219 protein-coding genes, 3 pseudogenes and 2 riboswitches (1 of these 224 only partly in view) are annotated in these 222,048 nt (G+C 69.9%); of the genes and pseudogenes, 137 read left to right on the forward strand and 85 right to left on the reverse strand.

Annotation, left to right across the window (positions count from 1 at the left end; translation table 11 throughout):
• The 3 genes from AC5Y4Z_RS18395 to AC5Y4Z_RS18405 form a co-directional block, all read right to left on the reverse strand.
• The coding region (locus AC5Y4Z_RS18395) for a PPE family protein (RefSeq protein ID WP_499965983.1) at positions 1-1,694 on the reverse strand (1,694 nt) is incomplete at its 3' end.
• A 181-nt stretch (positions 1,695-1,875) separates the two neighbouring features.
• The gene (locus tag AC5Y4Z_RS18400) at positions 1,876-2,778 is read right to left on the reverse strand and encodes an aldose 1-epimerase (protein WP_499965984.1); all 903 of its coding nucleotides are present in this window, start codon (positions 2,776-2,778) and stop codon (positions 1,876-1,878) included.
• Between the two features lie 12 nt (positions 2,779-2,790).
• Positions 2,791-3,957, reverse strand: coding sequence for an FAD-binding oxidoreductase (locus AC5Y4Z_RS18405; protein ID WP_499965985.1), 1,167 nt, complete (start codon positions 3,955-3,957; stop codon positions 2,791-2,793).
• Between the two features lie 166 nt (positions 3,958-4,123).
• On the opposite strand from AC5Y4Z_RS18405, the gene AC5Y4Z_RS18410 reads away from it, so the two are divergent.
• The 6 genes from AC5Y4Z_RS18410 (at position 4,124) to AC5Y4Z_RS18435 (ending at position 12,267) form a co-directional block, all read left to right on the forward strand.
• The gene (locus tag AC5Y4Z_RS18410) at positions 4,124-6,505 is read left to right on the forward strand and encodes a PE family protein (RefSeq protein WP_499965986.1); all 2,382 of its coding nucleotides are present in this window, start codon (positions 4,124-4,126) and stop codon (positions 6,503-6,505) included.
• Between the two features lie 109 nt (positions 6,506-6,614).
• Positions 6,615-9,161 (forward strand): ATP-dependent chaperone ClpB, encoded by a 2,547-nt coding sequence (gene clpB, locus AC5Y4Z_RS18415; RefSeq protein ID WP_499965987.1) that lies wholly within the window; start codon positions 6,615-6,617, stop codon positions 9,159-9,161.
• A 149-nt stretch (positions 9,162-9,310) separates the two neighbouring features.
• Positions 9,311-10,165: a trehalose monomycolate transport factor TtfA gene (gene ttfA, locus AC5Y4Z_RS18420; RefSeq protein WP_499965988.1), complete on the forward strand. Its 855-nt coding sequence runs from the start codon at positions 9,311-9,313 to the stop codon at positions 10,163-10,165.
• The gene (gene pyrE, locus AC5Y4Z_RS18425; protein WP_499965989.1) at positions 10,165-10,713 is read left to right on the forward strand and encodes an orotate phosphoribosyltransferase; all 549 of its coding nucleotides are present in this window, start codon (positions 10,165-10,167) and stop codon (positions 10,711-10,713) included. Before ttfA ends, pyrE begins: the two co-directional genes overlap by 1 nt.
• A 19-nt stretch (positions 10,714-10,732) precedes the next feature.
• Entirely contained in the window at positions 10,733-11,626 is an 894-nt protein-coding gene (locus tag AC5Y4Z_RS18430; protein ID WP_499965991.1) for a hypothetical protein, read from the forward strand.
• Positions 11,623-12,267 carry a TrmH family RNA methyltransferase gene (locus AC5Y4Z_RS18435; protein WP_499965992.1) on the forward strand — a complete coding sequence of 215 codons (645 nt, stop codon included), beginning with the start codon at positions 11,623-11,625 and terminating at the stop codon, positions 12,265-12,267. The genes AC5Y4Z_RS18430 and AC5Y4Z_RS18435 overlap by 4 nt, the downstream gene beginning before the upstream one ends.
• A 121-nt stretch (positions 12,268-12,388) precedes the next feature.
• On the opposite strand, the gene AC5Y4Z_RS18440 is transcribed toward AC5Y4Z_RS18435, so the two are convergent.
• On the reverse strand, positions 12,389-13,354 hold the full coding sequence (locus tag AC5Y4Z_RS18440; protein ID WP_499965993.1) for a LysR family transcriptional regulator: 966 nt from the start codon (positions 13,352-13,354) through the stop codon (positions 12,389-12,391).
• A gap of 22 nt (positions 13,355-13,376) precedes the next feature.
• Here AC5Y4Z_RS18440 and AC5Y4Z_RS18445 point away from each other — a divergent pair, with 22 nt between their 5' ends.
• From AC5Y4Z_RS18445 to AC5Y4Z_RS18480, 8 genes are read left to right on the forward strand one after another with little or no spacing between them, the layout of a single operon-like run.
• On the forward strand, positions 13,377-14,537 hold the full coding sequence (locus tag AC5Y4Z_RS18445) for an XdhC family protein (RefSeq protein WP_499965994.1): 1,161 nt from the start codon (positions 13,377-13,379) through the stop codon (positions 14,535-14,537).
• Between the two features lie 31 nt (positions 14,538-14,568).
• A complete protein-coding gene (locus AC5Y4Z_RS18450) occupies positions 14,569-15,447 on the forward strand; it encodes an FAD binding domain-containing protein (RefSeq protein WP_499965995.1) in 879 nt (292 codons plus the stop codon).
• Between the two features lie 4 nt (positions 15,448-15,451).
• A complete protein-coding gene (locus tag AC5Y4Z_RS18455; protein WP_499965996.1) occupies positions 15,452-15,928 on the forward strand; it encodes a (2Fe-2S)-binding protein in 477 nt (158 codons plus the stop codon).
• Positions 15,925-18,324, forward strand: a complete 2,400-nt coding sequence (locus AC5Y4Z_RS18460) for an aerobic carbon-monoxide dehydrogenase large subunit (protein WP_499965997.1) — start codon at positions 15,925-15,927, stop codon at positions 18,322-18,324. Before AC5Y4Z_RS18455 ends, AC5Y4Z_RS18460 begins: the two co-directional genes overlap by 4 nt.
• Positions 18,325-19,203 carry an XdhC family protein gene (locus AC5Y4Z_RS18465; RefSeq protein ID WP_499965998.1) on the forward strand — a complete coding sequence of 293 codons (879 nt, stop codon included), beginning with the start codon at positions 18,325-18,327 and terminating at the stop codon, positions 19,201-19,203.
• Positions 19,200-20,075 carry an AAA family ATPase gene (locus AC5Y4Z_RS18470; RefSeq protein WP_499966000.1) on the forward strand — a complete coding sequence of 292 codons (876 nt, stop codon included), beginning with the start codon at positions 19,200-19,202 and terminating at the stop codon, positions 20,073-20,075. The genes AC5Y4Z_RS18465 and AC5Y4Z_RS18470 overlap by 4 nt, the downstream gene beginning before the upstream one ends.
• Before the next feature lie 12 nt (positions 20,076-20,087).
• Positions 20,088-20,717 (forward strand): SRPBCC family protein, encoded by a 630-nt coding sequence (locus tag AC5Y4Z_RS18475; RefSeq protein WP_499966001.1) that lies wholly within the window; start codon positions 20,088-20,090, stop codon positions 20,715-20,717.
• 7 nt (positions 20,718-20,724) lie between these two features.
• Positions 20,725-21,912 carry a vWA domain-containing protein gene (locus AC5Y4Z_RS18480; RefSeq protein ID WP_499966002.1) on the forward strand — a complete coding sequence of 396 codons (1,188 nt, stop codon included), beginning with the start codon at positions 20,725-20,727 and terminating at the stop codon, positions 21,910-21,912.
• On the opposite strand, the pseudogene eutC reads toward AC5Y4Z_RS18480, so the two are convergent.
• Positions 21,881-22,606: pseudogene (eutC, locus tag AC5Y4Z_RS18485) on the reverse strand (ethanolamine ammonia-lyase subunit EutC); the annotation flags it as partial. The gene AC5Y4Z_RS18480 and the pseudogene eutC overlap by 32 nt on opposite strands.
• On the reverse strand, positions 22,606-24,012 hold the full coding sequence (locus AC5Y4Z_RS18490) for an ethanolamine ammonia-lyase subunit EutB (protein WP_499966003.1): 1,407 nt from the start codon (positions 24,010-24,012) through the stop codon (positions 22,606-22,608). The pseudogene eutC and the gene AC5Y4Z_RS18490, both read right to left, overlap by 1 nt.
• Before the next feature lie 27 nt (positions 24,013-24,039).
• Here AC5Y4Z_RS18490 and AC5Y4Z_RS18495 point away from each other — a divergent pair, with 27 nt between their 5' ends.
• Together AC5Y4Z_RS18495 and AC5Y4Z_RS18500 are read left to right on the forward strand one after the other, a co-directional pair.
• Entirely contained in the window at positions 24,040-25,170 is a 1,131-nt protein-coding gene (locus AC5Y4Z_RS18495; protein WP_499966004.1) for a glycoside hydrolase family 76 protein, read from the forward strand.
• A complete protein-coding gene (locus tag AC5Y4Z_RS18500; protein ID WP_499966005.1) occupies positions 25,167-26,528 on the forward strand; it encodes a 3-oxoacid CoA-transferase in 1,362 nt (453 codons plus the stop codon). The genes AC5Y4Z_RS18495 and AC5Y4Z_RS18500 overlap by 4 nt, the downstream gene beginning before the upstream one ends.
• A gap of 138 nt (positions 26,529-26,666) precedes the next feature.
• Here the strand turns inward: AC5Y4Z_RS18500 and AC5Y4Z_RS18505 are convergent, their stop codons facing one another.
• Positions 26,667-27,344, reverse strand: a complete 678-nt coding sequence (locus AC5Y4Z_RS18505; protein ID WP_499966006.1) for a DedA family protein — start codon at positions 27,342-27,344, stop codon at positions 26,667-26,669.
• Between the two features lie 31 nt (positions 27,345-27,375).
• Complete coding sequence (locus tag AC5Y4Z_RS18510) at positions 27,376-28,233, reverse strand: Rv0361 family membrane protein (RefSeq protein WP_499966007.1); 858 nt, start codon at positions 28,231-28,233, stop codon at positions 27,376-27,378.
• A gap of 47 nt (positions 28,234-28,280) precedes the next feature.
• On the opposite strand from AC5Y4Z_RS18510, the gene AC5Y4Z_RS18515 reads away from it, so the two are divergent.
• Entirely contained in the window at positions 28,281-28,694 is a 414-nt protein-coding gene (locus AC5Y4Z_RS18515) for a DUF3151 domain-containing protein (protein WP_499966008.1), read from the forward strand.
• Here AC5Y4Z_RS18515 and AC5Y4Z_RS18520 read toward each other — a convergent pair.
• The 3 genes from AC5Y4Z_RS18520 to AC5Y4Z_RS18530 are packed head-to-tail and all read right to left on the reverse strand — an operon-like array spanning position 28,691 to position 31,038.
• The gene (locus tag AC5Y4Z_RS18520; RefSeq protein WP_499966009.1) at positions 28,691-29,584 is read right to left on the reverse strand and encodes a cation diffusion facilitator family transporter; all 894 of its coding nucleotides are present in this window, start codon (positions 29,582-29,584) and stop codon (positions 28,691-28,693) included. The two genes, AC5Y4Z_RS18515 and AC5Y4Z_RS18520, sit on opposite strands and share 4 nt — an antisense overlap.
• A gap of 41 nt (positions 29,585-29,625) precedes the next feature.
• Positions 29,626-30,408 carry a site-2 protease family protein gene (locus tag AC5Y4Z_RS18525; RefSeq protein ID WP_499966010.1) on the reverse strand — a complete coding sequence of 261 codons (783 nt, stop codon included), beginning with the start codon at positions 30,406-30,408 and terminating at the stop codon, positions 29,626-29,628.
• 9 nt (positions 30,409-30,417) lie between these two features.
• The gene (locus AC5Y4Z_RS18530; protein ID WP_499966012.1) at positions 30,418-31,038 is read right to left on the reverse strand and encodes a peptidase M50; all 621 of its coding nucleotides are present in this window, start codon (positions 31,036-31,038) and stop codon (positions 30,418-30,420) included.
• Between the two features lie 81 nt (positions 31,039-31,119).
• Between AC5Y4Z_RS18530 and AC5Y4Z_RS18535 the strand changes: the two genes are divergently transcribed.
• The 5 genes from AC5Y4Z_RS18535 to AC5Y4Z_RS18555 are packed head-to-tail and all read left to right on the forward strand — an operon-like array spanning position 31,120 to position 35,858.
• Complete coding sequence (locus tag AC5Y4Z_RS18535; RefSeq protein WP_499966013.1) at positions 31,120-32,418, forward strand: adenylosuccinate synthase; 1,299 nt, start codon at positions 31,120-31,122, stop codon at positions 32,416-32,418.
• On the forward strand, positions 32,415-33,053 hold the full coding sequence (locus AC5Y4Z_RS18540; protein WP_499966014.1) for a PaaI family thioesterase: 639 nt from the start codon (positions 32,415-32,417) through the stop codon (positions 33,051-33,053). Before AC5Y4Z_RS18535 ends, AC5Y4Z_RS18540 begins: the two co-directional genes overlap by 4 nt.
• A 29-nt stretch (positions 33,054-33,082) precedes the next feature.
• Entirely contained in the window at positions 33,083-34,228 is a 1,146-nt protein-coding gene (gene purT, locus AC5Y4Z_RS18545; protein WP_499966016.1) for a formate-dependent phosphoribosylglycinamide formyltransferase, read from the forward strand.
• Positions 34,225-34,647, forward strand: a complete 423-nt coding sequence (locus AC5Y4Z_RS18550) for a rhodanese-like domain-containing protein (protein ID WP_499966017.1) — start codon at positions 34,225-34,227, stop codon at positions 34,645-34,647. The genes purT and AC5Y4Z_RS18550 overlap by 4 nt, the downstream gene beginning before the upstream one ends.
• Entirely contained in the window at positions 34,644-35,858 is a 1,215-nt protein-coding gene (locus tag AC5Y4Z_RS18555; RefSeq protein ID WP_499966018.1) for an O-succinylhomoserine sulfhydrylase, read from the forward strand. Before AC5Y4Z_RS18550 ends, AC5Y4Z_RS18555 begins: the two co-directional genes overlap by 4 nt.
• Here AC5Y4Z_RS18555 and AC5Y4Z_RS18560 read toward each other — a convergent pair.
• Positions 35,855-37,234 (reverse strand): NAD(P)/FAD-dependent oxidoreductase, encoded by a 1,380-nt coding sequence (locus AC5Y4Z_RS18560; RefSeq protein ID WP_499966019.1) that lies wholly within the window; start codon positions 37,232-37,234, stop codon positions 35,855-35,857. The two genes, AC5Y4Z_RS18555 and AC5Y4Z_RS18560, sit on opposite strands and share 4 nt — an antisense overlap.
• 103 nt (positions 37,235-37,337) lie before the next feature.
• Positions 37,338-37,670: a zinc ribbon domain-containing protein gene (locus tag AC5Y4Z_RS18565; RefSeq protein WP_499966020.1), complete on the reverse strand. Its 333-nt coding sequence runs from the start codon at positions 37,668-37,670 to the stop codon at positions 37,338-37,340.
• Between the two features lie 616 nt (positions 37,671-38,286).
• Between AC5Y4Z_RS18565 and AC5Y4Z_RS18570 the strand changes: the two genes are divergently transcribed.
• The 12 genes from AC5Y4Z_RS18570 to AC5Y4Z_RS18625 all read left to right on the forward strand — a co-directional run bounded on the left by AC5Y4Z_RS18570 (position 38,287) and on the right by AC5Y4Z_RS18625 (position 47,278).
• On the forward strand, positions 38,287-39,498 hold the full coding sequence (locus AC5Y4Z_RS18570; RefSeq protein ID WP_499966021.1) for an HNH endonuclease signature motif containing protein: 1,212 nt from the start codon (positions 38,287-38,289) through the stop codon (positions 39,496-39,498).
• Entirely contained in the window at positions 39,395-40,843 is a 1,449-nt protein-coding gene (locus tag AC5Y4Z_RS18575; protein ID WP_499966022.1) for a recombinase family protein, read from the forward strand. The genes AC5Y4Z_RS18570 and AC5Y4Z_RS18575 overlap by 104 nt, the downstream gene beginning before the upstream one ends.
• Complete coding sequence (locus AC5Y4Z_RS18580; RefSeq protein WP_499966023.1) at positions 40,840-41,172, forward strand: hypothetical protein; 333 nt, start codon at positions 40,840-40,842, stop codon at positions 41,170-41,172. The genes AC5Y4Z_RS18575 and AC5Y4Z_RS18580 overlap by 4 nt, the downstream gene beginning before the upstream one ends.
• Before the next feature lie 148 nt (positions 41,173-41,320).
• On the forward strand, positions 41,321-41,548 hold the full coding sequence (locus AC5Y4Z_RS18585) for a hypothetical protein (protein WP_499966024.1): 228 nt from the start codon (positions 41,321-41,323) through the stop codon (positions 41,546-41,548).
• A 119-nt stretch (positions 41,549-41,667) separates the two neighbouring features.
• Positions 41,668-43,683 (forward strand): AAA family ATPase, encoded by a 2,016-nt coding sequence (locus tag AC5Y4Z_RS18590; protein WP_499966025.1) that lies wholly within the window; start codon positions 41,668-41,670, stop codon positions 43,681-43,683.
• 373 nt (positions 43,684-44,056) lie between these two features.
• The gene (locus AC5Y4Z_RS18595; protein ID WP_499966026.1) at positions 44,057-44,296 is read left to right on the forward strand and encodes a hypothetical protein; all 240 of its coding nucleotides are present in this window, start codon (positions 44,057-44,059) and stop codon (positions 44,294-44,296) included.
• Positions 44,293-44,544, forward strand: coding sequence for an NUMOD4 domain-containing protein (locus AC5Y4Z_RS18600; RefSeq protein ID WP_499966028.1), 252 nt, complete (start codon positions 44,293-44,295; stop codon positions 44,542-44,544). Before AC5Y4Z_RS18595 ends, AC5Y4Z_RS18600 begins: the two co-directional genes overlap by 4 nt.
• Positions 44,541-44,915, forward strand: coding sequence for a hypothetical protein (locus AC5Y4Z_RS18605; protein ID WP_499966030.1), 375 nt, complete (start codon positions 44,541-44,543; stop codon positions 44,913-44,915). The genes AC5Y4Z_RS18600 and AC5Y4Z_RS18605 overlap by 4 nt, the downstream gene beginning before the upstream one ends.
• Positions 44,908-45,129, forward strand: a complete 222-nt coding sequence (locus AC5Y4Z_RS18610) for a hypothetical protein (protein WP_499966031.1) — start codon at positions 44,908-44,910, stop codon at positions 45,127-45,129. Before AC5Y4Z_RS18605 ends, AC5Y4Z_RS18610 begins: the two co-directional genes overlap by 8 nt.
• A 21-nt stretch (positions 45,130-45,150) precedes the next feature.
• Positions 45,151-45,921, forward strand: coding sequence for a hypothetical protein (locus AC5Y4Z_RS18615; RefSeq protein WP_499966032.1), 771 nt, complete (start codon positions 45,151-45,153; stop codon positions 45,919-45,921).
• A 295-nt stretch (positions 45,922-46,216) separates the two neighbouring features.
• A complete protein-coding gene (locus AC5Y4Z_RS18620; protein WP_499966034.1) occupies positions 46,217-46,465 on the forward strand; it encodes a hypothetical protein in 249 nt (82 codons plus the stop codon).
• Between the two features lie 75 nt (positions 46,466-46,540).
• A complete protein-coding gene (locus AC5Y4Z_RS18625) occupies positions 46,541-47,278 on the forward strand; it encodes an HNH endonuclease (protein WP_499966035.1) in 738 nt (245 codons plus the stop codon).
• A 204-nt stretch (positions 47,279-47,482) separates the two neighbouring features.
• Here the strand turns inward: AC5Y4Z_RS18625 and AC5Y4Z_RS18630 are convergent, their stop codons facing one another.
• From AC5Y4Z_RS18630 to AC5Y4Z_RS18640, 3 genes are all read right to left on the reverse strand, one after another.
• Entirely contained in the window at positions 47,483-48,244 is a 762-nt protein-coding gene (locus AC5Y4Z_RS18630; protein ID WP_499966036.1) for a GIY-YIG nuclease family protein, read from the reverse strand.
• A gap of 194 nt (positions 48,245-48,438) precedes the next feature.
• Complete coding sequence (locus AC5Y4Z_RS18635; RefSeq protein WP_499966038.1) at positions 48,439-48,774, reverse strand: DUF2510 domain-containing protein; 336 nt, start codon at positions 48,772-48,774, stop codon at positions 48,439-48,441.
• A gap of 118 nt (positions 48,775-48,892) precedes the next feature.
• On the reverse strand, positions 48,893-49,099 hold the full coding sequence (locus AC5Y4Z_RS18640) for a hypothetical protein (protein WP_499966039.1): 207 nt from the start codon (positions 49,097-49,099) through the stop codon (positions 48,893-48,895).
• Positions 49,100-49,500: 401 nt separating this feature from the next.
• Here AC5Y4Z_RS18640 and AC5Y4Z_RS18645 point away from each other — a divergent pair, with 401 nt between their 5' ends.
• The 7 genes and pseudogenes from AC5Y4Z_RS18645 (at position 49,501) to AC5Y4Z_RS18675 (ending at position 55,485) form a co-directional block, all read left to right on the forward strand.
• Entirely contained in the window at positions 49,501-49,824 is a 324-nt protein-coding gene (locus AC5Y4Z_RS18645; protein ID WP_499966041.1) for a hypothetical protein, read from the forward strand.
• A gap of 37 nt (positions 49,825-49,861) precedes the next feature.
• Positions 49,862-51,376, forward strand: a complete 1,515-nt coding sequence (locus tag AC5Y4Z_RS18650) for a PucR family transcriptional regulator (protein ID WP_499966042.1) — start codon at positions 49,862-49,864, stop codon at positions 51,374-51,376.
• A gap of 114 nt (positions 51,377-51,490) precedes the next feature.
• Positions 51,491-52,039: an Rv1733c family protein gene (locus AC5Y4Z_RS18655; RefSeq protein WP_499966043.1), complete on the forward strand. Its 549-nt coding sequence runs from the start codon at positions 51,491-51,493 to the stop codon at positions 52,037-52,039.
• A gap of 127 nt (positions 52,040-52,166) precedes the next feature.
• Entirely contained in the window at positions 52,167-53,306 is a 1,140-nt protein-coding gene (locus tag AC5Y4Z_RS18660) for an NAD(P)/FAD-dependent oxidoreductase (protein ID WP_499966044.1), read from the forward strand.
• Positions 53,307-53,323: 17 nt separating this feature from the next.
• A pseudogene (locus AC5Y4Z_RS18665) lies at positions 53,324-53,578 on the forward strand (GreA/GreB family elongation factor); the annotation flags it as partial.
• A gap of 29 nt (positions 53,579-53,607) precedes the next feature.
• On the forward strand, positions 53,608-54,099 hold the full coding sequence (locus AC5Y4Z_RS18670) for a GreA/GreB family elongation factor (protein WP_499966046.1): 492 nt from the start codon (positions 53,608-53,610) through the stop codon (positions 54,097-54,099).
• Positions 54,100-54,273: 174 nt separating this feature from the next.
• Positions 54,274-55,485 carry a TIR domain-containing protein gene (locus tag AC5Y4Z_RS18675; RefSeq protein ID WP_499966047.1) on the forward strand — a complete coding sequence of 404 codons (1,212 nt, stop codon included), beginning with the start codon at positions 54,274-54,276 and terminating at the stop codon, positions 55,483-55,485.
• A gap of 4 nt (positions 55,486-55,489) precedes the next feature.
• Here the strand turns inward: AC5Y4Z_RS18675 and AC5Y4Z_RS18680 are convergent, their stop codons facing one another.
• Genes AC5Y4Z_RS18680 through AC5Y4Z_RS18690 form a run of 3 tightly spaced genes read right to left on the reverse strand, consistent with a single transcriptional unit; the run spans position 55,490 to position 58,461 of the window.
• On the reverse strand, positions 55,490-56,113 hold the full coding sequence (locus AC5Y4Z_RS18680; protein ID WP_499966049.1) for a hypothetical protein: 624 nt from the start codon (positions 56,111-56,113) through the stop codon (positions 55,490-55,492).
• A gap of 18 nt (positions 56,114-56,131) precedes the next feature.
• The gene (locus AC5Y4Z_RS18685; RefSeq protein WP_499966050.1) at positions 56,132-57,277 is read right to left on the reverse strand and encodes an acyl-CoA dehydrogenase family protein; all 1,146 of its coding nucleotides are present in this window, start codon (positions 57,275-57,277) and stop codon (positions 56,132-56,134) included.
• Positions 57,277-58,461 carry an acyl-CoA dehydrogenase gene (locus AC5Y4Z_RS18690; RefSeq protein WP_499966051.1) on the reverse strand — a complete coding sequence of 395 codons (1,185 nt, stop codon included), beginning with the start codon at positions 58,459-58,461 and terminating at the stop codon, positions 57,277-57,279. The genes AC5Y4Z_RS18685 and AC5Y4Z_RS18690 overlap by 1 nt, the downstream gene beginning before the upstream one ends.
• 38 nt (positions 58,462-58,499) lie before the next feature.
• On the opposite strand from AC5Y4Z_RS18690, the gene AC5Y4Z_RS18695 reads away from it, so the two are divergent.
• Genes AC5Y4Z_RS18695 through AC5Y4Z_RS18720 form a run of 6 tightly spaced genes read left to right on the forward strand, consistent with a single transcriptional unit; the run spans position 58,500 to position 63,842 of the window.
• Complete coding sequence (locus tag AC5Y4Z_RS18695; protein ID WP_499966053.1) at positions 58,500-58,871, forward strand: DUF3054 domain-containing protein; 372 nt, start codon at positions 58,500-58,502, stop codon at positions 58,869-58,871.
• A gap of 6 nt (positions 58,872-58,877) precedes the next feature.
• Positions 58,878-59,774, forward strand: coding sequence for a class I SAM-dependent methyltransferase (locus AC5Y4Z_RS18700; protein ID WP_499966056.1), 897 nt, complete (start codon positions 58,878-58,880; stop codon positions 59,772-59,774).
• Between the two features lie 36 nt (positions 59,775-59,810).
• Entirely contained in the window at positions 59,811-60,299 is a 489-nt protein-coding gene (locus tag AC5Y4Z_RS18705; protein ID WP_499966058.1) for a GNAT family N-acetyltransferase, read from the forward strand.
• A complete protein-coding gene (locus AC5Y4Z_RS18710) occupies positions 60,296-61,384 on the forward strand; it encodes an LLM class flavin-dependent oxidoreductase (protein WP_499966059.1) in 1,089 nt (362 codons plus the stop codon). Before AC5Y4Z_RS18705 ends, AC5Y4Z_RS18710 begins: the two co-directional genes overlap by 4 nt.
• Positions 61,381-62,499 carry an LLM class flavin-dependent oxidoreductase gene (locus AC5Y4Z_RS18715; RefSeq protein ID WP_499966061.1) on the forward strand — a complete coding sequence of 373 codons (1,119 nt, stop codon included), beginning with the start codon at positions 61,381-61,383 and terminating at the stop codon, positions 62,497-62,499. The genes AC5Y4Z_RS18710 and AC5Y4Z_RS18715 overlap by 4 nt, the downstream gene beginning before the upstream one ends.
• Complete coding sequence (locus AC5Y4Z_RS18720) at positions 62,496-63,842, forward strand: NtaA/DmoA family FMN-dependent monooxygenase (protein ID WP_499966062.1); 1,347 nt, start codon at positions 62,496-62,498, stop codon at positions 63,840-63,842. The genes AC5Y4Z_RS18715 and AC5Y4Z_RS18720 overlap by 4 nt, the downstream gene beginning before the upstream one ends.
• Here AC5Y4Z_RS18720 and AC5Y4Z_RS18725 read toward each other — a convergent pair.
• Complete coding sequence (locus AC5Y4Z_RS18725) at positions 63,823-64,563, reverse strand: MBL fold metallo-hydrolase (protein WP_499966063.1); 741 nt, start codon at positions 64,561-64,563, stop codon at positions 63,823-63,825. The two genes, AC5Y4Z_RS18720 and AC5Y4Z_RS18725, sit on opposite strands and share 20 nt — an antisense overlap.
• Positions 64,564-64,607: 44 nt before the next feature.
• Between AC5Y4Z_RS18725 and fgd the strand changes: the two genes are divergently transcribed.
• The 3 genes from fgd to AC5Y4Z_RS18740 are packed head-to-tail and all read left to right on the forward strand — an operon-like array spanning position 64,608 to position 68,834.
• On the forward strand, positions 64,608-65,618 hold the full coding sequence (fgd, locus tag AC5Y4Z_RS18730) for a glucose-6-phosphate dehydrogenase (coenzyme-F420) (protein WP_499966064.1): 1,011 nt from the start codon (positions 64,608-64,610) through the stop codon (positions 65,616-65,618).
• Positions 65,611-67,686, forward strand: coding sequence for a phosphate acetyltransferase (gene pta, locus AC5Y4Z_RS18735; RefSeq protein ID WP_499966065.1), 2,076 nt, complete (start codon positions 65,611-65,613; stop codon positions 67,684-67,686). Before fgd ends, pta begins: the two co-directional genes overlap by 8 nt.
• Positions 67,683-68,834 (forward strand): acetate kinase, encoded by a 1,152-nt coding sequence (locus tag AC5Y4Z_RS18740; RefSeq protein ID WP_499966066.1) that lies wholly within the window; start codon positions 67,683-67,685, stop codon positions 68,832-68,834. The genes pta and AC5Y4Z_RS18740 overlap by 4 nt, the downstream gene beginning before the upstream one ends.
• Before the next feature lie 269 nt (positions 68,835-69,103).
• On the opposite strand, the gene AC5Y4Z_RS18745 is transcribed toward AC5Y4Z_RS18740, so the two are convergent.
• The 3 genes from AC5Y4Z_RS18745 to AC5Y4Z_RS18755 all read right to left on the reverse strand — a co-directional run bounded on the left by AC5Y4Z_RS18745 (position 69,104) and on the right by AC5Y4Z_RS18755 (position 72,199).
• Positions 69,104-69,637, reverse strand: coding sequence for a DUF6777 domain-containing protein (locus tag AC5Y4Z_RS18745; protein WP_499966068.1), 534 nt, complete (start codon positions 69,635-69,637; stop codon positions 69,104-69,106).
• Between the two features lie 67 nt (positions 69,638-69,704).
• Positions 69,705-70,898: a DUF1501 domain-containing protein gene (locus AC5Y4Z_RS18750; protein ID WP_499966069.1), complete on the reverse strand. Its 1,194-nt coding sequence runs from the start codon at positions 70,896-70,898 to the stop codon at positions 69,705-69,707.
• Positions 70,895-72,199: a DUF1800 domain-containing protein gene (locus AC5Y4Z_RS18755; protein WP_499966070.1), complete on the reverse strand. Its 1,305-nt coding sequence runs from the start codon at positions 72,197-72,199 to the stop codon at positions 70,895-70,897. The genes AC5Y4Z_RS18750 and AC5Y4Z_RS18755 overlap by 4 nt, the downstream gene beginning before the upstream one ends.
• Positions 72,200-72,295: 96 nt before the next feature.
• Between AC5Y4Z_RS18755 and AC5Y4Z_RS18760 the strand changes: the two genes are divergently transcribed.
• Complete coding sequence (locus AC5Y4Z_RS18760; RefSeq protein WP_499966071.1) at positions 72,296-73,147, forward strand: type IV toxin-antitoxin system AbiEi family antitoxin; 852 nt, start codon at positions 72,296-72,298, stop codon at positions 73,145-73,147.
• Between the two features lie 238 nt (positions 73,148-73,385).
• Here the strand turns inward: AC5Y4Z_RS18760 and AC5Y4Z_RS18765 are convergent, their stop codons facing one another.
• Genes AC5Y4Z_RS18765 through glnX form a run of 3 tightly spaced genes read right to left on the reverse strand, consistent with a single transcriptional unit; the run spans position 73,386 to position 77,937 of the window.
• Positions 73,386-75,650, reverse strand: a complete 2,265-nt coding sequence (locus AC5Y4Z_RS18765; RefSeq protein ID WP_499966073.1) for a serine/threonine-protein kinase PknG — start codon at positions 75,648-75,650, stop codon at positions 73,386-73,388.
• The gene (locus AC5Y4Z_RS18770) at positions 75,650-76,618 is read right to left on the reverse strand and encodes a glutamate ABC transporter substrate-binding protein (protein WP_499966074.1); all 969 of its coding nucleotides are present in this window, start codon (positions 76,616-76,618) and stop codon (positions 75,650-75,652) included. Before AC5Y4Z_RS18770 ends, AC5Y4Z_RS18765 begins: the two co-directional genes overlap by 1 nt.
• Positions 76,618-77,937 (reverse strand): protein kinase G-activating protein GlnX, encoded by a 1,320-nt coding sequence (gene glnX / locus AC5Y4Z_RS18775; RefSeq protein WP_499966076.1) that lies wholly within the window; start codon positions 77,935-77,937, stop codon positions 76,618-76,620. The genes AC5Y4Z_RS18770 and glnX overlap by 1 nt, the downstream gene beginning before the upstream one ends.
• 108 nt (positions 77,938-78,045) lie before the next feature.
• Here glnX and AC5Y4Z_RS18780 point away from each other — a divergent pair, with 108 nt between their 5' ends.
• Positions 78,046-78,681, forward strand: coding sequence for an NUDIX hydrolase (locus tag AC5Y4Z_RS18780; protein WP_499966078.1), 636 nt, complete (start codon positions 78,046-78,048; stop codon positions 78,679-78,681).
• Here the strand turns inward: AC5Y4Z_RS18780 and thiE are convergent.
• The gene (gene thiE, locus AC5Y4Z_RS18785; protein ID WP_499966080.1) at positions 78,653-79,324 is read right to left on the reverse strand and encodes a thiamine phosphate synthase; all 672 of its coding nucleotides are present in this window, start codon (positions 79,322-79,324) and stop codon (positions 78,653-78,655) included. The genes AC5Y4Z_RS18780 and thiE overlap by 29 nt on opposite strands.
• Before the next feature lie 32 nt (positions 79,325-79,356).
• Positions 79,357-79,467, forward strand: a riboswitch (TPP riboswitch).
• On the opposite strand from thiE, the gene thiO reads away from it, so the two are divergent.
• The 4 genes from thiO to AC5Y4Z_RS18805 all read left to right on the forward strand — a co-directional run bounded on the left by thiO (position 79,458) and on the right by AC5Y4Z_RS18805 (position 82,171).
• Positions 79,458-80,462 carry a glycine oxidase ThiO gene (gene thiO, locus AC5Y4Z_RS18790; protein ID WP_499966082.1) on the forward strand — a complete coding sequence of 335 codons (1,005 nt, stop codon included), beginning with the start codon at positions 79,458-79,460 and terminating at the stop codon, positions 80,460-80,462. It overlaps the preceding riboswitch by 10 nt.
• Positions 80,459-80,656 carry a sulfur carrier protein ThiS gene (thiS, locus tag AC5Y4Z_RS18795; protein ID WP_499966084.1) on the forward strand — a complete coding sequence of 66 codons (198 nt, stop codon included), beginning with the start codon at positions 80,459-80,461 and terminating at the stop codon, positions 80,654-80,656. The genes thiO and thiS overlap by 4 nt, the downstream gene beginning before the upstream one ends.
• Positions 80,649-81,407 (forward strand): thiazole synthase, encoded by a 759-nt coding sequence (locus AC5Y4Z_RS18800; protein ID WP_499966085.1) that lies wholly within the window; start codon positions 80,649-80,651, stop codon positions 81,405-81,407. The genes thiS and AC5Y4Z_RS18800 overlap by 8 nt, the downstream gene beginning before the upstream one ends.
• Positions 81,404-82,171: an SGNH/GDSL hydrolase family protein gene (locus tag AC5Y4Z_RS18805; RefSeq protein WP_499966086.1), complete on the forward strand. Its 768-nt coding sequence runs from the start codon at positions 81,404-81,406 to the stop codon at positions 82,169-82,171. The genes AC5Y4Z_RS18800 and AC5Y4Z_RS18805 overlap by 4 nt, the downstream gene beginning before the upstream one ends.
• Positions 82,172-82,175: 4 nt before the next feature.
• Here the strand turns inward: AC5Y4Z_RS18805 and AC5Y4Z_RS18810 are convergent, their stop codons facing one another.
• Complete coding sequence (locus tag AC5Y4Z_RS18810) at positions 82,176-82,700, reverse strand: serine/threonine protein kinase (protein WP_499966087.1); 525 nt, start codon at positions 82,698-82,700, stop codon at positions 82,176-82,178.
• Positions 82,701-82,791: 91 nt separating this feature from the next.
• On the reverse strand, positions 82,792-83,313 hold the full coding sequence (locus AC5Y4Z_RS18815) for a serine/threonine protein kinase (protein WP_499966090.1): 522 nt from the start codon (positions 83,311-83,313) through the stop codon (positions 82,792-82,794).
• Between the two features lie 315 nt (positions 83,314-83,628).
• Between AC5Y4Z_RS18815 and AC5Y4Z_RS18820 the strand changes: the two genes are divergently transcribed.
• Genes AC5Y4Z_RS18820 through AC5Y4Z_RS18835 form a run of 4 tightly spaced genes read left to right on the forward strand, consistent with a single transcriptional unit; the run spans position 83,629 to position 87,344 of the window.
• On the forward strand, positions 83,629-83,964 hold the full coding sequence (locus AC5Y4Z_RS18820; protein ID WP_499966092.1) for a CD225/dispanin family protein: 336 nt from the start codon (positions 83,629-83,631) through the stop codon (positions 83,962-83,964).
• Between the two features lie 25 nt (positions 83,965-83,989).
• Positions 83,990-84,367, forward strand: coding sequence for a DUF2752 domain-containing protein (locus AC5Y4Z_RS18825; protein ID WP_499966093.1), 378 nt, complete (start codon positions 83,990-83,992; stop codon positions 84,365-84,367).
• Positions 84,368-84,378: 11 nt separating this feature from the next.
• Positions 84,379-85,878 (forward strand): M28 family metallopeptidase, encoded by a 1,500-nt coding sequence (locus AC5Y4Z_RS18830; protein WP_499966095.1) that lies wholly within the window; start codon positions 84,379-84,381, stop codon positions 85,876-85,878.
• Positions 85,875-87,344 (forward strand): M28 family peptidase, encoded by a 1,470-nt coding sequence (locus AC5Y4Z_RS18835; RefSeq protein WP_499966096.1) that lies wholly within the window; start codon positions 85,875-85,877, stop codon positions 87,342-87,344. The genes AC5Y4Z_RS18830 and AC5Y4Z_RS18835 overlap by 4 nt, the downstream gene beginning before the upstream one ends.
• Before the next feature lie 9 nt (positions 87,345-87,353).
• Here the strand turns inward: AC5Y4Z_RS18835 and AC5Y4Z_RS18840 are convergent, their stop codons facing one another.
• Complete coding sequence (locus tag AC5Y4Z_RS18840; RefSeq protein ID WP_499966098.1) at positions 87,354-87,782, reverse strand: type II toxin-antitoxin system VapC family toxin; 429 nt, start codon at positions 87,780-87,782, stop codon at positions 87,354-87,356.
• A 3-nt stretch (positions 87,783-87,785) separates the two neighbouring features.
• Positions 87,786-88,034, reverse strand: a complete 249-nt coding sequence (locus AC5Y4Z_RS18845) for a CopG family transcriptional regulator (RefSeq protein WP_499966100.1) — start codon at positions 88,032-88,034, stop codon at positions 87,786-87,788.
• 83 nt (positions 88,035-88,117) lie between these two features.
• On the opposite strand from AC5Y4Z_RS18845, the gene AC5Y4Z_RS18850 reads away from it, so the two are divergent.
• Together AC5Y4Z_RS18850 and AC5Y4Z_RS18855 are read left to right on the forward strand one after the other, a co-directional pair.
• On the forward strand, positions 88,118-89,644 hold the full coding sequence (locus tag AC5Y4Z_RS18850; protein WP_499966102.1) for an HNH endonuclease signature motif containing protein: 1,527 nt from the start codon (positions 88,118-88,120) through the stop codon (positions 89,642-89,644).
• 219 nt (positions 89,645-89,863) lie between these two features.
• Positions 89,864-91,318 (forward strand): neutral zinc metallopeptidase, encoded by a 1,455-nt coding sequence (locus AC5Y4Z_RS18855; protein ID WP_499966104.1) that lies wholly within the window; start codon positions 89,864-89,866, stop codon positions 91,316-91,318.
• 1 nt (position 91,319) lies between these two features.
• Here AC5Y4Z_RS18855 and AC5Y4Z_RS18860 read toward each other — a convergent pair whose 3' ends face one another.
• The 5 genes from AC5Y4Z_RS18860 to thiC form a co-directional block, all read right to left on the reverse strand.
• Positions 91,320-91,625: a hypothetical protein gene (locus AC5Y4Z_RS18860; protein ID WP_499966106.1), complete on the reverse strand. Its 306-nt coding sequence runs from the start codon at positions 91,623-91,625 to the stop codon at positions 91,320-91,322.
• A gap of 42 nt (positions 91,626-91,667) precedes the next feature.
• Positions 91,668-91,892: a hypothetical protein gene (locus tag AC5Y4Z_RS18865; protein ID WP_499966107.1), complete on the reverse strand. Its 225-nt coding sequence runs from the start codon at positions 91,890-91,892 to the stop codon at positions 91,668-91,670.
• Positions 91,893-91,943: 51 nt separating this feature from the next.
• A complete protein-coding gene (locus AC5Y4Z_RS18870; RefSeq protein ID WP_499966109.1) occupies positions 91,944-92,570 on the reverse strand; it encodes an alpha/beta hydrolase family protein in 627 nt (208 codons plus the stop codon).
• Positions 92,567-93,394, reverse strand: coding sequence for a bifunctional hydroxymethylpyrimidine kinase/phosphomethylpyrimidine kinase (gene thiD, locus AC5Y4Z_RS18875; RefSeq protein ID WP_499966111.1), 828 nt, complete (start codon positions 93,392-93,394; stop codon positions 92,567-92,569). The genes AC5Y4Z_RS18870 and thiD overlap by 4 nt, the downstream gene beginning before the upstream one ends.
• A complete protein-coding gene (gene thiC, locus AC5Y4Z_RS18880; RefSeq protein WP_499966112.1) occupies positions 93,391-95,007 on the reverse strand; it encodes a phosphomethylpyrimidine synthase ThiC in 1,617 nt (538 codons plus the stop codon). The genes thiD and thiC overlap by 4 nt, the downstream gene beginning before the upstream one ends.
• A riboswitch (TPP riboswitch) is annotated at positions 95,001-95,111 on the reverse strand. It overlaps the preceding gene by 7 nt.
• 103 nt (positions 95,112-95,214) lie before the next feature.
• On the opposite strand from thiC, the gene AC5Y4Z_RS18885 reads away from it, so the two are divergent.
• From AC5Y4Z_RS18885 to AC5Y4Z_RS18895, 3 genes are read left to right on the forward strand one after another with little or no spacing between them, the layout of a single operon-like run.
• Positions 95,215-95,874 carry a PAS and ANTAR domain-containing protein gene (locus AC5Y4Z_RS18885; protein WP_499966371.1) on the forward strand — a complete coding sequence of 220 codons (660 nt, stop codon included), beginning with the start codon at positions 95,215-95,217 and terminating at the stop codon, positions 95,872-95,874.
• Between the two features lie 57 nt (positions 95,875-95,931).
• The gene (locus AC5Y4Z_RS18890; protein WP_499966372.1) at positions 95,932-96,294 is read left to right on the forward strand and encodes an STAS domain-containing protein; all 363 of its coding nucleotides are present in this window, start codon (positions 95,932-95,934) and stop codon (positions 96,292-96,294) included.
• Positions 96,291-100,118: a SpoIIE family protein phosphatase gene (locus AC5Y4Z_RS18895; protein WP_499966114.1), complete on the forward strand. Its 3,828-nt coding sequence runs from the start codon at positions 96,291-96,293 to the stop codon at positions 100,116-100,118. The genes AC5Y4Z_RS18890 and AC5Y4Z_RS18895 overlap by 4 nt, the downstream gene beginning before the upstream one ends.
• Here AC5Y4Z_RS18895 and AC5Y4Z_RS18900 read toward each other — a convergent pair.
• The gene (locus AC5Y4Z_RS18900; protein WP_499966116.1) at positions 100,115-100,390 is read right to left on the reverse strand and encodes a hypothetical protein; all 276 of its coding nucleotides are present in this window, start codon (positions 100,388-100,390) and stop codon (positions 100,115-100,117) included. The two genes, AC5Y4Z_RS18895 and AC5Y4Z_RS18900, sit on opposite strands and share 4 nt — an antisense overlap.
• Between AC5Y4Z_RS18900 and AC5Y4Z_RS18905 the strand changes: the two are divergent.
• Positions 100,289-100,528 (forward strand): annotated as a pseudogene (locus AC5Y4Z_RS18905) (hypothetical protein); the annotation flags it as partial. The gene AC5Y4Z_RS18900 and the pseudogene AC5Y4Z_RS18905 overlap by 102 nt on opposite strands.
• On the opposite strand, the gene AC5Y4Z_RS18910 reads toward AC5Y4Z_RS18905, so the two are convergent.
• The 5 genes from AC5Y4Z_RS18910 to AC5Y4Z_RS18930 all read right to left on the reverse strand — a co-directional run bounded on the left by AC5Y4Z_RS18910 (position 100,440) and on the right by AC5Y4Z_RS18930 (position 107,627).
• A complete protein-coding gene (locus AC5Y4Z_RS18910) occupies positions 100,440-104,903 on the reverse strand; it encodes a cation-translocating P-type ATPase (protein ID WP_499966118.1) in 4,464 nt (1,487 codons plus the stop codon). The pseudogene AC5Y4Z_RS18905 and the gene AC5Y4Z_RS18910 overlap by 89 nt on opposite strands.
• 21 nt (positions 104,904-104,924) lie before the next feature.
• A complete protein-coding gene (locus AC5Y4Z_RS18915) occupies positions 104,925-105,374 on the reverse strand; it encodes a hypothetical protein (protein ID WP_499966120.1) in 450 nt (149 codons plus the stop codon).
• 94 nt (positions 105,375-105,468) lie between these two features.
• The gene (locus AC5Y4Z_RS18920; protein ID WP_499966121.1) at positions 105,469-106,275 is read right to left on the reverse strand and encodes an exodeoxyribonuclease III; all 807 of its coding nucleotides are present in this window, start codon (positions 106,273-106,275) and stop codon (positions 105,469-105,471) included.
• Between the two features lie 9 nt (positions 106,276-106,284).
• Positions 106,285-107,034: a GNAT family N-acetyltransferase, cg3035/Rv0428c family gene (locus tag AC5Y4Z_RS18925; protein WP_499966122.1), complete on the reverse strand. Its 750-nt coding sequence runs from the start codon at positions 107,032-107,034 to the stop codon at positions 106,285-106,287.
• A complete protein-coding gene (locus AC5Y4Z_RS18930) occupies positions 107,034-107,627 on the reverse strand; it encodes a peptide deformylase (protein ID WP_499966123.1) in 594 nt (197 codons plus the stop codon). The genes AC5Y4Z_RS18925 and AC5Y4Z_RS18930 overlap by 1 nt, the downstream gene beginning before the upstream one ends.
• A 147-nt stretch (positions 107,628-107,774) precedes the next feature.
• Between AC5Y4Z_RS18930 and napA the strand changes: the two genes are divergently transcribed.
• From napA to AC5Y4Z_RS18960, 6 genes are read left to right on the forward strand one after another with little or no spacing between them, the layout of a single operon-like run.
• Positions 107,775-108,083: a nucleoid-associated protein NapA gene (gene napA, locus AC5Y4Z_RS18935; RefSeq protein WP_066917645.1), complete on the forward strand. Its 309-nt coding sequence runs from the start codon at positions 107,775-107,777 to the stop codon at positions 108,081-108,083.
• Between the two features lie 51 nt (positions 108,084-108,134).
• Positions 108,135-108,608, forward strand: coding sequence for a LytR C-terminal domain-containing protein (locus AC5Y4Z_RS18940; protein WP_499966124.1), 474 nt, complete (start codon positions 108,135-108,137; stop codon positions 108,606-108,608).
• Between the two features lie 15 nt (positions 108,609-108,623).
• Entirely contained in the window at positions 108,624-109,325 is a 702-nt protein-coding gene (gene sodC, locus AC5Y4Z_RS18945) for a superoxide dismutase[Cu-Zn] (RefSeq protein ID WP_499966126.1), read from the forward strand.
• Positions 109,306-110,457, forward strand: a complete 1,152-nt coding sequence (locus AC5Y4Z_RS18950; protein ID WP_499966373.1) for a glutamate--cysteine ligase — start codon at positions 109,306-109,308, stop codon at positions 110,455-110,457. The genes sodC and AC5Y4Z_RS18950 overlap by 20 nt, the downstream gene beginning before the upstream one ends.
• The gene (locus AC5Y4Z_RS18955; protein ID WP_499966127.1) at positions 110,457-111,101 is read left to right on the forward strand and encodes an LON peptidase substrate-binding domain-containing protein; all 645 of its coding nucleotides are present in this window, start codon (positions 110,457-110,459) and stop codon (positions 111,099-111,101) included. The genes AC5Y4Z_RS18950 and AC5Y4Z_RS18955 overlap by 1 nt, the downstream gene beginning before the upstream one ends.
• Before the next feature lie 11 nt (positions 111,102-111,112).
• Complete coding sequence (locus AC5Y4Z_RS18960; protein ID WP_499966128.1) at positions 111,113-111,931, forward strand: enoyl-CoA hydratase-related protein; 819 nt, start codon at positions 111,113-111,115, stop codon at positions 111,929-111,931.
• Between the two features lie 130 nt (positions 111,932-112,061).
• On the opposite strand, the gene AC5Y4Z_RS18965 is transcribed toward AC5Y4Z_RS18960, so the two are convergent.
• The 3 genes from AC5Y4Z_RS18965 to AC5Y4Z_RS18975 are packed head-to-tail and all read right to left on the reverse strand — an operon-like array spanning position 112,062 to position 115,800.
• Positions 112,062-114,224, reverse strand: coding sequence for an AAA family ATPase (locus AC5Y4Z_RS18965; protein WP_499966129.1), 2,163 nt, complete (start codon positions 114,222-114,224; stop codon positions 112,062-112,064).
• Positions 114,221-115,081: a CDP-diacylglycerol--serine O-phosphatidyltransferase gene (pssA, locus tag AC5Y4Z_RS18970; protein ID WP_499966130.1), complete on the reverse strand. Its 861-nt coding sequence runs from the start codon at positions 115,079-115,081 to the stop codon at positions 114,221-114,223. The genes AC5Y4Z_RS18965 and pssA overlap by 4 nt, the downstream gene beginning before the upstream one ends.
• Positions 115,078-115,800, reverse strand: coding sequence for a phosphatidylserine decarboxylase (locus AC5Y4Z_RS18975; protein ID WP_499966131.1), 723 nt, complete (start codon positions 115,798-115,800; stop codon positions 115,078-115,080). Before AC5Y4Z_RS18975 ends, pssA begins: the two co-directional genes overlap by 4 nt.
• Positions 115,801-115,862: 62 nt before the next feature.
• On the opposite strand from AC5Y4Z_RS18975, the gene AC5Y4Z_RS18980 reads away from it, so the two are divergent.
• Positions 115,863-117,068 carry an MFS transporter gene (locus tag AC5Y4Z_RS18980; protein ID WP_499966132.1) on the forward strand — a complete coding sequence of 402 codons (1,206 nt, stop codon included), beginning with the start codon at positions 115,863-115,865 and terminating at the stop codon, positions 117,066-117,068.
• Positions 117,069-117,119: 51 nt separating this feature from the next.
• Here the strand turns inward: AC5Y4Z_RS18980 and moeA are convergent, their stop codons facing one another.
• Positions 117,120-118,325 (reverse strand): molybdopterin molybdotransferase MoeA, encoded by a 1,206-nt coding sequence (moeA, locus tag AC5Y4Z_RS18985; protein WP_499966133.1) that lies wholly within the window; start codon positions 118,323-118,325, stop codon positions 117,120-117,122.
• Positions 118,326-118,378: 53 nt separating this feature from the next.
• On the opposite strand from moeA, the gene AC5Y4Z_RS18990 reads away from it, so the two are divergent.
• Entirely contained in the window at positions 118,379-118,852 is a 474-nt protein-coding gene (locus tag AC5Y4Z_RS18990) for a VOC family protein (protein ID WP_499966135.1), read from the forward strand.
• Positions 118,843-120,276, forward strand: a complete 1,434-nt coding sequence (locus tag AC5Y4Z_RS18995; RefSeq protein ID WP_499966136.1) for a flavin-containing monooxygenase — start codon at positions 118,843-118,845, stop codon at positions 120,274-120,276. The genes AC5Y4Z_RS18990 and AC5Y4Z_RS18995 overlap by 10 nt, the downstream gene beginning before the upstream one ends.
• Here AC5Y4Z_RS18995 and AC5Y4Z_RS19000 read toward each other — a convergent pair.
• A complete protein-coding gene (locus AC5Y4Z_RS19000) occupies positions 120,261-120,755 on the reverse strand; it encodes a cupin domain-containing protein (protein ID WP_499966137.1) in 495 nt (164 codons plus the stop codon). The two genes, AC5Y4Z_RS18995 and AC5Y4Z_RS19000, sit on opposite strands and share 16 nt — an antisense overlap.
• Positions 120,756-120,965: 210 nt before the next feature.
• On the opposite strand from AC5Y4Z_RS19000, the gene groL reads away from it, so the two are divergent.
• From groL to AC5Y4Z_RS19015, 3 genes are all read left to right on the forward strand, one after another.
• Positions 120,966-122,591, forward strand: coding sequence for a chaperonin GroEL (groL, locus tag AC5Y4Z_RS19005; RefSeq protein WP_499966138.1), 1,626 nt, complete (start codon positions 120,966-120,968; stop codon positions 122,589-122,591).
• A 156-nt stretch (positions 122,592-122,747) separates the two neighbouring features.
• Positions 122,748-123,635: an endonuclease domain-containing protein gene (locus AC5Y4Z_RS19010; protein WP_499966140.1), complete on the forward strand. Its 888-nt coding sequence runs from the start codon at positions 122,748-122,750 to the stop codon at positions 123,633-123,635.
• Between the two features lie 9 nt (positions 123,636-123,644).
• A complete protein-coding gene (locus AC5Y4Z_RS19015) occupies positions 123,645-124,469 on the forward strand; it encodes an SDR family NAD(P)-dependent oxidoreductase (protein WP_499966142.1) in 825 nt (274 codons plus the stop codon).
• Here AC5Y4Z_RS19015 and AC5Y4Z_RS19020 read toward each other — a convergent pair.
• The 4 genes from AC5Y4Z_RS19020 to AC5Y4Z_RS19035 form a co-directional block, all read right to left on the reverse strand.
• Complete coding sequence (locus AC5Y4Z_RS19020) at positions 124,458-125,021, reverse strand: carboxymuconolactone decarboxylase family protein (RefSeq protein WP_499966144.1); 564 nt, start codon at positions 125,019-125,021, stop codon at positions 124,458-124,460. The genes AC5Y4Z_RS19015 and AC5Y4Z_RS19020 overlap by 12 nt on opposite strands.
• 73 nt (positions 125,022-125,094) lie before the next feature.
• Positions 125,095-125,493: a pyridoxamine 5'-phosphate oxidase family protein gene (locus AC5Y4Z_RS19025; RefSeq protein WP_499966145.1), complete on the reverse strand. Its 399-nt coding sequence runs from the start codon at positions 125,491-125,493 to the stop codon at positions 125,095-125,097.
• A gap of 21 nt (positions 125,494-125,514) precedes the next feature.
• On the reverse strand, positions 125,515-126,942 hold the full coding sequence (locus AC5Y4Z_RS19030) for a PPE family protein (RefSeq protein ID WP_499966147.1): 1,428 nt from the start codon (positions 126,940-126,942) through the stop codon (positions 125,515-125,517).
• A gap of 38 nt (positions 126,943-126,980) precedes the next feature.
• Complete coding sequence (locus AC5Y4Z_RS19035; protein ID WP_499966148.1) at positions 126,981-128,711, reverse strand: N-acyl-D-amino-acid deacylase family protein; 1,731 nt, start codon at positions 128,709-128,711, stop codon at positions 126,981-126,983.
• Positions 128,712-128,757: 46 nt separating this feature from the next.
• Between AC5Y4Z_RS19035 and AC5Y4Z_RS19040 the strand changes: the two genes are divergently transcribed.
• From AC5Y4Z_RS19040 to AC5Y4Z_RS19050, 3 genes are read left to right on the forward strand one after another with little or no spacing between them, the layout of a single operon-like run.
• Positions 128,758-129,129 carry a VOC family protein gene (locus AC5Y4Z_RS19040; protein WP_499966149.1) on the forward strand — a complete coding sequence of 124 codons (372 nt, stop codon included), beginning with the start codon at positions 128,758-128,760 and terminating at the stop codon, positions 129,127-129,129.
• A 10-nt stretch (positions 129,130-129,139) separates the two neighbouring features.
• Positions 129,140-129,667 (forward strand): mycothiol transferase, encoded by a 528-nt coding sequence (locus AC5Y4Z_RS19045; RefSeq protein ID WP_499966151.1) that lies wholly within the window; start codon positions 129,140-129,142, stop codon positions 129,665-129,667.
• A gap of 2 nt (positions 129,668-129,669) precedes the next feature.
• Positions 129,670-130,527, forward strand: a complete 858-nt coding sequence (locus AC5Y4Z_RS19050) for a hypothetical protein (protein WP_499966152.1) — start codon at positions 129,670-129,672, stop codon at positions 130,525-130,527.
• On the opposite strand, the gene AC5Y4Z_RS19055 is transcribed toward AC5Y4Z_RS19050, so the two are convergent.
• Both AC5Y4Z_RS19055 and AC5Y4Z_RS19060 read right to left on the reverse strand, forming a co-directional pair.
• Positions 130,515-133,400 carry an MMPL/RND family transporter gene (locus AC5Y4Z_RS19055; protein ID WP_499966154.1) on the reverse strand — a complete coding sequence of 962 codons (2,886 nt, stop codon included), beginning with the start codon at positions 133,398-133,400 and terminating at the stop codon, positions 130,515-130,517. The two genes, AC5Y4Z_RS19050 and AC5Y4Z_RS19055, sit on opposite strands and share 13 nt — an antisense overlap.
• Entirely contained in the window at positions 133,397-133,819 is a 423-nt protein-coding gene (locus tag AC5Y4Z_RS19060; protein ID WP_499966156.1) for an MmpS family transport accessory protein, read from the reverse strand. The genes AC5Y4Z_RS19055 and AC5Y4Z_RS19060 overlap by 4 nt, the downstream gene beginning before the upstream one ends.
• Positions 133,820-134,053: 234 nt before the next feature.
• On the opposite strand from AC5Y4Z_RS19060, the gene AC5Y4Z_RS19065 reads away from it, so the two are divergent.
• The 3 genes from AC5Y4Z_RS19065 to AC5Y4Z_RS19075 all read left to right on the forward strand — a co-directional run bounded on the left by AC5Y4Z_RS19065 (position 134,054) and on the right by AC5Y4Z_RS19075 (position 138,388).
• A complete protein-coding gene (locus AC5Y4Z_RS19065; RefSeq protein ID WP_499966157.1) occupies positions 134,054-134,749 on the forward strand; it encodes a TetR/AcrR family transcriptional regulator in 696 nt (231 codons plus the stop codon).
• A 157-nt stretch (positions 134,750-134,906) separates the two neighbouring features.
• On the forward strand, positions 134,907-135,461 hold the full coding sequence (locus tag AC5Y4Z_RS19070) for an MmpS family transport accessory protein (RefSeq protein WP_499966158.1): 555 nt from the start codon (positions 134,907-134,909) through the stop codon (positions 135,459-135,461).
• Positions 135,458-138,388, forward strand: a complete 2,931-nt coding sequence (locus tag AC5Y4Z_RS19075; protein WP_499966159.1) for an MMPL/RND family transporter — start codon at positions 135,458-135,460, stop codon at positions 138,386-138,388. The genes AC5Y4Z_RS19070 and AC5Y4Z_RS19075 overlap by 4 nt, the downstream gene beginning before the upstream one ends.
• A gap of 21 nt (positions 138,389-138,409) precedes the next feature.
• Here the strand turns inward: AC5Y4Z_RS19075 and AC5Y4Z_RS19080 are convergent, their stop codons facing one another.
• From AC5Y4Z_RS19080 to AC5Y4Z_RS19095, 4 genes are all read right to left on the reverse strand, one after another.
• Positions 138,410-138,763, reverse strand: a complete 354-nt coding sequence (locus tag AC5Y4Z_RS19080; RefSeq protein ID WP_499966161.1) for a hypothetical protein — start codon at positions 138,761-138,763, stop codon at positions 138,410-138,412.
• Positions 138,764-138,934: 171 nt separating this feature from the next.
• Positions 138,935-139,381 (reverse strand): DUF5078 domain-containing protein, encoded by a 447-nt coding sequence (locus AC5Y4Z_RS19085; RefSeq protein WP_499966163.1) that lies wholly within the window; start codon positions 139,379-139,381, stop codon positions 138,935-138,937.
• Positions 139,382-139,447: 66 nt separating this feature from the next.
• Entirely contained in the window at positions 139,448-140,374 is a 927-nt protein-coding gene (locus tag AC5Y4Z_RS19090) for a crotonase/enoyl-CoA hydratase family protein (protein WP_499966165.1), read from the reverse strand.
• Positions 140,375-140,384: 10 nt separating this feature from the next.
• A complete protein-coding gene (locus AC5Y4Z_RS19095; RefSeq protein ID WP_499966167.1) occupies positions 140,385-140,696 on the reverse strand; it encodes a hypothetical protein in 312 nt (103 codons plus the stop codon).
• Between the two features lie 70 nt (positions 140,697-140,766).
• Between AC5Y4Z_RS19095 and AC5Y4Z_RS19100 the strand changes: the two genes are divergently transcribed.
• On the forward strand, positions 140,767-142,026 hold the full coding sequence (locus AC5Y4Z_RS19100) for a hypothetical protein (RefSeq protein WP_499966169.1): 1,260 nt from the start codon (positions 140,767-140,769) through the stop codon (positions 142,024-142,026).
• Here AC5Y4Z_RS19100 and AC5Y4Z_RS19105 read toward each other — a convergent pair.
• The gene (locus AC5Y4Z_RS19105; protein WP_499966171.1) at positions 142,013-142,255 is read right to left on the reverse strand and encodes a hypothetical protein; all 243 of its coding nucleotides are present in this window, start codon (positions 142,253-142,255) and stop codon (positions 142,013-142,015) included. The genes AC5Y4Z_RS19100 and AC5Y4Z_RS19105 overlap by 14 nt on opposite strands.
• A 65-nt stretch (positions 142,256-142,320) precedes the next feature.
• Positions 142,321-144,324, reverse strand: a complete 2,004-nt coding sequence (locus tag AC5Y4Z_RS19110; RefSeq protein ID WP_499966173.1) for a prolyl oligopeptidase family serine peptidase — start codon at positions 144,322-144,324, stop codon at positions 142,321-142,323.
• Positions 144,325-144,382: 58 nt separating this feature from the next.
• Here AC5Y4Z_RS19110 and exaC point away from each other — a divergent pair, with 58 nt between their 5' ends.
• The 6 genes from exaC to AC5Y4Z_RS19140 are packed head-to-tail and all read left to right on the forward strand — an operon-like array spanning position 144,383 to position 148,912.
• Positions 144,383-145,906, forward strand: coding sequence for an acetaldehyde dehydrogenase ExaC (gene exaC, locus AC5Y4Z_RS19115; RefSeq protein ID WP_499966174.1), 1,524 nt, complete (start codon positions 144,383-144,385; stop codon positions 145,904-145,906).
• Entirely contained in the window at positions 145,906-146,370 is a 465-nt protein-coding gene (locus AC5Y4Z_RS19120) for a DUF779 domain-containing protein (RefSeq protein WP_499966175.1), read from the forward strand. Before exaC ends, AC5Y4Z_RS19120 begins: the two co-directional genes overlap by 1 nt.
• A complete protein-coding gene (locus AC5Y4Z_RS19125; protein WP_499966177.1) occupies positions 146,367-146,645 on the forward strand; it encodes a putative holin in 279 nt (92 codons plus the stop codon). Before AC5Y4Z_RS19120 ends, AC5Y4Z_RS19125 begins: the two co-directional genes overlap by 4 nt.
• A complete protein-coding gene (locus tag AC5Y4Z_RS19130; protein WP_499966179.1) occupies positions 146,638-147,192 on the forward strand; it encodes a hypothetical protein in 555 nt (184 codons plus the stop codon). Before AC5Y4Z_RS19125 ends, AC5Y4Z_RS19130 begins: the two co-directional genes overlap by 8 nt.
• A 38-nt stretch (positions 147,193-147,230) precedes the next feature.
• On the forward strand, positions 147,231-148,625 hold the full coding sequence (gene lpdA, locus AC5Y4Z_RS19135; RefSeq protein ID WP_499966180.1) for a dihydrolipoyl dehydrogenase: 1,395 nt from the start codon (positions 147,231-147,233) through the stop codon (positions 148,623-148,625).
• Positions 148,626-148,633: 8 nt separating this feature from the next.
• Complete coding sequence (locus AC5Y4Z_RS19140; RefSeq protein WP_499966181.1) at positions 148,634-148,912, forward strand: hypothetical protein; 279 nt, start codon at positions 148,634-148,636, stop codon at positions 148,910-148,912.
• 6 nt (positions 148,913-148,918) lie between these two features.
• On the opposite strand, the gene AC5Y4Z_RS19145 is transcribed toward AC5Y4Z_RS19140, so the two are convergent.
• Positions 148,919-149,485: a carboxymuconolactone decarboxylase family protein gene (locus tag AC5Y4Z_RS19145; protein WP_499966182.1), complete on the reverse strand. Its 567-nt coding sequence runs from the start codon at positions 149,483-149,485 to the stop codon at positions 148,919-148,921.
• The gene (ramB, locus tag AC5Y4Z_RS19150; RefSeq protein ID WP_499966183.1) at positions 149,482-150,897 is read right to left on the reverse strand and encodes an acetate metabolism transcriptional regulator RamB; all 1,416 of its coding nucleotides are present in this window, start codon (positions 150,895-150,897) and stop codon (positions 149,482-149,484) included. Before ramB ends, AC5Y4Z_RS19145 begins: the two co-directional genes overlap by 4 nt.
• Before the next feature lie 159 nt (positions 150,898-151,056).
• Here ramB and AC5Y4Z_RS19155 point away from each other — a divergent pair, with 159 nt between their 5' ends.
• From AC5Y4Z_RS19155 to AC5Y4Z_RS19165, 3 genes are all read left to right on the forward strand, one after another.
• Positions 151,057-151,851 (forward strand): acyl-ACP thioesterase domain-containing protein, encoded by a 795-nt coding sequence (locus AC5Y4Z_RS19155; RefSeq protein WP_499966184.1) that lies wholly within the window; start codon positions 151,057-151,059, stop codon positions 151,849-151,851.
• Positions 151,852-152,113: 262 nt separating this feature from the next.
• Positions 152,114-153,400, forward strand: a complete 1,287-nt coding sequence (gene aceA / locus AC5Y4Z_RS19160) for an isocitrate lyase (protein WP_499966186.1) — start codon at positions 152,114-152,116, stop codon at positions 153,398-153,400.
• A gap of 86 nt (positions 153,401-153,486) precedes the next feature.
• Positions 153,487-154,344, forward strand: a complete 858-nt coding sequence (locus tag AC5Y4Z_RS19165; RefSeq protein ID WP_499966188.1) for a 3-hydroxybutyryl-CoA dehydrogenase — start codon at positions 153,487-153,489, stop codon at positions 154,342-154,344.
• A 19-nt stretch (positions 154,345-154,363) separates the two neighbouring features.
• On the opposite strand, the gene pcaA is transcribed toward AC5Y4Z_RS19165, so the two are convergent.
• From pcaA to AC5Y4Z_RS19180, 3 genes are all read right to left on the reverse strand, one after another.
• A complete protein-coding gene (pcaA, locus tag AC5Y4Z_RS19170) occupies positions 154,364-155,227 on the reverse strand; it encodes a cyclopropane mycolic acid synthase PcaA (protein ID WP_499966189.1) in 864 nt (287 codons plus the stop codon).
• Positions 155,228-155,373: 146 nt separating this feature from the next.
• Positions 155,374-156,384, reverse strand: coding sequence for a prenyltransferase (locus tag AC5Y4Z_RS19175; protein ID WP_499966191.1), 1,011 nt, complete (start codon positions 156,382-156,384; stop codon positions 155,374-155,376).
• Complete coding sequence (locus AC5Y4Z_RS19180; protein WP_499966193.1) at positions 156,377-157,084, reverse strand: TetR/AcrR family transcriptional regulator; 708 nt, start codon at positions 157,082-157,084, stop codon at positions 156,377-156,379. Before AC5Y4Z_RS19180 ends, AC5Y4Z_RS19175 begins: the two co-directional genes overlap by 8 nt.
• 132 nt (positions 157,085-157,216) lie before the next feature.
• Here AC5Y4Z_RS19180 and AC5Y4Z_RS19185 point away from each other — a divergent pair, with 132 nt between their 5' ends.
• The 6 genes from AC5Y4Z_RS19185 to deoC all read left to right on the forward strand — a co-directional run bounded on the left by AC5Y4Z_RS19185 (position 157,217) and on the right by deoC (position 161,314).
• On the forward strand, positions 157,217-158,566 hold the full coding sequence (locus AC5Y4Z_RS19185; RefSeq protein ID WP_499966194.1) for a DUF445 domain-containing protein: 1,350 nt from the start codon (positions 157,217-157,219) through the stop codon (positions 158,564-158,566).
• 88 nt (positions 158,567-158,654) lie between these two features.
• Positions 158,655-159,074, forward strand: a complete 420-nt coding sequence (locus tag AC5Y4Z_RS19190; protein WP_499966196.1) for a helix-turn-helix domain-containing protein — start codon at positions 158,655-158,657, stop codon at positions 159,072-159,074.
• Positions 159,075-159,263: 189 nt separating this feature from the next.
• Positions 159,264-159,854 (forward strand): heparin-binding hemagglutinin HbhA, encoded by a 591-nt coding sequence (gene hbhA, locus AC5Y4Z_RS19195; protein ID WP_499966197.1) that lies wholly within the window; start codon positions 159,264-159,266, stop codon positions 159,852-159,854.
• A gap of 95 nt (positions 159,855-159,949) precedes the next feature.
• Positions 159,950-160,213 (forward strand): DUF2516 family protein, encoded by a 264-nt coding sequence (locus tag AC5Y4Z_RS19200; RefSeq protein WP_499966375.1) that lies wholly within the window; start codon positions 159,950-159,952, stop codon positions 160,211-160,213.
• A 4-nt stretch (positions 160,214-160,217) separates the two neighbouring features.
• Positions 160,218-160,628: a DUF2599 domain-containing protein gene (locus AC5Y4Z_RS19205; protein ID WP_499966198.1), complete on the forward strand. Its 411-nt coding sequence runs from the start codon at positions 160,218-160,220 to the stop codon at positions 160,626-160,628.
• The gene (gene deoC / locus AC5Y4Z_RS19210) at positions 160,628-161,314 is read left to right on the forward strand and encodes a deoxyribose-phosphate aldolase (RefSeq protein ID WP_499966199.1); all 687 of its coding nucleotides are present in this window, start codon (positions 160,628-160,630) and stop codon (positions 161,312-161,314) included. Before AC5Y4Z_RS19205 ends, deoC begins: the two co-directional genes overlap by 1 nt.
• A gap of 134 nt (positions 161,315-161,448) precedes the next feature.
• Here the strand turns inward: deoC and AC5Y4Z_RS19215 are convergent, their stop codons facing one another.
• The 3 genes from AC5Y4Z_RS19215 to AC5Y4Z_RS19225 are packed head-to-tail and all read right to left on the reverse strand — an operon-like array spanning position 161,449 to position 163,872.
• Positions 161,449-162,522, reverse strand: coding sequence for an LmeA family phospholipid-binding protein (locus AC5Y4Z_RS19215; RefSeq protein WP_499966200.1), 1,074 nt, complete (start codon positions 162,520-162,522; stop codon positions 161,449-161,451).
• Positions 162,519-163,355 carry a carbon-nitrogen hydrolase family protein gene (locus AC5Y4Z_RS19220; protein ID WP_499966202.1) on the reverse strand — a complete coding sequence of 279 codons (837 nt, stop codon included), beginning with the start codon at positions 163,353-163,355 and terminating at the stop codon, positions 162,519-162,521. The genes AC5Y4Z_RS19215 and AC5Y4Z_RS19220 overlap by 4 nt, the downstream gene beginning before the upstream one ends.
• A 10-nt stretch (positions 163,356-163,365) precedes the next feature.
• The gene (locus AC5Y4Z_RS19225; protein WP_499966203.1) at positions 163,366-163,872 is read right to left on the reverse strand and encodes a DUF2505 domain-containing protein; all 507 of its coding nucleotides are present in this window, start codon (positions 163,870-163,872) and stop codon (positions 163,366-163,368) included.
• Between the two features lie 26 nt (positions 163,873-163,898).
• Here AC5Y4Z_RS19225 and AC5Y4Z_RS19230 point away from each other — a divergent pair, with 26 nt between their 5' ends.
• Together AC5Y4Z_RS19230 and AC5Y4Z_RS19235 are read left to right on the forward strand one after the other, a co-directional pair.
• A complete protein-coding gene (locus AC5Y4Z_RS19230; RefSeq protein ID WP_499966204.1) occupies positions 163,899-164,990 on the forward strand; it encodes a UDP-N-acetylmuramate dehydrogenase in 1,092 nt (363 codons plus the stop codon).
• Between the two features lie 38 nt (positions 164,991-165,028).
• Positions 165,029-166,390 (forward strand): L,D-transpeptidase, encoded by a 1,362-nt coding sequence (locus tag AC5Y4Z_RS19235; protein WP_499966205.1) that lies wholly within the window; start codon positions 165,029-165,031, stop codon positions 166,388-166,390.
• Here AC5Y4Z_RS19235 and AC5Y4Z_RS19240 read toward each other — a convergent pair.
• Positions 166,374-167,123, reverse strand: a complete 750-nt coding sequence (locus AC5Y4Z_RS19240) for an SDR family NAD(P)-dependent oxidoreductase (protein WP_499966207.1) — start codon at positions 167,121-167,123, stop codon at positions 166,374-166,376. The two genes, AC5Y4Z_RS19235 and AC5Y4Z_RS19240, sit on opposite strands and share 17 nt — an antisense overlap.
• Positions 167,124-167,355: 232 nt before the next feature.
• On the opposite strand from AC5Y4Z_RS19240, the gene AC5Y4Z_RS19245 reads away from it, so the two are divergent.
• The 6 genes from AC5Y4Z_RS19245 (at position 167,356) to regX (ending at position 173,441) form a co-directional block, all read left to right on the forward strand.
• On the forward strand, positions 167,356-168,618 hold the full coding sequence (locus AC5Y4Z_RS19245; protein ID WP_499966209.1) for an ROK family protein: 1,263 nt from the start codon (positions 167,356-167,358) through the stop codon (positions 168,616-168,618).
• Positions 168,619-168,670: 52 nt separating this feature from the next.
• Positions 168,671-170,002: a D-inositol-3-phosphate glycosyltransferase gene (mshA, locus tag AC5Y4Z_RS19250; RefSeq protein WP_499966211.1), complete on the forward strand. Its 1,332-nt coding sequence runs from the start codon at positions 168,671-168,673 to the stop codon at positions 170,000-170,002.
• Positions 169,999-170,520 carry a type III secretion system chaperone family protein gene (locus AC5Y4Z_RS19255; protein WP_499966213.1) on the forward strand — a complete coding sequence of 174 codons (522 nt, stop codon included), beginning with the start codon at positions 169,999-170,001 and terminating at the stop codon, positions 170,518-170,520. The genes mshA and AC5Y4Z_RS19255 overlap by 4 nt, the downstream gene beginning before the upstream one ends.
• Positions 170,521-170,616: 96 nt before the next feature.
• Positions 170,617-171,366, forward strand: a complete 750-nt coding sequence (locus AC5Y4Z_RS19260) for a phosphoglyceromutase (RefSeq protein WP_499966215.1) — start codon at positions 170,617-170,619, stop codon at positions 171,364-171,366.
• Positions 171,367-171,487: 121 nt separating this feature from the next.
• Positions 171,488-172,708, forward strand: a complete 1,221-nt coding sequence (locus AC5Y4Z_RS19265; RefSeq protein ID WP_499966217.1) for a sensor histidine kinase — start codon at positions 171,488-171,490, stop codon at positions 172,706-172,708.
• A gap of 49 nt (positions 172,709-172,757) precedes the next feature.
• On the forward strand, positions 172,758-173,441 hold the full coding sequence (gene regX / locus AC5Y4Z_RS19270) for a two-component sensory transduction protein RegX (protein WP_499966218.1): 684 nt from the start codon (positions 172,758-172,760) through the stop codon (positions 173,439-173,441).
• 2 nt (positions 173,442-173,443) lie between these two features.
• Here regX and AC5Y4Z_RS19275 read toward each other — a convergent pair whose 3' ends face one another.
• From AC5Y4Z_RS19275 to AC5Y4Z_RS19290, 4 genes are all read right to left on the reverse strand, one after another.
• Complete coding sequence (locus AC5Y4Z_RS19275) at positions 173,444-174,127, reverse strand: hypothetical protein (RefSeq protein ID WP_499966220.1); 684 nt, start codon at positions 174,125-174,127, stop codon at positions 173,444-173,446.
• Positions 174,120-174,611: an NUDIX hydrolase gene (locus tag AC5Y4Z_RS19280; protein ID WP_499966222.1), complete on the reverse strand. Its 492-nt coding sequence runs from the start codon at positions 174,609-174,611 to the stop codon at positions 174,120-174,122. Before AC5Y4Z_RS19280 ends, AC5Y4Z_RS19275 begins: the two co-directional genes overlap by 8 nt.
• Positions 174,612-174,771: 160 nt before the next feature.
• Positions 174,772-175,719, reverse strand: coding sequence for a tocopherol cyclase family protein (locus tag AC5Y4Z_RS19285; protein ID WP_499966224.1), 948 nt, complete (start codon positions 175,717-175,719; stop codon positions 174,772-174,774).
• Between the two features lie 14 nt (positions 175,720-175,733).
• Positions 175,734-176,528 carry a DUF3109 family protein gene (locus AC5Y4Z_RS19290; RefSeq protein WP_499966225.1) on the reverse strand — a complete coding sequence of 265 codons (795 nt, stop codon included), beginning with the start codon at positions 176,526-176,528 and terminating at the stop codon, positions 175,734-175,736.
• 72 nt (positions 176,529-176,600) lie between these two features.
• On the opposite strand from AC5Y4Z_RS19290, the gene AC5Y4Z_RS19295 reads away from it, so the two are divergent.
• From AC5Y4Z_RS19295 to AC5Y4Z_RS19335, 9 genes are all read left to right on the forward strand, one after another.
• Positions 176,601-177,617 (forward strand): Ppx/GppA family phosphatase, encoded by a 1,017-nt coding sequence (locus AC5Y4Z_RS19295; RefSeq protein ID WP_499966226.1) that lies wholly within the window; start codon positions 176,601-176,603, stop codon positions 177,615-177,617.
• A complete protein-coding gene (locus AC5Y4Z_RS19300) occupies positions 177,614-178,576 on the forward strand; it encodes an Rv0497 family membrane protein (protein ID WP_499966228.1) in 963 nt (320 codons plus the stop codon). The genes AC5Y4Z_RS19295 and AC5Y4Z_RS19300 overlap by 4 nt, the downstream gene beginning before the upstream one ends.
• A gap of 27 nt (positions 178,577-178,603) precedes the next feature.
• Positions 178,604-179,446: a sugar phosphate isomerase/epimerase family protein gene (locus tag AC5Y4Z_RS19305; protein WP_499966230.1), complete on the forward strand. Its 843-nt coding sequence runs from the start codon at positions 178,604-178,606 to the stop codon at positions 179,444-179,446.
• A 13-nt stretch (positions 179,447-179,459) separates the two neighbouring features.
• Positions 179,460-180,284 carry a thioesterase family protein gene (locus AC5Y4Z_RS19310; protein WP_499966231.1) on the forward strand — a complete coding sequence of 275 codons (825 nt, stop codon included), beginning with the start codon at positions 179,460-179,462 and terminating at the stop codon, positions 180,282-180,284.
• Between the two features lie 28 nt (positions 180,285-180,312).
• The gene (gene proC / locus AC5Y4Z_RS19315; RefSeq protein ID WP_499966232.1) at positions 180,313-181,179 is read left to right on the forward strand and encodes a pyrroline-5-carboxylate reductase; all 867 of its coding nucleotides are present in this window, start codon (positions 180,313-180,315) and stop codon (positions 181,177-181,179) included.
• Between the two features lie 140 nt (positions 181,180-181,319).
• Complete coding sequence (locus AC5Y4Z_RS19320; RefSeq protein ID WP_499966233.1) at positions 181,320-181,577, forward strand: cell division/environmental response transcriptional regulator; 258 nt, start codon at positions 181,320-181,322, stop codon at positions 181,575-181,577.
• A gap of 120 nt (positions 181,578-181,697) precedes the next feature.
• A complete protein-coding gene (locus AC5Y4Z_RS19325) occupies positions 181,698-181,799 on the forward strand; it encodes a 30S ribosomal protein bS22 (RefSeq protein WP_003402602.1) in 102 nt (33 codons plus the stop codon).
• A gap of 71 nt (positions 181,800-181,870) precedes the next feature.
• Positions 181,871-182,998, forward strand: a complete 1,128-nt coding sequence (locus tag AC5Y4Z_RS19330) for an SDR family oxidoreductase (protein ID WP_499966234.1) — start codon at positions 181,871-181,873, stop codon at positions 182,996-182,998.
• Positions 182,980-184,071: a lysophospholipid acyltransferase family protein gene (locus AC5Y4Z_RS19335; protein WP_499966235.1), complete on the forward strand. Its 1,092-nt coding sequence runs from the start codon at positions 182,980-182,982 to the stop codon at positions 184,069-184,071. The genes AC5Y4Z_RS19330 and AC5Y4Z_RS19335 overlap by 19 nt, the downstream gene beginning before the upstream one ends.
• Positions 184,072-184,230: 159 nt before the next feature.
• Here AC5Y4Z_RS19335 and cmaA2 read toward each other — a convergent pair whose 3' ends face one another.
• Genes cmaA2 through AC5Y4Z_RS19350 form a run of 3 tightly spaced genes read right to left on the reverse strand, consistent with a single transcriptional unit; the run spans position 184,231 to position 186,640 of the window.
• Positions 184,231-185,151, reverse strand: a complete 921-nt coding sequence (gene cmaA2, locus AC5Y4Z_RS19340; RefSeq protein ID WP_499966237.1) for a cyclopropane mycolic acid synthase CmaA2 — start codon at positions 185,149-185,151, stop codon at positions 184,231-184,233.
• 10 nt (positions 185,152-185,161) lie between these two features.
• Positions 185,162-185,674, reverse strand: a complete 513-nt coding sequence (locus AC5Y4Z_RS19345; RefSeq protein WP_499966239.1) for an FAS1-like dehydratase domain-containing protein — start codon at positions 185,672-185,674, stop codon at positions 185,162-185,164.
• 45 nt (positions 185,675-185,719) lie between these two features.
• On the reverse strand, positions 185,720-186,640 hold the full coding sequence (locus AC5Y4Z_RS19350) for an HAD family hydrolase (protein WP_499966241.1): 921 nt from the start codon (positions 186,638-186,640) through the stop codon (positions 185,720-185,722).
• Positions 186,641-186,831: 191 nt separating this feature from the next.
• Here AC5Y4Z_RS19350 and AC5Y4Z_RS19355 point away from each other — a divergent pair, with 191 nt between their 5' ends.
• The gene (locus AC5Y4Z_RS19355; RefSeq protein WP_499966242.1) at positions 186,832-188,475 is read left to right on the forward strand and encodes a PPE family protein; all 1,644 of its coding nucleotides are present in this window, start codon (positions 186,832-186,834) and stop codon (positions 188,473-188,475) included.
• A 1-nt stretch (position 188,476) separates the two neighbouring features.
• On the opposite strand, the gene AC5Y4Z_RS19360 is transcribed toward AC5Y4Z_RS19355, so the two are convergent.
• Positions 188,477-188,767, reverse strand: coding sequence for a WXG100 family type VII secretion target (locus AC5Y4Z_RS19360; RefSeq protein ID WP_499966243.1), 291 nt, complete (start codon positions 188,765-188,767; stop codon positions 188,477-188,479).
• Complete coding sequence (locus tag AC5Y4Z_RS19365; RefSeq protein WP_499966244.1) at positions 188,760-189,071, reverse strand: WXG100 family type VII secretion target; 312 nt, start codon at positions 189,069-189,071, stop codon at positions 188,760-188,762. Before AC5Y4Z_RS19365 ends, AC5Y4Z_RS19360 begins: the two co-directional genes overlap by 8 nt.
• A 42-nt stretch (positions 189,072-189,113) precedes the next feature.
• Here AC5Y4Z_RS19365 and AC5Y4Z_RS19370 point away from each other — a divergent pair, with 42 nt between their 5' ends.
• From AC5Y4Z_RS19370 to AC5Y4Z_RS19400, 7 genes are all read left to right on the forward strand, one after another.
• Positions 189,114-189,371, forward strand: coding sequence for a glutaredoxin family protein (locus AC5Y4Z_RS19370; RefSeq protein WP_499966245.1), 258 nt, complete (start codon positions 189,114-189,116; stop codon positions 189,369-189,371).
• Positions 189,372-189,471: 100 nt separating this feature from the next.
• A complete protein-coding gene (locus AC5Y4Z_RS19375; RefSeq protein WP_499966246.1) occupies positions 189,472-190,842 on the forward strand; it encodes a glutamyl-tRNA reductase in 1,371 nt (456 codons plus the stop codon).
• A 13-nt stretch (positions 190,843-190,855) separates the two neighbouring features.
• Positions 190,856-191,806 carry a hydroxymethylbilane synthase gene (hemC, locus tag AC5Y4Z_RS19380; protein ID WP_499966247.1) on the forward strand — a complete coding sequence of 317 codons (951 nt, stop codon included), beginning with the start codon at positions 190,856-190,858 and terminating at the stop codon, positions 191,804-191,806.
• A 24-nt stretch (positions 191,807-191,830) separates the two neighbouring features.
• On the forward strand, positions 191,831-193,501 hold the full coding sequence (locus AC5Y4Z_RS19385) for a bifunctional uroporphyrinogen-III C-methyltransferase/uroporphyrinogen-III synthase (RefSeq protein ID WP_499966248.1): 1,671 nt from the start codon (positions 191,831-191,833) through the stop codon (positions 193,499-193,501).
• A 79-nt stretch (positions 193,502-193,580) separates the two neighbouring features.
• Positions 193,581-194,561 carry a porphobilinogen synthase gene (hemB, locus tag AC5Y4Z_RS19390; RefSeq protein WP_499966249.1) on the forward strand — a complete coding sequence of 327 codons (981 nt, stop codon included), beginning with the start codon at positions 193,581-193,583 and terminating at the stop codon, positions 194,559-194,561.
• Entirely contained in the window at positions 194,558-195,106 is a 549-nt protein-coding gene (mce1N, locus tag AC5Y4Z_RS19395) for a transport-regulating membrane protein Mce1N (RefSeq protein ID WP_499966250.1), read from the forward strand. Before hemB ends, mce1N begins: the two co-directional genes overlap by 4 nt.
• The gene (locus AC5Y4Z_RS19400; protein WP_499966251.1) at positions 195,103-195,378 is read left to right on the forward strand and encodes a hypothetical protein; all 276 of its coding nucleotides are present in this window, start codon (positions 195,103-195,105) and stop codon (positions 195,376-195,378) included. Before mce1N ends, AC5Y4Z_RS19400 begins: the two co-directional genes overlap by 4 nt.
• Here AC5Y4Z_RS19400 and AC5Y4Z_RS19405 read toward each other — a convergent pair.
• Positions 195,362-195,814 (reverse strand): STAS domain-containing protein, encoded by a 453-nt coding sequence (locus tag AC5Y4Z_RS19405; protein WP_499966252.1) that lies wholly within the window; start codon positions 195,812-195,814, stop codon positions 195,362-195,364. The genes AC5Y4Z_RS19400 and AC5Y4Z_RS19405 overlap by 17 nt on opposite strands.
• Before the next feature lie 263 nt (positions 195,815-196,077).
• Between AC5Y4Z_RS19405 and AC5Y4Z_RS19410 the strand changes: the two genes are divergently transcribed.
• Both AC5Y4Z_RS19410 and AC5Y4Z_RS19415 read left to right on the forward strand, forming a co-directional pair.
• Positions 196,078-197,313: an acyltransferase family protein gene (locus AC5Y4Z_RS19410; protein ID WP_499966376.1), complete on the forward strand. Its 1,236-nt coding sequence runs from the start codon at positions 196,078-196,080 to the stop codon at positions 197,311-197,313.
• Positions 197,314-197,318: 5 nt separating this feature from the next.
• On the forward strand, positions 197,319-198,014 hold the full coding sequence (locus AC5Y4Z_RS19415; RefSeq protein WP_499966377.1) for an Rv0518 family GDSL lipase: 696 nt from the start codon (positions 197,319-197,321) through the stop codon (positions 198,012-198,014).
• Here the strand turns inward: AC5Y4Z_RS19415 and AC5Y4Z_RS19420 are convergent.
• The 5 genes from AC5Y4Z_RS19420 to AC5Y4Z_RS19440 are packed head-to-tail and all read right to left on the reverse strand — an operon-like array spanning position 198,007 to position 204,195.
• Positions 198,007-199,497, reverse strand: coding sequence for an acyl-CoA synthetase (locus AC5Y4Z_RS19420; protein WP_499966253.1), 1,491 nt, complete (start codon positions 199,495-199,497; stop codon positions 198,007-198,009). The genes AC5Y4Z_RS19415 and AC5Y4Z_RS19420 overlap by 8 nt on opposite strands.
• On the reverse strand, positions 199,482-200,264 hold the full coding sequence (locus AC5Y4Z_RS19425; RefSeq protein WP_499966254.1) for an SDR family NAD(P)-dependent oxidoreductase: 783 nt from the start codon (positions 200,262-200,264) through the stop codon (positions 199,482-199,484). The genes AC5Y4Z_RS19420 and AC5Y4Z_RS19425 overlap by 16 nt, the downstream gene beginning before the upstream one ends.
• Complete coding sequence (locus tag AC5Y4Z_RS19430) at positions 200,257-201,855, reverse strand: AMP-binding protein (RefSeq protein WP_499966255.1); 1,599 nt, start codon at positions 201,853-201,855, stop codon at positions 200,257-200,259. Before AC5Y4Z_RS19430 ends, AC5Y4Z_RS19425 begins: the two co-directional genes overlap by 8 nt.
• Positions 201,848-202,588 carry a GntR family transcriptional regulator gene (locus AC5Y4Z_RS19435; protein WP_499966256.1) on the reverse strand — a complete coding sequence of 247 codons (741 nt, stop codon included), beginning with the start codon at positions 202,586-202,588 and terminating at the stop codon, positions 201,848-201,850. The genes AC5Y4Z_RS19430 and AC5Y4Z_RS19435 overlap by 8 nt, the downstream gene beginning before the upstream one ends.
• Entirely contained in the window at positions 202,588-204,195 is a 1,608-nt protein-coding gene (locus AC5Y4Z_RS19440; protein WP_499966257.1) for a Vgb family protein, read from the reverse strand. Before AC5Y4Z_RS19440 ends, AC5Y4Z_RS19435 begins: the two co-directional genes overlap by 1 nt.
• A 144-nt stretch (positions 204,196-204,339) precedes the next feature.
• Here AC5Y4Z_RS19440 and AC5Y4Z_RS19445 point away from each other — a divergent pair, with 144 nt between their 5' ends.
• The 10 genes from AC5Y4Z_RS19445 to AC5Y4Z_RS19490 are packed head-to-tail and all read left to right on the forward strand — an operon-like array spanning position 204,340 to position 217,564.
• The gene (locus tag AC5Y4Z_RS19445; RefSeq protein ID WP_499966258.1) at positions 204,340-205,188 is read left to right on the forward strand and encodes an SDR family NAD(P)-dependent oxidoreductase; all 849 of its coding nucleotides are present in this window, start codon (positions 204,340-204,342) and stop codon (positions 205,186-205,188) included.
• Complete coding sequence (locus AC5Y4Z_RS19450) at positions 205,185-206,561, forward strand: aromatic ring-hydroxylating oxygenase subunit alpha (protein WP_499966260.1); 1,377 nt, start codon at positions 205,185-205,187, stop codon at positions 206,559-206,561. Before AC5Y4Z_RS19445 ends, AC5Y4Z_RS19450 begins: the two co-directional genes overlap by 4 nt.
• Before the next feature lie 5 nt (positions 206,562-206,566).
• Positions 206,567-208,417, forward strand: a complete 1,851-nt coding sequence (locus AC5Y4Z_RS19455; protein ID WP_499966262.1) for a flavin-containing monooxygenase — start codon at positions 206,567-206,569, stop codon at positions 208,415-208,417.
• Positions 208,414-209,358, forward strand: a complete 945-nt coding sequence (locus tag AC5Y4Z_RS19460) for an SDR family NAD(P)-dependent oxidoreductase (RefSeq protein ID WP_499966263.1) — start codon at positions 208,414-208,416, stop codon at positions 209,356-209,358. Before AC5Y4Z_RS19455 ends, AC5Y4Z_RS19460 begins: the two co-directional genes overlap by 4 nt.
• A complete protein-coding gene (locus AC5Y4Z_RS19465; protein ID WP_499966265.1) occupies positions 209,351-210,571 on the forward strand; it encodes a CaiB/BaiF CoA transferase family protein in 1,221 nt (406 codons plus the stop codon). The genes AC5Y4Z_RS19460 and AC5Y4Z_RS19465 overlap by 8 nt, the downstream gene beginning before the upstream one ends.
• Positions 210,572-212,284 (forward strand): thiamine pyrophosphate-binding protein, encoded by a 1,713-nt coding sequence (locus AC5Y4Z_RS19470; protein WP_499966266.1) that lies wholly within the window; start codon positions 210,572-210,574, stop codon positions 212,282-212,284.
• A gap of 16 nt (positions 212,285-212,300) precedes the next feature.
• A complete protein-coding gene (locus AC5Y4Z_RS19475; protein ID WP_499966267.1) occupies positions 212,301-213,734 on the forward strand; it encodes an aldehyde dehydrogenase family protein in 1,434 nt (477 codons plus the stop codon).
• Between the two features lie 7 nt (positions 213,735-213,741).
• Positions 213,742-214,734 (forward strand): acrylyl-CoA reductase (NADPH), encoded by a 993-nt coding sequence (acuI, locus tag AC5Y4Z_RS19480; RefSeq protein WP_499966268.1) that lies wholly within the window; start codon positions 213,742-213,744, stop codon positions 214,732-214,734.
• Positions 214,735-214,745: 11 nt separating this feature from the next.
• Positions 214,746-215,927, forward strand: a complete 1,182-nt coding sequence (locus tag AC5Y4Z_RS19485; RefSeq protein ID WP_499966269.1) for a MaoC family dehydratase — start codon at positions 214,746-214,748, stop codon at positions 215,925-215,927.
• A gap of 20 nt (positions 215,928-215,947) precedes the next feature.
• A complete protein-coding gene (locus AC5Y4Z_RS19490; RefSeq protein ID WP_499966271.1) occupies positions 215,948-217,564 on the forward strand; it encodes a class I adenylate-forming enzyme family protein in 1,617 nt (538 codons plus the stop codon).
• 71 nt (positions 217,565-217,635) lie between these two features.
• On the opposite strand, the gene AC5Y4Z_RS19495 is transcribed toward AC5Y4Z_RS19490, so the two are convergent.
• Both AC5Y4Z_RS19495 and AC5Y4Z_RS19500 read right to left on the reverse strand, forming a co-directional pair.
• On the reverse strand, positions 217,636-220,932 hold the full coding sequence (locus AC5Y4Z_RS19495) for a helix-turn-helix transcriptional regulator (protein WP_499966272.1): 3,297 nt from the start codon (positions 220,930-220,932) through the stop codon (positions 217,636-217,638).
• 238 nt (positions 220,933-221,170) lie between these two features.
• Positions 221,171-222,048, reverse strand: partial view of an acyltransferase family protein gene (locus AC5Y4Z_RS19500; protein WP_499966273.1) — the end only. It continues 1,240 nt past the right edge of the window; only the last 878 of its 2,118 coding nucleotides appear in the window; the start codon falls outside the window, past its right edge — the gene reads right to left on this strand; it ends in the stop codon at positions 221,171-221,173.

The following is a 222,048-nucleotide window of genomic DNA, read 5'->3' on the forward strand; positions in this document are numbered from 1 at the left end:
CTGCCGACGTTGCCGCTGCCGAAGATGTTGTCGCTGCCGACGTTGCCGCTGCCGAAGATGTTGTCGCTGCCGACGTTGGCGTTGGCCAGGATGTTGCCGACGCCCTCGTTGGCGAAGCCGAGGTTGAACGTCGTCGGGCCCTGGAAGAATCCCGACAGCCTGGTGCCGCTGTTGAACACGCCCGAGACGAAGCCCGCCGTCCCGGCGCCCGCCAGGCTCGTGTTGAAGATGCCCGACACGGTGTTGCCCGAGTTGATCAGGCCCGACTCCAGCGCGCCGGTGTTGGCGAACCCCGAGTTGCCGATCACCCCGAGCGAGGAGTTGAAGAAGCCGGAGTTGTTGGCGCCGGAGTTGAAGAAGCCCGACGCGGCCCCGCTGCCGCTGTTGAAGAAGCCCGACGACGGGATGGTGGTCGAGTTTCCGAAGCCGGGGCCCTGCCCGAACAGGTGGCCCTGGTTGTCGCCCCGCCACAAGAAGCCGTTGCTGTAGTTGCCGGAGTTGAGCGCGCCGGTGTCGACGTTGCCGAAGTTCGCGAACCCGGTGTTGTAGTTGCCGTTGTTGAAGTAGCCGGTGTTGTACTTGCCCAGGTTGAAGCCGCCGGTGTTGCTGCTGCCCGGGTTGTAGTTGCCGGTGTTGTAGCTGCCGACGTTGCCGATGCCGGTGTTGGCGATGCCGGTGTTGAACAGCCCCGTGTTGGCCTCGCCCGAGTTGCCGATGCCGGTGTTGTAGCTGTTGCCCGCGTTGCCGATGCCCCAGTTGCCGGTTCCGGAGTTGCCGATGCCGACGTTGCCGGTGCCCGAGTTGAACAGGCCCACGTTGCCCGTGCCCGAGTTCCAGCCGCCGAACCCGGACAGGCCGGTGCCGGTGAGCCCGATGCCGCGGTTGCCGTCGCCGGTGTTGCCGAACCCGATGTTGTTGTTGCCGGTGTTGCCGATGCCGATGTTGCCGCTGCCGGTGTTGCCGAACCCGATGTTGTTCAGCGCCGCGGTCAACGCCGGGCCGACGTTACCGAACCCGAAGTTGCCGCTGCCGACGTTGCCGGACCCGACGTTGGAGTTGCCGACGTTCCCCGAACCGAAGTTGAAGTTGCCGACGTTGCCGAAGCCGACGTTGCCCGCGCCGACGTCGGCGAAGCCCAGGTTGCCCAGGGACCTGGTGGCAGTGTCGGCCAGCGCCCGCAGCGGCTGGGTGAACGGCGTCAGCGCCGACACGGCCGCCGAAGCCCCGGCGTGATAGCCGGACATCGCGGCCACGTCCTGGGCCCACATCTGCTCGTACTCCGCCTCGGTCGCCGCGATGGCGGGCGCGTTCTGCCCCAGCAGGTTCGAGACCGCCAGCCACACCAGCTGCGCGCGGTTGGCCGCGATGACCGCCGGGCTCACGGTGGCCGCCTGGGCCGCCTCGAACGCGGCCGCGGCCAGCCGGGCCTGGGCGGCCGTCTCCCCGGCCTGGGCCGCCGCCGCGCTCAGCCAGCCCAGGTAAGGGCCGGCGGCGACCACCATGGCCGTCGACGACGCGCCCTGCCACGCCGAAGCGGCGAGCCCCGACGTCAACGATGAGAACGATTCCGCGGCCGAGCTCAGCTCGGCGGCCAGGCCGTCCCAGGCGGCCGCTGCCGCCAGCATCGGTCCCGAGCCCTCGCCGACGAAGATCTGCCAGGAGTTGAGCTCCGGCGGCAAGACAACGAAACTCATCACGCGTCCCAACTGGACCCAGGTGGCCGCCGCAATGGCGGCCGCGTTCGTCCTGGCGGGCAGCCAGATGCCCCACACTAGAACGTGCTCAGGCCTCACATGCGGGATCCGCGTGAAAAATAAAACTTTTCGCCGGATTTCGGCGGGATCCCCGGAGGGTCGGGTACGACGGCCGCCGGGCCTATTCCCGCGTCGACACGCTGATGGAGAACTCCGCGACCGCCGGCTCCCCGGGGCGCGCGCACCGGTAGCCGCCGCGGCGCAGCGCGTCCGTCGGCGCCGTCATCGGCTCGAAGCAGATCACGTCCTGGTCGGGCGGCGCGAAGATCTGCGCCGCCGGGTACCCGCGCTGATAGTGCACCTCCAGGCGCCGTCCGCCACCCGACACGGCGAACACCGAGCCGTCGGTGACCTGGTCGTAGGCGTCGTCAAAGGCCTTGTCGCCCAACGCCTCCTCCCTGGGCGGCTGGGGTTCCGATTCGCCGGTGGGCAACCCGCGCCCGTCCAGGCGCAGATGCCGCAGCGGCGGCGTCTCGACGATCCACTCGCCGCGCGCCGCGTCCGGCGGGCGCAGGTAGGGATGGAAGCCGAAGCACAGCGGGACCGCGGTGTCGCCGGTCGCGGTGACCGTGGTGCGAACCGTCAGCGCCCGCTCGGCCAGCCGCACCGCCACCGTCAGCACGTGCGGGTAGGGGAAGCCTTCCAGCAGCCGCGGGTCGGCGGCGAAATCGACCTCGGCGGTCAGCTCGTTGTCCGTCTCCGTCGTGACCCGCCACCCCGGGTAGGCGGCCAGGGTGCCGTGGATGGGCAGCCCGTTGGGGTCGGCCCGCACGCCGTTTTCGCCCGGCGTCAGGGTCACATCCACGCCCTGCGCGGTATAGCTGTTGGCGCCCAACCGATTTGCCCACGGGTACAGGATCGGGATGCCCATCGTCTTGGCCGCCGACAGGTAGGCCTGCAGGCCGCGCCGCTGGCCGAGCAGTTCGGTGCCCGCGTCGGTCAGCGAGGTGCCGATCATGCCGGCCTCCGGCACGAATTCCGCGGCCACCGGCGACGCCGGGTCGCGCAGCGTGACGACGCGCATGCCTACCTCCACTTAGCTCGATAGCGGGTCGTGCTGAATGCGTTCGGGCGGGGCGCCTTTGGCGATCAGGGCGGCCCTGGTGGCGCGGACCATGTTCGGGCCGCCGCAGACCAGGATCTGCCGGTCGCCCCAGCCGCCGTACCTGGTCACCACGTCGGGCAGGCGGCCGGTCTGGCACACGTGCAGCCCGCGCGGGGGCGTCGCGTCGGGATAGTCGGCCGCCCACGACGGGTCGCGGCCGTACTCGGAGACCGGCGACACCGACAGCCACGGGTTGTGCTGGGCGACCTGCCACAGGGTGGGCAGGTCATACAGCTCGCAGCGGTAGCGGGCGCCGTAGAACAGGTGCACCCGTGGGTTCACGGCGTAGCGGGACAGGTCCATGATCAGCGCCCGCAGCGGCGCCAGGCCGGTGCTGCCGGCGACCATCAGCACGTCCCCACCGTCGCGGTCGACCCCCAGGCCGCCGTGCGGACTGGACAGCCGCCACCGGTCGCCGGGCCGGGCTTCGTTGACGATCGCGGTGCTGACCAGGCCGCCGGGCACCTGGCGCACGTGGAACTCGATGCCGCCCCCCGGGTCGGCCGGGATCGCGGGGCTCAGGTAGCGCCAGCGGCGCGGGCACTGCGGCACCTGGACGTTGACGTACTGGCCGGGGTGATAGCCCATCGGGCGATCCAGCCGCAGCCGCACGACCGCGAGGTCGCGCGAGACCCGCATGTGCTCGATCACGGTGCCGTCCCACCACGCGGGGCCCTCGTCGGCGTCGGCCGCCCCGCTCATCACCCCGGTGATCAGGTTGAGCGACTGGCCGGCCGCGGCGTCGACGGCGGCCGTCCACCGTTCGCCGACGTGCGTGCGCAGCGCCGTGTACAGCGCGCGGTGCAGCGTTTCGTAATGGCCCGGCAGCACGCCGTATTTGCGATGATCGCGGCCGAGCTGGGCGAGGAAGGCCACCGGCTCGGCGGCGCGCTGGGCGACCAGCTCCCCGTACACCCAGTGCATGGCGTGCGCGAAAGCCGCCCGCTGGCCGTCCATTTCGGGGGGAAACAGGTCGCGCACCGAGACGTCGAGGGCAAACCAGTTGGCATAGAAGCGGTGCACCAGCGGAGCCCCCGCGCCGTCCGGCCGGAACGCGTCGCGCAGCACCCGCAACGCGTCCGGATCTTCGAGGCTCACGTGCGCCGATTCTAGGCTCGCGCGCTACCTGTGGATCCTCTGGCAAGCCGGGCGAGCTCGACGGATTCGGCATATGGCGGCGCGAAGCCGGATACGATCCGCGCTATCGGGCGGCCGCGGGCAGGGGCCATGGGTCAATTCGCGTCGAGCTACCGAGGGGAAACGCATGTCTTTCGTGATCGCGGCACCGGAGTTCGTGGCCGCGGCGGCAACGGATCTGGCGAACATCGGCTCGACGGTCGGCGCGGCGAACGCGGCCGCCGCGGCCCGCACGACGGCGCTGCTGGCCGCCGGCGCCGACGAGGTGTCGACGAACGTGGCGGCCCTGTTCGGCGCGCACGCCCAGGCCTACCAGGCGCTGGGCGCCCAGGCGGCGGCGTTTCACCGGCAGTTCGTGCAGCTCGTCAACGCCGGGGCCGCAACGTATGCGGCCGCCGAGGCGGCCAACACGTCACCGCTGCAGACCCTGGAGCAGGACCTGCTGGGCGCCATCAACGCGCCGACCATGGCCCTGCTGGGGCGCCCGCTGATCGGCAACGGCACCGACGGCGGGCCGGGGCAGGACGGCGGGCCCGGGGGCATCCTGATCGGCAACGGCGGCAACGGCGGGCCCGGTTTCATCGGGCGCACCGGGATGCCCCCGACGCCCGGCGGTAACGGCGGCCCGGGCGGGCTGATCGGCAACGGCGGGGCCGGCGGAGCCGGCGCCAGCAGCCAGATGGGGAGCACGGCCGGCGGCAACGGCGGCGCCGCGGGGTGGTTCGGCCAGGGCGGCGCCGGCGGGGCCGGCGGAAGCTCGTTGGGCGCCGGCGGACGCATCAACGCCGGGAGCCTCGGCGGCGCCGGCGGCGCCGGCGGGCTGATCTTCGGCGGCGGCGGCGCGGGTGGCGCCGGCGGCGCCGGAACCACCGACAACGGCGGGGCCGGCGGCATGGGCGGCAACGCCGGGCTGTTCGGCGCCGGGGGCAACGGGGGTCCCGGCGGTACCTCGGCCAACGCCACCGGCGGCGCCGGCGGGTCCGGCGGCGACGGCGGGCTGCTGTGGGGCAACGGCGGCAACGGTGCCGACGCCGCGGTGACCGCCGCCGGCAGCGTGGGCGCCGCCGGCGGGAACGGCGGCAACGCCGTCGGGCTGGTCGGCGACGGCGGTCACGGCGGGTTCGGCCTGCCCGGCGGGGCGGCCGGCCGGGCGGGCCTGCTGGTCGGTAACGGGGGCGGCGGCGGCACCGGCATGCCCGGCGCGAACGGCGGCGCGCTGTTCGGCAACGGCGGCTACGGCGGGGCCGGCATCGTCGGCGCCGGTGGACACGGCGGGAACGCCGGCCTGGTCGGGAACGGCGGCGCCGGCGGCGCCGGCGTCGGCGCGAGCGGTGGCGGGTTCGCGCAGTTCGGCCCCGGCGGCGACGGCGGCAACGCCGGGCTGTGGGGCTACGGCGGGGCCGGCGGAGCCGGTGGCAGCGGCCTGGTTCGCGCCACGGCCGGCGGGGCCGGCGGTGTGGGCGGGTTGCTGTTCGGCGGCGGCGGCACCGGCGGGGCCGGCGGCAGCACCACGGTCAACGGCGACGGGGGTGCCGGCGGGGCCGGCGGCAGGGCCGGGTTGTTCGGCGGTGGCGGCGCCGGCGGGGCCGGCGGGGCCACCGCCACCGGGACCGGCGGGGCCGGCGGCGCGGGTGGGGCCGGCGGGATGCTGGCCGGCAGCGGCGGCAATGGCGGCAGCGGCAACGCCGGGCCCACGGGCGGGGCCGGTGGCGCGGGCGGCAACGGCGGAATCCTGGGCAACGGCGGCGCCGGCGGGCAGGGCGGCAACTCCCATGGCCTTGCCTTCGGTGGCGCCGCCGGCGCCGGCGGGTCCGGCGGCAACGCGGGGCTGATCGGCAACGGCGGCAACGCCGGCGCCGACGGCGCCGGTTCCACCGCCACCGTCGGCGGCGCCGCGGGCAGGGCGGGGCTGCTGGTCGGCAACGGCGGCAACGGCGGGACCGGCCAGGCCGGCGCCAACGGCGGCTTCTTCTATGGCAACGGGGGCGCCGGGGGCAACGGGAGCAACAGCGGCGCTCCGATCTTCGGCGGCGGTCGCGGCGGCAATGCCGGGCTGGTCGGCAACGGCGGCGCCGGGGGCAGCGCCATCGTGGGGGCGGCCGGCGGCGACGGCGGCACCGGGGGGATGCTGTCCGGCAACGGCGGGGCCGGCGGCAACGGCGCCCCCGGCGCCCTGGTCGGGGCCGCGCCCGGCTTCGCCGGCGGCAACGGCGGGGCGGCGATCGGGCTGTTCGGCTTCGGCGGCGCCGGGGGAGCAGGCGGCGCGGGCGGGGGCACGTTCGCCGGCGGCAACGGCGGGACCGGCGGCAACGGCGGCCTGATCGGCGGCGGGGGCCGCGGCGGCGACGCCGGCGTCGGCGGCGCGCCCGCCATCGGCGGCAACGGCGGCAGCGCCACCGTCATCGGGAACGGCGGCAACGGCGGGAACGGGTCGGACGGCGGCGCCGGTGGCGCCGGGGGCACCGGCGGGCTGCTGTTCGGCGCCAACGGGGTCAACGGCGCGGCTTAGCCCGGGAAAAATTGCTAGGGTTGAGCGGAACAGACTCAACCTTGACGGCGTTGAACAACGCGACAAGCATTTTTACTAGCCCCCTTTCTGGACCCCGAACGGAGGTGTCGTGGACTCTTTCAACCCGACAACCAAGACCCAGGCCGCGCTCACGTCGGCCCTGCAGGCGGCCTCGGCCGCCGGCAATCCGGAGATCAGGCCGGCCCACCTGCTGTTGGCGCTGCTGACGCAGAACGACGGGATCGCCGCGCCGCTGCTGGAGGCTGTCGGCGTCGAGCCCGCCACCATCCGCGCCGAAACGGAGCGCATCCTCAACCAGCTTCCGCAGGCCAGCGGCGCCAGCTCGCAACCGCAGCTGTCGCGCGAATCGCTGGCCGCCATCACCACCGCCCAGCAGCTGGCCACCGAGATGGACGACGAGTACGTCTCCACCGAGCACCTGATGGTGGGCCTGTCCACCGGCGACTCCGACGTCGCCAAGCTGCTGACCGGCCACGGCGCGTCCCCGCAGGCGTTGCGGGAGGCGTTCGTCAAGGTCCGGGGCAGCGCGCGCGTCACCAGCGCCGACCCCGAGGGCACCTACCAGGCGCTGGAGAAGTACTCCACCGACCTGACCGCCCGCGCTAAGGAGGGCAAGCTCGACCCGGTCATCGGGCGCGACAACGAGATTCGCCGCGTCGTGCAGGTCTTGAGCCGCCGCACCAAGAACAACCCGGTGCTGATCGGCGAGCCCGGCGTCGGCAAGACCGCGATCGTGGAGGGCCTGGCCCAGCGCATCGTGGCCGGCGACGTGCCGGAGAGCCTGCGCGACAAGACCGTCATCGCCCTGGACCTCGGGTCCATGGTGGCCGGGGCGAAGTACCGCGGCGAGTTCGAGGAACGCCTCAAGGCCGTGCTCGACGACATCAAGAACTCCGCCGGGCAGATCATCACGTTCATCGACGAGCTGCACACCATCGTCGGCGCCGGCGCGACCGGCGAGTCGGCGATGGACGCCGGCAACATGATCAAGCCGATGCTGGCCCGCGGCGAGCTGCGCCTGGTGGGCGCCACCACGCTCGACGAGTACCGCAAGTACATCGAGAAGGACGCCGCGCTGGAGCGCCGCTTCCAGCAGGTGTTCGTCGGCGAGCCGTCGGTCGAGGACACCGTCGGCATCCTGCGCGGGCTCAAGGACCGCTACGAGGTGCACCACGGCGTGCGCATCACCGACTCGGCGCTGGTCGCCGCGGCCACGCTGAGCGACCGCTACATCACCGCGCGGTTCCTGCCGGACAAGGCCATCGACCTGGTCGACGAGTCCGCCAGCCGGCTGCGGATGGAGATCGACTCGCGCCCCGTCGAGATCGACGAGGTCGAGCGCCTGGTGCGCCGGCTGGAGATCGAGGAGATGGCGCTGGCCAAGGAAGAGGACGACGCGTCCAAGGAGCGGCTGGACAAGCTGCGCTCCGAGCTGGCCGACCACCGCGAGAAGCTGTCCGAGCTGACGGCCAAGTGGCAGAACGAGAAGAACGCCATCGACATAGTCCGCGAGCTCAAGGAGCAGCTGGAGACGCTGCGCGGGGAGTCCGACCGCGCCGAGCGCGACGGCGACCTGGCCAAGGCGGCCGAGCTGCGCTACGGCCGCATCCCCGAGGTGGAGAAGAAGCTCGACGCCGCGCTGCCGCAGGCCGAGGCCCGCGAGAACGTGATGCTCAAGGAGGAGGTCGGCCCCGACGACATCGCCGACGTGGTGTCCGCGTGGACCGGCATCCCGGCCGGGCGGCTGCTGGAGGGCGAGACCGCCAAGCTGCTGCGGATGGAAGACGAGCTGGGCCGCCGCGTCGTCGGGCAGAAGAAGGCGGTGCAGGCCGTCTCCGACGCCGTGCGCCGTGCGCGGGCCGGGGTCGCCGACCCCAACCGGCCCACGGGTTCGTTCATGTTCCTGGGGCCCACCGGTGTCGGCAAGACCGAGCTGGCCAAGGCGCTGGCCGACTTCCTGTTCGACGACGACCGGGCCATGGTCCGCATCGACATGAGCGAGTACGGCGAGAAGCACTCCGTCGCCCGGCTGGTGGGTGCGCCCCCCGGCTACATCGGCTACGACCAGGGCGGCCAGCTGACCGAGGCGGTGCGCCGCCGGCCCTACACGGTGGTGCTGTTCGACGAGATCGAAAAGGCCCACCCCGACGTGTTCGACGTGCTGCTGCAGGTCCTCGACGAGGGCCGGCTGACCGACGGGCAGGGCCGCACGGTCGACTTCCGCAACACGATCCTCATCCTGACGTCCAACCTCGGGTCGGGCGGCAGCGAGGAGCAGGTGATGGCCGCGGTGCGCTCGGCGTTCAAGCCGGAGTTCATCAACCGGCTCGACGACGTGCTGATCTTCGACGGGCTCAACCCCGAGGAGCTGGTCCAGATCGTCGACATCCAGCTGGCCCAGCTGGGCAAGCGGCTGGCGCAACGACGGCTGCAGCTCGAGGTGTCGCTGCCGGCCAAGAAGTGGCTGGCGCAGCGCGGGTTCGACCCGGTGTACGGCGCCCGCCCGCTGCGCCGGCTGGTGCAGCAGGCCATTGGTGACCAGCTGGCCAAGCTGCTGCTCGCCGGCGACGTGCACGACGGGGACACCGTCCCGGTGAACGTCAGCCCGGACGGCGACGCGCTGATCCTGGGCTGACCTAGTTGCGCTCGAACGTCGACTTGTTGCGGGGGTTTCGCCCAGATCGCTCAACAAGTCGACGTTCGGCGCATTGGTAGGGTGCTGTAACGGGGTTGTGACCTGGTCGGTTTCCTCATTCCGGCGCAACAGCAGATACCCTGTGTGGGATGGTCCCCCTTTGGTTCACGCTCTCCGCGCTGTGCTTTGTCGGCGCGGGGGTGCTCCTGTACGTCGACATCGATCGACGCCGGGGGCGCAGCAGGCGCCGCAAGTCGTGGGCGCGGTCGCACGGGTTCGACTACGAGCGTGAGTCCACCGACATCCTCAAGCGCTGGAAGCGCGGCGTGATCTCGACGGTGGGCGACGTCCCCGCCCACAACGTCGTGCTGGGCCAGATCCGCGGCGAGGCGGTCTACATCTTCGACGTCGACGAAGTCGCCACCGTGATCGCGCTGCACCGCAAGGTGGGCACCAACGTCGTCGTCGACCTGCGGCTCAAGGGGCTGAAAGAACCACGGGAGAGCGACATTTGGCTGTTGGGCGCGATCGGGCCGCGGATGGTGTACTCCACCAACCTCGACGCGGCCCGGCGGGCCTGCGACCGGCGCATGGTCACCTTCGCGCACACCGCGCCCGACTGCGCCGAGATCATGTGGAACGAGCAGAACTGGACGCTGGTCGCCATGCCGATCTCCAGCATGCGCGCCCAGTGGGACGAGGGCCTGCGCACCGTGCGCCAGTTCAACGACCTGTTGCGGGTGTTGCCGCCGGTGCCCCAGGAGGCCGCCGCCGAGGCCGGCGCGCCGGCCGCCATCCGCAGCGCCGCGCCGAGCCGCCCGCTGGCGCCCGCCGGCCGGGTCGAGTTGCCGTCGCGGCGCTCGGGGCAGGACGTGTCCGAGTTTCTGGGTGACGCGGGCCGTCGCCCCGAGCCGGTCCGCCGGGACGAGGGGCGCACGGACTCCCTTCGCCGCCCGCCGCCGACCGGGCGCAACGGCCACCAGGCCACCAACTATCAGCGCTGATGCCGCCCGGCGAGCTTGACCCCCGCGAGGAGTTGGCCGAGCTGGTGCGGCGGCTGTCGGTGGTGCACGGGCGGGTGACGCTGTCGTCGGGCAAGGAGGCCGACTACTACGTCGACCTGCGCCGCGCCACGCTGCATCACCGGGCCTCGGCGTTGATCGGCAGGCTGATGCGTGACCTCACCGGCGACTGGGACTACGCGCTGGTCGGCGGCCTGACCCTGGGCGCCGACCCGGTGGCGACGGCGGTCATGCACGCGCCCGGGCGGCCCATCGACGCGTTCGTCGTGCGCAAGTCCGCGAAAACCCATGGGCTGCAACGCCTCATCGAGGGCTGCGAGGTGGCCGGGCGGCGGGCCCTGGTGGTGGAGGACACCAGCACCACCGGCGCCTCGGCGCTGACCGCGGTGCGCGCGGTGCAGGAGGCCGGTGGCGAGGTGGTCGGGGTGGCCACCGTGGTGGACCGGGCCACCGGCGCCGCCGAGGCCATCGAGGCCGAGGGTCTGGCCTACCGCAGCGTGCTCGGGCTGGCCGACCTGGGGCTGGGCTAGGGCCGTCATAGCTGTGCGGATGTTCCTTGCGCTGGCAGCCTGTCTGGCCGCGTGCCTGACGGGCTGCTCGGGCTCCGGCCACGCCGTCGCGCCCTACGGCGCGCAGGGCGCGCGGCTCGGGGAGTCGCTGGCGCTGCTGGGCTGGAACATGTCGGTGTCGAACCTGCGCTGGGGCGGCGACTACGTGCTGGTCGACGTGGACGCCTCGCCGGCGGATCCGCATGCGGGACACGCCAAACCCGAGGACCTGCGCTTCGGGCTCTACGGCGCGCTGGCGCACCCGATGGAGTCCAACGCGCTGGGCAGCTGCGACGACGCGATGACCACCGTGCACGACATCCAGCACCCGCTGGCCGCGCCGCCGGACCGGCTCACCGGCACGGTTTGCCTTGGGCCGCTTAAGGATCGAAGCCAGGTCCGCGGGGTGTACGCCTACTCGCCGCGCGACCGCATCCCGAACACGTCGGCGGCCTACCCCGCGGCGTTCCCGGTGGGGTTGCTGCCGACCAACGCCAACGACACCGGCCTGACGGTCAAGACCGTCAACCTGTCGGCCTGGCGCGCCGACGGCGCCCCGGTGACCAAGGCGCAGCTCGGCGATCCCGCCGCGTTCAACGGCAACGGCTACATGCTGCTGGGGCTGGAGGCCGACGCGGTGGCGGCCCGGTACCGCGACGACTCCGCCGCGCGCGGCGGGCCGATGATGCTGCTGGCGTCGCCGACGCTGCCCGGCCGCGGGCTGAACCCGGCCTGCGCGACGTACGGGTCGTCGGTGCTGATCCTGCCCGACGCGTCGCTGGATTCGGTGCATGTCAACGCGTCGCTGTGCACCCAGGGCGAGATCAACGACGCGCTGCTGTACGCGACCGTGGCTGTCGATGGCACCCACGCCGGCGTGTGGACGCAGCGGTGAGCGAACCGGGACCCACCGAATGGGGGACGACGGCCGGCGGCGTCGGGCCCTGGCCGGGCGAGCCGCCCGGCGACCCCCGGTATGACCCGAACCTGTTGCGCGACGGCGATTCCCGCAACGTCGTCGACGCCTACCGGTATTGGACCCGGGAGGCGATCATCGCCGACATCGACCGGCGCCGCCACCCGTTGCACGTGGCGATCGAGAACTTCGGCCACGACGCCAACATCGGCTCGGTGGTGCGCACCGCCAACGCGTTCGCGGTCGACACCGTGCACATCGTGGGGCGCCGGCGCTGGAATCGGCGCGGCGCCATGGTCACCGACCGCTATCAGCGCCTGTGCCACCACGACAGCACCGCCGAATTGCTGGCCTTCGCGGCCGGCGCCGGCCTGACCGTGATCGCGGTCGACAACGTCCCGGGCGCGGCGCGGCTGGAGGAGACCGCGCTGCCGCGCGAGTGCCTGCTGGTGTTCGGTCAGGAAGGCCCCGGCATCACCGACGACATCCGCGCCGGCGCGGCGCTGACGGTGTCGATCGCCCAGTTCGGCTCGACGCGCAGCGTCAACGCCGGCGTCGCCGCCGGCATCGCCATGCACGCCTGGATCCGCCAGCACGCCGACCTGTCACGGGCCTGGTAGCCCCGCGCCACGCCTTGTCATGCCGAGTGTGAATCGTCGGCGCCGAATGTGCGCTCAGGGCGGGATTTTGGCGATTTTTCCGCCCTGGTTTCACACCGGAAGCCAAGGATTCACACCCCAATCAGCTCCACAGCGTGACGTGCACCTTCGGGCGGAACCGCGCGACGCCGACCCCGGAGCCGCGGATCATCGCCTGCGTGCACCGCGGCGTGGTGATGAAGCGGACCAGCTCCGACACCGCGGGCTGGCGCACCGACGGCGCCAGCGTCGCCGCGCACCACTCGCCCGAGCGGTCCAGCCCGGGACCGGTCACGTGCGTCAACCGCCCGGCCGCCAGGTCCTTGGCGACGGCGAAGCCGATCGTCAGCGCCACCCCGCCGACCCGCTGCACCTCCTCGAGCGCGGCGGCGTCGCTCTGAAAGATCCGTTGCTGCGACTCCGGAATCGCCAAGTCGCGCAACATCGTTGCGATTTCGCCGTCGACGCCGCCCGCGGCCGGGCCGAGCATCCACTGCTGCTGGCGCAGCAGCGCCGGGCTCGGAATCCCCGCGGCCAGTGGGCTGTTCGGCGCCACGACGGCGATGATCTGGTACTTCAAAAACGGCCGCACGAAGATCGTGTCGTCGTGGCCGGCCGGATGTTCGCTCGCCGGGCCGATCGCGATGTCCACGGCGCGCGCGGCGATCAGGTCGCGGAACCGGCTGGTGGGGTGCACGCTCAGCTCCACCGACAGGTCGTCGGCCCGCGACGAGAACAGCTCGATCAGCCCCGGCGCCGCGTGCTCGGCGAACGCGCTGGACGCGGCGATGCGCAGCAGCCGCCGGCCGTGGGCGGCCTCGGTGACCTCGATCGCGGTTTGTTGCTGCAGGCCCAGGATTTCGACCGCGCGGCTGGCCAGCCGCAGCCCGCCGGGCGTGAACGCCAGCCCCGCGCCGGTCCGGGTGAACAGCGGGTCGTCGAGCTCCTTGCGCAGCGCCGCCACGAGCATCGACACCCCGGCGTCGGAAACACCCAGCTCCGCGGCGGCGGCCCGCACCGAACCCAACCGCACCACCGCCGAATAGGCCCGAAGTTGAGCCGGAGTCACGCCATGAGCTTACGTTTAATGCGTGCGCGACGTGCTTGCCGAGCTGATGTCGATCTGGCGTGCCGGTGACACCGCTGGCCTGGGGACGGTGGTGCGGACGTTCCGGTCCGCGCCGCGGCCGCCGGGCGCCGCGATGGTGGTGGCGCCCGACGGCTCGGTGACGGGGTCGGTGTCGGGGGGTTGCGTGGAGGGCGCGGTTTACGAGCTGGCCGCCGAGGTGGCCAAGACCGGGACGCCGCGGCTGGAACGCTACGGCGTCAGCGACGACGACGCGTTCGCCGTCGGGCTGACGTGCGGCGGCGTCATCGACGTCTTCGTCGAGTCGCTGTCGCGCGCGACATTTCCCGAACTCGGCGCGGTGGCCGACGACATCGGCGAGCACCGCCCGGTGGCGGTCGCGACGGTCATCGCCCACCCCGACGCGCGGTGGCTCGGGCGCCGGCTGGTCGTCCGGCCGGACGCGCAGGCCGGTTCGCTGGGCTCGGCGCGCGCCGACGCCGCGGTGGCCGACGACGCGCGGGGCCTGCTGGCGGTGGGCCGCAGCGAGGTCCTCAAGTACGGGCCCGACGGGCAGCGGCTGGGCGAGGGCATGGAGGTGTTCGTGTCCAGCTACGCGCCGCGCCCGCGGATGCTGGTGTTCGGCGCCATCGACTTCGCCGCCGCGCTGGCGCAGCAGGGCGCGCTGCTGGGCTACCGGGTCACCGTGTGCGACGCCCGCGCGCTGTTCGCCACGCCGGTGCGCTTCCCGACGGCCGACCGCGTCGTCGTCGACTGGCCGCACCGCTACCTCGCCGCGCAGGCGGAGGCGGGCGCCGTCGACGAGAGCACGGTGATCTGCGTGCTGACCCACGACCCGAAATTCGACGTCCCGGTGCTCGAGGTGGCGCTGCGGCTGCCCCGGGTCGGCTACGTCGGGGCGATGGGGTCGCGCCGCACCCACGACGACCGGATGAACCGGCTGCGGGCCGCGGGGCTGACCGACGCCGAGCTGGGCCGGTTGCGCAGCCCCATCGGGCTGGACCTCGGCGCGCGCACCCCCGAGGAGACCGCGGTGTCCATCGCCGCCGACATCATCGCCAAGCGCTGGGGCGGCGGGGGCCGCCCGCTGGCCGAAACCGCCGGGCGGATCCACCACGACGCGCAGGTGACGGGCGACCTAAACGATTACTTAACTCGCTATTGACGCGTGTTTCCCCCCGGCCGACACTGCTGCAATGCAAGTACCGGGACCCTTCGAATACGAACGTGCAACCAGCGTCGACCACGCCGTCGGGCTGCTGGATCGGCTGGGGGACGGCGCGCGGGTGATCGCCGGCGGCCACAGCCTGCTGCCGATGATGAAGCTGCGCATCGCCAACCCGGAGTACCTCGTCGACATCAACGACCTGGCCCCCGAGCTCGGCTACGTGATCACCGACCCGACCCTGGTGCGCATCGGCGCCATGACCCGCCACCGCGAGATCCTGGAGTCCGACACCCTGGCCGCCGTGTGCCCGATCTTCCGCGACGCGGAGAAGGTGATCGCCGACCCGGTGGTCCGCAATCGCGGCACCCTGGGCGGCTCGCTGTGCCAGGCCGACCCGGCCGAGGACCTGGTGACGGTCTGCACCGTGCTGGGGGCGGTGTGCCTGGCCCGCGGGCCCAAGGGGGAACGCGAGATTCCGATCGACGAGTTCGTCGCCGGCCCCTACGAAACCACGCTGGCGCACAACGAAATCCTGGTCGAGGCGCGAATCCCGGTGCGGCTCAACACGTCCAGCGCCTACGCGAAGGTCGAGCGCCGGGTCGGGGACTGGGCGGTGACGGCGGCCGGCGCGAGTCTCACGCTCGACGGGGAAGAAATCGCCGCCGCCCGCGTGGGCCTGACGGCGGTGGGCCCCGACCCCGCCGCGCTGGCCGAGCTCGCCGCCGGCCTGGTCGGGCGGCCGGCCACCGAGGAAACCTTCGCCGAGGCGGGCCGGCGCGCCGCGCAGGCCTGCGACCCGGTGACCGACATCCGCGGCACCGCCGAGTACAAGCGGCACCTGGCCGCCGAGCTGACCGTCCGCACGCTGCGCCGCGCCGCGCAACGCGTGCGCGCAGAAGGGAACTGACGCCATGCAGGTGAACATGACCGTCAACGGCGAGCAGGTGAGCGCCGACGTCGAACCGCGGATGCTGCTGGTGCACTTCCTGCGGGATCAGTTGCGGCTCACCGGAACCCATTGGGGCTGCGACACCAGCAACTGCGGCACCTGCGTCGTCGACGTCGACGGGGTGCCGGTGAAGTCGTGCACCATGCTGGCGGTGATGGCCTCGGGCCACAGCGTGCGCACCGTCGAAGGGCTGGCCGTTGATGGCCGGCTGGACCCGGTCCAGGAAGGGTTCATGCGCTGCCACGGGCTGCAATGCGGGTTCTGCACCCCGGGCATGATGATCACCGCCCGCGCGCTGCTGGACCGCGAGCCCAACCCCGACGAGGACACCATCCGCGAGGCGATCTCCGGCCAGATCTGCCGCTGCACCGGCTACACCACGATCGTCAGATCCATCCAATGGGCGGCCCAACACAACTCGGAGCAGGTGACCTCATGACCACCATCGAGTCCCGCCCTCCCTCCCCAGAAGACCTGGCCGACAACGACCAGAAGCCGTGCGGCCACGGCCGGATGCTGCGCAAGGAGGACCCGCGCTTCATCCGCGGGCGCGGCACCTACGTCGACGACGTCGCGCTGCCGGGCATGCTGCACCTGGCCATCCTGCGCTCACCGTACGCGCACGCCCGCATCGCCGGCATCGATGTGACTGCGGCCCTTGCCCATCCGAAGGTCAAGGCCGTCGTGACCGGCGCCGACCTGGCCGACAAGGGCCTGGCCTGGATGCCGACCCTGTCCAACGACGTGCAGGCCGTGCTGGCCACCGACAAGGTGCGCTTCCAGGGCCAGGAGGTGGCGTTCGTCGTCGCCGAGGACCGCTATTCGGCCCGCGACGCGCTGGAGCTGATCGACGTCGACTACGACCCGCTGGACCCGGTCGTCGACGTCCGCAAGGCGCTCGACGAGTCGGCGCCGGTGATCCGCAGCGACCTGGACGGCAAGACCGACAACCACATCTTCGACTGGGAGACCGGCGACGCCGCGGCCGCCGAGGCGGCGTTCGCGCGCGCCGACGTCGTCGTCAAGCAGGAGATCGTCTACCCCCGGGTGCACCCCGCGCCGATGGAAACCTGCGGCGCGGTGGCCGATTTGGACCCGGTGACCGGCAAGCTGACGCTGTGGACCACCTCGCAGGCCCCGCACGCCCACCGCACCCTGTACGCGTTGGTCGCCGGCCTGCCCGAACACAAGATCCGGGTGATCTCGCCCGACATCGGCGGGGGCTTCGGCAACAAGGTGCCGATCTATCCCGGCTACGTATGCGCGATCGTCGGCTCGCTGCTGCTGGGCAAGCCGGTGAAATGGATGGAGGACCGCAGCGAGAACCTGACCTCCACGAGCTTCGCGCGCGACTACATCATGGTCGGCGAGATCGCCGCCACCAACGACGGCAAGATCCTGGCGATCCGGTCCAACGTGCTGGCCGACCACGGCGCGTTCAACGGCCAGGCGGCGCCGACGAAGTACCCGGCCGGGTTCTTCGGGGTGTTCACCGGCAGCTACGACCTTGAGGCCGCCTACTGCCACATGACCGCGGTGTACACCAACAAGGCGCCCGGCGGGGTGGCCTACGCGTGCTCGTTCCGCATCACCGAGGCGGTGTACTTCGTCGAGCGGCTGGTCGACTGCCTGGCCTTCGAGCTCAAGATGGACCCGGCCGAGCTGCGGCTGCGAAACCTGCTGCGGCCCGACCAGTTTCCGTACCACAGCAAGACCGGGTGGACCTACGACTCGGGTGACTACGAGGCCACCATGCGCAAGGCCATGGACATGATCGGCTACGAGGCGTTACGCGAGGAGCAAAAGGAGCGGCGCGCGCGCGGCGAGCTGATGGGCATCGGCATGGCGTTCTTCACCGAGGCCGTCGGCGCCGGCCCGCGCAAGGACATGGACATCCTCGGCCTGGGCATGGCCGACGGGTGCGAGCTGCGGGTGCACCCGACGGGCAAAGCCGTTGTGCGGCTGTCGGTTCAGAGCCAGGGCCAGGGCCACGAGACGACGTTCGCGCAGATCGTCGCCGAGGAGCTGGGCATCCCGCCCGACGACATCGAGGTGGTGCACGGCGACACCGATCAGACCCCGTTCGGGCTGGGCACCTACGGCAGCCGGTCCACCCCGGTGTCGGGGGGCGCGGCGGCGCTGGTCGCCCGCAAGGTCCGCGACAAGGCGAAGATCATCGCCTCGGGCATGCTGGAGGTGTCCGTGGCCGACCTGGAATGGGACAAGGGCAAATTCCACGTCAAGGGCGACCCGTCGGCGGCGGTGACCATCGCCGACATCGCGATGCGCGCGCACGGCGCCGGGGACCTGCCCGAGGGCATCGAGGGCGGGCTGGACGCCGAGGTCTGCTACAACCCGGAGAACCTGACGTACCCGTATGGCGCGTATTTCTGTGTGGTGGACGTGGATCCGGGCACCGCCGTGGTCAAGGTGCGCCGCTTTTTGGCGGTGGACGACTGCGGGACGCGGATCAACCCGATGATCATCGAGGGCCAGGTGCACGGCGGCGTCGTCGACGGCATCGGGATGGCGCTGATGGAGATGATCGCGTTCGACGACGACGGCAACTGCCTGGGCGGGTCGCTGATGGACTACCTGATCCCCACCGCGATGGAGGTGCCGCACCTGGAGACCGGGCACACGGTGACGCCGTCGCCGCACCACCCGATCGGCGCGAAGGGCATCGGGGAGTCGGCCACGGTGGGATCGCCGCCGGCCGTGGTGAACGCGGTGGTGGATGCATTGGCGCCGTTCGGGGTTCGGCACGCCGACATGCCGCTGACGCCGTCGCGGGTGTGGGAGGCCATGCAGGGCAGAGCGAGGCCGCCGATATAGATGACGACCATCAGTGAGCGGGCCCGGCAGCTGTTGGCGGCGCGGACGCCGTTCGTGCACGCGACCGTGGTGCGCGCCCAGCCGCCCACCTCGTCCTACCCCGGCGACGAGGCGATCGTGTTGGCGGACGGCACGATCGAGGGTTTCGTCGGCGGCCAGTGCGCGCAGAACTCGGTGCGCAAGGCGGGGCTGGGCGCGCTGCAGGCGGGCGAAAGCGTGTTGCTGCGGGTGCTTCCCGACGGCGACGTGCACTTCCCCGAGGCGCCGGGCGCCTGCGTCGTCGTCAACCCCTGCCTGTCGGGCGGGTCGCTGGAGATCTTCTTGACCCCGCAGCTGCCGGCGCCGCTGATCCGCATCCACGGGGCCACCCCGATCGCCGAGGCGCTGGCCCAGCTGTGCGGGGTCCTGGGCTACGACGTCGAGCGCGACGACCATCCGGGCGACGCTAGCGCCACCGCCGTCGTGATCGCCAGCCACGGCGGCCCGGAGGCCGAAATCATCCGCGCCGCACTCGATCACGGCGTCGGCTACATCGGACTGGTGGCCAGCAGGGTGCGCGGCGCCTCGATCCTGGGCCAGCTCCAACTCACCGACGCCGAGCGGGCCCGCATCCACACCCCGGTCGGATTGCCCATCGGCGCCAGGACCCCGGCCGAGATCGCGGTGTCGATCGCCGCCGAGCTCGTCGCCGGTATCCGCGGCGGCGATCTGGGCAGTGCCGTCGTCCCCGACGCGCCGGCCGAGGCCGTCGACCCCGTCTGCGGCATGACGGTGACGATCGGGCCCGCCACCGAGCACCTGCGGCTGGCCGGCGCCGACCACTGGTTCTGCGGTGCGGGATGCCGAACGGCGTTCGCGGACCGGCCAGCCGGCGAATGACCGCGCCGTTCGCCGATCCCGGCGACGTGGTCCGCCGGTTCGATGCGCAGGACTACCTGCTGGACACCGGAACCGCGTCGGCGATCTACCTGGCCGTCACGCTGGGCCGGCCGCTGCTGCTGGAGGGCGAACCCGGGGTCGGCAAGACGACGGCCGCCAAAACCCTTGCGGCCGTGCTGGATACCGAGCTGGTCCGGTTGCAGTGCTACGAGGGGCTGACCGCCAGCGAGGCGCTGTACGACTGGAACTACCAACGCCAGCTGCTGTCCATCCGGCTCGCGGAGGCGCAGGGCGCCGCTATCCAGGAGGCCGACCTCTACACCGAGGCCTACCTGGTGGACCGGCCCATCCTGCGATGCGTGCGCCATCGGGGCGCCGCGCCGCCGGTGCTGCTCATCGACGAAATCGACCGCGCCGACGACGAATTCGAGGCGCTGCTGCTGGAGTTCCTCGGCGAATCCGCGGTCACCGTCCCCGAGCTCGGCACGTTCGTCGCCGAGCGCCCGCCGATCGCGGTGCTGACCTCCAACCGCAGCCGCGACCTGCACGACGCGCTGCGCCGCCGCTGCCTGTACCACTGGATCGACTACCCCGAGCCGGCCCGCGCCGCCGCGATCGTCCGCCGCACCGTGCCCGGGGCGACGGCGCCGCTGATCGAGCACGCCACCCAGTTCGTCGGCCGCGCGCGCGATCTCGACCTGGACAAGCCGCCCGGGGTCGCCGAGACCATCGACTGGGTCGCCGCGCTGGTGTCCCTCGGCGTGGCGGACCTGGTCGACCCGATGGCCGCCGTAAGCCTGGGGGCGCTGGCCAAGACCCCGGACGACCGTACTCTGATTCGCGACGCGTATATCCAGTACAGCCGTACCTGAGAGGACCACAGCATGAAGATCGCCAACCAGTTCACCGTCAGCGCGCCCATCGAACGGGCCTGGGACGTGCTGAGCGACCTGGAGCAGGTGATCCCGCTGATGCCCGGGGCGCAGCTGACCGGCCACGAGGGCGACGACTACCTGGGCAAGGTCAAGGTCAAGGTCGGGCCGGTCACCAGCGAGTTCAGCGGCAAGGTCCATTTCGTCGAGCTGGACCGCACCGCGCACCGCGCCGTCATCGACGCCAAGGGCAAGGAGTCGCGCGGCACCGGCAACGCGGCCGCCACCGTCACCGCCCAGCTGCACGAGGACGGGGACCGCACCAGCGTCACCGTCGACACCGACATGAAGATCGTCGGCAAGCTGGCCCAGTTCGGCAGCGGAATGCTGCAACAGGTTTCGGAGAAGCTGCTGGGCCAGTTCGTCGAATCGCTGGAGGCCGAGCTCGCCGCGCAGCAGGCGCCGACCGCCGCGAGCCCGGCCGCGCCGCAGTCCGCCGCCGGGCCGCGCCACGCGGCCGAGCCGGAGCCCATCGATCTGCTCGACCTCGCCGGCGGCGACCAGCTCAAGAAGTACGGCGCCGCGGCCGCGGCGGTGCTGGCCGTGCTGGCGCTGATCTGGGTGCTGCGCCGGGGGCGCTAGCGGGCTCGTGAGCACCCCACTGCTGCTACGGGGCGTCGACCTGGCCGCGTTCGCGGCCGCGATGGTGGCGCGGCTGCGCGGCGCGGGGGTGCTGGTGTCGGCCAACGGCCAGGCCGGCTTCGTCCGCGCGCTGCGCGAGCTGGTGCCCGGCACCACGCCGGCACTGTACTGGGCGGCCAGGCTGACCCTGGTCAACCGGATGGAAGACCTCGCCGCGTTCGACGCCGTGTTCGCCGCGGTGTTCGGCAATGCCGCCACCGGCACTGCCGGCTCCGCTTCCCTGCCGCTGGCGGGGCCTCGCACACCCGCGGCCGGCACGTTGCGGCAAGCGGGCAGCCGATCCGGTGGGAGTGGCGACGCGGTTCCCTGGGCCACCCGCGCCGCCGCCGAGGCCGCCGGCGCGGCAGAAACGCACGTCCTGCTGCCGGACCTGCTGCCCAGCCGCCTGGCCGCGCTCGCCGACGAACCCTTCGACCGCTTCGACGCGCAAGACCTGCGCCTGCTCGGCTCCTGGCTGGAGGCGACGGTCGCGCGCTGGCCCCGCCGCCGCAGCATGCGGTTCGAGCCCAGCGCCGGCGGCAAGCGCATCGACCTGCGGGCCACGATGAACGCGTCGCGCGCGACCGGCTGGGAGGCGCTGACCCTGGCGCGAACGCGGCCCCGCCGCAGGCCCCGCCGCGTCGTGCTGGCCTGCGACGTGAGCCGCTCGATGCAGCCCTATGCCGCGGTGTACCTGCATCTGATGCGCGCGCTGATGCGCCAGCCCGGCATGCGTCCGGAGGTCTTCGCGTTCTCGACGTCGCTGACCCGGCTCACCGCGGTGCTCTCGCACCGCTCGGCCGAGATGGCGCTGCAGAAAGCCAACGCGAAAGTCACCGACCGCTATGGCGGCACGTTCATCGGCCGCAGCGTCGGCGGCATGCTGGCCCCGCCACACGGCAACGCGTTGCGCGGCGCGGTGGTGATCGTCGCCTCCGACGGCTGGGACGCCGATCCGCCCGATGTCCTCGCCCACGCGATGGCCAGGCTGCGCCGCCGCGCCGCGATCGTGGTGTGGCTCAATCCCCGTGCGGCGCAAGATGATTTCCAGCCGCTGGCGGGGTCGATGGCGGCGGCCCTGCCGTACTGCGACCTGTTCCTGCCGGCGCACTCACTGACCGGGCTGCGCCAATTGCTGCTCGCGTTGTGTCTTTGAGGTCGACGCCCGAGCGGCCGAGTTCGCGGGCCCCGGCCACCAGCGCCGCGGCGACCGAAGCCGCCGTGCGGTAGTCCAGGCCGTCGGGCGGATGGATGTTGGAGATGCAGTTGCGGGCCGCATCGCTGAGCCCCGGCAGCGGCCGGTGCGTCAGGTAGATGCCCAGACTGTCGGCGACCGACAGCCCCGGCCGCTCACCGATGAGGACGAGAACCGTTGCGACGCCGAGGGCTTGGCCGATGTGATCGCCGAGCGCGACACGCGCCTGGGTCGCGATGACCGGCGGGGCAATCCGGTAGCGGTCGCCGAATTCGCGCACCAGTGCGTCGACCATGCCGGCGGCGTGCTCGGTCAGCGCGCGCGGCGAGAGCCCGTCGGCGAGGACAAACCCGATGTCCGCCTTCGTCTTTGGCAGGTTCGACAGGTCGGCGGGGCTGCGTCCGAGGTCGGGCCGGCGCAGGTATTCGCTGCGTGATCCCGCCCGGCTGCACACCCGCAGCGGGTCGTCGATGCCGATATCGTGCAGCCGCCGGACGAGGCCGTCGACGTCGAGTGGGTCGTGCACGGCGTCGCGCGCCGCGGCGTGCGCGGCACGAAACTCCAGCACGCGCCGGGTGGGCAGCGAGTTTCCCGCCCGCCCGAGCCCGATGCGCGACCGCGTGGTCGCCCGCAGCGGCGCCCAGAGGTCTTTCATCAGCCGGCCGCCAGCGCCCGCAGCGGCGAGGTCGCGAGGTCGACGGGCAGGATCCGGCCGTCGGCGTCGGCCATGCCCAGACCCGCCAGCCAGGCTTCGAATTCGGGGGCGGGGCGCAGCCCCAACGCTTTTCGCACGTACAGCGCGTCATGAAACGACAGGCTCTGGTAGCCGAGCATGACATCGTCGGCGCCGGGGACGGTGATGACGAACGCGGTGCCCGCCGCGCCCAGCAGGGTCAGCAGGGTGTCCATGTCGTCCTGGTCGGCTTCGGCGTGGTTGGTGTAGCAGACGTCGACGCCCATCGGCAGGCCGAGCAGTTTCCCGCAGAAATTGTCCTCGAGCCCGGCGCGGATGATCTGCTTGCCGTCGTAGAGGTACTCCGGTCCGATGAATCCGACCACCGAGTCGATCAACAGCGGCCGCAGCGCCCGGGCCACCCCGTAGGCGCGCGCCTCCAGCGTCTGCTGATCGACCGGCCGGTTTCCCACCCCGAGGTGCGCCCCGGCCGACAGTGCCGCGCCCTGACCCGTCTCCAGGTACATGACGTTGTCGCCGACGGTGCCGCGGCGCAGCGACCGGGCGGCGTCGTTGGCTTCCGTCAACATCGCGATGGAGGTCCCGAACGCGGCATTGGCGCCCTCGGTCCCCGCGATCGACTGGAAAACCAGGTCGACGGGCGCGCCCCGGTCGATCAGCTCCATCGTGGTCGTGACGTGGCACAGCACGCACGACTGAAAGGGAATCGCGAAGCGCTGGCGAATGTCGTCGAGCAGGTGCAGCAGGTCCGACGCCGCGTGCGGCGAGTCGGTCGCCGGATTGATCCCGATCACCGCGTCGCCGCAGCCCAGCAACAGGCCGTCGAGCATCGCCGCGGCGATCCCGCGCGCGTCATCGGTGGGGTGGTTGGGCTGCAGCCGGGTGGCCAGTGTGCCCGGCAACCCGATCGTGGTGCGGAAGGCAGCGGTGGTCGTCGCCGCGGCGGCCACCAGGATCAAGTCCTGGTTGCGCATGATCTTCGATACGGCGGCAACCATTTCCGGCGTCAGCCCCGCGGAGATCGCGGTGATCCGCGCGGCGGCGTCGTCGCACGACGCCGTGTCCAGCAGCCAGTCGCGCAGCCCGCCCACGGTCAGGTCCGCGATCGGGCCGAACGCCGCGCGGTCGTGGCCGTCGACGATGAGCCGGGTGACCTCGTCGGTCTCGTACGGCACCACCGCGTCGGTGAGGAACGTCGTCAACGGTATGTCGGCCAGCGCCCATGCGGCCGCGGCCCGTTCGGCGTCGGAGCCGGCGGCGCAACCGGCGAGCTGGTCGCCGGAGCGCAGCGGCGACGCCTTCGCCATCACGTCGACCAGCCCGTCGAACGAGTGCGTGGTCCCCGAAATGGTTTGCCGGTAGCGCATATTTCAGTATGAGGCAGGATCGGCAGTATGGATCAGCTATGGGCCAACCGGGCGGCCAGCTCCGAAGCGGCTGTCGCGCAACGACACCTGAAGAAACTCTGGGCGCTGCCGGGAACCCAGCTCGGGGTGGTGGCGTGGCCGTCGACCCGCAAGGACCGCTCGTTCGGCACCTGGCACTACTGGTGGCAGGCGCACCTGCTGGATTGCCTGGTCGACGCGCAGCTGCGCGACCCGCGGCCGCAGCGGCGCACCATGATCAACCGCCAGGTCCGGTCGCACCGTCTGCGCAACAACTTCTCGTGGATCAACAGCTACTACGACGACATGGCGTGGCTGGCGCTGGCGTTGGAGCGCGCCGCCCGCATCGCCGGCGTCGAGCGCCACCGCGCGCTGCCCAAGCTCGCCAACCAGTTCGTCAACGCCTGGGTGCCCGAGGACGGCGGCGGCATTCCGTGGCGCAAGCAGGACCGGTTCTTCAACGCCCCGGCCAACGGCCCGGCCGGCATCTTCCTCGCCCGCTACGGGGAGCACCTGCAGCGCGCGGACCAGATGAGCGACTGGATCGACGGGACGCTGATCGACCCGGACACGCACCTGGTGTTCGACGGCATCAAGGCCGGCTCGCTGGTGCGCGCGCAGTACACCTACTGCCAGGGCGTGGTGCTCGGCCTGGAAACGGAGCTGGCTGTGCGCACCGGCGCCGAGGCCCGGACGCGCCACGCGCGGCGGGTGCATCGGCTGGTGGCCGCGGTCGGCGAACACATGGCGCCCTCGGGGGTGCTCAAGGGCTCCGGCGGCGGGGACGGCGGGCTGTTCGCGGGCATCACCGCCCGCTACCTCGCGCTGGTCGCCACCGCGCTGCCGGGCGATTCCGCCGACGACGCCGTGGCCCGCGACACCGCCCGCACCATCGTGCTGTCGTCGGCGAAATCGGCGTGGGACTACCGCCAAACCGTGGACGGGCTGCCGCTGTTCGGCCCGTCCTGGGACCGCGACGCCGAGCTGCCGACCGCCGGCGGGCAGGAGGCGCAGTTCATCGAGGGCGCGGTGACGGCTTCGGAGGTCGCCGAGCGGGATCTGTCGGTTCAGCTTTCCGGTTGGATGCTGATGGAAGCCGCCTGTAACGTCACCGCCGTGACGACGGGCAACCAGCAATGAGCGAACATTCCAGCGGCAAGGTCCACCCCGACGCCGAGTCGGCGCTGCGCGGCCTGCTGAAGGACGACATCACCATCGCCGCCGGTGGATTCGGGTTGTGCGGCATCCCCGAGAACCTGATCCAGGCGCTGGTGGACAGCGGCATCAAGGGCCTGACGATCGTCGGAAACAACGCCGGCGTCGACGATTTCGGCATGGGCCTGCTGCTCAAGGGTCGCCAGGTCAAGAAGGTCATCGCCTCCTACGTGGGCGAGAACAAGGAATTCGAGCGCCAGGTGCTGGCCGGCGAGCTGGACCTGGCCCTCACCCCCCAGGGCACGCTGGCCGAAAAGCTGCGCGCCGGCGGCGCGGGGATCCCGGGCTTCTACACGCGCACCGCGTTCGGCACCCAACTCGCCGAGGGCAAGGACATGCGGGTCTTCGACGGCACCGAATACGTGCTGGAGGAAGGCATCCGCGCCGACGTCGCGATCGTCAAGGCCTGGAAGGGCGACACCGCGGGCAACCTGATCTATCGCAAGACGGCGCGCAACTTCAACCCGATGATCGCCACCTGCGGCGACGTGACCGTGGCCGAGGTGGAGGAGCTCGTCGAGGTCGGCCAGCTGGACCCCGACCTGATCCACACCCCCGGAATCTACGTCGACCGCATCATTCAGGGGCCGCGCTACGAGAAGCGGATCGAGTTCCGCACCACCAGCGGCGGCGCCGCGGTCAAGAAGGACAGCCCCATCCGCGAACTGATGGCCAGGCGCGCCGCGAAAGAACTGCGCGACGGCTACTACGTCAACCTCGGCATCGGCATTCCGACGCTGGTGGCCAACTTCATTCCCGACGACATCAACGTGACCCTGCAGTCCGAGAACGGGTTGCTGGGCATCGGGGCGTATCCGGTCGACGACGAGGTGGACCCCGACCTCGTCAACGCCGGCAAGCAGACCATCACCACGATCGGCGGCTCCAGCTTCTTTTCCAGCGCCGACTCCTTCGCGATGATCCGCGGCGGCCACATCGACCTGTCCATCCTCGGCGGCCTGGAGGTGGCCGAGAACGGCGACCTGGCCAACTGGATGGTGCCGGGCAAGATGGTCAAGGGCCCCGGCGGCGCAATGGATTTGGTGTCCGGGGTCAAGCGCGTGATCGTCGTGATGGATCACACCGCCAAGGACGGCAGCCCCAAGATCCTCAAGCAGTGCACGCTGCCGCTGACCGGAAAAGGCGTGGTGGACATGGTCATAACGGACCTGTGCGTCTTCGACGTCGACCCGCAGCGCGGGCTCGTGCTCACCGAACTGCATCCCGGCGTGACCATCGACGACGTCCGCGCCAAGACCGGCTGCGATTTCGTCGTCGCCTGACGCCGGCGTGCGGCCGGCGGATATTGAGTGTGAAACCTTGGCGTTGAGAGTGAAACCTCGGCGGCGAAATTGCCGAATCAGCGCCCTGTCGTCACACTCAACGTCATAACGTCACACTCAATCGACAGCGCCCTGTCGTCAGTCCCGCACCGGCAGTGGCTCATCGTTCTCCTCGGGCGCGCGGCGGCGCCGCTGGTAGCCGCGCCAGGCCGCGATGAACGCCGGGATCATCGAGATGAACAGAATCGCCAGGATGATTTTTTCCAGGTTCTGGTGGACGAACGGCACGTTGCCCAGGAAGTACCCGACCAGCGTCACGCCGCCGCCCCACAGCACGCCACCGACGATGTCGAACGCCAGATAGACCGGGTAGCGCATGTAGGAGACCCCGGCGACCACCGGGGTGAAGGTCCGCACGAACGGCAGAAAGCGGGCCAGGATGATCGCCCATGGCCCGTACTTCTCGAAGAACGCGTGTGACTCCGTCACGTAGTGCTTCTTGAAGAACCGGGAGTCTTCCTTCTTGAACAGGGCCGGCCCGATCCGGCGGCCGATGAAGTACCCGGTCTGGTCACCCAGGATCGCGACTATGGCGACGGCTGGCGCCAGCACCCAGATGTCCAGCGTCCCCTTGGCGGCCAGCAGCCCGCCGGTGAACAGCAGCGACTCGCCGGGCAGCAGCGGGAACAGCAGCCCGGTCTCGACGAAGACGATGGCCAGGATGGTCGGCAGCACGGCCGACGCGAAGTAACCCGAGGGACCGATCCAGGTCATCGGGTCGAGGATGTTGGGCAGGGCCGTCACGGCGGTGCTCATGACGCCCCAACATACCGGCGCCGGGCGTCTGTCAGCCGCTGGGGGACTGGCAGATCTTCCACTGGTCGTCGCGGTATTGCAGGTCGAGGCTGCGCGTCGAACGCAGCGACGGGTCGTAGGCCATGAACGTGGTGATGTTCGCCTCGGCGTGCTGGCCGTTGACGACGACCTGGTCGATGCTGGCGATGACGGGGTACTGCTTGGCCGCCGAGACCCGCTGATAGGTCTCCTGCCACGCGTGTTCGTCGTAGTCGACGTATCCGTCGCGGGAGTTCCCGCACGTGATGGTGCGCAGCACGGTCAGGTCGCCCCGCTGCACCGCGACGTCGTACTGGGAGATGGTGTGCCGAACCTGGTCTTCCTCAGAGACTTTCGAGTGCTTGCCGCGCGTGAGCAACACGGTGCCCAGGATCGCGATCGCCGCCAGCGCCAGCACGACGACCACCAGCGCCAGCACCCAGCCCCAGTTGACCTGCCGCGTCGTCCGAAGCTTCGCCCCCAGCCGCGGCGGAATGGATTGCGGGACAGCCGCTTTGGCGGTCGCACCGGCCTGCGGCGGCGGGCCCTCCTGCCCCGGCGGCGTCGCGAAGACCTCCGTCGCGGGCTCCGGCTGGGTGGCGATGACGGTCGTCTCCTTGGCGTCGAACCCGGGCGCGGTGAACCGGCGCTCGCGCTGCTGGCCCTCGGGGTTCGCCTCGGCGTCGTCGTCCCGATCCGGTTTGTTGATCACCACGGTCTCGGTCTCGGGATCGTTGGGCACCATCGGCTGGCCCTCGGACGCCTCGTCAACCGCGCCGGTCTCGTCGCCCGGCTCGCCGCGCGAATCGCGTGGATCGAACCCGGGCCGCCTCGGCGCGCCCCCACGGTCGGGCTCGGGTGGATTGGGCATGACAGGAGCTTAACTACCCGCTCGGGGGGAACGGCAAAATAGACGCCATGACGTCGATGGGAGATCTCCTCGGACCCGACCCGATCCTGCTGACCGGCGACAGCGACGCCGAGGCGCAACTGAAAACGGGCGAGGGCCCGACCGCGGTCGCCGCCGCGCACCCGTCGGCGTCGGTGGCGTGGGCGGCGCTCGCCGAGGCGGCGCTGGCGGACAACCAGGCCGTCACGGCCTACGCCTACGCCCGCACCGGCTACCACCGCGGCCTCGACCAGCTGCGGCGACACGGCTGGAAGGGCTTCGGCCCGGTGCCGTACGCCCACGAGCCCAACCGCGGCTTCCTGCGGTGCGTGGCGGCGCTGGCCAAGGCCGCCGACGCCATCGGCGAGACCGACGAACACCTGCGCTGCCTGGATCTGCTCGACGACTGCGACCCCGCCGCCCGCGCCGAGCTGGGCCTTTAACAGTCCCCTGCGCAGTCGCGCCCCGGGCACTCGATCTGCACCGTGGCGTGGTCCAGCCCCCGCGCCGCCAGCACCGCCCGCGCGTCGGCCAGCACCCGAGCCGAGTCGCCATCGCTGGTCAGGTGCGCGGTGCACATGTCCTTGCCGGGCGACAGCGTCCACACGTGCAGGTCATGCACCTCGGTCACGCCGTCGACGGCGCCGAGCGCGCTGCGCAGCTCGTCGACGTCGATGTGCGCCGGCGAGGTCTCGGACAGGATGCGCAGTGCGTCGCGGGCCAGCGCGATGGCCCGGGGCAGCACCCACAGCGCGACCAGCACGGCGACCACCACGTCGGCGTAGGGCCAGTGCGTCGTCACGGTGACCACGCCGGCGATCAGCACGCCCAGGCTGCCCACGCTGTCGGCGACCACCTCCATGTAGGCGCCCTTGACCGCCAGGCTGGCCGCCGAGTGCGACCGCAGCATCAGCGCCACCACCAGGTTGGCGAGCAACCCGGCCAGCGCGACCACGATCATCGGCACGCCGGGCACCGACGGGGTTTCCCGCAGCCGCTGGATGGCCTCCCACAGGATGAACAGCGCCACCCCGATCAGCAGCCCGGCGTTGGCCACCGCGGTGAACACCTCCGCGCGGTGCCAGCCGTAGGTGCGCGACGGCGACGAGCTGCCGCGGCGGGCCAGCGTCACCGCGGCCAGCCCCATGAACACCGCCACGACGTCGGTCAGCATGTGCCCGGCGTCGGCCAGCAGCGCGATCGAGTTGATCAGCAGCGAGGTGGTCAGCTCGACGACGAAGAACGCCGCCAGGACCGCCGCCGCGGCGACCATGCGCGGGATCATCCCGGACTCGCCGGTCCCGGCGGGGGTGTGGTTGTGCCCGGCGCCCATAGCGATTCAATATATGCGTGTTGGCGCATATATGGCAACGGCTAGAACCAGGCGCTCCAGAACCGGGTCAGCGAGTTGCCCCAGGCCACCAGCGCGTGTGGCACGCCGGAGAAGTCGAACAGCCAGATCACCAGCCCGAAAAACCACCGGTTGGGTATCTGCGCCAGCAGCAGGACCAGCACGACGACAAAGCCCCACTGCTTGGCCGGCGCCACGGCGCGCTGGGTCTCGGGGCTGAGGTGCGGTTCCAGGGCGTCGTAGCCGTCCAGGCCGGGGATCGGCAGCAGGTTCAGCAACAGCGCGGTGATCTGCAGGAACCCGAGAAACGCCACGGCGGACCACAGCACCGCGTGGTCGGGGTCGTACAGCAGCCGCGCCAGCACCAGCAGCAGCACCGCCAGCACCAGGTTGGCCGCCGGGCCCGCCAGGCTGACCAGGGTGCGGCGGACGGGGGTCATGAACCAGGTCCGCACGTACACCGCGGCGCCCGGCAGGCCGATCCCGCCGAGCGCGACGACCACGATCGGCAGCAGCAGCGACAGCGCGGGGTGGCTGTAGCGCCGCGGGTCCAGGGTCAGGTAGCCGCGGACGGCGACGTCGTGGTCGCCGAAGCGCCAGGCGGTCACCGCGTGCCCGAACTCGTGCAGGCACAGCGAGACCAGCCAGCCGGCGATCACGAAGACGAACACCCCGGCGTAGGACAGCGGCCGCACGCTGGAGCCGGCCTGCCAGGCCAGCACGCCGCCGACCGCCGTCAGCGCGACCAGGCCCAGAAAGATCGGGCTGGGCCGCACCGATTCGTGTTGGCGGGCGGGGAAGCTCACCGGTCGAAGCTACCGGACCAGCAGCCACCCCTCGACGTGGCGGTAGAACGTCGACCGGCGCGCGGCGCGCGGCGCCGCGACCCCGTCGCGCACGACGGTGACGCCGGTGCTGCCCAGCTGCGCCGCGCGGCCGGCGACCCACCGGCGCCACCCGCCGCGCACGCGCGCCCGCAGCCCCGGCACGGCCAGCGTCGGCTCGACCCACGCCCCGGCGACCTCGCCGTCGAACAGCGTGGTGTCGTCGACGACGGCCTCGCCGCGCAGCAGCGGCGCGTCCGTGGGCGGCAGCCAGCCGGCCCGGCCCACGATCACCGCCCCGGTCTCGTCGCGGATCAGCGGCACCCGCTGCGCCGACCCGCGCCGCGCACGCCGCGCCGCGCGCCGCCCGGCCGGGACGCGGTAGATCCGGGTGGCCCGGGTGCGCCGCGGCGGCACGTAGGCGACCTCGACGTCGAGCCGCTCGGCGCGCAGCAACCGGCCCAGCACCGCGGCCAGGTCGGCGTCGGCGCCGACGACCACCAGCCGCCGGTAGGGCCCGACGGCGGCGTCGAGCTCGGCGACGGGCACGCCCGTCAGCGGCCGCGGCAGCCGCCGGTCCCCGAATACCAACACCGCCACGCTGGAATTCACAACGCTCCTCGCAACCTGCTGGGATAGGGTGGGTCACCGGCTGGACCACAATAAATAGGCGAGACCAGGCGGGAGCAAGTCATGCCGGCAATCGTCCTCATCGGCGCCCAATGGGGCGACGAGGGCAAGGGTAAGGCCACTGACCTGCTCGGGGGGCGCGCCCAGTGGGTGGTGCGCTATCAGGGCGGCAACAACGCCGGCCACACCGTCGTGCTGCCCAACGGCGAGAACTTCGCGCTGCACCTGATCCCGTCGGGGGTGCTGACCCCGGGGGTCACCAACGTCATCGGCAACGGCGTGGTGGTCGACCCCGGAGTGTTGCTCGACGAGCTCAAGGGCCTCGAGGACCGGGCCGTCGACACGTCCAGGCTGTTGATCTCCGCCGACGCGCACCTGCTGTTGCCCTACCACGTCGCCATCGACAAGGTGACCGAGCGCTACATGGGCAGCAAGAAGATCGGCACCACGGGCCGCGGCATCGGGCCGTGCTACCAGGACAAGATCGCCCGGATGGGCATCCGGGTGGCCGACGTGCTGCACCCCGACCAGCTGACCCACAAGGTCGAGGCCGCGCTGGAACTCAAGAACCAGATCCTGGTCAAGATCTACAACCGCAAGGCGCTGGACCCGCACCAGGTGGTCGACGCGCTGCTCGAGCAGGCCGAGGGTTTCCGCCATCGCATCGCCGACACCCGGCGGCTGCTCAACTCCGCGCTGGAGTCCGGCGAGACGGTGTTGCTGGAGGGCTCGCAGGGCACGCTGCTCGACGTCGACCACGGCACGTATCCCTATGTCACGTCGTCGAATCCGACCGCGGGCGGCGCGGCCGTCGGCTCCGGGATCGGCCCGACCCGCATCACCGCCGTGCTGGGCATCCTGAAGGCCTACACCACCCGCGTGGGTTCCGGCCCGTTCCCCACCGAGCTGTTCGACGAGCACGGCGAGTACCTGTCCAAGACCGGCGGCGAGTTCGGCGTCACCACCGGGCGGCGCCGGCGCTGCGGCTGGTTCGACGCCGTCGTCGCCCGCTACGCCACCCGGGTCAACGGCATCACCGACTTCTTCCTGACCAAGCTCGACGTGCTGTCCAGCCTGGAGACGGTGCCGATCTGCGTCGGCTACACGATCGACGGGGAGCGCATCCACGACATGCCGATGACCCAGAGCGACCTCTCCCGCGCCGAACCGATCTACGAGGAGCTGCCCGGCTGGTGGGAGGACATCTCGGACGCGCGGGAGTTCGACGACCTGCCCGCCAAGGCGCGTGACTACGTGTTGCGGCTGGAAGAGCTTGCCGGAGCCCATGTTTCGTGCATCGGCGTGGGCCCCGGACGGGACGAGACGATCGTGCGCCGCGACGTCCTGGCGGCCCGCCCGTGACGGATTTCGATCCCAAAGAGCTCGACCCCGACTACGAACATCACGGCGGATTTCCCGAATACGCGCCGGCGACCCCCGGCCCGGGATTCGGCCGGTTCGTCACGGCCATGCGCCGGCTGCAGGATCTCGCCGTGTCCGCCGACCCCACCGACGACGTCTGGGACGACGCGGCCGACCGCGCCGAGGCCCTGGTCGAGGTGCTGGGCCCGTTCACCGCCGACGAGGGCAAGGCGCCGGCCGGGCGGACGCCCGAGCTGCCCGGCATGGGCAGCCTGCTGCTGCCGCCGTGGACGCTGACGCGCTACAGCCCCGACGGCGTCGAGATGACCGGACATTTCAGCCGCTTTCACGTCGGGGGCAACCACGCCGTGCACGGCGGCGTGCTGCCGCTGCTGTTCGACCACATGTTCGGGATGATCTCCCACGCCGCGGGCCGCCCGATCAGCCGCACCGCGTTCCTGCACGTCGACTACCGCAAGGTCACGCCGATCGACGCGCCGCTGCTGGTGCGTGGGCGCCTCACCAGCGCCGAGGGCCGCAAGGCGTTCGTGTCCGCGGAGCTGACCGACGGTGACGACAACGTGTTGGCCGAAGCCAACGGCCTGATGGTGCGGCTGCTGCCCGGCCAGCCCTAGAACGCTCGGAGCCGACCTATCCTTGAGCGGTGACTGACGGCGTGACCGAAGGACAGGACGACGAAACCACCGCGCTCGTCGTGCCCGAACAAACCCCGGAAGACGGCCGGCCGAAGGTGCTGCTGCTCGGCGGCGGCGAACTAAGCCGGGAGCTGGAGGTCGCGCTGCGCCACCTGGGCGCCGCGGTGACGGCCGCCGACGAGCCGTCCGGCGCGATCCGCGGGGCGCGGCCACAGTTCGTGGTGACCGCCACCGACACCCTCGGCGCCGACGCCGTGAAAGCCCTCGAGGCGCTGGGCGCCGACGGCACCGAACTCGTGCCCAACGCCCGCACCGTGCGGCTCACCACCGACCGGGAGGCGCTGCGCCGGCTGGCCGCCGACGAGCTGGGGCTGCCCACCGCGCCGTTCTGGTTCGTCGGGTCGGTCGGCGAACTGCAGGCGGTGGCCGCGCACGCCGGCTATCCGTTGCTGGTCAAGCCGGTGTCGGGGCGGGGGCATTCGGTGGTCTCCGGGGGCGACGACATCGAGGGCGCGTGGGAGCGCGCGCTCGGGAGCTCGGCGGGGCGGGTGATGGCCGAGACGGTGGTCGAGGTCGACTTCGACGTCACGCTGCTCGCGGTGCGCAGCGAGGGCCCGAAGGGTCCCGCGATCGAATTCTGCTCACCGATAGGCCATCGCGACGCCGACGGCGCCGTGCTGGAATCCTGGCAGCCCCAGCAGATGAGCCCGGCCGCGGTGGACGCGGCCAAGTCGATCTCCGCGCGCATCGTCAAGGCGCTCGGCGGGCGCGGCGTCTTCGCCGTCGAGTTGATGATCAAGGGCGACGAGGTCTACTTCTCCGACGTCACCGCGTGCCCGCACCCCAGCGTCTGGGTGACCGTGCGCAGCCAGCGGCTTTCGGCGTTCGAGCTGCACGCCCGCACCATCCTGGGCCTGCCGGTGGACACCATGATGATGTCGCCGGCCGCCGCCCACACGATCACGCCTGACGGCGTGGCCCCGGCCGCCGGCGCGCTGAGCGGCGCCCTGCGGGTGCCCGAAAGCGATCTGCGCATCTTCGACGGCGGGCCGGGGTCCGGCGTCGCGCTGGCCACCGCGCCGGAGGTGGCGACCGCCCGCGACCGTGCCCGACAGGTGGCGAACGCCGTGAATGTGCGAGACTCACGCGGATGAGCTACGCAGGTGACATCACGCCCCTCGAGGCGTGGAAACTACTGAGCGACAACCCCAACGCCGTGTTGGTCGACGTGCGCACCGACGCCGAATGGCGGTTCGTCGGGGTGCCCGATCTGTCGAGCCTGGGCCGCGACGTGGTGTACATCGAGTGGAACACCAGCGCCGGGGCGCCCAACCGGAACTTCGCCGACGAGCTGAAGGACAACGTCGCGCCGGCGCCGGCCGGCGAGGAGCGGCCCGTGATCTTCCTGTGCCGCTCCGGCAACCGCTCCATCGGCGCCGCCGAGGTCTCGACCGAGCTGGGCATCACCCCGGCCTACAACGTGCTGGACGGTTTCGAAGGCCAACTCGACGCCAACGGTCACCGCGGTGAAAGCGGTTGGCGCGCGGTCGGATTGCCCTGGAAGCAGGGATGAGCGACTCGGTCCGATCGCCCCAGGCGCTGCCCGACGGCGTCAGCCAGGCCACCATCGGTGTGCGCGGCGGCATCCTGCGCTCGGGTTTCGACGAGACCGCCGAGGCGATGTTCCTGACGTCGGGCTATGTCTACGAGTCGGCGGCCGTTGCCGAGCAGTCGTTCACCGGCGAGGTCGACCACTTCGTCTACTCGCGCTACGGCAACCCCACCGTGACGATGTTCGAGGAACGGCTCCGCCTGATCGAGGGCGCGCCGGCCGCGTTCGGCACCGCCAGCGGCATGGCCGCGGTCTTCATCTCGCTGGGCGCGCTGCTCGGCGCGGGGGACCGGCTGGTCGCGGCGCGCAGCCTGTTCGGCTCGTGCTTCGTGGTGTGCAACGAGATCCTGCCGCGATGGGGCGTCGAGACCGTCTTCGTCGACGGCGACGACCTCGCGCAGTGGGAGCAGGCGCTATCGGAACCTACCGCTGCGGTGTTCTTCGAGACCCCGTCCAACCCGATGCAGTCGCTGGTCGACATCGCCGCGGTGAGCGAGCTGGCGCACGCCGCGGGTGCAAAGGTGGTGCTGGACAACGTCTTTGCCACGCCGCTGCTGCAGCAGGGCTTCCCACTCGGCGTTGACGTGGTGGTGTATTCGGCCACCAAGCACATCGACGGCCAGGGTCGGGTGCTGGGCGGTGCCATCCTCGGCGACAAGGAGTACATCGACGGTCCGGTGCAGAAGCTGATGCGGCACACGGGGCCCGCGATGAGCGCCTTCAACGCCTGGGTGTTGCTCAAAGGCCTGGAGACCATGGCGGTTCGGGTCGAGCACAGCAATGCCGCGGCGCACCGGATCGCGGAGTTCCTGGAGGGCCACCCGGCGGTGAGCTGGGTGCGCTACCCGTACCTGGCGTCGCACCCGCAATACGACCTGGCCAAGCGCCAGATGTCCGGCGGCGGAACGGTGATCACGTTCGCGCTGGACTGCCCCGAAAGCGCCGCCAAGAGCCGGGCTTTCGAGGTGCTCGACAAGCTGCGGCTGATCAACATCTCCAACAACCTGGGCGACGCGAAGTCCCTCGTCACGCATCCGGCCACCACCACCCACCGCGCGATGGGCCCGGAGGGACGCGCGGCGATCGGGTTGGGCGACAACGTGGTTCGCATCTCCGTCGGGCTGGAAGGCGCCGACGACCTGATCGCCGATATCGACCAGGCTCTGCGCTAGCCGGCTTGCCGCTCGGCGGCCTCGGCGCGTTCGGTCGCGGCCAACGCGCCCTCTTCGGCTCTCTCCTTCACCAGGTTCATCGCGAGCCTGGCGTAGATCATCTGGCTGGTGATGGCCATCTGCCCCCGGCCGCGCCCCAAAAACGAGATGCCCCAGGCGAACATCGCGGCGATGCGGTTGCGGTGGCCGATCAGGTAGTACAGGTGCAGCACCAGCCACGCCAGCCACGCGATGAAGCCGCCGAACTCGATCTTGCCGACCTGCGCCACCGCGCTGTAGCGCGAGACGGTCGCCATGCTGCCCTTGTCGAAGTACTTGAACGGCTTGCGGTTTGCGGGTTCGTCGTCGCCCTTGACCATGTGCTTGATGGCCGTCGTCGCATAGTGCGCGCCCTGGATCGCGCCCTGCGCCATCCCCGGAACTCCGGGCACCGACATCAGGTCGCCGATGACGAAGACGTGCGGGTGTCCCTTGACGGTGAGGTCGGGCTCGACGATCACGCGTCCGGCGCGGTCGGTTTCGGTGCCGTCGGACTGCTCGGCGAGCATCTTGCCCAGCGGGCTGGCCTGGACGCCGGCCGCCCACACCTTGCAGGCGGTTTCGATGCGCCGTTCGCCGCCGTCCTTCTCCTTGATCGTGATGCCCTTGTAGTCGACGGCGGTCACCATCGCGTTGAGCTGGATCTCGACGTCCATCTTCTCCAGCCGGCGCTGGGCCTTCATGCCCAGCTTCGGGCCCATCGGCGGCAGCACCGCGGGCGCGGCGTCGAGCAGGATCACCCGGCAGTCGCTGGGCTGGATGGTGCGAAACGCCCCAGCGAGGGTGCGCTCGGCGAGCTCGACGATCTGCCCGGCGATCTCCACCCCCGTCGGCCCGGCGCCGACCACCACGAAGGTCAGGCGGCGCTCCCGCTCCTCGGGGTCGGTGGTCACCTCGGCGACCTCGAACGCGCCCAGGATGCGGCCCCGCAGCTCGAGCGCGTCGTCGATGGTCTTCATGCCGGGCGCGAAGGTGGCGAACTCGTCGTTGCCGAAGTAGGACTGCTGCGAGCCGGCCGCCACGATCAGGCTGTCGTACGGGGTCACGGTGTCCGTGTCGACCAGCCTCGAGGTGACCGTCTTGGCCTTCAGGTCGATCCCGTGCACGTCACCCAGCAACACCCGCACGTTCTTCTGCCTGCGCAGGATCAGCCGGGTGGTCGGCGCGATGTCGCCCTCCGACAGGATGCCGGTGGCGACCTGATACAGCAGCGGCTGGAACAGGTGGGTCGTGGTCTTCGAGATCAGGACGACGTCGACGTCGGCGCGCTTGAGCGACTTGGCCGCCGTCAGCCCCCCGAACCCGCTTCCGATGATGACGACCCGATGGCGCGACATACGCATTCCCTTCTGTTGGAAGTCTCTGCAGCGCATACCCACCCTATGACGCCAGCCGGCGCCGGGGTCGAAAGAATTTTGTCGGCTGTGCGCCCGCTGCCGCTTAAAGCTCCGAGGCGCCTGGCGCCGTCGGCGGCCTGTAGAGCGGCTTCAGGTCGTGGCCACAGGTCCTGCACACCTTGGCGCCGCGGCTGAATTTCCCGCAGGCCGGGCATTTCTTGAAGTAATCGGCCGTGTCCGCTTTTCGGGCGAGCCAGCGATAGGCCAAGAAAACCAAGACAGCTAGACAGACGGCCGCCACAGCGGCAGCTTTGATGCCGGAGTTCGAGTCGCCATTCGAGAAGCTTTTGACCGCCGACACGAGCTGCGACACCACACCGATGACCAGGAAGCTCAGCAGGAAACGCCACCATGTGCTGGACAAAGTTCGCCGCACGGTCGCACCAACCTTTCGCAAGGGGCCGAATGCCCTGATGGTAAGGCTGCCGTAGATGCCTTGAGGGATCCTTGGTTGGGATCGGTAGCAAACGGGCTCGTATGTAATTGCCATTACCTATGTGACGGACTCTAAAGAGAGCGAGGCCAAGCCGTGTCGCACTATCGCACCGTGAAAAGGATGCTCGGCGCGGCCCTGATGTCAGGCGCCGTCGCCGCGGCCTTGGTGGGCGTGGGAACCGGTGCCGCCCAGGCCGAGCCGTACTTCGGGCCGTGGACATGCTGCCCGGGACAGAAAGAAGGGCATCCCCAAGGCCCCGGTCCGGGATGCCCCTTCTCGGGCGCGCGGGTCAACTGGGACCGGAATGTCTGCCACACGTGGTGGAGCGTCTACTACGGGCACGGAAACGTCGGGCCGTCCACCTGGGATGGACCCGATCCACCGCCACCGGAGGCGACGCAGAAGCCGTGGTGTGGGCCCCCTTTCATGTGTTCAGGCACACCGTGACCAGCGGCTGCTAGCACCGGTTCATCCACAGTTCCGCACTTATCCACAACTTGCGACCCTGCCAAGGAGTTTGAGTCAGCGGTCAGTGGATCGCGCTAGAATCGAACACATGTTCGACCAACTCGACGATGCCGCCGTGGTGGATGCCCTCACCGCGGCGGGGCGCGCACAAAACGTGGAGTGCGCCAAGGAGTTGGCGGCCATCGGTGAGTTATATGCGCGGCGGGCCCCCGACGACGATGCCGAGCGGTTCTCCTGGGTCGTTGATGGGCACGAGAACGTGGTGGCCGAGGTGGCGGCGGCGTTGCGGATCAGCCGGGGCCGGGCCCGGGGGCGGTTGCGCCATGCGATCGCGTTGCGCGAACGGCTGCCGAAGGTCGCCGAGGTGTTCGGCCGCGGCGACATCGATCTTCGGCTGATTGCCGCGCTGGTGACGCGCACCGAGCTGATCGACGACGACGCGGTGATGGCCAAGATCGACACGGCCATCGCCCGCCATGCGGCGAACTGGATGCGGCTGTCGGGTCCTAAAACCGCTGAGCGCATCGACATGTGGGTGGCGCGGTTTGATCCGGCGGGTGTGCGGCTGCCCGAGGAGCGCAACGAGAATCGCTACGTCGACATCGCGGCCACCGAGCCCGGAATGGCCGGGGTGTGGGCGCAGCTGCACGCCACCGACGGGGCGGCTCTGGACCACAAGCTCGATGCGCTGGCGGCCACGGTGTGCGGCGCCGATCCGCGCACCAAGGCCCAGCGTCGCGCCGACGCGGTGGGCGCGCTGGTCGCCGGGGCCGATGCGCTGGGGTGCCAGTGTGGTGAGCCCAACTGCCCAGCGCCGCAACGCTCGCCGAGCACCAACGTTGTTCTCCACCTGCTCGCCGAGCAGGCCGCCGTCAACGGTGGCTCGACAACCCCGGGCTATCTGGCCGGGTATGGCCCGCTGCCCGCGCCACTGTTGGGTGAGCTGGCCCCGTTCGCGAAGATCAAGCCCCTGCTGATCCCGCCGGACGTGGCCGAGGCCGGGTATCGCCCGTCGGCGGCGCTGGCCGAGTTCGTCCGCTTCCGCGATTTGACCTGTCGCTTCCCCGGCTGTGACGCCCCGGCGGAGGTCTGCGACATCGACCACAGCGTGCCGCTCCCGCTAGGCCCCACCCATCCGTCCAACCTCAAGCTGCTCTGCCGCTACCACAGTCGACTGCGTGAGATACACTTTGTGTATGCCTCACGTTGCCGCCGCCGTCTACCTGCGGCAAAGCCTCGACCGCGACCAAACCCAGCTGGCTATCACCCGCCAACGCGAAGATTGCCTCAAGCTGTGTGAGCAGCGCGGCTGGACGCCAACCGAGTACGTCGACAACAGTGTGTCGGCGTCGTCGGCCAAGCCGCGGCCGGCTTATCAGCAGATGCTGGCCGACATCGCCGCCGGCAAGGTCGGCGCCGTCGTCGCCTGGGACGCCGACCGGCTGCACCGCCAGCCCCGCGAACTCGAGGATTTCATCGACCTTGCCGACAAGCACAAGCTCGCACTTGCCACGGTGGGCGGTGACTTCGACCTGTCCACCCCGACTGGCCGCGGCAACGCCCGAATGAAGGGCGTCTTTGCACGGATGGAGATGGAGCAGAAAGCGGCCCGTCAGCGCCGCGCCGCCCAACAGAAAGCCGAACGCGGGCTGCCGCAGTGGCGCCATTCTTTCGGCTACCTGCCGGGACCGGACGGGCCGCAACCCAACCCCGAGACGGCGCCGCTGGTCAAACAAGCGTATGCGGCTGTGCTGGCCGGGTCGTCGCTGAAAGACGTTGCCCGGCTGTTCAACGATGCTGGCGCCTACGGGCTCAACGGCAAGCCATGGACGCCATCAACGGTGTCACTGTTCCTGCGGGCGCCGCGCAACGGCGGCCTACGCGCCCACAACCGCGAAATAGTCGGTAAGGGCACATGGGCAGGGCTGGTCGACGAAAGTACCTGGCGGGCAGCGCAAAACGTGCTCAACGCGCCCGGCCGCGCGCCGGGCCGCAAAAGCGTTCGCCGGCATCTGCTGACCGGGATGCTTAGGTGCGGCAGATGCGGCGCCACCCTGTCGGGTATGTGGGTGATGCAGCCCACGGGCGGCAAACCAGGGCGGCCGAAAGCAGGCCAGACGAAGCCGCCGCGCACTGATTCGCAAGTCGCGCACTCAATCACCTACGGCTGCAAGGGCTGTCGTGGTGTCAGCATCCGCGAGGATCGCATCAAGTCGGTGCTGTATCGCACCGTGTCGGGCCGGCTGGCGATGCCCGACGCGGTGGATCTGCTCAAGACGGAGCTGCACGACACCGCCGAAGCTGAGGCGCTGCGGGTCGAAGCCGAAACGCTGCTGGCGCAGATCGCCGAAGCTGAACGTGAGTACGACGAAGGCATCATCGACGGTCGCCGACTGGCGGGGCGTATCGAGCGGGTCAATGAGAAGCTGTCTGTCATCGAGCGCAAGCAGCAGGATCAGGAGCGCCTACGGGTTTTCGACGGCATCCCCCTCGGTCGGCCTGAGGTTGCCGAAGCGGTCGAAAAGCTGTCACCCGATCGGTTCCGCGCTGTGCTCGACGTGCTCGCGACCGTGACTATCTTGCCGGTCGGCAAGGGCGGGCACACGTTTCGGCCCGAGCGCGTCCGGGTGGAGTATCGCCGATGACGACCGAGCGAGTAGTCATGGTGGTGTGCACTGGCCGCGGCAGCCATCCGCGCCACGTATTCAACCAAGTCACTGTCACAGCCGATGAGCTGACATGTAACACGCACCGCGTCGCCAATTTCGCGGCAGCCGCGGGCATCTACCACGACGGCGCCGAAGTGTTGGCGAAAGCAGTGATGCCCGTTTACAACCCGCGTCAGGGCGCCGCCGGGTGGCGCTGGAAGTGCCCCCTGTGCATCGCCGATGAACGTTTCACCAACGACAGCTTGCGCGCATGGCTGGCGGCGCTGACCGGGCGCGTGGCCGACATTTCGCGGCGCAGTGAGTAGAAACGCCGCCGACGCAAAAGAGTTAAGCGGCAAGTCGGTTAGACTGCTTGACGGGCGCCGCGACGCTACTCACATTTCGCGGGATTAGGGCCACTTCACGCCGCAGGCTTACGGGTGGCGAACTTCGTATTTTCCGAAGGAATCCCGCATGTCTTCGCGCGCACTTGTCGCACGTGGCCGCCTCGGCCACGCCACCCGCTGCCACCCCGAACAGGTACCAGACCGTCGCCGTGATCTCGCCGAAGCCAAGATCGCCGACTATGTCGAGAAGATCCTCGCCGAAGCGCCGCCGCTCAGCGATGAGCAGCGCCACCGGCTCGCCGAGCTGCTGCGCCCGGTCCGTCGCGAAATCGCCGCCGGTGGTGCTGGCCGGTGACCGCACGCACAAACGGGCCGCCACAAAATGAAGTGCCGGCCCCTGCTGGAACCGGCACCCACCACGACGGCCAAGTCGATAACGCCCACAATACCGGACCATCAAGCACCCACACCTACTTGAACGCCGTATACGGCGACCGGACCGGCCGCGTGCACATCGCTGTGGGCAGCGACCCGCACCGCACCGACACCGGCAAGTATGAGTTTGGGCACTGGTCCGAACATGACTTCGCTTGGCCCGCCGAGGCCGACCAGCTCGAAACCGAAATAACGTGCGCTGCGCACGATTCCGACGTGTACGTGTGCGTGTCGCTGATGCACGCAGACAAGCGCCACAAGGCCGCGGCCATCGCCCGCACCACGTTGCACGCCGACGTGGACGGCGGCGGGCTGGACCTCGACAAGGCCCGCCAGCTCGGCGCGTTCGTCGTCGGCTCAGGCAGCCCCGGCAACGGCCACGTGTATATACCGCTGGCCGAACCTGTCCCGGCGCACTGGCACCGGGCGTTGGAGCGTGGCCTCGTCAACTACCTCGGCGCCGACCCGGCCAAGATCAGCGCCAATGATTTGTTGCGGCCGCCGGGCACGCTCAACCACAAGCCGGCGGTCGATGGCGGTGACCCGACGCCGGTCGACTTCCTGATCGAGCCCGACGGCACCACGATGGACCCGCACACACTCGCCGGCCTGCTCGGCGTGACCCTCCCCGCGGTCGAGAACACCGCCGCGAGCGCCACCATGTCGGCGCCGGCCGACGCCGAAGTGTTCGACCTCGCCGAGTATCCGCGCATCGAGCGGGCGCTCAATCAGGTGACCTCACCGCCGGACCGCTCAGCAGACACCGCCCGCGTGGTCGGCGCCTGCTACGACTGCGGCCTGACGCTGCCCCACGCCTACTATGCCGTCAACACGCGGCCGGATCTGGCCGGGCGGCTCGCCGAACGCCGCGACGACGACGTGTTGACAGTCTGGCTCAAGATCGACACCGACCGCCGGCGTAAGCGCCGCGAGGATGACGAGTTTTTCGCCCCGTACAAGCGTGACAATGCCGCGCCGCCAACCGTTTACGGCATCGACGATGACACACCGCAGAAAGGTATACAGCTCGTGAAAGTGTCCAACGTCACCACCGAAAGACCCGAGTGGGCGTGGGAATTCGGCGGCAAGGGCCGCATCCTCAAGGCCGCGATAACCCTGTTCGGCGGAAGGCCCGGCGCCGGGAAGTCAACGTGCGCAAGGTGGTACGCCGCCGGATGGTCTCAAGGCACCTTGCCCGGCTGCTTTGAAGGGCAGCCAGTCAACGTCGCCTACATTGCCACTGAGGAGTCATGGAATTACACCGTCGCGCCGTCGCTGAAAGCCGCCGGGGCCGATATGGACCGCGTTTACTTCGTGCAGGACGGCGGCGACCCGGCCCGCATCCGGTCAATCACCGACGAAGCCGCACTCACCGAACTATTCGTCGCCAACAACATTCGCGCCGCATTTCTCGACCCGCTGATGGGAACTATCAACGGCGGCGCCGACATCAACCGTAACAACGAAGTACGCGACTATCTGGACCCGTGGGTGCGTATCGCCGAAAAAATCGACGGGCCCGTAATCGGTATCTGCCATATGACGAAAGCGCCGACAGGTGACGTTGTCGCGTCGATTACCGGGTCGTCGGCGTTCGGGGAATTAGCGCGATGCGTGTTCGGTTTCGCTATCGACCGCGAATGCGAGAACGGCACCCGCATAATGTCGCAGGCCAAAAACTCTGCCGGGTTCGAGGATTTGTCGCTGGCGTACCGGATCGGCAGCCACCGGGTCACGCTCGACGACGGCCAGACAACCGACATGGCACGGTTCGAGCTGATCGGGCCCACAGACAAGACCGTGCGCGAACTGCTGATCGCCGAACGCAGCACCCACACCGCCCGGTCGGGCACCGACGACTGCCGCAAATGGCTCAAGGGCTACCTGACGCATCACGGCCGGTCTCTCCGCGAGGACGTGGCCGCCGCCGCCACCGAATTGGACTTCAGCCTCAAGATGCTGAAAAACGCCGCGCGGAAGCTCAACGTGCAAACCGAGCGCACCCGCGAAGTCCCGTCCCGGTCGTACTGGTCGCTGCCGGGAGCCGCCGAATGAAAACCATCGGGAAACACCCAGCAACCCAGTCGGCCCCTCAGTCGGTCCCAGGCTCACGCACAGGGACCAACTGGGCCCTTGACTCAAAATCTAGGTACTTACTGCCTGTTCAACACAGTTGGGCCACTCGGTCCCTTGTGTGCGTATGGGACCAACCAAGGGACCGACTGGGACCGACTGGGACCGACTGGGACCGCCCCGCCCGACGGCCACACTCGCCCCGCCCGCACACGCCCGTCCAGCAAACAAACAACACGACGAGAGGAAATCCATGACAACGACCGACCACGCCGCCCAGGCCGCCGTATCTGTGCCTTGCCCAACCTGCAGGGCCCAGCCCGGCCAACCATGCCGCAGCGCCAAGCAGTACCACGTGCCACGCGCGCATAGAGGGCTCGCCCGCGCCCGCGTCGACCAGTTCAAGACCCACCAGCGCATCGAAAAGGCCCTTGCCCGTGTGCGGCAAGCTGCGGCCGCCGGCCGACGCCCCGACAACACCGACATCACGACCGCCTTGGGAAGCTGCGGCTGCATCGCTGAGTGCCGCGCAAACGTCCGCGCCCTGGCCGTCGAGCTGGCACCCTGGCTCACCGACAGCAAGGCCGCCTTGTGAGCGCCCCAACCCGCTGGTTCCCAATCTCCGGGTGGCCGGGGTACCAAGTCAGTGATCGCGGCGCCGTCCGCAGCCTCGACCGGCGCGACCCCCAAGGCCGCCGCCGCCGCGGAAAGCTGCTGCGCCTGACCAAGCACGGCGCCCGCGGCGGGCCCCGCTGCTACCTGTCCGACGCGCCGCGCCGGGCAACGTTCTATCCGGGTTCGTTCTTGCGCCGGCACCTACACGACGACACCGAGCAAGCATGACCCCGACCGATACCGTCGAACTCTCGCGCGCCGAACTACGCGCCGCAATTTTCGGGTTGGCGGCCGTCCAGCGGGCCCGCGCCGCCGCCGGGCACCCTGTGCCCCACGCCGTGATTTCCGCCCGGCAGCACTTGGAAACCGCCTACAGGTCCGGCCCGGTGGCGCGTGCGCGCCACGAAAACGAAGGCATTGCAGCACAATCGGGTGAGTGGATCGGATCAGCCCTTGCGGCGCGGATTCTCGGATGGTCAAAACGCACAACCCAGCGCCGCGCCGCAGACCTCGACGGCCGGCTTATCGGCGGCCGCCTGGTCTTTCCGGCCCGCGCCGTCCACGAGTATGCGAAACAGATCGGCAGACACAATGACTGAACTTCCCTTCGCGGTCGAGCAGCAGCTCGCCGACATGCCCGAAGCCGATTTCGACGCCCTCGTCGCGCGCGTACGCCCACCCGAAGAACCCGCCGACCCGAAGGCGCGAGCCGCCGCAGCACTCAGACGCCAGAGTGGCGCCAACGTGCGCGGCAAGAAAGCAAGCAAACAAGCTGCTGCGGATGCCCTCCGCCGATTCGCAGCTGGCCGCTGAGATACGAAGGGAAACAACGACATGCAATCCTGGAACAGCCCCCGCGAGAACGCGCTGTACAACGTTCGCCCCGTCCTTAAGCAGCTCGCCGACCGCAACATCGACTTGCCCGACACTGTCACCGCCGCCGCGGCCACGTTACGCAGGATCGAGACCAGCCAGCCGACCGAACCGCCCCGCACCGCGATCCGCGAGGCCATCATCGCCGGCGCCGACCAGACCCACCTCGACGCCCTGGTCCTGACCGAGCTGGGACATTCCCGTTTGGTCGCCGAACACAGGCAAGCGCTTCTCGACGCAGCGGTCGCCGTCCTCACTGCCATCCGCGGCGCGCACGACACGATTTTCGAGCAGCTCGCAGCGTTGGCGCACAAGCAAATCGAGCACCTCGAAGCTGTGGCCGAGCTGCCAACAACCGACGTGATGACGCTGGTACGCGACGGCAATCACGCCGGCGCTCGGCTCATCGCCGAAACCGACGCAGCCGCAACCGAACTCGAAGTGCTCTACGATCTGCGCGACGACTTCCTCAGCGGCGGCCTGGACAAATTGCGGCTTGGACACGTCGACTGCTCGCGCTGGTGCGATCCCGACAAGCTCGGCCGCGGCGCAACGTCGGCCGAGCGGTTCCTCGACGGACTGATCGAGCAGCAAAATCGCTTATGGTTTCCAACGCAACACGAAGCGATCGAGCAAGCTCGTCCGATATTCGAAGCCGCGCAACGCAAAGCCGACGAGCACGCCGCGATCCGGCGCGCCCAAAACGCCGCCGCACACGCATTCGCGCGCTGAAAGAGGCAGCAGCATTCATGTATGGCGACATGGTCGACGCTCGCGCTTCCTCCTTTCGCGCAAGCAATCTCGCCGACACTTGTCGCACACCAGCGCAGCGGCCCGGTCGTGCCGCGTGAACACGGCCGGGCCGCCGCTGGCCCCCTGGGGGATGCCTCCCTTAAACGGCGTTTCCGCACCCCCCGTGGCTAGGCGATCTACCCCCTGAGTTACCAGAGATTTTGAGCCTTGGAGAGCCCTTGTGACTACTAGACCCCGCGGCCTGCGCGCTTCCGGACGCCGGCTTTGGGATGCGGTGACCGGCGATTTCGACCTGGATGCGCCCGAGCTGGCGCTGCTCGAAGAAGCCTGCAAAACCCGCGATTTCATCGCCGAATTGCGGGCCAAAGTCGCCCAAACCGGAGCTCTAATCGACTCAAACCAGGGCCCGCGGGTGAACCCGGCGGCCGTCGAAGCCCGCCAGCAGTCGCTGGCCTTGGCGAAGCTGGTTGGCGCGCTAGGGCTGCCGAAGGGTGCCCTCGACGACCTCGACGAAGGAAAGTAAGCCGTGGGTTACAGGCCGAAGAAGCGCCGCCCGGCCGCCGTGCAGGCTAAGCCGGTCGCCGAGATGCCGCACAACTTGGCGGTATTCGACGCCGCGGATTGGTTGCCGCCGGATGCGCCGCCCGAACCCGCCGACGGCTACGACTGGGCGGCCTGGGACGCTTTCGACGCCGCCCACCAAGCCGCCTATACGCGGTGGAATCGGGCCCGCGCCGACTGGTTCGCCAAGTACGAGCTGCCGCCGCTAGAGGCCGCGATAGCGACGCCCGATGAACCGTTCGCGGCACCGCCGCGGAAGGTCGACGAGCGAGACCTCGCTGTGCTTGAGCCGCGACCGGCGGCGGGGCGGGCGTCGCCGCTGGCGCGGCTGGGCCGGGCTCCGTCAGGGCTGCCGCCGGTGGTGCGCAACACGACTCGGCGCGATCGGTTCCGCGCGAAAATCCGGCGCGGCGAGCCGCCGTGCCACCTGTGCGGCAAGCCGATCGACTACGAGGCCGATCACCTCGACCCTCGGTCGTTCACGATCGACCACGTTGTGCCGTTGGCCGCGGGCGGCGAGGACAACCTCGGCAATCTGGCGGCATGCCATCGCGGCTGCAATATGAGCAAGGGGGATGGCACGGTGCGGCGGCCGCCGGCCGGGCCGACGGGTTGCCTGCCGGGCTCGTGCGACAAGCACCGTGGCGTGCATCATCCGCGGCCGGGTGTGGCGTTTGAAACGGCGCGGCGTTGGACCCTGGATGCTGCCGGGCGTTCAGCTCGCCGTCGCACCCGGCGGCCAGTGGGCGGGTCGTATCGGCCTGATGCCCGTTGACCAGCGCCGACTCGCCCACCGGCGGGGTCGCCGCCGGTGGCGCGGAGCACGACTCGGCGCGATAGGTTCCGCGCGAAGATTTCGCCGCGGCGAGCCGCCCTGCCATTTGTGCGGTGAGCCGATCGACGGTGCTAGAAGATCGACACCCGTCCTAACGGCCGCCGGGTGCGTGGCGCCGGTTGGGCGGGGGTGCGACAAGCGTGATCACATGAAGCGACCGCGGCGCCTGAAAGCCGCTACGTCCTCGCGCGAAAGCGCGAACCACTCGCCGCGCGTGTGTTTGCCCTCCCTCTTGAACCGCTCTTTCCAGTAGGTCTCAATCCCGTCAGGATCGTCGGTCTCCAAGGCATGGATTACGTTAGGTTCCTCGGGCAGCAGAAGCCCTAGTTCGTAGTTGCGCTTCCCCACGTGCTTCGTTTTGCCGACCTTGTAGTACTTGGTCGTCCCCATCCGCTGGAGGTAGACGTATCCGGTCACGATGGGTGGTGGGGGACGCACCGAAATGTCCTGATTCTCTCCACCATTGGCGCTCGTAACCGGCTCGGGGAGCAGGTCCAGCAAATCGGCGTATTCCGGGTCTGACTCGGCGAGTTCTCGCAGCTTGGAGCTCAAAACGCCGCTTCGTTGCCCGCCTAATGACCGCAGTGTGGTCCGGGTCGGCAGGGTTGGGTCTGAGCGGCGAGCGACGCGCACCTCCTCTTCGACGGGGATCCTGCCGAAGCGACGCACCATCACCGCCACTTGCTTGAGCGCTTCATTTGGGTCAGTTCGCTGATTGACAGGATTCGGCTCGAACCCTGCGTCGCGTAGGGCGTCGCTCCATCGCGCCCAGTACACGCCTTGCCATGCTCGCCGCGTGATGCCGGTCAGCGTCTCGAATCGCATCCGGCCGACTGGTTTACCGCCATCGTGCGCGGTTGCCTGTTGAATCGCGGCGATGATTTGCTCGCGGGTATAGCCGGTCATCTACGCATCATCGCGCATGACCGCGGAGCGGTATCAGCAGTTCAGCCGATCCCGGCCCGGCTGTTTGGTGAGTTCCCGCTCCGCCCGGCCTCAGAGCCGGGCTACCAAACCCCACCCGAGTACGAGGCCGCCCTCACCGGCACTCAACAACAGCGAGCCAGCCCCACCCTCGGCCCAAAACTTGGGGTAGTCCATCAGCCGCCGCTCCGACGAACAGCTCGCACGACCACGCCAACGAGCCCAACTATCGTCACGACGACACTGGCCAACCACACCAGGAACATCACGAAGCCAACGACGTTGAGCAAGACCGCCCCTGATCCTCCCCCAGCAGCGGCGCTGAAGGCGAGCTGCATGACGACAAACGCCACGATGGCGGTGACTGGGCCGGCGGCCGCCATGATGACGAAGGGTCGCAGGGACTTCGATGGCCGCCGCTGCGGGGCGATCTGATCGGTCCACTTACTGCCGTCGAAATACCGCTGGGCGTCACCGCCGCCGGGGTCTGGATACCAACCGGGCGCCGTCATGCTGTTCCCCGCATGGTTCGTAGCGTAGAACGCCGGGTCCAGCGCCAGGGGTCTGTCCTTAAGAATCGAAAGACCCCCCGGTTCCGCGGGCCGGGGGGTCTTCCTTAACGCTTGTGGCTTAAGCAGCCGGAGGCAGACGCTTTTCCAAAGCCGCCAGCGTGAGCACGATGCCGCGAACGATGTCGTTCGGCTCGTCCCCCTGCTCCCGGATGGAATGGGTCAGCGGTGACTCATCGGGATCGACGAAGACGAAGATCTCGTCTATCGCTTTTCTCCGGGCTGCTTTGGCCGCTTCCTTGATGTAAGCAACAAACGGGTGTTCCATTTGAAGCCCTCCTTTCGATCTGTTTAGTGGGTTGACAGCTAACACTGTCCGGTCAAGCGTAAACCGCAATGCAACCAAATCTGAAGCTTGTAGTTCCGCTGCTCAAGCTAAGAAACTACTAAAATCCCAGGCGGCAGGCGTTTGACCGTCGTCGACCGTGGCAAATGTTGCACAAGTGCACAACGAAGTGTGATCTACGTCTCAATCCGTAGACAGTATGAGCATTCCCTCAAAACGCTCCGCCCGGTCACGCGCCCCTCTACTATGCGGTGCAGACCTTTTGGTCTGGTTAGTGGTTGGAAGGCCCCTCGGATCCGCGTCCGGGGGGCTTTCTTCTCGCGCCACTAGAGTGTTCTCCACACATTCGCTACCACCACCTGCTCAAGACCTTCTACAACCGGGTGGGCGGATGGCACGATCGCCAGGAGCCCGACGGGACCGTGGTGTGGACGTCCCCGTCGGGCCATGAGTACACCACCAAACCCGGTGGGACGCTGCTCTTTCCGGCGCTGGCCGTCCCGACCGGGACGCTGGTGCTGCCCACGGACATGCCGCCGCCGGGAGAAAACCGCGGACTCATGATGCCCACCCGCAAGCAAAGCCGCGCCCAGGAACACGCCGCCCGCGTCAGGTGGGAACGCGCCGTCAACGAAGCCCGCCTCGCCGCCAAGGCCGCACGGCGCGCCGAACGCATCGCCGCCCGCGACGAGCCGCCGCCCTTCTAGCCTGGACGAGAGCGCATCAGCCGGACTGGGAGCGTCAGTGATCACTTTGGACCGTTTGGTCAACGTGTTGGGTGGTTACGGGGTCCGTTTGCGCTGGTCGTCGCTGCCCAGGTCGACCGAACTGCGCAGCGTGGTGATCCGCGAACCCGAGGCCCCCGTGCTGGGCGATGTGCTGCTGGCGATCGGCGCGCGGTCACTCGACGAAGCGGTGCGATGGGCGGCCTCGGCGCGTGCGGTCGTGCTGGTGATGCGCGACGGCGAGGAGCCGATCACGTTCGACGGCGACAGCGAGCCCGGCGCGGTGCTGGTCATCGACGGCTCGGTGTCGTGGAGCGAGGTGGCCGCGGTGATCTACGGGCTGGTGCTGGAGGGCCGCGAGACGGAATCCGGGCGGGGACCCACCGACCTGTTCGCGCTCGCCGACAGCCTCGCGGAGTCGATCGGCGGCGCGGTGACGATCCAGGACCGCCTGCTGCGGGTGCTGGCCTATTCGCGCCTGCAGCAGCACGCCGACCCGGCGTGGGCGGCCACCATCATGGACCGCCAGACGCCTGAGCAGCTGCGCGCTCTGTTGGAGGCCCGGGGCGTGCTGGAGCACCTGGCGGCGTCCGACGATCCCCTGTTCGTCGGCGAGGACGCCGCGTCCGGCCTGACCGGGCGCATGGTCGTGGCGGTGCGCTCGGGGCGACAGCTCATGGGCTCGTTGTGGGTGGCGTGTTCGGCGCCGCTGGACGACGCCGCCCGCGCCGCCCTGGCCGATGGCGCGCACACGGTGGCCCTGCATCTGCTGCGGTCCCAGGCGAGCGCGGACCTGGAGCGGCAGGTCGAATCCGACCTGGTCATCAGGTTGCTGGAGGGCGCCGCCGACGCCGCCACGCTGGCCAGCAGGCTGGGCCTGCCGCACGGCCGGCTGCGGGTGATCGCGCTGCAAGCCTTCATCGGCGCCGACCGCGACGCCGCCCTGCTGCTGGCCTTCGACCGCGCCACCACCGGATTCGGCTGGTCGCGGCCGGGCCGCAGCGCGCTGGCGGGTAACACCGTCTACACCGTCCTGCCCGGCGAGCAGCCCGAGGCTGGGCGGCGCTGGGTCGCGGACCTGCGGGCGGCCCTTCCCGAACGGGTGACGGTGCTGGCCGGCATCAGCGGGGCCGCCGACCTCGTCGACCTCGCCGCCGCACGGCGGGAGGCCGACGAGTGCCTGGCGCTCGACGAGGCGTCGCCCGACACCACGCCGCCGGCCTACGACGAGTCGTGGGACGACATCCTGCTGCAGCGGCTGCGCACCGCCGCGCGCGCCGGCCGCTCCCCGACCCGTGGACCGGTGGCCGAGCTGCGCCGCCACGACCACGCCAACGCGACCGACTACCTGGCGACGCTGCGGGCCTGGCTGGAGGCTCAGGGCGACCCGGTCGCGGCGGGCGAGCGGCTCGGCGTGCACGAAAACACCGTGCGTTACCGGCTGCGCAAGATGGCCGAGATCACCGCCCTGCCACTGGACGACGCCCGCAAGCGGTTGGCCATGATGATCGAACTCGCCGCTCTCGACTACTAGCCCGCTGTCGAAACACCACAAAGCGCCGCGGTCCCGTTGTCCCGCCGGGCCAACCCCCGCGGCGGCCAGCCGCGCGACCATGGGGTGACAACGTAGCGAGCACAGGAATGTCCGATGACCACCCCACGTCCCGACCTTGGGCGGCTGTTCGGTCGTAGCCCGCTGATCCGCGGCAGTGACCGCATGGAGGCGCTGATTTTGGCGTTGGCCGTCGCGGTGTCGCTGCTGACCGTGCCGATCGCCGCGGCCGTGGGCACCGCGACCTACGATGCGCGCAGCCGCCTCTACGCCGAGCAGGCCCAGTCTCGCAGCACGGCCATCGCCACGGTCATCGGCGCTGACGGGCGCGAAAACCCGGAAAGCCCAACGGTTATGGTGCCGGCGCGCTGGTTCGCCGCCGGGGCCCTACACAGCGGCGACGTCCTCGCCAAGCGGCCCGTCAAGATCGGCGACGAGGTCGAGATCTGGGTGGACGAGGAGGGTGCCGCGATCGGCCGTCCGGCGATGACCGCGCTCGACGAGGCGGTGTCGTCCGCGATGGCGATCTGGTGTGCCGTGACGTTGTCCGCGGTGGCGGTGTACGCCGGTGCGCGGATCGCCCTGGACCGGCGGCGCGACTCCCAATGGCAACAGGACTTCGACCGGCTCGTCGGGCTGCCCTGAGAGGCACCTGAGAGGCCTTGTCGAGTCCGGACAACGGGCCCCCGCGCGGTTGTCCGGTTTCGGCAAACCCCACGGTGCCGGCGCGCACCACCATGGGAAGTACCAATCGAAAGTACGGAGGTGTGTGATGGGCGGACCCGAGTCGGTGATCGTCGTCGGCGCCGGCATCGTCGGGCTGTCGACTGCGTGGTTCCTGCAGGAGCACGGAGTCGACGTGACGGTGGTGGACCGCAGTGGCATGGCCGCCGGCGCGTCGTGGGCCAACGCCGGATGGATCGCCCCGGGACTGATCTTCCCGACGGCCGGCGACCGGGCCACCGTGGCACTCAACGAGGAATGCCTGCAGGCGTCGGACGTGCTGGTCGCCAACGGGATCGACGCGCCGGTGACCGACGCGCCGATCACCGCGGTGTTTCGCGACGCCGACCAGGCGCAGCGCATGCTGGGCAGGCTGAACGAGCTCCAAAGCGCCGGGCAGACACTGTATGTCACCGCCCTCGCGGGCGACGCGCTGCGCGAGCAGGTGCCGCTGGCATCGCCGGCGGTCACCGCCGGGCTCAGCATCAACGGCCAGCGCTTCGTCGAACCGCGACGATTTGTGGAAGCCCTGGGCCGCTCGGTGCTGCAACGCGGGGCGACGATGCACCGGCTGGAGATCCGCGAGGTCCTCAGTTCGGACTACGGCGTCGCGCTGTACCCGCACCGCGGCAGGCGGTTGACCGCCGACGCCGCGGTGATCGCCACCGGGGCAAGGCTTTCGGGCTTGGTAAGCCGTTGGCTTCGGGTGCCGCTGGAGGTCGGTCGCGGCTATTCGTTCACCGTGCCCGTGGACCGCCCGGTGCCGGGTCCGATCTACCTGCCGGATGCGGGCGTGGCCTGCACGCCCTACCGGGGCGCGTTACGGGTTTCGGGCGCTCTGGAATTCGGCCGGCCGAACGGTCCGCGGGCACGCAAACGGGCGAATGACATTGCCGCCGCGGCAAGTTCGCTGTTGGACGGGGCGCGCTGGGACGTGCGCACCAACCTGTGGGTCGGTGCGTGCACGGCGGCTCTCGACGGCCGCCCCGTGATCGGCGAGGCCGCCCCCGGCATCTATGTGGCCGGCGCACACGGCATGTGGGGATTGGCGCACGGCCCGGTGACCGGTCTGCTGTTGGCCGAGCAGATCACCACCGGCAAACAACCCCAGGCTTTGGCCGAGTTCGACCCGCTGCGCCGCATGCTTGCCCGTCACGGGCCACCTCTACTCACCGCGAAAGGACGCTGACGACAATGACTAACCGACTCGCTAAGCCGGGCATGGTGCTGACCATCCGCTACGACGCCACCGGTGAAACCGAAACGTTTCTGCTCGGCCGGCGCAACTCCGAAGGCGCCGACGTCAAGGTCTATTCGATGGCGTCGCCGCTGGGCCGATCGATCGCCGGGGCGCGTCCCGGCGAACAACGCATCTACGCCATACCCAATGAGACCGGCCAACTCGTGACGCTGCTGAAGGCGGTGCCCTACCGGCACCGAGACGCCGCGCCGGCCGCCTGACCACCACTACCGATGCGAGAGGAACCGACATGAGAAGCAGGCAACGCACCTGGATTTCGCCGCAAGCCTACGTGCGGCTGCAACGCGAACTGGCCACCCTGCGGGAAGCGCGCGACGCCCGCTCCACGGACGACAGCAACGCCGCCGTCGCGCGCGCCTGGCAGACCCGCATGCGACGGATCCATGAACTTCTCGTGGATGCCGACGTCGGCGCGGATCCCCCCGACGACGGAATCGCCGAACCCGGCATGGTTTTGACGGTCCGATACGACGACACCGGCGACGAGGAGACGTTCCTGCTGGGTGTGCGCGACGCGGAATACGGCGACCTGGAGGTCTACTCGATTCAGTCGCCGTTGGGGGCGGCCATCGCGGGGGCACGCCCCGGCGAGCGACGCACGTATGCGTTGCCCAACGGCGCCACGCTGGCCGTCACGCTGCTCAAGGCCGTGCCCTATAGCAAGCACGCGGCCGGGGTGCACGGCGCGCGGCGGCAGACGATAAACAAGGTGATCGCATGACGTTTGACGTGATTGAGCCGGTGGCGGCGATATTGTTGCTGATGGCGTTGTACTTCCTGGCCAGGGCCGCCGCGCACGGACGCATGTAGCCGGCGATAAAGAGCCGCCACTGCGACTTCAGGTCTAGGCTTTCAGCAATTCTGCTCGAGATGTCGTCGAGAGGTTGGCTCGGCCATGACGGTGTTCATCAGCTATTCCAGCCGCGACCGGGAGGCGGTCAACAGTCTGGTCCAGGATCTGCACGACGCCGACGAGCAGGTGTGGATGGATCAGCGCCTTGCGGGCGGTGACACCTGGTGGCGGGCCATCCTCGCCCAGATTCGCGACTGCGACGTGTTCGTCTTCGCGATGTCGCAGAACTCCATCGAGTCCAAGCCGTGTCAGGCCGAGCTGCAGTACGGGCAGGCGCTCGGCCTGCCCATCCTGCCGGTGCAGGTCGGCCCGGTCGACAGCATGCAGATGAATCCGCTCGCAACGGTGCAGGCGATCGACTACCGCCACCCCACACCCGGCACCGCCATGCGGCTGAGCGCCGCGATGCATCGCGAACGGGAACGGCGCCGCCCGCTACCCACACCGCTGCCCGATGAGCCACCGGTGCCGTTCGAATACCTCATCCGGCTCTACACCACCATCGCCGGACCCAATCAGCTCAGTCCGCGCGAGCAGGCCGCCCTGGTGGCCCAATTGCAGGTGGGCCTGCGCGAAGACGGCGAACACGATACGGCCCGCCAAGACATCGTGACGCTGCTGACCAAGCTCCGAGACCGGGAAGACGTCACTTACCGGACGCGGACGGATGTCGAGGCCCTCCTCGCGGCCATCGAGGCGGAGCCGCGCCCCCAGCCCCTTGTCGCGACCGGTGCCGGCGCGCAGTCCGTCGTGACGCAGCCGCCGGCCCGCGCCGAGCGGCCCCCCGCGAAAGGCGCGGCCGCGCGAGATCCCCTCAGCGCCAAGGGGAAACCGCGCGGCAAAGTCGCCTGGGTGGGCGGCCTCGTGCTCGTCGCCGGGGCGATCACTGCCGCCGCGCTGTTTCTCACCGTCGGCCGGCACCCCGCGCCGACGACCCCGAAGGCGCCGATGGGCTCCCAGCGCGCAACATCTGCGCCGGCCACGGCATCCGGGCCGGAGGTGGTGATCCAGAACAAACACGTCACGGTCCCGGCCAAAGTGCGGCCGGGCGCCTTGATCACCGTGATCAACAGGGATTCCGACTTCTATGACATCGCCGCCGACCAGGCCAGCTCCTTCGGCTTGCCGATGTTCCAGTGGTACGTGCAAGGCAACTCGCAAAGCGTCATGGACGCACCCGGCCAGCCCGGCAATTACCCATTCCACGACGCGCGGAACCCGTCGCTGCGCGGCGTCCTGGTCGTCGAGCCGTAGCAGCTCAGAACGGCCAGGCGCTCGCGTTGGTCTTGTACTTGGCGGTGAGCGGGGCGCAGAAGTCGTCGGCGGTGCCGGCGAGCAGGATGTAGTAGGCCTCGCCGCCGCCGCGCCGGCTCTCGAACGAATTCGGCGTCGTCCACCCGCTGTTGCACATCGCGGTGTCCGACCCCGAGGTGGGCCTGCGCCAGTTCGTCTTGGCGCAGGTGGCCAGGGCGTCGACGTTTCCGGTGGCGCTCTTGGCGGCGACGAGCATCGCACCGCCCCATCGGCCGTCGTTGCGCCGGTAGGCGCGCGCGCCGAATCCCGCTCCCGATCCTGAACCGTTGGTCTGGCACGCCAGCGCCCGGCGCAGCAGCCCGAACGGCGCCGCGAGCTGAGGGTTGGCGACGGCCGCTGCGGCGGTGATGAATTGGGCCGCGTCCGAGCCGTCGACCTCCTGGACATTCGGGTTGCCGAGGCTGGTCAGCTGCTGGGCGATTCCGGCATTGCTGCCACCGCCGATGATCGGCCCGCCGCCGCTGGACGTCATCGGCGGCAGCGCGGCGTCGGCGGCCGCCGTGGGCATCGCCAGGAGTTGACCGAGCGAAAGCGCACCCACCGCGGCGATCGAAGCGATCCGAACCATAGCCTTCGAGATAGCCACCTACAGCCCCAGGTCCTTGGCGATGATGGTTTTCATGATCTCGTTGGTCCCGCCGTAGATCGTCTGGATTCGGGCGTCGACGAAGGCGCGGGACACGCTGTACTCCCGCATGTACCCGTAGCCACCGTGCAGCTGCAGGCAGCGGTCGGCGGCGCGCACCTGCAGATCGGTGGTCCACCACTTCAGCTTCGCGGCGCGCGCGGCCGTCAGCGAACCCCTGAGGTGCTCGGCGAGGCAGTCGTCGAGGTAGGTGCGGGCGATATCGAGCTCCGTGGCCAACTCGGCGAGCACGAATTGACTGTTCTGAAAGCTTCCGATCGGGGCGCCGAAAGCCTTGCGCTGCTCCACGTATCGCAGCGTCTCGGCGAAAATGCCCTCGGCGGCGGCCACCGCGCCCACCCCCAGCGCGAGGCGCTCCTGCGGCAGGTTGCGCATCAGCTGATAAAACCCGTCGCCCTCCCGCCCGAGCAGGTTGTGCGCCGGCACCCGCATGTCGGTGAAGGTGAGTTCGCTGGTGTCCTGGGCGTGCAGGCCGATCTTGTCCAGGTTGCGGCCGCGGTGCCAACCCGGGGTGTCGGCGTCGGCCACCAGCAGCGACAGGCCCTTGTGCCGATCCGGCGACGTGCGCACCGCGATCACGAACAGGTCCCCGCTCTGCCCGTTGGAGATGAACGTCTTGGCGCCGTTGACGACGTAGTGGTCGCCGTCCCGCACCGCGGTGGTGCGGATGCCGGCCAGGTCGCTGCCGGTGCCGGGCTCGGTCATCGCGATGCCGAGCACCGTCTCGCCGGTCACCACCCCGGGCAGCCACCGTCGCTGCTGCTCGGGCGTGGTCAGGTCGGTGAGATAGGGCAGCACCACGTCGTTTTGCAGGGTGAAGGCGATGGCCTCCGCGGCCGCGCCCGCGCGCTGCAGCTCGTCGATCACGATCGCGTTGTAGCGAAAGTCGTCGACCCCGGGGCCGCCGAGGTGTGCCGGCACCGAAAAGCCCAGCAGCCCAAGCCTTCCCGCCTCGAGGAACAGCGAACGGTCCCACTGACCGCGCCGCTCCCAGTCCTCGTGCGCGGGCACCACGGTCCGCTGCACGAAATCCCGTACCAGCTCGCGGAACTGGTGATGCTCTGGGGCGTAGGACAGGCCGCTCATCAGCGGAAGGCGTCGCTACCGGTGAACGCCTGGCCCAGGACGAGCTGGTGCATCTCCGGCGTGCCCTCGTAGGTCAGCACCGATTCGAGGTTGACCATGTGCCGGATGACGGGGTATTCCAGCGATATCCCGTTGCCGCCCAGAATCGTTCGGGCTGTCCGGCAGATCTTGATCGCCTCGCGGGTGTTGTTGAGCTTGCCGAAGCTGACCTGTTCGGGGCGCAGCCCGGGGCCGTCCTTGAGGCGGCCGAGGTGCAGCGAGAGCAGCTGGCCCTTGTGCAGCTCGACCGCCATGTCGACGAGTTTGGCCTGCGTCAGCTGGAATCCGGCGATCGGGCGGCCGAACTGGGTGCGCTGGGTGGCGTAGTCGAGCGCGGCCTGCCAGGCCGAGCGCGCCGCCCCCATCGACCCCCAGATGATCCCGTAGCGCGCTTCCGACAGGCACGACAGCGGGCCGCGCAGGCCCGTCGCCCCGGGCAGCATCGCGTCGGCGGGCAGCCGCACGTCGTCGAGCACCAGCTCGCTGGTGATCGACGCCCGCAGCGACAGCTTGTGGTGGATGGTGTTGGCGGCGAAGCCCGGGGTCCTGGCCGGTACCACGAAGCCGCGAATCCCGTCGTCGGTGGCGGCCCACACGATCGCCACGTCGGCGACCGAGCCGTTGGTGATCCACAGCTTGCGCCCGTTGACCACCCAGTCCGAACCGTCCCGTCGCGCACGGGTTTTCATCGCGGCCGGGTCGCTGCCGACGTCGGGTTCGGTCAGCCCGAAGCAGCCCAGCAGCTCGCCGGCGGCCATGCCGGGCAGCCACTGCTGCTTCTGCTCCTCCGAGCCGAACTTCCAGATCGCGAACATCGCCAGCGACCCCTGCACCGAGACCATCGACCGGATGCCGGAGTCGGCGGCCTCCAGCTCGGTGCAGGCCAGGCCGTAGTGCACCGCCGAAGCGCCGCCACAGCCGTAGCCGTGCAGATGCATGCCCAGCAGGCCGAGCTCGCCGAACCCCTTGGCGAGCTCGCGCACCGGCAGGTCGCCGATCTCGAACCACTCGGCGACGTGGGGCAGCACGTGCTCGGCGCAGAACTTGCGCACGGTGTCGCGCACCGCGAGCTCGTCGCCGGACAGGGAGGCGTCCAGGCCCAGGGGGTCGTCGCGGTCGAAGGCGGGGGGCGCGTCGGTGCTCATGGGAATCAGCCTGCCACTAACCGCGGTAGTCTCGCGCCATGCTTAGGCTCCCGCGGCCGGCCTGGCTCGGTCTCGACGTCGTCGGCGTGCTGGTGTTCTGCGCCCTCGGGCGCCGCAGCCACGACGAAGGCCTCAGCGTCGGCGGCGTCGCGACCACGGCGTGGCCGTTTCTCACCGGGACCGTCGTCGGATGGCTGGCCTCGCGCGGCTGGCGCCGGCCCACCGCGCTGGCCCCCACCGGGCTGATCGTGTGGCTGTGCACCGTGGTCGTCGGCATGGCGTTGCGCAAGGCCATCTCGGCGGGCGTGGCGGCGAGCTTCGTCGTGGTGGCCGCGTCGGTCACCGCGGTCCTGTTGCTCGGGTGGCGGGCGCTCGCGGGGCTGGCCCTGCGTCGCCGCGTCGGCGGCTGACGCGCGATGACCGACAACGGATGGGATCCCGCCAGCGGCGCCGGGGTCAACGCGGCGTTCGGCGCGGTCGTGCGGGCGGTGGCCACCAACAAGGGGCTGCTGGACGACCCCTTCGCCGAGCCGCTGGTCCGCGCCGTCGGGGCGGACTACTTCGTCCGCGTCATCGGCGACGACGTCTTCTCCGACGACGGCGGCGCGGACCCGGTCATGTCCGGGCTCATCGACATCCTCGCGGCGTACACCCGATACGCGGACGAGTTTCTCGCCGACGCGGGCAGGGCCGGCATCCGCCAGGTGGTGATCCTGGGGTCGGGCCTGGACACGCGCCCGTACCGACTGTGGTGGCCGCGCGGCACCACCGTGTACGAGGTCGACCGGCCGCAGTTGCTCGACTTCAAGTCCGAACTGCTGCGCGGGCTGGGCGCCGAGTTGACCGCCAACCGGTGCGCGGTGGGCGCCGACCTGCGGCTGGACTGGCTGGACGCCCTGCGCCGGGTCGGCTTCGACGCCGCGCAGCCGACGGTATGGGTCGCCGAGCAGCTGCTCGTCGGCTACCTGCCGCCCGACGCCCAGAACCGCCTGCTGCAGGAGGTCACGGCGTCCAGCGCCGCCGGCAGCCGGTTCGCCGCAGACCACATGCCCACCTGGACCCCGATGCACGTCGAGGCGGGCCGGGCGTTCGTCGACGGGTGGCGGCACCAGGGCCTGGACATCGACCTGGCCCGCCTGATGCATCCGGGCGAATACCGCTACGTGCCCGAGCATCTGGCGTCCCACGGCTGGCGGACGGCCGAGCGCAACGTCGTGGATTTGCTCACCGTGATGGGATTGCCGGAACTGTGGCGGGGCGGCCCTGACGACCTGGCCGTCGTCCCCGGCTTCGTGACCGCGTCGCGAACGTAATGGAATGACCAGGGCCGGCAGGCGTTAGATCGTTACGTGGCCCCCACAACCCGGCTCGACTTCGTGTCGGCCACCCACGACGACCCGCTGGCGCAGCCGCTGCTGGCCGAGTTGGCCGTCGAGTACGCGCAGCGCTACGGCGGCACGCCGGACACGCACCTGACCTGGCTGCCCGTGCCGGCGGCCGAGCTGGCGCGGCCGGACGGGGGCCTGCTCATCGGGGTGGTGGACGGCGCGCCGGTCACCGGCGGCGCGTTCCGGCGCTACGACGCCCGCACCGCCGAGCTCAAACGGATCTGGACCGACAGCGCGCACCGGCGCCGCGGCTACGCGCGGGCGCTGCTGGTGGCGCTGGAGGAGGAGGCCGCCGCGCGCGGCTATCGGCGCCTGTACCTGATCACCGGCAACCGCCAGCCCGAGGCCGAGGCGCTCTACGACGCGACCGGCTACACCCGCATCCCCGCCGACCCGCTGCCGGATTGGGGGCCGTTCCGTCCGATCGCCTTCGAAAAGTGGCTGGCATGATCCTGGGCTTGGCGCTGGACGGATACGGCTGGCATCCGCAGGCATGGCGCAGCACCCTGGCCCCGGATCCGGGCGCACCGTCGGTGCTCGACGGCCGGTACTGGGCATCCCTGGCGGCCGACGCCGAGCGCGGGCTGCTGGACTTCCTCACCATCGACGACACCCTGATGCCGCAGATCGGGCGCAGCTCCCGGATTCATCCGGACCGGCTCACCGGCCGCGCCGACGCCGTCCTGGTCGCCGCCCGCATCGCCCCCGCGACGCAACACATCGGGCTGATCCCGGTGGCCACCGTCACCCACACCGAGCCGTTCCACATCTCCAAATCCATTGCCACCCTTGACTACGTCTCGCACGGGCGGGCGGGGTGGCAGCCCCGGGTCAGTTCCACCACGCACGAGGCCGCCCTGTTCGGCCGACGCGACCCGTCGCAAATCCCCCTCTTCGACGAGGCCGTCGAATACGTCGACGTGGTGCGCCGGCTGTGGGACAGCTGGGAGGACGACGCGATCATCCGCGACGCGGGCACCGGGCGCTACGTCGACGTCGACAAGCTGCACTACGTCGACTTCACCGGGAAATACTTTTCCGTCAAGGGGCCTTCGATCACGCCGCGACCGCCGCAGGGCCAGCCGGTGGTGGCCGCGCTGGCACACGCCGGCCCCGCCTACGAGTTCGCCGCGGCCGCCGCCGACGTCGTCTTCATCACGCCCACCTTCGGCGGCGCGTCGGTCCCGGCCATCCTCGACGAGGTGCGCGCGGCCGGCGGTGGCCACCTGAAAGTCCTTGCCGACGTGGTGGTTTCGTTCCACGGCGAGGGCGACTTCCGTTCCGACACCCTCGTCTTCGCCGGCCGCGCAACAGAATTGGTGGACCTGCTGCTGGGCTGGCAGGAGCTGGGCATCGACGGCGCGCGCCTGCGGCCGGCCGTCAACGCCACCGACCTGCCGGTGATCGTCGACGAGGTGGTGCCGCTGCTGCAGCGGGCCGGGCGGTTCCGCGACTCCTACCGGCCGGGCGAGACCCTGCGCGCCCGGCTCGGCCTGCCCGTGGCGCCCAACCGCTACGCCGCGGTGAACCGATGAGCCCGGTGCCGCTGTCGGTCCTCGACCTCGCCCCGATCAGCGCCGGCGGCGACGCGGCGACGGCGCTGCGCAACACCATCGAGCTGGCCCAGCACGCCGAGCGGTGGGGCTATCGCCGGTTCTGGATCGCCGAACACCACTTCGTGGCCGTCGCCAGCGCGGCACCGGCGGTGTTGATCGGCCAGATCGCGGCCGCCACCAACACGATTCGCGTCGGTTCGGCGGCCGTGCAGCTCAGCCACACCACGGCCGCAGCGGTGGTCGAAAGCTTCGGCATGCTCGACGCGTTCTACCCGGGCCGCATCGACCTCGGCGTCGGCCGCTCCGGGCAGCGGCGCATCACCAAGCCGCGGTCACGCAAGCCCCGGCCGCCCGAACCCCCGCGGGAATGGCGGGAGGTCGACGGCGTGGTGATCCCGCCGCCGTTCGACCTGCGCGCGCTGCTGGGCAGCGGCCGGGTGCGGGCGACCATGGCTATCCTGCAGCAGCCCGAGGCCGTCGCGCCCGACTTCGCCGAGCAGCTCGGCGACATCCTGGCGATGCTGGCCGGCACCTACGAGGTCGACGGGTTCGACGTGCACGCGGTGCCCGGCGAGGGCGCCGCGCTGACGCCGTGGATCTTCGGCAGCAGCAAGGGACGCAGCGCCCGGGAGGCCGGCGCGCGGGGGCTGCCGTTCGTGGCCAGCTACCACCTCACCCCGGCGACCGCGCTGGAGGCCATCGACGCCTACCGGGACGCCTTCGTCCCGTCGGAAGCACTGCCGCGGCCCTACGTCGTGGTGTCGGCCGACATCGTCGTCGCCGACGACACCGCCACCGCCAAGCACCTGGCGTCCAGCTACGGCCACTGGGTGTATTCGATCCGCGCCGGCGGCGGCGCCGTCCCCTATCCCGACCCCGACGGGTGCGTCCCGCTGACCGACGAGCAGCTTGCGGTCGTGATCGACCGGGTGGCAACGCAATTCGTCGGCGACCCGTGCGAGGTGGCCGGCCGGCTGGAAGCGCTGCAGCGCGCCACCGGCGCCGACGAGCTCGTCATCACCTCCGTCACCCATCGCCACGAGGACCGGCTGCGCTCGCACGAACTGATCGCCAAACGATGGCTGGGCGGATGAGCGTGCGGGAGGGCAAGCAGCGCAAGCCGATTCATCTGGCCGCGCACTTCCCGGGCGTCAACAACACCACGGTGTGGACCGACCCCGACGCGGGCAGCCAGATCGAGTTCGAGTCGTTCGTGCATCTGGCGCGCACCGCCGAACGGGGGCTGTTCGACTTCTTCTTCCTCGCCGAGGGCCTGCGCCTGCGCGAGCACCGCGGCCGCATCTACGACCTCGACGTGGTCGGCCGCCCGGACACGTTCACCGTGCTGGCGGCGCTGGCGGGCGTCACCGACCGGATCGGGGTGACCGGCACCATCAACACCACGTTCAACGAACCCTTCGAGGTGGCAAGGCAATTCGCGTCGCTCGACCACCTGTCGGGCGGCCGCGCCGGCTGGAACATGGTGACGTCGTCGGACGCCTTCACCGGCGCGAACTTCCGCCGCGGCGGCTTCCTCGACCACGCCGACCGGTACGCGCGGGCCGAGGAGTTCCTCGCCGTGGCGCGGCAATTCTGGGACAGCTGGGAGGCTGGCGCCGTGCTGGCCGACGTCGCAGCCGGCGTCTACGCCGATCCCGATCGGATCCGCAGCGTCGCCCACCGCGGCCCGCAGTTCGACGTGCGCGGGTTCGCGACGCTGCCCGCGGGCCCGCAGGGCCATCCGATCCTGCTGCAGGCCGGCGACTCCGACGACGGCCGGGCGTTCGGCGCCCACCACGCCGACGCCATGTTCACCCTGCATTCCTCGCTCGAGGACGGCCGGCGCTACTACGCCGACGTCAAGGGCCGCGCCGCGTCGTACGGCCGAGACCCCAACCGGCTCAAGGTCTTTCCGGCGGCGACATACGTCATCGGCGACACCGACGCCGAGGCGCAGGACAAGGCGCGGCACATCCGCTACCAACAGGTCAGCGGCGCGACGGCGATCGCGATGCTCGAGCAGGTGTGGGGCCGCGACCTGTCGGGCTACGACCCGGACGGCCCGCTGCCCGACGTCGACCCGACCGGCGACAGCCTGACCCAGGGCCGCGTGCGGCACGTCGACCCGCTGGCGGTCGCGCGGCAATACCGCGAACTCGCCGCGGCGGAGAACCTGTCCATCCGCGAACTGGTCATCGCCGTCACCAGCCGCCAGCAGTTCGTCGGCACGCCGGCACACATCGCCGACGAGATCGACACCTACGTCCAGGCCGACGCCTGCGACGGGTTCATCCTGGTGCCGCACCTGACGCCGCGCGGCCTGGACGAGTTCGTCGAGAAGGTGGTGCCGCTGCTGCAGGAGCGCGGCGCGTTTCGCACCGAATACGCCGGGGAGACGCTGCGGGAGCATCTGGGGCTCAGCGGGCCAGCGCGGTAGCCGCCTCCGTCGCCTCGCGGATTGGCCCCCGCCACACGTCGCCGTGGCCGGGCAGCAGCACGTCGGTGTCCAGCAGCGCCAGCGCGTCCAGGCTGCGCAGGCAGTCCTGTTGGCTGTGGCTGAACACCGCGGGCAGCAGCTGCGGCCCGCGATGACGCAGCAGCGGGTGCCCGGTGATCAGCGCGTCGCCGCTGGCCAGCACGCCGTCGACCACATACGAGCAGTGCCCGCTGGTGTGCCCGGGCGAGAACACGGCCGTGGGGTGGCCCGGCAGCCCGGCGGCCACGTCGGCGGTCAGCGGCAGCGCCGACGGGATGCCGTCGCGGATCAGGCCGCCGCTGCGCACCACGTGCAGGCCCCACGCCGCCCACCGCGGCCGCCAAATGCGCAGTGCCACATCGAAAACCGAGACCTGCTCCAGGTACTCCCGCTTGGCGTGGCCCACCTCGTCGGCGTGGCAGTACACCGGGGTGGCGTGCTCGCGGGAAAACCAGATCGCCGAGCCCAGGTGGTCGACGTGCGCGTGCGTCAGCACGATGGCGCGCACGTCGCCCGCCTCGTAGCCCAGCTGCCGCAGCGAGGCCAGGACGTCGTCACGGTCCCCGGGATAGCCGGCATCGATCAACATGACGCCGGTGCCGTCGACGACCAGCGTCCAGTTGACGGCCTCGCCCCGGGCGAGGTACACGGTGTCGGTGACCTGATCGAGGGTCGGTGCCATGCCCGCGAGTCTAGGAGCGTCGCCACCAGGAGTAGAAATAACTGGTGGCTGAACTGAAACTCGGATACAAAGCGTCCGCCGAACAATTCGCACCGCGCGAGCTCGTCGAACTGGCCGTCGCCGCCGAAGCGCACGGCATGGACAGCGCAACCGTCAGCGACCACTTCCAGCCGTGGCGGCACGAGGGCGGGCACGCCCCGTTCTCGCTGGCCTGGATGACGGCCGTCGGCGAACGCACCAAGCGGATCATCCTCGGCACGTCCGTGCTCACCCCCACCTTCCGCTACAACCCGGCCGTCGTCGCGCAGGCGTTCGCCACGATGTCCTGCCTGTACCCGGGCCGCATCTTCCTCGGCGTGGGCACCGGTGAGGCGCTGAACGAGATCGCCACCGGATACGAGGGCGAGTGGCCGGAGTTCAAGGAGCGGTTCGCCCGGCTGCGCGAGTCGGTGCGGCTGATGCGCGAGTTGTGGCGCGGCGACCGCGTCGATTTCCCCGGCGAGTACTACCGGCTCAAGGGCGCCTCGATCTACGACGTGCCCGACGGCGGGGTTCCGATCTACATCGCCGCGGGCGGACCGGCGGTGGCCAAGTACGCCGGGCGGGCCGGCGACGGCTTCATCTGCACCTCCGGCAAGGGGGAGGAGCTCTACACCGAAAAGCTGATGCCCGCGGTGCGCGAGGGCGCCGCGGCCGCCGACCGCAACGTCGACGACGTCGACAAGATGATCGAGATCAAGATCTCCTACGACCCGGACCCCGAGCTGGCGCTGGAGAACACGCGGTTCTGGGCGCCGCTGTCGCTGACCGCCGAGCAAAAGCACAGCATCGACGACCCGATCGAAATGGAGAAGGCCGCCGACGCGCTGCCGATCGAACAGGTCGCCAAGCGCTGGATCGTCGCGTCGGATCCCGACGAGGCGGTCGCGAAGGTCAAGGACTACGTCGACTGGGGCCTCAACCACCTGGTGTTCCACGCGCCCGGCCACGACCAGCGCCGGTTTTTGGAGCTCTTCGAAAAGGACCTGGCCCCCAGGCTGCGGCGACTTGGCTGAACCTAGTGCGATCTACATCGCCGCTCCGGAACCGGAGACCGGCAAGTCGACGATCGCCCTGGGGCTGCTGCACCGGCTGACCGCGACGGTCGCCAAAGTCGGTGTGTTCCGGCCCGTTACGCGTGCCGTCTCGGGCGAGGACCGCGACTACATCCTGGAACTGCTGCTGGAGCACACCACCGCGGGCCTGCCCTACGAGCGGTGCGTCGGCACGACCTATCAGCAGTTGCACGCCGACGGCGACGCCGCGATCGCCGCCATCGTCGACGCGTATCACGAGGTGGCGCAGGCGTGCGACGCGGTGGTGATCGTCGGGAGCGACTACACGGACGTGATACGGCCCGCCGAGCTTTCGGCCAACGCGCGCATCGCGGTCAACCTGGGCGCGCCGGTGCTGCTGGCGGTGAGCGGCAAGGGCCGCACCGCCAAGGAGGTCGCCGGCGTCGTCGAGGTGTGCCTGGCCGAGCTGACCGCGCAGCACGCCCACACCGCGGCGGTGGTGGCCAACCGGTGCGAGCCGGCGGAGTTGGCGGAGGTCATCGAGGCCCTGCGGGCGTTCGATCCGCCCGGGTATGTGTTGCCCGAAGAGCCGCTGCTGACCGCGCCGACGGTGGCCGAGCTGGAGCGGGCCGTCGACGGGACGCCGGTCAGCGGCGAGGAGCCGCTGCGGGAGCGCGAGGTCACCGGCGTGCTGGTCGCCGGCATGACCGCCGACCACGTGCTGGAGCGGCTGCGCGACGGCATGGCGGTCATCACCCCGGGCGACCGTTCCGACGTGGTGCTCGCCGTCGCCAGCGCCCATGCGGCCGAAGGGTTTCCGTCGCTGTCGTGCCTGGTCCTCAACGGCGGGTTCGATCTGCACCCGGCCATCGCCGCGCTGGTGTCCGGGCTGCGGTTGCGGCTGCCGATCATCGCCACCGCGCTGGGCACCTACGACACGGCCGGCGCGGCCGCCGCCGCCCGCGGCCGGGTCACCGCGGCCTCGCAACGCAAGATCGACACCGCGCTGGAGCTGATGGACCGCCACGTGGACATCGCGGATCTCCTGGCGCGCCTTGCCATTCCGATTCCGACCGTGACCACCCCGCAGATGTTCACCTACCAGCTGCAGCTGCGGGCCCGCTCGGACCGCAAGCGCATCGTCCTGCCCGAGGGCGACGACGACCGCATCCTCCGGTCGGCCGGCCGCCTGCTGCAGCGCTGCGTCGCCGACCTGACCATCCTGGGCGACGAAGCCCAAATCCGGCTGCGCTCGGCCGAACTCGGCGTGAACCTGGACGGCGCCACGGTGATCGACCCGCTCACCAGCGAATCGCGTGGCCAGTTCGCCGAGCAGTACGCGGAACTGCGCAAGGCCAAGGGAATCACCGTCGAGCACGCCCGCGAGATCATGCGCGACGCCACGTATTTCGGCACCATGCTGGTCTACAACGGCGTGGTCGACGGCATGGTGTCCGGCGCCGCCCACACCACCGCGCACACCGTGCGTCCGGCGTTCGAGATCGTCAGGACCACGCCCGACGTGTCCACCGTCTCGAGCGTCTTCTTCATGTGCCTGCCCGACCGGGTGCTGGTCTACGGCGACTGTGCCATCGTCCCCAACCCCACCTCCGAGCAGCTCGCCGACATCGCGATCAGCTCCGCGCGCACCGCCGCGCAGTTCGGCATCGAGCCGCGGGTGGCGATGCTGTCGTACTCGACCGGCGAGTCCGGCGCGGGAGCCGACGTCGACAAGGTCAGGGCGGCAACGGATCTGGTGCGTGAGCGGGATCCGGCCTTGCTGGTCGAGGGACCCATCCAGTACGACGCGGCCATCGAACCGTCGGTCGCGGCCACCAAACTGCGCGATTCGCCGGTGGCGGGCCGCGCCACGGTGCTGATCTTTCCCGACCTCAACACCGGCAACAACACCTACAAGGCGGTGCAGCGCAGCGCGGGGGCGATCGCGATCGGCCCGGTGCTGCAGGGGCTGCGCAAGCCGGTCAACGACCTGTCCCGGGGCGCGCTGGTCGAGGACATCGTGAACACGGTCGCCATCACCGCGATCCAGGCGCAGGGCGCGCCATGACCGAGCGCCTGGTGCTGGTGATCAACTCCGGCTCGTCCTCGCTGAAATACCAGCTCGTCGAGCCCGATTCCGGTGTCACTCGCACGGGCGGCGGCATCCAGCAGATCGGGGAGCCGTCGTCGCGGGTCGCCGATCACGAGGAGGCGCTGCGGGTGGCCTTCGCACAGCTGGCCGACGCGGGCGTGGACCTGAAGTCGTGCGGCCTGGTGGCGGTCGGACACCGGGTCGTGCACGGCGGCAACGACTTCTACCGCCCGACGGTGCTCGACGACGATCGGATCGCCGAGCTCGAGAAATTGTCGGAGCTGGCGCCGCTGCACAATCCGCCCGCGGTGCAGGGCATCCGGGTGGCGCGCAAGCTGCTGCCCGACGTGGCGCACATCGCCGTGTTCGACACCGCCTTCTTCCACGACCTGCCGCCCGCGGCCGCCACGTACGCGATGAACCGCGAGCTGGCCGAGCGCTGGCAGATCCGCCGCTACGGATTTCACGGCACGTCGCACCGCTACGTCGCCGAGCGGGCCGCAGAATTCCTGGGGCGGCCTTTCGGCGACGTGAATCAGGTTGTGCTGCACCTGGGCAACGGAGCCTCGGCGTCGGCGATCGCCGGCGGGCGGCCGGTCGACACCTCGATGGGGCTGACGCCGCTGGAGGGGCTGGTGATGGGTACCCGCAGCGGTGACATCGACCCCGGCGTCATCAGCTACCTGTGGCGCAGCGCGAACATGGGCGTCGACAAGATCGAATCCATGCTCAACAACCAGTCGGGCGTCTGGGGCCTGGCCGGTGAGCGCGACTTCCGGCGGCTGCACGCGATGATCGAATCCGGCGACGGGGCAGCGCAATTGGCCTATGACGTGTTCATCCACCGGCTGCGCAAGTACGTCGGCGCCTACCTGGCCGTGCTGGGCCACACCGACGTCATCACCTTCACCGCCGGCATCGGCGAGAACGATTCCGCTGTGCGCCGCGACGCGCTGGCCGGCCTCGATGAGTTGGGCATCGTGGTCGACGAGGGCCGCAACGCCGGCGCGGGTGAGGGCGCGCGGCGGATCTCGGCGGACTCCTCGCCGATCGCCGTGCTGGTGATCCCGACCAACGAAGAGCTGGCGATCGCCCGCGACTGCGTCAGCGCGGTGTCCGGATAGGCCGGTCGTTTACCGCTTGGTGCCCGTCCAGGCGGGGCTGCCGCATGAAGCCGTCAATGTGCCGTCCCGGATGACGGTGCGGTCACCTTCGGTGGCGAAGACGCCCTGTCTCGTGGAGTATCCATTGCTGACCCTGAACGACCCGTCGGCGTTCAGGGTTCCGGTGTACCTGTCGCCGTTTTGCACAACCAAGGTCAGCGAGTTGCCTTGATGGGTGATGGTGACGGTACCGTCAACGGCCGGCCCGCAGCCGGAGGCGGCCTGGTGGATCAGGTAGGTGCCGTCGATCCCCGGTTGGGGACCCGGGTGTCCAGCCGCAGCACGGCGGGCGTCAATTCACGTAAGTAGGCGGGGATGTCGGCGGCGGTGAGCGGATGGCCGCCACTCCAGTACAGGGCGGGGTCGCTGTTGAGGGCTTCGGCGAAGGCGCCGGCCTCGGTGGGGTGGCTGCTCAGGAAGCCGATCATCTTGTCGCGGTCGCATTCGGCGTTGTTCATGGTGCCGCCGTAGAGGCCGTCACGATCGCCGGGCAGCGGCTGCGTGGCCACGGGACCGTTCCCGCGTGGTTGCAGGGTGGGCGGAGGTTGGGTGTTGCTCGGCGGCGGTATGGCGGCGGGAGGCATGAACGCCTTCGCCCCGGGATCGGTGGCGGCGTTGAGTACCAGCTCCGCAGTCGCCTTGGGCGACAGGGCATTACGCAGCAGCAGGGCGGTCGCCGCGACCGCGACGACCAGGACCACCGCCGCCGCGATCAACCAGCTGCGCCTCAACCGTCTCGGCCGGGTGGGCAAACCTTCATCCATGGTCCAGCCTTTCGACGAGCCGACGAGTATCGACACGTGTCCCGGATTGTATCCCGGTTATGGCGACCTACAGGAAACCCAGGGCGCGGCGGCCGGCCCCGACCGACGGCGTGGGATCGGTCCCGACGGTCCGGGTGAGCAGCTCGGCATAGACGTCGCGAAAGTCGGTGGTGTACTTGAGGTCTCCGTGGTCGAGATCGGTCAGGCTGGGCTGTTCGCCGTAGAAGCCGCCCTTCACGGGAACGCCCGCAACGAAGACGGGACCGGCGGTGCCGTGGTCGGTGCCCTCGGATGCGTTGGCCCGCACGCGGCGGCCGAACTCCGAATACGCCATCAGCACGACGTTGCGGCCGTAGCGGTCGGCGGCCATCGACTGCAGGAATGGGGTCACCGCGGCGTCGAGGGTGCCCAGCAGGCGCTGCTGGGTTTCGCGTTCGCCGGCGTGGGTGTCGAAACCGCCCAGCTGCACCGCGTAGACCCGCGTGGGGACGCGGGCCCGCACCGCCCCGGCCACCATGTCCAGCTGCGCGGCGAGCGAATTGTGTCCCTGCGCACCGGGTTTGACCGCCGCGAACGACTTGCTGGTGGTCCGCGCGGCGCGATACGCCTTGCACACCGCGGCCATCGCCGGCGTGTCGTCGGGGTCATCGGCGCCCAGCGCGCCCATGACGGTGTCGAGCCGGTCTGCCCGGCGGGCACCGGCGTGCCCGGCAGAAAGCGCTGCGGCCGTCTGCTTTTCGCCGACGGCCAACGGGGGCAGGACGGGGCCGATGTTGACCGCGCGCAGCGGGTCGTCGCCGGTGGCGTCGAGCCAGCGGCCGATCCAGCCGGTCGAGACGGGCTCGGCCGGCGACGCCGTCTGCCAGATGTCCATGGACCGGAAGTGGCTGTGGTCGGGCTTGGGGTACCCGACGCCGCGCACGATCGCGAGCCGGCGCTGGTCCCACAGTTGGGCCAGACCCTTCATGGCCGGGTTCAGCCCGAGCTGCCCGTCGATGCGGATGACGTCGCCCGGGGGGTAGGCGAGGTCGGGCCGCGCGTCGTGATAGGCGTTGTCGGCGTAGGGGATCAGGGTGTTGATGCCGTCGTTGCCGCCATAGAGCGTCACGATCACCAGCACGCCGGCGCCCTCGGGCAGCGGGCGGTCCCGGGCTGCCCGCATCAGGTCGGGCCATTCGACCGCGACCGCCGTCGACAGCAGGCCGGCCGCCCCGACGCCGGCGCTGGCGATCAGGAACTTGCGGCGGTTGAGCTCGGTCATGACGTCAGGTACTCCGGTGTGTTGACCGCGGCGGCGACCAGCTGTGGCGGCGCGCCCACCAGGGGTTCCAGCGCGTCGGCGGTGCGGTCCGACCAGGCCCCGACGCCGATCAGGTAGCCGGCCGCATCGATGCGGTCGCCCGGGGCGGCGTCTTCGACCGTCGACAGGTCGCCGGCCTGCGCGAGCCGGCTCGCGGCGCGCAGCCGGGCCGCGGCGCTGGCCGTGGACAGCCACACCGGGCCGCGCGGCCACCCGCCGACGCTCGGCGGGTAGAACGGCCGCTGGCCCAGCCCCCGCAGCGTCGCGTCGGCGAGCTTGGGCTCGAAGGGGACCCGCAGGGCCCGCAGCACGCCGACGAGCCATTCGACCGGGGTGTTCACCACCGTGGCCCGCCCGGCGGTGAACTCGCCGTCGGTCAGGATCGCCCGGGTCAGCGCGCGCAGGTCGCGGCCCGGTCCGTACGCGGCGACCAGCCGGTCGAGCGCCTGCGGGGACGGCGGGTCATCGGAGGCCAGCTGCTGCCAGAGCCGTCCGGCGACGTAGCGCGCCGAGTTGGGCTGGGCCAGCACCGCGTCGCAGAAGCCGGCGGCGTCGTAGTTGCGGGTGGCGCCGAACAGCGTCTTTGCCGTCGCGTCATGGCGGTTGGGGAGCACCGAGGTTCGGCCGTCGGCGCCGATCACCCACCCCGTCAGCGCCCGGGCGCCGGCGCGGACGTCGTCCTCGGTGTAGCCGTTGCCGTGGCCCAGCGCGAACAGCTCCATGAACTCGCGGGCAAGGTTTTCGTTGGGGGCCTTGGCCGTGTTGGTCTGCCCGTCCAGCCAGCGCAGCATCGCCGCGTCGGTCAGCATCGCGTAGGCCAGGCTGCGGAAGTCGCCCAGCGACCCGGTGCGCAGCTTCTGATTTTGTGCGGCCATGTGCGCCGCCACCCGGACCTTACCCGCGGAGGTGGCAAAGTGGTTGTGCCACAGCAACGTCAGCTTTTCGTGGACCGGCTGGTCGACGCGGACCATGCGGCTCAGCCACCAGTCGGACAGCACGCGTTGCTGCTCGGACAGCTGTTGGTTGAATTGCTTGCGGGCAGCGGGCGTCGCGCGCTTGCCGGGGGCGCGCGGCGGCTGCAGGGCGGGCATCGGGGTGGCGATCGCGCCGGGGTCCGCGTCGGGATCGGTGGCCAGCATGGCGTCGACGTAACCCGGCCAATCGCGGGTGGCGGCCGCGTCGACCTCGGGCCCGGTCACGCCGAAGCCGGCCCGCCGCAGCGCGCGGGCCGTGGTGATCCACCGCGCGGACTGCCCCGGCATGTGTCAACTGTGCGGCACGAACCTATGTTTTCGCTGAGTGTGAGCCTGTGGATGGATGGAAACGCGGGGCGGGGTTGTCGTGCGATTGTCCGCTGCATGAGCGAACCTTTCATCGGCAGCGAGGCAGTGGGCGCCGGCACGCTGAGCCGCCACCAGCTGCGCACGCAATACTGCGCGGTGCTGCCCAACGTCTACCTGTCCAGCCGGATCCGGCCATCGCTCCAGCAGCGCATCGTCGCGGCGGGGCTGTGGTCGAGGGGGCGGGGAATCTTCACCGGCGCCGCCGCCGCGGCGCTGCACGGCGCCAAGTGGATTCCCGACGGCGTCCCAATCGAGCTGGTTTACGGCAACTCCCGGCCGCCGCCGGGCGTGTTGACCCGGCGCTACCTGCTGCTCGACGGTGAAACGCAGACCCTGGACGGGCGCCCGGTCACCACGCCCGAGCGCACCGCGTTCGACGTCGGCCGGCGCGGAGCCGTCCACTCCGCCGTCGCGCGGCTGGACGCGCTCGCGGCCGCAACGGGTTTCAAGGTCGACGACGTACTGCGCGTTGCGCAGCGCCATCCCGGTTCGCCGGGGCTGCGGCGGCTGGAGGCCGCGCTCGAACTCGTCGACGCCGGCGCGCAATCACCCCGCGAGAGCTACCTGCGGCTGCTGCTCATCGACGCCGGGTTCCCGCGGCCGCAGACCCAGATCCCGGTGCTGGGCCCCGATGGCATTCCCTTCGCCCACATCGACGTCGGCTGGGAGGAGTACCTGGTCGGCGTCGAATACGAGGGGGAGCAGCACCAGGCCGACCGCGCGCGGTACGTCTACGACATTCGGCGCCTGGAAAGGATTGAGCGCCAGGGCTGGCTCATCGTTCGCATCGTCGCCGAGGACCGGCGTGCCGCGATTGTGCAGCGGGTCGGCGTTGCGATGGCGGAACGGGGCTGGAACGCCGGTTAACAGATCGATTGTGAACCTGCGGCTTTTAGTGTGAGCCTGTGGCGGCCGCTGAGCGATTTTCCCGCCCACGATTCACACTGGAAGCCAACGATTCACACTCGATGTCCGCGGCGGCGGGAAGCCGCGCAAAACGATTGTGAACCTACGGCTTTGCGTGTGAGCCTGTGGCGCCGGCAGAGCGATTTCCCCGCCCACGATTCACACTGAAAGCCAACGATTCACACTCGAAACCAAAGCCTCAGAACGTACTCGTGGGCCGCACGTTGTTCGCCATATCCACCAGCGTGTACCGGTGCCGCTGGGTGGGCGCGACGCGGGCCAGGCTGCGCAGCGACGCCTCCACACCCAGGCGCAGGCCGTGCTCGGTGAACGGGAAGCCGAGGATGTGGTTGGTGCTGGCCTCGTTGTCGTCCAGCCAGTCCATCGCGCCGCCCAGCACCAGCGCGCGGATCTGCAGCACGCGTGGCTCGGTCGGCGGCAGCGCCTCCACCCGCCGGGCCGCGTCGCGGATCTGCGCCTCGGTGATCTCGCCGGCCGAACGGCCGGACATCAGGGTCACCGCGCTGGTCAGTCGCGCGGTGGTGAAATGCCTTGAGGTGGGCGGCACCTCGTCCAGTGTGTTGACCGCGTCCTCCCGATCACCCTCGGCCGAAAGCGATCTGGCCAAGCCGAAGGCCGCGGAGATCACGCCGTCGTTGGTCTTCCACACCGTCTGGTAGAACTTGTGCTCGTCGGTGTCGCCGGCCAGCTCCGCAGTGGCCGCCAGCGCCAGCTTGGGCCCGAGCTCGCCGGGAAAGGTGTCCAGCACCTCGGTGAAATGCTTTGTGGCCGAGTCGTAGTCGCCGGTGAGCAGCTCGGCGACGGCCTTGTACCACACCAGCCGCCACCGCCACCCGACCCGTTCGGCCAGGTCGTCGAGCTTGCGGGTGGCCTTGGCGACGTCGCCGAGGTCGAGCAGCGCGCGGACTTCCATCAGCGGCAGCTCGATCGACTCGGCCACCTCGATGCCATCGGCGTCCAGCGAACCGTGCCGCGCCGCCCGCAACGAGTCCAGCGTCTGCACCGGCTGGGACAGCACCGTGGCCTGCAGCACCGGCGCGGCGACGTCGGTCGGGTCGACCAGCGGCACCGGCAGCGCGGTCACGATCTCCCGGGCGGTCAGCTTCTCCGAATGGACCTGGCCGTCCAGGTACACGTCGGTGTGCGCGACCAGCAGGTCCACCCCGAACGTCGAGCGGCTGGGCGAAAAGACCGTCGACAGACCGGGTCGCGGGATCCCGGTGTCCTGGGCGACCACCTCGCGCAGCACGCCCATCAGCTGGGCGGACATCTCCTCGGCGGTGGAGAACCGGCGGCGCGGGTCGGCATCGGTGGCGCGGCGCAGCAGCCGCCCGAACGAGTCGTAGGTCTTCAGCACGGGATCGTCGTCGGGCAGCCCGTCGACGTAGCGGCCGTTGCGGGTGCGCAGGCTCAGCGTCAACGCCGCCAGCGTGCGCCCGACCGTGTAGATGTCGGTGGCGATCGTCGGGCCGGTCCGCACGATCTCCGGCGCCTGGAAACCCGGTGTGCCATACAAATATCCGAACGAGTTGACCCGCGACACCGCGCCCAGGTCGATCAGCTTGAGCTGCTCCTCGGTGAGCATGATGTTCTCCGGCTTGAGGTCGTTGTAGACCAGGCCGATCGAATGCAGATAGCTCAGCGCGGGCAGGATCTCGAGCAGGTAGGCGATGGCCTCGGCGACCGGAAGTTTCTCGGTTTTCCCGTCTTTGAGCCCCCGCCGCAGCGACTGCCCGCCGATGTACTCCATCACGATGTAGCCGACCGGATCGCCGTGCCGGTCGGTGTGCTCGACGAAGTTGAAGATCTGCACGATCTGCGGGTGCACCACCTCGGCCAGGAACTGGCGCTCGGCCATCGCGATCGCCTGCGCCTCGGCGTCACCGGAGTGCACCAGGCCCTTGAGCACGACGGGGCGGTCGTTGACGTTGTGGTCGACCGCCAAATAGACCCAGCCCAGACCGCCGTGGGCGATGCAGCCCTTGACCTCGTACTGGCCGGCGACGATGTCCCCGGGATTCAGTTGCGGCAGAAAGGAATACGGGCTGCCGCAGGACGGGCACCAGCCCTCGGACGCCCCCTTGTTCTCGGCGCCGGACCGCCCGACGGGCTTGCCGCAGTTCCAGCAGAAGCGCTTGGACTCCGGGACCACCGGGTTGGTCATCAGCGCCTCGAGCGGATCGATGTCGCGCACGCGGGGGATCTCGACCAGGCCACCGCCGAGCTGCCTGGTCGGCGGCAGCACCCGCGTGGCCGCCGTCATCCGTTCGGGCGCGTCGGTGTCGATGCCGGGGATGAGCGGGAACTCACCGAAGTCGTCGTCGTCGTCGAAGTCGGGACGGAACAGCGCCTGGGTGGCCTGGGGCCGCGACTCCGCGGCCGCCCCCGTCTGCACGTCCGGCGCCTGGGTGCCCGGTTCGTCCGTGTCCATCGGTTCGGCCATCAGTCCACATACCTCGGCGTGGGGGGGCCGGGCGCGGGCCCCAACACCGTCAACCACTTGCGGTACAACGTGTTCCACGTCCCGTCGCGGCGGATGCGTTCCAGGGTGCCGTTGACGAACCGGACCAGCCCGGTGTTGTTCAGGTTGATGCCGATGCCGTAGGGCTGCGTCGCCATGTTCGGCCCGACGATGTGCAGGTTGGGGTCCTCCTCGACCAGCCCCGCCAGGATCGAGTCGTCGGTGGAAACGGCGTCGATCTCGCGCTGCTGGATGGCCACCAGGCAGTCGGCCCAGTTCACCACCGACACGATCGTCGGCGGGGGGTCGATCTGTTGGATCCGGTGCAGCGACGTGGTGCCCCGGGCCACGCACACCCGCTTGCCCGACAGGTCGGCGGGCTTGACTATCGGCGCGTCGCGCAGGGCGAGGATGCGCTGGTTGGCGTCGAGGTAGACGGTGGAGAAGTTGACCAGCTTGCGCCGCTCACAGGTGATGGTCATGGTCTTGACGACCACGTCGACCTCCGCGCGCTGCAGCGCGGTGATGCGCTCGTCGGTGGACAGCACGCGGTACTCGACATGCGATGGGGCGCCGAAGATGTCGCGCGCGATCTCGCCGGCGATGTCGACGTCGAAGCCGGTGATCTCGCCGGTGATCGGGTCGCGGAAGCTGAACAGGTTGCTGCCGATGTCCAGCCCCACGATCAGCCGGCCGCGCGCGCGGATGTCGGCGACGGCGGCGTCGGCCTCGGCCTTGTTGGGGAAGGGGCGCAGGCTGGCGGTCGGGTTGCAGTCCTGGCTGGTCGTGTCCGGCGGCAGCGGCGGCTGCGGCGGCAGCTCCTGCATGCCGACCGGCGTCGGTGGCGGCAGCGTCGGCACGGTCGCCACGGTCAGCGTCTCGGTGTGGCTGCAGCCCGCCAGCGTGACCGCCGCGGCCAGCGCCCCGCAGGCCCGCGCCACCCGCGCCATCACCGGTACTCCTTAAGCCGGGGCCACAGGCCCAACGCGACGGCGATGGCGGCGCCGAGGGACAGCACCACGCCGCCGACCTGCGCACCGGACAGCCCACTGCGCGCGTTGAGCACGTCGTTGCGCAGGTGGGTGCGGCTCTGGTCCATGGCCTTGCCCAGCTCGTCCTCGAGCTTGTCGAAGGCCGGGGTGGAGTCGTCCTCGCCGCTGCCCAGCGCGACCCGGGTGGCCTCGCGGTAGTTGCCCACCGAGATGTAGGAGTTGATCCGGTCGTTGGCCTGGCGCCACCGCAGCAGCAGCTGGTCGGCGCCCTGCAGGTCCGGTTTGTCGACGGCGTCGCTGCGGGACAGGTACTGGTCGAGCTGGGAGTGCATGGCGTCGATGCGCTGATAGAACGACTGCTTGCGCACCTCTTCGTCGCCGCGACGGATCAGCGACAGCGTCTCGTCGGCGCGGGCCTGCTGGGCGGTGATGGCGACGTTGGTGACCGTCCGCAGCGACTCCGCGGCGGTGTCCTTGGCGCTACGACTCGCGGTCGTCGAGATAGTCAGTGCGGTTCCGACCCATACCACCATGACGAGGATACCGAGGGCGCCGACGACCAGGCCCGGGTTGATGCGGCGCCGCGTGCGCCGGGCCAGCCACCGATGGGAGAACACGCCGAAGACCACGGTGCTGGCCACGACGAGGATCACCGGCGCGGGAAAGTGGGTGGACGCGGTGGTCTCGCTGTCCACGCGTTCCGACGTCGCCTGATACAGCTGCTGCGCGTCGGGCAGGATCCGCGACTGCATCAGCCCCGAGGCCTCCGACAGGTACGACGACCCGACCGGGTTGCCCTCCCGGTTGTTGGTGCGCGCGGTCTCGATCAGCCCCGTGTAGACGGCCAGTTCGGCGTTGATCCGGCCCAGCAACTGCACCAGCGGTTCGTCGGTCAGCCCGCTCGACGCCCTCGTCACCGCCACCGCGGCGTCGGTGATGGCCTGCTCGTAGCGCTGCCGGACCGGCTGCGGCTCGGCCTGGGCGATGAACGCCGTCGCCGCCGCCGCGTCGGCCACCGACAGCGTGGTGTAGAGCCGCCCGGCGGCGAACGACAGCGGCTCGGTGTGGTTAAGGACCGTGGACAGCACCTGCTGGCGGTGGTTGATGGTCGTCGACGTGGCGAACGCGCTGGAGACCCCGAGGGCCGCCAGCACGATCCCGATGGTCAGGATGCGGCCCGGCGTCGTCGCGATGAACCACCAGCGCGGATGGGCGGGTTCGGCCGGCGACCGCGACCCCTTCGGCTCGGTCGACGGGTGCGCCAGCTCAACGGTCACGTCTGCTCAGCCCTCATCTCGAACCCGGATAAGCGAAGTCTAAGAGAATGTCGGGGCAGATGTGGGGAGGCGACCCAATTGTCGGGACCGCCTGCATATCCTGAACCGGTGCAGGGCGACGGTGACGGGTGGGTGGTATCCGACAGCGGCGCTCACTACTGGGGTCGCTTCGGCGCGGCCGGCCTGCTGCTGCGCGCCCCCCGGTCCGACGGCACGCCCGCGGTGCTGCTGCAGCACCGCGCGGTGTGGAGCCACCAGGGCGGCACGTGGGGGTTGCCGGGCGGCGCCCGGGACAGCCACGAGACCGCGGAGCAGACCGCGGTGCGCGAGGCGCACGAAGAGGCCGGCCTGCTGGGCGAGCTGCTGACGGTGCGGGGGACGGTGGTCACCGCCGAGGTCTTCGGGCACGGCGGCGCGCACTGGACCTACACCACCGTCGTCGCCGACGCCGCCGCATTGCTGGACACCGTCCCCAACCGGGAAAGCGCCGAGATGCGCTGGGTCGCCGAGAGCGACGTCGCCGACCTGCCGCTGCACCCCGGCTTCGCGGCCAGCTGGCAGGGGCTGCGCACCGCGCCGGCGCTGTTGCCGCTGGACCACGCCGACGAACGACGGCACCACCTGCCGCGCACGATCGAGATCGAGGCCGGCGTCTTCGTGTGGTGCATGCCCGGCAATCCGCTTCCGGCGGACCAATCGCCGCCGAGCCCGCGGATCAGCTCGCTGCTGCAAGCGCTGAACTGAGCCGCCGCGCGGCCGCCCGCGGGTCCTCGGCCGCGGTGATCGCCCGGACCACCACGATTCGCCGCGCGCCGGCGTCGAGCACCTCGGGCAGCCGCTCGGCGTCGACGCCGCCGATCGCGAACCAGGGCGTGTCGCCGCCGAGTGCGGCCGCCGCGCGCACCAGGTCCAGGCCCGGCGCGGCGCGGCCCGGCTTGGTCGGAGTGGGCCAGCACGGTCCGACGCAGAAATAGTCGGCGCCACCATTCGCGGCGTCGGCGAGCTGGCCGGGGTCGTGGGTGGACAGGCCCACCAGCGTGTCCGGCCCGAGGATGTCGCGCGCCGCCGGCAGCGGCAGGTCGCCCTGGCCCAGGTGCAGCACGTCGGCGCCGGCCAGGCGGGCGATGTCGGCGCGGTCGTTGACCGCGAACAGGGCCCCGTGCCTCCGGGCCGCCTCGGCCAGGATCTCGCAGGCGGCCAGCTCGTCGCGCGCCTCGAGCGGGCCGAACCGCCGCTCGCCGGCCGACCCCTTGTCGCGCAGCTGGACGACGTCGACCCCGCCGGCCAGGGCGGCGTCGGCGAACTCGGCCAGGTCGCCGCGCTCGCGGCGCGCGTCGGTGCACAGATACAGCCTCGCTTCACGGAGCCGGGCGACACGTTCGTGCACACCGCGACGCTAGCGCGCTAGCGTGGGACGGGTAGATAGAGCACGGGAGTCTCTTGCGAGCGGGGACTGAGAGTGGGCGCGCGGCCCTTACCGTCGAACCTGATCCGGGTCATGCCGGCGAAGGGAGCAGAGGATGGCGAACCGGCTGGCCGTTATCGGCGGCGGCGTCATCGGGCTGTCGGTGGCGCGCCGGGCCGCGCAGGCCGGATGGTCGGTGCGGGTGCATCGCACCGGCGAACCGGGCGCGTCCTGGGTGGCCGGCGGCATGCTCGCCCCGCACAGCGAAGGCTGGCCCGGCGAGGAGCGGCTGCTGCGGCTGGGCCTGGAATCGCTGCGGCTGTGGCGCGAGGGCTTCACCGACGGGCTGCCGCCGGGGATCATCACCGCGCGCGAGTCGCTGGTGGTGGCCGTCGACCGCGCCGACGTCGCGGATTTGCGCACCGTCGCCGACTGGCTGTCCGACCAGGGCCACCCGGTGGTGTGGGAGAGCGCGGCCCGCGACGTGGAACCGCTGCTGGCCCAGGGCATCCGCCACGGCTTCCGGGCGCCCACCGAGCTGGCGGTCGACAACCGCGCCGTCCTCGACGGCCTGGGCCTGGCCTGCGAACGCCTCGGCATCGAGTGGGCGGGGCCGGTGCACGACCTGGCCCGCGTCGACGCCGACGCGGTGGTGATCGCCAACGGCATCGACGCGCCGTCGCTGTGGCCGGGGCTGCCGGTGCGCCCGGTGAAGGGCGAGGTGCTGCGCCTGCGCTGGCGCAAGGGATGTATGCCGTTGCTGGGCAGGGTGATTCGCGCCCGCGTGCACGGACGGCAGGTGTACCTGGTGCCGCGGGTGGACGGGGTGGTCGTCGGCGCCACCCAGTATGAGCACGGGCGCGACACCGCCCCGGCCGTGTCGGGGGTGCGCGACCTGCTCGACGACGCGTGCGCGGTGGTGCCGGCCCTGGGCGAGTACGAACTGGCCGAGTGCGCCGCCGGGCTGCGCCCGATGACGCCCGACAACCTGCCGCTCGTGCAGCGCCTGGACGGGCGGACCCTGGTCGCGGCCGGCCACGGGCGGTCCGGGTTCCTGCTGGCGCCGTGGACCGCCGAACAGATTGTGTCCGAACTGGCCCCGGTGGGGGCCCACCCATGATCGTCACGGTCAACGAGCAACAGGTCGAGGTCGACGAGCGGACCACGGTCGCCGCGCTGCTGGAGTCGCTGGGCTTCCCGGACCGGGGCATCGCGGTGGCGATGGACCTGTCGGTCCTGCCGCGATCGGCGTGGGCGACACGGCTTTTCGACGGCGCAAGGCTAGAGGTGGTGACGGCGGTGCAAGGTGGCTGATTCCAAACTGACGATCGCGGACCGCAGCTTCGCCTCGCGGCTCATCATGGGCACCGGGGGCGCGACGAACCTGGCGGTGCTCGAGCAGGCGCTGATCGCGTCCGGCACCGAGCTGACCACCGTGGCGATCCGCCGCGTCGACGCCGAGGGCGGGACCGGGCTGCTGGACCTGCTGAACCGGCTGGGCATCACGCCGCTGCCCAACACCGCGGGGTGCCGCGGCGCGGCCGAGGCGGTGCTCACCGCGCAGCTGGCCCGCGAGGCGCTGAACACCAACTGGGTCAAGCTCGAGGTCATCGCCGACGAACGCACCCTGCTGCCCGACGCGGTCGAGTTGGTCCGCGCGGCAGAGCAATTGGTCGACGACGGGTTCGTCGTGCTGCCCTACACCAACGACGACCCCGCGCTGGCCCGCCGGCTCGAAGACGCCGGTTGCGCGGCCGTGATGCCGCTGGGCGCCCCGATCGGCACCGGCCTGGGCATCACCAACCCGCACAACATCGAGATGATCGTCGCGCGCGCCGGCGTGCCGGTGGTGCTCGACGCCGGCATCGGCACGGCCAGCGACGCCGCGCTGGCGATGGAATTGGGTTGCGACGCCGTCCTGTTGGCCACGGCGGTGACCCGCGCCGCCGACCCGCCGGCGATGGCCGCCGCGATGGCCGCCGCGGTCGGCGCGGGCTACCTGGCCCGGCGCGCCGGGCGGATCCCGAAGCGGTTCTGGGCGCAGGCATCCAGCCCGGCTCCATGAAACGCTATGTCGCCCTGGGCAGTTCGATGGTCGCCGGCCCCGGCATCCGGCCGCGCGCGGCGGGCGCGCCGCTGTGGTCGGGCCGCTCGGCCCGCAACTACCCACACCTTCTCGCCGAACGGCTGAGCCTCGAGCTGGTCGACGTCACCTTCTCGGGCGCCACGACCGCCCACGTGCTCACCGATCGCCAGCACGGCAGCCCGGCCCAGATCGACGCGCTGGACGGCTCGGAAAGCTTGGTCACGGTGACCATCGGGGGCAACGACGTCGGCTACGTTCCGCTGTTGATGGCCGCCTCGCTGCCGCACGCCATGCGGCGCCTGCCGCTGCTCGGCCCGCGCCTCTCCGAACTGCTGGACCGTGACACCCGCGATCGGGCGCTGGCCGGGGTGTTCGATTCGTTGTGCGCGGTCGGGACGGCACTGCGCCGGCGCGCCCCGCACGCCCGGGTCTTGTTCGTGGACTACCTGACGATCCTGCCGCCCGCGGGCACGCCGGCGCCCCCGCTGGGCGAGGCGGATGCCGAGCTGGGCCGCCACGTCGCGGCGACGCTCGAACGGCTGACGGCCGAGGCGGCGGCGGCAACCGGATGTGAGGCCGTCGGCGCCGCCGCGGCGAGCCGGCTACACCACGCGTGGGCGGCCGACCCGTGGACGGTCACGCCCGCGCGCTACGGCGTGCCGCTGCCGGGCCGGCCCGCACCGCTGCACCCCAACGCCGCCGGGATGCGCGCGGTGGCGGATCTGGTTGTGGCGCAGCTGTAGCGGCTCAGCCGTTGGTGCGCCACCACTGGTACAGCGCGTTGACGTCGGTGTTGGACGCGCGGATGTGGCTCAACACGTTCTTGGCGTCGGTGGTCCAGGTGATCACCGCGGCGTTCTTGTAGGTTCCGCACGCCACCTGGCCGGCCGTCTGACCGTTACTGCCCTGGTGCCAGGTGCCCGGCGACTGTCCCTGGTCCCCGCACGGGCTCAGCGACACGCCGTTGATCCCGGAGGTGAACGCGGCGGCCAGGTCGCTGCCGTTGTTGAACAGTTGATAGACGCCGGCGGCCGGCCCGTTGGGGTCCGGGCTCTGCCCGCAGTCGAGCTCGGCGAGCACGGGGCCCGACAACTGCGCCGGCTCACAGGTGTTGAGGCCGTAGCCCTTCGACAGCACGCCGGCCAGCGTGTTGATGTCGGCCGAGCTGCCGGTGCCGGGATCGGCGGCCGCCGTGGCGGCGCCGACGAGGGCGGAACCGCCCATCAGCGCCACCGCCGTCGCGGCGCGCAGCGCATTCGTGAGAGGGGACATTTCGAACTCCTTTGTTGTGTTGGAAAACCGAAGATCGTCACCGGGTTTCGGGGCCGGCGGAGCGGAAAGCGCTGCGGCCCAGCCATATACGTCAGCCGTTGGCGCGCCACCACTGGTAGAGCGCCTGGGCGTCGGCGTTCGAGCCGCGGATCAGGCCCAACACGTTTTTGGAGTCCGTGGTCCAGATGATCTCGGCGGCATTCTGGTAGGTGCCGCACGCCACCGATCCCGAGTTGGCGCTGTTGGTGCCCTGGTGCCAGGTGGTGGGCGATTGCCCGCTGTCCCCGCACGCGGTCAACACGTCGTCCTTGATGCTGGTCTTGAACGAGGCGGCCAGATTGTCGGCGTTGCTGAACAGGATGTACCTGGCCTGAACGGGGCCGCCCGGGTCGGGACTTTGCCCGCAGGTGAGCACGGCCAGCTCGCCGGCGTCGAGGTTTCCGGCGTTGCAGTTGTTGAGGCCGTAGCCCTTCGACAACGACCCGGCCAGCGTGTTGACGTCGGCCGGGTTACCGGTGGGGTCCGCGGTCGCCGTGACGGCGCCGGCCAGCGCGCAACCACCCGCGAGCGCGGTGGCCGCCGCGGCGCGCAGCGCCTTGCTGAGATCAGGCATCCTGGCTCCTAACATCGGACCGTTAAAGGGATCGTAGGGCTATGTCCTGTCAATGCAACACATTCCGCTAGAAATTGTCTGTCTGGGAATCCTTTCGGCGGCTCGGCACAATGTTGCCGTGATTTTGCGTTTGAGTGGACCTTATCGGCAAAGCGGTTGAAAACCAGGGGTTCTCGCGCTCGTCAGGGGTGCGGTCCCGCGCCCGGCGGGACGGCCGGAATAACGGATATCTGTGGAGATGGTGGCGTTTTCACGCGGCTCGGGTAGGGTAAGCACCGCCTCACGCCAGTTAAATTCTTTTCCCCTGGAGAATCCATGACAGAGCAGCCGCCCCCGCCTCCACCCGGATACCCGCCGCAACAGCCGGCCGGCCTGGCGCCGAGCAACAACTTGGTGTGGGCGATCCTGGCGACGTTGTTCTGCTTCCCCATCACCGGGATCGTCGCGATCGTGAAAGCCGCCTCGGTCAACGGATTGTGGGCGCAGGGCTTGCACGCCGAGGCGCAGGCCGCGGCCGCCAGCGCCCGGAAGTGGGTGATCTGGTCGGTCGTCATCTGGGCCGTGTGGGTTGCCGTCCTCATCATCGTCTCGGTGGCCGGTGGTCTCGATGCGGGCACGACGAACGCGCTTTCCCCACTCGCGACGTTCTGAGGCCGCGGCCCTGGGCGCGCCGCTGATGGTGGCCGCGTCCGCCGCATTGGTGTGCGCGGCCACCTGGGTGGGCGATCCGACGACGCCGGGTGGCCCGCTGCCGGTGTGTCCCACCAAGGCGTTGTTGGGCATCGACTGCCCCGGATGCGGCAGCGCGCGCATGCTGTATTCGCTGCTGCACGGCGACGTGGCGGCGGCCGCGAGGTTCAACGCGCTGGGTTTGGTGGCGCTGGTGTTGTTGGTCTGGGCGTATGTGGCGTGGACCTACGGCCGCGTGGCCGGCCGGCGGGTCCGGGGCTGGCAACACCAGCGGTGGTCGGCGGCGGTGGCGCTGGCGTTGGTGGCGGTTTGGTTTGTGGTGCGCAACATTCCTTTTGCGCCATTCAGCGCGCTGTATGTCTAACCTGGGGCGCGATGGTAAAAAAATCGCGGACGATCCCCGCGGCGCTCGCCGTGATCGTCCTGACCGCATCCCTGTCCGGTTGCTCGCATCGCTGCCCTGACGCGCAGCCGGCGACGGCCAATCCCGCCGCGGCGGCCTTCGCCTCCACACTCCACGACAAGGTCGCGGCCGACGCGATGATGACGCACCTGTCGAAGCTGCAGGACATCGCCAACGCCAACAATGGCAACCGCGCCGTCGGCTCCCCCGGCTACGAAGCCAGCGTCGACTACGTCGTGAACACGTTGCGCAGCAGCGGATTTGACGTGCAGACGCCCGAATTCTCGGCGCGGGTGTTTCACGGCGACAAGCCGATGGTGACGGTTGGCGGCGCGACCGTGGAGGCGCGGCCGCTGGAGTTCAGCCGCGGCACCCCGCCGGACGGGGTGAGCGGGCCACTGGTCGCGGTGCCGCCCGGGGACAGTCCGGGCTGCAAGCCCTCCGACCTGGACGGGCTGCGGGTGCAGGGCGCGGTGGTGCTGGTGGACCGCGGCACCTGCCCGTTCGCCCAGAAGGAGGACGCCGCGGCGCAGCGCGGCGCCGTCGCGATGATCGTCGCCGACAACGTCGACGAACAGCAGATGGGCGGCACCCTGGGCGCCGACACCGACGTGAAGATCCCGGTGGTCAGCGTCACCAAGTCGGTCGGGATGCAGCTGCGCGGTCAGCCGGGACCGACCACGATCAAGCTCAACGCGAGCGTCCAAACGTTCAAGGCCCGCAACGTCATCGCGCAGACCAAGACCGGGTCGCCCCACGACGTGGTGATGGTCGGCGCGCACCTCGACAGCGTGCCGGAGGGCCCGGGCATCAACGACGACGGGTCGGGGGTGGCCGCCGTCCTGGAGACCGCCATTCAGCTGGGGAACTCGCCCCAGGTGCACAACGCGGTGCGGTTCGGCTTCTGGGGCGCCGAGGAACTCGGGCTGATCGGGTCGCGTAATTACGTGGAGTCGCTGAACCTGGACGGGCTCAAAGACATTGCGCTGTATTTGAACTTCGACATGCTCGCCTCGCCCAACCCCGGTTACTTCACCTACGACGGCGACCAGTCGCTGCCGATGGATGCGCGCGGCCAGCCGGTGGTGCCGGAGGGCTCGGCCGGCATCGAGCGCGCGCTGGTCGCCTACCTGAAGTCGGCCGGCAAGACCGCGCAGGACACCTCGTTCGACGGCCGCTCGGACTACGACGGATTCACCCTGGCGGGCATCCCGGCCGGCGGCCTGTTCTCGGGCGCCGAGGTCAAGAAGACCCCCGATCAGGCCAAGCTGTGGGGCGGAACCGCCGACCAGCCGTTCGATCCCAACTATCACCAAAAGACCGACACCCTCGACCACATCGACCGCACCTCGCTGGGAATCAACGGCGGCGGCGTCGCCTACGCGGTTGGCTTGTACGCGCAGGACACCGGCGGCCGCAACGGGGTTCCGGTACTGGCGGACCGCACGCGCCACGTCCTCGCCAAGCCATGATCCGTCGGCTGGGCGCGGCGCTGGTGCTGATCGGCCTGGTGGCGGGGTGCTCGGGACCGCGTCCCGCGCCCCCGGCCGGGGCGCCTGACCTCGGACGGGGGCTGGCCGCCAAGGTGACTGTCGACCGGTTGGTCGCCCACCTGCGCGCGCTGCAGGACATCGCCAACGCCAACCGCGGCAACCGCGCCGACGGCACGCCGGGCTACGACGCCAGCGTCGACTACGTGGCAAAGGCGTTGCGGGACAGGGGTTTCAAGGTATCGGCGACGCAGTTCGACCGGCTGGTGCCCGGTTCGCCGGGCAAGCCGGCGCTGACGGTGGCGGGCCGCAGCTATCCGGTCGACCAGGCGTCGCCGCTGGTCCGCACGCCGCCCGGCGGGCTGACCGGGCAGCCGGTCCGGCCCATCCGGCCGTCGGGCTGCGCACCCGGCGACTACCCGGCGGCCGTGCCCAAAGGCGCGATCGCCGTCGTCGACGACGCGGGCTGCTCGGTGGTCGACAAACAGGACAGCGCCGTGGCCAGGGGCGCCGCCGCGCTGATCGTGCTCAGCGCGGCCACCGGCCAGGGCGCGCCACCGACGCTGTTCGTGCCCGCTTACTTCAAGCGGCTGCGGGTGCCCGTGGCCGTCGTCGGGGGGGCCGGGGCCACCGCGCTGGCCCGCGACACCGCGCCCGTGCGTCTGGTGCTGGACGCCGAGAACGTCCAGATCTCGTCGCGAAACGTGGTGGCGCAGACCGAAACCGGCTCCCCGCACGACGTGATCATGGTCGGGGCGCATCTCGACAGCCCGCGCGGCGGACCGGGCATCAACGACAACGGGACCGGCGTGGCGGCGGTGTTGGAGACGGCGCTGCAGCTGGGCCCGTTGGCGCCGGTGAACAACGCGGTGCGGTTCGCGTTCTGGGGGGCCGACGAGGACGGCATCAACGGCGCCATGGATTACGTTTTCGGCATGGACGGCGACCAGCTCAACGACGTCGCGATGTATCTGGACTTCACCATGATCGGTTCGGCCAACGCCGGCTACTTCACCGACGACGGCGACCAGTCCGGTCCACCGGGGGCCGGGATCTTCTTCGGCGACGTGCCCGACGGCTCGGCCGGCATCGAGCGGACCTTGGGCGCCTACCTGTACCAGTCCGGGAAGCGGCCCGCCGACACGCCGTTGAACACCTTGACCGACTACCACCCCTTCATGGTGGCGGGGGTGCCGATCGGCGGCCTGGCCGCCGGGTCGACGCAGACGAAAACCACCGTGCAGGCACGACTCTGGGGCGGCCAGGCCGGTATCCCGTTCGATCCCAACTACCAGAGCCCGCGGGATACCGTCGACGCCGTCAACCGGGAGGCGATGGCGATCATGGGTTCCGCCGCGGCGTTCGCGGTGGGCACCTATGCCGAGTCGATCGGCGGCGCCAACGGCGTCCCGCCGCACGACAAGCGGCACCGCACCCGGGTGTCGTAGCGGGCACGGTCACAAGATCGTCAGGTGCTGGTCTCGCGCACCGAAAACTGTTGACAATGCGATGGACTGGTCGAAGGTCACAAACGTGCCCCGGTTTGCAACGGCGAGCGCCAGCAAGTACGCGTCGGTGACCTGCTTGGAACTGTGTATGCGCAAAGGATCTATTGTCTCGGCGTCGAGAACGCTCACGGTGCATGGCCAAAACTGGTGATGCTGCGTCTGGGTCGCCCGGGCCAGCAAGTCGATGGCGTGGCGGGGCGAGATGGGGCTGGGATAACGCGGTTGGCTGATGATGCTTACGAAGCCATTCTGGGTGATCGCACACGACGCCCAACCCCGCGCGATCTCCTGGGTGATCCATGCCCGAGCCCGATCGTGGTCGACGTGATCTCGGTCGAGCAAAGCCAGCAGAACATTCACATCCAGAAGCGACCGCATCGATCAGGCCAGCTCCTCGTCGCGAAGCAGGTCGATAAGGGCGTTGGAGACCGCAGCGCCGCGGTGCGGCAGCGGATCGAAGCCATGAAAAAGCGCGGAGGCCTCGGACTGTCCCGCCGGTGGAGTGTCGTGCCTGGTCAACGCCTGGCGGGCCAGATCGGAGAGCACCGCTCCCACGGGCCGCTTCTCTCGGCGGGCTCGCTCCTTGACGGCCAGCAGGACGTCGTCGTCGATCGCCAAGGTGGTGCGCATGCATCTGATGCTAACGCATCACCTTGCTGCGTTACCCGTCGTCGTGGTGCCGTTCTTGTCGTCGGCCTGGTATACTCGAACGTATGTTCGATGGATCGGGTTCGGAGTCGCGTGCTGAGGCGATCGCGCGGATGGACGAGATGATCGAGCGTCGTTATCCGTCGACGACGGCGGAGTCGGTGGCGTTGGTCAATCGGATTGCGGCGGCGGCGCGGGCGGAGAATCGGGAGGCCGCTGCGCAGTTGGCGGCGATCGGGGAGCTGTTCGGGTATCGGCTTTCGCGCTGTGGCGAGGACGAGAGTTGGGCGATTGACACGATGGCGGCCGTCGCCGCGGAGGTGGCCGCGGCGTTGCGGATCAGCCAGGCGATGGCGGGCAGCCGGTTGCATTATGCGCGGGCGATGCGCGAGCGCCTGCCGAAGGCCGCCGATGTGTTTCGGGCCGGCGACATCGACTACCGGATGTTTCAAACCCTGGTGTATCGCACCGATCTGATCGTCGACCCCGACGTGCTGGCGACGGTGGATGCGCAGTTGGCGGCCAATGTGGCGCGCTGGCCGTCGATGACGCGGGGCCGGCTGGCCGGGCAGGTGGACAAGATCGTGGCCAAGGCCGACCGCGATGCGGTGCGCCGCCGCGCTGAGCGCCAGCGTGATCGCCAGGTGTGGATCGGCGATGTCGGCGATGGTCTGGCCGACATTTCGGGCAGCCTGTTCAGCGTGGATGCCCACGCCTTGGACAAGCGCCTGGACGCCTTGGCCGCCACGGTGTGCGCGCATGACCCGCGCAGCCGTGAGCAGCGCCGCGCTGATGCGTTGGGGGCGTTGGCGGCCGGGGCTGATCGGCTGGGGTGTCGCTGCGGGCGCAGCGATTGCGCGGCCGGCGCCCGCCGCGCGGCCAGTCCGGTGGCCATCCACGTGATCGCCGAGCAGGCCACGATCGACGGTCTCGGCGACACTCCGGGTTCGGAGTGGGGTGCTGATGGTTTGATCCCGCCCGAGGTGGTGGCCGAGCTGGCCAAGTCGGCGAAGCTGATGCCGTTGTTTCACCCGTGCGATGCCCCGCCGGAGAAGGGCTATGTGCCGTCGAAGGCGTTGGCCGATTTTGTGCGGTGCCGGGATTTGACGTGTCGCTTTCCCGGTTGTGACCGCCCCGCGGTGGATTGCGAGCTCGACCATACGATCCCCTATGCCCAGGGTGGGCCCACGCATGCGGCCAATTTGAAGTGCTACTGCCCGCTGCATCACTTGATCAAAACGTTTCTGGGTTGGAGCGAACGCCAGCTGGCTGATGGGACGTTGATCGTGACCGCGCCGTCCGGGCACACCTACGTCACCACCCCGGGCAGCGCGCTGCTGTTCCCCAGCCTGTGCCGCGCCGCCGGTGGGATGCCCGCCCCCGAAGTCGACCTCGGGCCGCCAGATTATTGCGCCGAGCGCACCGCGATGATGCCGCGGCGGCGGCGCACCCGCGCCCAAGAGCGCGCCACCCGGGTGGCCACCGAACGCAACCACAACCGCCAAGCCCGCCAAGCCCGCCGGGTCGCATGGCCCAGCTACTTTGATCCCGTCCCACCCGGCACCGACGACGACGACCCGCCGCCATTTTGATTGCCGGGCAACGCTTTACGCACATCAGCACATCGTGGCACGTCAGGGCATCGGCAATTCGCCGGATGAATACGTCCGCGGCCGTTGATATTTCGGAACGGGTGAGCATTGCGCGGCCGCGGGGCGATGACTCGCCTTGCACATTTCGAATGGGCTGTCAGGGTTAGCCAGGGCATCTAGAATGAGAGCCCTTCGATGCTGCCTTGCAGCCCGGCCGGGATGAGGTCCGTCATGAGTCGACGCCTGAAGGCGGCAATCGCCGGCGCGGGGGCGGTGTTGGTGGTGGCCGGGTGCACCACGATGGTGGACGGGCGCGCCCTGTCGATGCTCAACGACCCGTTCCGGGTGGGCGGATTGCCGGCGGCCAACGGCCACAGCGGCACCCGTCCGAACGCGCCCGGTGCCACCGGCACGGTGGTCAACACCAACAACGGGCCGATCGACAAGTTGTCGTTGCTCTCGATCAACGACATCGAGGAGTACTGGAAATCGGCGTACAGCCAATCGCTGAAGGGCAGCTTCATTCCGGTCGGCAAGATCGTGTCCTACGACTCGGAGGATCCGAGCAGCCCGATCATCTGCCACAACGACACCTACAAGCTCGCCAACGCGTTCTTCAGCTCGCGCTGCAACCTGATCGCCTGGGATCGCGGGGTTTTCATGCCCGTCGCGCAACGTTACTTCGGGGACATGTCGGTGACCGGCGTGCTGGCGCACGAGTTCGGCCATGCCCTGCAGCAGATGGCGAAACTGGTGACCAGGAGGGACCCGACGATCGTCCGCGAGCAGCAGGCGGACTGCTTCGCGGGGGTCTACTTGTTCTGGGTGGCCGACGGCAGGTCACCGCGCTTCACGCTGAGCACCGCCGACGGCCTCGACCACGTGCTGGCCGGCATCATCACCACCCGCGACCCGGTCGAGGATGCCGATACCCAGAACGACGACGAGCATGGGTCGGCCCTGGATCGGATCAGCGCCTTCCAGATGGGCTTCATCAACGGCGCCACGGCGTGCGCGGGCATCGACAAGCAGGAAATCGAGCAGCGCCGCGGCGACCTGCCGACCGCCCTGCGCATCGATTCGAGCGGCGACCCGGAAACCGGTGAGGTCCCCATCAACGAGGACACGTTGTCCACGCTGATGGAGCTGCTCGGAAAGATCTTCTCGCCGCAGAACCCGCCGACGTTGTCCTACAAGCCAAGCGCCTGCCCCGACGCCCAGCCCAGCCCGCCGGCGTCCTACTGCCCGGCCACCAACACCATCGCCGTCGAGCTTCCCGCGCTGGCCAAGGTGGGCAAGGTCGCCGCGGAGAACGAGCGCACCCTGCCGCAAGGCGACGACACCGCCCTGTCGATCGTGATGTCGAGGTACGCGCTGGCCGTGCAACACGACCGCGGCCTGCCGATGCAGAGCCCCTGGACCGCGCTGCGGACCGCGTGCCTGACCGGTGTCGTGCACCGCAAGATGGCCGAACCCATCGAGCTGCCGTCGCAGAAGCAGCTCGTGCTGACCGCGGGTGACCTCGACGAGGCGGTCTCCGGGCTGCTCACCAATCGCCTGGTCGCCAGCGACGCCGACGGCACCAGCGTCCCGGCAGGCTTCACCCGGATCGCCGCCTTCCGCGGTGGCGTGGCGGGCAACATGGACGCTTGCTACTCGCGCTATCCCGGATAGCTCACGAGACATCCGCTCGCGCCGACGGGGACTCGCGCATCCAGGCGACCAGGAACACGGTCACCAGTAGCCACCCGATGGCAACCGACGGAATCGCCCAGACCCGACGCACGAGCAGCGCGCTCTCGCACTTGTCGACCACGCCGCCGTCGAGCTGCGGAACCTTGGCGGTGAAGCCATTGCCGCATTCGATCGGGAAGCCATACGTGTCGTGTTGGTCGAGGGCGACCGGAAACCACAGCGCTGCCAGCCCGATCAGCGCCAGCACCAGCCCCGCCACTCCCAGCAGTATCCGGCGATTGTCCACGGCTGTTCTGCCCCCCAATTATGTAAATGATCGATGTGGATTTCACGTCATGCAGACATTGGCGAAAAGCAGCACCGGCCACGACACGATCGACCCCAGGAACGACACCGCGAGGTCAACCCCGTGCATCTGGTGCAGGTGTTCGATGTGCGTCGCCGACCAGATGGTTCCCACCAGCAGGTACGGTGTGCCCAGGAGGATTCCGATGGCCATCAGCTGGGCGATGCTGAGTCGGTAGTCGAGGACCCGACGAAGTTTCTCCAACATGTGCAATCCCTCTCGGCCGGGCCAAGGGGGCCCCGCCAAGTGCTGATTATGTTAACGAAGGTTCCGCGTCAACCGCAACGCCGCCTCGACGGCGAGCGCGGGCACGTCGAGGGTCTTCGAGCGCAGGTCGTGGCGCGCGCCGGTGATCTCAACGACCTCGGTGGGCGCGTTGATCAGCGCGGCGGCGTCGCGCAGTTCGCCCGGCGTGCCGAACGGATCGGACGTTCCGTGGGTGAACACGGTGGGCACCCGGATGTCGGGCAGGTGCTCGGTGCGGGGCCGTTCGGGCTTGCCGGGTGGGTGCACCGGATACGAGAACAGAGTGAGCGCCGCGACGGCGGCGTCTCCGGAAGCGACCACCATGGACGTCTGCCGGCCGCCGTAGGAATGCCCGCCGGCGATCAGCGGGCCGCCGGAAAGGCCGCGGCACAACGCGATCGCCTCGACGATCCCCGCGCGATCGGCCGCGGCCGAGCCGGACGGCGGGCCTTTGGGCCGGCGCCGGCGGTACGGCAGGTTGTACCGCACCGCGAGCCAGCCGCGTCGCGCCCACTCGTCGCAAACCTGGCACAACAGCGGGGATTCCCGGTCGCCGCCGGCGCCGTGGGTCAGCACCACGACCCCGGACGGCGTGCCGGACGGTTCGTGGGCGACTCCGGCGATCGGCTCCAGATTCATATCAGCCTGAACAAGGGCGAGACGGGGCCGTGGCCGTGGCCCAACGGGTAAGCGGCGCGCAGGGATTCGGTGACCCAGCGCTTCCCGAAGCCGACCGCGTCGGGCATGCTGTAGCCGTGCACCAGCGCACACGCGACCGCCGACGCCAGCGTGTCCCCGCCGCCGTGGTCGTTGCCGGTGGCGATCCGCTCGGCGTCGAACTCGTAGCAGGAGGTGCCGTCGTAGAGCAGGTCGCAGCTGCGGTCGGACGAGCGCAGGTGTCCGCCCTTGACCAGCACCCAGTTCGGGCCCAGCGCGTGCAGCGCCTCGGCCGCCGCCCGCTGCGAAGCCGAGTCGACGACGTCGATGTCCACCAGCAACCGCACCTCGTCGAGGTTCGGCGTCACCAGGGTGGCCAGCGGAAACAATTTGTCGCGAAGCGAATCCAGGGCCGAGGCGGCCAGCAGCGGGTCGCCGTGCATGGACGCGCACACCGGGTCGACGACCAGCGGGACCGTCAACCCCAGCCGGCGCCAGGCGTCGGCCACCGCGCCGATGATCGGGGCCGACGCCAGCATCCCGGTCTTGGCGGCCTGCACGCCGATGTCGGTGACCACGGCTTCGATCTGCCCGGCGACCACGTCGCCGGGCACCTCGTGAAAGCTCTTGACCCCCACCGTGTTCTGCACGGTCACCGCGGTGACGGCGACGCATGCGTGCACGCCCAGCAGCGCCATGGTGCGCATGTCGGCTTGAATGCCCGCGCCGCCGCCGGAGTCCGATCCGGCTATGGTCAGCACCCGCGGCGGGGTGGTCCCAGTTGGCGCCAGCGGCAGGTAATTCACTGGGTGATGGGCAAATACACCCGGTTGCCGTGCTCGGCGAACTCGCGTGACTTGTCAGCCATGGCGGCCTCGATCGCCTCCTCGCTGTCGAGCCCGTGCGCCGCCGCGTAATCGCGAACGTCCTGGGTGATCCGCATCGAGCAGAACTTCGGCCCGCACATCGAGCAGAAGTGCGCGGTCTTGGCGGGCTCGGCCGGCAGCGTCTCGTCGTGGAATTCCCGCGCGGTGTCCGGGTCCAGCGACAGCGCGAACTGGTCGTTCCACCGGAACTCGAAGCGCGCGGTCGACAGCGCGTCGTCGCGCTCCTGGGCGCGCGGATGCCCCTTGGCCAGGTCGGCGGAGTGGGCGGCGATCTTGTAGGCGATCACGCCGTCCTTGACGTCCTTGCGGTCCGGCAGCCCGAGGTGTTCCTTGGGGGTCACGTAGCACAGCATCGCGGTGCCGGCCTGGGCGATGATGGCCGCGCCGATCGCCGAGGTGATGTGGTCGTAGGCCGGCGCGATGTCGGTGGCCAGCGGGCCCAGCGTGTAGAACGGGGCCTCCTCGCACAGCTCCTCCTCCAGCCGCACGTTCTCGACGATCTTGTGCATCGGGACGTGCCCGGGTCCCTCGATCATCACCTGTGCGCCATGGGATTTCGCGATCCCGGTCAACTCGCCCAGGGTGCGCAGCTCGGCGAACTGCGCGGCGTCGTTGGCGTCGGCGATCGAGCCCGGCCGCAGGCCGTCACCCAGCGAGAAGGTGACGTCGTAGCGGGCGAAAATCTCGCAAAGCTCGTCGAAGTTGGTGTACAGGAACGACTCCCGGTGGTGCGCCAGGCACCACGCCGCCATGATGGAGCCGCCGCGGGACACGATCCCGGTGACCCGCTTGGCGGTCAGCGGCACGTACCGCAGCAGCACGCCGGCGTGCACGGTCATGTAGTCCACGCCCTGCTCGCACTGCTCGATCACGGTGTCGCGGTAGATCTCCCACGTCAGCTCCGTCGGGTCGCCCTTGACCTTCTCGAGGGCCTGATAGATCGGCACCGTGCCGACCGGGACGGGTGAGTTGCGCAGGATCCACTCGCGGGTCTCGTGGATGTTCTTGCCGGTGGACAGGTCCATGATGGTGTCGGCGCCCCAGCGGGTGGCCCACACCATCTTGTCGACCTCCTCGGCGATCGACGACGTCACCGCCGAGTTGCCGATGTTGGCGTTGACCTTGACCGCGAACGCCTTGCCGATGATCATCGGCTCGCTCTCGGGGTGGTTGTGGTTGGCCGGGATCACCGCGCGGCCCCGGGCGACCTCGTCGCGGACCAGCTCGGCGGGCACGCCCTCGCGGGCGGCGATGAACGCCATCTCGGCGGTGATCTCGCCGGCGCGGGCCCGCTGCAGCTGGGTGCCGCGGTCGCGCACCACGCCGGGCCGCGCCGGCAGCCCGGCGGCCAGGTCGATCACCGCGTCCGGGTCGGTGTAGGGGCCCGAGGTGTCGTAGAGGTCGAAGTGGTCCCCGGTGGACAGGTTCACCCGCCGGAACGGCACCCGCGCGCCGCCGTCCAATTCGAGGTAGGCCTTGCTGCTGCCGGCGATGGGTCCGGTGGTCACCGACGGCTCGATGGTTACGGTCATGGTTGTCATCTCCCTACGCCGGCATTACCCGGTCAGGTTCGTACGGTCGACGGCCCCGAGCCGTCCTCTCAGCGCACTGGGCGTGCGCTCCCGCGTCTGAACTTTTTCGTCGAATGGTTCCGCACGCGACGTTACCCCAGAAGGCCAGCACAACGACGGTAGCCCGGAATACCCAGGTAATGGCAGGATGCAAACGTGCCACAGCCCATGCCAAGCGAGGCCGCCGCGAGGTACCTGAACGTCGGGGCGTTCCGGTTCTGGTTCGTCGGTCAACGCTGGGAATGGTCCGACGAGGTGGCCCGGATGCACGGCTATGAACCGGGGACCGTGGCGCCCACCACCAAACTGCTGCTGTCGCACAAACATCCCGACGACCGCGCCCACGTCCAGGACCTGCTCGACTACGCCCTGCAGTCCGAGGAGTCGTTTTCCAGCCGCCACCGCTTCCTCGACACCAAGGGCAACGTGCACGACGCGATCGTGGTGGCCGACCGCATGCTGGACGACTCCGGCGCGGTCGTGGGCACGGCCGGCTACTACATCGACCTCACCCACACCTTCGACGAGGCCCGCGACGAGACGCGGCAGGAAGTGCTCGACGAGGCCCTGCCGGAGCTGTTCGAGAATCGCGCGGCGATCGAGCAGGCCAAGGGCGTGCTGATGTACGTCTACCGGATCAGCGCCCAGCAGGCCTTCCGGGTCCTGCAGTGGCGGTCCCAGGAGACCAACGTGAAACTGCGCGCGCTGGCAAAGCAATTGCTCGACGAGGTGTCGACGCTGCCGGCCCCGCCGGCGGCCGCCCAGAGTCAGTTCGACCATGTGCTGCTGACGGTGCACGAACGGATTCCGCCCGACCCCTCCGGGTAAAGATAGGCTTCGAAACATTCTTTCCTGGGCATTCTGCGAATCGTGGCGGTGAGAAGCATGCAACTGTTGGCGGTTGATCACGAGTCCCGCGAGGACGCCGTATTGGTTCGCGTCAAAGGTGACGTCGACTCCAGCACCGTCGACCAGCTCACCCCGCACCTGGCCGCCGCGCTGCAGGTGTCCGCCAACCACCCGGCCCGGCTAGTGGTCGTCGACCTGACGCCGGTGACCTTCTTCGGCAGCGCGGCGCTGAACGCGGTGCTCGACTGTCACGAGGCGGGCAAGGCGACCGACACGGCGGTTCGCCTGGTGGCCGACCACGACGTGGTGCTCCGGCCGATCCAGGTGACCGAGCTGGATCGCATCCTCGAGGTCTACCCGACGCTGTCGGATGCGCTGCAGCGCGACCAGCAGGCATGAGCTCCCTGCCCGCTGACCTGGCGGCCGCGGTCGAGCTGGGCGGGGAAATGGGCCGCCGGTTCGCCGAGTTCGATTGGGCGGCCCACCCATTGGGGCCGCCGGAGCGCTGGCCGGCCGAGTTCCGCGCGGCGGTGGTGACGGCGCTGACGTCGCGGTTCCCGATCGTGCTGTGGCTGGACCCGCGGGAGCTGTTCCTGATCTACAACGACGCCTACATACCCGCTTTGGCCGACAAGCATCCGGCCGCGTTGGGCCGCCCCGGCCGGGACGTGTGGTGGGACATCTGGGAGCCGATCAGCCCGATGCTGGACAGCGTCGTGGCCACCGGCGCGGCCACCTGGTCCAACGACCTGCTGCTGTCGATGGTGATGGAGGGCCGGCGCCGGGACCGCTACTTCACCTTCACCTACGGCCCGTTGATCGGCGACCGCGGCGGCGTCTCGGGGATCTTCTGCGCGGTCACCGAGACGACCGAGCGGGTGCTGGGGGAGCGGCGCCTGCACCTGCTCAACACCGTGGCGTCCGCGGTCATGGAAACCCAGGCGATCGATGACGCCGTGAACGCGGCGGTCGAGGTGTGTACGGCCCAGCCGGCGGACCTGCCGTTCATCGCGGTCTACGTCGCCGACGCGGGCGGCGCCATCGCGTTGCGGGGTGCGACGGCGTCGATGCTGCCGATCTTGCCGCGCTCGTTCGCCCAGTTGACCGACTCCGACCCGACGTCATGGGCACGGACCGACACGCGGGAGATCGGCGACATCGCGGCGGCACTTCCCGGCATCAGGAGCGCCCTGGGTGTCGACTGCCCGGAAGGGGCGCTGGTGTTGCCGGTGGGCGAGGGCGCCACCGCCGGCGCGCTGGTCGTCGGCATCAACCCGCGCTGCCCGCTCGACGACCAGTACCGGGGCTTCTGTCAGCTGCTGGCCGACCAGCTGTCGTCCGCGTTCGCGCAGATCGTCTCCTACGAACAGCAGCGGCAGCGGGCCGACGCGCTGGCCGAGCTGGATCGCGCCAAGACCGCGTTTTTGACGAACGTCAGCCACGAATTCCGCACGCCGCTAACGCTTTTGCTGGGGCCGCTGGATGACGCGCTGTCCGACGCGCCGCCGGACAGCGTGCTGGCGGACCGGCTCAGCACGGCGGGCCGCAACGCGCGGCGCCTGCAGCGCCTGGTCGACTCGCTGCTCGATTTCTCCCGCATCGAAGCGGGCCGGGCGAACGCGAAACTGGTGCCCACCGACGTCGGCGCGCTTACCGCTCACATCGCCTCGTCGTTCACCGAACTGTGTCAGCGGGCGGGGCTCGAGCTCGTGGTGGACTGCGGGGCGGCGCCGGCCGAGATCGATCCGGGCATGTGGGAGACGATCGTCCTCAACTTGCTTTCCAACGCCGTCAAATACACCCTGTGCGGCTCGATTTCGGTCGAGGTGCGCGCCGAAGCCCCGCATTGCCGAATGACGTTGCGGGACACCGGGGTCGGGATCGCCAAAGAGGACCTGGACCGCCTGTTCGAGCGCTTTTACCGGGCCGAGAACCTGCGCGGCCGCAGCGTGGAGGGAACCGGGATCGGGCTGTCGCTGGTGCGCGGCCTGGTCGAGCTGCAGCACGGGACCGTGGAGATCGACAGCGAACCGGACCGCGGGACCGCCGTCACCGTCCGGCTGCCGCTGGCGGTCGCCGGCGCCGCGGCCGAGCAACCCCCGACCGTCGCGCTCGACGACACCAACCCCTACGTGGCCGAGGCGCGCCAATGGGTGACGCCGGTCGCCGAACCGGCCGCCTCACACCGGGAGCGCCAGCTGGTGCTGATCGCCGACGACAACGCCGACATGCGCGCTCATTTGGACCGGGTGCTGTCGGCGCACTGGGACACGGTGGTGGTCGCGGATGGGCAGGCGGCACTGGCCGCGGCGACGCGGCTGCACCCGGACGCGATTGTGACGGACGTGATGATGCCGCGCCTCGACGGCTTCGACCTGCTGGCGGCGATCCGCGCGGACCCGGCGGTGGCGGCGACGCCGGTCCTGATGCTGTCGGCCCGCGCCGGGGCGGAGGCCGTCGACGAGGGGTTCGCCGGCGGCGCCGACGACTACCTGCCGAAGCCGTTCCGGTCCCAGGAGCTCGTCGACCGGGTGGCGTCGCGGTTGTCCGCGGTCACCCGCGAGCGCGACCGCCAGCGGCGCGAGGCGCAGCTCGACCTGGCGCACTTCGACTCCGCGCTGCAGGCCACCGATTCGGTCACCGGAATACTGGACGCCCTGCTCGACTACGCCCGCGGCTCGGGCGACCCGGTCGCGGTGGGCGTCGGGGTGGTGGACACCGAGCACCACGCCCGGTTCGAATACGCCGGCGACCTGCCCGCCGAAGTGCGCGACCGCTACCACGTGGTCGCCCTCGATGCGCCGCTGGTCGGCGTCGACGTGATCAGCGGCGGCGAGCCGATGGTCATCCCCGACACGTTCGACCTGCCGCCGCGCTATGCGCACGCGGTGCGCAACACCGCGGCCGATGTGCGCGCCTGCGTCGCTCATCCGTTGCGGGACAACGCCGGTCGCGTCATCGGCGCGCTGTTGTTGCTGTGGCCCACGCCGCGGCCGTTCGGCACCGCCGAGCTCGACACGTTCGCCCGGATGGCCGAGCTCACCCAGGCGGCGCTGGACCGGGTCCGCGTCATGGCGCGCGAACACCGCATCGCCGTCGACTTTCAGGAACATCTGCTCGACCTGGATCGCGGCTCGACCGCCGGCGTCGTGGCGGCCGTCTACCAGCCGGCCGGAGAGACGATGCGAGTGGGGGGCGACTGGTATTCGGTCACCCCGCTGGGCCGCGCCGGACGGATCGGGATCTCGGTCGGCGACGTCGTCGGGCACGGCCTGGCCGCCGCGATCGTGATGAGCAGGTTGCGCGCCGCGGTGGCCGCCTCGGCGCTCACCGCCGCCGAACCGGCCGCGGTGCTGGCGGCGCTGGACCGGTACGCGGCCAGCGTCGACGGCGCCCGCTGCGCGACGGTGGCCTACGCCCTCATCGACATCGGGGCCAACGCCGCCGCCGGGGCCGCCACGGTCAGCTACAGCTGCGCCGGGCACCCCTACCCGCTGCTCGTTCCGCCCGACGCGGAGCCGGTCTTCCTCGAGTCGGGCCGACGGCCCCCGGTCGCGGTGCACGACGAAAACTGCGACACCGAGCCGGCCGCGACCGCGACGGCCGACCTGGCACCCGGCAGCCTGATCCTGCTCTACACCGACGGGCTCATCGAGCGCGCCGGCGAGACGCTGGACGACGGGTTCGCCCGCCTGAAGGAGGCGGCCGCCGACTGCGCCGACCTGCCCGTCGAATCCGTCTGCGCCGAGTTGCTGGCGCGGATGACGCCGCCGGGCGGCTACTGCGACGACGTCGTCGTGCTGGCGCTGCGTCCCAGCCACGCGGCCGCGCGCAGCTTCACCACCGTGCTGCCCGCCGCGCCGGCGCAGATTCCCGTCGCGCGCCGGCAGCTGCGCAGCTGGTTGGGCCGCGTCGCCGTCGACCCGCGCCGCGAGGACGACATCCTGCTCGCGACCGGGGAGGCGGTCACCAACGCGATCGAACACGGGAGCCGCAGCGAGGCCCGCCGGACCGTGTCGGTCGAGGCCTTCCTGCGCGGCGAGACAGTCGCGGTCACCGTCAGCGACACCGGCCGGTGGGTGGGCGATTCGTCGGCCAGCCTGCGCACCCGGCGCCGCGGCCGCGGGCTCACCCTGATCGGCGGGCTGGCCGACCGCGTCGACACCGTGCGGACCGCCGCGGGCACCCGGGTGACGCTCGAGTTCGAGCGCGCGGTCGGCTAGACCTCTTCCATCGCCTCGCCGAGCTCCTCGAGGAGCTTGTTGTGGTGATTGCTCGCCAGGACGTGCCCGGTGGCGATGACCAGGGCGACGGGCCAGTCGATGAGCTCGAACGCGGCCAGCGCGGCCAGGCCGCCGTAATAGGCCAGCTGTTCCGGCCGGGGAATGCCCACTTGGCCAAAAACCGGAAGATTTACGGCGAACGTCTCGCCTTCCCGGATTTTCTGTACCGCGTCCCGCTGGGATGTCCCCCTACGCGCCTTCTTTTCCGCCATCATTTGCCTTTCGGTAACACAGCATTTGCCGCCGGGCCGGGTCGTGCGGTCACTGTCTGGAGTATGTCGAGGACCGACGCCCTGACCGATCCGCTGGTTTCGACGTTAGCTTCCGTGCTGGCCGTGCCGCTGCGGCAGCTTTACGCCCTGGCGTGGCGGGCGGGGTTTGTTGAGGTCGTCGAGCCTGCTCAGAAGCATCGGCTCGATCCCGAGCTTCGAACCGTGGTCCCACCACCGCCACGGCTACCGTCGCCGCAGCGGCGGCTCCTAGGCCCTGAGCCCACCCGAGCGGACCGATCGGCGTACAGCCGAGCAGTTGGCTGACGCCGGGGATGCTGATCAGGGTCCCCGCGAACGCGAGCGAGCCCGCCGCGGTGAGCACGACCAAGGGGGCCTGCGACTCCAGCAGCGTCTGACCCAGCTCGGTGCCCACCAGGGCGACCAGCGCCACGGTGGACGCGCGCTGCGGGCGTCCGGTGACACCGGCCATCGCCCACGCCGCCGTCGCCGCCGCGGCGGTGGTGACGCCCCGCACGGCCACGGCGTGCCACAGGGCGGGCTGATCCGCGCCGCGCAGGTTGGGGTCCACGGTGCCGCGCGGCTTGCTGACCGCCAGCGCCGCCGCGGGCAGCGCGTCGGTCAGCGTGTTGACCAGCAGCAGCTGGCGGGTGTTCAGCGGCGAGGTCCCGGTGATCGCGCTGCCGATGATCGCGAAGATCACCTCGCCGGCGTTGCCGCCGAGCAGCACCGACACCGCGGCCTGCACCCGCCGCCACAGCTGGCGCCCTTCCTCGATGGCTTCCAGCAGCGCGTCGATGCGGCCGTCGACCAGCACCACGTCGGCCACCAGGTGCGCCGGGTCGCTGCCGTGCGCGACCACGCCGATGCCGACCGTGGCGGCCCGAATAGCCGCGGCGTCGTTGGCCCCGTCGCCGACCATGGCGGTGCGCGTCCCGGCGCTCTCGAGCGTCTGCACCACCTGGACCTTGTTCTCCGGTGTCATCCGGGCGAAGATCACGCGCTCGGTCACGACGCGCTCTTGTTCCTTGCGGGACAACGAATCCCATTCCGCGCCGCTGATGACCTGGCCGGCGGTCACCGGCAGGCCCAGCTCCTCGGCGATGGCCTTGGCGGTGATGGGGTGGTCGCCGGTGATCAGCTTGATGCCCACGTTCTGGGAGCGCAGCGTGGCAATCACGTCGGCGGATTCCGGGCGCGGGGTGTCGGACAGGCCGAGGAACCCCGTCAGCGTCAGCCCGCCCGCGCAGTAGTCGGCGATGCGGTCGGGGTTGTCCCGGATCGCCCTGGCCTGTTGCGGGCTCAGCCGGCGCCGCGCCACCGCGATGACGCGCAGCCCGCGCGCGGCCATCGCGGCGACGGTGCTGTCCATCCGGCTGACGTCGCCGCAGGCGGCCAGCACCACCTCGGGTGCGCCCTTGACGGTCAGCTCGGTTCCGGTCGCCGAGGCCGAGAACGCCCGGCCGGAGCGGAACGGCAGGTGCGCGGCGGGGATCGCGCCGTTGGCGACCCCGGCGTTCTCGGCGGCCTCGACGATGGCGACGTCGGTCGCGTGGGCCTGCGGTCCGCCGTTGGCCGCCGGGGCGGCGTGCGCCGCGCAGCGCAACACCTCGGCTTTGGCGGCCTCCGAGACAATTGAAGCGCCCGTCGCGGGTCGGACCTCCGACACCCGCAGCCGGTTCTCGGACAGCGTCCCGGTCTTGTCGAAGCAGACCACCTCGATGCGGCCGAGCGCCTCGACCGAGCGCGGAACACGAACCAGGGCACCGTATTTCGTCAGCCGGCGCGCCGACGCCGCCTGCGCCAGCGTCGCCACCAACGGCATCCCCTCGGGCACCGCGGCCACGGCGATGGCGATCGCGCTGGACACCGCCTGCTGCAGCCCGATGCGGCGCACCAGCCCGAGCGCGCCCACCACCGCGCCGCCGGTGATGCTGACCGGGAGCGCCCGCGTGGTGAGCTGGCCGAGTTGGTGTTGCAGGCCGATGTCGGACGACAGCGCGCCGGAGATGAGGTCGGCGGCGCGGCGCTGCTGGGTGTCGGCGCCCACCGCGGTCACCAGCGCGACCGCGGTGCCCGCCACCACGGTGGTGCCGGCGAACAGCATGCAGCGGCGTTCGGCGAGGGGCGCGCCGGGCGTGGCCTCGACCTGCTTGTCCACCGACAGGGACTCGCCGGTCAGCGACGACTCGTCGACCTCGACGTCGACCTCCTCGATGATCCGGGCATCGGCGGGCACCACCTCGTGGGTGCGCACCTCGATGACGTCGCCGGGCCGCAGCTGCTCGGCGTCCACGTCGGCGTAGGACCGCCGCCCGCCCGGGCCGGTGAGCACCCGACGGGCCGGCGGAACCTGCAGCGCCAGCAGGTGGGTCAACCGCTTTTCGGCGCGCAGCCGCTGGGCCGCGGCCAGGATCGAGTTGCCGGTGAGCACCGTGCCCACCAGCACGGCGTCGACGGGCGAACCGAGTATCGCGCTGGCGGCCGAGCCGAGCGCCATCACCGGCGTCAGCGGGTCGGAGAGTTCGGCGCGGACGGCCTTGGCCAGCTGCCAGATCCCTTGCGCCAGCGACTCATTCGGCTGGACACCGGGATGGTAGGGCTGCGGGGCGGCTTCGGCGGATCCGGCGTCGGGCAGTGCCTTGCGGACCTGCTCGACGGACATCGCGTGCCATTCGTGGGTGGCCGCCGGGCGCGGTGTGTCCGCGTTGAGGATGCCGCGCGCGAGCAGGTAGCCCGAGAGCAGCCCGGCCGCGGCGCCGGCGTTGACCGCCTCGGACCCGAGATTGCCCCGCACGCCGGGGATCAGGAACAGCGAGCCCATGGCGGTGGCGCCCGCCGAGATGCCGGCGCCGCGCTGCACGGCGGACCGCGCCGCGGGCAGCGCGTGCAGCACCCGCCAGGCGGCCGCCAGGTCGGGCAGCAGCAGGTCGGCCTGCCAGGGCGGCGGGCCGTGGGCGGGCAGCACGCCCAGCGCCAGGTTGGCGCTCGAAAGGGCTTGCGCCCCAGCCGAAGACAGCATCGCCACACGGCGGCCCGCCTCCTGCAGGTCGGTGACCGCGCGCGCGAGCGCCTTGTCTAGCGCCTTTTCCGAGGACCCGTTCGTGGCTCTCCGCAGCGGGCGGATGTCGTCGAACGCGGGCCGCAGGTCGTCGAGCGACTCGGTGTCGACGGTGACCAGCTCCGCGCCGCTGCGGTGCGCCTCGGCGACCACGGCCGAGGCCAACGGGTCGTGCACGGGAAGGAACAGCGCCTCCACCTTCGAACCCGGTTGCCCGTCGGTGGTGCCCGGCACCGGGCGCCAACCCTGCCGCAGGCCGTCTGCGTCCAGCATGAGCAGGGCCCGATCCCACGCCGCGGACAGCTCCCCGTCCGCCGCGCCGCGGATGCCCGCCACCCGCAGGGTGTCGGTGCACAGGACGCGGGGATCGATGACGATCGCGTCGACCTTGTCCAGCTTGCGCACGCTCTCCGGGCGCATCGGCAGCACCGCGTGCCGCTCGGCCAGCCCGCGGGCCAGCGTGGTGGCGAACGCCTCGGGCGTGGTCCGGTTGGCCTTGGGCGCGGTCACCGCCACGGCGGTGGCGGCCATGTTCACGTTGCGGGTCCCGGCGCCCATGGCGGCGGTGCTCACGGCCTGAAGCAGGGCGAAGCGGCGGACGCTGCGTTCCATGCCCCGGGCGGGCTGCGGTCGCGGCGACAGCCGCGCGGGCGGCTGGTCGGCGTGCCGGGCCAGCTCGGGTTCGTGGTGCTCCCAAGCCTGCGCCTCGGCGCGGACCTCGGCGGCCTTCAACGTCTGCATCGTCAGCCCGATCGCCAACGACGACAGCGACTGCGAGAACGCTTGGCTGGTGGCGTGGGCCAGCGTCAGCACGGTGTCGGTGCCCGGCCCGCCGATGGCGTCCTCGAGCGTGCGCCGCAACCACGGCTGGTAGTCGAAGAACGTCAGGCTCGCGCCGACGACCGGTGGCAGGGGCCGCAGGCGCATCGCGCGGCCGGTGAGCGCGAAGCCCAGCCCGGCGGCGTTGGCGGCCATCGTCAGCGCCCTGGTCGCCAGCACGACGCCGTCGCCGGGCAGGTTTCCCACCGACGCCGGTTCGTCTTGGCCTGCGCGGCAACGCTTTTCGGCCGCCTCGACCAGCCGGCACAGGTCCCGCAGCGACGGGTCCTTCGCGCCGACGCCGACGACGACGCGGGACAGTGGATAGTTCAGGCTGGCCGAGGTGACGCCGGGATGAGCGCGGACCGCGTCGAGCACCGCCCGGCCGAGTTCAGCGTCGGCGGCATCGGCGAGGCCGCGCACCTCGATCCAGGCGCGGTGCTGCCCGCGCCAGCAGTGCCGGCTCAGCGCTTCGGAGGGCAGCTCGCCGGACAGCGCCCTGGCGCCCTCGCGCACCGGTATCGCCGCGATGTCGATGCCGGCCCTGGCGACCTGCAGGCCCGCGGAGACAGCGCGCGCGGGCAGTGACCGTTGTATGAGTGTTGTGATGCTCAACAGTCGATCAACGGTTCCCGCTCAGTTGGTGCTGCGCAGCGCGCCGCCGGCGCGGCGGCCGGTCGTCTTCTTGGCCGCTTTGCCGGGAGCCTTGCGCGCCGGCGCTTTCTGCGCCTTGGCCGGCGCCTCGCTTTGCGTCGGCACGGTCGTCAGCTTCGCCTTGGGCGGCGCCGACGCCTGCGGCTGGCGGCTCAGCCGCTGCAACACCAAGGCCCCGCCGCCGACGGCGAGCAGCACCGGCCACTCGACCAACCCGGCCACGCCGAGCGCGCCGATGGCCAGCGCGGCGGCCGCCGTCGACTTCCTGCCCGAGTCGAGCCCGCTCTGAATGCCTTCGGCGGCTCCCTTGACGCCGCCGACGACCCCGTTCACCGCCGCGCCCCCCACCGCTCCCGCGACGCTGGTGGTCGCCGTCGCCGCACGATTCACCGTTCGACCTACGTTGCGGACCACTCCGCCAACGACACTCATGCTGACTCCCTGGGTAAACGCACTGGTGTAATCACAGTACGCCGCTTGGGGGGCATCGGCGATGTGAACATCCGGGATTCATATCCCTTGCAAACTATTTCATATCGATATCGATAAGCACCGGCGCGTGGTCGCTGGGGGCCTTGCCCTTGCGTTCGTCGCGGACGATCTGCGCGCCGGTCACGCGCGCGGCCAACGCCGGCGAGGCGAGGATGAAGTCGATGCGCATGCCCCGGTTCTTCGGGAACCGCAGCTGGGTGTAGTCCCAGTAGGTGTAGACGCCCGGGCCCGGGGTGAAAGGCCTTACCACGTCGGCGAATTGCGTGTCGACGATGGCGTCGAAGGCCCGGCGCTCCGGCTCGGAGACGTGGGTGGCGCCGGTGTAGAACTCGGTGCTCCAGACGTCGTCGTCGGTAGGGGCGATGTTCCAATCGCCGACCAGGGCGATCGGTGCGGCCGGGTCGTCGCGCAGCCAGCCCGCGGCCGTATCACGCAGCGCGGCAAGCCAATCCAGCTTGTAGTAGTAGTGCGGATCGCCCAGCGCGCGGCCGTTGGGGACATACAGGCTCCACACCCGGACGCCGCCACAGGTGGCGCCGATGGCGCGCGCTTCGGCCGTGGCGGCGATCTCCGGCTTGCTCGACCAGGTGGGCTGGCCCTCGAAACCGACCCGCACGTCGTCGAGGCCCACGCGCGAGGCGATCGCGACGCCGTTCCACTGGTTGAAGCCGACGTGTGCGACCTCGTAGCCGAGTTCGAACAGCGGCAGCGTGGGAAACTGGCCGTCGGCGCACTTGGTCTCCTGCATGGCCAGCACGTCGACGTCGGCGCGCTCGAGCCAGTCGGTGACGCGAGGCAGGCGGCTGCGGATGGAGTTCACGTTCCAGGTGGCGAGGCGCACGCTTGCTCCTTAACTCGGCGCGGGGAAGTAGCGGGTGCGGTGGTGCAGCCGGAACCCCAACGCCGCGGCCAGGGCGGCGTCGTCGGCGTCGTGCACCCGCAGGTAACCGCGGGTCGCGCCGAGGCTTGCGCCCCAGGCCAATAGCGCTTCGCCGTCGTCCGGTGTGATCGCCGTCGAGAGGCCGACCCAGCGGGTGCCGTCCGGCGCGTCGGACACCACCGCGCCCGGCGTGGCGGCGGGCGACGCCGCCGGCTCGGCGCAGGGTCCGCGCACGTCGCGCACCATCACCCGCTCGGTGTGCCCGCTCACCCACCCCGGCGGCACCGGCAGCAACCGGTCGGGGATGCCCAGCCGCGGGGGCAGGCCGAGGGCGTCGTACCACGCGACGATTTGCGGGATCGCCCCGGCCGCGGCCGAAATGTCCAGCGGCATGGCCGAATTGGCGGCGAGGCCGGCGCCGGGCGCGGCGCGCAGCAGCCAGCCGCCGAGCCAGGCCTGGTCGTCGGCGGGCCGGGCCGCCGCGGCCGCGCGCTCGAGCGCCCGGATCTGCGAGGTGCGCACCGGTGCGTCGGTCAGCTCGCGCAGCGCGACGACGTCGGCGGGCGCGCACTCGACGACCGCGCCCGTCTTGGTCCGCACCCGCACCACCGGGTCGACCGCCAGCAGGTGTCCGATCGCGTCGGTCAGCGGCGGCACCGACCCTTTCGCGCGCCGGTAGCGAATCGTCACCCGCGTTCCCAGGGCCGGCCACGAGACCATCAGTGACCGAACGGGTCCGGCCCCTCGCCCGGTAGCCACGACAGGCCCGGCACGCCCCAGCCGTGGGACTTCACCGCGCGTTTCGCGCTGCGCGCGTACCGGCCGATGAGGCGGTCGAGATAGAGGAAGCCGTCCAGGTGCCCGGTCTCGTGCTGCAGCATCCGCGCGAACAGGTCGGTGCCCTCGACGGTGACCGGGCTGCCGTCGGCGTCGAGCCCGCTGACGCGCGCCCACTTCGCCCGGCCGGTGGGGAACGACTCGCCCGGCACCGACAGGCAGCCCTCCTCGTCGGTGCCCGGGTCGGGCATGGTCTCGGGTATTTCGGAGGTTTCCAGGACCGGGTTGATGACGACGCCGCGGCGGCGGTCGGTCAGGCCGCGGTCCTCGGCGCAGTCGTAGACGAACAGCCGCAGCGAGTAGCCGATCTGGTTGGCGGCCAGGCCGACGCCGTGCGCGGCGTCCATGGTGTCGTACAAGGTGGCGATCAACTCGGGCAGCTCGGCCGGCAGCGAGCCGTCGGCGCCGACGGCCACCGGCGTCGTCGGGGTGTGCAGGACCGGGTCGCCGACGATGCGGATGGGTACGACTGCCATGGTCGGCTAGCTTATCGGCCGACTCGCGGGTCTGGATTACGGCTTGAGGGTTCGCGGCGTGGTTCAATATTCGCCGAAACATGCCCCTACATAAGTCAAGTCATTCGAGCACGTTGAGAATCGCCGGAAGGGTCCAGGGGAAGCGATATGGACAGCGCCATGGCGCGGGCAAATCGATCGGGGGACGACGCTGACATCGCCGATGGCCTCACCCGCCGTGAACACGACATCCTGGCGTTCGAGCGCCAGTGGTGGAAGTACGCGGGGGTCAAGGAAGACGCCATCAAGGAGCTGTTCTCGATGTCGGCGACGCGCTACTACCAGGTGCTCAACGCACTGGTCGATCGGCCCGAGGCGCTGGCCGCCGACCCGATGCTGGTGAAGCGGCTGCGGCGGCTGCGCGCCAGCCGGCAGAAGGCGCGCGCGGCGCGCCGCCTCGGCTTCGAGGTGACCTGACCGGCCCGTGCCTGTGCCGGCCCGGCCGCTTTCCTGGCTACAGTGGGCTCGATGAAAGAACGCGTTCCCGACTCCACGGGGCTCCCCCTGCGGGCCATGGTGATGGTGCTGCTGTTCCTGGGCGTCATCTTCCTGCTGCTCGGGTGGCAGGCGCTGGGGTCGTCCGGGAACTCCGATGACGAGTCGGCGTCGCCGGTCTCCACGGCGACCAGTTCCACCAGCGCGTCGGCCACCCCGAACAACTCCCCGGCGACCAAGGCCGAGGTGCGCGTGTACAACATCTCCGCCAAGGAGGGCGTCGCCGCGCGGACCAAGGATCAGCTCACCGCCGCCGGCTTCAAGGTCACCGACGTCGGCAACCTGTCGATCGCGGACGTCCCGGCCACCACGGTGTACTTCACCGACGCCGACGGTGAGCACGCCACCGCCGACGCGGTGGGCAAGCAACTGGGCGCGCCCGTCCAACCGCGGATTTCCGCGCTCGACGGCCAGCCGCCCGGCGTCATCGTTTTGGTGACCGGCTGACGTTAGGCTTCGGTTATGCCCAAGCACCGCAACGTCGCTGCCGCTAACCTGTTCGCCCTGTTTATCGCGGCCTTGGTGAGCGGGTGCTCGTCACCCCAACACGCGTCGACGTCGCCGGGCACCACGCCGGCGGTGTGGACCGGGTCGAGCGCGCCGACGGCGACGGCGGGGACCGACGGCGCCGAGCAGCAGCCCGCGGCGCACAGCCTGAGCACCCAACTCAAGGGCCCCGACGGGGTTCAGGTCGCGACCGCCAAGTTCGACTTTTCCAACGGCTACGCCACGATCACGATCGCCACGTCCGGCCCCGGCCACCTCGCGCCCGGTTTCCACGGGGTGCACATCCACAAGGTGGGCAAGTGCGAGGCCAACTCGACCGCCCCGACCGGTGGCGCGCCCGGCGACTTCCTGTCCGCCGGCGGGCACTTCCAGGCGCCCGGGCATTCCGCCGAGCCCGCCAGCGGCGACCTGACCTCGCTGCAGGTCCGCAAAGACGGGGTTGGGATGCTGGTGACCACCACCGACGCCTTCGGCATGGAGGACCTGCTGGCCGGAGAGAAGACGGCGATCATCATCCACGCCGGTGCCGACAACTTCGCCAACATCCCGCCGGATCGGTACAGCCAGACCAACGGCACACCGGGGCCCGACCAGACGACGATGACCACCGGTGACGCCGGCAAGCGGGTGGCGTGCGGTGTCATCGGTGCCGGGTAGCAAGCCCTTCAAAAAAGCCGGGGCCCGTATCGATTTCGCGCCCTCGCCGCGGCCGACGATCGGTGTGGAGTGGGAGTTCGCCCTCGTCGACGCCAAGACCCGCGACCTGAGCAACGAGGCCACCGCGGTGATCGCCGAGATCGGCGAAAACCCGCGCGTGCACAAGGAATTGCTGCGCAACACCGTCGAGGTGGTCAGCGGCATCTGCGAGTGCACCGCGCAGGCGATGGAGGACCTGCGCGAGACGCTGCGCCCGGCCCGTCAGGTCGTGCGGGACCGCGGCATGGAGCTGTTCTGCGCCGGCACCCATCCGTTCGCGCAGTGGTCCGCCCAGAAGCTGACCGACGCGCCGCGCTATGCCGAGCTGATCAAACGCACCCAGTGGTGGGGGCGCCAGATGCTGATCTGGGGGCTGCACGTGCACGTCGGGATCTCCTCGGCGAACAAGGTGATGCCGATCATGACGTCGCTGCTGAAGTACTACCCGCACCTGTTGGCGTTGTCGGCGTCGTCGCCGTGGTGGGGCGGCGAGGACACCGGCTATGCCAGCAATCGCGCGATGATGTTCCAGCAGCTGCCGACCGCCGGGTTGCCTTTTCACTTTCAGCGGTGGTCGGAGTTCGAAGGCTTCGTCTACGACCAGAAGAAGACCGGCATCATCGACCACATGGACGAGATCCGTTGGGACATCAGGCCTTCGCCGCACCTCGGCACGCTGGAGGTGCGGGTCTGCGACGGCGTGTCGACCCTGCGCGAGCTCGGCGCGCTGGTCGCGCTCACGCACTGCCTGGTGGTGGATCTGGACCGCCGGCTCGACGCCGGCGAGAGCCTGCCGACCATGCCGCCCTGGCACGTTCAGGAAAACAAATGGCGCGCGGCGCGTTACGGCCTGGACGCGGTGATCATCCTGGACGCCGAGAGCAACGAGCGGCTGGTGACCGAGGACCTCGACGACGTGCTGAACCGGCTCGAGCCCGTCGCCAAGTCGCTGCACTGCAGCGACGAACTGGCGGCGGCGGCCGACATACCGCGCCTGGGCGCCTCATACCAGCGGCAGCGGCGGGTGGCCGAGGAGCACGACGGGGACCTGCGCGCGGTGGTCGACGCGCTGGTGGGCGAGTTGGAAATCTGATGCCCGAACCCGTTGAGCTGGCGATGTTTCCGCTCGAGTCGACGCTGCTGCCCGAACAGGATCTGCCGCTGCGCATCTTCGAGCCCCGCTACGGCGCGCTGGTGCGGCGTTGCCTCGAGCGCGACGAGCCGTTCGGCGTGGTGCTGATCGCGCAGGGCCGGGAGGTCGGCGGCGGCGACGCACGCTGCGACGTCGGCGTGCTGTCGCGGATCGCCGAACACGCCGACCTGGGCGCGGGCAGATACGCGCTGCGCTGCCGCACCGGCGAGCGGATCCGGGTGTCGCAGTGGCTGCCCGACGATCCGTACCCGCGCGCGACGGTGGCGGGGTGGCCCGACGAGCCGGGGGCGCCGGTGAGCGACGCGGCCCTGCTCGACCTCGAGGATCGGGTGGTCGCGGTGTTCGAGCGGATCGCCGAGGCGCAGGGTGCGCAGCTGCCGGAGCGCGCGGTGCTGCTGGGCGAGCGCGAATCCACCGAAAGTCGCGCCGGGCGGCGGCTGTTCGCGCTGGCGTCCCGCATCCCGATCGGTGCGGCCGACCGCTACGCCGTGCTGTCGGCGCCGTCGGCCGCGGACCGGCTTACCGCGCTCGGCGAGGCCGTCGACGCGCTTGCCGACATGGTGGAGTTCCAGCTGTCCGAATAGGGGGCCACGCGATGAGTGCCGACCTGACGATCGACGTCGACGAGGGCGTGGCGGTGCTGACGCTGAACCGCCCCGACCACCTCAACGCCTACACCGCCGAGATGGGCCGGCTGCTGAGCCAGGCCTACCGGGACTGCGACGCCGACGACGACGTCCGCGCGATCGTGGTGACCGGGGCGGGGCGCGCCTTCTGCGTCGGGGCGGACTTCTCCGGCAACATCTCGCCGTTCGACGCCCCCGCCGACGAGAGCGCGTTCTCCGCGTCGCCGATCGACCCGGCCGCGTTCGAGTTGCGCAAGCCGGTGATCGCCGCGCTCAACGGCCACGCCATCGGCATCGGGCTGACCATCGCCCTGCAGGCCGACATCCGCATCGTGGCCGAGGACGCCAAATACGGTGTGGTGCAAGTGCGCCGGGGCGTGATTCCGGACTGCATGTCGCACTGGACGCTGGCACACCTGGCCACGCTGGGGGTGGCCGCCGAGCTGCTGCTCACCGGGCGCACCTTCAGCGGTGCCGAGGCGGTGACGCTCGGCGTCGCGAACCGGGCGCTGCCCGCCGGGCGGGTGCTCGGCCACGCACTGGAGACGGCGCGCGACATCGCGGCCCACGTGGCGCCGATGTCGGCGGCGCTGTGCAAGCGGTTGCTGTGGGACGCCGCGATCAACAACTACAGCCCGCGACAGGTCGCGTCGCTGGAGACCCTGCTGCACCACCGCGTGATGGGCACCGCCGACGCCCGCGAGGGCGTCAGCGCGTACCTGGATCGCCGCCCGCCGCGGTTCAGCTCGCGGCTGTCCGCCGAGTGGACTGAGCTGCCGGAGCCGTGAGGCGGCCTCGGCTCTCCAATTCGAGTGTGAATCCTGGGCTTTGGGTGTGAAGCGTGGGCGGAAAAATCGTCTCGGTGCCGCCCTGGGCTCACATTCGAATCCCTGGGCTCACACTCGATCCCGGGCGGTGCTAAACGGATTTGGCGAACGCGCGTAACGAGTCGAGCTGCGCGGGATCCAGCGAGGGGCGCACGGCCTGGCGCGCCGCGTCGAGGTCGGCGGCCGTCACGTCCGTGGCGTCGAGGGATCGCCGCATGGCGGTCAGCGCGGCCTCGCGCAGCAGCGCCACGCAGTCGGCGGCGCTGTAGCCGTCCAGCCCGGCGGCCACCCCGTCGAGGTCGACGTCGGCGCTCAGCGGGATGGATTTGCCCGCCGTGCGCAGGATTTCGCCGCGGGCCGCGGCGTCCGGCGGCTCGACGAACACCAGCCGCTCCAGCCGGCCGGGGCGCAGCAGCGCCGGGTCGACCAGGTCGGGCCGGTTGGTGGCGCCCAGCACCACGACGTCGCGCAGCGGCTCGATCCCGTCGAGCTCGGTCAGCAGCGCGGCCACCACCCGGTCGGTGACGCCGGAGTCGAAGCTCTGCCCGCGCCGCGGCGCCAGCGCGTCCACCTCGTCGAGGAACACCAGCGACGGGGCCGAGTCGCGGGCCCGCCGAAACAGTTCCCGCACCGCCTTTTCCGAGCTGCCCACCCACTTGTCCATCAGCTCGGAGCCCTTGACGGCGTGCACGCTCAGCTGCCCGGTGCTGGCCAGGGCGCGGACCACGAACGTCTTGCCGCAGCCGGGCGGGCCGTACAGCAGCACCCCGCGCGGGGGGTCGACGCCGAGCCGGGCGAAGGTGTCGGGATGCTGCAGCGGCCACAACACCGCCTCGGTCAGCGCCTGCCGGGCCGCGGCCATGTCGCCGACGTCGTCGAGGGTCACGTTGCCGACCGTGAGTTCCTCGGCGGCCGAGCGCGACAGCGGCCGGATGACGCTCAGCGCGCCGACGAGGTCGTCCTGGCCGAGCTCGGGCGGCCGGCCGTCGGCGCTGGCGCGAGACGCCGCCCGCAGCGCGGCCTCACGCACCAGCGCGGCGAGGTCGGCGACGACGAAACCCGGTGTGCGCCCGGCGATTTCGTCGAGATCGAGATCGCCGGTGGGCGCGGGCTTGAGCAGCGCCTCCAGCAGCGCCTTGCGGGTGGCGGCGTCGGGCAGCGGCAGGCCGAGCTCGCGGTCGCACAGGTCGGGGGCGCGCAGCCTCGCGTCGAGCTGGTCGGGGCGCGCGGCGGTGGCGATCAGGGCGACGCCGCGGGTGGCGACGGCGGTGCGCAGTTCGCCCAGGATCAGGGCGGCCACCGGCTCGGCGGTGGCGGGCAGCAGGGCGTCGGCGTCGGCGATCAGCAGGACGCCGCCGCCGTCCCGGACGCGCTGCACCGCCGCGGCCACCGTCTTCAGCCGATCGTCGGCGGCCAGCGCGCCCACCTCGGGGCCGTCGAGTTCGACCAGTCGGCGGCCGTCGCACACCGCGCGCACCAGCGTCACCTTGCCCACGCCGGCCGGCCCCGACACCAGCACCCCGAGGTTGGTGCCGGCGCCCAGGCTCTGCAGCAGGTGTGGTTCGTCGAGGGAGAGCTTGAGCCATTCGGCGAGCTTGGCGGCCTGCGGCTGCGAGCCCTTGAGTTCCTCGACGAGGACTGCCGGCGCGCCGGTGGTCAGCGGTTCGCGCACCGCCGTCCCGGCCCCGGTTCCCCAGGTGACCAACGAGTTCGGCTGAACGCTGACCGGCCCGTCGGGGTCGACGCCCGTGACGGTCAACAGCTCCGAGGTCCAGCTGATCCCGACCGCGGCCGCCAGCGCGCGGGTGGCCTGCGACGTGGAGGTGCCGGGACCCAGGTCGCGGGGCAGCAGCGACACCGCGTCGCCGACGGTCATCACCTTGCCCAGCAACGCCTGGCGCAGCGTGACGGGCGTCAGCGACGCCGCGGCCATCGCCGAGCCGGACAGCGTCACCGACCGCGCGCCGTAGACGGTGACCGCGCCGACGATCACCGCGGTGCCCTCGCGCAGCCCGGCGTTGGACAGCGTCACGTCGTCGAGCAGCACGGTGCCGACCGGGGTGTCCGGGTCGGCCAGGCCGGCCACCGCCGCGGTAGTCCGCGACCCGGTCAGCGACACCGCGTCCCACTCCCGGATGCCCAGCGCCGCAACGGCATTCGGATGCAACCTGACCACGCCGCGGCGCGAGTCGACGGCGGAGGTGTTCAGCCGGGCGATGAGGGTGAGCTGACGGGCCGCGCCGCCGGCGGTCATCTCAGGCGCCCGCTCGGCTTCCGCAGCCCGAGCCGCGTCATCGACCGCCGGTTCGGCTGCGCCCGCCGGTTCGCGCGCCGCACGGCGCGCCGCTGCTTGGGCCGGTCGTCCCAGACCTCGGGGTGGTTGGCGAGCCAGCGCTTGGTGCGGATCGCGAACGGGACGTGGCACAGGTAGGCGATGATGATCACCCAGATCGTGATGAAGGGCTGCAGCACCGCGGCGGCGGCGAAGAGCACCAGCACCACCAGCACCGCGGTGGCATAGCTCGGCGGCACCCGCACCGTGTGCATCTTGCGCATCGGGATGCCGCTGACCATGAGCATCGCCGTGCCGGTCACCCAGATGCACAAGAACCACACCGAGGTCCACCAGCCCTCGCCGAACTGCAGCTTGAGCCCCATCAGGCCGATCATCGAGACGGCGCCGGCGGGCGCGGGCATCCCGACGAAGAATTCGTGCGCGTAGGGAGGCAGGGTCCCGTCGTCCTGCAACGCGTTGTACCGCGCCAGGCGCAGCACGACGCACACCGCATACAGCAGCACCACCACCCAACCGACCGGCCATTTCGACAGCATCGACACGTAGAGCACCAGCGCGGGTGTCACCCCGAAATTCACCGCGTCGGCCAGCGAGTCGATTTCGGCGCCCATGCGGGACTGGGCGTCCAGCATGCGGGCCACCCGGCCGTCGAGCCCGTCCAGGATGGCGGCCGCGACGATCAGCGCCATCGCGGGCACCGGCTGGTGTTGCAGCGCAAACCGGATCGAGGTGAGCCCGGCGCAGATGGACAGCACCGTCATCGCGCTCGGCAGGATCTGCAGGTTCATCGCCCGCCCGCGGGGCCTGCTGATCATGGCAGCTCGGCCAGGACGGTCTCGCCGGCGACCGCGCGCTGGCCCACCTGCACCAGCGGCACCGTCCCGGACGGCAGGTAGGTGTCCAGCCGGGAGCCGAACCGGATCAGGCCGTAGGTGTCGCCGATCGACAGCTTGTCCCCGACGCGGGCGTGGCAGACGATGCGGCGCGCCAGCAGCCCCGCGATCTGCACGGCCACCACGTCGGCGCCGGTGTCGGTGCGCAGCCGCAGGCTGGTGCGCTCGTTGTCGGTGCTCGCGGCGGCCAGGTCGGCGGAGCCGAAGCGGCCCGGCCGGTGTTGCACGGCGATCACCTCACCGCTGACCGGGGCGCGCTGCACGTGCGCGTCCAACAGCGACAGGAAGATGCTGACCCGCGGCAGCGCCGCATCGCCCATGCCCAGTTCGGCCGGCGGGGCCGCCGCGTCGATCACGCAGATCTCGCCGTCGGCGGGCGCGACGACGGCGCCGGGCCGGGTGGGCGGCACCCGCGGGGGGTGGCGGAAGAACGCCGCGCACGCGCCGGCGGCCAGCAGGCCGGCCCGGCGCAGCCAGCGGTGGTTGCGCCCGGCCAGGGCCGTGACCAGGCCGGCGGCGACGAACGGGCGGCCCGCCGGGTGCACCGGCGGAACGGCGGAGCGCACCAACTCCAACGCGTGCTGGGGGCTGAACGCCGGGTCCTCGGCGGTGGGCCCGACGGTGCGGGGGCGTCTTGCCACGCGGCCATCTTACGGAGCCCCGGTGGTTCGCAGCGGCGCGCACGGGGAACGATGCGGGGGACATGCATGCAGACGACGGGCGCGCGATGCGGCTGCGCCGCGCGAAGATCGGCGTCACCGCCGCCTTCGTCGCCCACGCGGTGCTGTTTTCGTCGTGGGCCGCCCACATTCCCCGGGTCAAGGCCGAGCTGGGCCTGTCGGACGCGGCGCTGGGCACGGCCCTGTTCGGCGCGCCGCTGGGATCGGTCGCGGCCACGCTGCTCGGCCACTGGGCGCTGCCCCGCTGGGGCAGCCGCCGGTTGGTTCCCGTCCTGGTGGCCGGCTACGCCGCCGCGGGCACGACGGTCGGGCTGGCCACCTCGGGACCGTGGCTGTTCGCGGCGCTGGCGTTGTGGGGCTTCTTCCAGGGCGGGCTGGACATCGCGATGAACACCCAGGCCGCCGCGGTCGAGCGGCTGGCCCGGGCGCCGATCATGGCCCGCTTTCACGGCATGTGGAGCGTCGGCGCGCTAATGGGCGCCCTGATCGGCGCGGCCTGCGTCGGCGCGAGCATCGGCCTGCTGGCCCAACTGGTCGTCCTCGGCGTCGTGGTGCTGCTCGTCGTGGAGGCGCTGACGCGTCACCTGATTCCCGACGGGGCGGCCGCGCCCGACCCCGGCGCCGGGCGGCCGAAGCGGGCGTGGATGTCCAAGACGGTGGGACTGCTGGCGGCGGTGTCGTTCGTGTCATTCCTGTGCGAGGGCGCCGCCACCGACTGGTCGGCCACCTACGTGCGCAACGTCGTCGGGGCCGGCCCGGGCGTCGCCGCGCTGAGCTACGTGGCCTACACACTGACGATGGTCGTCACGCGGTTCGGCGCCGCACGGCTGCACGCGCGGGTCTCCAGCCGCGCGTTGCTGCCGGCGCTCGCGCTGCTCGCCGTCGTCGCCATGACCGCGACGCTGGCGACCGCCGACCCCGCGGTCAGCGTGCTCGGATTCGCCGGCCTGGGGGCCGGCGTGGCGCTGCTGGTCCCGACCGCGTTCAGCGCCTCCTATTCGGCGAGCGGCGCGGGGTCGGCGATCGCCCTGGTCGCCGCGACCGGCTGGGTGGGCTACCTGCTCGGCCCGCCGTTGATCGGGCACCTGGCGGGACGGGTCGGGCTGTCGGCGGCGCTGGTCGTCATCCCGGTGACGATGTGCGTCGCCGCGATCGCCATCCGGCGCAGCGCGGCCTTCGACAAGGCCGACGAGTTCCACCGCGAGCTCGCCAGCCCACCATCGGGCTAGTGGCGATCGCAAGCGCGGCCGCGCCGGGCGCTGCGGGTCGCCACCATCGGGCTAGGTGAGGTCCCAGACCTGCAGCTCGGTCCCTTCGGTCACCTCGACGACGTCCTCGGGGATGTCCAGCAGCGCGTTCGCCGACGCCAGCCACCGCAGATGGTGCGACGCCGGCGGCCCGTAGCTGGTGACGCTGCCCGCCTCGTGATCGAGGATCGCGCGCCGGAACTGGCGCTTGCCGCCCGGCGAGGTCAGCGATTCGGCGAGCACCGCGGGCCGGTGCGGGCGCTCGGGATCCGGCAGGCCCATGGCCCGGCGCAGCGCGGGACGGATGAACACCTCGAAGGAGACCAGCGCGCTGACCGGGTTGCCGGGCAGGGTGACGATCGTCGCGCCGGCCACCCGCCCGATACCCTGCGGCATGCCCGGCTGCATCGCCACCTTGACGAATTCCACCCCCTGGTCGCCCTCGCGGCCGAAGGCGTCCTTGACGACCTCGTAGGCGCCGGCGCTGACGCCGCCGCTGGTGATGATCAGGTCGCAGTCGGCGGCGTAGCGGTCCAGCAGCGAACTGAACTGTGCGACATCGTCTTCGGCGGTCGCCACGGCGACCACCTCGGCGCCGGCCTCGCGCACCGCCCCGGCCAGCATGATCGAGTTCGACTCGTAGATCTGGCCCGGCCGCAGCGGCTCGCCCGGCGTCACCAGCTCCGACCCGGTCGACATGACCAGCACCCGCTGGCGCGGAATCACCGGCAGCTCCGCCATTCCCAGCGCCGCCGCCAGGCCGAGCACGGCCGGCGTCACCACCTGGCCCTTGCGCAGCACCATGGTGCCCGGCGCGACGTCCTCGCCGGCGCGGCGGATGTGCTTGCCGGGCCCGCGGGGCGCCAGGATCGCCACGTCGTCCACGCCGCCGTCGGTGTCCTCGACCGGGACGACGGCCGTCGCGCCGGCCGGCAACGGCGCGCCCGTCATGATGCGGTGCGCCGTCTTCGGCTGCAGCGTCAGCTCGTCGGTGCGCCCGGCCGGAATGTCCTCGGCGACCGGCAACACCACGGGGTGTTCGGGCGAGGCGTCCGTCGTGTCCTCGGCGCGCACCGCGTACCCGTCCATCGCGGAATTGTCGAACACCGGCAGCGCCAGCGGCGCGACCACGTCGTCGGCCAACACCAGCCCCTGGGCCTCGGCCAGCGGGACCGCGACCGCCGGGCGGGCACGGATCATCTCGGTTACGACTCGCTGATGCTCTTCGACTGAACGCACCCGGCCATTATCGGCCTGCCCGATCCGGGGCCGTCCGACGTAGAGTCGAGAACGTGATTACCGGGTTGGCCCACACCGGGGTGTGCGTTCCCGATTGCGAGGCCGCGGTGGCGTTCTACCGCGACGTATTGGGCCTGCGTGTGCTGTCGCCGCCGTATGTCATGACCGGTAACGCCATTCGCGACGACATGGGCGAGCTGGTGGCCGACCCGAGCATGAAGGCGGCCATCGTCGGATTGCCCGGTGACGGCGACCGGGTGCTCGAGGTGATCGAATACCTCAACGTCGAGGGCTCGGCCCGGCGCGCGGCCCTGACCGATCACGGGCTCTCGCACGTCGGGCTGGTCTGCGAGGACCTCGACGCCACCCGCGCCGAGCTGGAGCGCAAGGGGGTCCGGTTCCTGGTCAGCGGGATCGCCGACGTCGCGCGGGTGCGCACGACCTGGTTCGCCGACCCCTGGGGCGTGGTGTTCATCCTCGTCGAAAAGAGCCGGCCCGAGCGACCGTACTTCTCCCAATGGGACTGAAGGTCGGCATCATCGGTGCCGGCGCCGGCGGCATCGCGATGGGCATCGAATTGGCCCGCGGCGGTTACGATTTCACGATCTTCGACCGCGCCGACGGCTTCGGCGGGACCTGGCGGCACAACACCTTCCCCGGTGCGGCCTGCGACGTCCCGTCGCACCTGTACTCGTATTCGTTCGCGCCCAACCCGCGCTGGAGCAAGACGTATGCGAACCAGCCCGAGATCCTCGCCTACTTCGAGAGGGTCGCCTCCGACCACGGCCTGGCCGCACACCTGCGCGCGCACACCACGATCACCACGGCGCGGTGGTCCGACGCCCGGCGGCGCTGGACGCTCACCGCCGACGACGGCCGCGAGCACGACTTCGACGTCGTGGTCAGCGCCGTCGGGATGCTCGACGTGCCGCACATCCCCGACATCCCGGGCGCGCGGCGGTTTCGCGGCCGCCAATTCCATTCCGCCCGTTGGGATCACAGCAAGTCGACGGAAGGGGAGCGGGTCGCCTCCATCGGCACCGGCGCCAGCGCGATCCAGTACGTGCCCGCGATCGCGCTGAAGACCAAGCACCTCACCGTGTTTCAGCGCACCCCGATCTGGATCGCGCCCCGGTTCGACTTCCCGTTCACCCCCGAGCAGCACGAGGAGTTCGAGCGCAACCCGGCCGCGGCGCGCAAGCTGCGCGACGAGGCGTTCGACGCCTACGAGTCGTCCAGCTTCGACGCCGACGCCGCGCAGATCCGGGAGGCCACCGAGCTGGCCCGCAGCTACCTGGCGCGCAAGGTGGCCGACCCCGAACTGCGCGCCAAGCTGACCCCGGACTATCCGGCCGGCTGCAAGCGGCCGCTGATGTCGCGCGAGTGGTATCCGACGTTCGCGCTGCCCCATGTCGCGCTCGAGACGGCCGCGATCGCCGAGCTGACCGAGCGCGGCGTGCGCACCGCGGACGGCGTCGAGCACCGCGTCGACACCGTCATCTACGGCACCGGGTTCACCGCCGCCGACTACCTGGCCAGCATCGACGTGTACGGCACCGGCGGGCGCCACCTGCGCGACGAGTGGGGCGGGGGCGCGGAGGCCTACCTGGGCACGCTGATCGCCGGGTATCCGAACTTCTTCACGCTGTACGGCCCGAACACCAACGGCGTCAACTCGATCCTCTACATCCACGAAGCGCAGACGACGTTCATCCGCCACATCCTCGACGCGATGGGCGGCCGGGGCGCGCGCACGGTCGAGGTGACGCCGGAGGCGCAGCGCCGCTACAACGACGAGATCCAGGCCGCGATGGAGGGCAAGGTCTGGCTGGCGTGCACCAACTACTTCCGCCATCCCAGCGGCAAGGTCGTCACCCAACTGCCCTACAGCGGCCGGACGTTTTACGAGCGCACCCGCGCGATGGTCGACGGCGACTACTGGATCCAGTAGTTGTCGTGGCGGATGAACCACTCCCGGCGTTCGTCGTCGGTCATGTCGGCCAGCGCCGCGAAGCCCTCGAAGTAGGCCTCCCGCGGTGCCCCGGGCGCGAACAGCATCAGGACCGACGCCGGCTCGTCGGCCTCGTTGCGGAAGCCGTGGACCCCGCCGGGCGGGACATAGAGGAAGTCGCCCGGATGGCCGTCGGCCCACTCGGTGCCGTCGTAGAGCTTCATCGTCCCGGACAGGACGAAGAACGCCTCGGACATGGCGCGGTGGAAGTGCGCGGGCGGGCCGCCGCCGGCCGGGGCGATGTCGACCCGGTACAGGCCGTAGTCGCCGCCGGTGGCCCGCTGATCGGCCAGGTAGTGGTACTTGGTCCCGAAGGTTTCGTAGTCCGGTGGCTCGTCGGCGCGCTTGAGCCAGGCGCTGACTTCGGGCTCGTCTTTGGTGTAGCGAGGCGGCGGATAGGGCGGGACGGCGAGCGACATGGCTCCAGTGTGGCCCCACCGGGTGTTCTTGCACTCGGCATAGGCGAGTGCTAAGAATGACGTTGGCACTCGCGACCCGCGAGTGCCAGGTCGGGACGGTGAGACCAGCCTGGTCGTCCGTCGCGGGCACTGCGCCCGGCCAGCGTAAGTAACGGGGTGACCGTCACCCGGTGACCCCTGTCATTCCCGATCCGGAGGAATCACTTCGCAATGGCCAAGACAATTGCGTACGACGAGGAGGCCCGTCGCGGCCTCGAGCGGGGTCTGAACAGCCTCGCCGACGCGGTAAAGGTGACGCTGGGCCCCAAGGGCCGCAACGTCGTCCTGGAGAAGAAGTGGGGCGCCCCCACGATCACCAACGATGGTGTGTCCATCGCCAAGGAGATCGAGCTGGAGGACCCGTACGAGAAGATCGGCGCCGAGCTGGTCAAGGAAGTCGCCAAGAAGACCGACGACGTGGCCGGTGACGGCACGACGACGGCCACGGTGCTGGCCCAGGCGCTGGTGCGCGAGGGGCTGCGCAACGTGGCGGCCGGCGCCAACCCGCTGGGCCTCAAGCGCGGCATCGAGAAGGCCGTCGAGAAGGTCACCGAGACCCTGCTGAAGTCGGCCAAGGAGGTCGAGACCAAGGACCAGATCGCCGCCACCGCGGCCATCTCCGCGGGCGACCAGTCGATCGGCGACCTGATCGCCGAGGCGATGGACAAGGTCGGCAACGAGGGTGTCATCACCGTCGAGGAGTCCAACACCTTCGGCCTGCAGCTCGAGCTCACCGAGGGCATGCGGTTCGACAAGGGCTACATCTCGGGATACTTCGTCACCGACGCCGAGCGTCAGGAAGCCGTCCTCGAGGACCCCTACATCCTGCTGGTCAGCTCCAAGGTGTCGACCGTCAAGGACCTGCTGCCGCTGCTGGAGAAGGTCATCCAGGCCGGCAAGCCGCTGCTGATCATCGCCGAGGACGTCGAGGGCGAGGCGCTGTCCACCCTGGTCGTCAACAAGATCCGCGGCACCTTCAAGTCGGTGGCCGTCAAGGCTCCGGGCTTCGGTGACCGCCGCAAGGCGATGCTGCAGGACATGGCCATCCTCACCGGTGGTCAGGTCATCAGCGAGGAGGTCGGCCTGACCCTGGAGAACGCTGACGTCTCGCTGCTGGGCAAGGCCCGCAAGGTGGTCATCACCAAGGACGAGACCACCATCGTCGAGGGCGCCGGTGACTCCGACGCCATCGCCGGCCGGGTGGCCCAGATCCGCGCCGAGATCGAGAACAGCGACTCCGACTACGACCGCGAGAAGCTGCAGGAGCGCCTGGCCAAGCTGGCCGGCGGTGTTGCGGTGATCAAGGCCGGCGCGGCCACCGAGGTCGAGCTCAAGGAGCGCAAGCACCGCATCGAGGACGCGGTCCGCAACGCCAAGGCGGCCGTCGAGGAGGGCATCGTCGCCGGCGGTGGCGTGGCCCTGCTGCACGCCTCGCCGTCGCTGGACGAGCTGAAGCTCACCGGCGACGAGGCGACCGGCGCGAACATCGTGCGCGTCGCGCTGTCGGCTCCGCTGAAGCAGATCGCCTTCAACTCCGGGCTGGAGCCCGGCGTTGTCGCCGAGAAGGTCAGCAACTCGCCCGCCGGCACCGGCCTGAACGCCGCCACCGGTGAGTACGAGGACCTGCTCAAGGCCGGCGTTGCCGACCCGGTGAAGGTGACCCGCTCGGCGCTGCAGAACGCGGCGTCCATCGCGGGCCTGTTCCTGACCACCGAGGCCGTCGTCGCCGACAAGCCGGAGAAGGCGGCCGCTCCCGCGGGCGACCCGACCGGCGGCATGGGCGGCATGGACTTCTAAGTCTGAGCACGAAAAAGCCCGGTCTCCCCTTGGGGGCCGGGCTTTTTCGTGTCTTGCGCCGAGCGTGGGGGATGCGGACGTGCGCACTGCGAAATCGATGCACAGGCCTCACGGTCGACGCACACGCAGACGCGCGAAGGCGGTGAGTATGTCTGCGTGGACCCTTTTCGAGGTAGCCAAGCGCTCAGGCGTGGCGCCGTGACCCGCGGTCAATTGCGCACACGGTATCGCGCGATATTCCGCGACGTGTACATCGACAGAGCCGCAAAAATGACAGCCGCGGCCAAAGCGCGCGCGGCCTGGCTTTCGACCGGTGCGACACTGGCCGGCCTGTCCGCCGCGGCGGTACTGGGCACGAAATGGCTTGACGCGGCTGCGCCCGCGGAGATCGTCCGCGCCGACCGTCATAGTCAGCGGGGAATCGTGGCCCACAGCTATCAGTTGGCGGATGACGAGGTGCGGGCTTTCCGCGGCATGCGCGTGACGACCCCCGCCCGGACGGCCTTTGACATCGGCCGTGGCATGCCCCCGGCCCAGGCGATACCGATCCTCGACGCGTTGCTCAACGCGACGGGCATCAGCCCCGCGGACGTCGCCGCTGTGGCCGACCGCCATCCCGGGACCCGCGGCGTTCGACGGCTGCGGGCGGCGCTGGAACTGGTCGACGGCGGCGCCGAGTCGCCGCAGGAGACGCGAGTGCGGCTGCTATTGGTAGGCGCTGGATTGCCGAGGCCGGAGACCCAGATCGAATTTCGCAACCTGCACAGGCGGCGGATCCGCGTTGACATGGGGTGGCGCGAGTGGAAGGTCGCCGTCGAATACGACGGGGTTCAGCATTGGGACGACCCTGATCAGCGAGCCTGGGACATCGAGCGCATCGCGCTGCTGGAGGCGGCCGGCTGGGCCGTGATCAGAGTCAGCGCGGCGATGCTGTCGCGGCCGCAGGCGATCGTCGAGCGCGTCAGGGCCAAGCTCGTCGAACGTGGGGCCTATGGACGCTCGCAAGCCAGTTCCCGTACGCAAGGCCCACGCTCGGCGGCCTAGGGTAGACGCGTGGCTCTTCCGACCCCCTCTCCCACCAGCACGGCCGTCGTCACCGGGGCGTCGTCGGGCATCGGCGCCGACATCGCCCGCGAACTGGCCGGCCGCGGCCACGGCGTCACGCTCGTCGCCCGCCGCGAGGACCGCCTGCGCGACCTGGCCGACGAACTCGCGACCGGCGTGCGCGTGGAGGTGATCGGCTGCGACGTCGCGGATCCCGCCGCCCGCGCCGCCCTGCTCGACGAGGTCGACCGCCGCGGCCTGACCGCCGACATCCTGGTGAACAACGCCGGCATCGGCACCATGGGTTCGGTGACCAAAACGCCCGTCGCCGACGAGATCGCCCAGGTGCGGGTCAACGTCGAGGCCGTCATCGACCTGACCACCCGCGCGGTCCAGCAGATGGTGCCGCGCGGTCGCGGCGCCATCCTCAACGTCGGATCCACCGCGGGTTACCAACCGTTTCCGGGGCAGGTCGGCTACGCGGCCACCAAGGCGTTCGTTAACAACTACACGCAGGGGCTGCGCGGTGAACTCGCCGGCACGGGCGTCACCGTCGCGCTGCTGTGCCCGGGGCCGGTGCGCACCGAGTTCGTGCAGAGCGCCGGCATGGACGAGCGCGACTTCGCCGACGCCTTCCCGAAGTTCATGTGGAAGCCGTCGCGAGAGGTGGCCCGCGCCGGGGTCGACGCCCTGGCCCACGACCGCGGGACCGTCATCCCCGGGCTGCCCAGCCAGATCAGCACGCGCCTGTTTCAGTTCATGCCGCGGCGGGTGCTGCTGCCGCTGCTGAAGAACCAGCATCCCAGCCTCAGAAGGGACCGTTCAGCGCGCTGACCCAGGCCAGCGCCGCATCCAGCCCTCGACGGGAAGCGCGAGCGCGTTGCACAGCGTGCAGATCGTGCGGTACCAGCCGACGGCCGTGAGCAGCTCGATCCGCTGTTCGTCGGACAAGAAGCGGCCCAGCGCGGCCCACGTCGGCTCCGACCACGACCCGGTGCGCTCCAGCTCGTCGACGGCCTCGATCAGCATCCGCTCGTCGGCGCTCCAGCGCGGGTCGTGCGGGCCGCCCAAAACCAGCGCGTCGCACTCGTCGTCGCTGACACCTGCGATCGGACCCCAGAACGCCGCCTGCCCGCCCCACTCGTATTCGCAGCCGACGAGCGCGCAGCAGCGCAGGATCGCGATCGTGCGGGTGCGTGGCGGCAAAAGCGCTGCGACGTAAAGGGATTCACCGAGCTTGCGCAGCCGGGTGGCGAGCGCCGGGTGGCGCTGCAGGCAACGCACCAAAAGCAGCGGCTCGTAGCTGCGGTCGGGGTGGCCCCAGCTGTTGATGGCGGTGGCATCTTCGGAGCTCCAGGGCGGAGCGAGCGGTGCGACGCGGCTCACGCCGACGACTGTACGGCCCTAGGTCGATGGCAGCGACCCGCAGCGCCCGGCTTCGCCGCGCTTGCGATCGCCGCTAGGTCGATGGCAGCGAGAACACCACGCAGTCGTGCAGGCAGCCCTTGGCCGCGCTCGGGGAGTCGGCCTCGCGGTGCAGCAGCGCGCGGGTCGGCACGACGCTCAGGCGGGCGGTCTCGGCGTCGCCACCCGTCACTTCGGCTTCGCCGTCGACGATCAGCGAATAGCCGCCGGGCTCGGTCGGGGGCCACAGCAGGGTGACGTCGCGGCGCTGGGCCAGGTTCTGGCGGGTGCGGCCGCCGATCAGCCCCACGTCGAGGGTCGCCTCGCGCAGCGTCGGTTCCACCGTCACGGTGTGCGCGTGATAGCCGTCGTCAACGGTGATCAGGTACGCGAACGGGAAGTCGGCGAGGGCCGCGGCCAGCCGCTCGACGTCCACCTTCTTCTTCGTGCGCATGACTTCGAGAATAGGCGCGAGCTAGTCGGGCAGCTCCGGCACCATGATGCCCGGCTCTGGCGTGTCCGGGCCGCGCTCGCCCTTGTTGAAGAAGCCCGAGCTCGGTATGCCCGGCTCCCGGGTGGCGGCCGGGTTGCGGAAACCGGAGTCGCCGGCGGCGCCGCCCGCGGCGGGGAAGAAGCCCGACGGGGCGGCCGTCGTGGTCCGCAGGGCCGGCGGGGTGGGGGTGGGCCCGCTCGCCGCGCTGACGCCGGAGCTCCCGTGGCTCGACCCGACGCCGGCGGCGGCGACGGCGCTCGCGTCGGCCGGGGCCGAGAACGCGCTGCTGGTGCTGACCATTCCCGAGCTCGCCGCGGCCGGGGCCAAGCCGCCGGTCGAGGCGTTGACCGAGTTGAGCAGGCTCGAGCTCAGGTTGGCCGCGCCGACCCCGCCCGTGACGTAGTGGCTGGAGTTGAGCATGGACTCCGCGCCGCCCTGGGCCGTCAACGTGTTGTCCTGGAAGAACCCGGTATTGCCGGCGCCGTTGTTGAAGAAGCCGGTGTTGATCGATCCGGAGTTCAGGAAACCGGTGTTGGAATTACCCGAGTTCCCGATACCGAAGTTTCCATTCCCGGAGTTGAAGAAGCCGATGTTGTTGTTACCGGAATTGAACAAACCGATGTTGCCGGTGCCGGAATTAAAACCACCGAAGCCGAACTGATTATTACCGGTCAGCCCGATGCCGAAGTCGTTGTTGCCGGTATTGCCGAACCCGATATTCCCGTTGCCCAGGTTGCCCCAGCCGATGTTGTTGCTGCCCGAGTTACCGGAGCCGAGGTTCTGGCTGCCGCTGTTACCGTAACCCAGGTTTGAATTGCCGCCGCCCGACGTCCCGGGAAAGCTGAGGCTGAGTTGGCCGTCCTTGAATGTGATGCCCAACTTCTGCAGGACCTGTTGCCAGGGCGCCAATTGCGCGGCCGCCTGCGACGCGTCGGCGTGGTAACCGAACATCGCCGCCACGTCCGCCGCCCACATCGCCTCGTAGGCGGCCTCGGTGTCCATGATCGCCGGGACGTTGAACCCGAACCAGTTGGTGGACGCCAACGCCTGCACCAGCGCACGATTCGCCGCCACCACCGCGGGCTGCACGGTGGCCGCCACCGCGGCCTCGAACGCCGCCGCGATCGCCGAGGCCTGGCTGGACGCCGCCTCCGCTTGCGCGGCCGCCGCGCTGAGCCAGCTCACGTACTGGGTCGCGACGGTCATCATCGCCGCCGCCGAGGCGCCCTGCCACGACCCGTTGGCCAGATCGTTCGTCACCGAGAAGAACGACGACGCTGACGACGCCAGGTCCTCGGCCAGCCCGTCCCATGCTTCGGCCGCAGCAAGTAACGGCGCCGCCCCGGGACCGGCGAAGATTAGTGCCGAGTTGATTTCTGGCGGCAACCACGCAAAATGCGGGCTCGTCACTAACCCAACTTAACCGGGATAGGGCGCCCTTCGTGGCGTTATGGACCAGGTACCGGGGTGGGCTTTCGTCCCCGGACCAACTTGCCGGGCCGTGCTTCCGTGGGAACGCCATTTTCAGCAATTATTTCGCCCGAGACGATCGTGGCGACATAGCCGTCGGCGGTCTGGTCCAGCCGCCGCCCGCCTGCGGGCAGGTCGTGGCGGATCACCGGCTTGTGCAGCCGCAGCCTGGCGTGGTCGATGACGTTGAGGTCGGCCTTGTAGCCGACCGCGATGCGGCCGCGGTCGCCCAGCCCGGCCACCCGCGCCGGCACGGACGTCAGCTCGCGGACGGCGTCGGGCACGCTGAACCGCCTGGACCTGCGGTCGCGCGCCCAGTGGGCCAGGAAATACGTCGAGTAGCTGGCGTCGCAGATCATGCCGTAGTGGGCGCCGCCGTCGCCGAGCCCGAGCACGACGTCGTCGCGGTGCAGCAGCTCCCCGACGGTGTCCAGCGAGTTGCCCTGCAGGTTGCTGGTCGCGACCAGCAGCATGGCGCGGCCGTCGTCGTCGAGCAGCCGGTCGTAGGCCTCCTCCATCGGGTCCACCCCGCGGGCGCGGGCGCGGGCCCCGATGCTGGTCGACGGGTCGGGCTCGTAGTCCGGGGTGTCGCCGAGCGGGAAGATCCAGTCCCACATCTGCGCCACGTACAGGATCGGGTGCCCGGCGCCGGGCTTGTCGGCCAGGATGCGGGCGCGCACCTCCGGCTTGCGCATCTCGGCCACCCGCTCGGCCAGCGGCAGGTGCGCGATCTCGCGGTAGCTGGGGTAGAGCACGAACGGGTTGGCGCTCAGCTGCAGGCCGATGATCAGCCCGATCGGGCGCGGCAGCAGCTGCGCGGTGACATCCCCACCCGCCGCGTTCGCCTTCTCGATCATCGTGATCGCGTCCGGCCACGTCGGGTCCCCGGCATTGGCTACAACCAGCGTGAACGTCACCGGCAGTCCGACGTCCTCCGCGACGTCGAACACCGTCTGCAGCACGGGCTGGTAGCCGCCGGCGGGGATGTCGGGCACGAATTGCAGCAGGCCGCCGCCGGCGTCGACGACGCCCCGGGCGATCTGTTCGATCTCCTCGCGCGCGGCGTCGTAGCTGGGGATCGGCGAACCGCTTTCGGTCTTGTGGATGGTCAACCGCGACGACGCGAAGCCCAGCGCGCCGGCCTCGATCGCCTCCTTGGCCAGCGCCCGCATCTTCGCGAGGTCGTCGGGGGTGGCCGGCTCGCGGTCGGCGCCGCGCCGGCCCATCACGTACACCCGCAGCGGGGAGTGCGGGAGGTAGGCGGCCACGTCGATGTCGCGCCTGCCGGCGTCCAGGGCGTCGAGGTATTCGGGGAAGGTCTCCCAGGTCCAGGGCAGGCCGTCGGTCATGACCACGCCGGGGATGTCCTCCACGCCGGCCATCACGTCGACCAGGACATCGTGGTCTTCCTGGCGGCACGGCGCGAAGCCGACCCCGCAGTTGCCCATCACCACCGTGGTCACCCCGTGCGCCGACGACGGGGTCAGCCGCTCCGACCAGATGGACTGGCCGTCGTAGTGGGTGTGCAGGTCGACGAACCCGGGCGTGACCAGCAGCCCGGCGGCGTCGATCTCGCGCGCGGCGCCGTCGCCGTTCACCGAGCCGACGGCCCTAATGACGCCCCCTTCTACCGCGACGTCCCCGACGTACGGCTCACCGCCCAGCCCGTCGACGATGGTGCCGTTGCGGATGACGAGGTCGTAAGTCATTCAAACAATCTACGACCGCGTCGGTGGGTCGTGCCAGGATCTTCGGATGATTGACCACATCGGAATCAACTGCGCCGACTACGGCAAATCCCAGGAGTTCTACGACGCGGTGCTCGGCGTGCTGGGCTACTCGCGGCAGCTGGACGTCGGTCCCGCCATCGGGTACGGCCGCGACGGCAAGCCGACTTTTTGGATCGCCGACGGCGACGGCGCCGGCCCGAATCGCGAAGTGCACGTCGCCTTCACGGCCGCCGGCGAAGACGCGGTGCGCGCCTTTTACGCCGCGGCGGTGGGACTCGGCGCCGAGTCTCTGCACGAGCCGCGCCTGTGGCCCGAATACCACCCGGGCTATTTCGGCGCGTTCGTGCGCGACCCCGACGGCAACAACGTCGAGGCGGTCTGGCACGGCGGCCCGTAGGGTCGCGGGTATGGCCGAAACCTCCAGCACCGACAGCGCGGCCCGAGAGCTGCTGCGCGACGCGTTCACCCGGCTGATCGAGCACGTCGACGAGATCACCGACGGGCTGACCGACCAGACGTCCAGCTACCGCCCGACCCCGAAGGCCAACAGCATCGCCTGGCTGATCTGGCACAGCGCGCGGGTGCAGGACGTCCAGCTGGCCGACGTGGCCGGGGTCGAGCAGGTGTGGACCCGCGACGGCTGGGTGGACCGCTTCGGGCTGGACCTGGCGCGCAACGACACCGGTTACGGGCACGGGCCCGAGGAGGTCGCCAAGGTCAAGGCGCCCGCGGCGCTGCTGGCCGGCTACTACCACGCCGTGCACCAGCTGACCCTCGATTACGTCGCCGGCGTGACCGCCGAGGAGCTGGCGCGCGTCGTCGACACCAACTGGGACCCGCCGGTGACGGCCGGCGCGCGGCTGGTCAGCATCATCGACGACTGCGCCCAGCACCTCGGCCAGGCCGCCTACGTGCGGGGATTCGTCGGGTTCTAGGCGTGCGATTCGCGACGACCGCGGTGTTGTGGCTGGCCACCACCGTCGCGCTGGCCGTGGCCATCCCCGCGGCGTGGGCGCAGCTCAACGTGGTCAGCGAGGACGGCTACGCCGCGCTGGCGCAGCGGGCCGCCGCCGACCCCACCCTGCAGAAAGCGATGGCGGCCGAGCTCACCACCCGCGCGATGGCGCTCATCGCCGCCCACGGCGGCGGCCGCTACCCGGTGGACGGCTCCGAGGTGCACGACGTCGCCAGCGCCTTCACCGCGGGGCCGGAATTCCCGCCGCTGTTCGCCCGGGCCAACCGGGCGGTGCACGGCTGGCTGTTCACCGATCCGCGGGCCGGCGGCGACCAGTGGGTCCTCGACGTGGGCCCGATGCTGCACGACGACGCGTTTCGGCGGGTGCTGAGCCGCCACCACGTCACGGCGCCGGCGAACCTGACGATCCCGCTCGCGGTGTCGATGCCCTCGTCGCTGCGGCAGGGACAGCTGAACCGGCTGGCCGCCTGGGGTCCCTGGGTGAGCATCGGCGCGACCGCCCTGAGCGGCCTTTTCGCGCTGCTGACGCTGGCCGCCGCCCGCCGCCGCGGCAAGGCCCTGACCGGCCTGGGCGTCTCGGCGCTACTCGTCGGCGCGGCGGGATGGGCGGCCATCGAGGCCGGCGGCGGCTACGTCAACGGCGCGCTCAACCGCACCACCGGCAACGTCCGCCAGGTCGCGGAGGTGATGATCGCCCACGCCGGGGCGGGCCTGCGCGACTGGCTCAACCTGACGTTGCTCGCCGGCGCGGCGCTGATCGGGTTGGGCGTGCTGGTCGCGATCCTGGGCGGGCTCGCGAACAAAGGTCAGTCGCTGTAGACGACGGAGCGGTCCGGCGGGCGGGGCTCGATCGGCTGCGGGCGGACCCGGGCCGGCCGGGAGCGCACCCGGATCGGCCACCAGAACCAGCGCCCCAGCAGCGCGGCGATCGACGGCGTCATGAACGCGCGCACGACCAGCGTGTCGAACAGCAGGCCCAAACCGATGGTGGTGCCCACCTGGCCGATGATCCGTACGTCGCTGACGGTCATCGACGCCATCGTGAAAGCGAACACCAGCCCCGCGTTGGTCACCACCTTGCCGGTGCCGCCCATCGACCGGATGATGCCGGTATTCAGGCCGGCATGGATCTCCTGTTTGAACCGCGACACCAGCAGCAGGTTGTAGTCCGAACCCACGGCCAGCAGGACAATGACCGACATCGCCAGCACCAGCCAGTGCAGTTGGATGCCCAGGATGTGCTGCCAGAACAGCACCGACAAACCGAACGAAGCCCCGAGCGAAATCGCCACCGTGCCAACGATGACCGCGGCGGCGACCAGCGCGCGGGTCAGGATCAGCATGATGATGAAGATCAGGCACAGCGACGAGACGCCGGCGATCACCAGGTCCCATTTGGCGCCGTCGGAGATGTCCTTGAAGACGGCCCCCGTCCCGGCCAGGTAGATCTTCGCGTCCTCCAAAGGTGTTCCCTTGAGCGACTCTTCGGCCGCGGTGCGGATCTTGTCGATGCTCGCGATTCCCTCGGCCGAGGCGGGGTCGCCGCGGTGCAGGATGATGAAGCGCGCCGAGCGCCCGTCCGGGGACAGGAAGTTCTTCATGGCGCGCTGGAAGTCCTTGTTCTTGAACACCTCTGGGGGCAGGTAGAACGAGTCGTCGTTCTTGGCGGCGTCGAAGGCGTGGCCCATCGCCGTCGCGTTGTCGCTCATCTCGTCCATCTGGGCGAAGATCCCGGACATGGTGCTGTGCATGTCCAGCATCATCGTGCGCATGTTCTGCATGGTCTCGATCATCGGCGGGAATTGCGCGATCATCTGCGGCATCAGCCGATCGAGGTCCTTGATGTCACCGACCAGGGTGTCGAGCTTGTCGGTGATCTGGTCCACGCCGTCCAGCGCGTCGAAGATCTGGCGAATCGACCAGCAGATCGGAATGTCGAAACAGTGCCTCTCCCAATAGAAATAGCTGCGGATCGGCCGCCAGAAGTCGTCGAAGTCGGCGATGCGGTCGCGCAGCTCGTTGGTGATCTGCTGCATCTCCACGGTGTCCCCGACCATGCGGTGCGTGGTCGCGACGAGCTGCGTCATCAGCGCGTACATGCGCTGCATGGTGGCGATCGTCTTGGTCATCTCGTCGGCCTGCTTGAGCATGTTGTTCATCTGGTCGCGCTGGTATTTCATGCTCTGCATCTGCCCGGCGCTCTGCATGCTCATCTGGAACGGGATCGACGTGTGGTCCATGGTCGTCCCGTCGGGCCGGGTGATCGCCTGCACGCGGGAGATGCCGGGGACGCGGAAAATGCCCTTGGCCAGCCGGTCGAGCACCAGGAAGTCGGCCGGGTTACGCATGTCGTGGTCGGCCTGGATCATCAGGATCTCGGGTTTCATCCGGGCCTGGGAGAAGTGGCGGTCGGCGGCGGTCAGGCCCTCGTTGGCGGGGATGAAACTGGGCAGGTACTCCCGGTCGTTGTAGCTGGCCTTGTAGCCGGGCAGGGTGATCAGGCCGATGAGGGCGACGGCGCACGTGACGGCCAGGATCGGCAGCGGCCAGCGGACCACCGCGGTGCCGACCCGACGCCAGCCGCGGACCCCGATCCTGCGCTTGGGGTCGAACAGGCCGAACCGGCTGCCGACGGTCAGCACCGCCGGTCCCAACGTCAGCGCGACCGCCACCGCGACCAGCATTCCCACCGCGCAGGGGACACCCAACGTCTTGAAGTACGGCATGCGGGCGAAGCTGAGGCAGAACGTCGCCCCGGCGATCGTCAGGCCGGAGCCCAGGATGACGTGGGCCGTCCCCCGGTACATGGTGTAGAACGCCGTTTCCCGGTCCTCACCGGCCTGCCGGGCCTCCTGGTAGCGGCCGATGATGAAGATGCCGTAGTCGGTGCCGGCCGCGATCGCCAGCGACGTCAGCAGCGACACCGCGAACGTGGACAGCCCGATCCAGCCGAAGTGGCCGATCAGCGCGACCGCCCCCCGCGCCGCGGTCAGCTCGAAGCCGACCGTGACCAGCAGCAGGATCACGGTGATGATCGAGCGGTAGACGAACAGCAGCATGATCAGGATCACCGCGACCGTGGTCAGCGTGATCTTGAGCATCGACTTATCGCCGCTGTGGTGCAGGTCCGCGGCCATCGCCGCCGCCCCGGTCACATACGCCCTGACCCCGGGCGGGGCGGGCACGCTGTTCACGATTTTGCGCACGGCCTGAACGGATTCGGTGGCCAGCGGCTCGCCCTGGTTGCCCGCGAGGTTCACCTGGACGGTGGCGGCCTTGCCGTCGTTGCTCTGCGCGCCGGCCGCGGTGAGCGGGTCACCCCAGAAGTCCTGGATGCTGAGCACGTGCGTCTTGTCTTCGCGCAGCTTGCGGATCATCGCGTCGTAGTACTTGTGGGCGTCGTCGCCCAGCGGCTGGTCGCCCTCGATCACGATCATCGCCGCGCTGTCGGTTTCGCCCTCGCCGAAGGCGTGCCCGATGCGCTTCATCGCCACGACCGACGGCGCGTCCCGCGGGCTCAGCGACACCGACCGCTCCTGCCCGACGATCTCCAGCGACGGGACGAACAGGCTCATCACGACGGCAATTCCCACCCAGCACAAAATGATTGGCACCGCGAAGGTGTGGATCGTGCGCGCCAGGAACGGCCGCTCCGGGTGGGGGGTCGCGCTGTTGGCGAAGGGGGTGGTCACGCGGACTTCACCAGACAGAAGGTGTACGCGTGGACCTCGTTGGAGACGCGCTCGGCCTTGACCACGTCGTCGACCGTGATGCGGCAGCCGACGCTATCGCCGCTGGCGCGCGCCATGAGGCTGCCCATGACGGCCGCCTTGTCGGTGGTGACGCGCAGCGACCACGGCAGCGGGGCCCCGTCGACGCGCTGGGGGTCGCCGTTGACGTCGAAGTAGCTGATGTCGGCCGTCGTCCCGGACGGGCCGAACACCTCGTAGACGATCCGCTTGGGGTTGAACGGCTTGGGGTTTTGCAGGTTGCTGTCGGCATACGACTCGCGCTTCTGCGACCCGAAGTAGCCGTGCACCCGGAACACGACGAAGCCGCCGACGACCACCACCACCAGGATCACCAGCGGAATCCACGTTCGGGACAGCACCTTGAAAATCGGATATCCCCTTCAACGGTTGGCGTGGGCGCCGGCGCGCGGCCCCGGCAGCGCAGCTAAGGCTTGCCTAAGTAAAGCATGCTGTTTCGTTCACCCCGGCGGGACCGTTGACTCCTTCCCCTCGCGCCCTGGAGTGTAACGCATATCACGTGCGTAACGGGCAAAACTTCTGCTCGGAGCCGGTTCCTGGAAATCACGCGACGTGCGTTATACAAATCACACAATGTGCGTTATCCTCTGCCGATGGCGCAACTCGCCTTCCAGCGCGCCCGCACGGAGGAAAACAAGCGCCAGCGTGCGGCGGCGCTCGTCGAGGCCGCACGGTCGCTGGCGGTGGAGACCGGCGTCGCGTCGGTCACCCTGACCGCCGTCGCCAGCCGCGCCGGAATCCACTACTCGGCGGTGCGCCGGTACTTCACCTCCCACAAGGAGGTCCTCTTGCACCTGGCCGCCGAGGGATGGGTGCGATGGTCGGACGCGGTGTGCGCGGAACTCGCCGAGCCGGGACCGCTGGAGGCACAGCAGCCGGCGCGGGTGGCCGAGACGCTGGCCAACGGCCTGGTCGCCGACCCGCTGTTTTGCGACCTGCTCGCCAATTTGCACCTGCACCTCGAACACGAGGTGCATGTCGACCGGGTCGTCGAGATCAGGCGCACCATCGCCGCCGCCGCGATCGCGCTCGCCGACGCGATCGAGCGCGCGCTACCCGTGCTCGGCCGCTCCGGCGCCTTCGACATCCTGATCGCCGCCTACTCGCTGGCCTCGGCCTTCTGGCACATCGCGAACCCGCCGGAGCGCCTCACCAACGCCTACGCCGAGGAGCCGGACGCCCTGCCACCCGAGTGGAACATCGATTTCGCATCCGCACTTACCCGAGTGCTGACGGCTACCTGCGTCGGCCTCGTCTCCGAGTCGTCATGAACGGGAAAGGAGACCACGGCGCCGTGGCCTGGCGAACTGCAACCGGTGCGCCGGATACCAAGCGCCGCAGCGAAACCCACAAGAAACCGTGGGTCATAGCTAGGGTTATACATAGGCCATCTAGTGTTTCGCCCGTGGTGAAGGACTTGAAGCGCCCATGACGACGACTGAGCCGAGGACGGAGCCGCTGATGAAGCTGGGCTCCGCCGGCAGCGAGGGCGACAAGGTCGCCCCACCGCGCGCCAAGAAAAAGAAGAAGGGGTTGCTGGGCCGCTTCTGGCTGGTGCTCACGATCGTGGCCGTGGTCTCGCTGTCGGGATTCGTCGTATACCGATTGCACGGCGTCTTCGGCGTTCACAAAGGTTCGTTCGGTGGCGGCACCTCGGGCGAGGTTCTCGACGAGTTCAACGCCAAGACGATCACGCTGCAGGTCTGGGGCCCACCGGGCAGCACGGCGACGATCAACTACCTCGACGAAAATTCCCATCCGCAGCAGGCCCTCAACGTGCCCTTGCCCTGGAGCAAAGTATTGAGTTCAACGAAGCCCGGCATCCCGGCAAACCTGGTGGCACAAGGAGACGGCAGTTGGATCGCCTGCCAGTTCGTGGTGAACAAGCACGACGGGAGCGGTGACGTCATCAAGACTCCGAATCGCTCAGATCCCAACCAAACCGTCAACGCCTTCGTCTATTGCCTGGACAAGTCCGCATGAGCGCGCCAGACGAAACTCCGCCGCGCGTCGACCAGCCGCTGATCCCGCCGTTCCTGCCGCGGATGATCCACCGGCTTGCCCTGCCCGTCGTCCTGGTGTGGTTGGGCATCGTGTTCGTGACCAACACCGTGGCCCCGCAGCTGGAGGTCGTCGCCAAGACCCACTCGGTGTCGATGAGTCCGACTGACGCGGCGTCCTTTCAGTCGATGATGAAGGTCGGGTCGACGTTCAAAGAGTTCAACTCCGACAACTCGGCCATGATCTTGCTGGAGGGCGACAAGCCGCTCGGGTCCGACGCTCATCGCTATTACGACGAGATCGTCAAGCGCGTCGAGCAAGACAAGAAACACGTCCAGCACGTCCAGGATTTCTGGAGTGATCCGCTGACGGCGGCGGGTTCCCAGAGCCATGATCAAAAGGCCGCGTACGTCCAGGTCTACCTCGCGGGCAACATGGGCGGTGGCCTGGCCAACGAGTCCGCCCTGGCGGTGCGCAAGATCGTGGACTCGGTGCCCGCGCCACCGGGAATCAAGGCGTATGTGACCGGCGCTGGGCCGCTATTCGCTGATCAGTCCCACGCGGGTGAGAAGGGCGTCGCGGTTGTCACGCTCATCACCTTCGCGGTGATCATCCTGATGCTGCTGGTCGTCTATCGGTCGGTGGTCACCATGCTGATCATGCTGGTCATGGTGTTCGTCGAGCTGGCAGCGGCCCGCGGCGTCGTCGCAGTGCTGGGAAACTACGGAATCATCGGGCTTTCCACCTTCGCCAACAACATGCTGGTGCTGATGGCGATCGCCGCCGGGACGGACTACGCCATCTTCGTGGTCGGGCGCTATCACGAGGCGCGCGGGCTGGGCGAGACCCGCGAAAAAGCGTTCTACACCATGTTCCACAGCACCGCGCATGTCGTGCTGGGGTCCGGCCTGACCATCGCCGGCGCGATGTACTGCCTGAGCTTCTGCCGGTTGCCGTACTTCCAGTCACTGGGGGTGCCGTGTGCCGTCGGCATGCTGGTGGCGGTTCTCGCGGCGTTGACGCTGGGCCCGGCGGTGCTGACGGTGGCGTCGTTCTTCAAGCTCATGGATCCGAAGCGCACGCTGCAGACCCGGGGCTGGCGTCGCATCGGCACCGCGGTCGTCCGCTGGCCCGCACCGGTTCTCGCGGTGACCATCGGGGTGGCATTGGTTGGCCTGCTCGCCCTGCCCGGTTACAAGACGGACTACGACAACCGCCACTTCCTGCCGGCCGACACCCCGGCCAACGTCGGTTACGCCGCCGCGGACCGTCACTTCGACCAGGCTCGGCTCAATCCTGAGCTGTTGATGATCGAGACCGATCACGACCTGCGCAACCCGGCCGATTTCCTGATCCTGGACAAGGTTGCCAAGGCGGTCTTCCACATCCCCGGTATCGGCCGGGTGCAGACCATCACCCGGCCGTTGGGCACGCCACTCGACCACAGCACCCTCGGTTTTCAGATGGGCGCACAAGCCGCGGGGCGGATCCAGACCCAGCACTATCAGGAAGAGCAGGCGGCGAACCTGCTCAAGCAGGCGGACGAGCTCAAGAAGACGATGGCGACGCTACATCAGCAGATGCAGGTGACCCAGGACCTCAGTAACACGACGCACGAAACCACCAGGCTCACCAAAGAAACCGTGAAGATCACCGAGGCTTTGCGCGACGACATCGCCAACTTCGACGACTTCTTCCGGCCGATCCGCAGCTTCTTCTACTGGGAGAGGCACTGCTACGACATTCCGATCTGCTGGGCGCTCCGGTCGGTCTTCAACGCGCTCGACGGCATCGACCAGGTGGCTCAGAACATCGTGGAGCTCAGCGCGAATCTGGACAAGCTGGACCAGATCCAGCCGCAGCTGGTGGCGCTGATCCCGCCGCAGATCGAGAGTCAGCAGCGCAACCTCGAGACCGTCATGTCGAATTATGCGATCACGCAGGGTCTCAACGAACAGGCGAAAGCGCAGTCCGACAACGCCACCGCCCAAGGCGATGCCTTCGATAAGGCTAAAAATGACGACACGTTCTACCTCCCGCCGGAGGCGTTCAAGAGCCCGGATTTCGCGCGGGGTCTCAAGCAGTTCATCTCGCCGGATGGGCACTCCGTCCGGTTGATCATCTCCCATGAAGGCGACCCGGCGAGTCCCGAAGGCATCCGCCACATCGAACCGATCAAGCAGGCCGTGCACGAGGCGATCAAGGGCACGCCCTGGGAGGGCGCCCATGTCTACCTCGGCGGCACCGCCGCGACGTACAAGGACATGCACGACGGCTCCAACATCGACCTGCTGATCGCCGGAATTGCCGCAGCCACACTGATTTTCATCATCATGCTGGTGATCACCCGAAGCGTCGTGGCGGCCTTTGTGATCGTCGGTACGGTGTTGCTGTCACTGGGCGCCTCATTCGGGCTCTCCGTGCTCCTATGGCAGTACATCCTGGGCATGAAGTTGCACTGGATGGTGCTGGCGATGGCGATCATCCTGCTGCTGGCGGTCGGCTCGGACTACAACCTGCTGCTCATATCGCGGTTCAAGGAGGAAATCCACGCCGGGCTGAAGACAGGGACGATCCGCGCGGTGGCCGGTTCGGGCTCGGTGGTCACTTCCGCCGGTCTGGTGTTCGCCGCCACCATGGCCACGTTCATGTTCAGCCCGCTGCTGGTGATGGCCCAGGTCGGTACGACGATCGCGCTGGGCTTGTTGTTCGACACCTTGATCGTGCGGTCGTTCATGACACCCTCGCTGGCCAGCCTGCTCGGGCGCTGGTTCTGGTGGCCGCAGCACGTGCGTCCACGGCCGGCCAGCACCATGCTGCGGCCGTACGGACCGCGCCGCGCCGTGCGCGAGCTGATCCTCAACGACGTCGACGAGCACCCGGCGGGCGGATTGGTACAACCGCGCTGATTTTGGGGGGCCAGGCGTGGTTCAGGCGTAGGTGCGCAGTTGCACCATCTTGCGCATGACGTCGCTCAGCTTGTGCACCGGCGCCCCGCACGTCAGGCAGTAGCCGCCCGGGCAGCGGTTGATCCGGTCGACCTGCGCCAAGACCTGGGCCTTGAGCCGGCGCACGCAGCCGATGCACAGGATCTCGACGACGTTGCCCGACGGGTCGAGGTTGGGCCGGTTGCACTGGTCCACGGCGTGCCGGTAGACGATGTGGGTGGCGCGGTTGGCGCAGCCGGCGTCGGCTTGGCAGGCGATCTCCTGCCAGTCGAGGGCGGCCAGCGCGTCTGACTGCGGGTCGACGACGCTCATCGCGTCCTCACTGAGGCGGCGCATCCCGGCATGAGCATGATGTAAGTCCTGGCTAAACTGGTCGAGCGGACTGACGACTCCGCATCAGCGGAATGCCAGTCAAGAACTATTGATTTGTCCCCAGACTCGGGGAAAAACGTGATTCCCGACAGTCGCCGAGTTTAAACTCGTACGCCAATAAAGACCAGGGTGGATTTACGACCAGTTCCATACCGACATGTCGCCGGGCGGGTACTGGTTGCACACATCGGTGGCCTTGGCCACGACGCCCTTGTTGTTGAAGAAGATCTTCATGTGGTTGACCCAGGCGAACGTCAGGGGATCGCCATTGTAGAAATTCTCAGAGTAATTCCTGCGGTCGGCCGGCGACAGGGAGTAAAACCAGTGCGCCTTGTCGATGACCGCCTGCTGCAGGTTGGGGTGGTTGTTGAAGTCGATCATGTACCGCTGGTAGTACACCGGGCTGGTGTCCCGGGCGGCCGCCAGGTACTGCTCGGCGTCGCAGGTGGTCTGGATCTGCCTGCGGGGGACCGGAAAGTCTTCAGTGGAATCGGCCGCGGCGGTCTTGGGGAAGGCCGCAGCGGCGAGCAAAAGTGCAACGAAAACGGCGCCTGCACGCACGCCAGAACTCAGCCGAGACATAGTGGCTACCGTAACACTTTCGGGCCCGGTGCGGGGGGCCCGATCCCGAATTCGTAGCCCATCTCACTATCCGTCGCGATCAGGGACGATGACGTGGCGCGGGTCCGGTCGCAGTTCCGGCGGGGCCTGGCTGTAGTCGCCGAACGGACCGTCGCGGCGCTCGACCGCCGCGCGCACCCCGTCGGCCTGGGCGGTCTTGATGAAATCGAGCGCGTCGGGGGTGTTGCGCATCAGGCCGTCGAGGATGCCGCCCAGCAACTGGGTGGACGCCAGCCCCATGTTCTCGTAGGCCTGGTTGACGATCAGCTTCTGCGCGCGCAGCTGCGACAGCGGGATGCGCGCCAGCTCGGCGGCGATCTCGGCGACGCGGGCTTCCAGCCGTTCGAACGGCACCGCCTCGTTGATCAGCTCGACCTCCGCGGCCTGCACACCGGTCAGCGGCCGGCCGGTGAGCGCGTGCCACTTGACCCTGGCCAGGCCCAGCCGGTACAGCCACATGCCGGTCAGATACGCCCCCCACATCCGGCTGTACGGGGTGCCGATCACGGCGTCCTCGCTGGCGATGACGAGGTCGGCGCACAGCGCGTAGTCGCTGCCCCCGCCGACGCACCAGCCGTGCACCTGCGCGATCACCGGCTTGGTCGCCCGCCAGATGGCCATGAACTTCTGATGCGGTCCGGTTTCGCGGGCGGTGATGACGGCGAAATCCTTGCCGGGGTCCCACCGGCCGTCGGTCATCATCGCCTCACCCCAGTGCTCGAAGCCGCCGCCGAAGTCGTAGCCCGCACAGAAGGCGCGGCCGGCGCCGCGCAACACGATGACTTTGACGCCGGGGTCGCGCTCGGCCAGCCCGACGGCCGCCTCGATCTCGTCGGGCATCGGCGGAACGATGGTGTTGAGCTGCTCGGGGCGGTTCAGCGTGATCGTCGCGACCGGGCCGGCGGTTTTGTACAGCAGGGTCTCGAATTCGGGGCTCGGCCCGGGTGTTGGCATAGCCCCAAACTTAGGGATCGGGCTGGCGATTTTCCGGCGATGACGCATAGATGCGGTCGCCGATTTTGAGATACGGCGTCGTGAGGTAGGCCGAGAAGACGACGACGGCAAGGAAGATGGCCGCGGCGAGGACGGCGTTGGGCCAGATTTTGCCCACCCCGGCCGCGAAGGAAACGATGCCGATGATCGAGGTGGCCCAGTAGAACCGGCGGCCGGGACGACGCTCGGCGATGAAGCGGAACCGCGCCTGCGCCGCCCCGGCGATGATGAAGATCAGCCCCGTCGCCAGCAGGGTGAGTTCGATGCGGTCGGTCGCTGTCACGCCGACGATCTTATGGGGTCTAGCATTTCCCCTCGGGGGGCGTGAAAGGGTCGTCTGCGGTCAGGGCGGAATGGGCAGGATTTTTGCGACGGCGGCGGCCGCGATAGCGCTCGCCCCGCTCTCGGTCGTGGCGACCACACCCGTTGCGGCGCAAGCGGCCCCGTGCGCCGGCGAGGGATCGAACCCCGTGTCGTGCCAGAACTGCCTGGCCTACGTCGAGGCGTATGGGACGGCGAACGTCTGCTACAACCCCGCCCCGCCCCGCACGGTCCAGCCGTCGCCGAGCCGGGTGCCGGTGTGGACCCCGGAGCCGGTCCCGCCGGAGCCCTTGCCGCCGGTGCAGCCGCCGGAGCGCGTTCCGCCCAGTTCCCCGCCAACCACGATCGCCGTGCAGACCCCGAAGCTCAACCCGGTGGGGCCCGGGGCGCCGCAAAACGCTCCGGTGGTGACACCGCCGAAGGGTCTGGAGGCGCCACCGCAGGCGGTCGAGGACGCCAAGGCCGCACCGGCGACGCGCATCAACCCCGCCAGCCCGCTGGAGCCGCCGAGTCGGGTGTATGACTTCAATCGCCAGGTGCAGAACGTGGTCGACGCCCATAACGGCAACATCGACGTGGTCAAGGCCGGCAATCAGGACCTGGTGCGCCCCCGGCATTGGGACTACATCGACTACGACGACAACCACCGGCCGGCCCTGTACAACCCGCTCAGCGAGGCGATCACCTTCCGCTACTTCTACGACGGCGCCGACCGGGAGGCGTTCGTGCCCGCCGGCGGCCGGATCGTGCTCGACGCCGCTGCCTCCGGCGTCTTCCCGTTCACCGCGGTCGGTTACAGCCATGTGGCGGCGGGCAGCTTCCGCGGCGGGGCCTCGATACCGCCGCCGGGGTCAAACGGCCCGCCGCCGCCGCAATACATCCCGCCGCCGCGCCCGGAGGTCTACCACGACGTGGCCGTCCAGGTGGCCGCCGACAACCAGACCGTGGCGGTGGGCCAGGTGGAGGTGCTGGGCCACGACGCCGGCCAGCCCGCGGGCGGCCAGGACACGTTCCTGTTCGACGACTCCACGCTGGCCTGGGGTCAGGTGAACGAGCCCGGCAGCGCCGCCCAGATCAGGGTGATCAGGACGCAGTCGCTACCGGCTGCCGGGCCGACCGACAACGGCGGCTACCTGGTGGCGCTGACCGCGCTCAAGGAACCGACCCAGCCCGGCGAACACTGGTGGCGCTCGGCGCTGAGCTACGGGGGGCTGGCGACGGCGGCTTGCCTGGTCGCGTTGCTGATCAGTCGCCGGAAACGGGGCGAGGACGACCCGTTTATGGATGGTTGACGCAGAACGCCACGCACATCGCGTCGACGGGAATCGGCACCCATTGCAGTTGCCCGTCGGCCTGGCGCCCGCAAAAGATGGGGCCGGGGTTGCCCCACACCTTGGCGCCCTCCGGGGAGCATGACTTGCCGATGTCGCTGTCGGCGTGCGCCGGGCCACTTCCCATGAGGAGCGCGATCGGAGCGACCGCCGTCACCATCGCCAAGCCGACGAACCTCAGTGCGCCCATGAGCCATGCCTTCCTCGACAACTTCCGCTGCATCACGATCGAGCTTAACTCTCGACCCTGCCCGCTCACGCGGTGAGCGTCCGCCACAGGAACGAGAAACTGAGCGCCGACTTGAACGCCACCTGTTCGTTGTCGGCCGCGCCGGCGTGCCCGCCCTCGATGTTCTCGTAGTAGCGGACCCGGTGGCCGGCGGCCTCGAGCGCGGCCGCCATCTTGCGGGCATGGCCCGGATGCACCCGGTCGTCGCGGGTGGACGTGGTCAGCAGCACCGGCGGGTAGTCGCGGGCCGCCGAAATGTTCTGGTAGGGGGAGTATTCGGAGATGAACTTCCAGTCGTCGGGGTTGTCGGGGTCGCCGTATTCGGCCATCCACGAGGCCCCCGCCAGCAGCAGGTGGTAGCGCCGCATGTCCAGCAGCGGCACGTCGCAGACCAGCGCGCCGAACTTCTCGGGGTATTGGGTGAGCATGATGCCCATCAGCAGCCCGCCGTTGCTGCCGCCGCGCGCGCCCAGCCGTTCGGGCGTCGTGATTCCGCGCTTCACCAAATCGGTTGCCACCGCGGCGAAGTCCTCGGCGACCTTGTGCCGCCCCTCGCGCATCGCCTGCGTGTGCCACCCGGGTCCGTACTCGCCGCCGCCGCGGATGTTTGCCACCGCGTAGGTTCCCCCGCGGGCCAGCCACAGCCGGCCCAGCACGCCGCTGTAGGCCGGCGTGTTGGCGGATTCGAATCCGCCGTACCCGCTCAGCAGCGTGGGGGAGGGTCCGTCGGCATCGGCGCGCCCGACGACGAAGTACGGGATCGGCGTGCCGTCGTCGGAGTTGACGAAATACTGTGCCACGGAGAGGTTTTCGGCGTCGAAGAAGGCCGGGGCGGACTTGATCGCCTCGAGCGTCCCAGCGCCGCGCATCAGCCGCGACGGCGTGAGGAATCCGCTGGAATCGAGGAAGAATTCGTCGCCGGTGTCGTCGGCGGCGACCACGACGGTGTTGGTCGCCGCGGGGATGCCCGCGACGGGCTCGCGGCGCCATTCGCCCGGCCTGGCGACCTCGACGCGGCTGGCCACGTCGGCCAGCGTGACGATCAGCAGGCGGTCCTTCGTCCACGCGTAATGGTTGAGGGCGGTGTGCTCGTCGGGCTCGAACACCACCCGCAATTGCGCTGTGCCGGCGAGGAACTCGTCGTAGCCGGCCGCCAGCAGCGACCCCGCGGCGTACGTGGCGCCGCCGAGGTGCCAGTCGCTGCGCAGCTCGATCAGGATGTGATCGCGGTGGATCGACACGCTCGCGTCGGTGGGCGCGTCGATGCGGATCAGCTCCTCACCGCGCAGCTCGTAGACCTCCTCGTTCCAGAAGTCCAGCGCCCGCCCGATGAACGTGCGCTCGAACCCGGGCGTCCGGTCGACCGACGCGGAGACGCGGACGTCGGAGCGGGCGCCCTCGAAGACGGTCTCGGCGGCGGTCAGCGGCGTGCCGCGCCGCCAGCGCTTGACCACGCGTGGATAGCCGGACTCGGTCAGCGAGTCCGCGCCGAAGTCGGTGCCCACCAGTACGGTGTCCGGGTCGGCCCAGGCGATCTGCGACTTGGCCTCGTGCAGCTCGAAGCCGCCGGCGACGAATTCGCGTGTCGCCATGTCGAATTCGCGCACGATCGACGCGTCGGAGCCGCCGCGGGACAGGCCGACCAGCGCGCGGGTGTGGTCGGGTTCGATCACGCCGGCCCCCGCCCATACCCATTTTTCGTCGTCGACCCGGCCCAGTTGATCGACGTCGATCAGCACGTCCCACTCGGGGGCGTCGGTGCGGTAGCTGTCCAGCGTGGTGCGCCGCCACAGCCCGCGCGGGTTGGCGGCGTCGCGCCAGAAGTTGTAGAGATACTCGCCGCGGCGCACCACATACGGAATCCGCGCGTCGGTGTCGAGCACCTCGAGCGCCTCGCCGCGCATCCGCTCGAACTCCGGCCCGCCGAACTCCGCCAGGGTCGGTTCGTTGCGCGCCCGCACCCACGCCAGCGCGTCGTCGCCGGTCACGTCCTCGAGCCACATGTAAGGGTCAGCCGTCATGGGAGCCATTGTCGCCCCGGCGGTAGTGTGAGGTGAGTTACACGAGGTCGCACGAGGAGGCGGGCAGATGACTGTTTTCGCACGTCCGGGCTCTGCCGGGGCACTGATGTCGTATGAATCCCGGTACGGCAACTTCATCGGGGGCGACTGGCTCGCGCCGGCGGGCGGGCGCTATTTCGAAAACCCGACGCCGGTGACCGGCCAGACCTTCTGCGAGGTGGCCCGCTCCGACGAGGCCGACATCGACAAGGCGCTCGACGCCGCGCACGCGGCGGCCCCGGCCTGGGGCAGGACCGCGCCGGCCGAGCGGGCGGCGATCCTCAACAAGATCGCCGATCGCATCGAGCAGAACACGGCCGCGCTGGCCGTGGCCGAAGTCTGGGACAACGGCAAGCCGGTCCGCGAGGCGTTGGCCGCCGACATCCCCCTGGCCGCCGACCACTTCCGGTACTTCGCCGGGGCGATCCGCGCGCAGGAGGGTTCGCTGAGCCAGATCGACGAGGAGACCGTCGCCTACCACTTCCACGAGCCGCTCGGCGTGGTGGGGCAGATCATCCCGTGGAACTTCCCGATCCTGATGGCCGCGTGGAAGATGGCGCCGGCGCTGGCGGCGGGCAACGCGGTGGTGCTCAAACCCGCCGAGCAGACACCGGTTTCGGTGCTCTACCTGATGTCGCTGATCGGTGACCTGCTGCCGCCGGGAGTTGTCAACGTGGTCAACGGATTCGGCGCCGAGGCGGGCAAGCCGCTGGCGTCGAGCAACCGGATCGCCAAGATCGCGTTCACCGGGGAGACCACCACCGGGCGGTTGATCATGCAGTACGCCAGCCAGAACCTGATCCCGGTGACCCTCGAGCTCGGCGGCAAGAGCCCCAACGTGTTCTTCTCCGACGTGATGGCAGCCGGCGACGAGTTCCAGGACAAGGCGCTGGAGGGCTTCACCATGTTCGCCCTCAACCAGGGCGAGGTGTGCACCTGCCCGTCGCGCAGCCTGATCCAGGCCGACATCTACGACGAGTTCCTGGAGCTGGCCGCGATCCGCACCAAGGCGGTCCGGCAGGGCGACCCGCTGGACAGCGAGACGATGCTCGGTTCCCAGGCGTCGAACGACCAGCTGGAAAAGATCCTGTCCTACATCGAGATCGGCAAGAACGAGGGCGCCAAGGTCATCACCGGCGGGGAGCGCGCCGAGCTGGGTGGCGACCTCTCCGGTGGCTACTACATGCAGCCCACCATCTTCGGCGGCAACAACGCGATGCGGGTCTTCCAGGAGGAGATCTTCGGGCCGGTGGTGGCGGTGACGTCGTTCGCCGACTACGACGACGCCATCTCGATCGCCAACGACACCCTCTACGGGCTGGGTGCGGGGGTGTGGAGCCGCGACGGCAACACCGCCTACCGGGCCGGCCGCGACATCCAGGCCGGCCGGGTGTGGGTGAACTGCTACCACGTGTATCCCGCGCACGCGGCGTTCGGCGGCTACAAGCAGTCCGGCATCGGCCGGGAGAACCACAAGATGATGCTCGACCACTACCAGCAGACCAAGAACCTGATGGTGTCCTACAGCAATAAGGCGCAGGGCTTCTTCTGATGGGCTCGGGTGCCCCGCCGGGGGTGGCGATCACCGCGGCCGCCGCCGAACTGCTGGCGCGGCTGCACGAGCGGCACGGCCCGCTGATGTTCCACCAGTCCGGCGGCTGCTGCGACGGGTCGTCGCCGATGTGCTACCCGCGCGGCGACTTCCTGGTGGGCGACCGCGACGTGCTGCTGGGCGTGCTCGACGTGGGCTCGGGCTCCGATGGGGTGCCGGTGTGGATTTCGGGCCCGCAGTACCAGGCGCACTACGCCGACAAGCACACGCAGCTGGTGATCGACGTGGTGCCGGGCCGCGGCGGCGGGTTCAGCCTGGAGGCCCCGGAGGGCGTGCGGTTTCTGTCCCGCGGGCGCGCGTTCACCGACGAAGAGCGGGCCGCGTTGCGGGGCGCGCCCGTCATCACCGGCGCCGCCTACGAGCGCGGCGAGCGCCCGCCGGCGCGCGGCCGGGTGGTGGAGTGATCCCGCTGCCGCGCCCGTGGCTGCTGGCCGGCGCCATGCTGGTCGGCTGCGCGGTCGGGCTGTTGGCCGGGGTCGCGCTCACGGTGCTGGTCCACGCGAGGATGCGCCCGGACGTCGTCATCGCGCTGGTGGTCGGGATTCCCACCGTCACCGGGCTGCTGACGGTCCTGCTCTCCGGGCGACGCTGGGTCACCATGGTCGGCGCGTTCGTCCTGTCGCTCGCGCCGGGATGGTTCGGCGTGCTCGTCGCCATGCAGGTGGCCTCCGGTGGCTGACAAGGACAAGGACAAGGACAAGGACGACGCCGAACGCGAGTCGAGCCCGGGGACCGAGGCCTTCGTCCCCGATTTCGACGACGACACCGGCTCGCAGCCGATTCCGGTCGCGGAAGAGCAGGGGGACGAGCCCGCCGCGGAGCCGGCCGCGGAGGAGCCTGTCGAGGAGGCGGGGGCCGAGGCCGACGGCGCGCCGGTGCAGCCGGTCACCGTTCCCGGCCGCTACATCTACCTCAAGTGGTGGCACCTGGTCCTGGTGGTTTTCGGCGTGTGGGCGGTGGCCGCCGTCGTCGGGCTCGGGCTGTTCTACTGGTGGTACCACTCGGTCGACAAGACGCCCGCGGTGTTCGCGGTCCTGGTCTACGTCGTGGCGTGCGCCGTGTGCGGCGTCATGCTCGCGATGGTGCAGGGCAATTCGCTCCTGTCGGCGCTGTCGCTGGCGGTCATGTCCGGGCCCTTTGCCTCCGTCGCCGCCGCGGCCCCGCTGTACGGGTACTACTACTGCGCGCACACCGGCCACTGCCTGATCGGCGTCATCCCGTACTAACGGGCTCGCCGTGAGCCGAGGCCACTAGGGTGGTGGCCGTGACTCATTACGACGTCGTCGTCCTCGGGGCCGGTCCGGGTGGGTATGTCGCCGCCATCCGCGCGGCGCAGCTGGGCCGCAGCACCGCAATCGTCGAGCCGAAGTATTGGGGCGGGGTGTGCCTCAACGTCGGCTGCATCCCGTCCAAGGCGTTGCTGCGCAACGCCGAGCTCGCCCACATCTTCACCAAAGAGGCCAAGACTTTCGGCATCAACGGGGAGGCGACGTTCGACTACGGGATCGCCTTCGACCGCAGCCGGAAGGTGGCCGAGGGCCGCGTCGCCGGCGTGCACTTCCTGATGAAGAAGAACAAGATCACCGAGATCCACGGGTATGGCCGGTTCACCGACTCCCGCACGCTGTCCGTCGAATTGAACGACGGCGGAATCGAGACGGTCACGTTCGACAACGCCATCATCGCCACCGGCAGCAGCACCCGGCTGGTTCCCGGAACGTCGCTGTCGGCCAACGTCGTCACCTATGAGGAACAGATCCTCTCGCGCGAGCTGCCGGCCTCGATCGTCATCGCCGGGGCCGGGGCCATCGGTATGGAGTTCGGCTACGTGCTGCGCAACTACGGGGTCGACGTGACCATCGTGGAGTTCCTGCCCCGCGCGCTGCCCAACGAGGACGCCGACGTCTCCAAGGAGATCGAAAAGCAGTTCAAGAAGCTGGGCATCAAGGTCCTCACCGGAACCAAGGTCGAGTCGATCGACGACAACGGCGCCGAGGTGCGCGTGGTCGTCAGCAAGGACGGCAAGGCCGAGGAACTGAAGGCCGAAAAAGTGTTGCAGGCCATCGGTTTTGCGCCCAACGTCGAAGGCTACGGACTCGAGGCCGCAGGGGTCGCCCTGACCGACCGCAAGGCGATCGGCATCACCGACTACATGCGCACCAACGTCGACCACATCTACGCCATCGGCGACGTCACCGGCAAGCTGCAGCTGGCCCACGTCGCCGAGGCCCAGGCCGTGGTGGCGGCCGAAACCATCGCCGGCGCAGAGACTTTGGCGCTCGGCGACTACCGCATGCTCCCGCGCGCGACGTTCTGCCAGCCCCAGGTCGCCAGCTTCGGGCTCACCGAGCAGCAGGCCCGCGACGAAGGTTACGACGTCGTGGTGGCCAAATTCCCCTTCACCGCCAACGGCAAGGCCCATGGCCTGGGCGATCCCAGCGGCTTCGTCAAGCTGGTGGCCGACGGCCGCTACCGCGAGCTGCTGGGCGGGCACCTCATCGGCCACGACGTCTCCGAGCTGCTGCCCGAGCTGACGCTGGCCCAGAAGTGGGACCTGACCGCCACCGAGTTGGCCCGCAACGTGCACACCCACCCGACCATGTCGGAGGCGCTGCAGGAGTGCTTCCACGGCCTGGTCGGCCACATGATCAACTTCTGAGTGCGCCGATGATCATTCGCAGCGACACCGTGCTGGGCGTCCTCGGCGGCGCCGCGACGGGTTATGTCCTGTGGCTGGTGGCCTTTTCGATCGCCGACGACAACGCGGCGGTGGGCCGATGGGCCCCGACGGTGCTGTTGTTGTCGCTCGCGCTGGCGGTGTGCGCCACGCTGTGGGCGTCGCTGCAGCGCCGCCGCCGCAGATACGCATGGTCGGCGTTCGGCTTCGGCCTGCCGATCCTGCCCGTGGCGCTGACGCTGGCCGTGCTGGCCGACGTCTACTTCTGACTCGGACTAACGAGGGTGGTCCAACGGGATCGCCAGCGCCGACATGGTGGCGGCCAGCCCGTCGTATTGGCTTGCCAGCAGGCAGAATTCGATGAGCTGGCGCCGGTCCAAATGACCGGCCAGCTGCTGCCAGGTGGCATCGGACAGCGTGCGGTCCTTGACGAACTCGTCGGTCGCCCTCAGCAGCGCCTGCTGCCGCGCGGACAGTATCCTGCGGGGTCCGTCGCCGTCCGGCGCGTCCGGCCAGGCGAAGATCACCGCCTGCGTGTCGGGGTCCAGCCCCGCCCGGCGCGCCAGCCGGCGATGGTGTTGCAGCTCGTATTCGCACGCGCGCAGATGCGCCACGCGCAGGATCACCAGCTCGGTGTCGGGCGCGGGCAGCCGTCCCCGCAGCAGGCGGGCGCCGTAAAACGCCCAGGCCCAGAACAACAACTGGCGCTGCCCCAGGGTGGTGAACAGATGAAACTCCGGTGCCTTCACCGTGCGCGCGCCGAGCTTGGCCACCACCCAGTTGATCGGGCCGAGCTCGCGGAATCGGCCCGACGGGATGCGGCCGTGCGCCGGGGCGGTCACGGCTGCTTCACCAGATACGGGGACACGGTGCTGCGGTGCTCGTCGAGGTCGAGCGCGCGGCCCAGCGCCGGGAACGCCCGCTGCGGGCAGTTGTCCCGTTCGCAGACGCGGCAACCCGCCCCGATCGGTGTGGCGATCTCGCCGGACAAGTCGAGTCCTTCCGAGTACACGAGACGGTGCGCGTGGCGAAGCTCGCAGCCCAGCCCGATTGCGAAGGTCTTACCGGGCTGACCATACCGCGCGGCGCGGCGTTCCACGGTGCGGGCCACCCACATGTAGTTGCGGCCGTCGGGCATCTGGGCGATCTGCACCAGGATCTTGCCCGGGTTGGCGAACGTCTCGTAGACGTTCCACAGCGGGCACGTCCCGCCGCTGGAGGAGAAGTGAAAGCCGGTGGCCGACTGTCGTTTTGACATGTTGCCGGCCCTGTCCACCCGCACGAACGAGAACGGCACCCCCCGCATCGTCGGGCGCTGCAACGTCGAAAGCCGGTGTGCGATGGTCTCGTAACTCACCGAGTAGAACGACGACAGCCGCTCGACGTCGTAGCGGAAATTCTCGGCGACGTCGTGAAACTGGCGGTAGGGCAGCACCGCGGCGGCGGCGAAGTAGTTGGCCAGTCCCAGCCGCGCCAGGGTGTGCGACTCCTCGCTGGTGAACTTGCCCTCGGCGACGAGGCTGTCGATCAGGTCGCCGAACTCGAGGTACGCCAGTTCGGCCGCCATCTTGAAGACCTGCTGACCCGAGGACAGGTGGTTGCTGATCTCCAGCGTCTTGGTGCCGGGCTCGTAGCGGTGCAGGACGGTGTCGCCGAGGTCGATGCGCCGGATGATGTGCACGCCGTGCACCTCGGTGAGCCGGCGGGTCAGCTCGCGGGCCAGGTCGCCGTGGTGCAACCGCATCTTGGTGGTGAGGTCCTCGGCGGCGGTGTCCAGCTCGTGCAGGTAGTTCTGGCGTTGGTAGAAGTAGTCGCGCACCTCTTCGTGCGGCATGGTGATCGACCCGCTGCCGCTGCCGTCGGAGTAGCGCTCCTCGGTGGCGGCGGCCAGCTGCGCCGTGGTGATCCGGTAGCGCCGGTGCAGGTTGACCACCGCGCGGGCCAGGGCCGGATGCGCGCCGACCATCTCGGCCACCTCGGTCGGGTCGACGTCGATGTCCAGGTCGCGGTCCATGGTCACCTCGCGCAGCTCGGCGACCAGCCGGGTGTCGTCCTGGGACGCGAAGAAGGTCGCGTCGACCCCGAACACCTCGGTGATCCGCAGCAGCACGGCCACCGTCAGCGGACGGACGTCGTGCTCGATCTGGTTGAGGTAGCTCGGCGAGATCTCCAGCATTTGCGCCAGCGCGGCCTGCGAGAAGCCGCGCTCGTTGCGCAGCTGGCGGACGCGGGAGCCGACGAACGTTTTGGCCACCCGACGAGCCTACCGGCCGCTGCGAAGGCGCGATTCGCAGAGTTGGCACCGCGGCGCGCTGCGGCCACGATTGGTGTTTTCGAGAGGCGATTTGGCATCATTCGCGTCGGGGTGCGGGGTTAACCTGAGGTACCGACGAGGAGGAAAAGGGGGAGAGCCGTGAGCCTGGACAAGACCATGATGCCGGTGCCCGACGGCCACCCCGACGTCTTCGACCGCGAGTGGCCGCTGCGCGTCGGTGACATCGACCGCACCGGGCGGCTGCGGCTGGACGCCGGCGCCCGGCACATCCAGGACATCGGCCAGGACCAGCTGCGCGAGATGGGCTTCGAGGAGACGCATCCGCTGTGGATCGTCCGGCGCACCATGGTCGACCTGATCCGCCCGATCGAGTTCCAGGACATGCTGCGGTGTCGGCGCTGGTGTTCGGGCACGTCGAACCGGTGGTGTGAGATGCGGGTTCGCATCGACGGGCGCAAGGGCGGCCTGATCGAGTCCGAGGCGTTCTGGATCAACATCAACAAGGAGACCCAGACGCCGTCGCGCATCGCCGACGACTTTTTGGCGGGGCTGCACAAGACGACGGACGTGCACCGGTTGCGGTGGAAGGGCTACCTGAAGCCGGGCGGCCGCGACGACGCGACCGAGATCCACGAGTTCCCGGTCCGGGTGACCGACATCGACCTGTTCGACCACATGAACAACTCGGTGTACTGGAGCGTCATCGAGGACTACCTGGCCTCGCACCCCGAGCTGATGCAGGGTCCGCTGCGCACCACGATCGAGCACGAGGCGCCGGTCGCGCTGGGGGACAAGCTGGAGATCATCTCGCACGTCCACCCGGCCGGCTCGACCGATCAATTCGGCCCCAACCTGGCCGATCGGCCTGTTACAACGCTCACATACGCCGTCGGCGACGAGACAAAAGCCGTCGCCGCGCTCTTCGCTCTGTAGCGAAATCGCCGCCCCCGCAGATTTGGGCCCTGACCTGCGAGAATGTGGTTACTGACGGGTAGCTTCTGAAACGTTTCAGCCGCGGCGCTTCTTCGCAAGATTTGCAAAATCGCTCGAAGTCGTTGCCGAAATTGGCAAATGAAACGGGTGGACCTGCGGTAACAAGCTGTGCCATCGTCGAGTTAGCACGCCAGTGAAGTTGAGCCTCTAGCTACAGCTGTGCGGCGGTAACCATTCACATGATCCGTTAAGGAGTAGGCCGATGTCTGTCGTTGGCACCCCCAAGAGCGCCGAGCAGATCCAGCACGACTGGGACACGAACCCGCGGTGGAAGGGCGTCACCCGCACCTACAGCGCCGAGGACGTCGTCGCGCTGCAGGGCACCGTCGTGGAGGAGCACACCCTGGCGCGCCGCGGCGCCGAGGTGCTGTGGGAGCAGCTGCACGAGCTGGAGTTCGTCAACGCGCTGGGCGCGCTGACCGGCAACATGGCCGTCCAGCAGGTGCGCGCCGGCCTGAAGGCCATCTACCTGTCGGGTTGGCAGGTCGCCGGTGACGCCAACCTGTCCGGCCACACCTACCCGGACCAGAGCCTGTACCCGGCCAACTCGGTGCCGCAGGTGGTTCGCCGGATCAACAACGCGCTGCTGCGCGCGGACCAGATCGCCAAGGTCGAGGGCGACCGGTCGGTGGAGAACTGGCTGGCCCCGATCGTCGCCGACGGTGAGGCCGGCTTCGGCGGCGCGCTCAACGTCTACGAGCTGCAGAAGGCCATGATCGCCGCAGGCGTCGCGGGGTCGCACTGGGAGGATCAGCTGGCCTCGGAGAAGAAGTGCGGCCACCTCGGCGGCAAGGTGCTGATCCCGACCCAGCAGCACATCCGCACCCTGACCTCGGCCCGCCTGGCGGCCGACGTCGCCGGCGTCCCGACGGTCGTGATCGCCCGGACCGACGCCGAGGCGGCGACGCTGATCACCTCGGACGTCGACGAGCGCGATCTGCCGTTCATCACCGGTGAGCGGACCAAGGAAGGCTTCTACCGGGTGCGCAACGGCCTGGAGCCGTGCATCGCCCGGGCCAAGGCCTACGCGCCGTACTCCGACCTGATCTGGATGGAGACCGGCACCCCGGACCTGGAGCTGGCGGCGAAGTTCGCCGAGGGCGTCAAGTCCGAGTTCCCGGACCAGATGCTGGCCTACAACTGCTCGCCGTCGTTCAACTGGAAGAAGCACCTCGACGACGCGACCATCGCCAAGTTCCAAAAGGAGCTCGGCGCAATGGGATTCAAGTTCCAGTTCATCACGCTGGCCGGCTTCCACGCCCTGAACTACTCGATGTTCGATCTGGCCTACGGCTACGCCCGCAACCAGATGAGCGCCTACGTGGAGCTGCAGGAGCGCGAGTTCAACGCCGAGGAGCGCGGCTACACCGCGACCAAGCACCAGCGCGAGGTCGGCGCCGGCTACTTCGACCGCATCGCCACCACGGTCGACCCCAACTCGTCGACCACCGCGCTGACCGGCTCGACCGAAGAGGGCCAGTTCCACTGAGTTAGTCTGCCGACCAGACGCAAAAGTCCCCTTTTTGCCGCGCAATTAGGGGCTTTTGCGTCTGCTCGCGCATATAAGGAGGAGTAATGGCAGCGATCCAGCGGGTGGGCGTTGTCGGGGCCGGGCAGATGGGCTCCGGCATCGCCGAGGTCGCCGTGCGCGCGGGTGTCGACGTGACCGTGTTCGAGACCACCGAGGCGTTGATCACGGCGGGCCGCAACCGCATCGTGAAGTCGCTGGAGCGGGGGGTCAGCGCGGGCAAGGTGACCGAGCGCGAGCGCGACCGCGCGCTCGGCCAGCTCACCTTCACCACCGACCTGAAGGACCTGGCCGACCGGCAACTGGTGATCGAGGCCATCATCGAGGACGAGGCCGTCAAGGCGCAGGTGTTCGCCGACCTGGACCGGGTCGTCACCGATCCCGACGCGGTGCTGGCGTCCAACACGTCGAGCATCCCGATCATGAAGATCGCCGCGGCCACCAAGAACCCGCAACGCGTACTGGGCCTGCACTTCTTCAACCCCGTCCCGGTGCTGCCGCTGGTCGAGTTGGTGTGCACGCTGGTCACCGACGAAGCCGCCGCCGCACGCACCGAGGAGTTCGCCGGCGCGGTGCTGGGCAAGCAGGTGGTGCGCTGCTCCGACCGGTCCGGCTTCGTGGTGAACGCGCTGCTGGTGCCCTACCTGCTGTCGGCGATCCGGATGGTGGAGGCCGGCTTCGCCAGCGTCGAGGACGTCGACAAGGCCGTCGTCGCCGGGCTGTCGCACCCCATGGGGCCGCTGCGGCTGTCCGATCTCGTCGGCCTGGACACCCTCAAACTCATCGCGGACAAAATGTTCGAGGAATTCAAGGAACCGCAATACGGTCCGCCCCCGCTGCTATTGCGCATGGTCGAAGCGGGCCGGCTCGGCAAAAAGTCGGGGCAGGGCTTCTACTCGTACTGACGGCTCGGCGGCCGTTCCCTTACTTCTCGCAGGTGAACTGGTTGACGTCGGTGTAGCCCTGGTGGAACAGCTTGGCGCAGCCGGTCAGGTACTTCATGTAGCGGTCGTAGACCTCTTGCGACTGGATGGCGATCGCCTGGTCCCGGTTGGCCTCGAGCGCCGCGGCCCAGGTCTCCAGGGTCCGCGCGTAGTGCAGCTGCAGCGACTGGATCCGCGTCACCTTGAACCCCGCGCCCGTCGCGTGCTCCTCGACCGACGGGATCGTCGGCAGCCAGCCGCCCGGGAAGATCTCGGCCAGGATGAACTGGGTGAAGTGGACGATCTCGTGGGTCAGCGGCAGGCCCTTGGCGCGGGCGTCCTTGAAGGTGGGACGCGAGATGGTGTGCAGCAGCATGACGCCGTCGGCCGGCAGCACCCGGTAGGCCATCTTGAAAAAGCGCGTGTAGCGAACGCGGCCGAAGTGCTCGAATGCGCCGATCGAAACGATGCGGTCGACGGGCTCGTCGAACTTCTCCCAGCCCTCCAGCAGCACCCGCCGGGTGCGTTTGGTGTCCATCGCGTCGAACGACTTCTGCACGTGCTCGGCCTGGTTCTCCGACAGCGTCAGGCCCACCACGTTGACGTCGTATTTCTCGATGGCGCGTCGCAGGGTGGCGCCCCACCCGCAGCCGATGTCCAGCAGCGTCATCCCCGGCTCCAGGCGCAGCTTGGACAGCGACAGGTCGATCTTGGCGATCTGGGCCTCGGCGAGCGTCATGTCGTCCCGCTCGAAGTATGCGCAGCTGTACGTCTGGCTCGGGTCGAGGAACAGCCGGAAGAAGTCGTCCGACAGATCGTAGTGCGCTTGCACATTCCCGAAATGCGGCGTGAGCTGCACAGACATTAGGAGTATGGCCTTTCGTTATCTCGGGGTTCCGCGCGTCCTGAAACGCCAGGCTCCGCGGGTACACCCCCGATGCATCCCCTGCATGCTAGCCGTTGAGGCTGTGCAAGTCGCCTTGCCGACACCCGCTTTGCGTCACACACCGATCACAAGACCCGCAGCACAGCCCCGACGGCGAGGCCCACCACCAGCAGCGCGCCCGCCTGGCGCACGTGTACCCACGCCAGCGCCGCGTACCACAGCGGCCACACCGGAAAGTTCGGCGGCGGCTCGTCCGGCCGCGGGCGCCGGAAGTGCGGCCACACCTTCACCAGGCGCGGCAGCGCCAGCGCGACGGCCAGCGCCGGCCAGGGCATCGCCCCCGCCGCGACGGCGGCGGCGACCAGCACGTAGAAGCCGACCATCATGCCCAGCGTCACCACCCGGGCGCGCGCCTCCCCGAGCAGGACGGGCAGCGTCCGGATGCCGAGCGGCTCGTCGTAGGGGATCTTGTCGATGTGCTTGCCCATCAACACCGTCGTGCACAACAGGCCATAGGGCAGCGACGCCAGCACGACGTCCCAGCCGACGGCCCCCACCGCGGAGTAGTAGGTCCCGCACACCATCAGCGGGCCCCACACGACGAAGACGTCCGGCTCCCCGAGGCCGCGCTTCTTCAGCCGCAGCGGCGGCGCCGTGTAGGCGACGCTCAGCGCGAACCCGCCGAGCGCGAACGCGATCACGGGCCAGCCGCGCGCCCACACCAGCGTGACCAGGATCGCCAGGTCCGCGACGTTCACCGCCAGGATCGCCAGCCCCAGCGTGCGTCGGCTGATCAGCCCGGACAGCACCGGGTGCGGCGCGTACAGCGCGCGCGGATAGCCGGCGCTGTCGGTGCCGACCTGCGTGTCGTACAGGTCGTTCATCAGGTTGTTGGCCGTGTGCGCCAGCGTGATCCCGAGCACGGCCAGGACCAGCCAGCGCCAGTCCAACCCGGGCCTCCCCACCGCCAACAGCGCGGCGACCAGGCCGGAGACCAGCGTCATGGGCAGCACGGCCGCGCGGGTGACGACGAGCCAGCGCGTGACGGCGTCGACCGGCCCGTCCGGCGGCGGGTTGGTGGTGCGGATCGCGTAGCCCCACGACTTCAGCCGTGAGCCCACGCTCACGTCAGGCATCTGGCTCGCGCGGCGGCACGATCGGCGAGGGATGCGGCTGCCCGCGGAACTTCTCCAGCGACCCGCCCGCCTCGACGATCCCGCAGATCGCGCTCCAGCTCAGCATGGTCAGGTAGTCGATCAGCTCGTCGGAGGTCATCCGCGGGTCGGAGATCCACGAGTGGGTGGCCAGCTGCACGCCGCCGACGATCATGTAGGCCCACGGCTCCACCCCGCCGGTGTCCATCCCGGCCTCCTGCATGCGGCGGCGCAGCATCATCGCGAGCATGCGGGCGATGATGCGCTCGGAGTCGGCGATCACTTTGCTCTTGGTGGGCGAGCTGTTGGCCATCACGAACCGGTAGGGCTCCGGTTCGTCGGCCACGGTTTCGACGTACACCCGGATGATCTCGCGGGTCAGGTCGAAGCCGTCCAGGTTGGACGAGAGCGCCCCGGCCATGTTGGGGATCAGCGTCGACTGCGCGAAGCGCATCAGCACCGCGGTGGTCAGGTCGTTCTTGTCGACGAAGTAGCGGTAGAGCACGGTCTTGGAAACGCCGATCTCCGCGGCGATTTCGTCCATGCTCAAAAATCGGCCGTGGCGGCGGATCGCCACGATGGTGCCGTCGACCAGCTCATTACGGCGCTCCACCTTGTGTTGGTGCCAGCGCCGCTTGCGACCATCCGTCTTGACGGTCACAGCCGGGATCCGCTCTGCCACTCTCGCCGCTTCCCACTCATCAGACGCTCTCGATACTACGGCTTGCGGGGCCCGTTTCGGCGGATGGGCCGCCCGTGCGCGGCCTCTCAAGCAGGGCGGTAACACTAACTGGCCGCGGCGGGACATGATGGTGTGGTGGCACACCGCGCCTCGCACCCCGGCGACCTCCCGGGTTCGCCGCCGACCCGGCGGGCCCGCGCGTCCCTGGCGGAATCCTTCGCCGGCGCCGATCCGGAGGCCGACGCCGAGCGCCGGGTGGCGCTGCGGCGGATGAAGACGGTGGCCCTGGGCTTTTTGCTCGGTGCCACCGCGGTGTACCTGGCCTGCCGCTGGGCGCAGGCGCACGCCGCCGCCGGCGACTGGGTGGGTTACGTCGGCGCCGGCGCGGAGGCCGGCATGGTGGGCGCCCTGGCCGACTGGTTCGCGGTGACCGCGCTGTTCAAACACCCGCTGGGCATACCCATACCGCACACCGCGATCATCAAGCGCAAGAAGGACCAGCTCGGCGAGGGCCTGGGCACCTTCGTGCGGGAGAACTTCCTGTCGCCGCCGGTCGTCGAGACCAAGCTGCGCGACGCCCAGGTGTCCAGCCGGCTCGGCAAGTGGCTGTCGGAGACCGCGCACGCCGAGCGGGTGGCCAGCGAGACGGCGACGGTGCTGCGGGTGCTGGTGGAACTCTTGCGCGACGAGGACGTCCAACAGGTGATCGACCGGATGATCGTGCGCCGCATCGCCGAACCCCAGTGGGGCCCGCCGGTGGGCCGGGTGCTGGGCACCCTGCTGGCCGAGAACCGCCAGGAGGCCCTGATCCAGCTGCTGGCCGACCGGGCGTTCCAGTGGTCGCTGAACGCCGGGGAGGTCATCCAGCGGGTGGTCGAGCGCGACTCGCCGACCTGGTCGCCGCGGTTCATCGACCACCTCGTCGGCGACCGCATCCACCGCGAATTGATGGACTTCACCGACAAGGTGCGCCGCAACCCCGACCACGAACTGCGCCGCTCGGCGACGCGCTTTTTGTTCGAGTTCGCCGGCGACCTGCAGCACGACCCGGAGACCATCGCGCGCGCCGAGGCGGTCAAGGATCAGCTGATGGCGCGCGACGAGGTCGCCAACGCGGCCGCGACAGCCTGGAAGACGCTCAAGCGGCTGGTGCTCGAGGGTGTCGACGACCCGTCCAGCGCGCTGCGCACCCGCATCGCCGACACCGTGGTCCGGATCGGGGAGTCGCTGCGCGACGACGCCGACCTGCGCGACAAGGTCGACAACTGGATCGTGCGGGCCGCCCAGCACCTGGTGTCGCAGTACGGGGTGGAGATCACCGCGATCATCACCGACACGATCGAGCGCTGGGACGCCGAGGAGGCCAGCCGGCGCATCGAGCTGCACGTGGGTCGTGACCTGCAGTTCATCCGGATCAACGGCACCGTGGTGGGCTCGCTGGCCGGCCTGATCATCTACGCCGTCGCGCACCTGCTTTTCTAGGGGTGCTAACAAGTGCTTGCAAAAGCAAGCACTTGCCCGTACTGTGGGCCGCGTAAAGATTGACGACCCGCGAGCCGAGGAGTACGCGATGCCACCGGAGGAGAAGCTCTCCGCCAAGGTGTCCACCGCGGCCTCCGACATGGCCTCCGACATCGGCAGCTTCATCCGCGACCTGCGCGAGAACGCGCAAGTCTCGGTGCGACAGCTCGCCGAGCGGTCGGGTGTCAGCAATCCTTACCTGAGCCAGGTCGAGCGCGGATTGCGCAAGCCGTCCGCCGACGTCCTGAATCAGATCGCCAAAGCGCTGCGGGTTTCCGCCGAGGTGCTCTACGTGCGGGCCGGGATCCTCGAGCCCAGCGACCCGAGCCAGGTGCGCGACGCCATCATCACCGACACGGCGATCACCGAGCGCCAGAAGCAGATCCTGCTGGAGATCTACGCGTCGTTCACCCAGCAGAACGAAGCCAATTTTGAGGAGTGTCCGGGCGAATCCGACAGCGACGACTGATTCGCGGCTCGCGCAGAGCCGCGCGGAGGTAGGTGACGAATAGATGCCCGGCCGTCTGGTTACCCAGCAGAACGGGTGCTACGTCACCACGCGGTCCTGACCACTCCCCCAGAGGAGCCGCCGCTTGACCTTTATCCCAGATCAGAGGCACTAACCCCGATAACGAAACAAATTATGGAAGGAAACACCATGGCCGAAAACCCGAACATCGACGACTTGCGGGCCCCGCTGCTGGCAGCGCTCGGCGCGGCCGACTTGGCCCTGGCCACGGTCAACGACTTGATCGCCAACCTGCGTGAGCGGGCCGAAGAGACCCGCACCGAAACCCGTAGCCGTGTCGAGGAGCGGCGCGCACGCCTGTCCAGGCTTCAGGAGGACCTGCCCGAGCAGCTCACCGAGCTGCGCGAGCGGTTCACCTCGGACGAGCTGCGCAAGGCCGCCGAGGGGTACCTCGAAGCGGCGACCAGCCGGTACAACGAGCTGGTCGAGCGGGGCGAGGCGGCCCTCGATCGGCTGCGTAGCCAGCGGCCGTTCGAGGACGCGTCGGCGCGGGCCGAGGGCTATGTGGACCAGGCCGTCGAGCTGACCCAGGAGGCGCTCGGCACCGTCGCCTCGCAGACCCGCGCGGTCGGTGAGCGGGCGGCCAAGCTGGTCGGCATCGAGCTGCCCAAGAAGGCCCCGGCCAAGAAGGCGCCCGCCAAGAAGGCGCCCGCCAAGAAGGCACCGGCCAAGAAGGCTCCGGCCAAGAAGGCTGCCGCCAAGAAGGTCACCCAGAAGTAGTCGGGCACGACCACTCACTCGACTCCGAGTCGCCCCACGGCGGCTCGGAGTCGACGTTTTGGACGCTCGCCGCATACGCTTGACGCGTGACCGCCGTGAATACCGTCCTGTTCGTCTTGAGCCTCGCCGTCCTGGCGACGGTGCTGTACGCGTTCGTGCATGCGGCGCTGCAACGCTCCGACGCCTATACCGCGGCCGACAAGCTGACCAAGCCGGTGTGGCTGGTGATCCTGGGCGTGTGCGGCATCGTCAGCCTGTGGCTGGGCGTGCTGGGCATGGCGATCGCGGCGGGCGCCGCCGGCATCTACCTCGTCGACGTGCGGCCGAAACTGCTGGAAATCCAAGGCAAGTCGCGCTAGCGCGATGAAGGCCCCGCTCGTCGCGCTGATGGCGGTGGTGGTCACCCTGCTCGCCGCGCCTCCCGCTCACGCTGATTCGGCAACCGCTCCGCAGCCTCCCTTCGTCGACCACACCGAGTGGGTGCACTGGCAGGGGCTGCCGAGCCTGCGGGTCTTCCCCACACCGTCCGGGCGAGCCGCGTCCCGACAGCCCGGCGACGCGGACGTCACCGAGGCCTGGGGTGAGGTGCTGGCGGCCGCGCCGGACGCGGACACGCCAGGCATGCGCGCGCAGTTCGTCTGCCACTGGCAGTTCGCCGAACTGGCGCGCCCGGGCAAGGCCAGCTGGAACCTGGAGCCGTGGCGCCCGGTGGTCGACGACGCCGAAATGGTGGCCACCGGCTGCAATCCCGGCGGTCCCGAAGAAGCCTTCTAGTGGCGAGCCGACCCACCCGGGCCCAGCTGGCGGCCCGGATCGACCACACCCTGCTCAAACCCGAGGCCACCCCCGACGACGTGGCCGCCCTGGGCGCCGAGGCCGCCGGACTCGGTGTCTACGCGGTCTGCGTCTCGCCGTCGATGGTGCCGGTGGCTGTCACCGCGGGCCGGGGCGTGCCGGTGGCGGCGGTGGCGGGTTTCCCGTCGGGCAAGCACGTGTCGGCCGTCAAGGCGCACGAGGCCGCCCAGGCCGTCGCCGACGGCGCCGCCGAGATCGACATGGTCATCGACGTCGGCGCCGCGCTGGCCGGCGACGTCGCCGCCGTGCGCAATGACATCGAGGCGGTGCGCGCGGCCATACCGGGGGCGGTGCTCAAGGTGATCGTGGAGTCGGCGGTGCTGCTGGACGGCCCGGGCGAGCGCACGCTCGCCGACGTGTGCCGCGCCGCCGAGGACGCCGGCGCCGACTTCGTCAAGACCTCGACCGGGTTTCATCCCGCCGGCGGGGCATCGGTGCGTGCGGTCGCGCTGATGGCCGAGACCGTCGGCGGGCGGCTGGGCGTCAAGGCCAGCGGCGGCATCCGCACCGCCGCCGACGCACTGGCGATGCTGGACGCCGGCGCGACCCGGCTGGGCCTATCCGGCACCCGGGCCGTGCTCGACGGGCTGGACCCCGAAAGCTAGCGCGCGCGGCGCCGACTGTGAAGCCATGGCGTCGGCTGTGAAGCGAGGGCGACGCGATCGCCCGAAATCCCGCCCTGCACTCACACCGAAAGCCGTGAGTTCACACCCAAAGCCGTGAGTTCACCCTTGCGCGCTCAGAGGTGGGCGAAGCAGGGGTCGTTGCTGTTGTCGTTGGGGATGGTGGCGTTCTGCGTCGAAAAGTGGCTCGTCACACCGGTATCCGTGACTTGCACGCTGTCGGCGTGGATCCCCAGCGGGTAGTTCTTGGTCAGGTTCGACGTGAAGTCGTTGAGCGTGGACTGCACGGACTCCTTGGGCAGCGTGAAGCCGAGCGCGTTGAAGCTGACGATCTGTAGCTCGATCCCGTTACCGGACACCACCGGCTTGGCCGTGATGTTGTCCAGCATCCCCTTCAACTCGATGGTCCCGTCGGCCGGATGAGTGGTCACGCTGTTGGTGACGAAAGGACCCAGGACCGGGATCGCGTTCTGCACCGACTGCTTGATGCCGTCACTGGTCCAGGTGATGGTGGCGTCCAGTGAGCCGACGGTGCCCTTCGAGTTGGCCGTCGACCGCAACCGCACGTCTTTGATGTTGATCGAGAGCTTCATGCCCTTGGCGTCGCGGACGTTGTTGCCGGCCGTCTGCACCGAGATGTTGGTGTAGTGCTTGGTCATCTGCTGCCACAGCATCAGCGGCGTCACGCCGAACGACGCGGTGGCCTGGTCCTTGACCTCGCAGGCCACGGCTTCGGCGACCTTTTTGTCCGCCACGTGACGCACGTACAGCTCGGCCCCGATCAGCCCCGCGATGATGAGCGCGAAGACGATGACGCAGACGAGCAGGATGGACAGCGGGTCGCGCAGGAAGCGACGTTTTCTTTTCACCGGTGCCAGTTCCTCGGTCGGAGCAGCCAGCTGATCCGTCGGGGCCGCGGCCGAGCTCGGTGGCGGCGGGGGGCCGGGCCGGTGCACGGCCGCATTGGGCGAGCTCAGCTGCTCGGTCCGTTCCGTCTGGTAGCCGGGCTCCTGACCCAACGCGGCCGTCGGCGGCGCCTGAGCCGGGTCGGGCGGCGGGACGTGGCCCGGGCCGCCGGTGCCGATCCGCTCGGTCGGCCGCTCGGTGGGGGGCTGGCCGAAGGGGCCCTGGTTGCTGGGACGAGCCCACGTCGACGGGCCCTCGTCCGGTGGTCCTTGCGGGTTCGTCACTTGACCGATTCTGCCCTATCCAACTGAGCGAAGTCCGAACGGTTTCGCAGCACCGCGATGCTGTCCCGGGCCGCGGCCACCCGCTCGACGTCGATGTCGGCGACCACCAGCTGCGGGTCGGCACCGGCGGAGGCCACCACCTCACCCAGCGGCGAGGCCAGCAGGCTGCCGCCCACCCCCAGCGGCGCGCCCGACCCGGACGTGGTCGCGGCCTCGCCTGGGTCGGCCTGACCGACGGCGGCCACGTAGCTCATCGAGTCCAGCGCGCGGGCCCGGGCCAGCAGCGTCCACTGCTCGAGCTTGCCGGGCCCGGATCCCCAGGACGCGCAGACGACGATCAGCTGGGCGCCGCGGCGGGCCAGCTCGGTGTAGAGCGCCGGGAAGCGGACGTCGTAGCAAACGCTCAACCCCACCGCCACCCCGTCGACCTCGACCACCACCGGCTCGCGGCCCGGCGCGACCGTGCGCGACTCGGTGAAGCCGAACGCGTCGTAGAGGTGGATCTTGTCGTAGTGGGCGTCGGGCCGGTTGGGTGCGCCCGGCCCGGCCACGATCAGCGTGTTCGTCACCCGCCCGTCGCCGGCGGGGCTGAACATGCCCGCGACGACGGCGATCCCGGCCTCGGTCGCGATCCGCCGCACCCCGTCGGCCCAGGGCCCGTCGACCGGCTCGGCCACCGGCGCCAGGGGGACGCCGAACCGGCACATGGTCGCCTCCGGGAAGATCACCAGCGCGGCGCCCGCGTCGGCGGCCCGGCCGGTGTACTCGCGCACCTGCTGCAGGTTGGCCGCCGGATCGCTGCCGCTGAGGATCTGCGCCAACGCGACTCGCATGGCAATCAGCCTAGGCGTGGGTGGCGATCCACTCCGCGGTCAGGCGTTGTTCGCGGCTCACCAGCTCGGCCAGCTGGGCGCCGATCAGCCGCTCCACCTTGCCGCCGATGAGCGGGACCCGGACCTGCACGGTGATGCGGAACTCAAGCCGCGCGCCGCCGGACTCCAGCGGTGACAGGTCGGCGGTGCCCGACACGGTCACCGGGGTGCCCTCGATCGAGCCCGCGATGGACGCCGCCGCCGCGCCGTCGGTGACCGGTCCCCACGCCTCCTTGCGCCGGACGCACAGATCGCCGCGGTGCAGCTGCTTGACGAGGGCGTGCAGGTTGTGGCTGCGCACCAGTTGCAGGGTGACCACCTCGACGGTGCCGTCGTCGATCCGCATCGACTCCAGCCGCGCCTCGTCGACGGGAATGTCGGCCAGCCTGGCCTTCCAGTACCCCTCCTCCAGGAAGGCCCGATGGATCTCTTCGACGCTGTTCTCGTAGTCGGCCGACAAGTCGAATGAGCGCGGCATAGCTGGCCAGGCTACCGTTACGGCCTGTGGGCGGTTCGCTCTTTGCCGGTGCGCATGTCGCCGAGGCGGTACCGCTGGCGCCGCTGACGACCCTGCGGGTCGGGCCGGTCGCGCGGCGGCTGATCACGTGCACCAGCACCGAGCAGGCGGTCGCCGTCCTGGGGCGGCTGGACTCCGGCTCCGCAGCGGGCGACGGGCCGCCGCTGGTGTTTGCCGGTGGCTCCAACCTGGTGATCGCCGACACGCTGACCGATCTGACCGCCGTGCGACTGGCGAACGACGCCATCACCATCGACGGCAACGTGGTGCGCGCGGAGGCGGGCGCGGTGTGGGACGACGTGGTGGTCAAGACCATCGAGCACGGGCTGGGCGGGCTGGAATGCCTGTCCGGCATCCCCGGATCGGCCGGGGCCACCCCGGTGCAGAACGTGGGGGCCTACGGGGCGGAGGTGTCCGACACCATCACCCGGGTGCGGGTCCTGGACCGCGCCGACGGCGCGGTGCGCTGGGTGCCGGGCGGCGAGTTGGGCTTCGGTTACCGCACCAGCGTTTTCAAGCGGTCGGGCGAGTCGGGACGCGAAATCCCTTCCGTGGTACTGGAAGTCGAGTTCGCGCTGGACGCCTCGGGGCGCAGCGCGCCGCTGCGCTACGGCGAGCTGACGGCCGCGCTGGGCGCCACCGCAGGCGAGCGCGCCGACCCGAAGGCCGTCCGCGAGGCGGTGCTGACGCTGCGGGCGCGCAAGGGCATGGTCCTCGACGCCGCCGACCACGACACCTGGAGTGTGGGTTCGTTCTTCACCAACCCGGTCGTCGCGCCGGCGGTCTACGAGCGGCTGGCGGACACCGTCGATGCGCCGGTCCCGCACTTCCCGGTGCCCGACGGCGTCAAGCTGGCCGCGGGCTGGCTGGTGGAGCGGGCGGGGTTCACCAAGGGCTATCCCGAGGACGACGCCGCGCCCTGCCGGTTGTCGACCAAGCACGCGCTGGCACTGACGAACCGCGGCGGCGCCACCGCCGCGGACGTCATCGCGCTGGCCCGAACGGTCCGCGACGGGGTCCGTGATGTGTTTGGCATCACACTGCAACCCGAGCCCGTTCTGCTCGGCTGCAGGCTGTAGCGGTTAACCCGCGAATTGCACCGCGACCTCGAATTGTCGTGGCGCGGTTGGGGTCTTTTCTCCCGGTATCTTTATGTGTCGTGAGCACTTCGGATTCCCCGCCGCCGATCAACCGGCGCCTGGCCTTGACGGCCCTGGGACTCGGCGTGTTCGTGCCCAGCGCGCTGGCTGCCTGTGCCGGGCCGGTGGCCAAGCAGGCCGAGAAGAAGGAGACGCCGGCCCCGCAGCTGAAATTCGAGCCGGCCCCGGCCACGACCGACGTGGTCCCGATCGCGCCGATCAGCGTCCAGGTCAGCGACGGCTGGTTCCAGAAGGTGGCGCTGACAAACTCGTCGGGCAAGGCGGTTGCCGGGGCGTTCAACGCCGACCGCACCGTCTACACGACCACCGAGCCGCTGGGCTACGACGCGACCTACACCTGGACCGGTTCGGCCGTCGGCCACGACGGCAAGGCGATCCCGGTGTCCGGCAAGTTCACCACCGTGTCGCCGACCAAGAAGATCGGCGGCGGCTTCCAGTTGGCCGACGGCCAGACCGTCGGGGTGGCCGCGCCCATCATCATCCAGTTCGACGCGCCGATCAGCGACAAGGCCAACGTCGAGAAGGCCCTCACAGTCACCACCAACCCGCCCGTCGAGGGCAGCTGGGCCTGGCTGCCCGACGAGGCGCAGGGCGCGCGCGTGCACTGGCGCCCCCGCGAGTACTACCCGGCCGGCACCACCGTCAACGTCGACGCCAAGCTCTACGGGCGGCCGTTCGGTGACGGCGCGTACGGCGCCGACGACATCTCCCTGCACATCCAGATCGGCCGGCGGCAGGTGGTGAAGGCCGAGGTGTCCTCGCACCGCATCCAGGTCGTCACCGACGCCGGCGTCATCATGGACTTCCCGTGCAGCTACGGCGAGGCCGACAAGGCCCGCAACGTCACCCGCAACGGCATCCACGTGGTCACCGAGAAGTACTCCGACTTCTACATGTCCAACCCGGCCGCCGGGTACAGCAACATCCACGAGCGCTGGGCGGTGCGCATCTCCAACAACGGCGAGTTCATTCACGCCAACCCCGCCAGCTCCGGCGCCCAGGGCAACACCAACGTCACCAACGGCTGCATCAACCTGTCCACCGGTGACGCCGAGGAGTACTACCACACCGCGATGTACGGCGACCCGGTCGAGGTGACCGGCAGCTCGATCCAGCTGTCCTATTCCGACGGCGACATCTGGGACTGGGCCGTGGACTGGGACACCTGGGTGGCCATGTCGGCGCTGCCGCCGCCCACGGCCCACCCGCCCGCGTCGCAGATCCCCGTCACCGCCCCGGTCACCCCGACGGACGCCCCGACCCTGTCGGGCACCCCCACCACGACGACGACCACGACGACGTCTAGGCCCGGCGGTTAAACCGCGACGCGGTGGCCTGGTCGCGCGGCCGCAGGACGATCGTGTCCAGGTTGACGTGGGAGGGCCGCGAGGCCACGAACCCGATCACCTCGGCGACGTCGGTCGCCGTTAGCGGGGTTATCCCGGTGTAGACGGCGTCCGCGCGCTGTTGGTCGCCGTCGAAGCGCACCAGCGAGAACTCCGTTTCGACCGCGCCCGGCGCAATCTCGGTCAGCCGCACCGGTTTTCCCAACAGCTCGCCGCGCAGCGTGCGGTGCAGCGCGCCCTGGGCGTGCTTGGCCGCGGTGTAGCCGGCGCCGCCGTCGTAGGTCTCAATCGCGGCCACCGAGGTGACGGTGACGACCAGGCCGTCGCCGGAGTCGATCAGCCGGGGCAGCAGCGCGCGGGTGACCCGCAGCGTGCCCAGCACGTTGGTCTCCCACATCCACCGCCAGTGCTCGAGGTCGGCGTCGGCCACCGGTTCCAGGCCCCGGGCGCCGCCGGCGTTGTTCACCAGCACGTCCACCCGGCCCAATTGGCCGGCCAGCGCCTGCACGGCGGCGTCGTCTGTGACGTCGGCCACAACGGCGCTGCCGCCGATCTCGCCTGCCAGTGCGTTGATGCGCTCGGCCCGGCGCGCCACGGCGACCACGTGAAACCCTTGTGCAGCAAGCGTTTTGGCGGTCGCCTCACCGATACCCGAACTGGCACCGGTGACCACGGCCACCCGTTGAGACCGCCGAGTCGCATTCACCGGAACAACTTTAGTGAACGTGCTAAATTCTCGGGGTGCACCACAGCGCCCTGATCAACAACACCGCCGCGTGTCTTTGCGCGGCGAGTGCGTGTTGTTGCCGCGCACTTTGCCGCTCCTGACCTTCAGGTGTGGCCAAGCCGGCCATCAGGAATTCGGACAAAGGACGCTCGTGCGCTCGACTACTCTCACCCATAGCCACCATTCACCCGGCCGCAAAGGCGGTGTTCGGATGCATCGTCACATCCTGCCGCCCGCGTTGCATATCTCCGATTCGGCGGCGGCGTCCGTCTTTCGGGCCGTGCGGTTGCGCGGCCCGGTCGGTCGTGATGTCATCGCCGCGGTCACGTCGCTGAGCATTGCCACCGTCAACCGCCAGGTCATCGCGCTGCTCGACGCCGGTTTGCTGCGCGAGCGCGCCGACCTGGCCGTGTCCGGGGCCATCGGCCGCCCGCGGGTGCCGGTGGAGATCAACCACGAACCGTTCGTGACGCTGGGCATCCACATCGGCGCGCGCACCACCAGCATCGTGGCCACCGACCTGTTCGGCCGCACGCTGGACACCGTCGAGACCCCGACGCCGCTCAGCCCCGCCGGGCCCGCGTTGGCGTCGCTGGCCGACAGCGCCTGCCGGTACCTGCGGCGCTGGCACCGCCGGCGCCCGCTGTGGGTCGGGGTGGCCATCGGTGGCACCGTGGACAGCGCCAGCGGCCTCGTCGACCACCCGCGGCTCGGCTGGCGGCAGGCGCCCGTCGGGCCCGTGCTGGCCGACGCGGTGGGCCTGCCGCTGTCGGTGGCCTCCCACGTCGACGCCATGGCCGGCGCCGAGCTGCTGCTGGGCCTGCGGCGATTCGCGCCGAGCTCGCCGACCAGCCTGTACGTCTACGCCCGCGAGACCGTGGGTTACGCGCTGGTGATCGGCGGCCGGGTGCACTGCCCGGCCAGCGGCCCGGGCACCATCGCGGCGCTGCCCGTGCATTCCGAGCTGCTCGGCGGCACCGGGCAGCTGGAGTCGACCGTCAGCGACGAGGCGGTGCTGGCGGCCGCGCGCCGGCTGAAGATCCTGCCCGGCCCCCCGCCCGCGGCGCCCGGATCGCGCGGCTCGGGTTCCACCACCGCGCTGACCGACCTGCTGCGGGTGGCCCGGGCCGGCAACCAGCAGGCCAAAGACCTGCTGGTGGAGCGGGCCCGGGTGCTCGGCGAGGCGGTCGCGCTGCTGCGCGACATGCTCAACCCCGACGAGCTGGTGGTCGGCGGCCAGGCTTTCACCGAGTACCCCGAGGCGATGGAGCATGTCGAGGCGGCGTTCGCGGCGCGCTCGCTGCTGGCCCCCCGCGATATCCGCGTCGCCGCCTTCGGCAACCGGGTGCAGGAGGCCGGGGCCGGGGCGGTGTCGCTGGGCGGGCTCTACGCCGACCCGCTGGCCGCGATGCGGCGCGCCGGGGCGCTGGAGACGCGGCTGCGGGAGGTCGCGGCCGACGAGTCGCCCGCGTAACGCGACCAGCGCGCTTGGGCCTGGCCGCGAGCCGTCCTGTAAAGATGAGAGCGTGCGCCACGACGACGTCTTCCGGGTGAAAGACCCTCGCCGGGTTGCGGTGCTGGCGGTGCACACCTCGCCGCTGGCCCAGCCGGGCACCGGCGACGCCGGCGGCATGAACGTCTACGTACTGCAGACCGCCCTGCACCTGGCCCGGCGCGGCATCGAGGTGGAGATCTTCACCCGGGCCACCGCGTCGGCCGACCCGCCGGTCGCGCGGGTGGCGCCGGGCGTGCTGGTCCGCAACGTGGTCGCCGGGCCGTTCGAGGGCCTGGACAAGTACGACCTGCCGACCCAGCTGTGTGCGTTCGCGGCCGGCGTGCTGCGCGCCGAGGCGTCCCACGACCCGGGCCACTACGACATCGTGCATTCCCATTACTGGCTTTCGGGGCAGGTCGGCTGGCTGGCCCGCGATCGCTGGGCCGTGCCGTTGGTGCACACCGCCCACACCCTGGCCGCGGTGAAAAACGCGGCCCTCGCCGACGGGGACGCGCCCGAGCCGCCCCTGCGCACGGTGGGGGAGCAGCAGGTCGTCGACGAGGCCGACCGGCTGATCGTCAACACCGACGACGAGGCCCGGCAGTTGATCTCGATCCATCACGCCGACCCGGCGCGCATCGACGTGGTGCATCCCGGTGTGGATCTGGACGCGTTCCGCCCCGGTGACCGGCGGGCGGCCCGCGCCGCACTGGGCCTGCCGGCCGACGAGGATGTGGTGGCGTTCGTCGGGCGGATCCAGCCGCTGAAGGCCCCCGACATCGTGCTGCGCGCCGCGGCCAAGCTGCCCGGGCTGCGCATCGTGGTGGCCGGCGGGCCGTCGGGCAGCGGGATGGCCTCCCCGGACGGACTGGTGCGGCTGGCCGACGAACTCGGCATCACCGAGCGGGTGACGTTCCTGCCGCCGCAGTCCCGCGAGGACCTCGCCACCCTGTTTCGTGCCGCCAATCTCGTTGCGGTGCCGAGCTATTCGGAGTCGTTCGGCCTGGTTGCCCTCGAGGCGCAGGCGTGCGGCACCCCGGTGGTGGCCGCCGCGGTCGGCGGTCTGCCGGTGGCGGTGGCCGACGGGGTGTCCGGCACGCTGGTGTCCGGACACGACGTCGGCGACTGGGCCGACGCCCTCGACCGGCTGCTGCGCCTGCCCGCCCCGCGAGCCGACGCGATGAGCCGCGCGGCCGCCGCGCACGCGGCCACCTTCTCCTGGGAGAACACCACCGACGCCCTGCTGGCCAGCTATCGGCGCGCGATCGGCGACTTCACCGCCCTGCGCCAGCGTCGGGTCCGGGACCGGGCGGCGATGCGCAAGCCGCGCCTGTGGTCGACGCGTCGCGGGGTCGGCGCGTGAGTCCTGCGGCCGAGGACGTGCGGTCGCTGATCGAGCGCACGCTGCAGGCCAACGGGCTGACCTACTCGGAGTTCCCCGGCGCGCACGGCGGACTACCCGGGCTGGTGGTGGAACTGCCCGGCGAGCGCAAGCTCAAGACCAACACCATCCTGAGCGTCGGCGAGCATTCGGTGCGCGTGGAGGCGTTCGTGTGCCGCAAGCCCGACGAGAACCACGAGGGCGTCTACCGGTTTCTGCTGCGGCGCAACCGCCGGCTCTACGGCGTCGCCTACACGCTGGACAACGTCGGCGACATCTATCTGGTGGGCCGCATGTCGCTGGCGTCGGTGGACGCCGACGAGATCGACCGGGTGCTCGGCCAGGTGCTCGAGGCCGTCGACTCGGACTTTAATACGTTGCTGGAGTTGGGTTTTCGGTCGTCGATCCAGAAAGAGTGGGAGTGGCGGGTGTCCCGCGGGGAGTCGCTGAAGAACCTGCAGGCCTTCGCGCACCTCATCGACGACGACGATGACGATTAGCGCCGCGAGCCGAACCGCACTGCGAGACATCCGGCAGAAATTCGCAGTCAGGTTCGGCTCGCGGCGGTCCTCACGCGCCGTGAGAGACTGACCGGCATGGGTGACACTGCGACGCTGGTACTGCTGCGTCACGGCGAGAGCGACTGGAATGCCCGCAACCTGTTCACGGGCTGGGTCGACGTCGGGCTGACGGAAAAGGGCCGCGCCGAGGCGGTCCGCAGCGGCGAACTGCTGGCCGAACACCACCTGTTGCCCGACGTGCTGTACACCTCGCTGCTGCGCCGCGCGATCACCACCGCGCACCTGGCGCTGGACGCCGCCGACCGGCTGTGGATCCCGGTGCGGCGCAGCTGGCGGCTCAACGAACGCCACTACGGCGCGCTGCAGGGCCTGAACAAGGCCGAGACCAAGGAGCGCTACGGCGAGGAGCAGTTCATGGCGTGGCGGCGCAGCTACGACACGCCGCCCCCGCCGATCGAGAGCGGCAGCCAGTTCAGTCAGGACACCGACGCCCGCTACGCCAACATCGGCGGCGGCCCGCTGACCGAGTGCCTGGCCGACGTCGTCGTGCGTTTCCTGCCGTACTTCACCGACGTCGTCGTCCCCGACCTGCGGGCCGGCAAGACGGTGCTGATCGTCGCGCACGGCAACTCGCTGCGCGCCCTGGTCAAGCACCTGGACGGCATGTCCGACGAGGAGATCGTCGGGCTGAACATCCCGACCGGCATCCCGCTGCGCTACGACCTGGACGCCGACCTGCGGCCGGTGCAGCCCGGCGGGACCTATCTGGACCCCGAGGCCGCCGCGGCCGGCGCCGCCGCCGTGGCCGGCCAGGGGCGGGGCTAAACACGCGTTTGCCAAACATCGCGTGAACGGAAGCCGAACACCTGTGGCGCAGGGTGTGACTTGTCCGATTTTGGCCTCGCTGCGCTAGGGCGGCGTTCACCAGATTTGTAGAATTTGGTACGTGACCGTGTTCTCGGCCCTGTTGCTGGCCGGGGTCTTGTCCGTGCTGGCGCTCGCCGTAGGCGTTGCGGCCGGGGTGCGGTGGGCGCCGCGGGCGGTCGCGCACCGACGGCAGGTCGCCACCGAATGGACGGGCATCACGGTGGCGCAGATGCTGCAACGCATCGTGGCCCAGATGCCGCTGGGCGCCGCGGTGGTGGACGCGCACCGCGACGTGGTCTACCTCAACGACCGGGCCAGGGAACTGGGCCTGGTGCGCGACCGGCAGCTGGACAACCAGGCCTGGCAGGCCGCGCAGCAGGCACTCACCGGCGCCGACGTCGAGTTCGACCTGCGCCGGCCCAAGCGCGTGGGCGGCCGGTCCGGGCTGTCGGTGCACGGGCATGCGCGGCTGTTGAGCGAGGAGGACCGCCGCTTCGCGGTGGTGTTCGTTCACGACCAGTCCGACTACGCCCGCATGGAGGCGACCCGGCGCGACTTCGTGGCCAACGTCAGCCACGAGCTCAAGACGCCGGTGGGCGCCATGGCGCTGCTGGCCGAGGCCCTGCTGGCTTCCGCCGACGACTCCGAAACCGTCCGCCGCTTCGCCGAGAAGGTGCTCGTCGAGGCGAACCGGCTGGGGGACATGATCGGCGAGCTGATCGAGTTGTCCCGGCTGGAAGGCGCCGAGCGGTTGCGCAACGTGACCGACGTCGAGGTGGACACCGTTGTGTCCGAAGCGATTTCACGCCACAAGGTGGCCGCCGACAACGCTGACATCGAGATTCGCACCGACGCGCCCAGCGGCCTGCGGGTGCTGGGCGACGAACGGCTGCTGGTGACCGCGCTGGCCAACCTGGTGTCCAATGCGATCGCCTATTCGCCGCCGGGTTCGCCGGTGTCGGTCAGCCGCCGCCGCCGCGGTGACAACATCGAGATCGCCGTGACCGACCGCGGCATCGGGATCGCGTTGGAGGACCAAGCGCGGGTCTTCGAGCGGTTCTTCCGCGGCGACAAGGCGCGGTCGCGGGCCACCGGCGGCAGCGGCCTGGGCCTTGCGATCGTCAAACACGTTGCGGCCAACCACAATGGCAGCATCGGCGTGTGGAGCAAGCCCGGGACCGGGTCGACCTTCACCCTGTCCATTCCGGCCTACCAAGACGGCGACGAGAAAGCCGACCAACCCCGGGGTCGTGAGCTGCGGCCCAGGGGCTCACAACGAGAGGAAGAACTGAGCGCATGACCCGCGCTAACGACGATGCAGAGCGTAGCGATGAAGAGGAGTGGCGCGCATGACCAGTGTGCTGATCGTGGAGGACGAGGAGTCGCTGGCCGATCCGCTGGCATTCCTGTTGCGCAAGGAGGGCTTCGAAGCCACCGTGGTGACCGACGGCCAAACGGCGCTGGCCGAATTCGATCGCGTTGGCGCCGACATCGTCCTGCTCGACCTGATGCTGCCCGGGATGTCGGGCACCGACGTCTGCAAGCAGTTGCGCGCCCGTTCCAGCGTCCCGGTGATCATGGTGACCGCGCGCGACAGCGAGATCGACAAGGTCGTCGGCCTGGAGCTCGGCGCGGATGACTATGTGACCAAACCGTATTCGGCGCGGGAGCTGATCGCGCGGATCCGCGCGGTGCTGCGCCGCGGCGGCGACGACGACTCCGAAATCGGCGACGGCGTGCTGGAGTCCGGCCCGGTCCGGATGGATGTCGAGCGCCACATCGTCTCGGTCAACGGCGACACAATCACGTTGCCGCTGAAGGAATTCGACCTTCTCGAATACCTGATGCGCAACAGTGGGCGGGTGCTGACCCGTGGGCAGCTGATCGATCGGGTCTGGGGGGCCGATTACGTCGGTGACACCAAGACGCTCGACGTCCACGTCAAGCGCCTGCGGTCCAAGATCGAAGCCGATCCCGCCAACCCGGTGCATCTCGTCACGGTGCGGGGCCTGGGGTACAAGCTCGAGGGCTAGCCTCAAAGCTCGTACGGCGGATCGGGAAGTGGGTTGATCGTGTCGGCGTCCCATGTGACGCGTTGATCGCTGGTGACCGAAAAGGCTTCCAGCGCGTCGCTGTCGACGATCGCCTGGATGCAATCGCTGCTGCCACCCACATATGTCGTCATCAGATCGATGTCGGTGGCCACACACCAGCGCCGATCGCTCGTCCACCACAAGTTCGCGGTACGGCCCGGCTGCCCGAACGGTTGTGACGCGTCCTCAATTGATCTGGCCAGCACATACACCGGACGATGTGGCAGTTCAATCAGATCGGCATCCGGTATCTCCACTCCATAGCCGTTCCACAGGGCGTACCACACCCGATCGGTCCGCGAATGTTGCCTCAGTATCCGGCTGAGCCGCTCGGTAGTGGGAACCGGAAGCCGACCAGTATCCGGCGGATAGTCCCAGACGCCCGGCTGATCCCGTAGCCGCCAAGACCCGACCAGCGAGCCCCATTCCATGGCCGCGTGCGCGATTCGGTTGTTGGCCTTCGCCACCGCCCTCCACGAGACAGGATAGTGCGGCTCGGGCATCTGTATCTCGTACGCGGGGTGGAACACTCGCGCGTACGCCTCGAAAACCGGGGGTACCAACGAAGCGACGTCGTACTCGAATGGATGTATGGCGTCGATTATCCATGCGAACGGATCATCCATACGATCCCGTCGGGCCGTCGCTGTCGAAGACCGTTCGCACATTGTCGCTGGCGCTCAACGTGATACGCCGTCGCATGTCCGCCGTCATCGGCGGAAGCTCGTCGAGACCGAACCACGCCGCATCGGTGCACTCGTCGTCTGCCGCGAACGGCTCGCCGGACAGCCACTGCATGCGGAATACATGATCCAGATACTGCGCATGATCGCCGTTGGCATGTACGGCAGGCTTAGTCACGTGCACCCACGCGAGCCTGGTGGCCCGCACGCTGACCCCGGTTTCTTCGCGGACTTCACGCGCGGCGCAATCCGCGGGGTTCTCTCCGGGTTCGACGATTCCCGTCACCGCCGTCCAGGCGCCGTTGTCCGAGCGCTTGACCAGCAGCACTTTTCGATCGCGGATCGTAACCGCGGTAACGCCGGCCAACCACAAGGGCGCGTGCCCGATCGCGCGGCGAAGCTCGACGATGAAGTCGGGGACCGGCACTCACCGTTCTTAACACACGAGTGTGGCTGCCAAGCCTTCCCGGCCGCAACGAGCGTGAAACCCTGGCGTTGAGAGTGAACTGGTGGCGGGATTTTCGCGATTTTTCCGCCCACGTTTCACACTCGAAGCCCAGGATTCACACGCGATCACCGGGCGCGGCTCACGACGCGGCCCGTTCGTTGATGGCGGGCGCCGCGGCGCCGCGCAGCCCGACTTCGGCGTGCCCGGTGCCCAGCACCGACCAGTGCCGGTCGTCGATGTCGACGTAAATGTCGGCCTGCTCGGTGTTCGTGCACACCGCCTCGCCGCCGTCGGGATCGGTGTAGCCCAGGCTCACGCACCGCTCCGGCGGCTGGTCGACCCTGATCAGCACCCGGCGCCCGCCGATGCGTCCCTCCAGCTGCCAATGCCGCACACCCAGCGTCGTCCGCATCCGCAGCGACGGCAAAAACCTTGTGGGCCAATCTGTTCCGTCGACGCGGAAGCGGACGAACGCGAGCGGCGCCAGCCTGCGCAGCCCCGGTTTGTGCGACACCGCCGTGACGGCTTCGACGACGTCGTCGCCGCCGAGGTCGGCATGGAGCCAGCCCCAGCGTTTGGCGTTGCCGTGCCCGTAGATGTGCGCGACGCAGCCGCGCCAGCCCTCAAGACGCAAGTCGGTGTCGGCGGTCAGCGATCCGGAGAACTCGGCGGTCGGCGCGAGGACCACCTGGGCGCCGGGCAGCAATTCCCGCTCCCACACCGCGCGGGGAAACGTCCACAGCGGCGCGCCGTCGTCCGTCCAGGACAGGTCCCACGCCAGCGATCCGGCGCGGCCCGTCAGCCTTTCGTGGGCCACCTGCACCCCGGCCGCGTCGAACCACGCCGCCCCGGCCGCGGGCCGGGCGGGTTCGGGGCCGAATCGCTCGGTGCGCGGCGGGCCGTCGGGCGGGAACCAGGTCGCCCAGCCATGGGCGTATGGGGCAGCCTGCAGCGGCGCCACCGTCTCGCAGTGAATCCACAATGCGGCTCGCGTGAGCGGATCCGACAGGGTGGCATACCAGACCTCCAGGCGGCCGGCCGTGCCCCGCCAGCGCGGAGCCGCCGCCGAGCGCAGTTCGTCGTCCACCAGCCCCGGCGCCGCTATTCGGCGATGCGCGTCGCCGGGTGCACCGCGATGAGCCCTAACCTGCTGCGGCGCTTGCACATTGCGGCCAGCTCGGCATAGGCCTTGGCGCCCAGCAGTTCGGTGAGTTCGTCGGCCAGGCTTTCCCATACCTGCTTGGCGCCGGTGTGGGCGGCCGGGTCGCCGGTGCAATACCAGTGCAGGTCGGCGCCGCCGGACCCCCAGCCGCGGCGATCGTATTCGGTGACCCAGGTTTTGAGAATTTCGGTCCCGTCGGGCAGCGTCACCCATTCCTGGCTGCGGCGGATCGGCAGTTGCCAGCAGACATCGGGCTTCATCGTCAGCGGCGGCACACCCAGTTTGAGGGCCTTGGTGTGCAACGCGCACCCGGCGCCGGCGGCGAAGCCCGGCCGGTTGAGGAAGATGCAGGCGTCCTTGTATTTGCGGGTGCGGTAGGAGGGCTGTCCGTCGTGCTCGTCGAGTTCCAGATAGCCCTTGCGGCCCAAGCCCTTTTCGCGGAACTGCCAGTCGTCGTCGGTCAGCGTCTTCACCGCGTCGTCGAGCCGGGCGCGGTCGTCGTCGTCGGACAGGAACGCGCCATGCGAGCAGCAGCCGTCGTTGGGGCGGCCCGCCACCGTGCCGCGGCAGGCAGGCGTGCCGAACACACACGTCCAGCGCGACAGCAGCCAGGTGAGGTCGGCCGCGATCAGATGCTCGGGGTTGTCCGGGTCGTAGAACTCGACCCATTCACGGGCGAAGTCCAACTCGACCTCTTTTCCGAAGTGGCCCGTCGCCGGGTGCGAATTCCCCATTCCGTCAACGTTAGACCACAACACGAGCGACCTCTGCCTGCGACGCGAGCCGCCCACCACTAGGTTGTTGCTGTGCGGTTAGGCGTGCTCGACGTGGGCAGTAACACGGTCCATCTGCTGGTGGTCGATGCCCACCGGGGCGGGCACCCGACGCCGATGAGTTCGACGAAGGCCACGCTGCGCCTGTCGGAATCCATCGACGAGTCGGGGAAGATCACCAAGCGCGGCGCCGACAAGCTGGTGTCGACGATCGACGAGTTCGCCAAGATCGCCGACAGCTCCGGCTGCGCGGAGCTGATGGCCTTCGCCACATCGGCGGTGCGCGACGCCAAGAACTCCGACGACGTCTTGTCCCGGGTGCGCAAGGAGACCGGCGTCGAGCTGGAGGTGCTGCGCGGCGTCGACGAGTCCCGGCTGACGTTCCTGGCGGTGCGCCGGTGGTACGGCTGGAGCGCGGGGCGCATCATCAACCTGGACATCGGCGGCGGCTCGCTGGAGTTGTCCAGCGGCGTCGACGAGGAGCCCGAGGTCGCGTTGTCGTTGCCGCTGGGCGCGGGCCGGCTGACCCGCGAGTGGCTGCCCGACGATCCGCCCGGCCGGCGCCGGGTGGCGATGCTGCGGGACTGGCTGGACGCCGAGCTGGCGGAGGCCTGCGAGACCGTGCTCGATGCCGGCGCCCCCGACCTCGCGGTCGCGACGTCGAAGACGTTCCGGTCGCTGGCGCGGCTGACCGGGGCGGCGCCGTCGGCGGCCGGGCCGCGGGTGAAGAGGACGCTCACAGCAAACGGCCTCAGACAACTCATATCTTTCATCTCTAGGATGACGACCGCCGACCGGGCTGAGTTGGAAGGAGTGAGCGCCGAGCGGGCGCCGCAGATCGTGGCGGGTGCGCTGGTGGCGGAGGCAAGTATGCGAGTGCTGTCGATCGACGCGGTGGATATCTGCCCGTGGGCGTTACGGGAGGGTCTCATCTTGCGCAAACTCGACAGCGAAGCCGATGGAACTGCACTCGTCGAGAGTTCGGTGCGCGATGCTGGAGATCAGAAATCTGATCGGAACGCGAGCCGATCGAGAGGCGACAAATCATGACCGGACCACACTCCGAGACCACGGAACAAGAGGCGCCCGGTACCAGGCCGATCTCGGTGGCCGAACTGCTGGCCAGGAATGGGACGATCGGCGCCCCGGCGGTCACCCGGCGGCGGCGCCGCCGGCGCGGCGACAGCGACGCGGTGACGGTCGCCGAGCTCACCGGTGAGATCCCGGTCGTCCGCGACGACGAGCAGGACGAGCACGACGACGAGCACGACGCCGGCGCGGGCGTGCAGGTCGCCGAACCGGCCCCCGAGGCCGCCGCCGAACCGGCCGCCGAGAAAGCCGCGTACTGGTCCGAACCCGAGCCGCGCTGGCCCAAGTCGCCGCCGCAGCCCCAGCGCCTGACCGGGCCGGAACGCAGCGCCTACCCGCGGCCGGTGCCGCACACCGAGGACCGCGCCGGCCAGTCCGGTGCCGAGGACATGAGTCCCGACCCGCTCGAGCACTACGCCGACATCCCGGTGGACGTGATGGACTCCGAGGTCCGCGAGGCCGAACCCGACTCCGAGGATTCCGCCTACGTGCGCTCCTACCTGCAGTCGGACTCCACGCTGTTCGGCGGGCAGACCCTGGCCGACGAGGTGGCCCGACGCCGCTCGGAGCAGTCGGTGGACGCGCGGACCGAAGAAGAACGCGACGACGACCTCGACACCGAGGCCGAGGAGCGGCGCGCAGCGCCCGGCCGGCTCGAGTCGCTGTGGCGCGGGAGCCTGATCGTGTTCCAGTCGATCCTGGCCGTGGCCTTCGGGGCCGGCCTGTTCGTCGCCTTCGACGAGCTGTGGCGGTGGAACAGCATCGTGGCGTTGGTGCTCTCGGTGCTGGTCATCCTCGGCCTGGTGGTGGGGGTCCGGGTGGTTCGCAAGACCGAGGACATCGCCAGCACGCTGATCGCCGTCGCGGTGGGGGCGCTGATCACGTTGGGCCCGCTGGTGCTGTCGTTGCAGTCGGGCTAGGCACCCCAACCAGAACCCACAAGACCATTGCGCCCAGCAATCAAAGTCGGCCTGTCGACGGCCTCGGTGTACCCGCTGCGGGCCGAGGCCGCCTTCGAATACGCGGCCAGGCTCGGTTACGACGGGGTCGAGCTGATGGTGTGGGGCGAGTCGGTCAGCCAGGACATCGACGCGGTCAAGAAGCTGTCCCGGCGCTACCGCGTCCCGGTGTTGTCCGTGCACGCGCCCTGCCTGCTGATCTCGCAGCGGGTGTGGGGCGCCAACCCGATCGCCAAGCTGGAACGCAGCGTGCGGGCCGCCGAGAAGCTGGAGGCCCAAACCGTCGTCGTCCACCCGCCGTTCCGCTGGCAGCGCCGCTACGCCGAGGGTTTCAGCGAGCAGGTGTCTGACCTGGAAGCCGCGAGCGCCGTGCTGGTCGCCGTGGAGAACATGTTCCCGTTCCGGGCGGACCGGTTTTTCGGGACCGGCCAGTCGCTGGAACGGATGCGCCGCCGCGGCGGCGGCCCGGGCCCGGCCATCTCGGCGTTCTCGCCGTCCTACGACCCGCTGGACGGCAACCACGCCCATTTCACGCTCGACCTGTCCCACACCGCGACCGCGGGCACCGACTCGCTGGAGATGGCCCGGCGGATGGGCGCGGGCCTGGTTCACCTGCACCTGTGCGACGGCAACGGGCTGCCCGTCGACGAGCACCTGGTGCCCGGGCGCGGCACGCAACCCGCCGCCGAGGTGTGCCAGCTGCTGGCCGGCGGCCGGTTCGCCGGGCACGTGATCCTGGAGGTGTCCACGTCCAGCGCGCGCTCGGCCCACGAGCGCGAGGCCATGCTCGTCGAATCGTTGCAGTTCGCCCGCACCCATCTCATGCGGTGAGACCAGGAGCTACATGAACGCGTTATTCACCGCCGCGATGGCGTTGCGGGAGGCCGGGGCCGGCCTGTACGAGGGTGAGCTCGACAAGCGCTGGACGATCGGGCCCAAGGTGCACGGCGGCGCGATGCTGGCCCTGTGCGCCAACGCCGCCCGCACCGCCTGCGGCTCGGTCGGCCTTGAGCCGGTCGCCGTGTCGGCGAGCTTCCTGTCGGCTCCCGATCCGGGCGTCATGCAGCTGGTGACCTCGATCCGCAAGCGGGGCCGCCGGATCAGCGTCGTCGACGTCGAGCTGATGCAGGACGACCGCACGGCGGTGCACGCCGTCGTCAACCTGGGCGAGCCGGAACACTTTCCGCCCGGGGGCTCCGTTGGGCCGCTGCTCTCGGCGAACCCGGTCATCGATCTCATGGCGCCCGAACCGCCCGACGACGTGGAGCCGATCGGGCCCGGCCACCCCCTGGCGGGGCTGGTGCACCTGGGGGAGGGCTGCGACGTGCGGCCCCTGTTGTCGACGATGCGGCCCGGCGACGGCGGCGGCCCGCCGGTGATCCAGATGTGGGCGCGACCCCGCGGCGTGGCCCCCGACGCGCTGTTCGCGCTCATGTGCGGCGACCTGTCGGCGCCGGTGACCTTCGCCGTGGACCGCACCGGCTGGGCACCCACCGTCCAGCTCACCGCCTTCCTGCGGGCCCTGCCGGCCGACGGCTGGCTGCGAATCATCGCGACCTGCATGGAAATCGGCCACGACTGGTTCGACGAGGACCACATCGTCGTGGACAGCCTGGGCCGCCTCGTCGTGCAGGCGCGGCAATTGGCGTTGGTCCCTGCCGCCGGCTAGCCCGCGCTGTCTGGAATGCTTTCCTCCCATGGCGAGGATCGCGATCATCGGCGGCGGCAGCATGGGCGAGGCGTTGCTGTCGGGTCTGCTGCGCGCGGGCCGGCAGGTCAAGGACCTGGTGGTGGCCGAACGGGTGCCCGAGCGCGCGAAGTACCTGGCGGACACCTATTCGGTGCGCGTGGCGCCGGCGCTCGACGCGGTGGACAACGCGACGTTCGTCGTCGTCGCGGTCAAGCCGACTGACGTCGAGGCGGTGGTCGAGGAGCTGGCCCGCGCGGCCGCCGCGGCCGAGATCGACAGCGCCGAACAGGTTTTCGTCACCGTGGCGGCGGGCATCACGATCGGCTACCTCGAGGCCAAGCTGCCGGCCGGGACGCCGGTGGTGCGGGCGATGCCGAACGCGGCCGCGGTGGTGGGCGCGGGGGTGACCGCGCTGGCCAAGGGCCGCTTCGTCACCGAACCGCAGCTCGCGGAGGTCTCGGCGCTGTTCGACTCCGTCGGGGGCGTGCTGACCGTCCCGGAGTCGCAGATGGACGCCGTGACCGCGGTGTCCGGCTCCGGCCCGGCGTATTTCTTCCTGATGGTCGAGGCGCTGGTGGACGCCGGCGTGGCGGCCGGGCTGAGCCGCCAGGTCGCCACCGACCTGACCACGCAGACGATGGCCGGCTCGGCGGCGATGCTGCTGGAGCGAATGGACGCCGGGGTCGAGGGCGACGGACGGGCGGCGCCGGCCGACGCCACGGCCGCGCAGCTGCGCGCGACGGTCACGTCCCCCGGCGGCACCACCGCCGCTGCGCTGCGCGAACTGGAACGGGGCGGGCTGCGGGGGATCGTCGACGCGGCGGTTCAGGCCGCAAAAAGGCGCTCTGAGCAGCTAAGAATTACATCGGAATAATTCAAGATTTCCGGATTGATTGTCCCTCACCAGTACCATTAACCCCACTAGTCCCGCTATTCTCCTCTTTGTATGCACGTGTGGGTGCCAGCGGAGGGGAAGCCGCTGGCATTGCGCGAGCCTGACACGATTGGGTAGCGATGACGTCTACGAACGGGCCATCGGCACGAGATTCCGCTGGTAAGGGGCGGGACTCCGGTTCCGTCGACGGCCAGCAGGCCAGGACACAATTTCTGACCGTCGCGGAGGTGGCGGCGCTGATGCGCGTCTCCAAGATGACGGTGTACCGGCTGGTGCACAACGGCGAGCTGCCCGCGGTTCGGGTCGGCCGGTCCTTCCGGGTGCACGCGAAGGCCGTCCACGACATGCTGGAGACGTCGTACTTCGACGCGGGCTGACCCCCGAGCCACCGCGAGCGGTCGCGCCGAGGGTCCAGCGGCCGGTTTGGTGTTCCGTGCGGCACGCCGGGTAAAGTGTCCGGGTCATAGCAGCGGTCACCGGTGGAGATAGCGGAGTTCATGGGTTCAGTAATCAAGAAGCGGCGCAAGCGCATGTCGAAGAAGAAGCACCGCAAGCTGCTGCGCCGCACCCGGGTGCAGCGCAGAAAACTCGGCAAGTAAGCCCCACCGGACCCGGCCGACCGTCACGTCGCCGTAACGCCGTCGACTCGCCCGCCCGTTAGGCTGTTTGGGTGGATCAGTCGAGCGGGGAGGGCGCCGGCGCCGGGGGTGCCGGCGGCGACACCGTGCACTACCCCAAAGTCGTGCTGGTCACCGGCGCGTGCCGGTTTCTGGGCGGCTACCTCACCGCCCGGCTCGCGCAGAACCCGTTGATCAAGGGCGTCATCGCGGTGGACGCGATCGCCCCCAGCAAGGACATGCTGCGCCGGATGGGGCGCGCCGAGTTCGTCCGCGCCGACATTCGTAATCCCTTCATTGCCAAGGTGATTCGCAACGGCGACGTCGACACCGTGGTGCACGCCGCGGCCGCGTCGTACGCGCCGCGCTCGGGCGGCAGCGCGGCGCTGAAGGAAATCAACGTGATGGGCGCGATGCAACTCTTCGCGGCCTGCCAGAAGGCGCCCTCGGTGCGCCGCGTGGTGCTGAAGTCGACCTCGGAGGTGTACGGGTCGAGCGCGCACGATCCCGTCATGTTCACCGAGGACAGCAGCAGCCGCCGGCCGTTCCGCGGCGGTTTCGCCAAGGACAGCCTCGACATCGAGGGTTACGTGCGCGGGTTGGGCCGGCGGCGCCCCGATATTGCGGTGACGATCCTGCGGCTGGCCAACATGATCGGCCCGGCGATGGACACCACGCTGTCGCGGTACCTGGCCGGGCCGCTGGTCCCGACGATGTTCGGCCGCGACGCGCGCTTGCAGCTGCTGCACGAGCAGGACGCGCTGGGCGCGCTGGAGCGCGCGGCGATGGCCGGCAAGGCCGGCACGTTCAACATCGGCGCCGACGGCATCATGATGCTGTCGCAGGCGATCCGGCGGGCGGGCCGAATCCCGGTGCCGGTACCGGGGTTTGGCGTCTGGGCGCTGGATTCGCTGAGACGGGCTAACCGCTATACCGAAATCAGTCGCGATCAATTTGATTATTTGAGCTACGGCCGCGTCATGGACACCACAAGAATGCGCACGGAGCTCGGCTACCAGCCGAAATGGACGACGGCCGAGGCGTTCGACGACTACGTGCGCGGCCGCGGCCTCACTCCCATAATCGACCCTGATCGGGTACGCTCCCTGGAGGGTCGCGCCATAGCGTTAGCGCAGCGCTGGGGAAGCCGAAATGCAATTCCATGGGGTGGGGGCAGGTAGGTATCGTGGCTGGCGAAACCAGAGCGAATGTCATTCCACTGCATACCAATAGGGCTCGGGTAGCCGCTCGTCGCAGAGCCGATCAGCGGGCGGAGTCGTCCCGTCAACATCCCTCCCTGCTGTCCGATCCGCGGGGCCGCGCCTCCGCCGAACAGATCGCCGCCGTCGTCCGCGAAATCGACGAGCACCGCCGTGCAGCGGGGGCATCGGCGACGGGCGAGGCGCCGCTCAACGAACTCGCGCAGCGGGTCGCCGCGGTCGCCGGCTTCCTGCGGCAGCGCCTCACCGGCGACTACACCGTCGACGAATTCGGGTTCGATCCGCACTTCAACAGCGCGATCGTGCGGCCTTTGCTGCGGTTCTTCTTCCGGTCGTGGTTCCGGGTCGAGGTCAGCGGCATCGAGAACCTGCCGAGCGACGGCGCCGCGTTGGTGGTGGCCAATCACGCCGGGGTACTGCCGTTCGACGGGCTGATGCTGTCGGTCGCCGTGCACGACGAACATCCCGCCCAGCGCGACCTGCGGCTGCTGGCCGCCGACATGGTGTTCGACCTGCCGGTGGTCGGCGAGGCCGCCCGCAGGGCCGGCCACACCATGGCCTGCACCACCGACGCGCACCGGCTGCTGGCCGCAGGTGAGCTCACCGCCGTGTTCCCGGAGGGCTACAAGGGGCTGGGCAAGCGGTTCGGGGACCGCTACCGGTTGCAGCGGTTCGGCCGCGGCGGTTTCGTGACCGCGGCGCTGCGCACCAAGGCACCGATCGTGCCGTGCTCGATCGTCGGCTCCGAAGAGATCTACCCGATGCTCGCCGACGTGAAGCTGCTGGCGCGGCTGTTCGGGCTGCCCTACTTCCCGATCACGCCGCTGTTCCCGTTGGCCGGGCCCGCCGGCCTGGTGCCGCTGCCGTCCAAGTGGCGCATCGCGTTCGGCGAACCGATCTACACCAACGACTACGCCGCCTCCGACGCCGAGGACCCGATGGTCACCTTCGAGCTGACCGACCAGGTCCGCGAGACCATCCAGCAGACGCTGTACCGGCTGCTGGCCGGTCGCCGCAACATCTTCTTCGGCTGACGGCCCCGGCTTTCGCGGGCCCACCCCGGCACCGCGAACCGAACCTGGCTGCGACAATCCCGGCCGAATTTCGCCGTGGCGTTCGGCTCGCGGAAAGCGCAACGCCCCGGTGCCTCTTGTCAGAGACACCGGGGCGTTTTGCGTGCAAGCCGCGTGGGGCTACTTCACCAACGTGAACTGGCAGACGTCGGTGTAGCCATCCCGGAACAGGTCCGAGCAGCCCCGCAGGTAGTGCATGTAGATGTCGTAGGTTTCCTGCCCCTTCAGGGCGATCGCCTGGTCCTTGTGCGCCTCGAGCGCGTCGGCCCAGGCGTTCAGGGTCAGCACGTAGTTCTTGCCGATCCGGTGGTAGCGCTCGACCTTCCAGCCGGCGTTGGACGAGTAGTGGTCGACCTGCGGGATCCGGGGCAGCCGGCCGCCGGGGAAGATCTCCGTCAGGATGAACTTGATGAACCGCAGCAGGCTCATCGGCGACGTCAAGCCGAGCTCCTTGGCTTCCTCGGGGGTCGGGATGATGATCGAGTGCAGCAGGAACCGGGCGTCGTCGGGCGTCAGGCTGTAGTACTTCTTGAAGAAGGTGTCGTAGCGCTCGAACCCGGCGTCACCGGCGCCGTCGGCGAAGTGCTCGAACGCACCCAGCGACACGATGCGGTCGACGGGCTCGTCGAATTCCTCCCAGCCCTGAATGCGCACCTCCATGCGGCGCGAGCTGTCGATTTCCTTGAACTTCTCCACGTCGTGCGCGTACTGGTTCTCGCTGAGCGTCAGGCCGATGACGTTGACGTCGTACTCGGTCACGGCGTGGCGCATGGTCGAACCCCAGCCGCAGCCGATGTCGAGCAGCGTCATGCCCGGTTCGAGGTTGAGCTTGTCGAGGGCGAGCTTGCGCTTCGCGTACTGCGCCTCTTCCAGCGTCTTGTTCGGGTGTTCCAGGTCGGGATGCTCGTCGAAATAGGCGCAGCTGTACGTCATCGACGGGTCGAGCCACAGCTTGAAGAACTCGTTGGATTTGTCGTAATGGGATCGGACTGCTTCGACCGGCGGCTTCAGCTGGGTGCCACCCGATTCACCCTGTGACATTGAATTGACCCTACTTTCCGGCAGATATGGATGCAATCGCGGCGACGGTTTCTTCAGCGCCAGCGTCCTGGTGCGCGGCCTCCCCCAGCATCGTGACGACGCTGGTGACAACCGGTTTGCCCTCGGCGTCTGTGACTTCGCTGCGGATCTCGGCGACCACGGCCCCGTGGGACTCGATCACCGAGTCTAGATAGGTGTCGAAGTAAAGCCTATCGTGGGCCAGGATCGGCCGGTGGAAGTGAAATTTCTGGTCGCGGTGCATGACCCGGGCGATGTTGATCGGGATCTCGAACTTGGTGAAGATCTCCAGCTGCACGCGCCGTCCCGCGATCGCCAGAAACGTCAGCGGGGCCACCAGTTCGGGATAGCCGGCCTCGGCGGCGTCGGCCTCGCTGTAGTGCGACGGGTGGTCATCCTTGACCGCCAACGCGAACTCCCGGATCTTTTCGCGTCCGACCTGGAAGTAGTCCGGCGCCCGGTAGTGGCTGCCGATGATCCCCTGGGCCGATTCTGGGATTGTCATGCCGCGTTGCTCTTCCCCTCGACTACGTGCTAGCGGCGCAGCTTATCAGCGCGATTGGCGGCGCGACGCCAGCGCCGCCAGCGCGCCGCCGGCCGCGCCCAGGGCCAGCGCCGACGGCACGCCGATCCGCGCCGCCTTGCGCGCGGTCCGGAAGTCGCGGATCTCCCAGCCCCGCTCGCGGGCCAGCGCGCGCAGGCGCGCATCGGGATTGATGGCGACGGCCGTGCCCACCAGCGACAGCATCGGCACGTCGTTGTAGCTGTCGGAATAGGCCGTGCAGCGCTTGAGGTTGAGGCCCTCCCGGATCGCGAGCGAGCGCACCGCGTGGGCCTTGCCGGTGCCGTGCAGGATCTCGCCGACCAGCCGGCCGGTGAAAACGCCGTCGACCGACTCGGCGACGGTGCCCAGCGCGCCGGTCAATCCGAGCCGGCGCGCGATGGTCGCCGCGAGCTCGTACGGCGTGGCGGTGATCAGCCACACCTGCTGGCCGGCGTCGAGGTGCATCTGGGTCAGCGCGCGGGTGCCCGGCCAGATCTTGTCGGCGATGATCTCGTCGTACACCTCCTCGCCCAACGCGACCAGCTGGTCGACGGAGCGGCCCTCGATGAACGCCAGCGCCTTGCGCCGGCCGGCGGCGACGTCGTTGCTGTTCTCCGTGCCGAGCCACTGAAACTTGGCCTGCGCGTAGATGAATCCGAGCACATCGCGATAGGTGAAGTAGTGGCGGGCGGCCAGCCCGCGCCCGAAGTGCACGGCCGACGACCCCTGTACCAGGGTGTTGTCGACGTCGAAGAACGCGGCCGCGGTCAGGTCGACCGGTGGCTGCGGGCCACCCTCGGCCAGGGCCCCGGAGGCCTGCAGGTCGTCGAGCGCGCGCTTGGCGCTCGCGCTGTCGGCCAGCGATTCCAGGTCAGCGCGACCGGTGGGCGGCGCGCCGCCCGGCTCAGAGGAAGCCGATGCAGCCAAGGCACACCTCCTGGATCGCTGTCGCGGGGTTCTGTCGCCGGTGACAACCCTATCGGGCAAAGCCGTCGAGGATGCTTGCGCGTCGGGCCCATCCCGGCTGCGCAAACCGCGACACCGGACCCGCATCGTCGTAGCATTTGGGACGGATTACTTCGAATTCATTCGGGGGGCTGACGCCGAGGAGGCGCGCCATGGTCAACTTTCCGCTATTGCCCCCCGAGACCAACTCGCTGTTGATGTTCAGCGGCGCCGGCTCGGCGCCGATGGTGCAGGCGGCCGCCGCGTGGGACGGGTTGGCCGACGAGCTCGCGGCCGCGGCGGATTCGTTCGCCTCGGTCACCTCCGGGCTGGCCGGTCAGGCCTGGCAGGGACCGGCGTCGGGGGCCATGGCCGCGGCGGCCGCCCCGTATGCGGGGTGGCTGAGCGCGGCGTCGGCGCGGGCCGCGGCCGCCGCCGGCCAGGCTCAGGCCGTGGCCAGCGCGTTCGAGGCGGCCCGGGCCGCCACGATCCATCCGCTCCTGGTGGCCGCCAACCGCACTGCGTTCGTCCAGTTGATCCGCGCGAACTTTTTGGGGCTCAACGCCCCGGCGATCATGGCCGCCGAATCGCAATACGAGGAGATGTGGGCCCAAGACGTGTCGGCGATGACGGGCTATCAGGCGGGCGCGACGGCGGCCGCCGCCCAGCTGACGCCGTTGGCCAGCGCCGCGCAGGACGCGCTCACCAGCCTGCCCAGCCTGGGCATCGGCAACAAGGGCGGGGCCAATCTGGGCAACGGCAATACCGGCAGCGAAAACGTCGGCAGCGGAAATCTCGGCAACCAGAACATCGGCGGCGGGAACTCCGGCAACGCCAACATCGGCACCGGCAACATCGGCAAAGGCAACTTCGGCGCCGGAAACGTGGGCAATGGCAACATCGGCTTCGGGAATTTCGGCACCTCCTCCACCAGCCCCGACCCGGGCCACAACGTCGGCTTGGGCAACAACGGCAACAACAACTTCGGCCTGGGCAACTTCGGCGACGGCAACCGCGGCGCCGGCAACACCGGCAACAACGACGTCGGCTTCGGCCTCACCGGCGACAACCTGATCGGCGTCGGCAACGCCTACTACAACACCGCCACCGGTCAGTTCACGTTCGCCGGGCTGAATTCGGGCACCGGCAACATCGGCTTCGGCAATTCGGGCTCCAACAACATCGGGTTGTTCAACTCCGGCAGCGGCAACATCGGCATCTTCAACTCGGGCAGCAACATGCTTCAGCCGGGGCACCTGAACAGTTTCGGCATCGGCAATGCCGGCACCGGCGACATCGGCATCGGCAACTCCGCCAACGGGCTGCTGGGCGGCAACTTCGGCATCGGCAACTCCAACCAGTTCAACACCGGCTTCTTCAACTCGGGCATCGAGGACACCGGCGCCGGGAATGCGGGGGCCATCGACACGGGATTCGGCAATGCGGGCAGCTTCAACACCGGCAATGGCAATTCGGGAGACGTCAACACGGGTTTCTGGAATTCGGGTATTGCGAACACGGCGTTCGGGTCGACCATCAACACCGGCGCTAACACCTCGGGCTTCGGCAATACCGGAGTCGACGTCTCGGGCTTCTACAACACGACGGCCGGCGGCACTTTCGACGGCTTTGTGTCCGGGTTCTTCAACACGGTCACGGGCGGCGTAAACAACAACTCCCAGGTCTCGGGCATCGGAAACATCGGCTCGCCGAATGCCTTCGTCGGGCCCGCCATCAGCGGCATTGACTCGGGCTTTTTCAATATGGGCACGCAACTGTCGGGCTTCTTCAGCCTCGCCCGGCTGTTGGCGGGTTAGCTCAGGGCCACATGGCCAGATTCGCCGACATGGCCCCGGTGTAGTTGCGGTGGGCGGTCGCGCCGGCGGCCCGCAACTGAGCCAGCGCCTCGCGCATCATCGCCTCGCCGCGCGCCCAGTGCCGGTGCGCCTCGGCGTGCGCGGCCGCGCCGCCGCCGGTCCATGTCGAGTGCAATTCGCTTACCAGCGAATCGATTTCGGTGAGCATGTGCTCGGCGTAGCGGTGGAACTCCGTCATGTGCCGCACCGCGTCGGCCAGCGCCTGCGGGTCCACCCGGAACGCCTCAGCCATGGCGCACCGCACCCAGCGCCCGCGCGGACGCGGCCTCGTTCTCCTCGTAGAGCCCGCCGGCCCGGGCGACCAGCCGAGCCAGCAGCGACAGTCCCACCTCGACCTCGCCGGCGCCCCGATGCCACAGCTCCCACGCGGAGGCGTACGCGCTTCCCGACGGGCCGCGCCAGCCGTCCAGCAGGCGCCCCACCTGGTCGTCGAGCGCGACGAACTGGTTGCGCAGCTCCTCGGCGCGACCCGACAGCGCCTCGGCGGCCCCCCGCATCTCCGACGGGTCGGCGCGCAACGCACCCTGGGCAGCCACAGCGGCAACGTATCGACTGCGGCGCGGTGCCACAATTCACCCATGACGCGGCACACCGTGGAGCTGCTGACGCGCGACGGCTGCACCATCTGCGCGCGGGTGCACACCCGGCTGGCCGAACTGGCCGATGAGCTGGGCTTCGAGCTGACGACGACCGACGTCGACGCCAGGGCGTCGGCGGGCGACCCGGGGCCGCGGGCCGAGTTTGGCGACCGGCTGCCGGTGGTCCTGCTCGACGGCCGCGAGCACAGTTACTGGGAGATCGACGAGGAGCGGCTGCGGGCGGATCTGGGCCGCTAGGCCGCCGGGCAATTATTTGGTAGCCCAGCTGATCAACGTTTACCGTGGACACCAGTTCAGTTACTGGAGCGAGCAAGGGAGCTGGCCAGGTGATGCTGCCGTGAGCATCCTGCTCTTCGGGGTTTCGCACCGCAGTGCGCCGGTCTCCGTCCTCGAGCAACTCAGCATCGACGAGGCCGATCAGGTCAAGATCGTCGACCGGGTGTTGCAGTCGCCGCTGGTGACCGAGGCGATGGTGCTGTCGACCTGCAACCGGGTCGAGGTCTACGCCGTCGTCGACGCGTTCCACGGCGGGTTGGCGGTGGTCGGGCAGGTGCTGTCGGACCACTCCGGGATGTCGATGGGCGAGCTGACCAAGTACGCCTATGTGCGGTACAGCGAGGCCGCCGTCGAGCACCTGTTCGCGGTGGCCAGCGGCCTGGACTCGGCCGTGGTCGGCGAACAGCAGGTGCTGGGCCAGGTGCGCCGCGCCTACGCGGCCGCCGAGACCAACCGCACCGTCGGCCGCGTGCTGCACGAGCTGGCCCAGCGGGCGCTGTCGGTGGGCAAGCGGGTGCACTCCGAGACCGCCATCGACGCCGCCGGCGCCTCGGTGGTGTCGGTCGCCCTGGGCATGGCCGAACGCAAGCTGGGCGGGCTCGACGGCAAGACCGCCGTGGTCATCGGCGCCGGAGCGATGGGGGCGCTGTCGTCGGCGCACCTGAGCCGGGCCGGCATCGGGCACGTGCGGGTGCTCAACCGGTCGCTGGCCCGGGCGCAGCGGCTGGCCCGCAAGATCCGCGAAACCGGCGCGCGGGCCGAGGCGCTGACCCTCGACCGGCTGGCCGACGCGCTGGCCGACGCCGACGTCGTGGTCAGCTGCACGGGCGCGGTCAGCCCCGTGGTCTCGCTGGCCGACGTGCACCACGCGCTGGCCGGAGCCGGCCGGGACGAATCGGCCCACCCCCTGGTGATCTGCGACCTGGGCATGCCGCGCGACGTCGACCCGGCGGTGGCCGGGCTGCCCGGCGTCTGGGTCGTCGACGTGGACCGGGTGCAGCGCGAGCCGTCGGCCCACGCCGCGGCCGCCGACGTCGACGCCGCGCGCCACATCGTGGCCGCCGAGGTCGCCACCTACCTGGCCGGGCAGCGCATGGCCGAGGTCACCCCGACCGTGACCGCGCTGCGCCAGCGCGCCGCCGATGTCGTCGAGGCGGAGCTGCTGCGCCTGGACAACCGGTTGCCGGGGCTGGACAGCACGCACCGCGAGGAGGTGGCCCGCACCGTGCGGCGGGTGGTGGACAAGCTGCTGCACGCGCCCACGGTCCGGATCAAGCAGCTCGCCAGCGCCCCGGGCGGCGACAGTTACGCCGAGGCCCTGCGCGAGCTCTTCGAACTCGACCAGACCGCGGTCGACGCCGTCGCCGCCGGTGAATTGCCAGTCGTGCCAAGCGGATTCGACGCGGGCACCCAGGCGCAGTCCGGCGAGTAGCCGATTGGCGCACGTGATCCGGATAGGCACCCGGGGCAGCCTGTTGGCCACCACCCAGGCCGGCGTCGTCAGGGACGCTTTGATCGCCAACGGCCACCCGGCGGAGTTGGTGACCATCAGCACCGCCGGCGATCGCTCCTCGGCGCCCATCGAGACCCTGGGTGTGGGGGCCTTCACCACCGCGCTGCGGGAGGCCATCGAGGACGGCCGCGTCGACGCCGCGGTGCACTCCCACAAGGATTTGCCGACCGCCGACGACCCCAGGTTCACCATCGCGGCGATCCCCCCGCGCAACGACCCCCGCGACGCGCTCGTCGCCCGCGACGGGCTGGTGCTCGGGGAGTTGCCGGCGGGTTCGCTGGTGGGCACGTCGTCGCCCCGGCGGGCCGCGCAGCTTAGAGCATTGGGTCTCGGTTTGGAAATCCGCCCCCTACGAGGCAACCTAGATACCAGGTTGAACAGGGTAAGCAGTGGTGATCTTGACGCGATCGTGGTGGCCCGGGCCGGTCTCGCCCGGCTGGGTCGCCTCGACGATGTCACCGAGACGCTAGAGCCGGTGCAGATGTTGCCAGCACCGGCTCAGGGCGCGCTCGCCGTCGAATGCCGCGCCGGTGACAGCCGGCTGGCGGAGGTGCTGGCGGAGCTCGACGACGCCGACACCCGCGCGGCGGTCACCGCGGAGCGAGCCCTGCTGGCCGAACTGGAGGCGGGTTGCTCCGCACCGGTGGGCGCGATCGCCGAGGTGGTCGAGTCCATCGAGGAGGACGGCCGCGTCTTCGAAGAGCTGTCGCTGCGCGGTTGCGTGGCGGCGCTGGACGGGTCCGACGTGATCCGCGCGTCCGGCATCGGCACTCCCGGTCGGGCCCGAGAGCTGGGGCTTTCGGTGGCCGCGGAGCTGTTCGAGCTGGGGGCGCGGGAGCTGATGTCGGCGGCGCGCCACGGCCCGCCCGCGGAAGATGAATGACGCAAGAACTGACTGGGAGCGACAATGACGACGCGAGGGCGTAAGCCGAGACCGGGCCACATCACGTTCGTGGGCTCCGGGCCCGGCGACCCGGGACTGTTGACCGCGCGGGCCGCCTCGGTGCTGGCCAACGCCGCCCTGGTGTTCACCGACCCCGACGTGCCCGAGGCGGTGCTGGCGCTGATCGGCAAGGATCTGCCACCCGTCTCCGGCCCGGCGCCGGCCGACCCGCCCCGCGCGAACGGCGAGGGAGCGCCCGACGGCGACCCGGGCCCGGCAGCGCCCGCGGTGATCTCCGGCGGCCCCGACATCCGCCCGGCCCTCGGCGAGCCCGCCGAGGTCGCCAAGACGCTGGTCGCCGAGGCCCGTTCCGGCGCCGACGTGGTGCGGCTGGTGGCCGGCGACCCGCTGACGCTCGACGCAGTCATCACCGAGGTGAACGCCGTCGCGCGCAGCCACCTGCACCTCGAGATCGTGCCCGGACTCGCGGCCACCAGCGCCGTCCCCACCTACGCGGGGCTGCCGCTTGGATCGTCGCACACCGTCGCCGACGTGCGCGACCCTCACGTGGACTGGGAGGCGCTGGCCGCCGCGCCCGGCCCGCTGATCCTGCAGGCCACCGCGTCGCACCTGCCCGACGCCGCCCGCGCCCTGATCGAGCACGAGCTGGCCGAGACCACCCCGTGCGTGGTGACCGCGCAGGGCACCACCTGCCAGCAGCGTTCGGTCGAGACCACGCTGGGTGGCCTGACCGATCCGGCCGTCCTGGGCGGCGGCGCCGACCCCGCCGGCCCGCTGACCGGCCCGCTGGTCGTGACCATCGGCAAGACGGTGGCCAGCCGGGCGAAGCTGAACTGGTGGGAGAGCCGCGCGCTGTACGGCTGGACCGTGCTGGTGCCGCGCACCAAGGACCAGGCCGGCGAGATGAGCGAGCGCCTGACCTCCTACGGCGCGCTGCCGATCGAGGTGCCGACCATCGCCGTCGAGCCGCCGCGCAGCCCCGCCCAGATGGAGCGCGCCGTCAAGGGCCTGGTCGACGGCCGCTTCCAGTGGGTGGTGTTCACCTCCACCAACGCCGTGCGCGCGGTGTGGGAGAAGTTCGGCGAGTTCGGCCTGGACGCGCGCGCGTTCTCCGGGGTGAAGATCGCCTGCGTGGGCGAGTCGACCGCCGACCGGGTCCGCGCCTTCGGGATCAGCCCGGAGCTGGTGCCGGCCGGGGAGCAGTCCTCGCTGGGCCTGCTCGACGACTTCCCGCCGTACGACAGCATTTTCGACCCGGTGAACCGCGTCCTGCTGCCGCGGGCCGACATCGCCACCGAGACGCTGGCCGAGGGGCTGCGCGAGCGGGGCTGGGAGATCGAGGACGTCACCGCCTACCGGACCGTGCGCGCCGCGCCGCCGCCGGCGGCCACCCGCGAGATGATCAAGACGGGCGGCTTCGACGCGGTGTGCTTCACCTCCAGCTCGACGGTGCGCAACCTGGTCGGCATCGCCGGAAAGCCGCACGCGCGGACCATCATCGCGTGCATCGGCCCCAAGACCGCCGAGACCGCCGCCGAGTTCGGCCTCCGGGTGGACGTCCAGCCCGACACCGCCGCCGTCGGCCCCCTGGTCGACGCCCTGGCCGAGCACGCCGCGCGGTTGCGCGCCGAGGGGGCGCTGCCGCCGCCGCGCAAGAAGAGCCGCAGGCGATGACACGCCCTGCGTTGACTCTGCGCTGGTGGCGTAAAAGTGCGAGTAACCCCCGCCGTCAACGCAGAGTCAACGCACGAAAATGAGGCAGCGCCCGCGTCGGCTCCGCTCCACCCCCGCATTGCGTCGCCTGGTGGCGCAAACGTCGCTGGAGCCAAGGCATTTGGTGCTGCCGATGTTCATCAGCGCTGAGGCCGACGGCATCGACGAACCGCGGCCCATCCCTTCCATGCCGAACGTCGTTCAGCACACCCGGGATTCGCTGCGCAAGGCCGCCGAAGACGCCGTCGTCGCCGGGGTGGGCGGGCTGATGCTGTTCGGGGTGCCCCGCGAACAGGACAAGGACGCGACCGGCTCGGCGGGCACCGACCCCGACGGCATCCTCAACGTCGCGCTGCGCGACCTGGCCAAGGACCTCGGTGACGCCACGGTGTTGATGGCCGACACCTGCCTGGACGAATTCACCGATCACGGCCACTGCGGCGTCCTGGATGCCAGGGGCCGGGTGGACAACGACGCCACCCTGGCGCGCTACGTGAAACTGGCTGTGGCACAAGCGGAATCGGGTGCCCACGTGGTGGGGCCGAGCGGGATGATGGACGGCCAGGTGGCCGCGATCCGCGACGGCCTGGACGCCGCGGGCCACCCCGACGTGGTGATCCTGGCCTACGCGGCGAAGTTCGCGTCGGCGTTCTACGGCCCCTTCCGCGACGCCGTCAGCTCCAGCCTGTCCGGCGACCGGCGCACCTACCAGCAGGAGCCGGGCAACTTCCGGGAGGCGCTGCGCGAGATCCGGCTGGACCTCGACGAGGGCGCCGACCTGATGATGGTCAAGCCCGCACTGGGTTACCTGGACGTGGTGTCGGCGGCGGCCGCGGTTTCGCCGGTGCCGGTGGCCGCCTATCAGGTGTCGGGGGAGTACGCGATGGTCTGCGCGGCGGCCGCCAACGGCTGGATCGACGAGCGGGCTGCGGCGCTGGAGTCGTTGATCAGCATCCGGCGCGCCGGCGCCGATGTCGTGCTCACCTACTGGGCCGCCGATGCGGCAGGCTGGCTTTCGTGACAACAGACAGCCATTCGCAGCCGTTGTTCTACGAGCGGGGCGCCAGCTGGGGGTGGGTGGCGCTGGGTCCCGTCGCGGCGGGCGCCATGGTGCTGATCCAGATCTGGAGCGGCGCCCCGGTGTCGTTCGTCGTCCCGGCGATCTTCTTGGTGCTGGTCTCGGCGTTCGTGGGCCTGCAGGTGAAGGCGGCGAGGATCCATGTCTCGGTCGAGCTCACCGCGGACGCCCTGCGCCAGGGCACCGAAACCATCCTGGTGCGCGAGATCGTCAAGGTCTATCCCGAGCCCGAGCACCACGAGGCCTCCGGCAAGGAGCTGGCGCGGTGGCAGTCGGCACGGGCGCTCGGCGAACTGACCGGGGTGCCGCGCCACCGCATCGGCATCGGTCTCAAGCTCACGGGTGATCGCACCGCCCAGGCCTGGGCGCGTCGTCATCGTCAGCTGCGCGCGGCGCTGACCCCGTTGGTCCAGGAGCGGGTGGAGCCCGCCGGATCCGATATCCCCGACGACGAGCGCGACGACCGTTCAGACGGGCCCGCGCTGTGACCGCCCGCTACCGGGCCGTCAAGGCGTGGATTCAGCTCAGCCTGGCCTGCGCGGCGCTGGTGGGCGCGGGCGTTTGTTGGCTACACGCGCGCCACACGGTCGGGGTGGCGCCCATCGCGGATGGCCAGCCGTCCACGACGTCGCTGGTCTACGACCCCCAGCTGCTGTTGCTGACCGTGGTGCTGCTGACGACCGCGGGTGTCCTGGCGGTGGTGGGGGTGGCCCGGCTGCGGCGGCGCGGGGCGATGGAGAAGACTAAGCCGTCTTCTTGATGAGCGGCAGCACCAACCGGCGGCGGTCAACGATCGCGTCGGCCAGGTTGCGCAGCGCCTCGCGCACCGAACGCGCGATCGGGAACATCTCGGCGTTCTCGTCCTGGTCGCGGCCGATACCCAGCAGCTCCATGGCGGCGGGGCTGGCGACCAACGTCCACTCGACCCCGGCGGCGCGGCAGGCCTCATCGAGCCGGTGCACCAGCGAAATGCCCGCTGCGGCAAAGTGATTGACCTCGCTCAGATCCAGCACCAGCGGGTTACCCCCGAGGGCGAAGCGCCGGATGTGCTCGCCGACGCGGTCGACGTTGACGGCGTCGATCTCGCCGCGGATGGTCACCACGGTCGCCAGGTGCCGGCACTGGGCGCGGACGTGGGCGCCATCGCAGTCGAACGTGCCGTAACCGTGCCGAGTCGCGACGTTTGCGATTGTCATGTGCGCCCCATTCCCGTCAAGCCTGTCTACTAAGGTGCCCGCCAAACCTAAGGGGACCGACAGCCGGCTCTAACTCTTTGCTAAGAAGCGTTTTGGTCGAGCAAACGGGGCAGCCACGCCACGGACCCTCACGCCGTCGCCGCGCCCCCGCTGTTAGGCTGCGTGGGCTGCCGGTGCTCAGTCGGGGGGCTTGTGTGATCGCGAGATCGCCCGGTCAGCCAGGCAATCGGAATACGAAACCGCGCGGTTCAGACGGAAAGAGCATCGTGGGGAGCGAGATTAAGGGCGAGATCAAGGCCCTGACGGGGCTCCGCATCGTCGCCGCGGTGTGGGTGGTGCTGTTCCACTTCCGCCCGATGCTGGGCGACGTGTCGCCGGGACTCCTCGACGCCCTCGCGCCGGTGCTCAACTGCGGGGCCCAGGGTGTCGACCTGTTCTTCATCCTCAGTGGGTTCGTGCTGACCTGGAATTACCTCGACCGCCTGGGCCGGTCGTGGTCGACGCGGGCCACCCTGCACTTCCTGTGGCTGCGGCTGGCCCGGGTGTGGCCGGTGTACCTGCTCACCCTGCACCTGGCCGCCCTATGGGTGATCTTCACCCTGCACGTCGGCCACGTGCCGTCGCCCGACGCCGGCCAGCTCACCGCGATCAGCTATGTGCGCCAGATCCTGTTGGTCCAGTTGTGGTTCGTGCCGTTCTTCGACGACTCCAGCTGGGACGGGCCGGCCTGGTCGATCAGCGCGGAATGGCTGGCCTACCTGCTTTTCGGGGTGCTGGTGCTGGTGATCCTGCGGATGAAGCAGGCGACGAGGGCGCGCAACCTGATGGTGCTGGCGTTCCTGGCGTCGCTGCCGCCGATGGTGATGTTGTTGGCCAGCGGCCACTTCTACACGCCGTGGAGCTGGCTGCCGCGCATCGTCACCCAGTTCACCGCCGGCGCCCTGGCCTGCGCCGCGGTGCGCAGGCTGCGGATGACCGAGCGCGGCCGCCGCGCCGCGGGCTACGTGGCCCTGCTGCTCTTGGCGGCCATGGTGGGCGTCCTCTACTGGTTCGACGCGCACCCGATATCCGGGGTCGTGGAGAACGACAGCGGCGGGGTGGTCGACGTGCTGTTCGTTCCGCTGGTGATCACCCTGGCGATCGGCCTGGGCGGCCTGCCGCGGCTGCTGTCGACGCGGGCGATGGTGTACGGCGGGCAGATCTCGTTCTGCCTGTACATGGTGCACGAGCTGGTGCACACCGCCTGGGGATGGGCGGTCGAGCAGTTCGAGATCACGCCGCAGGACAACCCGTGGAAATGGAACGTCATCGGCCTGCTGGCGATCGCGGTCGTGCTGTCGATCCTGATGTATCACCTCGTCGAGGAACCCGCCCGCCGCTGGATGCGCAAGATGGTCCACATCCGTCCCGCCGACGCCGGGAAAGTCGGGGCCGCCGAGCCGGCCAAGCTGCACCCGATCGACGGTGGGCTGGAAGCGGTTTCGGCCCGCGCGGTGTGACGTTCGTGACTCGCCTGTTCACCTTTGCCGTCGGCCTGACCGTTGTGGTCGCCGCCGTCCTTGGCAAGCACCCGCATTCGGTGCCGGCGCGCAGCTACAACATCCTGACCATCGACCTGCGGCTCAACCACGTCGCCGTGGTCAGCGACTCCTACACCACCGGCACCGAAGAGGGCGGGCTGGGACCGAAGTCGTGGACCGCGCGGGCCTGGCAGATGCTGGCCGCCCAGGGCGAGCGGATCGCGCCCGATGTCGCCGCCGAGAAGCGGGCCGGCTACGTCACGCCCGGCGATCACCACAGCATCTTCTGGGACCTGGCCACCCGGGCGGTCAAGAACGACGACGCGCTGGTGGTGTTCTTCGGCTCGCGCAACGACGAGGGCACCGATCCGCAGCTGCTGGCCGGCAAGGCCCACGACACCCTAGGCCTGGCGCGCGCCCGCGCGCCGTCGGCGCGGCTGTTGGTGATCGGGCCGGCGTGGCCGACGGCGGACGTGCCCGGGTCGATACTGCAAATCCGCGACGTGCTGTTCGGCGCGGCCCTGGGCGCGGGCGCGACGTGGGTCGACCCGATCGCCGAGCGGTGGTTCGTCGGCCGGCCCGACCTGATCGGCGCCGACGGTGTTCACCCCACCGACGCGGGACACCAGTATCTGGCGGACATGATCGCGCCGCTGATCCGCACGCAGCTAATTACCTGAGGGTGGCGCGCAGTTCGCGCTTGAGCACCTTGCCGTAGCTGTTCTTCGGTAGCTCGTCAACGAATTCGTAGCGCTTGGGCCGCTTGAAGCGCGCGATGCGCGCCAGCAGGTGCGCGTCCAGTTCGGCCGGGTCGACGACACCATCGGTGCCGACGACGAACGCGACCACCACCTCGCCCCACTCGGGGTCGGGCGCGCCGACCACGCACGCCTCGGCGACGCCGGGGTGCTCGAGCAGGACCTCCTCCACCTCGCGCGGGTAGATGTTGGTGCCGCCGCTGATGACGACGTCCTTGGACCGATCCCGCAGCGTCAGGAACCCGCGCGCGTCGAACGAGCCCAAATCGCCCGTATAGAGCCAGCCGTCGCGCAGGGTCGCGCGCGTCGCGTCCGGGTTGCGCCAGTACCCGGACATGACCGCGTCGCCGCGGCACACGATTTCGCCGACCTCGCCCGGGGGCGCCGGGCGGCCGTCCGCGCGCAGCACCGCGACCTGGGTCCCCGACCGCGGATAGCCGACCGAACCGAGGACCGCGTCGTCGGCCGCCTGGTGGTCGGCGCGGCGCAGCCCGGTGATCGTCATGGGCGCCTCGCCCTGCCCGTAGATCTGCGCGAAGATCGGGCCGAACGCCGCCATCGCGCCCTTGAGGCTGTCGACGTACATCGGTCCGCCGCCGTAGACGATGGTGCGCAGGTTGGCCGGGCGCGGGCGGCCCGTCTTGACGAGGCGTTGGACCATCGTCGGGGCGAGGAAAGCGCTACTGCCCGGGTGGTTTTCGCAGAGGTCGAGGAATTCGCCGGGGTCGAAGGCGCCCGAGGCGGGCACCACCTGGCGGGCCCCGCGCAGCACGTAGGGCAGGACGTAGAGCCCCGAGCCGTGCGACATCGGCGCCGCGTGCACCAGGCTGCAGTGTTCGTCGGGGGCGTCGATGTCGGCCAGGTGCGCGACGGCCATGGCCATCAGGTTGCGGTGCGACAGCATCGCGCCCTTGGACCGCCCGGTGGTTCCGCTGGTGTAGAACAGCCAGGCCAACGCCGACGGGTCGGTGTCCGGCGCCGTCGCCGGGGCCAGTGCGAGACGGCGCGAATAGTCCTCGGAGCCAAGGGATTCGATGGCCGCGGGGGCGACCGGGGCGAGCTCGGCGGCGATCGCGGGGGAGGCGAAGACCTGCGACACCCCGGCGTCGTCGAGGATCTGGGCCATCTCGCGCGGGTGCAGCTTGTAGTTGACCGGGACGACGACGCACTCGGCGGCCCAGGTCGCGAACATCAGCTCGACGATCTCGGGCCGGTTGTGGCTCGCGATCGCCACGCGCGCGCCCGCGCCCGCGCGATCCCGGATGGAGGCGGCCAAACGCAGTGCGCGGTCGCGCAATTCGCCCCACGTACACACGCGGCGGTCCCCGTGAAACACCGCACCCCGGTCGGCGAACCGCCGCGCGGCCTGATCGAGGGCCGCGAACAGGTTCACCGATCGGTCCACTGGGAGTTCAGCGCGAACTCCGACAGGTACTTCGTCGAACTCCAGCCGCCGTCGACGACGATCGTCTGCCCGTTGATGAAGCTGCCCCCGGGCGAACACAGGAACGCCACGGTGCTGGCGATATCGTCGATGCTGCCCAGCCGCTGATGCGGCGTCATCTCGGTGTTGATCTTGCGGAAACGCTCGTCCTGCAAGCGCTTTTCGACCATCGGGGTCAGCGTCACCCCGGGCGCGACGGCGTTGCAGCGAATGCCCGACGCCCCGTACTGGCAGGCGATGTGCGTGGTCAGCGCCGTCAGCCCGCCCTTGGCCGCGGAGTACGCGCCGCCGCGCAGCCCGCCGATCACCGCGAACGTCGACGTGACGTTGATGATCGCCGAGCCGGGCCGCATGTGTGGTAGCACGTCGCGGGCGAGGCGAAACGGGGCGCGCAGCATCAAGCCCAGGAAGTGGTCCAGCGTTTCGTCGTCGGTCTCGTGCAGCGGCTTGGGGCTGCCCACCCCGGCGTTGTTGATCAGGAAATCGATGCGGCCCCACCGGGACACGGCGAGGTCCACGATCCGTCGCGGCGCGTCGTCGTCGGTCAGGTCGACGGCCAGGGTCGCGACCCGGTCCGGATCACCGACGGCGCTTGCGAGTTCGGCCAGCCTGGTTTCGTCGCGGCCGGTGCCGAGCACCGCCATCCCCATCCCGGCGAGCTTGGTGGCGCATCCCCAGCCGATGCCGCTGCTGGCTCCCGTGACGATCGCGACCTGCATCTCACCCATCCCTGGTCTCCGCCCGTGTCAAAGCCGCCCGGATCTCGTGCTTGAGTATCTTCCCCGCGTCGTTCTTCGGCAGCGCATCCCAGATGACCACGCGTTCGGGCGCCTTGAATTTGGCGACGCCCTTGCTCTCCAGCAGCGACAGCAGGCTCGCGACGTCGGGTGGCGCCGCGCCGGTTGGCACGATCACCGCGCACGCGCGCTCCCCGGTGCGCTCGTCGGGCAGCCCGACGACCGCGATCTCGGCGATGCCGGGGTGGTCGGCGAGCAGGTCCTCGACCTCCTTGGCCGAGATGTTCTCGCCGTTGCGGATGATGACGTCCTTGGTCCGGCCCGTCACCACCAGGTACCGTCCTTCGAAACCGGCCGAGTCCCAGCGCCCGAGGTCCCCGGTGCGGAAATACCCCTCGGCGTCGAAGGATTCGGCGTCGTCGTCGGGGTGCAGGTAGCCGACGAGCATCTGCGGCCCGCGCACGAGGATCTCACCGCTGCCCGGGTCGAGTTTGACGTCGGCCACGCCGACTCGCCCGTCGGTGTCGGCGGCGCGCTCCGCGTCGCCCAGCGCACCCACCGTCGTCACCGGCACCTCCGTCGAGCCGTACACGCGGGTGACGGCCGCGGAGTCGAAATACGCCGCCGCCCTGCGGATCAGCGACGGCGACACCGAGGCGCCGCCGCAGATGAACACCCGCAGGTCGGGCAGGCGGGTGCCGGCGGCCTCGGCGGCGGCCAGCAGCTGCCGCAGAAACGGTGTGGCCCCGGCCATGTGGGTGCAGCGCTCGCGCTGCATCAGCGCGACCGCCGCCTCCGGGTCCCACCGGTCCATCAGCACCGCGGTGGTGCCCAGCAGCAGCGGGCATTCGAACGCATAGATCGACCCGCCGATGTGGGCGATCGGCGACGGGACCAAAAAGGTGTCGCCCGGCTCGATGGACCAGTGGTCGCGGAGCTGGCGGATCAGCGCGTGTACCGAATTGTGGCTGTGCAGAACGCCTTTGGGGCGGCCCGTGGTGCCGGACGTGTAGAGCACCATCCGCGCGGCGTCGGGGTCCAGGGCCGGCAGCTGGGGCGCCTCCGGTCGCTGGTCCGACAGCGCGGCGTAGGAGGTGTGCGGACCGGGCTCACCGCGCAGCACCACAACCTCCGGCGCCGTGTCCATCGATCCGGTCACGCGTTCGAGCATGGCCGCGTAGTCGTGGCCGCCGAAGCGGTGCGGGACGAAGACGATCGCCGTCCGGGCGTCTTCGAGGATGAAACGCAGCTCGTTGTCGCGCAGCGACGGCAGGATCGGGTTCACCACCATCCCGGCCAGCGTCGCGCCCAGATAGATGACGGCGGCCTCGTGCCAGTTCGGCAGCATGAACGACACGACGCTGCCGGCCGGCATCCGCGCGAGCAGGGCGGTCGCCAGCCCCTCGGCCTGGGCGCGCAGCGTGGCGCAGTCGATCCGGGTGTCGTTGTCCACCAACACCGTTCGCCGCGGTGTGGTTTCCGCGGCGGCGCGCAGCGAGTCGGCCAGCGTGGTGTGCACCCACAGGCCGCGCCGGTATGCCTCTGCCGCGCGTGCGGTATCGGTACGGGCCGGCCTAGCCATTCACGCGTCGCATGGTCATCGCGTAGCGGAAGCTCGACGACAGGTGGGTGTTGACCGTCACCTGGGCGACCTCGCCGTCGGAGGTCCGGTAGGTGCGCCGCATCTGCAGCGCGGCGGTCCCCGCCTCGACGCCGAGGCCGTCGGCCAGCTCGGGGGACAGCAGCACCGCGGCGATCTCCTGGCGCAGCTCGGCGACGCTCACCCCGAACAGGTCCTCGATCAACGGGAAGATCGGGCCGGTGTGGCGCTGCAGCAGCCTGCCCACGGCCGCGAAGGTGCGGTTGATGTAGTACTCGGTGCGGCACAGGGGCGCCGGCGCGCCGTCGGCCTGCCGGTAGCCGCGCACCGACAGCCACTGGCTGCCGGCCTCCAGCCCGGTGCGGGCGGCCAGATCCTCGTCTATGGTCACCATCTCGTTGGACTCGATGCTCAGCTGGGCGCCGGACGCGAAGGCCAGCAGGTCGTCGATCGACATCGCATCCTGCGCATAGGAACTCGACGCGGGTCGGGGCACCACCCGGGTGCCCGCCCGCGGTCGGGACGCGACGAGGTTGTCCTCGCGCAGCCGCCGCAGCGCCTCGCGGATGGTGTAGCGGCTGACCGCGAACCGCTCGCACAGTTGGTGCTCCGTCGGCAGCTGCGAGCCCACCGGATAGACCCCGTCGACGATCTCCTTGCGGAGCGTGCGGGCGATCTGCAGGTAGCGGTGGTCGCTGGAGATGGTCTGGGGCATCAGCGATCCCGTGTTCGGCGTAACGCCAGCACGCTGCCGTCGCCGTCGGCGGAGAGGTACAGCGTCCCGTCGGCCGCGGCGGCGACGCCGGCGAACGGGCCCTGCGGTCCGGAGAACGGCGGCATGCCCTTGAGGGGCTTCGGCACCACCCCCGGCGGCGGACCGACCGGCAGCCCGGACGCGATGGTGTGCGCCGCGTTGGTGATCAGGTCGAAGGCGATCAGATCCCTGGCGCCGGCGTCGACGATGTAGAGCACGCCGTCGTGCACCGTGATACCTTGCGGGCGTTGCAGGTCGGCGACCACCGTCTCGGTCTTCGATCCGTTCACCCGGACCACGCGCCCGGCACCCGACTCCGCCACCAGGCATGCCCCGTCCGCGCCGATCGCGACGCCGACCGGGTCGCGCAGGCCGGTGGCCAGCACGTCGACACCGGCCGATCCCAACGCCAGGACCCGTCCCGTGCCCAGTTCGGCGAAGACGATCTCGCGCGGTCCTACCGCGACGCCGTAGAGCTGGTCGAAACCGTCGGCCAGCACGTCGGTTTCGCTGGCCGCCGGCCGGTAGCGGGCGACCTGGCCGCCCGACGTCGTCACGACGAACTCGCCGGGCCCGGCGGTGGCAAGCCCGCGCAGGAACCCGGGATAGCCGGGGCTGAACAACATCCCGACGGTCTGCAGCGACCCGTCGGGCGCGGCGGCGTAGCAGTACGTGCCGTCGGCGATGTAGAGCCGGCCGTCGTCGCCCACGGCCAGGTCCAGCGGCCAGTTCAGGCCGCCGGGCAACACCGTTCGCGTCGCGCCGTCCGGCGACACCTCGGTGATCTCGCCGGTGAAGTTCGACACCAGCACCCGCTCGCCGACGAACGTGCAGTTGTCCAGCCCCGGGTTGAGCTGCGCCAGCACCCGCCGTTCGCCGCTGCGGGGATCTATGCGCAGCACCTGCCCGCTGGCCACCTGGGTCGAGACGATCCAGCCGTGCGGGTCGAACTTCACCGAGTCGGGGACCCCGAGATCGCCCGCGACGCACTGCGGTTCGCCGCCGTCGGGGTCCACGCGCCAGATCTCGTTGGCGCCCATCACCGGGAAATACAGCAGCCCGTCCGGGCCGACCTCCATCGCGTTCGGTGACGGCACGTTCTCCAGCAGCACCCGCGGCGGGCCCCCGGCCAGGTCGAATTCCAGCAGCCGTCCGCCCTCGCGGCATTCGCCGACGAATAACCGGCCCCGATGAAAGGTGATGCCGTTGGCCGACGGAACGTCGTCGCGCAGCACCCGGGTCCGGCCGGTGGTGTCGAGCATGCTGACCCGGCCGTCCATCACCTCGGTCGCGTACAGGTTGCCGCTCGCGTCGAACGCGACGTCGTCGGGCGCGGTGATCTCGCCGCCCTTGGCGCTCACGGTCGCAAGTTGCCCGGTGCGATGATCCAGCGCGCTGATCTGGCTCCCGGTCACCTGCGCGATGTAGACGCGGCCGTCGGGACCGGTCCGCAGTCCGTTGGCGCCGAACAGCCGGCTCGGCGCCGTGACCCGCTCGAGCCGCCAGCCCTCCGCCACCTCGACCGGATGAGTCAGGGCCTGCCGCGAGGGCTGCGCCGGGATGGGCATGTTGCGGACGTTATCAACTCCGGCTAGTCCAGACAATAGCCGCCAGCGGGCCATTTCCGCCCTTGACAGGCATGTCCGCCGATGGGAATAGTGTTCTCCGACGGACAGAACCCAATATGTTGTCCGGACAAACGGAAGTAGGTAATGGAGGACCTCCTCAGGCTTGATGGCCGCATCGTCGTGGTCTCCGGCGCCGGTGGCGGCGGCATCGGCACGACCGTGACCGCGATGGCCGCCCGGGCCGGTGCCACCGTGATCGCGGTGAGCCGCTCGAAGGAAAACCTCGACGAGCACGTCGCCCCGCTCGCGCAGCAAGCCCTGGCGGTGCTGCCCGTCGCCGCCGACGCGTCGACCGACGACGGCATCGCCGCCGTGCTCGACCGGGCGCGGCGCGCCGACGGGGAGCTGTACGGCTTGGTCAACGTCGCCGGCGGCGCCGACCCGTCGACGTGGATGCCGTCGACCCGGGTGACGCGCGACGACTGGCGCAAGATCTTCACCGACAACCTCGAGACCGCCTTCTTCATGAGCCGGGCCGTGGCGGCCGAACTCGTCGCGCAGCAGCGGCCGGGGTCGATCGTGTCGATCTCCTCGATCAGCGGCATGAACACCGCCCCGTTCCACATCGCCTACGGCACCGCCAAGGCCGCGATCGCGGCGATGACCCGCACCATGGCCCTCGAACTGGCGCTGGCCGGGATCCGCGTCAACGCGGTGGCGCCGGGCGTCACCGAGACCGCGGCGTCGCGCACCTACGTCGACGAGGACCCCGACCGGGATCGACAGGCGATCGCGATGGGCCGGCGCGGGCGCCCCGAGGAGCAGGCCGGCGCCATCCTGTTCTTGCTCTCGGAGCTGTCCAGCTACATCACCGGCCAGACGCTGCTCGTCGACGGCGGGCTCGACCTCAAATGGAGCCATCTCGGCGCCGACAACACTTCGCTGTTCCTCAAGGACGAATCCTTCCGCGCGGCCATCAGGAGGATGACATGACCGATCTGGCCAAGGACGCGAAACACTCCGCGGCCGAGGAACTCTCGACGCCGATGACGATCGGTGTCGATGCCTACATCAGCGAAGACTACGCCCGCGCCGAGCGCGACAGGTTGTGGCGCAAGGTCTGGCAGCAGGTGGGCCGCGTCGAGGAGCTGCCCGAGGTGGGCAGCTACCTGACCTATGAGATTCTCGACGACTCGATCATCGTGGTGCGCACGGGCGCAGGCGAATTCAGGGCGCACCACAACGTGTGCATGCACCGCGGCCGCCGGCTGATCGACACGCCGGAGGGTGCCAAGAACGCGTGCGGCCGCACCCGCAAGTCGTTCGTGTGCGGCTTCCACGGCTGGACCTACGGGCTGGACGGGGCGTGCACCCACATCCGCGAACAACAGGACTGGCAGGACGCGCTGACGCCGGACAACACCCACCTGCGGCCGGTCAAGGTCGACACTTGGGGCGGCTGGCTGTGGATCAACATGGACCCCGACTGCGAGCCGCTGGCCGACTACCTGTTCCCCGCCGCGAAGATCCTCGACCCGTTCGGCCTGGAGAACATGCGCTACAAATGGCGCAAATGGCTGTCGTTCGACTGCAATTGGAAGGTCGCGCTGGAGGCCTTCAACGAGACCTACCACGTCTACACGACGCATCCGGAGTTCAACAAGTTCGGCGAATTCAAGGGCTGGGCCAAGGCGCAGGGCAAGCACAGCAACATCGGCTACGACGCCCCCGACGACCTGGAGGCCACCAAGTCCAAGATCCGCCTCGGCACGGGCGCCGACCCCCGGGTGTCCACCGCGGAGATGCAGATCTACACGATGGAGGAGACCAACACCTCCACAACCGAGACGCTGGTGAACGCCGCCAAGCGGCTGGTCGACGAACTGCCCGAGGGCACGCCGCCCGACAAGGTCCTCGAGCACTGGCTGGCGTCGGCGCGCCGCGACGACGAGGCCCGCGGCGTGTTCTGGCCGACGATTCCCCCCGACATCCTCGGCCAGGCCGGCACCGCGTGGCAGATCTTCCCGAACTTCCAGATCGGTCAAGGTTTGACCGTCGCGCTGTGCTACGGCGCGCGGCCGCACCCCAGCTACAACCCCGACAAGTGCATCTTCGAGGTGTCGGTGTTCGAGCTGTACCCGAAAGGCCAAGAGCCGCAGACGGAATGGGAGTACACACCGGTCGGCGACCCCCGGTGGCTGTCGGTGCTGCCGCAGGACTTCTCCAACATGGCGGCCGTGCAGCAGGGCATGAAATCGCTGGGCTTCCCCGGCACTAAGCCCAACCCGTACCGCGAACGCAGCACCGTCAACCTGCACTACCAATTGTCCAAGTACATGGGCGCCGGCGAACCGCGGGAGCTTTGATCGAGATGACACTGTTTGAAACGTGCGGCCCGACGCAGACGCCCGCCGACATCGACATTGACGCGCTGCGCGAGAAGTACCTGTACGAGCGGGACAAGCGACTGCGCCCGGAGGGCAGCAAGCAATACCTCGAACTGAAGGACGATTTCGCGGAATTCGCCGAGGTCGACCCGCACACGCCGGTGACGCCGCGCACCCCGATCGACGAGGACGTCGAGGTGGCGGTCCTCGGCGGCGGCATCACCGGGCTGCTCGCGGGCGCGTACCTCAAGAAGGCCGGCGTCGACGACGTGCGCACCATCGAGATGGGCGGGGACTTCGGCGGGGTGTGGTACTGGAATCGGTTCCCCGGGATCCAGTGCGACAACGACGCGTACTGCTACATCCCGATGCTCGAGGAACTCAACTACGTCCCGTCGAAGAAGTTCGCCGACGGCGCCGAGATCTACGAGCATTGCCGCCGCATCGCCAAGCATTTCGGGCTTTACGACGGCGCGATCCTGTCCACCCAGGTCCGCACGGTGCGCTGGGACGAGACGATCAAGCGCTGGCGGCTGACCACCAACCGCGGCGACGACATCCGGGCCCGCTTCGTGGTGATGGCGCAGGGCTCGTTCAACCGGCCCAAGCTGCCCGGAATCCCGGGCATCAAGGACTTCAAGGGACACATGTTCCATTCCGCCCGTTGGGATTACGACTACACCGGCGGGGACGCCAACGGCGGGCTGCACAAGCTGGGTGACAAACGGGTGGCCCTGGTCGGCACGGGCGCCACCGGTGTGCAGCTGGTCCCGCATCTCGGCCGGGACGCCCAGCACCTCTACGTGTTCCAGCGCACGCCGTCGTCGGTCGACATGCGCGGCAACGAGCCGACCGATCCGGAATGGGCGGCGTCCCTGGGGCCGGGCTGGCAGGAGCAGCGCAAGCGCAACTTCCACCGCTGGTCTCCGTTGGGAGACGGCGCCGTGTTCGACGAGCCGGACATGGTGTGCGACTTCTGGACCGAACTCGGGCGCAACCTGACCGCGCGGATCGCCGCGGCCGACGACCCGTCGGCGCTGAGCATCGAGCAGATCATGGCGATCCGCGAGGAAGAGGACTACAAGGTGATGGAGCGGCTGCGGCGCCGCGTCGAGGAACTGATCGACGACCCGCAGACCGCCGAGGCGCTCAAACCGTACTACCGGTTCATGTGCAAGCGCCCCTGCAGCAGCGACGAATACCTGCCGACGTTCAACCGCCCGAACGTCACCCTCGTCGACGTGTCGGAATCCAAAGGCGTGGAACGGCTCACCGAGAAGGGGATCGTCGCGGGCGGCGTCGAATACGAGGTGGACTGCGTCATCTTCGCCAGCGGGTTCGAGATCACCACCGACATCAGCCGCCGTTACGCCGTCGAGGCGGTGGAGGGCCGCGACGGCCTGTCGCTGTTCGACCACTGGCGCGACAGCTACCAGTCGCTGCACGGGATGACCTGCCGGGGCTTCCCGAACCAGTTCTTCACCGGGTTCATCCAGGGCGGCGTGTCGGGCAACACCACCGCGATGCTCGAGCAGCAGGCCGAACACATCGCCTACATCGTTTCCGAGGCGATCGCGCGCGGCGCGACGACCGTCGAGCCCAGCCGGGAGGCCCAGGACAACTGGGTCCGGACCATCCGCGAGCTGGCTATCGACGCAACGGAATTCGCGGTCTCCTGCACGCCCGGCTATTACAACAACGAAGGCGGCGGTGGGGGAGAGGGTATCCGGTCGGCGATCGGCGAGCCGTATGCACCCGGCTTCTACGCCTTCGACGACCTGCTGCGGGCGTGGCGCGACAGCGGTGAGCTGGAAGGCCTGGTCCTGGGCGAATGACCGGCACGCCCGAGCTCAGATTCGACGGCCGCGTCGCCGTGGTCACCGGCGCCGGCCGCGGATTGGGTTGCGCCTACGCGCAATTGCTCGCCTCGCGCGGGGCGAAGGTCGTGGTCAACGACCCCGGCGGCGGCCTGCGCGGCGACGGCAGCGACGCCGGGCCGGCGCAGCGCGTGGTCGATGAGATCGCCGCGGCCGGCGGCGAGGCCGTCGCGTGCACTGAGTCGGTCGCCACCCGGGAGGGCGGTGAGGCGATCGTCGCGACGGCGCTCGACCGCTACGGCCGCATCGACATCCTGATCCACAATGCCGGCAACGTGCGTCGCGGCTCGCTGAAGGAGATGAGCCACGAGGATTTCGACGCCGTGCTCGACGTGCACCTGCGCGGCGCGTTCAACGTGCTGCGGCCGGCGTTTCCGCTCATGTGCGAGGCCGGCTACGGACGCGTCGTGCTCACCTCGTCCATCGGCGGCCTCTACGGAAACCACGACGTGACCAACTACGCCGCGGCCAAGGCGGGCGTGATCGGGCTGGCCAACGTCGCGGCGCTCGAAGGCGCCGCCGACGGGGTGATGTGCAACGTGATCGTGCCGGCCGCGGTGACCCGCATGGCCGAGGGGATCGACACGTCGGCCTACCCGCCGATGGGCCCGGAACTCGTTGCGCCCGTGGTCGGTTGGCTCGCGCACGAGACCTGCTCGGTGACCGGTGAGGTGTTCATCGCGCTGGCGGGGCGGGTGGCGCGGGCCGTCATCGCCGAAAGCCCGGGCGTGTACCGGCCCTCCTGGACGGTCGAGGACGTCGGCCAGCACCTCGACGCGATCCGGAACATCGAGGCGCCGCTGGTCTTTCCGGCAGTGCCCGACGGCCACGCCCGGCACATCCGCTACAGCTTCGAGCTGGCGCACCGCTGCACCGAACGGGGCGCGCTGCATGGCTGACCGGGCTGTTACGGGACCGCTCGCGGGTCTGCGGGTGATCGACCTCACCGCGATGGTGATGGGGCCCTACTGCACGCAGATCATGGCCGACATGGGCGCCGACGTGATCAAAGTCGAACCGCCACAGGGCGATAACACCCGATACATCTCGGTCGGGCCGGCGCCGGGAATGAGCGGCGTGTTCGTCAACGTCAACCGGGGCAAACGCAGCGTCGTGCTGGACCTGCAGACCGACGCCGGAACCGGGGCGCTGCGCGCGCTGATTTCGACCGCGGACGTGTTCGTCCACTCGATGCGCGCCAAGGCGATCGCGAAGCTCGGCTTCGGCTACGACGACGTCGCCGCGATCAACCCGGCCATCGTCTACACCAACTGCTACGGGTACGGGCACCGCGGACCCGATCGCGACCGGCCCGCCTACGACGACACGATCCAGGCCGAGTGCGGGCTGCCGGCGGTGCAGCAGCAACTGACCGGCGAGGCCGACTACGTCGGGACCATCATGGCCGACAAGGTCGCCGGGCTGACGGCGCTGTACGCGACGACGATGGCGTTGTTCCACCGCGAACGCACCGGCCAGGGCCAGGAAGTCGAGGTCGCCATGTTCGAGACCATGGCGTCGTTCATCCTCGTCGAACACGCCAACGGCGCCATGTTCGACCCCCCGCTGGGGCCGGCGGTGTACCCGCGCACCGTGGCGCCCAACCGCCGCCCCTACCGCACCAGCGACGGACACATCGCGGCGCTGATCTACAACGACAAGCACTGGAACGCCTTCATGGATGCCGTTCGGCCGCCGTGGGCCAGCGAACTGTACGCGACGCTGGAACAGCGCGCGCGCCAGATCGACACCGTCTACGGGCTGCTGGCCGAGACGATGAAGGAGCGCTCCACCGCCGAGTGGCTGGCGCTGCTGCGCGAGCTGGAAATACCGGCCGCGCCGCTGAACACCCCGGGCGCGCTGTTCGACGATCCCCACCTCAACGCCGTCGGCATGTTCGAGACGGTGGACAGCCCGCACGGGCCGGTGCGCTTTCCCGGCGTGCCCACCTGGTTCTCCCAGACGCCGGGTCGCGTCGCGGGGCCGGCGCCGGAGCTCGGCGCCCACACCGAAGAAGTGCTCGCCGAAATCGGCGCGAGCAGACACAAAGGCACCCGACGCGCCGTGCCAGAAGGTGCTTTTACGTCTGCTCGCGAGGGAAAGGAGCTGTAAATGGGTGTGCCGGTCTACAAACGCATCCTCGACCTGTTCGAGGCCGAGGGGGTGAACACCCTGTTCGGCATCCCGGACCCGAACTTCGTGCACATGTTCGCCGAGGCCGACGCCCGCGGGTGGTCGGTGGTGGCACCGCATCACGAACTGAGCGCGGGCTTCATGGCCGAGGCGGCCTCGCGGATGACGGGCAAGCCGGGCCTGTGCATCGGCACGCTCGGACCGGGCATGGCCAACATCGCCGGGGCGATCCAGTGCGCGCTGGTGGAGAACTCGCCGGTGATCTTCCTCGGCGGCCAGCGCGCCCGCGTCACCGAGCGCCGTGTCCGGCGCGGCCGCATCCAATTCGTCCGCCAGGAGCCCCTTTTCGCGGCGTCCGTCAAGTACAGCGCATCCATCGAGTACGCCGACCAGACCGACGAGATCGTCCACGAGGCGATCCGCCGCGCCATGTCCGGCACGCCCGGGCCGGCCTACATCGAGTACCCGTCGCACGTCATCCTGGAGGAACTCGACGTGCCGGATCCGCCGCCGCCGCACCGGTATCGCCTCGTCAATCAGGGGGCGGGCGCCCCTGAAATCGCCGAGGCCGCGAAGCTGATTCGTGCAGCGAAGAGCCCGATCCTGTTGGTGGGCCACGGTGTACACACGTCGCGCACCGGACCTGCGGTGAAGGAGCTCGCCGACTTGATGGCCTGCCCGGTCATCCAGACCTCCGGCGGCACGTCCTACATCCCGGGTCTGCAGGAGCGGACGTTCCCCTACCTGTTCTCCCCGGCCGCCAACGAGGCCGTCGAGGAATCCGACCTGTGCGTCGCGTTGGGAACCGAACTCGGTGAGCCCATGCACTACGGCCGGACCCAGCATTGGGCGGGCAACGATGCGAACCGCAAATGGGTGTACGTCGAACAGGACCCCGCGGCGATCGGTGTCAACCGCCAGTTCGACGTGCCGCTGGTCGGCGACCTGCGCGGCATCGTGCCGCAGCTCGTCGACGCGCTCCGGGACACGCCGCGCACCCCGTCAGCCAACCTGGAGAAGTTGGTCAACGCCGACGCCGAGGAACTCGCGCAGCTCGCCGAGAGTGCGCCGACGGGCCGCACGCCCGTGCACCCGGCGCGCTTCATCGTCGAGGCCACGAAGGCGTTCAACGAACTCGACGACGCCATCATGGTCCGCGATGGCGGGGCGACCGTCATCTTTGGTTGGACCTACTCGCAGGCCAAGCCGCGCGACGTCATCTGGAACCAGAACTTCGGTCACCTCGGCACCGGCCTGCCCTACGCGGTCGGGGCATCGGTCGCCGAGGGCGGCAACCGCCCGGTGATGCTGATGACCAGCGATTCGGCATTTTTGTTCCACATTGCCGAGCTGGAAACCGCTGCGCGGTGCAATCTTCCGTTGGTGTGCGTGGTGGGTGTCGACCACCAGTGGGGTCTCGAGGTGGGCGTCTACAAGCGCACGTTTGAGCAGCCGTCGCCGCAGCCCGGCGTGCACTGGAGCAAGGACGTCCGCCTCGACAAGGTCGCCGAGGGCTTCGGGTGCCACGGTGAGTTCGTCGAGAAGGAAGACGAGATCCGCCCGGCGATCGCCCGCGCCTACGCCAGTGGCAAAGTCGGTGTGGTGCACGTGTGCATCGACCCGAAGGCCAACTCCGAGGAGATGCCGAAGTACGACCGATTCCGCACCTGGTATGCCGAGGGCACCCAGTAAGAAAGGGTATGGATCCATGCGCGAATACCTGAAGTTCTACATCGACGGCAAGTGGGTCGACCCGGTGCGGCCCAACGCCTTCGACGTCGAGAACCCCGCGACCGAGCAGGTCGGCGGCAAGATCTCGCTCGGGTCGGCCGCCGACGTCGACGTCGCGGTCAACGCCGCCCGGCGCGCCTTTACGGGCTGGTCGCAAAGCAGCCGCGAGCAGCGCCTGGACCTGCTGCAGGCCATCCTGGCCGAATACCAGAAGCGCGCGGGCGATCTGGCCGACGCGGTCACCGAGGAGATGGGCGCGCCGCCCTCGCTGGCCGCGGGCCCGCAGGTCCAACTGGGGATCGGCCACCTGGTGACGGCGATCGACGTGCTGAAGAACTATCCGTTCTCCGAACAGCACGGGGAGACGCTGATCGTCAAGGAGCCGATCGGCGTCTGCGGGCTGATCACGCCGTGGAACTGGCCGCTCAACCAGATCGCCGTCAAGGTGTACCCGGCGCTGGCGACGGGCTGCACCATGATCCTGAAACCGTCTGAGGTGGCGCCGTTCTCGGCCTACCTGTTCACCGAGATCCTCGACGCCGCCGGCGTGCCGGCCGGGGTGTACAACCTGGTCAACGGCGACGGTCCCGGCGTCGGCGTCGCGCTGGCCGCCCATCCCGACATCGACATGGTGTCGTTCACCGGGTCCACCCGCGCCGGCGTGGAGGTGGCCACCAACGCCGCGCTCACCGTGAAGCGGGTGACCCAGGAGCTCGGCGGCAAGAGCCCCAACATCGTGCTGGACGACGCGGGTTTCGCCGACAGCGTCCGCGCGGGCGTGGTGAACATGATGCCGAATTCCGGGCAGAGCTGTAACGCCCCGTCGCGCATGCTGGTCCCGAATTCGCGGATGGCCGAAGCCATCACGATCGCGCGTGAGGTCGCCGAGCAGGTGAAGGTGGGCAGCCCCGACGACGCGCGGGCGATCGGACCGGTGGCGTCGAGGGCGCAGTTCGAGAAGGTGCAGGGCCTGATCCAGAAGGGCATCGACGAGGGCGCGACCGTGGTCGCCGGCGGCCCGGGCCGGCCCGCCGGCCTGGACCACGGTTACTACGTCAAGCCGACCGTCTTCGCCGACGTCTCCAACGACATGACGATCGCGCGGGAGGAGATCTTCGGCCCCGTGCTGTGCATGCTCGGCTACGACGACCTCGACCAGGCCGTCGAGATCGCCAACGACACCGACTACGGACTGGCCGGCTACGTCTCGGGCGCCGACCTCGACACGGCGCGCGAGGTGGCCCGCAAGATCCGGGCCGGGTGGGTGACGATCAACCACGCCTTCGACATGAACGCGCCGTTCGGCGGCTACAAGCGCAGCGGCAACGGCCGGGAGTGGTGCGAGTTCGGGTTCCACGAGTATCTGGAAGTCAAGAGCACGTTGGGTTACGCGCCCGCGCAGAAGGGATGAAGCACAGGTGTTTTCAGCAGTTCTGATCGACAAGGGTGAGTCGGGGCAGACGGTCGGGGTCACCGACGTGGACGAGGCGCAGCTGCCCGAGGCCTCCGATGGAATGGTGTCGATCGACGTCGAGTACTCGACCCTGAACTACAAGGACGGCCTGGCGATCACGGGCAAATCGCCCGTGGTGCGCAAGTTCCCGATGGTCCCGGGCATCGACCTGGCCGGCGTGGTGACCGACAGCAGCCACGCCGACTGGAAAAAGGGCGACCGCGTGGTGCTCAACGGGTGGGGCGTCGGCGAAACGCATTGGGGCGGCCTGGCGCAGCGCGCCCGCCTCAACGGCGACTGGCTGATCCCGTTGCCGTCGGCGTTCACCACCCGGCAGGCGATGGCGATCGGCACCGCCGGCTACACCGCCAGCCTCTGTGTGGATGCGCTGCTGCAGCACGGGGTTTCGCCGGATCAGGGCGAGGTGCTGGTGACCGGCGCGACGGGCGGGGTCGGCAGCGTCGCGATCGCGCTGCTCACCGCGGCCGGGTTCAAAGTGGCCGCCGCGACGGGGAAGTCGTCGGAGGAGCCGTTCCTGAAGCAACTGGGCGCCGTGACGGTGCTGGACCGCGCCGAGCTCGGCGAGGCCGGCAAGCCGCTGCAGAAGGAGCGCTGGGCGGGCGTCGTCGACACCGCCGGCAGCCACACGCTGGCCAACGCCTGCGCGCAGACGCGGTACGGCGGCGCGGTGGCCGCGTGCGGCCTGGCCCAGGGCATGGACTTTCCGGCCTCGGTGGCGCCGTTCATCCTGCGTGGCGTCTCGCTGCTCGGCATCGACAGCGTGATGGCGCCCAAGCAGCGGCGCCTGCCCGCCTGGGAGCGTCTGGCGCGCGACCTGGACGCCGGCGCGCTGGATTCGATCGCGCGGGAGATCGGGCTGGGCGAGGCGATCGCCGCGGCGGGAGAACTGATGGACGGCACGGTGCGCGGCCGCATCGTCGTCGACGTCAACCGCTAGTGGGAGAGCTGATGGCTGACGAGAAGGTCCAGTTGGACCTGTCCGACGTCGATCACCGGGTGGGCAAGCCGGTGGGCGGGGGACAACTGTGGGATCCGTGCAGTTCCTCGGACATCCGGCGCTGGGTGATGGCGATGGACTACCCCAACCCGCTGCACTGGGACGAGAAGTTCGCCCGCGACTCGAAGTTCGGCGGCATCGTCGCTCCCCAGTCCATCGCGGTGGCGCTGGACTACGGGCACGGCGCCGCGCCGGCGTGCGTGGGCCACATCCCGAACAGCCACTTGATCTTCGGCGGCGAGGAGTGGTGGTTCTACGGTTGTCCGGTGCGGCCCGGGGACAAGTTGTTCCAGGAGCGCCGGTTTCACGACTACAAGGTGACCGAGACGAAATTCGCCGGCCCGACGATGTTTTCGCGCGGCGACACCGTCCACACCAACCAGCACGGCACCCTGGTGGCGCGCGAACGTTCCACCGCGATCCGCTATCTCTACGAGGAGGCGACCAAGCGCGGGATGTTCGAAAACCAGCTGGGCGAGATCAAGCGCTGGACCCAACCCGAGCTCGAGGCCGTCGAGCGGCTGCGTCGGGAGTGGCTTGAGTCCAACCGCATGGGCGTCTCGCCGCGCTTCGACGAGGTGAAGGTCGGCGACACGCTGCCGCGCCGCGTGATCGGACCGCACAGCATCGCCAGCTTCACCACCGAATACCGCGCGTTCCTGTTCAACATCTGGGGCACCTTCGAATGGGTGGCGCCGCCGGGCATCGAGGACCCGTGGGTGTATCAGGATCCGGGCTGGGGCAAGGACTTTGCGTTCGACGAGGAGGACGCGAAGATCGACCCGCGCAAGCGCGACGGGCTCTACGTCGGCCCGTCGCGCGGGCACATCGACGCCGAGCGGGCCAGCGAGGTCGGCATGGCACGTGCCTACGGCTACGGCGCGACGATGGGCGCGTGGTGCACCGACTACCTCGCGTACTGGGCCGGCCACGACGGCATGGTGCGCCATTCCAAGGCCGACTTCCGCACGCCGGCGTTCGAGGGCGACGTCACCTACTTCGACGCCGAGATCGTCGACAAGCAACCGGAGTCGACCTGGGGCGTGCCGCTCGTGCAGGTGAAGCTGCGCCTGACCAACCAGAACGGGGAGATGCTGGTGGGTTGCACGGCCGAGGTCGAGCTGCCCCTGTAGCGATGCAACAGCTTTCGATAGTGTCCGGGCCGCCGCTCGCGGACGAGCCCGGGCTGGGGCCGCTCACGCTGCCAGGTTTTTTGCGCGAGGTGACGCAGGCCTACGGCGAGCGCGAGGCGGTGGGGTGGCGCACCTCCGACGGCGTCGTGCGCTGGACGTACGCCCAGCTGTGGGAGCGCGCGATGGAGGTGGCGCGCGCGTTGCGCGCGTGCGGCCTGGGCAAGGACGGCCGCGTCGGCGTTCTGATGACGAACCGGCCGGAATGGCTTGCGGCGGTGTTCGGTACGTCCCTGGCGGGCGGGGTGGCGGTCACCCTCAGCACGTTTTCGACGCCGGCCGAGCTGGACTATCTGTTGCGGGCCTCGGCCGTCTCGGTGCTGCTGTTCGAGCGCAAGGTGCCGTCGAAGGACTTCGCCGCGATTCTGGCCGGGCTGGACCCGTCGCCGTATCCGTTCTTGCGCCGGCTCGTTTCGGTCGGCGAGCCGGCGGAGGGTATCGAAACGTGGTCGGATTTCCTGGCATCCGGTGACGGGGAGCCCCGCGAGCTTGTGGAGGCGACGGCCGCGGCGGTGCTGTCCAGCGACGCGGCCGTGCTGTTCTTCTCGTCCGGGTCCACCAGCAAGCCCAAGGGCATTCTCAGCGCGCATCGCGGCGTGTGCATCCAGCTGTGGCGCTTCCGGCGCATGTACGGGTTTCACCCCGACGACCACGTCCGCGGCTGGACCGCCAACGGCTTTTTCTGGTCCGGCAATTTCGCGATGGTGCTCGGCTCGACGCTGGCCAGCGGCGGGTGCCTCGTCCTGCAGTCGACGTTCGACGCGACCGAGGCGCTCGAGCTCATGGCGGCCGAGCGGGTGAACTTTCCGTTCGCGTGGCCCCACCAGTGGGCGCAGCTGGAAGGCGCGCCCAACTGGGACCGGGTGGATTTGAGCAGCGTGCGGTTCGCCGACTTCAAGACCCCGATCGCCCACCATCCCACGGTGTCGGGCGAGTGGTATGAGCCCGGCCACGCCTACGGCAACACCGAAACCTTCACGATCACAACGGGTTACCCCGCCAACACCCCGCCCGACGTGCACGCCGACAGCTTCGGGGTGGCGCTGCCCGGTGTGACACTGAAGATCACCGACCCGCTGACCGGCGCCGTCGTGCCGCGCGGCCAACCCGGCGAGATCCACGTCAAGGGTCCCACTTTGATGCTCGGCTACATCGGCACACCGCTCGACGAAACCCTCGACCCCGAAGGCTTTTTCCCCACCGGCGACGGCGGCTACCTCGACGACACCGGCCGGCTCTACTGGCAGGGCCGGCTCACCGACATCATCAAGACCGGCGGCGCCAACGTGTCGCCGCGCGAGGTCGACGAGGCCCTCATCGCCCACTCCGGCGTGAAGGTCGCCCAGACCGTCGGCGTCCCGCACGAGACCCTCGGCGAGGCCGTCGTCGCCTGCGTGGTGCCGCACGACGGCGTAACCCTCGACACCGACGAGCTTTTGGCGTTCCTACGGGAGCGCCTGGCCAGCTACAAGGTGCCCCGCCATGTGCTGTTCTTCCGCGATGACGAGGTGGCGGTGACGGGCAACGCCAAGATCAAGGCCGGCGAGCTTCGGGAGCTGGCGGTCAAGCGGCTGGCGTGACCCCTCGCCGAGCGTGCACTCACTGCGAAAAAATCGCGAAATTCTCGCCATAGCTTCACGTTCGGCGAAAACTACGCGTGCCGGTCGGCCTCACGCAACAGCTGCACCCGCGACGACACCCCTAGCTTCGCGTAGACATGCGTGAGGTGCGAGTGCACGGTGCGCGGTGAGACGAACAGCCGGGCGGCGATGTCCTTGTTGGACAGCCCTTCCCCGACGAGTCCGACGACCTCTCGCTCGGTGGGCGTCAACGACTCCCAGCCGCTGGCCGGGCGACCGCGCGCGCCCCGGCCCCGCCCCGCGTAGGCGATGGCTTCGGTGGTGGGCAGCGCGGCGCCCTCGGACCACGCGGCATCAAACGCACCCTGTCCCAACGCATCACGCACCGCCGCCACCGACTCGTCATAAGCCTTGTCAAAGACCTTGAAGCGCACCTCGCCGTGCCGCCCCCGCATGCCCTCGGCCGCACCGAACAGCCGCGCGGCGTGCTCGGGATCGCCGGCCAACCCCGCGAGGCATTCGAGCGCGTCGGGCAGGCGCACGCGCCCGCCGGTGCGCTCGGCGACCTCGATGGCGTCGTGCAGGTCGCGGTCGGCCTGCTGCGGCTCGCCCTGCGCGATCGCGACGCGGGCGCGCGCGATCAGCGCGACCGCCCGATGGAACCCAGGGGCGACGGCGACGGTCTCGTCCGCCCACCGGCGGGCGGCGACCAGATCGCCGCAGCCCATGGCCGCCTCGGCCATCGGCAGCGTGCTCCGGGTCAACAGCTCCTTCAGCGGGTACGTGTGCCGCCACGCCGCGTCGCAGGCCCGCCTGCCGGCAACGGCATCGCCTTCCGCCACCGCGGCATTGGCCACGGCCGTGTAGGCCGAGTCCTCGTGAAATCCACCCAGCGTGGCCCCGACTTCCAGGGCCGCTTCGGCCGCCGTGCGCGCCGCCGCGGGATCCGTGAACGCGAGCGATTGCGCCAAAATGATCAGACCGAACGTTTCCATCGGGCGGTCCCCGGCCGCGCGTGCCTCCTCGACCAGCGAGCGGGCTACCAGGTGCGCCTCGGCCAGCTTGCCCTGCATTCCCAGCGCAGTCCCGAGGAACGTGCGGCTGTACCGCGACATGAAGCTCTCGCCGAGCGCGTCGGCGAGGTCTCGCCCCTCCTCGCCGGCGGCCTGCGCAGCGATCGGATTTCCGGCGACGCCGGCGGCGAAGCTTTGGTAGGCGCGCAGGTGACACAGCGCCGCAGCATCTTTCGACGTGCGAGCCAGGTCGGTGGCCTCGGCGAGATAGGGTTCTGCGACCTCGGGGTTGCCGATGGCCAGCATGCCGCAGGTCATCAAGGTGTGCACGATGAGCGCCCGATCGCCGATTTCGCGTGCGGCGGCGAGGGCCTCCTCGGCCCGTTGCAGGCTGGCCGGGACGGAGAACCAGACCGCCAGCAGTCCCGCGTTGGCGACCGCACGTATCCAGACCTCGGCGGCGACGCCGTCGTCGCGGTAGCGGTCGTCGTCGAACGCGGCTGCGAACCCGGCCACGCCCTCGCGGAATCGCCCGCGCGTCAGCCAGAGTCGTTGCAACGCCGACACGAGCCGAAGCGCCGGCTCGAATTCCGCGGCATCGCAACTCCACGCGTGGGCCGCCCGCAGGTTATCCATCTCGATTTCGGCCCAGGGGACAAGTGGCGTTCCGTCGCCGCCCGTCTGGGATTCCAGTGCCATCGCGGTGGCGGTGTAGTGGTCGCGATGTCGGGTCCGCACCGCCTCGGCTTCGCCGGACTCCGCGAGCTTTTCCAGGCCGTACTGGCGGACGGTCTCCAGCAGGCGGTAGCGCATCACGCCCTGGGTTTCCTCGGCGACGACCAGTGACTTGTCGACGAGCAGCCCGAGCAGGTCGATGAGCTGATAGTGCTCGGCGTCGCTGTCGGCGCCCACCGCGTATGCAGCGCCGAGGTCGAACCCGCCCATGAACACCGCCAGTCGGCGGAACAGGATGCGTTCGGGCTCGGTAAGCATGGCGTGCGACCAGTCGATGGACGCGCGCAGCGTCTGCTGGCGGCGGACCGCGGTGCGTGCGCCGCCGGCGAGCAGGCGGAAGTTGTGATGGAGGCCGTCGACGATCTGGGTGAGCGACAATGTCCGGGTGCGCGCGGCCGCCAGCTCGATCGCCAGTGGCATGCCGTCCAGGCGCCGGCAGATATCGGCGATCGCGGGCGAATTGTCTTCGGTGAGATGGAAATCCGGCCGTGTCCGACGGGCGCGGTCGACGAACAAGGAGACGGCCTCGCCGTCCACCGACAGCGACGGCACCCGCCAGGTCAGCTCCCCGGCGATGCCGATCGGCTCGCGGCTGGTGGCCAGGATCGTCACCTCGGGGCCGGCGTCGAGCAGGGCGACGGACAGGGCCGCGCCGGCTTCCAGCAGATGCTCGCAATTGTCCAAGAGCAGCAGCATCTTTCGGCCGCTGACGAATTTGCACACCGTGTCCATGGTGGAGCGGCCCGGCTGGTCGGCAAGGCCCAGGGTGCGCGCCAGGACGACGGGCACGACGAGCGGGTTGGTGACCGGCGCGAGGTCGACAAACCAGACGCCGCCCGCGAACTCGCGCGCCACCTCGGAGGCGACCTGGATCGCCAACCGCGTCTTGCCCACCCCGCCGGCGCCCGTCAGGGTCACCAGTCTGTTCTCTTTGAGCAGCTGCGCGATGTCACCGACCTGCGAGCCACGACCCACGAAGCTGGTCAGCTGGGCCGGAAGATGCGACCCGGCAACGTCATTCGCGGTGCGCAGCGGCGGGAAGTCGTTGCGCAGGTCGGGATGATTGAGTTGCACGACCCGTTCCGGGCGCGGCAGGTCGCGCAACGGGTGGAGGCCCAGGTCGGTCAGCCACGCATCGGCAGGCAGCCGGTCGAGCACCAATGACTCAGTGGCGCCGGACAATACGGTCTGCCCGCCGTGGGCGAGATCGCGCAGCCGCGCGGTCCGGTTGATGGTGGGTCCGGCGTAGTTGCCGGCGTCGCGCAACTGGACCTCGCCGGTGTGCACGCCGATGCGCAGCCGGATCGGCGCCAGCGGCGCCAGTTGCAGCCGAAGCGCGCACGCGACGGCGTCGCTGGCGCGCGAGAACGCGGCCACGAAGCTGTCGCCCTCGCCCTGTTCGACCGGCCGCACCCCGCCGTGGGCGGCGACGAGATCGTTCACCGTTTGATTGAGCTGCTCAAGCGCGGATGCCATGATGTCGCCCTGGGTTTCCCACAGCCGGGTGGACCCTTCGACGTCGGCCAGCAGCAACGTCACGGTCCCAATGGGCAGCTCGCTCACGCTTTGCTCGCTCCAGTCCACCAGCGGCGTATCGATCTCGCTCATGTTAGCCAGCATGCGGGCGCGGCGAGGCGCAAAACATCGGCATAAATGCGTAGACCCCGGTTGCGGGCACGCGGATATTCAGTCCTCCGCGTGCCGCTCGTAGTCCCATCGCTCCAGGCGCGCCTGCAACTGCATGAGGCCGGCGCCGACCACGGGGGTGGCGGCCGCAATGCAGGTCAGTAGCAGCGCAGTCATGTCGGAAACCTCCAAATCCCTTTCACTGATCAGACGTTCGGCGGGGGCATCAAGTTCATTCCGGTGTCAGGGCGCGGTCGGCCAGCGCGCCGAGCACCGGCGTGAGCAGTTGCGCGTACTCGGTCGTCACGTGGTTGTCGTCGCGGAAAACCAGGGTGTTGCCCACGATCATCGGGCAGCGGTCGGCGGTGCAGAACAGGTCGGTCAGCTCGGCGTAGTGACCGCCGGCGGCCTCGGTCGCGGCCCGCTCGGCGGCGATGCCGTCATCGTTGACCGCGGCGGGCCGCGCCGGCGCACACGCGGTGGCGTCGTCGAGATGCCCCGACAGGCAGGCGGGAGCGGACGCCCGCGGATCCGGGGCCGGTCCCAGGACCAGCACGGTGGCGCCGGTGTCGCGCAGCAGCGCCACGGTGCGGCCCACCGTGTCGATCCACGCCGGGTCGTAGGACACGAAGCCGAAATCCGCGCCGTAACGCCGGCTCATGTCGAGCACCACCAGCCGCGGGTGCTCGGCCCGCAACCGGTCCACGATCTGCGCGCGCCACTGCTCGCACTCGGTGTACTCGCGGCCGAGATACGGGCTGGTGATGCGCAATTGCTGCAGCGGGCAGGTCACCTTGGCCAGCGTCTCCAGCCGCCAGTGCCGCTGCTCGGCGACCCCCTGCAACGCCGGCTCCCACATCGCGGCGTGCGAGTCGCCGACCAGGGCCACCGTCGTCGGCGACGCGGTGTCACCCGTCGCGCACTCGCCGTGGCCCACCTCGCGCCACGAGCGCACGCAGCCGTTGACGAACACGGCCGCCTTGTCGGCCGCGGCCTGCGCGAGCGGCGGGTCCAGGTTGGACGGGACCGCCCGCAGGCCCGCGGACGACGCGACCGCCCCGCGCACCTGCGCGAACGCCTGCTCGACGGCGGCCTGCCGCGGGACGACCG

It is taken from the genome of Mycobacterium sp. NGS63, from assembly GCF_059812295.1.

What these genes read in the sequence shown, in the direction of transcription:
- AC5Y4Z_RS18400 (WP_499965984.1), bottom strand. Translation starts at nt 2,778, where the DNA reads ATGCGCGTCGTCACGCTGCGCGACCCGGCGTCGCCGGTGGCCGCGGAA.
- AC5Y4Z_RS18410 (WP_499965986.1), top strand. Translation starts at nt 4,124, where the DNA reads ATGTCTTTCGTGATCGCGGCACCGGAGTTCGTGGCCGCGGCGGCAACG.
- ttfA (WP_499965988.1), top strand. Translation starts at nt 9,311, where the DNA reads ATGGTCCCCCTTTGGTTCACGCTCTCCGCGCTGTGCTTTGTCGGCGCG.
- pyrE (WP_499965989.1), top strand. Translation starts at nt 10,165, where the DNA reads ATGCCGCCCGGCGAGCTTGACCCCCGCGAGGAGTTGGCCGAGCTGGTG.
- AC5Y4Z_RS18430 (WP_499965991.1), top strand. Translation starts at nt 10,733, where the DNA reads ATGTTCCTTGCGCTGGCAGCCTGTCTGGCCGCGTGCCTGACGGGCTGC.
- AC5Y4Z_RS18450 (WP_499965995.1), top strand. Translation starts at nt 14,569, where the DNA reads ATGCAAGTACCGGGACCCTTCGAATACGAACGTGCAACCAGCGTCGAC.
- AC5Y4Z_RS18455 (WP_499965996.1), top strand. Translation starts at nt 15,452, where the DNA reads ATGCAGGTGAACATGACCGTCAACGGCGAGCAGGTGAGCGCCGACGTC.
- AC5Y4Z_RS18460 (WP_499965997.1), top strand. Translation starts at nt 15,925, where the DNA reads ATGACCACCATCGAGTCCCGCCCTCCCTCCCCAGAAGACCTGGCCGAC.
- AC5Y4Z_RS18465 (WP_499965998.1), top strand. Translation starts at nt 18,325, where the DNA reads ATGACGACCATCAGTGAGCGGGCCCGGCAGCTGTTGGCGGCGCGGACG.
- AC5Y4Z_RS18470 (WP_499966000.1), top strand. Translation starts at nt 19,200, where the DNA reads ATGACCGCGCCGTTCGCCGATCCCGGCGACGTGGTCCGCCGGTTCGAT.
- AC5Y4Z_RS18475 (WP_499966001.1), top strand. Translation starts at nt 20,088, where the DNA reads ATGAAGATCGCCAACCAGTTCACCGTCAGCGCGCCCATCGAACGGGCC.
- AC5Y4Z_RS18490 (WP_499966003.1), bottom strand. Translation starts at nt 24,012, where the DNA reads ATGCGCTACCGGCAAACCATTTCGGGGACCACGCACTCGTTCGACGGG.
- AC5Y4Z_RS18495 (WP_499966004.1), top strand. Translation starts at nt 24,040, where the DNA reads ATGGATCAGCTATGGGCCAACCGGGCGGCCAGCTCCGAAGCGGCTGTC.
- AC5Y4Z_RS18500 (WP_499966005.1), top strand. Translation starts at nt 25,167, where the DNA reads ATGAGCGAACATTCCAGCGGCAAGGTCCACCCCGACGCCGAGTCGGCG.
- AC5Y4Z_RS18505 (WP_499966006.1), bottom strand. Translation starts at nt 27,344, where the DNA reads ATGAGCACCGCCGTGACGGCCCTGCCCAACATCCTCGACCCGATGACC.
- AC5Y4Z_RS18510 (WP_499966007.1), bottom strand. Translation starts at nt 28,233, where the DNA reads ATGCCCAATCCACCCGAGCCCGACCGTGGGGGCGCGCCGAGGCGGCCC.
- AC5Y4Z_RS18515 (WP_499966008.1), top strand. Translation starts at nt 28,281, where the DNA reads ATGACGTCGATGGGAGATCTCCTCGGACCCGACCCGATCCTGCTGACC.
- AC5Y4Z_RS18520 (WP_499966009.1), bottom strand. Translation starts at nt 29,584, where the DNA reads ATGGGCGCCGGGCACAACCACACCCCCGCCGGGACCGGCGAGTCCGGG.
- AC5Y4Z_RS18535 (WP_499966013.1), top strand. Translation starts at nt 31,120, where the DNA reads ATGCCGGCAATCGTCCTCATCGGCGCCCAATGGGGCGACGAGGGCAAG.
- AC5Y4Z_RS18550 (WP_499966017.1), top strand. Translation starts at nt 34,225, where the DNA reads ATGAGCTACGCAGGTGACATCACGCCCCTCGAGGCGTGGAAACTACTG.
- AC5Y4Z_RS18555 (WP_499966018.1), top strand. Translation starts at nt 34,644, where the DNA reads ATGAGCGACTCGGTCCGATCGCCCCAGGCGCTGCCCGACGGCGTCAGC.
- AC5Y4Z_RS18560 (WP_499966019.1), bottom strand. Translation starts at nt 37,234, where the DNA reads ATGTCGCGCCATCGGGTCGTCATCATCGGAAGCGGGTTCGGGGGGCTG.
- AC5Y4Z_RS18570 (WP_499966021.1), top strand. Translation starts at nt 38,287, where the DNA reads ATGTTCGACCAACTCGACGATGCCGCCGTGGTGGATGCCCTCACCGCG.
- AC5Y4Z_RS18575 (WP_499966022.1), top strand. Translation starts at nt 39,395, where the DNA reads ATGCCTCACGTTGCCGCCGCCGTCTACCTGCGGCAAAGCCTCGACCGC.
- AC5Y4Z_RS18580 (WP_499966023.1), top strand. Translation starts at nt 40,840, where the DNA reads ATGACGACCGAGCGAGTAGTCATGGTGGTGTGCACTGGCCGCGGCAGC.
- AC5Y4Z_RS18585 (WP_499966024.1), top strand. Translation starts at nt 41,321, where the DNA reads ATGTCTTCGCGCGCACTTGTCGCACGTGGCCGCCTCGGCCACGCCACC.
- AC5Y4Z_RS18605 (WP_499966030.1), top strand. Translation starts at nt 44,541, where the DNA reads ATGACCCCGACCGATACCGTCGAACTCTCGCGCGCCGAACTACGCGCC.
- AC5Y4Z_RS18610 (WP_499966031.1), top strand. Translation starts at nt 44,908, where the DNA reads ATGACTGAACTTCCCTTCGCGGTCGAGCAGCAGCTCGCCGACATGCCC.
- AC5Y4Z_RS18615 (WP_499966032.1), top strand. Translation starts at nt 45,151, where the DNA reads ATGCAATCCTGGAACAGCCCCCGCGAGAACGCGCTGTACAACGTTCGC.
- AC5Y4Z_RS18630 (WP_499966036.1), bottom strand. Translation starts at nt 48,244, where the DNA reads ATGACCGGCTATACCCGCGAGCAAATCATCGCCGCGATTCAACAGGCA.
- AC5Y4Z_RS18635 (WP_499966038.1), bottom strand. Translation starts at nt 48,774, where the DNA reads ATGACGGCGCCCGGTTGGTATCCAGACCCCGGCGGCGGTGACGCCCAG.
- AC5Y4Z_RS18640 (WP_499966039.1), bottom strand. Translation starts at nt 49,099, where the DNA reads ATGGAACACCCGTTTGTTGCTTACATCAAGGAAGCGGCCAAAGCAGCC.
- AC5Y4Z_RS18655 (WP_499966043.1), top strand. Translation starts at nt 51,491, where the DNA reads ATGACCACCCCACGTCCCGACCTTGGGCGGCTGTTCGGTCGTAGCCCG.
- AC5Y4Z_RS18660 (WP_499966044.1), top strand. Translation starts at nt 52,167, where the DNA reads ATGGGCGGACCCGAGTCGGTGATCGTCGTCGGCGCCGGCATCGTCGGG.
- AC5Y4Z_RS18670 (WP_499966046.1), top strand. Translation starts at nt 53,608, where the DNA reads ATGAGAAGCAGGCAACGCACCTGGATTTCGCCGCAAGCCTACGTGCGG.
- AC5Y4Z_RS18675 (WP_499966047.1), top strand. Translation starts at nt 54,274, where the DNA reads ATGACGGTGTTCATCAGCTATTCCAGCCGCGACCGGGAGGCGGTCAAC.
- AC5Y4Z_RS18680 (WP_499966049.1), bottom strand. Translation starts at nt 56,113, where the DNA reads ATGGTTCGGATCGCTTCGATCGCCGCGGTGGGTGCGCTTTCGCTCGGT.
- AC5Y4Z_RS18685 (WP_499966050.1), bottom strand. Translation starts at nt 57,277, where the DNA reads ATGAGCGGCCTGTCCTACGCCCCAGAGCATCACCAGTTCCGCGAGCTG.
- AC5Y4Z_RS18690 (WP_499966051.1), bottom strand. Translation starts at nt 58,461, where the DNA reads ATGAGCACCGACGCGCCCCCCGCCTTCGACCGCGACGACCCCCTGGGC.
- AC5Y4Z_RS18695 (WP_499966053.1), top strand. Translation starts at nt 58,500, where the DNA reads ATGCTTAGGCTCCCGCGGCCGGCCTGGCTCGGTCTCGACGTCGTCGGC.
- AC5Y4Z_RS18700 (WP_499966056.1), top strand. Translation starts at nt 58,878, where the DNA reads ATGACCGACAACGGATGGGATCCCGCCAGCGGCGCCGGGGTCAACGCG.
- AC5Y4Z_RS18710 (WP_499966059.1), top strand. Translation starts at nt 60,296, where the DNA reads ATGATCCTGGGCTTGGCGCTGGACGGATACGGCTGGCATCCGCAGGCA.
- AC5Y4Z_RS18715 (WP_499966061.1), top strand. Translation starts at nt 61,381, where the DNA reads ATGAGCCCGGTGCCGCTGTCGGTCCTCGACCTCGCCCCGATCAGCGCC.
- AC5Y4Z_RS18720 (WP_499966062.1), top strand. Translation starts at nt 62,496, where the DNA reads ATGAGCGTGCGGGAGGGCAAGCAGCGCAAGCCGATTCATCTGGCCGCG.
- AC5Y4Z_RS18725 (WP_499966063.1), bottom strand. Translation starts at nt 64,563, where the DNA reads ATGGCACCGACCCTCGATCAGGTCACCGACACCGTGTACCTCGCCCGG.
- AC5Y4Z_RS18740 (WP_499966066.1), top strand. Translation starts at nt 67,683, where the DNA reads ATGACCGAGCGCCTGGTGCTGGTGATCAACTCCGGCTCGTCCTCGCTG.
- AC5Y4Z_RS18745 (WP_499966068.1), bottom strand. Translation starts at nt 69,637, where the DNA reads ATGGATGAAGGTTTGCCCACCCGGCCGAGACGGTTGAGGCGCAGCTGG.
- AC5Y4Z_RS18750 (WP_499966069.1), bottom strand. Translation starts at nt 70,898, where the DNA reads ATGACCGAGCTCAACCGCCGCAAGTTCCTGATCGCCAGCGCCGGCGTC.
- AC5Y4Z_RS18755 (WP_499966070.1), bottom strand. Translation starts at nt 72,199, where the DNA reads ATGCCGGGGCAGTCCGCGCGGTGGATCACCACGGCCCGCGCGCTGCGG.
- AC5Y4Z_RS18760 (WP_499966071.1), top strand. Translation starts at nt 72,296, where the DNA reads ATGAGCGAACCTTTCATCGGCAGCGAGGCAGTGGGCGCCGGCACGCTG.
- AC5Y4Z_RS18765 (WP_499966073.1), bottom strand. Translation starts at nt 75,650, where the DNA reads ATGGCCGAACCGATGGACACGGACGAACCGGGCACCCAGGCGCCGGAC.
- AC5Y4Z_RS18770 (WP_499966074.1), bottom strand. Translation starts at nt 76,618, where the DNA reads ATGGCGCGGGTGGCGCGGGCCTGCGGGGCGCTGGCCGCGGCGGTCACG.
- thiO (WP_499966082.1), top strand. Translation starts at nt 79,458, where the DNA reads ATGGCGAACCGGCTGGCCGTTATCGGCGGCGGCGTCATCGGGCTGTCG.
- thiS (WP_499966084.1), top strand. Translation starts at nt 80,459, where the DNA reads ATGATCGTCACGGTCAACGAGCAACAGGTCGAGGTCGACGAGCGGACC.
- AC5Y4Z_RS18805 (WP_499966086.1), top strand. Translation starts at nt 81,404, where the DNA reads ATGAAACGCTATGTCGCCCTGGGCAGTTCGATGGTCGCCGGCCCCGGC.
- AC5Y4Z_RS18810 (WP_499966087.1), bottom strand. Translation starts at nt 82,700, where the DNA reads ATGTCCCCTCTCACGAATGCGCTGCGCGCCGCGACGGCGGTGGCGCTG.
- AC5Y4Z_RS18815 (WP_499966090.1), bottom strand. Translation starts at nt 83,313, where the DNA reads ATGCCTGATCTCAGCAAGGCGCTGCGCGCCGCGGCGGCCACCGCGCTC.
- AC5Y4Z_RS18820 (WP_499966092.1), top strand. Translation starts at nt 83,629, where the DNA reads ATGACAGAGCAGCCGCCCCCGCCTCCACCCGGATACCCGCCGCAACAG.
- AC5Y4Z_RS18825 (WP_499966093.1), top strand. Translation starts at nt 83,990, where the DNA reads ATGGTGGCCGCGTCCGCCGCATTGGTGTGCGCGGCCACCTGGGTGGGC.
- AC5Y4Z_RS18830 (WP_499966095.1), top strand. Translation starts at nt 84,379, where the DNA reads ATGGTAAAAAAATCGCGGACGATCCCCGCGGCGCTCGCCGTGATCGTC.
- AC5Y4Z_RS18835 (WP_499966096.1), top strand. Translation starts at nt 85,875, where the DNA reads ATGATCCGTCGGCTGGGCGCGGCGCTGGTGCTGATCGGCCTGGTGGCG.
- AC5Y4Z_RS18840 (WP_499966098.1), bottom strand. Translation starts at nt 87,782, where the DNA reads ATGCGGTCGCTTCTGGATGTGAATGTTCTGCTGGCTTTGCTCGACCGA.
- AC5Y4Z_RS18845 (WP_499966100.1), bottom strand. Translation starts at nt 88,034, where the DNA reads ATGCGCACCACCTTGGCGATCGACGACGACGTCCTGCTGGCCGTCAAG.
- AC5Y4Z_RS18850 (WP_499966102.1), top strand. Translation starts at nt 88,118, where the DNA reads ATGTTCGATGGATCGGGTTCGGAGTCGCGTGCTGAGGCGATCGCGCGG.
- AC5Y4Z_RS18855 (WP_499966104.1), top strand. Translation starts at nt 89,864, where the DNA reads ATGAGGTCCGTCATGAGTCGACGCCTGAAGGCGGCAATCGCCGGCGCG.
- AC5Y4Z_RS18865 (WP_499966107.1), bottom strand. Translation starts at nt 91,892, where the DNA reads ATGTTGGAGAAACTTCGTCGGGTCCTCGACTACCGACTCAGCATCGCC.
- AC5Y4Z_RS18870 (WP_499966109.1), bottom strand. Translation starts at nt 92,570, where the DNA reads ATGAATCTGGAGCCGATCGCCGGAGTCGCCCACGAACCGTCCGGCACG.
- thiC (WP_499966112.1), bottom strand. Translation starts at nt 95,007, where the DNA reads ATGACCGTAACCATCGAGCCGTCGGTGACCACCGGACCCATCGCCGGC.
- AC5Y4Z_RS18885 (WP_499966371.1), top strand. Translation starts at nt 95,215, where the DNA reads ATGCCAAGCGAGGCCGCCGCGAGGTACCTGAACGTCGGGGCGTTCCGG.
- AC5Y4Z_RS18890 (WP_499966372.1), top strand. Translation starts at nt 95,932, where the DNA reads ATGCAACTGTTGGCGGTTGATCACGAGTCCCGCGAGGACGCCGTATTG.
- AC5Y4Z_RS18895 (WP_499966114.1), top strand. Translation starts at nt 96,291, where the DNA reads ATGAGCTCCCTGCCCGCTGACCTGGCGGCCGCGGTCGAGCTGGGCGGG.
- AC5Y4Z_RS18900 (WP_499966116.1), bottom strand. Translation starts at nt 100,390, where the DNA reads ATGGCGGAAAAGAAGGCGCGTAGGGGGACATCCCAGCGGGACGCGGTA.
- AC5Y4Z_RS18915 (WP_499966120.1), bottom strand. Translation starts at nt 105,374, where the DNA reads ATGAGTGTCGTTGGCGGAGTGGTCCGCAACGTAGGTCGAACGGTGAAT.
- AC5Y4Z_RS18925 (WP_499966122.1), bottom strand. Translation starts at nt 107,034, where the DNA reads ATGGTCTCGTGGCCGGCCCTGGGAACGCGGGTGACGATTCGCTACCGG.
- AC5Y4Z_RS18930 (WP_499966123.1), bottom strand. Translation starts at nt 107,627, where the DNA reads ATGGCAGTCGTACCCATCCGCATCGTCGGCGACCCGGTCCTGCACACC.
- napA (WP_066917645.1), top strand. Translation starts at nt 107,775, where the DNA reads ATGGACAGCGCCATGGCGCGGGCAAATCGATCGGGGGACGACGCTGAC.
- AC5Y4Z_RS18940 (WP_499966124.1), top strand. Translation starts at nt 108,135, where the DNA reads ATGAAAGAACGCGTTCCCGACTCCACGGGGCTCCCCCTGCGGGCCATG.
- sodC (WP_499966126.1), top strand. Translation starts at nt 108,624, where the DNA reads ATGCCCAAGCACCGCAACGTCGCTGCCGCTAACCTGTTCGCCCTGTTT.
- AC5Y4Z_RS18955 (WP_499966127.1), top strand. Translation starts at nt 110,457, where the DNA reads ATGCCCGAACCCGTTGAGCTGGCGATGTTTCCGCTCGAGTCGACGCTG.
- AC5Y4Z_RS18960 (WP_499966128.1), top strand. Translation starts at nt 111,113, where the DNA reads ATGAGTGCCGACCTGACGATCGACGTCGACGAGGGCGTGGCGGTGCTG.
- AC5Y4Z_RS18965 (WP_499966129.1), bottom strand. Translation starts at nt 114,224, where the DNA reads ATGACCGCCGGCGGCGCGGCCCGTCAGCTCACCCTCATCGCCCGGCTG.
- pssA (WP_499966130.1), bottom strand. Translation starts at nt 115,081, where the DNA reads ATGATCAGCAGGCCCCGCGGGCGGGCGATGAACCTGCAGATCCTGCCG.
- AC5Y4Z_RS18980 (WP_499966132.1), top strand. Translation starts at nt 115,863, where the DNA reads ATGCATGCAGACGACGGGCGCGCGATGCGGCTGCGCCGCGCGAAGATC.
- AC5Y4Z_RS18995 (WP_499966136.1), top strand. Translation starts at nt 118,843, where the DNA reads ATGGGACTGAAGGTCGGCATCATCGGTGCCGGCGCCGGCGGCATCGCG.
- AC5Y4Z_RS19000 (WP_499966137.1), bottom strand. Translation starts at nt 120,755, where the DNA reads ATGTCGCTCGCCGTCCCGCCCTATCCGCCGCCTCGCTACACCAAAGAC.
- groL (WP_499966138.1), top strand. Translation starts at nt 120,966, where the DNA reads ATGGCCAAGACAATTGCGTACGACGAGGAGGCCCGTCGCGGCCTCGAG.
- AC5Y4Z_RS19025 (WP_499966145.1), bottom strand. Translation starts at nt 125,493, where the DNA reads ATGCGCACGAAGAAGAAGGTGGACGTCGAGCGGCTGGCCGCGGCCCTC.
- AC5Y4Z_RS19035 (WP_499966148.1), bottom strand. Translation starts at nt 128,711, where the DNA reads ATGACTTACGACCTCGTCATCCGCAACGGCACCATCGTCGACGGGCTG.
- AC5Y4Z_RS19040 (WP_499966149.1), top strand. Translation starts at nt 128,758, where the DNA reads ATGATTGACCACATCGGAATCAACTGCGCCGACTACGGCAAATCCCAG.
- AC5Y4Z_RS19045 (WP_499966151.1), top strand. Translation starts at nt 129,140, where the DNA reads ATGGCCGAAACCTCCAGCACCGACAGCGCGGCCCGAGAGCTGCTGCGC.
- AC5Y4Z_RS19070 (WP_499966158.1), top strand. Translation starts at nt 134,907, where the DNA reads ATGACGACGACTGAGCCGAGGACGGAGCCGCTGATGAAGCTGGGCTCC.
- AC5Y4Z_RS19075 (WP_499966159.1), top strand. Translation starts at nt 135,458, where the DNA reads ATGAGCGCGCCAGACGAAACTCCGCCGCGCGTCGACCAGCCGCTGATC.
- AC5Y4Z_RS19080 (WP_499966161.1), bottom strand. Translation starts at nt 138,763, where the DNA reads ATGCGCCGCCTCAGTGAGGACGCGATGAGCGTCGTCGACCCGCAGTCA.
- AC5Y4Z_RS19085 (WP_499966163.1), bottom strand. Translation starts at nt 139,381, where the DNA reads ATGTCTCGGCTGAGTTCTGGCGTGCGTGCAGGCGCCGTTTTCGTTGCA.
- AC5Y4Z_RS19090 (WP_499966165.1), bottom strand. Translation starts at nt 140,374, where the DNA reads ATGCCAACACCCGGGCCGAGCCCCGAATTCGAGACCCTGCTGTACAAA.
- AC5Y4Z_RS19100 (WP_499966169.1), top strand. Translation starts at nt 140,767, where the DNA reads ATGGGCAGGATTTTTGCGACGGCGGCGGCCGCGATAGCGCTCGCCCCG.
- AC5Y4Z_RS19105 (WP_499966171.1), bottom strand. Translation starts at nt 142,255, where the DNA reads ATGGGCGCACTGAGGTTCGTCGGCTTGGCGATGGTGACGGCGGTCGCT.
- AC5Y4Z_RS19110 (WP_499966173.1), bottom strand. Translation starts at nt 144,324, where the DNA reads ATGGCTCCCATGACGGCTGACCCTTACATGTGGCTCGAGGACGTGACC.
- exaC (WP_499966174.1), top strand. Translation starts at nt 144,383, where the DNA reads ATGACTGTTTTCGCACGTCCGGGCTCTGCCGGGGCACTGATGTCGTAT.
- AC5Y4Z_RS19120 (WP_499966175.1), top strand. Translation starts at nt 145,906, where the DNA reads ATGGGCTCGGGTGCCCCGCCGGGGGTGGCGATCACCGCGGCCGCCGCC.
- AC5Y4Z_RS19140 (WP_499966181.1), top strand. Translation starts at nt 148,634, where the DNA reads ATGATCATTCGCAGCGACACCGTGCTGGGCGTCCTCGGCGGCGCCGCG.
- aceA (WP_499966186.1), top strand. Translation starts at nt 152,114, where the DNA reads ATGTCTGTCGTTGGCACCCCCAAGAGCGCCGAGCAGATCCAGCACGAC.
- AC5Y4Z_RS19165 (WP_499966188.1), top strand. Translation starts at nt 153,487, where the DNA reads ATGGCAGCGATCCAGCGGGTGGGCGTTGTCGGGGCCGGGCAGATGGGC.
- pcaA (WP_499966189.1), bottom strand. Translation starts at nt 155,227, where the DNA reads ATGTCTGTGCAGCTCACGCCGCATTTCGGGAATGTGCAAGCGCACTAC.
- AC5Y4Z_RS19175 (WP_499966191.1), bottom strand. Translation starts at nt 156,384, where the DNA reads ATGCCTGACGTGAGCGTGGGCTCACGGCTGAAGTCGTGGGGCTACGCG.
- AC5Y4Z_RS19190 (WP_499966196.1), top strand. Translation starts at nt 158,655, where the DNA reads ATGCCACCGGAGGAGAAGCTCTCCGCCAAGGTGTCCACCGCGGCCTCC.
- hbhA (WP_499966197.1), top strand. Translation starts at nt 159,264, where the DNA reads ATGGCCGAAAACCCGAACATCGACGACTTGCGGGCCCCGCTGCTGGCA.
- AC5Y4Z_RS19205 (WP_499966198.1), top strand. Translation starts at nt 160,218, where the DNA reads ATGAAGGCCCCGCTCGTCGCGCTGATGGCGGTGGTGGTCACCCTGCTC.
- AC5Y4Z_RS19220 (WP_499966202.1), bottom strand. Translation starts at nt 163,355, where the DNA reads ATGCGAGTCGCGTTGGCGCAGATCCTCAGCGGCAGCGATCCGGCGGCC.
- AC5Y4Z_RS19225 (WP_499966203.1), bottom strand. Translation starts at nt 163,872, where the DNA reads ATGCCGCGCTCATTCGACTTGTCGGCCGACTACGAGAACAGCGTCGAA.
- AC5Y4Z_RS19245 (WP_499966209.1), top strand. Translation starts at nt 167,356, where the DNA reads ATGCATCGTCACATCCTGCCGCCCGCGTTGCATATCTCCGATTCGGCG.
- AC5Y4Z_RS19260 (WP_499966215.1), top strand. Translation starts at nt 170,617, where the DNA reads ATGGGTGACACTGCGACGCTGGTACTGCTGCGTCACGGCGAGAGCGAC.
- regX (WP_499966218.1), top strand. Translation starts at nt 172,758, where the DNA reads ATGACCAGTGTGCTGATCGTGGAGGACGAGGAGTCGCTGGCCGATCCG.
- AC5Y4Z_RS19275 (WP_499966220.1), bottom strand. Translation starts at nt 174,127, where the DNA reads ATGGATGATCCGTTCGCATGGATAATCGACGCCATACATCCATTCGAG.
- AC5Y4Z_RS19290 (WP_499966225.1), bottom strand. Translation starts at nt 176,528, where the DNA reads ATGGGGAATTCGCACCCGGCGACGGGCCACTTCGGAAAAGAGGTCGAG.
- AC5Y4Z_RS19300 (WP_499966228.1), top strand. Translation starts at nt 177,614, where the DNA reads ATGACCGGACCACACTCCGAGACCACGGAACAAGAGGCGCCCGGTACC.
- AC5Y4Z_RS19310 (WP_499966231.1), top strand. Translation starts at nt 179,460, where the DNA reads ATGAACGCGTTATTCACCGCCGCGATGGCGTTGCGGGAGGCCGGGGCC.
- proC (WP_499966232.1), top strand. Translation starts at nt 180,313, where the DNA reads ATGGCGAGGATCGCGATCATCGGCGGCGGCAGCATGGGCGAGGCGTTG.
- AC5Y4Z_RS19320 (WP_499966233.1), top strand. Translation starts at nt 181,320, where the DNA reads ATGACGTCTACGAACGGGCCATCGGCACGAGATTCCGCTGGTAAGGGG.
- AC5Y4Z_RS19325 (WP_003402602.1), top strand. Translation starts at nt 181,698, where the DNA reads ATGGGTTCAGTAATCAAGAAGCGGCGCAAGCGCATGTCGAAGAAGAAG.
- AC5Y4Z_RS19335 (WP_499966235.1), top strand. Translation starts at nt 182,980, where the DNA reads ATGGGGTGGGGGCAGGTAGGTATCGTGGCTGGCGAAACCAGAGCGAAT.
- cmaA2 (WP_499966237.1), bottom strand. Translation starts at nt 185,151, where the DNA reads ATGTCACAGGGTGAATCGGGTGGCACCCAGCTGAAGCCGCCGGTCGAA.
- AC5Y4Z_RS19345 (WP_499966239.1), bottom strand. Translation starts at nt 185,674, where the DNA reads ATGACAATCCCAGAATCGGCCCAGGGGATCATCGGCAGCCACTACCGG.
- AC5Y4Z_RS19355 (WP_499966242.1), top strand. Translation starts at nt 186,832, where the DNA reads ATGGTCAACTTTCCGCTATTGCCCCCCGAGACCAACTCGCTGTTGATG.
- AC5Y4Z_RS19360 (WP_499966243.1), bottom strand. Translation starts at nt 188,767, where the DNA reads ATGGCTGAGGCGTTCCGGGTGGACCCGCAGGCGCTGGCCGACGCGGTG.
- AC5Y4Z_RS19370 (WP_499966245.1), top strand. Translation starts at nt 189,114, where the DNA reads ATGACGCGGCACACCGTGGAGCTGCTGACGCGCGACGGCTGCACCATC.
- AC5Y4Z_RS19385 (WP_499966248.1), top strand. Translation starts at nt 191,831, where the DNA reads ATGACGACGCGAGGGCGTAAGCCGAGACCGGGCCACATCACGTTCGTG.
- hemB (WP_499966249.1), top strand. Translation starts at nt 193,581, where the DNA reads ATGAGGCAGCGCCCGCGTCGGCTCCGCTCCACCCCCGCATTGCGTCGC.
- AC5Y4Z_RS19405 (WP_499966252.1), bottom strand. Translation starts at nt 195,814, where the DNA reads ATGACAATCGCAAACGTCGCGACTCGGCACGGTTACGGCACGTTCGAC.
- AC5Y4Z_RS19425 (WP_499966254.1), bottom strand. Translation starts at nt 200,264, where the DNA reads ATGGGTGAGATGCAGGTCGCGATCGTCACGGGAGCCAGCAGCGGCATC.
- AC5Y4Z_RS19430 (WP_499966255.1), bottom strand. Translation starts at nt 201,855, where the DNA reads ATGGCTAGGCCGGCCCGTACCGATACCGCACGCGCGGCAGAGGCATAC.
- AC5Y4Z_RS19435 (WP_499966256.1), bottom strand. Translation starts at nt 202,588, where the DNA reads ATGCCCCAGACCATCTCCAGCGACCACCGCTACCTGCAGATCGCCCGC.
- AC5Y4Z_RS19440 (WP_499966257.1), bottom strand. Translation starts at nt 204,195, where the DNA reads ATGCCCATCCCGGCGCAGCCCTCGCGGCAGGCCCTGACTCATCCGGTC.
- AC5Y4Z_RS19445 (WP_499966258.1), top strand. Translation starts at nt 204,340, where the DNA reads ATGGAGGACCTCCTCAGGCTTGATGGCCGCATCGTCGTGGTCTCCGGC.
- AC5Y4Z_RS19450 (WP_499966260.1), top strand. Translation starts at nt 205,185, where the DNA reads ATGACCGATCTGGCCAAGGACGCGAAACACTCCGCGGCCGAGGAACTC.
- AC5Y4Z_RS19455 (WP_499966262.1), top strand. Translation starts at nt 206,567, where the DNA reads ATGACACTGTTTGAAACGTGCGGCCCGACGCAGACGCCCGCCGACATC.
- AC5Y4Z_RS19460 (WP_499966263.1), top strand. Translation starts at nt 208,414, where the DNA reads ATGACCGGCACGCCCGAGCTCAGATTCGACGGCCGCGTCGCCGTGGTC.
- AC5Y4Z_RS19465 (WP_499966265.1), top strand. Translation starts at nt 209,351, where the DNA reads ATGGCTGACCGGGCTGTTACGGGACCGCTCGCGGGTCTGCGGGTGATC.
- AC5Y4Z_RS19470 (WP_499966266.1), top strand. Translation starts at nt 210,572, where the DNA reads ATGGGTGTGCCGGTCTACAAACGCATCCTCGACCTGTTCGAGGCCGAG.
- AC5Y4Z_RS19475 (WP_499966267.1), top strand. Translation starts at nt 212,301, where the DNA reads ATGCGCGAATACCTGAAGTTCTACATCGACGGCAAGTGGGTCGACCCG.
- AC5Y4Z_RS19485 (WP_499966269.1), top strand. Translation starts at nt 214,746, where the DNA reads ATGGCTGACGAGAAGGTCCAGTTGGACCTGTCCGACGTCGATCACCGG.
- AC5Y4Z_RS19495 (WP_499966272.1), bottom strand. Translation starts at nt 220,932, where the DNA reads ATGCTGGCTAACATGAGCGAGATCGATACGCCGCTGGTGGACTGGAGC.